This window comes from Vibrio plantisponsor (assembly GCF_013041605.1).
Taxonomy (GTDB): Bacteria; Pseudomonadota; Gammaproteobacteria; order Enterobacterales; family Vibrionaceae; genus Vibrio; species Vibrio plantisponsor.
Genome location: NZ_JABEQC010000009.1, coordinates 57,672 through 246,611, shown reverse-complemented (window position 1 = coordinate 246,611; position 188,940 = coordinate 57,672). Strand labels below are relative to the sequence as shown.

General features: G+C 44.8%; 191 protein-coding genes, 1 tRNA gene and 2 pseudogenes (1 of these 194 cut by a window edge). 75 read left to right on the top strand and 119 right to left on the bottom strand.

Annotated elements, in window-relative coordinates:
- Nucleotides 1-547 precede the first annotated feature (547 nt).
- The 3 genes from HKI82_RS14490 to HKI82_RS14480 all read right to left on the bottom strand — a co-directional run bounded on the left by HKI82_RS14490 (nucleotide 548) and on the right by HKI82_RS14480 (nucleotide 3,397).
- A complete protein-coding gene (locus tag HKI82_RS14490) occupies nucleotides 548-1,813 on the bottom strand; it encodes a cyclic di-GMP phosphodiesterase (RefSeq protein ID WP_102941097.1) in 1,266 nt (421 codons plus the stop codon).
- A gap of 251 nt (nucleotides 1,814-2,064) precedes the next feature.
- Nucleotides 2,065-3,030, bottom strand: coding sequence for an isopenicillin N synthase family dioxygenase (locus HKI82_RS14485; protein WP_171138388.1), 966 nt, complete (start codon nucleotides 3,028-3,030; stop codon nucleotides 2,065-2,067).
- Nucleotides 3,031-3,312: 282 nt separating this feature from the next.
- Nucleotides 3,313-3,397: transfer RNA gene (locus HKI82_RS14480), tRNA-Leu, on the bottom strand.
- Between the two features lie 189 nt (nucleotides 3,398-3,586).
- Between HKI82_RS14480 and HKI82_RS14475 the strand changes: the two genes are divergently transcribed.
- The gene (locus HKI82_RS14475) at nucleotides 3,587-4,060 is read left to right on the top strand and encodes an RDD family protein (protein ID WP_102941099.1); all 474 of its coding nucleotides are present in this window, start codon (nucleotides 3,587-3,589) and stop codon (nucleotides 4,058-4,060) included.
- Nucleotides 4,061-4,116: 56 nt separating this feature from the next.
- Here the strand turns inward: HKI82_RS14475 and lptG are convergent, their stop codons facing one another.
- A complete protein-coding gene (gene lptG, locus HKI82_RS14470) occupies nucleotides 4,117-5,187 on the bottom strand; it encodes an LPS export ABC transporter permease LptG (protein WP_171138387.1) in 1,071 nt (356 codons plus the stop codon).
- A 3-nt stretch (nucleotides 5,188-5,190) separates the two neighbouring features.
- On the bottom strand, nucleotides 5,191-6,294 hold the full coding sequence (gene lptF, locus HKI82_RS14465) for an LPS export ABC transporter permease LptF (protein WP_102941101.1): 1,104 nt from the start codon (nucleotides 6,292-6,294) through the stop codon (nucleotides 5,191-5,193).
- Nucleotides 6,295-6,485: 191 nt separating this feature from the next.
- On the opposite strand from lptF, the gene pepA reads away from it, so the two are divergent.
- From pepA to HKI82_RS14450, 3 genes are all read left to right on the top strand, one after another.
- Nucleotides 6,486-7,994, top strand: coding sequence for a leucyl aminopeptidase (gene pepA / locus HKI82_RS14460; protein WP_102941102.1), 1,509 nt, complete (start codon nucleotides 6,486-6,488; stop codon nucleotides 7,992-7,994).
- Nucleotides 7,995-8,059: 65 nt separating this feature from the next.
- Nucleotides 8,060-8,509 carry a DNA polymerase III subunit chi gene (locus HKI82_RS14455; protein WP_171138386.1) on the top strand — a complete coding sequence of 150 codons (450 nt, stop codon included), beginning with the start codon at nucleotides 8,060-8,062 and terminating at the stop codon, nucleotides 8,507-8,509.
- Nucleotides 8,510-8,623: 114 nt separating this feature from the next.
- Entirely contained in the window at nucleotides 8,624-11,485 is a 2,862-nt protein-coding gene (locus HKI82_RS14450; RefSeq protein WP_171138385.1) for a valine--tRNA ligase, read from the top strand.
- A gap of 80 nt (nucleotides 11,486-11,565) precedes the next feature.
- Here the strand turns inward: HKI82_RS14450 and HKI82_RS14445 are convergent, their stop codons facing one another.
- Together HKI82_RS14445 and HKI82_RS14440 are read right to left on the bottom strand one after the other, a co-directional pair.
- Nucleotides 11,566-12,528 (bottom strand): D-2-hydroxyacid dehydrogenase, encoded by a 963-nt coding sequence (locus HKI82_RS14445; RefSeq protein WP_171138384.1) that lies wholly within the window; start codon nucleotides 12,526-12,528, stop codon nucleotides 11,566-11,568.
- Between the two features lie 82 nt (nucleotides 12,529-12,610).
- Nucleotides 12,611-13,348 carry a pseudouridine synthase gene (locus HKI82_RS14440; protein WP_042485391.1) on the bottom strand — a complete coding sequence of 246 codons (738 nt, stop codon included), beginning with the start codon at nucleotides 13,346-13,348 and terminating at the stop codon, nucleotides 12,611-12,613.
- 268 nt (nucleotides 13,349-13,616) lie between these two features.
- Between HKI82_RS14440 and HKI82_RS14435 the strand changes: the two genes are divergently transcribed.
- Nucleotides 13,617-14,891, top strand: a complete 1,275-nt coding sequence (locus tag HKI82_RS14435) for an Nramp family divalent metal transporter (RefSeq protein WP_171138383.1) — start codon at nucleotides 13,617-13,619, stop codon at nucleotides 14,889-14,891.
- Between the two features lie 128 nt (nucleotides 14,892-15,019).
- Here HKI82_RS14435 and rapA read toward each other — a convergent pair whose 3' ends face one another.
- Nucleotides 15,020-17,929, bottom strand: coding sequence for an RNA polymerase-associated protein RapA (rapA, locus tag HKI82_RS14430; RefSeq protein WP_171138382.1), 2,910 nt, complete (start codon nucleotides 17,927-17,929; stop codon nucleotides 15,020-15,022).
- A 422-nt stretch (nucleotides 17,930-18,351) separates the two neighbouring features.
- Between rapA and HKI82_RS14425 the strand changes: the two genes are divergently transcribed.
- From HKI82_RS14425 to HKI82_RS14405, 5 genes are all read left to right on the top strand, one after another.
- A complete protein-coding gene (locus HKI82_RS14425; RefSeq protein ID WP_171138381.1) occupies nucleotides 18,352-19,728 on the top strand; it encodes a PhoH family protein in 1,377 nt (458 codons plus the stop codon).
- A 116-nt stretch (nucleotides 19,729-19,844) separates the two neighbouring features.
- Nucleotides 19,845-20,849 (top strand): ornithine carbamoyltransferase, encoded by a 1,005-nt coding sequence (gene argF / locus HKI82_RS14420; protein WP_102941110.1) that lies wholly within the window; start codon nucleotides 19,845-19,847, stop codon nucleotides 20,847-20,849.
- 233 nt (nucleotides 20,850-21,082) lie between these two features.
- Nucleotides 21,083-22,012 (top strand): aspartate carbamoyltransferase, encoded by a 930-nt coding sequence (gene pyrB, locus HKI82_RS14415; protein ID WP_042485378.1) that lies wholly within the window; start codon nucleotides 21,083-21,085, stop codon nucleotides 22,010-22,012.
- 12 nt (nucleotides 22,013-22,024) lie between these two features.
- Nucleotides 22,025-22,492, top strand: coding sequence for an aspartate carbamoyltransferase regulatory subunit (pyrI, locus tag HKI82_RS14410; RefSeq protein ID WP_102941112.1), 468 nt, complete (start codon nucleotides 22,025-22,027; stop codon nucleotides 22,490-22,492).
- 117 nt (nucleotides 22,493-22,609) lie between these two features.
- Nucleotides 22,610-22,999: a RidA family protein gene (locus HKI82_RS14405; RefSeq protein WP_042485372.1), complete on the top strand. Its 390-nt coding sequence runs from the start codon at nucleotides 22,610-22,612 to the stop codon at nucleotides 22,997-22,999.
- Between the two features lie 93 nt (nucleotides 23,000-23,092).
- Here HKI82_RS14405 and HKI82_RS14400 read toward each other — a convergent pair whose 3' ends face one another.
- From HKI82_RS14400 to mlaF, 8 genes are all read right to left on the bottom strand, one after another.
- The gene (locus HKI82_RS14400; protein ID WP_171138380.1) at nucleotides 23,093-23,821 is read right to left on the bottom strand and encodes a 1-acylglycerol-3-phosphate O-acyltransferase; all 729 of its coding nucleotides are present in this window, start codon (nucleotides 23,819-23,821) and stop codon (nucleotides 23,093-23,095) included.
- Between the two features lie 108 nt (nucleotides 23,822-23,929).
- Complete coding sequence (gene murA / locus HKI82_RS14395; RefSeq protein ID WP_102941114.1) at nucleotides 23,930-25,195, bottom strand: UDP-N-acetylglucosamine 1-carboxyvinyltransferase; 1,266 nt, start codon at nucleotides 25,193-25,195, stop codon at nucleotides 23,930-23,932.
- Between the two features lie 9 nt (nucleotides 25,196-25,204).
- A complete protein-coding gene (gene ibaG, locus HKI82_RS14390; RefSeq protein WP_042485365.1) occupies nucleotides 25,205-25,459 on the bottom strand; it encodes a BolA family iron metabolism protein IbaG in 255 nt (84 codons plus the stop codon).
- Entirely contained in the window at nucleotides 25,452-25,781 is a 330-nt protein-coding gene (locus HKI82_RS14385; protein ID WP_102941115.1) for an STAS domain-containing protein, read from the bottom strand. Before HKI82_RS14385 ends, ibaG begins: the two co-directional genes overlap by 8 nt.
- On the bottom strand, nucleotides 25,778-26,416 hold the full coding sequence (locus HKI82_RS14380; RefSeq protein ID WP_102941116.1) for an MlaC/ttg2D family ABC transporter substrate-binding protein: 639 nt from the start codon (nucleotides 26,414-26,416) through the stop codon (nucleotides 25,778-25,780). The genes HKI82_RS14385 and HKI82_RS14380 overlap by 4 nt, the downstream gene beginning before the upstream one ends.
- A 3-nt stretch (nucleotides 26,417-26,419) precedes the next feature.
- Nucleotides 26,420-26,911, bottom strand: coding sequence for an outer membrane lipid asymmetry maintenance protein MlaD (gene mlaD / locus HKI82_RS14375; RefSeq protein ID WP_102941117.1), 492 nt, complete (start codon nucleotides 26,909-26,911; stop codon nucleotides 26,420-26,422).
- A gap of 2 nt (nucleotides 26,912-26,913) precedes the next feature.
- Complete coding sequence (gene mlaE, locus HKI82_RS14370; protein ID WP_102941118.1) at nucleotides 26,914-27,705, bottom strand: lipid asymmetry maintenance ABC transporter permease subunit MlaE; 792 nt, start codon at nucleotides 27,703-27,705, stop codon at nucleotides 26,914-26,916.
- Nucleotides 27,695-28,498, bottom strand: a complete 804-nt coding sequence (mlaF, locus tag HKI82_RS14365; protein WP_102941119.1) for a phospholipid ABC transporter ATP-binding protein MlaF — start codon at nucleotides 28,496-28,498, stop codon at nucleotides 27,695-27,697. Before mlaF ends, mlaE begins: the two co-directional genes overlap by 11 nt.
- Before the next feature lie 328 nt (nucleotides 28,499-28,826).
- Here mlaF and HKI82_RS14360 point away from each other — a divergent pair, with 328 nt between their 5' ends.
- The 12 genes from HKI82_RS14360 (at nucleotide 28,827) to mgtE (ending at nucleotide 38,133) form a co-directional block, all read left to right on the top strand.
- Complete coding sequence (locus tag HKI82_RS14360) at nucleotides 28,827-29,792, top strand: calcium/sodium antiporter (RefSeq protein ID WP_042485352.1); 966 nt, start codon at nucleotides 28,827-28,829, stop codon at nucleotides 29,790-29,792.
- A 12-nt stretch (nucleotides 29,793-29,804) separates the two neighbouring features.
- Nucleotides 29,805-30,779, top strand: a complete 975-nt coding sequence (locus HKI82_RS14355) for a KpsF/GutQ family sugar-phosphate isomerase (protein ID WP_042485350.1) — start codon at nucleotides 29,805-29,807, stop codon at nucleotides 30,777-30,779.
- Complete coding sequence (kdsC, locus tag HKI82_RS14350; protein ID WP_171138379.1) at nucleotides 30,779-31,336, top strand: 3-deoxy-manno-octulosonate-8-phosphatase KdsC; 558 nt, start codon at nucleotides 30,779-30,781, stop codon at nucleotides 31,334-31,336. The genes HKI82_RS14355 and kdsC overlap by 1 nt, the downstream gene beginning before the upstream one ends.
- Complete coding sequence (lptC, locus tag HKI82_RS14345; RefSeq protein WP_102941122.1) at nucleotides 31,333-31,896, top strand: LPS export ABC transporter periplasmic protein LptC; 564 nt, start codon at nucleotides 31,333-31,335, stop codon at nucleotides 31,894-31,896. The genes kdsC and lptC overlap by 4 nt, the downstream gene beginning before the upstream one ends.
- On the top strand, nucleotides 31,877-32,374 hold the full coding sequence (gene lptA / locus HKI82_RS14340; protein WP_042485338.1) for a lipopolysaccharide transport periplasmic protein LptA: 498 nt from the start codon (nucleotides 31,877-31,879) through the stop codon (nucleotides 32,372-32,374). Before lptC ends, lptA begins: the two co-directional genes overlap by 20 nt.
- A 2-nt stretch (nucleotides 32,375-32,376) precedes the next feature.
- Nucleotides 32,377-33,102 (top strand): LPS export ABC transporter ATP-binding protein, encoded by a 726-nt coding sequence (lptB, locus tag HKI82_RS14335; RefSeq protein ID WP_042485337.1) that lies wholly within the window; start codon nucleotides 32,377-32,379, stop codon nucleotides 33,100-33,102.
- Nucleotides 33,103-33,145: 43 nt separating this feature from the next.
- The gene (locus HKI82_RS14330) at nucleotides 33,146-34,609 is read left to right on the top strand and encodes an RNA polymerase factor sigma-54 (protein ID WP_102941124.1); all 1,464 of its coding nucleotides are present in this window, start codon (nucleotides 33,146-33,148) and stop codon (nucleotides 34,607-34,609) included.
- Nucleotides 34,610-34,632: 23 nt separating this feature from the next.
- The gene (hpf, locus tag HKI82_RS14325) at nucleotides 34,633-34,920 is read left to right on the top strand and encodes a ribosome hibernation promoting factor (protein ID WP_042485332.1); all 288 of its coding nucleotides are present in this window, start codon (nucleotides 34,633-34,635) and stop codon (nucleotides 34,918-34,920) included.
- A 2-nt stretch (nucleotides 34,921-34,922) separates the two neighbouring features.
- Nucleotides 34,923-35,381 (top strand): PTS IIA-like nitrogen regulatory protein PtsN, encoded by a 459-nt coding sequence (ptsN, locus tag HKI82_RS14320; RefSeq protein WP_042485329.1) that lies wholly within the window; start codon nucleotides 34,923-34,925, stop codon nucleotides 35,379-35,381.
- Nucleotides 35,382-35,400: 19 nt separating this feature from the next.
- On the top strand, nucleotides 35,401-36,261 hold the full coding sequence (gene rapZ / locus HKI82_RS14315) for an RNase adapter RapZ (protein WP_102941125.1): 861 nt from the start codon (nucleotides 35,401-35,403) through the stop codon (nucleotides 36,259-36,261).
- A gap of 10 nt (nucleotides 36,262-36,271) precedes the next feature.
- Nucleotides 36,272-36,550, top strand: coding sequence for an HPr family phosphocarrier protein (locus tag HKI82_RS14310; protein ID WP_102941126.1), 279 nt, complete (start codon nucleotides 36,272-36,274; stop codon nucleotides 36,548-36,550).
- A gap of 227 nt (nucleotides 36,551-36,777) precedes the next feature.
- Nucleotides 36,778-38,133 (top strand): magnesium transporter, encoded by a 1,356-nt coding sequence (gene mgtE / locus HKI82_RS14305; protein ID WP_102941127.1) that lies wholly within the window; start codon nucleotides 36,778-36,780, stop codon nucleotides 38,131-38,133.
- 72 nt (nucleotides 38,134-38,205) lie between these two features.
- On the opposite strand, the gene pmbA is transcribed toward mgtE, so the two are convergent.
- Complete coding sequence (pmbA, locus tag HKI82_RS14300) at nucleotides 38,206-39,549, bottom strand: metalloprotease PmbA (protein ID WP_171138378.1); 1,344 nt, start codon at nucleotides 39,547-39,549, stop codon at nucleotides 38,206-38,208.
- Nucleotides 39,550-39,669: 120 nt separating this feature from the next.
- Here pmbA and yjgA point away from each other — a divergent pair, with 120 nt between their 5' ends.
- Nucleotides 39,670-40,200 carry a ribosome biogenesis factor YjgA gene (gene yjgA, locus HKI82_RS14295; RefSeq protein ID WP_042485309.1) on the top strand — a complete coding sequence of 177 codons (531 nt, stop codon included), beginning with the start codon at nucleotides 39,670-39,672 and terminating at the stop codon, nucleotides 40,198-40,200.
- Nucleotides 40,201-40,246: 46 nt separating this feature from the next.
- Here the strand turns inward: yjgA and thiQ are convergent, their stop codons facing one another.
- From thiQ to mpl, 5 genes are all read right to left on the bottom strand, one after another.
- Complete coding sequence (thiQ, locus tag HKI82_RS14290) at nucleotides 40,247-40,951, bottom strand: thiamine ABC transporter ATP-binding protein (protein ID WP_102962897.1); 705 nt, start codon at nucleotides 40,949-40,951, stop codon at nucleotides 40,247-40,249.
- A complete protein-coding gene (thiP, locus tag HKI82_RS14285) occupies nucleotides 40,945-42,543 on the bottom strand; it encodes a thiamine/thiamine pyrophosphate ABC transporter permease ThiP (protein WP_171138393.1) in 1,599 nt (532 codons plus the stop codon). Before thiP ends, thiQ begins: the two co-directional genes overlap by 7 nt.
- 20 nt (nucleotides 42,544-42,563) lie before the next feature.
- Complete coding sequence (gene thiB / locus HKI82_RS14280) at nucleotides 42,564-43,571, bottom strand: thiamine ABC transporter substrate binding subunit (protein WP_171138377.1); 1,008 nt, start codon at nucleotides 43,569-43,571, stop codon at nucleotides 42,564-42,566.
- A gap of 373 nt (nucleotides 43,572-43,944) precedes the next feature.
- Nucleotides 43,945-44,565 carry a flavin prenyltransferase UbiX gene (locus HKI82_RS14275; protein ID WP_171138376.1) on the bottom strand — a complete coding sequence of 207 codons (621 nt, stop codon included), beginning with the start codon at nucleotides 44,563-44,565 and terminating at the stop codon, nucleotides 43,945-43,947.
- 14 nt (nucleotides 44,566-44,579) lie between these two features.
- A complete protein-coding gene (gene mpl / locus HKI82_RS14270; RefSeq protein ID WP_171138375.1) occupies nucleotides 44,580-45,938 on the bottom strand; it encodes a UDP-N-acetylmuramate:L-alanyl-gamma-D-glutamyl-meso-diaminopimelate ligase in 1,359 nt (452 codons plus the stop codon).
- 260 nt (nucleotides 45,939-46,198) lie between these two features.
- On the opposite strand from mpl, the gene fbp reads away from it, so the two are divergent.
- Both fbp and ppa read left to right on the top strand, forming a co-directional pair.
- Nucleotides 46,199-47,209, top strand: coding sequence for a class 1 fructose-bisphosphatase (fbp, locus tag HKI82_RS14265; protein WP_171138374.1), 1,011 nt, complete (start codon nucleotides 46,199-46,201; stop codon nucleotides 47,207-47,209).
- Nucleotides 47,210-47,464: 255 nt separating this feature from the next.
- Nucleotides 47,465-47,995: an inorganic diphosphatase gene (gene ppa / locus HKI82_RS14260; RefSeq protein WP_042485295.1), complete on the top strand. Its 531-nt coding sequence runs from the start codon at nucleotides 47,465-47,467 to the stop codon at nucleotides 47,993-47,995.
- Nucleotides 47,996-48,055: 60 nt separating this feature from the next.
- On the opposite strand, the gene HKI82_RS14255 is transcribed toward ppa, so the two are convergent.
- The 4 genes from HKI82_RS14255 to tamA all read right to left on the bottom strand — a co-directional run bounded on the left by HKI82_RS14255 (nucleotide 48,056) and on the right by tamA (nucleotide 54,368).
- Nucleotides 48,056-48,394 (bottom strand): DUF2799 domain-containing protein, encoded by a 339-nt coding sequence (locus HKI82_RS14255; RefSeq protein WP_102941134.1) that lies wholly within the window; start codon nucleotides 48,392-48,394, stop codon nucleotides 48,056-48,058.
- Nucleotides 48,395-48,486: 92 nt separating this feature from the next.
- Entirely contained in the window at nucleotides 48,487-48,834 is a 348-nt protein-coding gene (locus HKI82_RS14250) for a gamma-glutamylcyclotransferase family protein (protein WP_102941135.1), read from the bottom strand.
- 57 nt (nucleotides 48,835-48,891) lie between these two features.
- Nucleotides 48,892-52,656, bottom strand: a complete 3,765-nt coding sequence (tamB, locus tag HKI82_RS14245; RefSeq protein ID WP_171138373.1) for an autotransporter assembly complex protein TamB — start codon at nucleotides 52,654-52,656, stop codon at nucleotides 48,892-48,894.
- Complete coding sequence (tamA, locus tag HKI82_RS14240) at nucleotides 52,653-54,368, bottom strand: autotransporter assembly complex protein TamA (RefSeq protein ID WP_171138372.1); 1,716 nt, start codon at nucleotides 54,366-54,368, stop codon at nucleotides 52,653-52,655. Before tamA ends, tamB begins: the two co-directional genes overlap by 4 nt.
- A 178-nt stretch (nucleotides 54,369-54,546) precedes the next feature.
- Here tamA and msrA point away from each other — a divergent pair, with 178 nt between their 5' ends.
- From msrA to HKI82_RS14200, 8 genes are all read left to right on the top strand, one after another.
- Nucleotides 54,547-55,185 carry a peptide-methionine (S)-S-oxide reductase MsrA gene (gene msrA / locus HKI82_RS14235; RefSeq protein ID WP_171138371.1) on the top strand — a complete coding sequence of 213 codons (639 nt, stop codon included), beginning with the start codon at nucleotides 54,547-54,549 and terminating at the stop codon, nucleotides 55,183-55,185.
- A gap of 116 nt (nucleotides 55,186-55,301) precedes the next feature.
- Complete coding sequence (locus HKI82_RS14230; RefSeq protein ID WP_171138370.1) at nucleotides 55,302-55,853, top strand: YtfJ family protein; 552 nt, start codon at nucleotides 55,302-55,304, stop codon at nucleotides 55,851-55,853.
- Nucleotides 55,854-55,979: 126 nt separating this feature from the next.
- A complete protein-coding gene (locus HKI82_RS14225) occupies nucleotides 55,980-56,276 on the top strand; it encodes a DUF2607 family protein (protein ID WP_171138369.1) in 297 nt (98 codons plus the stop codon).
- Nucleotides 56,277-56,333: 57 nt separating this feature from the next.
- Nucleotides 56,334-56,990, top strand: coding sequence for a zinc uptake protein ZrgA (zrgA, locus tag HKI82_RS14220; protein ID WP_171138368.1), 657 nt, complete (start codon nucleotides 56,334-56,336; stop codon nucleotides 56,988-56,990).
- Nucleotides 56,991-57,055: 65 nt separating this feature from the next.
- The gene (locus HKI82_RS14215; protein WP_171138367.1) at nucleotides 57,056-57,772 is read left to right on the top strand and encodes an ABC transporter ATP-binding protein; all 717 of its coding nucleotides are present in this window, start codon (nucleotides 57,056-57,058) and stop codon (nucleotides 57,770-57,772) included.
- Nucleotides 57,769-59,028: an ABC transporter permease gene (locus HKI82_RS14210; protein ID WP_171138366.1), complete on the top strand. Its 1,260-nt coding sequence runs from the start codon at nucleotides 57,769-57,771 to the stop codon at nucleotides 59,026-59,028. Before HKI82_RS14215 ends, HKI82_RS14210 begins: the two co-directional genes overlap by 4 nt.
- A 37-nt stretch (nucleotides 59,029-59,065) precedes the next feature.
- The gene (locus tag HKI82_RS14205; RefSeq protein ID WP_420883110.1) at nucleotides 59,066-59,542 is read left to right on the top strand and encodes a DUF3299 domain-containing protein; all 477 of its coding nucleotides are present in this window, start codon (nucleotides 59,066-59,068) and stop codon (nucleotides 59,540-59,542) included.
- Between the two features lie 298 nt (nucleotides 59,543-59,840).
- Nucleotides 59,841-60,737: a TIGR03899 family protein gene (locus HKI82_RS14200; protein WP_102941144.1), complete on the top strand. Its 897-nt coding sequence runs from the start codon at nucleotides 59,841-59,843 to the stop codon at nucleotides 60,735-60,737.
- A 46-nt stretch (nucleotides 60,738-60,783) separates the two neighbouring features.
- Here HKI82_RS14200 and cysC read toward each other — a convergent pair whose 3' ends face one another.
- From cysC to cobA, 4 genes are all read right to left on the bottom strand, one after another.
- A complete protein-coding gene (gene cysC / locus HKI82_RS14195; RefSeq protein ID WP_042485261.1) occupies nucleotides 60,784-61,404 on the bottom strand; it encodes an adenylyl-sulfate kinase in 621 nt (206 codons plus the stop codon).
- A gap of 25 nt (nucleotides 61,405-61,429) precedes the next feature.
- On the bottom strand, nucleotides 61,430-62,860 hold the full coding sequence (gene cysN, locus HKI82_RS14190; RefSeq protein WP_171138365.1) for a sulfate adenylyltransferase subunit CysN: 1,431 nt from the start codon (nucleotides 62,858-62,860) through the stop codon (nucleotides 61,430-61,432).
- 17 nt (nucleotides 62,861-62,877) lie between these two features.
- The gene (gene cysD, locus HKI82_RS14185) at nucleotides 62,878-63,786 is read right to left on the bottom strand and encodes a sulfate adenylyltransferase subunit CysD (protein WP_102941146.1); all 909 of its coding nucleotides are present in this window, start codon (nucleotides 63,784-63,786) and stop codon (nucleotides 62,878-62,880) included.
- Between the two features lie 81 nt (nucleotides 63,787-63,867).
- On the bottom strand, nucleotides 63,868-64,749 hold the full coding sequence (gene cobA, locus HKI82_RS14180) for a uroporphyrinogen-III C-methyltransferase (protein WP_171138364.1): 882 nt from the start codon (nucleotides 64,747-64,749) through the stop codon (nucleotides 63,868-63,870).
- A 307-nt stretch (nucleotides 64,750-65,056) separates the two neighbouring features.
- On the opposite strand from cobA, the gene cpdB reads away from it, so the two are divergent.
- A complete protein-coding gene (cpdB, locus tag HKI82_RS14175) occupies nucleotides 65,057-67,018 on the top strand; it encodes a 2',3'-cyclic-nucleotide 2'-phosphodiesterase (RefSeq protein WP_171138363.1) in 1,962 nt (653 codons plus the stop codon).
- Nucleotides 67,019-67,090: 72 nt separating this feature from the next.
- The gene (locus HKI82_RS14170; protein ID WP_171138362.1) at nucleotides 67,091-67,672 is read left to right on the top strand and encodes a Crp/Fnr family transcriptional regulator; all 582 of its coding nucleotides are present in this window, start codon (nucleotides 67,091-67,093) and stop codon (nucleotides 67,670-67,672) included.
- 6 nt (nucleotides 67,673-67,678) lie between these two features.
- Here HKI82_RS14170 and dbpA read toward each other — a convergent pair whose 3' ends face one another.
- Nucleotides 67,679-69,061, bottom strand: a complete 1,383-nt coding sequence (gene dbpA, locus HKI82_RS14165; protein ID WP_171138361.1) for an ATP-dependent RNA helicase DbpA — start codon at nucleotides 69,059-69,061, stop codon at nucleotides 67,679-67,681.
- Between the two features lie 192 nt (nucleotides 69,062-69,253).
- Here dbpA and HKI82_RS14160 point away from each other — a divergent pair, with 192 nt between their 5' ends.
- The gene (locus HKI82_RS14160) at nucleotides 69,254-69,706 is read left to right on the top strand and encodes a GNAT family N-acetyltransferase (protein WP_102941150.1); all 453 of its coding nucleotides are present in this window, start codon (nucleotides 69,254-69,256) and stop codon (nucleotides 69,704-69,706) included.
- Nucleotides 69,706-70,578, top strand: a complete 873-nt coding sequence (locus HKI82_RS14155) for a DMT family transporter (RefSeq protein WP_171138360.1) — start codon at nucleotides 69,706-69,708, stop codon at nucleotides 70,576-70,578. Before HKI82_RS14160 ends, HKI82_RS14155 begins: the two co-directional genes overlap by 1 nt.
- Nucleotides 70,579-70,591: 13 nt before the next feature.
- Here the strand turns inward: HKI82_RS14155 and HKI82_RS14150 are convergent, their stop codons facing one another.
- Nucleotides 70,592-71,155, bottom strand: a complete 564-nt coding sequence (locus tag HKI82_RS14150; RefSeq protein WP_102966301.1) for a LysM-like peptidoglycan-binding domain-containing protein — start codon at nucleotides 71,153-71,155, stop codon at nucleotides 70,592-70,594.
- A gap of 265 nt (nucleotides 71,156-71,420) precedes the next feature.
- Between HKI82_RS14150 and HKI82_RS14145 the strand changes: the two genes are divergently transcribed.
- The 3 genes from HKI82_RS14145 (at nucleotide 71,421) to HKI82_RS14135 (ending at nucleotide 74,027) form a co-directional block, all read left to right on the top strand.
- Entirely contained in the window at nucleotides 71,421-72,041 is a 621-nt protein-coding gene (locus HKI82_RS14145) for a BamJ family beta-barrel-assembly machinery protein (RefSeq protein ID WP_102941153.1), read from the top strand.
- 99 nt (nucleotides 72,042-72,140) lie between these two features.
- On the top strand, nucleotides 72,141-72,620 hold the full coding sequence (locus tag HKI82_RS14140; RefSeq protein ID WP_102941154.1) for a DUF2780 domain-containing protein: 480 nt from the start codon (nucleotides 72,141-72,143) through the stop codon (nucleotides 72,618-72,620).
- Nucleotides 72,621-72,755: 135 nt separating this feature from the next.
- On the top strand, nucleotides 72,756-74,027 hold the full coding sequence (locus HKI82_RS14135; protein ID WP_102941155.1) for an O-acetylhomoserine aminocarboxypropyltransferase/cysteine synthase family protein: 1,272 nt from the start codon (nucleotides 72,756-72,758) through the stop codon (nucleotides 74,025-74,027).
- A 42-nt stretch (nucleotides 74,028-74,069) separates the two neighbouring features.
- Here HKI82_RS14135 and HKI82_RS14130 read toward each other — a convergent pair whose 3' ends face one another.
- Nucleotides 74,070-74,891 (bottom strand): alpha/beta hydrolase, encoded by an 822-nt coding sequence (locus HKI82_RS14130; protein WP_171138359.1) that lies wholly within the window; start codon nucleotides 74,889-74,891, stop codon nucleotides 74,070-74,072.
- An 82-nt stretch (nucleotides 74,892-74,973) separates the two neighbouring features.
- Nucleotides 74,974-75,798 carry an alpha/beta hydrolase gene (locus tag HKI82_RS14125; RefSeq protein ID WP_206361912.1) on the bottom strand — a complete coding sequence of 275 codons (825 nt, stop codon included), beginning with the start codon at nucleotides 75,796-75,798 and terminating at the stop codon, nucleotides 74,974-74,976.
- Nucleotides 75,799-75,988: 190 nt separating this feature from the next.
- Here HKI82_RS14125 and HKI82_RS14120 point away from each other — a divergent pair, with 190 nt between their 5' ends.
- The gene (locus HKI82_RS14120; RefSeq protein WP_171138358.1) at nucleotides 75,989-76,891 is read left to right on the top strand and encodes an AraC family transcriptional regulator; all 903 of its coding nucleotides are present in this window, start codon (nucleotides 75,989-75,991) and stop codon (nucleotides 76,889-76,891) included.
- A 323-nt stretch (nucleotides 76,892-77,214) separates the two neighbouring features.
- Here HKI82_RS14120 and rplQ read toward each other — a convergent pair whose 3' ends face one another.
- From rplQ to kefG, 37 genes are all read right to left on the bottom strand, one after another.
- Nucleotides 77,215-77,595, bottom strand: coding sequence for a 50S ribosomal protein L17 (rplQ, locus tag HKI82_RS14115; protein WP_042485229.1), 381 nt, complete (start codon nucleotides 77,593-77,595; stop codon nucleotides 77,215-77,217).
- A gap of 26 nt (nucleotides 77,596-77,621) precedes the next feature.
- Nucleotides 77,622-78,614 carry a DNA-directed RNA polymerase subunit alpha gene (locus HKI82_RS14110; protein ID WP_102941158.1) on the bottom strand — a complete coding sequence of 331 codons (993 nt, stop codon included), beginning with the start codon at nucleotides 78,612-78,614 and terminating at the stop codon, nucleotides 77,622-77,624.
- A 24-nt stretch (nucleotides 78,615-78,638) separates the two neighbouring features.
- Nucleotides 78,639-79,259: a 30S ribosomal protein S4 gene (rpsD, locus tag HKI82_RS14105; RefSeq protein ID WP_042485224.1), complete on the bottom strand. Its 621-nt coding sequence runs from the start codon at nucleotides 79,257-79,259 to the stop codon at nucleotides 78,639-78,641.
- A 27-nt stretch (nucleotides 79,260-79,286) separates the two neighbouring features.
- Complete coding sequence (gene rpsK / locus HKI82_RS14100; RefSeq protein ID WP_001118870.1) at nucleotides 79,287-79,676, bottom strand: 30S ribosomal protein S11; 390 nt, start codon at nucleotides 79,674-79,676, stop codon at nucleotides 79,287-79,289.
- Nucleotides 79,677-79,694: 18 nt separating this feature from the next.
- Nucleotides 79,695-80,051, bottom strand: a complete 357-nt coding sequence (gene rpsM, locus HKI82_RS14095; protein ID WP_005450559.1) for a 30S ribosomal protein S13 — start codon at nucleotides 80,049-80,051, stop codon at nucleotides 79,695-79,697.
- A 149-nt stretch (nucleotides 80,052-80,200) separates the two neighbouring features.
- Nucleotides 80,201-80,314, bottom strand: coding sequence for a 50S ribosomal protein L36 (rpmJ, locus tag HKI82_RS14090; protein WP_000868186.1), 114 nt, complete (start codon nucleotides 80,312-80,314; stop codon nucleotides 80,201-80,203).
- Nucleotides 80,315-80,356: 42 nt separating this feature from the next.
- Nucleotides 80,357-81,691 (bottom strand): preprotein translocase subunit SecY, encoded by a 1,335-nt coding sequence (gene secY, locus HKI82_RS14085; RefSeq protein ID WP_042485221.1) that lies wholly within the window; start codon nucleotides 81,689-81,691, stop codon nucleotides 80,357-80,359.
- A 20-nt stretch (nucleotides 81,692-81,711) separates the two neighbouring features.
- Nucleotides 81,712-82,146, bottom strand: a complete 435-nt coding sequence (gene rplO / locus HKI82_RS14080; protein ID WP_102941159.1) for a 50S ribosomal protein L15 — start codon at nucleotides 82,144-82,146, stop codon at nucleotides 81,712-81,714.
- A 5-nt stretch (nucleotides 82,147-82,151) separates the two neighbouring features.
- On the bottom strand, nucleotides 82,152-82,328 hold the full coding sequence (rpmD, locus tag HKI82_RS14075) for a 50S ribosomal protein L30 (protein ID WP_000201159.1): 177 nt from the start codon (nucleotides 82,326-82,328) through the stop codon (nucleotides 82,152-82,154).
- Nucleotides 82,329-82,335: 7 nt separating this feature from the next.
- Nucleotides 82,336-82,839 (bottom strand): 30S ribosomal protein S5, encoded by a 504-nt coding sequence (gene rpsE, locus HKI82_RS14070; protein WP_004728614.1) that lies wholly within the window; start codon nucleotides 82,837-82,839, stop codon nucleotides 82,336-82,338.
- Nucleotides 82,840-82,853: 14 nt separating this feature from the next.
- Nucleotides 82,854-83,207 carry a 50S ribosomal protein L18 gene (rplR, locus tag HKI82_RS14065; protein ID WP_005435088.1) on the bottom strand — a complete coding sequence of 118 codons (354 nt, stop codon included), beginning with the start codon at nucleotides 83,205-83,207 and terminating at the stop codon, nucleotides 82,854-82,856.
- A gap of 9 nt (nucleotides 83,208-83,216) precedes the next feature.
- Nucleotides 83,217-83,750 (bottom strand): 50S ribosomal protein L6, encoded by a 534-nt coding sequence (gene rplF, locus HKI82_RS14060; protein WP_102941160.1) that lies wholly within the window; start codon nucleotides 83,748-83,750, stop codon nucleotides 83,217-83,219.
- A gap of 14 nt (nucleotides 83,751-83,764) precedes the next feature.
- Nucleotides 83,765-84,157, bottom strand: a complete 393-nt coding sequence (rpsH, locus tag HKI82_RS14055; protein ID WP_102941161.1) for a 30S ribosomal protein S8 — start codon at nucleotides 84,155-84,157, stop codon at nucleotides 83,765-83,767.
- A gap of 29 nt (nucleotides 84,158-84,186) precedes the next feature.
- The gene (gene rpsN / locus HKI82_RS14050) at nucleotides 84,187-84,492 is read right to left on the bottom strand and encodes a 30S ribosomal protein S14 (protein WP_102941162.1); all 306 of its coding nucleotides are present in this window, start codon (nucleotides 84,490-84,492) and stop codon (nucleotides 84,187-84,189) included.
- A gap of 17 nt (nucleotides 84,493-84,509) precedes the next feature.
- A complete protein-coding gene (rplE, locus tag HKI82_RS14045; protein WP_042485207.1) occupies nucleotides 84,510-85,049 on the bottom strand; it encodes a 50S ribosomal protein L5 in 540 nt (179 codons plus the stop codon).
- A 24-nt stretch (nucleotides 85,050-85,073) separates the two neighbouring features.
- Nucleotides 85,074-85,391 (bottom strand): 50S ribosomal protein L24, encoded by a 318-nt coding sequence (gene rplX, locus HKI82_RS14040; RefSeq protein ID WP_042485205.1) that lies wholly within the window; start codon nucleotides 85,389-85,391, stop codon nucleotides 85,074-85,076.
- A 15-nt stretch (nucleotides 85,392-85,406) separates the two neighbouring features.
- Nucleotides 85,407-85,778 (bottom strand): 50S ribosomal protein L14, encoded by a 372-nt coding sequence (rplN, locus tag HKI82_RS14035; RefSeq protein WP_042485201.1) that lies wholly within the window; start codon nucleotides 85,776-85,778, stop codon nucleotides 85,407-85,409.
- A 161-nt stretch (nucleotides 85,779-85,939) separates the two neighbouring features.
- Nucleotides 85,940-86,194 (bottom strand): 30S ribosomal protein S17, encoded by a 255-nt coding sequence (gene rpsQ, locus HKI82_RS14030; RefSeq protein ID WP_102941163.1) that lies wholly within the window; start codon nucleotides 86,192-86,194, stop codon nucleotides 85,940-85,942.
- Nucleotides 86,194-86,385: a 50S ribosomal protein L29 gene (rpmC, locus tag HKI82_RS14025; RefSeq protein WP_042485196.1), complete on the bottom strand. Its 192-nt coding sequence runs from the start codon at nucleotides 86,383-86,385 to the stop codon at nucleotides 86,194-86,196. Before rpmC ends, rpsQ begins: the two co-directional genes overlap by 1 nt.
- A complete protein-coding gene (gene rplP / locus HKI82_RS14020; RefSeq protein ID WP_004728605.1) occupies nucleotides 86,385-86,795 on the bottom strand; it encodes a 50S ribosomal protein L16 in 411 nt (136 codons plus the stop codon). Before rplP ends, rpmC begins: the two co-directional genes overlap by 1 nt.
- 11 nt (nucleotides 86,796-86,806) lie before the next feature.
- Nucleotides 86,807-87,508, bottom strand: a complete 702-nt coding sequence (gene rpsC, locus HKI82_RS14015; RefSeq protein ID WP_042485192.1) for a 30S ribosomal protein S3 — start codon at nucleotides 87,506-87,508, stop codon at nucleotides 86,807-86,809.
- 19 nt (nucleotides 87,509-87,527) lie between these two features.
- Nucleotides 87,528-87,860 (bottom strand): 50S ribosomal protein L22, encoded by a 333-nt coding sequence (gene rplV / locus HKI82_RS14010; RefSeq protein WP_042485189.1) that lies wholly within the window; start codon nucleotides 87,858-87,860, stop codon nucleotides 87,528-87,530.
- 10 nt (nucleotides 87,861-87,870) lie between these two features.
- Nucleotides 87,871-88,149, bottom strand: a complete 279-nt coding sequence (gene rpsS / locus HKI82_RS14005; RefSeq protein WP_042485188.1) for a 30S ribosomal protein S19 — start codon at nucleotides 88,147-88,149, stop codon at nucleotides 87,871-87,873.
- Between the two features lie 20 nt (nucleotides 88,150-88,169).
- Nucleotides 88,170-88,994, bottom strand: a complete 825-nt coding sequence (gene rplB, locus HKI82_RS14000) for a 50S ribosomal protein L2 (RefSeq protein WP_102941164.1) — start codon at nucleotides 88,992-88,994, stop codon at nucleotides 88,170-88,172.
- Between the two features lie 16 nt (nucleotides 88,995-89,010).
- The gene (gene rplW / locus HKI82_RS13995; protein WP_042485182.1) at nucleotides 89,011-89,313 is read right to left on the bottom strand and encodes a 50S ribosomal protein L23; all 303 of its coding nucleotides are present in this window, start codon (nucleotides 89,311-89,313) and stop codon (nucleotides 89,011-89,013) included.
- Complete coding sequence (gene rplD / locus HKI82_RS13990; RefSeq protein ID WP_102941165.1) at nucleotides 89,310-89,912, bottom strand: 50S ribosomal protein L4; 603 nt, start codon at nucleotides 89,910-89,912, stop codon at nucleotides 89,310-89,312. Before rplD ends, rplW begins: the two co-directional genes overlap by 4 nt.
- A 16-nt stretch (nucleotides 89,913-89,928) precedes the next feature.
- The gene (gene rplC / locus HKI82_RS13985) at nucleotides 89,929-90,558 is read right to left on the bottom strand and encodes a 50S ribosomal protein L3 (protein ID WP_042485177.1); all 630 of its coding nucleotides are present in this window, start codon (nucleotides 90,556-90,558) and stop codon (nucleotides 89,929-89,931) included.
- A 14-nt stretch (nucleotides 90,559-90,572) separates the two neighbouring features.
- Nucleotides 90,573-90,884: a 30S ribosomal protein S10 gene (gene rpsJ / locus HKI82_RS13980; protein WP_001181007.1), complete on the bottom strand. Its 312-nt coding sequence runs from the start codon at nucleotides 90,882-90,884 to the stop codon at nucleotides 90,573-90,575.
- Between the two features lie 437 nt (nucleotides 90,885-91,321).
- A complete protein-coding gene (rlmB, locus tag HKI82_RS13975; RefSeq protein WP_102941166.1) occupies nucleotides 91,322-92,065 on the bottom strand; it encodes a 23S rRNA (guanosine(2251)-2'-O)-methyltransferase RlmB in 744 nt (247 codons plus the stop codon).
- A gap of 7 nt (nucleotides 92,066-92,072) precedes the next feature.
- On the bottom strand, nucleotides 92,073-94,520 hold the full coding sequence (rnr, locus tag HKI82_RS13970; protein WP_171138357.1) for a ribonuclease R: 2,448 nt from the start codon (nucleotides 94,518-94,520) through the stop codon (nucleotides 92,073-92,075).
- A 218-nt stretch (nucleotides 94,521-94,738) separates the two neighbouring features.
- The gene (gene motX / locus HKI82_RS13965; protein WP_171138356.1) at nucleotides 94,739-95,374 is read right to left on the bottom strand and encodes a flagellar protein MotX; all 636 of its coding nucleotides are present in this window, start codon (nucleotides 95,372-95,374) and stop codon (nucleotides 94,739-94,741) included.
- Between the two features lie 223 nt (nucleotides 95,375-95,597).
- Nucleotides 95,598-96,914 (bottom strand): adenylosuccinate synthase, encoded by a 1,317-nt coding sequence (locus HKI82_RS13960; protein WP_102941169.1) that lies wholly within the window; start codon nucleotides 96,912-96,914, stop codon nucleotides 95,598-95,600.
- Nucleotides 96,915-97,041: 127 nt separating this feature from the next.
- The gene (locus HKI82_RS13955) at nucleotides 97,042-98,001 is read right to left on the bottom strand and encodes an isoaspartyl peptidase/L-asparaginase family protein (RefSeq protein ID WP_171138355.1); all 960 of its coding nucleotides are present in this window, start codon (nucleotides 97,999-98,001) and stop codon (nucleotides 97,042-97,044) included.
- A 113-nt stretch (nucleotides 98,002-98,114) separates the two neighbouring features.
- The gene (slyD, locus tag HKI82_RS13950) at nucleotides 98,115-98,696 is read right to left on the bottom strand and encodes a peptidylprolyl isomerase (RefSeq protein WP_171138354.1); all 582 of its coding nucleotides are present in this window, start codon (nucleotides 98,694-98,696) and stop codon (nucleotides 98,115-98,117) included.
- Between the two features lie 98 nt (nucleotides 98,697-98,794).
- Nucleotides 98,795-98,995 carry a YheV family putative zinc ribbon protein gene (locus tag HKI82_RS13945; protein ID WP_102941172.1) on the bottom strand — a complete coding sequence of 67 codons (201 nt, stop codon included), beginning with the start codon at nucleotides 98,993-98,995 and terminating at the stop codon, nucleotides 98,795-98,797.
- A gap of 29 nt (nucleotides 98,996-99,024) precedes the next feature.
- Entirely contained in the window at nucleotides 99,025-100,830 is a 1,806-nt protein-coding gene (gene kefB, locus HKI82_RS13940) for a glutathione-regulated potassium-efflux system protein KefB (RefSeq protein ID WP_171138353.1), read from the bottom strand.
- The gene (kefG, locus tag HKI82_RS13935; RefSeq protein WP_102941174.1) at nucleotides 100,823-101,401 is read right to left on the bottom strand and encodes a glutathione-regulated potassium-efflux system ancillary protein KefG; all 579 of its coding nucleotides are present in this window, start codon (nucleotides 101,399-101,401) and stop codon (nucleotides 100,823-100,825) included. Before kefG ends, kefB begins: the two co-directional genes overlap by 8 nt.
- A gap of 275 nt (nucleotides 101,402-101,676) precedes the next feature.
- On the opposite strand from kefG, the gene HKI82_RS13930 reads away from it, so the two are divergent.
- From HKI82_RS13930 to crp, 6 genes are all read left to right on the top strand, one after another.
- The gene (locus HKI82_RS13930) at nucleotides 101,677-103,599 is read left to right on the top strand and encodes an ABC transporter ATP-binding protein (RefSeq protein WP_171138352.1); all 1,923 of its coding nucleotides are present in this window, start codon (nucleotides 101,677-101,679) and stop codon (nucleotides 103,597-103,599) included.
- Nucleotides 103,596-104,066, top strand: coding sequence for a TIGR02444 family protein (locus HKI82_RS13925; protein WP_102941176.1), 471 nt, complete (start codon nucleotides 103,596-103,598; stop codon nucleotides 104,064-104,066). The genes HKI82_RS13930 and HKI82_RS13925 overlap by 4 nt, the downstream gene beginning before the upstream one ends.
- A 119-nt stretch (nucleotides 104,067-104,185) precedes the next feature.
- Nucleotides 104,186-105,166: a hydrolase gene (locus HKI82_RS13920; RefSeq protein WP_171138351.1), complete on the top strand. Its 981-nt coding sequence runs from the start codon at nucleotides 104,186-104,188 to the stop codon at nucleotides 105,164-105,166.
- A gap of 91 nt (nucleotides 105,167-105,257) precedes the next feature.
- Nucleotides 105,258-105,467: a YheU family protein gene (locus HKI82_RS13915; protein WP_102941178.1), complete on the top strand. Its 210-nt coding sequence runs from the start codon at nucleotides 105,258-105,260 to the stop codon at nucleotides 105,465-105,467.
- A gap of 95 nt (nucleotides 105,468-105,562) precedes the next feature.
- On the top strand, nucleotides 105,563-106,432 hold the full coding sequence (locus HKI82_RS13910) for a phosphoribulokinase (RefSeq protein ID WP_102941179.1): 870 nt from the start codon (nucleotides 105,563-105,565) through the stop codon (nucleotides 106,430-106,432).
- Nucleotides 106,433-106,672: 240 nt separating this feature from the next.
- Complete coding sequence (gene crp, locus HKI82_RS13905; RefSeq protein ID WP_004728582.1) at nucleotides 106,673-107,305, top strand: cAMP-activated global transcriptional regulator CRP; 633 nt, start codon at nucleotides 106,673-106,675, stop codon at nucleotides 107,303-107,305.
- A 104-nt stretch (nucleotides 107,306-107,409) separates the two neighbouring features.
- On the opposite strand, the gene HKI82_RS13900 is transcribed toward crp, so the two are convergent.
- The 5 genes from HKI82_RS13900 to HKI82_RS13880 all read right to left on the bottom strand — a co-directional run bounded on the left by HKI82_RS13900 (nucleotide 107,410) and on the right by HKI82_RS13880 (nucleotide 113,239).
- The gene (locus HKI82_RS13900) at nucleotides 107,410-108,213 is read right to left on the bottom strand and encodes a DUF1338 domain-containing protein (protein ID WP_102941180.1); all 804 of its coding nucleotides are present in this window, start codon (nucleotides 108,211-108,213) and stop codon (nucleotides 107,410-107,412) included.
- 150 nt (nucleotides 108,214-108,363) lie between these two features.
- Entirely contained in the window at nucleotides 108,364-109,821 is a 1,458-nt protein-coding gene (gene astD, locus HKI82_RS13895; RefSeq protein WP_171138350.1) for a succinylglutamate-semialdehyde dehydrogenase, read from the bottom strand.
- 20 nt (nucleotides 109,822-109,841) lie between these two features.
- Nucleotides 109,842-110,861 (bottom strand): arginine N-succinyltransferase, encoded by a 1,020-nt coding sequence (astA, locus tag HKI82_RS13890; RefSeq protein ID WP_171138349.1) that lies wholly within the window; start codon nucleotides 110,859-110,861, stop codon nucleotides 109,842-109,844.
- Between the two features lie 85 nt (nucleotides 110,862-110,946).
- A complete protein-coding gene (locus HKI82_RS13885; protein ID WP_102953977.1) occupies nucleotides 110,947-112,158 on the bottom strand; it encodes an aspartate aminotransferase family protein in 1,212 nt (403 codons plus the stop codon).
- A gap of 502 nt (nucleotides 112,159-112,660) precedes the next feature.
- Entirely contained in the window at nucleotides 112,661-113,239 is a 579-nt protein-coding gene (locus tag HKI82_RS13880) for an aminodeoxychorismate/anthranilate synthase component II (RefSeq protein WP_042485426.1), read from the bottom strand.
- Nucleotides 113,240-113,432: 193 nt separating this feature from the next.
- Here HKI82_RS13880 and HKI82_RS13875 point away from each other — a divergent pair, with 193 nt between their 5' ends.
- A complete protein-coding gene (locus HKI82_RS13875; RefSeq protein ID WP_042485116.1) occupies nucleotides 113,433-114,707 on the top strand; it encodes an NAD(P)/FAD-dependent oxidoreductase in 1,275 nt (424 codons plus the stop codon).
- Between the two features lie 79 nt (nucleotides 114,708-114,786).
- Here the strand turns inward: HKI82_RS13875 and trpS are convergent, their stop codons facing one another.
- The 13 genes and pseudogenes from trpS to pilM form a co-directional block, all read right to left on the bottom strand.
- Nucleotides 114,787-115,806: a tryptophan--tRNA ligase gene (trpS, locus tag HKI82_RS13870; RefSeq protein ID WP_042485112.1), complete on the bottom strand. Its 1,020-nt coding sequence runs from the start codon at nucleotides 115,804-115,806 to the stop codon at nucleotides 114,787-114,789.
- Between the two features lie 136 nt (nucleotides 115,807-115,942).
- Nucleotides 115,943-116,623 (bottom strand): phosphoglycolate phosphatase, encoded by a 681-nt coding sequence (locus HKI82_RS13865; protein ID WP_171138348.1) that lies wholly within the window; start codon nucleotides 116,621-116,623, stop codon nucleotides 115,943-115,945.
- A gap of 35 nt (nucleotides 116,624-116,658) precedes the next feature.
- Nucleotides 116,659-117,333, bottom strand: a complete 675-nt coding sequence (rpe, locus tag HKI82_RS13860) for a ribulose-phosphate 3-epimerase (RefSeq protein WP_102941187.1) — start codon at nucleotides 117,331-117,333, stop codon at nucleotides 116,659-116,661.
- Between the two features lie 184 nt (nucleotides 117,334-117,517).
- A complete protein-coding gene (locus HKI82_RS13855; protein WP_171138347.1) occupies nucleotides 117,518-118,339 on the bottom strand; it encodes a Dam family site-specific DNA-(adenine-N6)-methyltransferase in 822 nt (273 codons plus the stop codon).
- Nucleotides 118,340-118,409: 70 nt separating this feature from the next.
- A pseudogene (locus HKI82_RS20695) lies at nucleotides 118,410-118,715 on the bottom strand (SPOR domain-containing protein); the annotation flags it as partial.
- Nucleotides 118,716-118,852: 137 nt separating this feature from the next.
- Nucleotides 118,853-119,918 (bottom strand): annotated as a pseudogene (locus HKI82_RS13850) (ATP-binding protein); the annotation flags it as partial.
- A gap of 46 nt (nucleotides 119,919-119,964) precedes the next feature.
- Nucleotides 119,965-121,050 (bottom strand): 3-dehydroquinate synthase, encoded by a 1,086-nt coding sequence (gene aroB / locus HKI82_RS13845; RefSeq protein WP_171138345.1) that lies wholly within the window; start codon nucleotides 121,048-121,050, stop codon nucleotides 119,965-119,967.
- Nucleotides 121,051-121,077: 27 nt separating this feature from the next.
- Nucleotides 121,078-121,596 carry a shikimate kinase AroK gene (gene aroK / locus HKI82_RS13840; protein ID WP_042485096.1) on the bottom strand — a complete coding sequence of 173 codons (519 nt, stop codon included), beginning with the start codon at nucleotides 121,594-121,596 and terminating at the stop codon, nucleotides 121,078-121,080.
- 186 nt (nucleotides 121,597-121,782) lie between these two features.
- The gene (locus tag HKI82_RS13835; RefSeq protein WP_102941191.1) at nucleotides 121,783-123,528 is read right to left on the bottom strand and encodes a type IV pilus secretin PilQ; all 1,746 of its coding nucleotides are present in this window, start codon (nucleotides 123,526-123,528) and stop codon (nucleotides 121,783-121,785) included.
- An 18-nt stretch (nucleotides 123,529-123,546) separates the two neighbouring features.
- Nucleotides 123,547-124,062: a pilus assembly protein PilP gene (locus HKI82_RS13830; protein ID WP_171138344.1), complete on the bottom strand. Its 516-nt coding sequence runs from the start codon at nucleotides 124,060-124,062 to the stop codon at nucleotides 123,547-123,549.
- The gene (locus HKI82_RS13825) at nucleotides 124,059-124,658 is read right to left on the bottom strand and encodes a type IV pilus inner membrane component PilO (protein WP_171138343.1); all 600 of its coding nucleotides are present in this window, start codon (nucleotides 124,656-124,658) and stop codon (nucleotides 124,059-124,061) included. Before HKI82_RS13825 ends, HKI82_RS13830 begins: the two co-directional genes overlap by 4 nt.
- Nucleotides 124,651-125,238, bottom strand: coding sequence for a PilN domain-containing protein (locus tag HKI82_RS13820; protein WP_171138342.1), 588 nt, complete (start codon nucleotides 125,236-125,238; stop codon nucleotides 124,651-124,653). The genes HKI82_RS13825 and HKI82_RS13820 overlap by 8 nt, the downstream gene beginning before the upstream one ends.
- On the bottom strand, nucleotides 125,228-126,238 hold the full coding sequence (gene pilM, locus HKI82_RS13815; RefSeq protein WP_102941195.1) for a type IV pilus assembly protein PilM: 1,011 nt from the start codon (nucleotides 126,236-126,238) through the stop codon (nucleotides 125,228-125,230). Before pilM ends, HKI82_RS13820 begins: the two co-directional genes overlap by 11 nt.
- A gap of 143 nt (nucleotides 126,239-126,381) precedes the next feature.
- Here pilM and HKI82_RS13810 point away from each other — a divergent pair, with 143 nt between their 5' ends.
- A complete protein-coding gene (locus HKI82_RS13810; RefSeq protein ID WP_171138341.1) occupies nucleotides 126,382-128,859 on the top strand; it encodes a penicillin-binding protein 1A in 2,478 nt (825 codons plus the stop codon).
- Nucleotides 128,860-128,924: 65 nt separating this feature from the next.
- Here the strand turns inward: HKI82_RS13810 and oxyR are convergent, their stop codons facing one another.
- On the bottom strand, nucleotides 128,925-129,818 hold the full coding sequence (gene oxyR / locus HKI82_RS13805; RefSeq protein ID WP_102941197.1) for a DNA-binding transcriptional regulator OxyR: 894 nt from the start codon (nucleotides 129,816-129,818) through the stop codon (nucleotides 128,925-128,927).
- A 137-nt stretch (nucleotides 129,819-129,955) separates the two neighbouring features.
- On the opposite strand from oxyR, the gene HKI82_RS13800 reads away from it, so the two are divergent.
- Nucleotides 129,956-130,210, top strand: a complete 255-nt coding sequence (locus HKI82_RS13800; RefSeq protein ID WP_171138340.1) for a DUF3624 domain-containing protein — start codon at nucleotides 129,956-129,958, stop codon at nucleotides 130,208-130,210.
- Between the two features lie 221 nt (nucleotides 130,211-130,431).
- Here HKI82_RS13800 and argH read toward each other — a convergent pair whose 3' ends face one another.
- The 4 genes from argH to argC all read right to left on the bottom strand — a co-directional run bounded on the left by argH (nucleotide 130,432) and on the right by argC (nucleotide 135,611).
- Nucleotides 130,432-132,306: an argininosuccinate lyase gene (gene argH, locus HKI82_RS13795; protein WP_102941199.1), complete on the bottom strand. Its 1,875-nt coding sequence runs from the start codon at nucleotides 132,304-132,306 to the stop codon at nucleotides 130,432-130,434.
- Between the two features lie 149 nt (nucleotides 132,307-132,455).
- A complete protein-coding gene (locus HKI82_RS13790; protein WP_102941200.1) occupies nucleotides 132,456-133,670 on the bottom strand; it encodes an argininosuccinate synthase in 1,215 nt (404 codons plus the stop codon).
- 135 nt (nucleotides 133,671-133,805) lie between these two features.
- Entirely contained in the window at nucleotides 133,806-134,597 is a 792-nt protein-coding gene (gene argB, locus HKI82_RS13785) for an acetylglutamate kinase (RefSeq protein ID WP_171138339.1), read from the bottom strand.
- A gap of 9 nt (nucleotides 134,598-134,606) precedes the next feature.
- Nucleotides 134,607-135,611 carry an N-acetyl-gamma-glutamyl-phosphate reductase gene (argC, locus tag HKI82_RS13780; protein ID WP_171138338.1) on the bottom strand — a complete coding sequence of 335 codons (1,005 nt, stop codon included), beginning with the start codon at nucleotides 135,609-135,611 and terminating at the stop codon, nucleotides 134,607-134,609.
- A gap of 156 nt (nucleotides 135,612-135,767) precedes the next feature.
- Between argC and argE the strand changes: the two genes are divergently transcribed.
- The 3 genes from argE to HKI82_RS13765 all read left to right on the top strand — a co-directional run bounded on the left by argE (nucleotide 135,768) and on the right by HKI82_RS13765 (nucleotide 140,697).
- A complete protein-coding gene (gene argE / locus HKI82_RS13775) occupies nucleotides 135,768-136,904 on the top strand; it encodes an acetylornithine deacetylase (RefSeq protein ID WP_042485055.1) in 1,137 nt (378 codons plus the stop codon).
- Nucleotides 136,905-137,147: 243 nt separating this feature from the next.
- Complete coding sequence (ppc, locus tag HKI82_RS13770) at nucleotides 137,148-139,781, top strand: phosphoenolpyruvate carboxylase (RefSeq protein WP_171138337.1); 2,634 nt, start codon at nucleotides 137,148-137,150, stop codon at nucleotides 139,779-139,781.
- 376 nt (nucleotides 139,782-140,157) lie between these two features.
- A complete protein-coding gene (locus HKI82_RS13765; RefSeq protein ID WP_102941203.1) occupies nucleotides 140,158-140,697 on the top strand; it encodes a PadR family transcriptional regulator in 540 nt (179 codons plus the stop codon).
- A 93-nt stretch (nucleotides 140,698-140,790) separates the two neighbouring features.
- Here HKI82_RS13765 and cysE read toward each other — a convergent pair whose 3' ends face one another.
- The 5 genes from cysE to epmA all read right to left on the bottom strand — a co-directional run bounded on the left by cysE (nucleotide 140,791) and on the right by epmA (nucleotide 145,146).
- Nucleotides 140,791-141,612: a serine O-acetyltransferase gene (gene cysE / locus HKI82_RS13760; RefSeq protein ID WP_102941204.1), complete on the bottom strand. Its 822-nt coding sequence runs from the start codon at nucleotides 141,610-141,612 to the stop codon at nucleotides 140,791-140,793.
- A gap of 84 nt (nucleotides 141,613-141,696) precedes the next feature.
- On the bottom strand, nucleotides 141,697-142,731 hold the full coding sequence (gene gpsA, locus HKI82_RS13755) for an NAD(P)H-dependent glycerol-3-phosphate dehydrogenase (protein ID WP_171138336.1): 1,035 nt from the start codon (nucleotides 142,729-142,731) through the stop codon (nucleotides 141,697-141,699).
- 187 nt (nucleotides 142,732-142,918) lie between these two features.
- Entirely contained in the window at nucleotides 142,919-143,392 is a 474-nt protein-coding gene (gene secB, locus HKI82_RS13750; protein WP_102941206.1) for a protein-export chaperone SecB, read from the bottom strand.
- A 183-nt stretch (nucleotides 143,393-143,575) separates the two neighbouring features.
- Nucleotides 143,576-144,010 carry a rhodanese-like domain-containing protein gene (locus HKI82_RS13745; protein ID WP_171138335.1) on the bottom strand — a complete coding sequence of 145 codons (435 nt, stop codon included), beginning with the start codon at nucleotides 144,008-144,010 and terminating at the stop codon, nucleotides 143,576-143,578.
- Between the two features lie 161 nt (nucleotides 144,011-144,171).
- Nucleotides 144,172-145,146, bottom strand: a complete 975-nt coding sequence (epmA, locus tag HKI82_RS13740) for an elongation factor P--(R)-beta-lysine ligase (protein WP_171138334.1) — start codon at nucleotides 145,144-145,146, stop codon at nucleotides 144,172-144,174.
- 306 nt (nucleotides 145,147-145,452) lie between these two features.
- Between epmA and frdA the strand changes: the two genes are divergently transcribed.
- From frdA to frdD, 4 genes are read left to right on the top strand one after another with little or no spacing between them, the layout of a single operon-like run.
- A complete protein-coding gene (gene frdA, locus HKI82_RS13735) occupies nucleotides 145,453-147,270 on the top strand; it encodes a fumarate reductase (quinol) flavoprotein subunit (RefSeq protein WP_171138333.1) in 1,818 nt (605 codons plus the stop codon).
- Nucleotides 147,270-148,025: a succinate dehydrogenase/fumarate reductase iron-sulfur subunit gene (locus HKI82_RS13730; RefSeq protein WP_171138332.1), complete on the top strand. Its 756-nt coding sequence runs from the start codon at nucleotides 147,270-147,272 to the stop codon at nucleotides 148,023-148,025. The genes frdA and HKI82_RS13730 overlap by 1 nt, the downstream gene beginning before the upstream one ends.
- A gap of 2 nt (nucleotides 148,026-148,027) precedes the next feature.
- Complete coding sequence (gene frdC, locus HKI82_RS13725) at nucleotides 148,028-148,411, top strand: fumarate reductase subunit FrdC (protein WP_102941211.1); 384 nt, start codon at nucleotides 148,028-148,030, stop codon at nucleotides 148,409-148,411.
- 10 nt (nucleotides 148,412-148,421) lie between these two features.
- Complete coding sequence (gene frdD, locus HKI82_RS13720; RefSeq protein ID WP_171138331.1) at nucleotides 148,422-148,790, top strand: fumarate reductase subunit FrdD; 369 nt, start codon at nucleotides 148,422-148,424, stop codon at nucleotides 148,788-148,790.
- 128 nt (nucleotides 148,791-148,918) lie between these two features.
- Here frdD and efp read toward each other — a convergent pair whose 3' ends face one another.
- Complete coding sequence (efp, locus tag HKI82_RS13715) at nucleotides 148,919-149,485, bottom strand: elongation factor P (RefSeq protein ID WP_102941213.1); 567 nt, start codon at nucleotides 149,483-149,485, stop codon at nucleotides 148,919-148,921.
- A 31-nt stretch (nucleotides 149,486-149,516) separates the two neighbouring features.
- Here efp and epmB point away from each other — a divergent pair, with 31 nt between their 5' ends.
- Nucleotides 149,517-150,539, top strand: coding sequence for an EF-P beta-lysylation protein EpmB (epmB, locus tag HKI82_RS13710; protein ID WP_171138330.1), 1,023 nt, complete (start codon nucleotides 149,517-149,519; stop codon nucleotides 150,537-150,539).
- A gap of 103 nt (nucleotides 150,540-150,642) precedes the next feature.
- A complete protein-coding gene (locus tag HKI82_RS13705) occupies nucleotides 150,643-151,116 on the top strand; it encodes an MgtC/SapB family protein (RefSeq protein WP_102941215.1) in 474 nt (157 codons plus the stop codon).
- A 41-nt stretch (nucleotides 151,117-151,157) separates the two neighbouring features.
- Here HKI82_RS13705 and modF read toward each other — a convergent pair whose 3' ends face one another.
- The 4 genes from modF to HKI82_RS13685 all read right to left on the bottom strand — a co-directional run bounded on the left by modF (nucleotide 151,158) and on the right by HKI82_RS13685 (nucleotide 156,729).
- Nucleotides 151,158-152,609, bottom strand: a complete 1,452-nt coding sequence (modF, locus tag HKI82_RS13700) for a molybdate ABC transporter ATP-binding protein ModF (RefSeq protein WP_102941216.1) — start codon at nucleotides 152,607-152,609, stop codon at nucleotides 151,158-151,160.
- 140 nt (nucleotides 152,610-152,749) lie between these two features.
- Complete coding sequence (locus HKI82_RS13695; RefSeq protein ID WP_171138329.1) at nucleotides 152,750-154,372, bottom strand: pectate lyase family protein; 1,623 nt, start codon at nucleotides 154,370-154,372, stop codon at nucleotides 152,750-152,752.
- A 346-nt stretch (nucleotides 154,373-154,718) separates the two neighbouring features.
- Nucleotides 154,719-156,353: a chaperonin GroEL gene (groL, locus tag HKI82_RS13690; RefSeq protein WP_171138328.1), complete on the bottom strand. Its 1,635-nt coding sequence runs from the start codon at nucleotides 156,351-156,353 to the stop codon at nucleotides 154,719-154,721.
- An 85-nt stretch (nucleotides 156,354-156,438) separates the two neighbouring features.
- A complete protein-coding gene (locus tag HKI82_RS13685; protein ID WP_042485006.1) occupies nucleotides 156,439-156,729 on the bottom strand; it encodes a co-chaperone GroES in 291 nt (96 codons plus the stop codon).
- 355 nt (nucleotides 156,730-157,084) lie between these two features.
- On the opposite strand from HKI82_RS13685, the gene HKI82_RS13680 reads away from it, so the two are divergent.
- Entirely contained in the window at nucleotides 157,085-157,702 is a 618-nt protein-coding gene (locus HKI82_RS13680) for a helix-turn-helix transcriptional regulator (RefSeq protein ID WP_042485003.1), read from the top strand.
- Nucleotides 157,703-157,880: 178 nt separating this feature from the next.
- On the top strand, nucleotides 157,881-158,228 hold the full coding sequence (locus HKI82_RS13675; RefSeq protein WP_042485000.1) for a DUF3135 domain-containing protein: 348 nt from the start codon (nucleotides 157,881-157,883) through the stop codon (nucleotides 158,226-158,228).
- A gap of 64 nt (nucleotides 158,229-158,292) precedes the next feature.
- Here the strand turns inward: HKI82_RS13675 and HKI82_RS13670 are convergent, their stop codons facing one another.
- Both HKI82_RS13670 and HKI82_RS13665 read right to left on the bottom strand, forming a co-directional pair.
- Nucleotides 158,293-158,721, bottom strand: a complete 429-nt coding sequence (locus HKI82_RS13670) for a DUF805 domain-containing protein (protein ID WP_102941220.1) — start codon at nucleotides 158,719-158,721, stop codon at nucleotides 158,293-158,295.
- Nucleotides 158,722-158,726: 5 nt separating this feature from the next.
- Entirely contained in the window at nucleotides 158,727-159,077 is a 351-nt protein-coding gene (locus tag HKI82_RS13665; protein ID WP_042484995.1) for a 5-carboxymethyl-2-hydroxymuconate Delta-isomerase, read from the bottom strand.
- 250 nt (nucleotides 159,078-159,327) lie between these two features.
- Here HKI82_RS13665 and tpiA point away from each other — a divergent pair, with 250 nt between their 5' ends.
- Entirely contained in the window at nucleotides 159,328-160,098 is a 771-nt protein-coding gene (gene tpiA / locus HKI82_RS13660) for a triose-phosphate isomerase (RefSeq protein ID WP_042484993.1), read from the top strand.
- 157 nt (nucleotides 160,099-160,255) lie between these two features.
- Nucleotides 160,256-161,620, top strand: a complete 1,365-nt coding sequence (locus HKI82_RS13655) for an MATE family efflux transporter (RefSeq protein ID WP_102941221.1) — start codon at nucleotides 160,256-160,258, stop codon at nucleotides 161,618-161,620.
- Between the two features lie 82 nt (nucleotides 161,621-161,702).
- On the opposite strand, the gene rraA is transcribed toward HKI82_RS13655, so the two are convergent.
- The 7 genes from rraA to priA all read right to left on the bottom strand — a co-directional run bounded on the left by rraA (nucleotide 161,703) and on the right by priA (nucleotide 169,626).
- Nucleotides 161,703-162,230 (bottom strand): ribonuclease E activity regulator RraA, encoded by a 528-nt coding sequence (gene rraA / locus HKI82_RS13650; RefSeq protein ID WP_042484987.1) that lies wholly within the window; start codon nucleotides 162,228-162,230, stop codon nucleotides 161,703-161,705.
- Nucleotides 162,231-162,305: 75 nt separating this feature from the next.
- A complete protein-coding gene (locus HKI82_RS13645) occupies nucleotides 162,306-163,223 on the bottom strand; it encodes a 1,4-dihydroxy-2-naphthoate polyprenyltransferase (protein ID WP_102941280.1) in 918 nt (305 codons plus the stop codon).
- A 141-nt stretch (nucleotides 163,224-163,364) separates the two neighbouring features.
- Nucleotides 163,365-164,696: an HslU--HslV peptidase ATPase subunit gene (gene hslU / locus HKI82_RS13640; protein WP_102941222.1), complete on the bottom strand. Its 1,332-nt coding sequence runs from the start codon at nucleotides 164,694-164,696 to the stop codon at nucleotides 163,365-163,367.
- 31 nt (nucleotides 164,697-164,727) lie between these two features.
- Nucleotides 164,728-165,282, bottom strand: a complete 555-nt coding sequence (hslV, locus tag HKI82_RS13635) for an ATP-dependent protease subunit HslV (RefSeq protein WP_102941223.1) — start codon at nucleotides 165,280-165,282, stop codon at nucleotides 164,728-164,730.
- 168 nt (nucleotides 165,283-165,450) lie between these two features.
- Nucleotides 165,451-165,996: a cell division protein FtsN gene (gene ftsN, locus HKI82_RS13630; protein ID WP_171138327.1), complete on the bottom strand. Its 546-nt coding sequence runs from the start codon at nucleotides 165,994-165,996 to the stop codon at nucleotides 165,451-165,453.
- Nucleotides 165,997-166,108: 112 nt separating this feature from the next.
- Entirely contained in the window at nucleotides 166,109-167,116 is a 1,008-nt protein-coding gene (cytR, locus tag HKI82_RS13625) for a DNA-binding transcriptional regulator CytR (protein ID WP_042484975.1), read from the bottom strand.
- Nucleotides 167,117-167,424: 308 nt separating this feature from the next.
- Nucleotides 167,425-169,626 carry a primosomal protein N' gene (gene priA / locus HKI82_RS13620; protein ID WP_171138326.1) on the bottom strand — a complete coding sequence of 734 codons (2,202 nt, stop codon included), beginning with the start codon at nucleotides 169,624-169,626 and terminating at the stop codon, nucleotides 167,425-167,427.
- 246 nt (nucleotides 169,627-169,872) lie between these two features.
- On the opposite strand from priA, the gene rpmE reads away from it, so the two are divergent.
- Nucleotides 169,873-170,091, top strand: coding sequence for a 50S ribosomal protein L31 (rpmE, locus tag HKI82_RS13615; RefSeq protein ID WP_102941226.1), 219 nt, complete (start codon nucleotides 169,873-169,875; stop codon nucleotides 170,089-170,091).
- A gap of 194 nt (nucleotides 170,092-170,285) precedes the next feature.
- Nucleotides 170,286-171,563 (top strand): malic enzyme-like NAD(P)-binding protein, encoded by a 1,278-nt coding sequence (locus HKI82_RS13610; protein WP_102941227.1) that lies wholly within the window; start codon nucleotides 170,286-170,288, stop codon nucleotides 171,561-171,563.
- A 108-nt stretch (nucleotides 171,564-171,671) separates the two neighbouring features.
- Here the strand turns inward: HKI82_RS13610 and metJ are convergent, their stop codons facing one another.
- The gene (metJ, locus tag HKI82_RS13605; protein ID WP_042484962.1) at nucleotides 171,672-171,989 is read right to left on the bottom strand and encodes a met regulon transcriptional regulator MetJ; all 318 of its coding nucleotides are present in this window, start codon (nucleotides 171,987-171,989) and stop codon (nucleotides 171,672-171,674) included.
- Nucleotides 171,990-172,204: 215 nt separating this feature from the next.
- Between metJ and HKI82_RS13600 the strand changes: the two genes are divergently transcribed.
- From HKI82_RS13600 to metF, 3 genes are all read left to right on the top strand, one after another.
- Entirely contained in the window at nucleotides 172,205-173,371 is a 1,167-nt protein-coding gene (locus tag HKI82_RS13600) for an O-succinylhomoserine (thiol)-lyase (protein ID WP_102941228.1), read from the top strand.
- Entirely contained in the window at nucleotides 173,371-175,782 is a 2,412-nt protein-coding gene (locus HKI82_RS13595; RefSeq protein WP_171138325.1) for a bifunctional aspartate kinase/homoserine dehydrogenase II, read from the top strand. Before HKI82_RS13600 ends, HKI82_RS13595 begins: the two co-directional genes overlap by 1 nt.
- A 277-nt stretch (nucleotides 175,783-176,059) precedes the next feature.
- On the top strand, nucleotides 176,060-176,947 hold the full coding sequence (gene metF, locus HKI82_RS13590) for a methylenetetrahydrofolate reductase (protein WP_102941230.1): 888 nt from the start codon (nucleotides 176,060-176,062) through the stop codon (nucleotides 176,945-176,947).
- Nucleotides 176,948-177,036: 89 nt separating this feature from the next.
- Here the strand turns inward: metF and zapB are convergent, their stop codons facing one another.
- Nucleotides 177,037-177,279: a cell division protein ZapB gene (gene zapB, locus HKI82_RS13585; RefSeq protein WP_102941231.1), complete on the bottom strand. Its 243-nt coding sequence runs from the start codon at nucleotides 177,277-177,279 to the stop codon at nucleotides 177,037-177,039.
- Nucleotides 177,280-177,600: 321 nt separating this feature from the next.
- Here zapB and glpX point away from each other — a divergent pair, with 321 nt between their 5' ends.
- Nucleotides 177,601-178,608 (top strand): class II fructose-bisphosphatase, encoded by a 1,008-nt coding sequence (gene glpX, locus HKI82_RS13580; RefSeq protein ID WP_102941232.1) that lies wholly within the window; start codon nucleotides 177,601-177,603, stop codon nucleotides 178,606-178,608.
- A gap of 71 nt (nucleotides 178,609-178,679) precedes the next feature.
- On the opposite strand, the gene pfkA is transcribed toward glpX, so the two are convergent.
- The 3 genes from pfkA to HKI82_RS13565 form a co-directional block, all read right to left on the bottom strand.
- Entirely contained in the window at nucleotides 178,680-179,642 is a 963-nt protein-coding gene (gene pfkA / locus HKI82_RS13575; protein ID WP_102941233.1) for a 6-phosphofructokinase, read from the bottom strand.
- A 248-nt stretch (nucleotides 179,643-179,890) separates the two neighbouring features.
- Complete coding sequence (gene fieF, locus HKI82_RS13570; protein WP_171138324.1) at nucleotides 179,891-180,799, bottom strand: CDF family cation-efflux transporter FieF; 909 nt, start codon at nucleotides 180,797-180,799, stop codon at nucleotides 179,891-179,893.
- 179 nt (nucleotides 180,800-180,978) lie between these two features.
- The gene (locus HKI82_RS13565; protein ID WP_171138323.1) at nucleotides 180,979-181,551 is read right to left on the bottom strand and encodes a CpxP family protein; all 573 of its coding nucleotides are present in this window, start codon (nucleotides 181,549-181,551) and stop codon (nucleotides 180,979-180,981) included.
- Nucleotides 181,552-181,784: 233 nt separating this feature from the next.
- On the opposite strand from HKI82_RS13565, the gene HKI82_RS13560 reads away from it, so the two are divergent.
- The 3 genes from HKI82_RS13560 (at nucleotide 181,785) to HKI82_RS13550 (ending at nucleotide 184,442) form a co-directional block, all read left to right on the top strand.
- The gene (locus tag HKI82_RS13560; protein WP_171138322.1) at nucleotides 181,785-182,468 is read left to right on the top strand and encodes a response regulator; all 684 of its coding nucleotides are present in this window, start codon (nucleotides 181,785-181,787) and stop codon (nucleotides 182,466-182,468) included.
- Nucleotides 182,468-183,868: an envelope stress sensor histidine kinase CpxA gene (gene cpxA, locus HKI82_RS13555; RefSeq protein WP_171138321.1), complete on the top strand. Its 1,401-nt coding sequence runs from the start codon at nucleotides 182,468-182,470 to the stop codon at nucleotides 183,866-183,868. The genes HKI82_RS13560 and cpxA overlap by 1 nt, the downstream gene beginning before the upstream one ends.
- A 100-nt stretch (nucleotides 183,869-183,968) precedes the next feature.
- Nucleotides 183,969-184,442, top strand: a complete 474-nt coding sequence (locus HKI82_RS13550; protein ID WP_171138320.1) for a tRNA (cytidine(34)-2'-O)-methyltransferase — start codon at nucleotides 183,969-183,971, stop codon at nucleotides 184,440-184,442.
- 88 nt (nucleotides 184,443-184,530) lie between these two features.
- On the opposite strand, the gene HKI82_RS13545 is transcribed toward HKI82_RS13550, so the two are convergent.
- Nucleotides 184,531-185,031 carry an FxsA family protein gene (locus tag HKI82_RS13545; RefSeq protein ID WP_171138319.1) on the bottom strand — a complete coding sequence of 167 codons (501 nt, stop codon included), beginning with the start codon at nucleotides 185,029-185,031 and terminating at the stop codon, nucleotides 184,531-184,533.
- A gap of 109 nt (nucleotides 185,032-185,140) precedes the next feature.
- Between HKI82_RS13545 and HKI82_RS13540 the strand changes: the two genes are divergently transcribed.
- The 3 genes from HKI82_RS13540 to HKI82_RS13530 form a co-directional block, all read left to right on the top strand.
- Entirely contained in the window at nucleotides 185,141-187,051 is a 1,911-nt protein-coding gene (locus tag HKI82_RS13540; protein ID WP_171138318.1) for a sensor domain-containing diguanylate cyclase, read from the top strand.
- 178 nt (nucleotides 187,052-187,229) lie between these two features.
- A complete protein-coding gene (gene aspA / locus HKI82_RS13535; RefSeq protein WP_102941241.1) occupies nucleotides 187,230-188,681 on the top strand; it encodes an aspartate ammonia-lyase in 1,452 nt (483 codons plus the stop codon).
- Nucleotides 188,682-188,804: 123 nt separating this feature from the next.
- Nucleotides 188,805-188,940, top strand: the start of a protein-coding gene (locus HKI82_RS13530) for an anaerobic C4-dicarboxylate transporter (protein WP_102941242.1). It continues 1,172 nt past the right edge of the window; only the first 136 of its 1,308 coding nucleotides appear in the window; the start codon lies at nucleotides 188,805-188,807; its stop codon lies off the right edge, out of view.

Genomic DNA, 188,940 nt, shown 5'->3' with positions numbered 1-188,940 from the left:
TGTTAGGCCTGCCGCCAGCGTTCAATCTGAGCCATGATCAAACTCTTCAATTTAAGATTTTGTCGGCTCAATGAATACTGAATACATTACATAGTAATGTTGAATTGACTGTGCTGAATCTTACGATTCAATTGGTCACTCAGTTCATTGAAACCTAAGTTGCTTTGTTACGAGAACAAAGACTTAACTTTGATTTTCATCAACGAGTGCCCACACAGATTGATAGGTTTAAATTGTTAAAGAGCTTTGCTTGTCGAAGGTTTCTTCTCGAAGCGGAGGTGCATTCTAGCGAGATAACTGTCAGTGTCAAACACTTTTTCAATTTTTCTTTTTTAGAAGTCTTATCCTCTACTAACACCTGCTGAAGCCTTGCGACGTCTGCCGTGTCAGTGAGGCGGCATTATAGGGAGATGGATAAACTTAGCAAGCGAAAAAGGTGAAATTATTTAAAAAAAACGTTCGTTTGTTTAAATAAACAACGAACGTCATTTTATGTACTCTTCACCCTCAAGAAAGGAACAGGTTACTCACAAAATGCTGTGGATAACTATTCTTCGCTATCAAAGAAGTAAGAGATCCTTGAGCGTGGGTTTAAGTACTCCCTCACTTTATCTGGAAGTTTATGAGGCAGAATAGCATTAACGATTTTTATATCTTTATCAGCTAAGTCGATAATAGGAGCCTGAGTTCTAGGCACAGATGGATCGTAAATAAGGACATTGGGATATAAAAGGCTGTTCGCATTCACCGAAATTACCAGACCAACCATATCATTAGACAACTGCACAACTGTCCCCGGCGGAAACACCCCCATGAACTTAACTAAAATGTTCAAGTTTTCATTGTTATAAATGTGCTTACAGTTCTTATATAGATGAGAAAGAGCGACGTAAGGGATTTTTTGCTCACTTGGAACGTTCGGGTGACATAAATTATCAAATGCATTTGCCACTGCGATAACTTGAGCCAACTCGTCAATTTCATCACCTTTCAAACCTTGAGGGTAACCGGAACCATCAAGCAGCTCGTGATGTTGTTCAATTACTCTTCTCGCACTATCAGGAAACTCTTTAATGTTCTGCGAGATTTCCAATCCGTACTTGGTGTGCATTTTTAGGTAATTTCTCTCTGGTTCCGTTAAAGGCGTCTGCTTACGCACGATAGCTGTAGGAATTCGGATTTTACCGATGTCGTGAAAGAGAGAAGCAAAAGCGATCTCTTTTATTGTCTCGGCTGGATAACCTTTTGCTCGACCTATCATCATAGCTATGACTGATACGTTTAACGAATGGAAGTAAATGTCTTCAAACTCACTTTTACCATTCATCAGATGCAGAGTGACGCTATCATCACTAAGTAGCTTATCAACAATATCATCGACCAACTGAGCGGCCTCATCGACGGCGTCCATTGGTCGACTACGAATCTTGTTCATTACCGCACGCATACGAGCAAGAGAACGCTCGAATTCTTTTTCGCAACTGATCACCCGACGACGATAGGCACTAAGTTTTTCAATTCTGTTTTGTTTTTCCTGCCATAACTTATCCGCTTCATTGTTGATATCGCTTTCCACTTCATTTTCTTGCTCATCAACGGGATTAGTATTCGTTACAGGTGGAAGGGGTTGAGTGTCACTTTGACCTGGATTGAGAAACACATGCTGTATACCCAAGTGTTTAATCAAACGGATTTGTTCTTGGTCTTTAATCTTAAAACTATTAAATAAGAATGGATGCTCGTTCCACTTTACTGGCAAGCGTATATGTAACCCCGGTTGTAATCTATCGACAGTAATTTTTATACTCGCCACAATTTACTAAAACCTCTGATCCTATCTTTAGTTATCATTCTAGAAGATGAAGGTGACATTATCACCTGCTCTATCCAAAGTTAAAAGCAAGCCGCATAGTAACAAAAGTTGATTATCTCGACATATATTCAACGAATTACATTGAGTAATGTCATAACATAAATGAGAGTTGAGACGTAAAAATAGAAGAAGTTAAGCGAACAGCCACATCGTTAGCCACTCGCCTTATATAGCCGTCTGATTATCTAACACTAAACCGTTGCTTCTTTTTCTTCTTCACGTCGGTAAGAATATGTATCTTCGAAACGAGAAAGAATCCAATCACCTGCTGTAATTAATGGGTAGCCACCTTTACCTTGTTTCTCTTCAAGACACGAAGCTAGGGTCTCTACAGGAGTATCAAAATCCGGTTCAACAAAGAAAGGCATAGAAAAACGAGATTTACCCGATGTTGGGCTTGCCACTCTGTGTTTGGTTGAGCGATAGATGTCATTTGTCCAGCGCTGCATTAAATCTCCGATGTTCACGACAAACGCCCCATCAATTGGAGTGGCATCCATCCACTCATCTTGTTTATTCAGAACCTGCAATCCGCCACTCTGATCTTGGTATAGCAGAGTAATACAACCGTAATCAGTATGAGCACCCGCACCATTTGTCTCTTTAGATTGACTTGGATAGCTCAACATACGCAGAACAGAAATCGGCAGAGTAAAGCTTTTGGCAAAGAAGTTCTCATCTTCCCCCAAAGCTATTGCCATTGCTTTTAGGATTCTCAAACCAACATCGAGAGTCAAAGAATAATGTTGACTAACCGCCTGAGAGAATCCATCAATGTTAGGGTATTGGTTCGGTCCATATAAATTAGGGCAACGCTGGACTTGGGAATGATAAGGAGATAGGTCTAGCGCCATATCAAATGACTCTTTGCAATCCAGCTCACCTAAGGGATCAAGCTTTTCAGCACTCAACCTCCCCCACCCACGATGGTTATTGCTCTTCTCGATCGAAATCTTCTGCTTCTCTTCCTCTGGCAAGCTAAACAATAAATTGGCCATCGATTGAATATGGTCAAACTGCTGCTGAGGGATACCATGACCAACAACATAGAAGAAGCCAAGTTCACGACAAGCGCTATCTATCTGTTGGATAACTGGTTGCCAATCTTTTCTATTTTCAGAATTAAGCGGGGAAATATCGATAATCGGTAGCGTCATACTTTCTCCTTGTAGACAACTTTCTTATGTGAGCGACTTTTTATTTTGTAGCCCAAATAAGCAAAAAGCTGACCAAGTAGGCAAGTAACACAAATCCAGAACCAATAAGGCCTAGAGTAAGTACTGAATATTAGGAAGGAGAATTGTGCACTATATTGACGCATACCAATAAGAAGATGCACCAACACCTAGCCTGTTGCGGATAATTTTCTAGGAAAGCCATTTCCCTTGACGCAGATACAACAAAGCCCCGACTTTCGTCGAGGCTTTATCGTTTAAATATGGTACCGGTAGGCGGACTTGAACCGCCACGCCCGAAGGCAACGGATTTTGAATCCGTCGTGTATACCAATTTCACCATACCGGCATCTAGGCTATTGCCTTTGATGGTTGGCATTATACGGAAGAAACTATCGGGTGCAATAACAATATATTGAAAACAAAATCGTTTGCTGAATATTTCGCCATAAAAACTGAACCTGTGCACTGGCTCTCTTTTCAGCTAAGGTTGCAACCTATATTCTTGCGGCCATCTAATAAGGAATACTCGTTCGTTATGAATACTACTACTTTGCCACCCGCTGGCTTTTTTCGCCGTTTAGGCGCTTTAATTTATGATTCGTTGATCGTACTGGCCATTCTGATGATAGCTGGTGGCGTTGTCGTGGCATTAATGGAAGCTTTGGTTGCTGCTGGTTTAGTCAGCTACGCCCCCTATCAAGACGCCAGTGACCTATTAACAGGCCACCCTATTTGGAGCCCTGTTTACACGCTCTACCTTGCGCTAGCTTGGGTATCTTTCTTTGTTTATTTTTGGACACGAGCAGGACAAACACTCGGAATGAGAGCTTGGAAAATTGTTGTTCGCAATACCGACGGCAATAGAATCACAGTTACACAGGCGCTAATTAGACTGGCGACTGCATGTTTTGGCTTAGGCAATCTAACAGTTTTAATTGATCCTCAGAAACGCAGTTTTCAAGATATGTGGGCAAAAACTGAAGTGGTCGTGCTGCCAAAGGTTCGCTAATACCAATTCACGATATACAGACAATAAAAAAGGAAGGCTAAGTCTTCCTTTTTTATTTAGAGTTTTCTTCTTAACAACAACAGAGCAATGGTTAAGAAAACCAAACTTGGAGCTATAGCGCCAAACACAGGCGGTATGTGGTAAACCAAGCTCAGAGGTCCAAAGAATTCGCTGGAAATATAGAAGGTGAAACCTGCAATTACGCCAGACAAAATTCGAGCCCCCATTGTCACACTTCGTAATGGACCAAAAATAAATGAGAGCGCCATCAGCATCATTACTGCAATAGAAAACGGCTGAGAAATCTTACGCCAGAACGCCAGCTCATAACGGGATGAGTCTTGTTCTGATGCTTTAAGGTAGTGAACATAATCATAAAGCCCACTTAACGCTAACTCTTCTGGTTTTACCGTCACCACAGCCAACTTATCCGGTGCTAAAGCTGTTTTCCAGCGGTATTCTGGCAATGAATGTTTTGAAATTACGATGTCGTCATTCATATCTGTCACTACAACATCTTTCATTAACCAGTTATTTTCACCAATATAGTCCACTTGCTTTGCGTTATATACCTGACGCAATTGCTTGTTCTCATCAAAACGCCAAATGTTCATAGCGTAAAGTCGGTTGTCATTGATCTTACCGATAAAGATAAAATCGTTGGCATCTCTGGCCCAAACCCCCGTGCGAACAGATAAAATCTGTCCACCTGACGTTGCAAAAGAGCGCAAATCACGAGCCATTTTCTGCGCTTGTGGAGCTCCCCACTCCCCTAAAAGAGTAATAATGATCATCAGAGGGACAGCAGTCTTAAGCACTGATAAACCGATATCCAGTTTCGAGAAACCCGCCGCTTGCATAACCACAAGCTCCGAACTTGCAGCTAAAGCGCCTAAACCAATCAAAGCACCGAGTAACGCAGCCATCGGGAAGAACATTTCAATATCACGAGGCACACTAAGCACGACGAAAATCAGCGCCTGAAGTAAGTCATACGTCCCTTCGCCAACTTTACGCAGCTGTTCAACGTATTTGATAATTCCAGACAAACCGACAAAAGTAATCAGTACCAAGGTGCTCGTGGCTATGATTGTTCGTCCGATATACCAATCTAAAATCTTAAACACGACCTAAGCTACCCTTTTCTTTTGTTTGAATTTGTCTTTCAATTTTCTCACTGCAACACTGTCCATCAAGTTGGCCGTAATCGCCGCTATTAACAGAGCTGCATTTATCGGCCACATACCAACAATGGTAGGAATACTGCCATCTTCAATCGCCGATTTGGTCGCACTGATTGCCAAGAAGTAAGTGAGATAAATCAATATTGCCGGTCCCATTTTGGCAAACCGCCCTTGGCGCGGGTTAACGGCAGACAAAGGAACAACCAACATAGTTAACAATGGAATACAGACAACCAGAGAGATACGCCACTGAAGTTCAGCTTGTGCTTGTCTGCTCGAATTCTTCACCAACTCTAGCGTTGGAATTGCTTCCCAGTCACGACCACGTTCTTTTACTGCTCGCTGCCCTATCAAGCCTTCGTATTCATCAAACTTGGTGACCATATAATCAACACGAGTTGGTACGCCTTCGTAGCGAGTCCCTTCATACATGGTGATCACTTGTCGACCATCGCTTAACTCTTTGACGTTTCCATAGTTTGAAAACATCACGCTTGGAAGAATCGACTCACGCGGTGCCAGCTGTGCGACAAACACATTTGAAAGTTTGCGGTTTTCAATATTATCGATGAAAACTACTGAAGAACCGTCAGGAGAACGTTGAAACTGTCCTTTTTGCAATAAATCGACGCTATTTTCTGAAGCAAGTTGCTCCATCAAATGGGCTTCTTTGTCTTGGCTCCAAGGAGACAACCACATCGAGTTAAAAGCCGCCACACTTGCGGTAATAACAGCAAGATACAAGGCTGCGCGCACCAAGAATTTATTCCCGATACCCGTAGCATTCATGACTGTAATTTCACTTTCAGCGTATAAACGGCCAAAAGTAAGCAGAATCCCGATATAGAGACTCAAAGGCAGCATTAATAAACCCATTGCAGGCATGTTTAGACCAACAATGGATAAAATCATTCGAGCTGGAATTTCACCGTCGGAAGCATCAGCCAAAACGCGAATAAACTTTTGGCTTAAAAACACTAAAAAAAGTACGAAAAATATCGCAAATTGGCTCTTTAGTGTCTCGCGGATCAAATATCTAACAATAATCACGCTGAAATTACCTATACAAAACTTGTTTTTTTGATGGAATCACTATAATTTCTCGTTGAATCTTTTATTTTTTTAATTTTTGACTAACTGTTAGTACACTTAACAAAGATGTAATCCTGATAAGGATTCAACAAGTGTAGATGCATTATCTAACATTTAGTTCTATTTGTCTTCAAGATGTAGGAGTACGCATGGAGTTCAGTGTTAAAAGTGGTAGCCCTGAAAAACAACGCAGTGCATGTATTGTTGTTGGGGTATTCGAACCACGTCGCCTTTCTCCAGTCGCAGAACAGCTCGATAAAATCAGCGACGGCTATATTAGTTCACTACTTCGTCGTGGTGACCTAGAAGGTAAACCAGGTCAGATGCTTCTTCTGCATCAAGTACCAGGTGTTCTTTCTGAGCGCGTATTACTAGTTGGTTGCGGTAAAGAGCGCGAACTAGGTGAGCGACAATACAAAGAAATCATCCAAAAAACCATCAGTACTTTGAACGAAACAGGTTCAATGGAAGCGGTGTGCTTTTTGACTGAGTTACACGTAAAAGGTCGCGATACTTACTGGAAAGTTCGTCAAGCTGTAGAAGCAACCAAAGACGGTCTATACACCTTCGATCAGTTCAAAACAATCAAACCTGAAACTCGCCGTCCACTGCGTAAATTGGTATTTAACGTACCAACTCGTCGTGAATTAAGCCTAGGTGAGCGCGCAATTTCTCACGGTTTGGCTATTTCATCGGGTGTGAAAGCTTGTAAAGACTTGGGTAACATGCCACCAAACGTAGCAAACCCAGCTTACTTAGCTTCTCAAGCACGTCGTCTTGCTGATGATTACGAAACCGTAACGACTAAAATCATCGGTGAAGAAGAGATGGAAAAACTGGGTATGAGTTCATACCTCGCGGTTGGTCGTGGTTCTAAAAACGAATCCATGATGTCCATCATTGAGTACAAGGGTAACCCTGACTCAGAAGCAAAACCGATCGTTCTTGTGGGTAAAGGTCTGACTTTCGATTCAGGCGGTATTTCTCTTAAACCAGGCGAAGGCATGGATGAGATGAAGTACGACATGTGTGGCGCAGCTTCGGTATTTGGCACAATGAAAGCATTGGCAAAACTGAACCTACCGCTAAACGTTATCGGTGTACTGGCTGGCTGTGAAAACATGCCGGGTAGCAATGCTTACCGTCCTGGTGACATCTTAACGACTATGTCGGGTCAAACCGTTGAAGTACTGAACACAGATGCTGAAGGCCGTTTGGTTCTTTGTGATGCACTGACTTATGTTGAGCGCTTCGAACCTGACTGTGTTGTTGACGTAGCAACCCTAACTGGTGCATGTGTTATTGCCTTGGGTCACCACATCAGTGGCGTGGTATCAAACCACAACCCTCTAGCTCATGAACTTGTGAATGCTTCTGAGCAAGCAAGTGACCGTGCATGGCGTCTACCAATGGCTGACGAATACCATGAACAGCTAAAGAGCCCATTTGCTGATATGGCTAACATCGGTGGTCGTCCTGGTGGCGCAATTACCGCGGGTTGTTTCCTGTCTAAATTCGCTAAGAAATATAACTGGGCGCACCTAGATATCGCAGGTACCGCTTGGAAATCTGGTGCAGCGAAAGGTTCAACGGGACGTCCGGTCTCAATGCTTGTCCAATTCTTGCTAAACCGCAGTGGCCAAGAGACCGAGGAATAATCCTCATTGATAAAAAGGGCCGTAAGGCCCTTTTTTAGTAATACGGTTCTATACACAGAAACACTATGTCTACAGCAACGTTCTACATCGTCAAAGAAGATAGCTCACAAAACTCTGTACAAGGGTTCAATGATTACGTGGTTTATCTCTGCCAGCACTTTTCCCGTCAAGGCGCAAAAGTGTACCTACAATGTGGCGATAAAGCGCATGCTGAAAGAATTGCGGAATGCCTTTGGCAAGTGGAAGCGAATGATTTTGTTGCGCATAATCTAGTGGGAGAAGGTCCGAAATACGGCACTCATATTGAAATTGGGCATGTAGGCGTGAAACCTTCTTGGAATCGCCAACTGGTAATAAATTTGGCCGATAATCATACAACCTTTGCGAACGCCTTCACAGAGGTGGTAGACTTCGTCCCCTGCGAAGAAAAAGCAAAACAATTGGCGCGTGAACGTTACAAAATGTACCGCCAAGCCGGTTATCAGTTGCAGACAATTGAAATCCAGTATCCGTAACACCAACTGGATAAGAATACATGTTCATCCTTATAGTTAAGCTCTCTTGAAAAAGAGAACTCACTTATAGCGATAGACTTAAATTAACCATCAAAGTATCCATTTAAGAGCACTATGGAAAAGACATACAACCCAACATCAATCGAACAAGATCTGTATAAGACTTGGGAAGAAAAAGGCTACTTTAAGCCTCACGGTGACACATCAAAAGACGCATACAGCATCATGATCCCGCCACCGAACGTCACTGGTAGCCTTCACATGGGTCACGCATTCCAAGATACCATTATGGATACCTTGATTCGTTGCCAGCGCATGAAGGGCAAAAACACCCTTTGGCAAGTGGGTACAGACCACGCCGGTATCGCAACTCAAATGGTTGTTGAGCGTAAGATCGCTGCAGAAGAAGGCAAAACTAAGCACGATTACGGCCGTGATGCATTCATCGATAAAATTTGGGAATGGAAAAACGAGTCTGGTGGCACCATCACTAAGCAGCTTCGTCGCTTAGGTGCATCGGTTGACTGGGATCGTGAACGTTTCACTATGGATGACGGCTTCTACAAAGCGGTTCAGGAAGTGTTCGTTCGTCTATACAAAGATGATCTTATCTATCGTGGTAAACGTCTGGTTAACTGGGATCCAAAGCTGCACACAGCAATTTCTGATCTTGAAGTTGAAAACAAAGACGTTAAAGGCAACATGTGGCACTTCCGCTACCCTCTAGCTGATGGTGTTAAGACTGCTGACGGTAAAGACTACATTGTTGTTGCAACCACTCGTCCAGAAACCATGCTTGGTGATACGGGTGTTGCGGTAAACCCAGAAGATCCTCGTTACAAAGATCTTATCGGTAAAGAAATTATCCTTCCTATCGTTGGTCGTCGCATCCCTATCGTGGGTGACGAGCACGCCGATATGGAAAAAGGTACGGGTTGTGTGAAAATCACACCTGCGCACGACTTCAACGACTATGAAGTCGGTAAGCGCCACCAGCTACCAATGATCAACATCTTCACTTTTGATGCTAACGTGCGTAATGCTGCGGAAGTATTCAACTCAAACGGTGAAGCGAGCGAAGCATACAGCACTGAACTTCCAGCTAAATACCAAGGTATGGAGCGTTTTGCTGCACGTAAAGCTATCGTTGCTGAATTTGAAGAGCTTGGCTTACTAGACGAAATTAAAGATCACGATCTAACCGTTCCTTACGGTGACCGTGGTGGTGTAGTTATCGAACCAATGCTAACTGACCAATGGTACGTGCGCGCAGGTATTCTTGCCAAGCCAGCTGTTGAAGCGGTTGAAAACGGCGACATTCAGTTCGTACCTAAGCAATACGAAAACATGTACTTCTCTTGGATGCGTGATATTCAAGACTGGTGTATCTCTCGCCAACTATGGTGGGGTCACCGCATCCCAGCTTGGTATGACGCTGAAGGCAACGTATACGTAGGTCGTACTGAAGAAGAAGTTCGTGCAGACAACAATATCCCAGCGGATGTTGCACTAAACCAAGACGAAGACGTTCTGGACACTTGGTTCTCTTCTGCGCTTTGGACGTTCGGCACTCTTGGCTGGCCAGAGAAAACTGACGCACTGAAAGTATTCCACCCATCAGAAGTATTGGTGACAGGTTTTGACATCATCTTCTTCTGGGTTGCTCGTATGATCATGATGACTATGCACTTCATCAAAGATGAAGACGGCAAACCACAAGTACCATTTAAGACAGTTTACGTTACTGGCCTAATTCGTGACGAAAACGGCGACAAGATGTCGAAATCGAAAGGTAACGTGCTGGATCCTATCGATATGATCGATGGTATTGATCTTGAGTCACTAGTAACTAAGCGTACTGGTAACATGATGCAACCGCAACTTGCTGCGAAGATCGAGAAAAACACACGCAAAACATTCGAAAACGGTATCGAACCATACGGTACTGACGCACTACGCTTTACTCTAGCAGCAATGGCTTCAACAGGTCGCGATATCAACTGGGATATGAAGCGTCTTGAAGGTTACCGCAACTTCTGTAACAAACTATGGAACGCAAGCCGTTACGTAATGATGAATACAGAAGAGCAAGATTGTGGTTTCGCAGCAGGTGCAGAGCTTGAATACTCTCTAGCGGATAAGTGGATCGAGTCTCAATTTGAACTAGCAGCAAAAGCGTTCAACGAGCACATCGACAACTACCGTCTGGATATGGCAGCAAACACGCTGTACGAATTCATCTGGAACCAATTCTGTGACTGGTACCTAGAGCTGACTAAACCAGTATTGTGGAAAGGCACCGAAGCGCAGCAACGCGCAACACGTCGCACGCTAATCACAGTACTTGAGAAAACTCTGCGTCTGGCTCATCCAGTATTGCCATACATCACTGAAACTATCTGGCAAAGCATCAAGCCGCTAGTAGACGGTGTTGAAGGCGACACTATCATGCTACAGGCTCTACCTCAGTACGATGCTGCGAACTTCAACCAAGAAGCGCTAGATGACATCGAATGGGTGAAAACCTTTATTACTGCGATTCGTAACCTACGTGCAGAGTACGACATCAACCCAGGTAAACCGCTTGAAGTGATGTTGAAAGTTGCCAACGAGCAAGATGCTGCGCGTCTTGACGCGAACAAACAAGTACTGGTTTCTCTAGCGAAACTGGAAAGCGTTCGCGTGCTTGCAGCGGGTGAAACCACACCTGCATGTGCAACGGCACTGGTAGCGAAATCTGAGCTGATGATCCCAATGGCTGGTCTAATCGATAAAGATGCAGAATTGGCTCGTCTAGCGAAAGAAGTGGCGAAAACCGAAGGCGAAATCAAACGCATCGAAGGTAAGCTAGGTAACGAAGGTTTCGTTGCTAAAGCACCTGAGCAAGTTATTGCGAAAGAGCGTGAAAAGCTTGAAGGTTACAAAGATACTCTAGCGAAGCTAGAAGAGCAGAAAGCAACTATTGCTGCACTTTAATCTAAGCTAACAACCAAACTAAAAAGGCAGCCTAGGCTGCCTTTTGTTTATCTATTAGCTCTAAGCCACTCGTATTAATTCTAAACCACTCGGTTTTGCTCTGTTCCTGCAACGAATGCTTCAATGTTATTCATCAGAATCTTTGCTAACTGACTGATGGCAGAATCACTGCCCCACGCGACATGAGGTGTCAGTAGTAAGTTTGGCAGATCCATATTTGCTAACAGCGGATTATCAATATCAGCCGGCTCTTGAGTAAATACGTCCACACCTGCCCCTGCAATTTGACGCTTCTTCAGCGCATCCACCAACGCGAGTTCATCAACCAATCCACCGCGACCGGTGTTAATCAGAATCGCATTAGGCTTCATCTGGGCAAACTCTTGCTGCGAAATAGTATTTCGAGTGGCTTCGCTCAGAGGGCAATGCAGCGAAATCACATCTGACTGCTGCAATACTTTTTCAAATGACAGGTATCCTTCGCGGCAATCAGAAGCCCCTTTACGTTCAGCGTAAACAACATTCATACCTAGCGCTTTCGCCAGCTCAGCCGTTGCCTTACCTAAGGCTCCACCGCCAATAATGCCCATTGTTGAGCCCGCGATATCACCAATAGGATGGGTGAAGAAACAGAACTGCTTATTACGCTGCCATTCTCCAGCAGCGATATCATGGTGATAGCCCATCAGATTACGGCGAAGGGCAAACATCATTCCAATAACATGCTCTGGTACAGAACGAGTGGCATACCCTTGAACATTACTAACCGCGATGCTGTTGGCTCGGCAATACTCAATATCTACGTTATTCACACCAGTGGCTGAAACCGCAATCAGCTTAAGATTTGGTAGCTGCGCCAATACATCACCAGTGAGGACGACTTTGTTAGTTATGACGATATCTGCGTTGTAAATGCGCTCAAATACCTGTTCTGGGCTGGTAAAGTCGTATTCTTGCCACTCATGTTCTACGGTAAGGCGAGGTAACTCGATATGCTTGGGAATGGTTGCACGATCTAGGAAGACAATTTTTGGGGCTGACATAGTTTCTCCTTTATTACCCTTTCTCGTTGAACTTGCAGCGATCTAGCCTGCAAGACCAACGAGTTAGGGTAGCTACCTAGATTTAAGTTTTAGGTAGCGTTTTATAATCCGGCAATTTTCTCTCAGGATCGAAGTGCTGCAAAATTTCTTCCTGTGCTTCGGGATAAAAATCACAAGGTACAAAAATACTTCGTAGCCAGTGGCTGCGAGGGTGATAGAAACTCAACTCAGCAGCGTGTAGCTCCAAGCGGTCGGTATAATCAATGGCTTCTTGAGGCGCATAAAACTCGTCGCCAACAATAGGGTGGCCTAATGCCATCATATGAACGCGCAATTGATGAGAACGACCAGTGATAGGAAGCAAACGCACAACTGTGGTTTTTTCTTCACGCTTAACCACATGGAACATAGTTTGTGACGGTTTACCGTTTTCAAAGCAAACCATCTGTTTAGGACGATTTGGCCAGTCGCAAATCAATGGAAGGTCAATCATGCCTTCGTCCTGCTCAACAATACCCCACACGCGGGCGTAATAGATTTTATGCGTCAGGCGATATTGGAACTGCTTTTTCAATGCCGATTCCATATAGGTGTTTTTGCCAAACAGCATCAAACCGGATGTCGACATATCTAAACGATGCACGACTTTCACGTCTGGGTATTGTTCAACGAGGCGACTCCACATGCTGTCATAGTGCTCTTCCAGTCTCCCCGGAACAGACAGCAATCCAGACGGTTTATTAACCGCAATAATGTAGTCATCCTCATATACCACATCAATCCACGGATCCGTTGGTGGGTGGTATTCAGTCATCGCCATGAAAGTCATCTCAAATAAAAAAATCGCCGCATTATAACAGCTAAACAGCCCACTGTTAGCTGCAAAATGGCGTAACTATTTGCACACCAAATGTTTCAACCATACGGAATACGAAAAAATATGCTAATGGTTTGTAAATATAAATTGACACAAAAAGCAGCTGTGATATTGATGTGTAGTATTGACATTAAAGTCATCCTGACCAGTTCAACTGGCGGGCTATAAAAATATATTGAACACAACATCATAATTCTAAGGAATAACAAGAATGGAAAACGCCGTATCATATCCATCAGAACAACGGCTATCTTTATCTCAATTACTACGCTCTTTAGGGCCAGGGATAATGATGGCTGCCGCGGCTGTTGGTGGCTCACATCTCGTTGCATCAACCAAAGCTGGCGCTATTTATGGCTGGCAATTAGCGATACTGATTCTGCTGGTAAACTTATTTAAATACCCATTTTTTAAAGCAGGTGTTCAGTACACCATGGGCACAGGTGAAAGCCTTGTCGAAGGTTATGCCAAGCTCGGAAAACCTTACCTATGGGTATTCACAATCCTTGCTGTATTCTCCGCAGTAGTAAACACAGCGGCGCTTCTGATGTTCAGCGCGAGTTTACTTGGCTACTTCGTTCCGTTTGATCTTTCGCTTCCTGTGTTATGCGGCATTGTATTAGTCACCTGCTTAGTGATTCTTTTTGCTGGTCATTACAAGGCATTGGACACGCTTTCTAAAGTGATCATGGCAGTGCTGACCATTGCAACATTGCTGGCTGTTGTCATTGCAGCGGCAAACGCTGCGCCGGTTAGCGCTGTCGCTGCTGAAACACCTTCTCCATGGACGATCGCTGCGATTGGTTTCCTAGTGGTAACAATGGGCTGGATGCCAGCACCAATTGAAATTTCAAGCCTGACTTCTGTATGGCTGAAATCTCAATGCCGCCATCAAAAAGTAACAGCCCAATCTGCACTGTTTGACTTCAACGTTGGTTACATCGGTACTGCTATTCTAGCGGTTGTGTTCCTAGCACTCGGTGCATTGGTATTGAACGGTACTGGTGTGGAACTATCAAAATCAGGCATTGGTTTCTCGCATCAGCTTGTGGGTCTCTACGCGTCAACCATCGGTGAATGGTCTCGCTACCTAATCGCGGTTATCGCTTTCTTCTGTATCTTCGGTAGTACGATTACGGTTATTGATGGCTACTCACGTGTAATCGCAGAATCACAACGCTTGATCAAAGAAGACAAAGAGCAAAGCCCGAAAGTTCTACAAACATGGATGATTGTGGTTTCTGCAGCTTCGTTAGCAATTATTGTGTTCTACGCGTCAGCGTTACTACCAATGCTGGACTTCGCAATGGTCATGGCGTTTATGACGACACCAATATTCGCTCTACTGAACTACATCCTAGTCACTAAAACTGTACTGCCAAAAGAGCTAGCGGTTGGCCCGAAACTGAAAGCACTGTCTATCTTGGGTCTGGTGTACCTGTTTGGATTCCTAGCACTGTTCATCTGGTGGAAGTGGATTATGTAATTTAGCCAGCGCCTTAAATTTCAAGTCGTATGGATAAAGTACCCATAGATAAACAAAAGGCCTTCAGATGAAGGCCTTTTTACTATTTAGTGTTTATTGCTCAGCTTATTACTACTGAAAAGTGCTGCTTAGTTGTGTGCAACCACAATCAGACGAAGCGAATCTAGCTGATATTGCGCTTGAGTGATGTAGCCAGACAGCTCATTAATTTGCTGCTCTATGACTTCAATCTCTTCATCACGAATGTTCGGGTTGACCGCTTTCAGCGCCTGTAAACGTTCCAGTTCAGAGTTTAAGCTGTGCTCCATCTCTTTCTGTGCTTGTTCACGAATCGCTTTCACCTCTTCAACGGCAAAGGCTTCACTTGCCGTGATCAGGCGATGTACATCATTTTGTACACTGCTAACCAGTTTGCTCGCCAAATGACGATTCACAGGGCTTAACTGACGGTTAAAGCCTTCAAACTCAACTTGGCTTGAAAGGTTATTACCGCGAGCATCCAACAGAATACGAATCGGTGTTTGCGGTAAGAAACGAGAAATGCCGCTGCGCTTAGGTGCCTGAGCATCCACTAGGTACACCAGCTCCAACAAAATTGTACCCACAGGCAAAGATTTGTTCTTCAGCAGAGATACCGCAGACGTACCCACACCTTCACTCATCAGCAGATCAATACCACCTTGGATCATTGGGTGTTCCCAACTGATAAAGTGCATATCTTCACGCGACAAAGCAGTATCGCGATCAAAAGTGATCGTCGCACCCTCGTAAGGCAAACCTGGGTAGCTTGGCACCATCATATGTTCGGATGGCGTTACCACAAGCGCATTTTCACCGTGGTCATCTTGATTCAAACCAATAGTATCAAACAGGCTTAGAGCAAAAGTCACTAGGTTAGTATCACCGTCTGTCGCAGCAATCTTCTCTGCGATTTCCAACGATTTTTCACCGCCATTCGAATGCATTTCTAGCAGACGATCGCGACCATGCTCTAACTGAGATTTCAGCGTTTTGTTCATTTTCGCTGACTCTTCAATGATCTCATCCAGATCATCACCGCCACCAGCAGCCAATACAGGAACTAAGCGTGATACAAATGCATCATAAACCGCTCGACCCGTCGGACACGTTTCAGCAAAAGCATTTAAACCTTCATCGTACCAACGAGCCAAAATACCTTGCGATGTACCTTCTAGGTAAGGAACAAAAATATCAATGTCACGCTGCTGACCGATACGATCCAAACGACCGATACGCTGCTCAAGCAAGTCAGGGTTAAACGGCAGGTCAAACATCACCAACTGACTAGCAAACTGGAAGTTACGACCTTCTGAACCGATTTCACTACAGATAAGAACCTGCGCACCACCCTCTTCTTGGGCGAAATACGCAGCCGCTTTATCACGCTCGATGATCGACATTCCTTCATGGAATACCGTTGCACGAATACCTTCACGCTCGCGAAGCGCTTGCTCAAGTTGCAATGCAGTGCTGGCACGCGACGCAATGACAAGGATTTTATCGCTGCGTTTTGCTTTTACTTTTTCAATCAGCCAGTTAACACGTGAATCAAACTGCCACCAACTTGAGTTTTCGCCTTCAAACTCTTGGAAGATCTCTTCTGGATAGAGCATCTTCATCGCGCGAGCTTCAGGAGTGATCTTGCCACCAATCAATCCTGACACGCGCATAGACGTCTCATACTGAGATGGAATTGGCATCGGCATCAAATGCACATTACGTGTTGGGAAACCTTTCACCGCTGCACGTGTATTTCTAAACAGAACACGACCAGTTCCGTGACGATCCATTAAGTTATCAACCAACTCTTGGCTAGCAGAAGCTTTCTCTTCATCACTTGCCTGACTTTCCAGCACACGGAATAGCGGCTCAACGTCTTGCTCAGAGAGCAGTTCAGTTATTTGGTTTTTCGCATCATCAGTCAACTTCTGACCAGAAAGCAGTGCGCTTACCGCATCGGCAACTGGCGCATACTGTTCTTCTTCCTGAACAAAGGCTTCGTAATCATAGAAACGATCTGAATCCAGCAGACGTAGACGTGCAAAGTGACTCTCGCGGCCAAGCTGCTCAGGTGTTGCAGTTAGAAGAAGCACACCCGGTGTACGTTCAGCTAAACCTTCAATCACTTGGTATTCACGGCTCGGATTGTCCTGAGACCACTCAAGGTGGTGCGCTTCATCGACAACCAACAAGTCCCATTCAGCTTCTAATGCTTGTTCAAAACGCTGACGACTCTTGCGTAAAAAGCCCAGCGAACATAATACGTATTGTTGAGTTTCAAATGGGTTGTCGGCTTCAGCAAACGCCTCAACACAGCGTTCTTCATCAAAGATAGAGAAATGCAGGTTAAAGCGGCGCATCATCTCCACCAGCCATTGGTGTTGCAGTGTTTCAGGAACCACAATCAGAATGCGTTCTGCACGACCAGAAAGTACCTGTTGGTGGATGATCATGCCTGCTTCAATGGTTTTACCCAAACCCACTTCATCAGCCAGCAAAACACGCGGCGCATAGCGGCGACCCACTTCATGAGCAATGTAGAGCTGGTGAGGAATCAAACCTGCTCGCATACCACACAAGCCGCGCATTGGGCTCTTGTGTTGCTGAAACTGGTTAGTCAAAGAGCGGTAGCGCAACACGAAGTTATCCATGCGATCAATTTGACCTGCGAATAACTTGTCTTGTGGCTTGTTGAATCGAATTTGGTTGCTCAGGAAGATTTCACGTAGAGCCACACCTGACTCTTGCGAATCTTCACGAGTTCCGAGGTAGGTAAGCAAGCCCTGATCTTCAACCACTTGCTCAACTTTGAGTGACCAGCCTTCTTGGCTATCAATAACGTCGCCGACATTAAATGTCACTCGTGTTACCGGAGCGTCATTGCGAGCATACACTCGGTTTTCTTCTGACGCTGCAAACATAAGAGTAACAGTTCGCGCATCCATTGCTACGACGGTACCTAAACCTAAATCGCTTTCCGTATCGCTAATCCAGCGTTGCCCCAAAGCAAAAGTCATTAATCGACTACCTCATCAATTTGGATTGGATAATTATAAGTAGAAATCTGCCACATAGAGAATTCAGCTCCTAATTATGATCGCTTTAGGAGGGTGCAGCAGAAAAAGGTCGCTAATCTTACTTGATGGCGTGATACAGGTCACGTTGATTCCCAGCATTTTTTCTTCAAATGTCAGATGACATCAAACTGTAAGAAACCAGTGGCATTTCTTAGATAAGACGTTGCTATACTCAACTCAGATAAACAGATAAAACCGAGTGAAAATTTGGCACAAAGTCTGCTTATCAAAACAGTGAGTATCAACTCGGGTTTGCAGTAAGTCGCAATAGATCGAAAGCCTACCCAAAGCGTACGATTCGTTGCGACCTATGGCTGCAGACATCCTCTGATAGCAAGCTATGCGATAGCAAGGAGACGCTTATGGGCGATACCGATCGGAAACTGTTTGTACTGGATACCAATATCCTACTTCATGAACCTCTAGCCATTTACTCCTTCCAAGAACATGATGTGGTCATCCCCATGACCGTCCTCGAAGAACTCGACCGAATCAAAGACAGCAAACGCGACGTTGCGCGTGATGCTCGTGTGGCGATTCGTGCGTTAGAGAATTTGTTTCACGATGCAACACCAGATGAGATATCAGAAGGGATCCCTTTTACCAAACAAAGCAGTGCGACCGGCACCATTTCAATCTTAGCCGACTATGATGTCCACGAGAGCGTAAAAGCTTTCACCGACAAAGAAGGCGACAACCGTATACTTAACGCTGTGCTCCACTTGCAGAACAAACGTGCTCCTCGCTCGGTTGTCCTGATTACCAAAGACATCAACATGCGTCTGCGTGCCAAAGGCGCTGGCGTACGTTATGTTGAAGACTATCGTACTGACCAACTGATTGATGACGTCCAGTACCTCACCAAAGGTTTCCAAACTCGACCGGGAAATTTCTGGGGTGATATTGAGAATGTAGATAGTTATGCACTTGAAGGTAAAACCTACCACAAACTCGACCGTGAACCGTTTGAACCCACTTACATCAACCAATATGTGATTGACGAAGAGAGTGATTTTGCTGCGCGAGTCGAAACCATCTCCGAAGACAAAATTACTCTGCTAGACAAAAGCCGAGAGCGCATGATGCACCGCAAAGCCTGGGATATCACACCAAAGAATATCTATCAGGCCATGGCGTTAGATGCTCTGCTCGATCCTGAAATTGATTTGGTAATTCTGACGGGTGCTGCCGGTAGTGGTAAAACACTGCTTGCGATGGCAGCAGCACTAGAGCAAACCGTTGAGAAGAAGATGTTTGATAAGATCATCGTCACTCGTAACACACCGGATATCGGTGAATCTATTGGCTTCCTTCCGGGTACGGAAGAAGAAAAAATGATGCCTTGGCTGGCAGCCGTTACCGATACACTGGAAGCTCTACATAAGAACGACCACTGTACTGAAGGCTCTTTGAAATACATTGTCGATAAGGCCAATATTCAGTTCAAATCGATTAACTTTATGCGCGGACGCTCAATACAAGACGCCTTTGTGTTGCTTGATGAGTGTCAGAACCTTACGGCTTCACAAATCAAAACCATCATTACTCGCTGTGGTGAAGGCACAAAGATTGTGTGTTCAGGTAACCTTGCACAGATCGATTCACCATACCTAACCCCTGTTACCTCTGGTTTAACCTATATGGTTGAGCGCTTCAAAAACTTTGAAGGCAGCGCCAACATCCATCTCAACGGTGTGGTTCGCAGCCGCTTGGCTGAATTCGCCGAAGAGAATTTATAAGCACATCTGGCGAGATGTTAAGCACATCTCGCCTTTTATTTAAAATAATTATTCACTTTTATAGCATTTCCATGTTTAACTAGCCCTACTCGTTATTTGTATTTAAGGACTGAGTCATGGCTTTCAATTTACGTCACCGCAATTATCTAAAACTGCTTGATTTTACGCAGAAAGAAATCCAATTCTTACTGGATCTCTCTGCTGATTTGAAACGAGCAAAAAAAGCGGGCACTGAGCAAAAAAAACTAATCGGTAAAAACATCGCGCTCATTTTTGAAAAAGCCTCTACTCGTACCCGCTGTGCCTTTGAAGTAGCCGCTTTTGATCAAGGCGCACAGGTCAGCTACCTTGGCCCTTCAGGCTCGCAAATTGGCGACAAAGAATCAATGAAAGATACCGCTCGCGTATTGGGCCGTATGTACGATGGTATTCAATATCGTGGCTTTGGTCAGGACATTGTAGAAGAACTCGGTAAATATGCTGGCGTACCAGTCTGGAACGGCTTAACCGATGAATTTCACCCAACTCAGATTCTGGCTGACTTCTTAACCATGCAAGAATACTCTCGCGGCAAACCACTCAGCGAAGTTAAGTTCGCTTACCTCGGTGATGCCCGTAACAACATGGGCAATTCACTGATGGTTGGCGCGGCAAAAATGGGGATGGATATCCGCTTGGTTGCACCAAAAGCGTACTGGCCGGATGCCGAGTTGGTGCAAACCTGCCAAGAATTAGCCAAAGAGAGCGGTGCAAAAATCACCCTCACGGAAAATGTTGCGGAGGGCGTCACAGGTTGTGATTTTCTTTACACCGACGTTTGGGTCTCTATGGGTGAAGCACCTGAAGCATGGGATGAACGTGTCGCTCTAATGAAACCTTATCAGGTCAACATGGATGTGATTAAAGCCACAGGTAACCCACATGTGAAGTTCATGCACTGCTTACCAGCGTTCCATAACGATGAAACCACTATTGGTAAGCAAGTGGCTGAAAAGTTTGGTATGAAAGGCTTGGAAGTGACCGAAGATGTGTTTGAATCCGACTATTCAATTGTGTTTGATGAAGCAGAAAACCGCATGCACACCATTAAAGCGGTGATGGTTGCAACGCTGGGCGATTAGCGAGGCGATAAATTACGTAATCGCTTGCGTCACTAAAAACAAAGCGTATAATTCCCAGCAATTTGTCTAGGGGGGCCCAATGAAATTGATGCATATTGACTATCGTGCAGCTAAAAATTTCGGTAAGCAATTACGCTTACAGGGTAAACTGTTTTCCCCCGTTGTTGAATTTTAAAGCCTCCCTTATTGGGGGGCTTTTTTATGACTTTAAGAAAATGATAGGGAAGAAGATCATGGCTAACTCGCTTTATAAAAAGCACATCATCTCCATTTCTGAGCTTTCAAGACAAGAATTGGAATTGATTGTTCAAACTGCTGGCCAGCTTAAAGCTGAACCAAAACCTGAGCTGATAAAGAACAAAGTCGTTGCAAGCTGTTTCTTTGAGCCGTCGACTCGTACGCGCTTATCATTTGAGACGGCGATTCAACGTATCGGTGGCAGCGTCATCGGTTTTGATAATGGCGGTAACACTTCGTTAGCAAACAAAGGGGAAACACTGGCGGATTCTGTTCAGATTATTACCTCTTATGTGGATGCGTTTGTTATGCGTCACCCACAAGAAGGTGCAGCACGTCTAGCTTCTGAGTTTTCGAATGGCGTTCCTGTCATCAATGCGGGCGACGGTTCAAACCAACACCCGACTCAAACTCTTCTCGATTTGTTTACTCTGTATGAAACTCAAGGTCGACTGGACAACCTGAACGTGGCTTTTGTCGGTGACTTAAAATACGGACGCACCGTGCATTCACTTGCTCAAGCTTTGGCAAAGTTTGATAACAACCGTTTCTTCTTTGTGGCACCAGACGCATTAGCAATGCCTGATTACATCTGTGAAGAACTGGATGAAGCGGGAGTGGAATACAGCTTACACAGTGATATGGAAAGCGTGATCCCAGAACTCGATATCCTGTACATGACTCGCGTACAGAAAGAACGTTTTGACCCATCTGAATACTTACATATTAAGTCAGCTTTCGTTCTAACCGCTTCAATGCTTGAAAATGCCCGTGAGAATATGAAAGTTCTTCACCCGCTTCCTCGTGTTGACGAAATCACTACCGACGTCGATAAAACACCTCACGCTTATTTCTTCCAGCAAGCGAACAACGGTGTTTATGCACGTGAAGCACTGTTAGCCCTAGTTTTGAACGAATCACTGTAATCGGAGACTGTCATGAGTAAAGAAACCAAACTACAAGTCGAAGCCATCAAAAACGGCACAGTGATTGACCATATTCCGGCACAAGTGGGCATCAAAGTTCTCAAACTGTTTGATATGCATAACACCCAGCAACGAGTGACTATTGGTTTGAACTTACCGTCTTCTGCGCTTGGACATAAAGATCTATTGAAGATTGAAAACGTGTTCATCAACGAAGAACAAGCGAACAAACTAGCGCTTTACGCTCCACACGCAACAGTAAACCAAATCGAAAACTACGAAGTGGTGAAAAAACTGGCTCTGGAGCTGCCTGAGAAGATCAACAGCGTGTTTGCCTGTCCAAATAGCAACTGTATTTCTCACAATGAACCGGTAGAAAGCAGCTTCCGTATTATCGAAAAAAATAACGATATTCGCCTGAAGTGTAAGTACTGTGAGAAAGTGTTCTCGCGCGAAATCGTGACTGAGCGCGAAGGCTAATCAAACCTTTACCTATCAAGGTATAAAAGGCAAACTGCTAGGGTCTGTTATTTGATTGGTGTTTACACCGCAAGTAAACAGGCCTTTTTAATTCGAATAATGAATGGAATAAGAACCATGACAAAAGTTTTGCACACAGAATCTGCTCCAGCGGCAATTGGTCCATACATTCAAGGTGTTGACCTTGGCAATATGGTTTTAACTTCTGGCCAAATCCCAGTAAACCCAGTAACTGGTGAAGTTTCTGACGATATCGCAGTCCAAGCGCGTCAATCTCTAGACAACGTAAAAGCTGTGGTTGAAGCTTCTGGCTTAACTGTTGGCGATATCGTAAAAATGACTGTATTCGTAAAAGATCTCAACGACTTCGGCACAGTGAACGAAGTTTACGGTAAGTTTTTTGACGAGCACAACGTCGCTCACTATCCAGCACGTTCATGTGTGGAAGTGGCTCGCCTACCAAAAGATGTAGGTATCGAAATCGAAGCGATTGCCGTTCGAAAATAATTTTAGTTGAGCAGCCAGTACCGCTCTGTGTGGTGCGACTGAACAAACAAAAAGGGTTGCCGAAGCAACCCTTTTTATTCACCAATAAAAACGCTATTTTTTCGCGTTAAGCTGAGCGACTTCTTTATCAAGCTCTTCCAGCTTCACTTTCATTGCTTCATAGCACTGATTTGAAAGATCGCGCACCGACTTGTCTTTGTATTCTTCGACCGTCACAGGTGGCAGCATTTCTACAATCACATGGCCGTTATTCCAACGATTTAATTTCAAATGACGAGTTGAGCTACAAACAATTGGAATCACTGGCACTTCAGCACCCATTGCTGCGTGGAACGCGCCGGTTTTAAATGGCAATAAACCACGCCCACGAGAGCGAGTACCCTCAGGGAACATCCACACTGATACGTCACTGCTTTTAATGCTATCAACCACTTGGTTGATTGTACCTTTCGCTTTTGTTTTGTTTGCTCGGTCAATCAGAATGTTACCCGTCAACCAGTACAACTGACCAAACAGTGGCATCCACGCTAGGCTTTTCTTACCCACAGTAACCACTTTCGGTGTTACCGCTGATGAAACAGTGAAAAGGTCCCAGTTATTTTGGTGGTTGGCAATGTAAATCGCCTGCCCACGCTTGTAAGCATCTTCTGGAATACGAAGTTCCAACTTAATGCCAAACACTTTCGACATCGCTGCAAACATGCGACCAAAAGTGAATACATGCTTCGGGTTACGTGGGCTTAACAAGCAGTAACCACATCCGAATACAAACATCACCATTGCAAAGATGGCGACAGCAATGATACGAAGTAATGCAATCATCAGTTTTCTCCAAAGGAGCTTTACCAACCTAGTTCAGAGAAAATCCAAACTCAGGTCAAAATAAAAAGCCGAAATCAAGAGACTTCGGCCTATATACCAAATTAAAAATTAACTCGCTGCATGCACGCGCTGAATATTTGCGCCAAGTGCAGAAAGCTTATCTTCAATACGCTCGTAACCACGATCAATATGGTAAATACGGTCAACAATGGTTTCGCCGTGAGCAATACAGCCAGCAATCACTAAGCTTGCAGACGCGCGAAGGTCCGTTGCCATCACTTGTGCACCACTTAATGATTCCACATCACCGCAAATTACTGTGTTACCTTCGATTTCCGCCTTCGCGCCCATACGCATAAGTTCTGGGACGTGCATAAAACGGTTTTCAAAAATGGTTTCAGTAATCACACCGCCACCTTTTGCCATCATATTCAGCAAAGTGAACTGAGCTTGCATGTCGGTTGGGAAACCCGGATGCGGAGCGGTACGAATGGATACAGCTTTCAACTGACGACCAGTCATATCTAAGCTAATCCAATCTTCACCCGTTTCGATATCTGCCCCCGCTTCTTCAAGCTTAGCAATAACCGCTTCCAGTAATTTGGCATTGGTTTTACGACAAACGATTTTGCCTTTAGACACCGCAGCCGCCACTAGGAAAGTACCGGTTTCAATACGGTCTGCCACAACAGTGTGTTTACCACCACCAAGAGACTCGACGCCTTCGATGGTAATAGTGTCAGTACCTGCACCCGAAATTTTCGCGCCAAGCTGGTTTAGGAACTTAGCGGTATCGACGATTTCAGGTTCACGCGCTGCGTTATCCAGAATAGTTTTGCCTTCAGCTAATGTTGCCGCACACATGATAGTGATTGTTGCACCAACACTCACTTTGTCCATCACAATGTGCGCACCTTTCAGGCGACCATCAACGCTGGCTTTTACGTAACCATCTTCTAAAACAATCGTTGCGCCTAACTGCTCTAAACCGTGAATATGAAGATCCACAGGACGAGCACCGATAGCACAACCGCCAGGTAGCGATACCTGACCTTCACCAAAACGAGCAACCAGTGGACCTAAAGCCCAGATAGAAGCACGCATGGTTTTTACTAAATCGTATGGAGCACAGAATTGATTAATCTGGCTTGGATCAACGTGAACTGAACCATTACGTTCTACTTTTGCACCTAAGCGCTTAAGCAGTTCCATTGTGGTATCAATATCACGCAGGTGAGGTACATTGCTCACCTCTACTGGCTCAGTTGCCAGAATAGACGCAAATAAAATTGGCAGTGCTGCGTTTTTAGCACCAGAAATGGTCACTTCACCTTGTAGCGGCTTATCTGACCCAATTACTCGAAACTTATCCATTCACTAACCTTAAAGTGACATCAATTTTTTATCGCGAGCCCACTCTGCTGGCGTGAACGCTTTAATAGAAACGGCATGAACATCGTTGCGCTTAATATATTCCATTAATGGACCGTATATCAGCTGTTGTTTCTTCACACGGCTCATTGATTCAAAGCATTCATCCACAGCAATAACTTCGTAGTGGCTACCTTCACCTTTACAATGGATCTCTTGAAGGTTGAGTGCTTGATCTAAGATTTCTTTAAGTTGTGTGCTATCCACAATTCACCCCGTTGGAAATTTGTATATGTTGAGACATCAACTCTTCAATATTGCTCAACTGAATTAGTGTGCGCAGCTCTTCTGGCACAAAACTGAGCATTATATGGCAATTTCGTTTTTTTGCATGCTCTATTAGGTGAATCAACATCACCATACCAGCAGAATCAATACGTTCGACGTTCTGTAAAGAGACTTCAAACTGTTCTGTTTCCGGCTGCCATTGCTGCAACGTTTGCCATAAGAGCGGCACCTTATCACGATCCAGCGCTCCGGTCAGCTTCGCTATCTCTGAATTAACCGTCTGCCATTGCGGATGCATCATTGGGTTTTGCTCTCAAATCGAATCGGTTGTTTCGACAAATCCTGCAGCTCTTTGGCAACAGCCAAAATGCCTTCTTGGCGAATTTTGCCATTCCATTCAGATTGTTTGCTCGTCAGGAAACTGATGCCTTCGGCTATCATGTCGAACGCTTTCCAATCACCGGATTTTTCTTTGCGTAACTTAAATTCCAACTTAATGTTTGGACGCGGTGAATCAATAATATCCACCTTGATACTCGAAATTCGGCGGTCATCCTCAAGCTGAGGTTCTGGACCAAACTCGATTTCTTGGTTGGTATACTGAGTCAAAACCTGCGCGTAGTTTGTTACCAAATAAGCTCTGAATGCTGTAACAAACTCACCCACATCTTCTCTTTTTGCGCCTTTCAAGTTTGAGCCAAGGAGTTTTAACGCCGCATATTGATCATTGATATAAGGCATCAGCTCTTCTTCAACGATCACTTTTAAATACTCAGGATTCTCTTGAATCTTTGGTTGCTCTGCTTTCAAACGCTTAAATGATTGCTCAGCGACTTGTTTCATCATTTTGTAAGGATCAGTACGGTCAATTTCTTGTGCGTTCACTGTCCACGATAAGAGCAATATCCACAATGTGGTGACATAACGTTTCAACATGGTTTACTCCTTACTCGCCTTACTTTCCGAACCGCCTACGCTATACAGCACCTGACCAATCAAATCTTCTAGAATGAGTGCAGATTTCGTATCTTCAATAAGATCGCCATCTTTCAACATCTCTTCATCTTCAAATACAAAGCCAGGAATAAGGCTGATGTACTGTTCGCCAATCAGTCCTGCCGTTAAAATGTGTAGACTCGAATTGTCAGGAAACTGATTGTATTGGCTATCAATAGCCATAGTCACAACAGGAAGTAAGCTGCTCTTGTTCAAAACGATGGATGAGACACGTCCCACCACAACACCACCCACTTTGACTGGCGCTCGGACTTTTAAGCTACCAATGTTGTCAAACTCTGCTCGGAGTGAGTAAGTATCGTTTGTTCCCAGACCTTTCACGTCAGCGACTTGAAAAATCATTACCAGAATTGCGCAAATCCCCGCTAGCACAAAACTGCCTACCCAAAATTCTAGTTTACGTGTCTGTTGCATGATTAGTTCCCAAACATCAATGCAGTCAATACAAAGTCTAGCCCTAATACAGCTAGAGACGAATGCACAACAGTTCTTGTCGTTGCTCGACTGATCCCTTCAGAAGTAGGAACCGCGTCATAACCATTAAACAGCGAGATCCAAGTGACTGTGATGGCAAACACCACGCACTTAATCAAACTGTTACCAATATCTTCACCCAATTCCACTGATGCCTGCATCGTGGACCAGAAACTACCGTGATCGATGCCTTTCCAATCAACACCAACCAACTGACCACCCCATATGCCGACTGCCATAAAAATCATGGCGAGAAGTGGCATAGAAATCAAACCAGCCCATAACCTTGGCGCAATTACACGTTTTAGAGGATCGACAGCCATCATTTCCAAGCTGGAAATTTGTTCAGTAGCTTTCATCAATCCGATTTCAGCAGTCAGCGCTGAGCCCGCTCGACCAGCAAACAATAGTGCGGTTACCACTGGCCCAAGTTCACGTAATAGTGAAAGAGCAACCATTTGCCCTAAGCTGGTTTCAGCTCCGTAATCAACAAGTATCACATAGCCTTGCAGACTGAGAACCATACCGATAAACAGCCCTGATACGATAATGATCGCTAAAGATTGGACACCAATGCTATAGAGCTGTTTAACAAGAAGTGGGAAATTTTTAATCGGATGAGGTCGACCAAACAGTGCCCCTGAAACCATTAAGCTTGCGCGGCCAAATGATTCACAAATGGCAAAAAAGCGACGCCCTAATTGGCTAACTCGTTGTAATAAATCAGCCAACATGGAAAAGATCCTTTTCAATTGGTTGAACAGGATAACGAAATGGCACAGGACCATCCGCTTCACCTTTTAAGAATTGCTGAACACGAGGGTCTTCCGTTTTGTACAAATCTTCCGGAGTACCCTGAGCGATTACTTTACCTTCCGCTAACAGGTACACCCAGTCTGCAATGCTCATGACTTCCGGTACATCATGGGAGACAACAACAGAAGTAACACCGAGTGCTTGGTTTAAATTTCGAATCAATTCAACCAATACGCCCATGGTAATAGGATCCTGACCAACAAAAGGTTCGTCATACATAATAAGCTCAGGATCGAGAGCAATAGCGCGAGCCAGTGCTGCTCGTCTTGCCATACCGCCGGAAAGTTCGCTAGGCATCAAATAAGCGGCGCCACGAAGTCCTACCGCTTCAAGCTTTAGCAGTACCAAAGTTCGAATTAAAGACTCATCAAGATCGGTGTGTTCTCGGATAGGAAAAGCGACGTTATCGAATACGTTAAGATCAGTAAACAGAGCACCTGACTGAAAAAGCATGCTCATTTTCTTACGCGCTTTATATAACTTGTTTCGACTTAAGGTTGGAATATTGCTGCCGTCAAACCAGATTTCACCTGTTTCAGGATACAGTTGACCACCGATAAGTCGTAAAAGCGTTGTTTTACCAATTCCTGACGGACCCATGATGGCGGTAATTTTACCTTTAGGGACTTGAAGACTGATGTCATCAAAAATGATTCGGTTAGATCGGGAAAAGGTTAGATTTTTTATAGTGACTAAGTCAGTGTCAGACATACTGGCTATTCGCTGCTGTAAGATTCTCATCCATGTGATAGGCCATAATAAGCATATTCATCCCAAATTAAAAGCACTGTTCAATTGCAGCCACATTGAAACCAAAATTAGACTTCAGTTCCAGTTTTATCAGTCAATTTATTGATAAAAGGCCCATCTTTAAGTTTTACATCAAGCGTAGGTGCATTTTTTCATTACCTCTACATTTGTATACAAATTTGCCCAGAACTGAGAACAATAAATTGGAACTTCGGCTTCCCTTTTCCCCATCAAAGCGTCAAAATCGGCGGTTAAACATTTTAGTCGCTGATTAAGTATAGGAATCACCATGATCGAAGCTGTTGCGTTTCTAATTGTAGGTCTAATCATTTTAGTTTGGAGTGCCGATAAACTCGTCTTCGGTTCTGCAGCTTTAGCACGCAACTTCGGAATCTCACCACTTGTTATCGGTATGACAATTCTGGCCATGGGCTCTTCTGCTCCAGAAATGATGGTTTCAGCAACGGCAGCACTTGATGGTAAAACAGATACAGCCGTGGGTAACGTACTCGGCTCCAATATAGCGAACATCGCCCTGATTCTGGGTATTACAGCCTTAATTAAACCACTTGCTATCAGCTCTCCAGTGCTTCGCAGAGAATTCCCTCTGATGATCGCCGTGACTCTGTTAGCGGGTGTAATTATGTGGAACAACCACCTAGGCTTTTATGAAGGCGTATTGCTGTTTGTTTTGTTCGGCGTATTCATTCTCGCAATGCTAAAAATCAGCCGCAACGAACAAAAGAATGGTGATCTTCTATTGGAAGAACAGGAATCTGAAATTCCTGACGGCGTGAGTAATCCTAAAGCAGCCATGTGGATCGCGATTGGTTTGGTTCTGCTTCCGATCTCTGCGGGTTTACTGGTCGACAATGCTGTAATTATCGCCAAATACTTTGGAATGAGTGATCTTGTGATCGGCTTGACCATTATCGCAGTCGGTACCAGCCTTCCAGAACTTGCCGCTTCTGTTGCAGGTGTTCTAAAAGGTGAAGACGACATGGCAGTTGGCAACATTGTCGGTTCAAACGTATTTAACATTTTAGCCGTGATGGGTATTCCGGGCATTTTGAACCCTTCACTCCTGAGTGAACACGCGATGGGACGAGACTTTTGGGTCATGCTTGGCGTTTCTCTTCTACTCGTGGTGATGGCGTTGGGTAAATCACGCAGCATAAATCGTATTGAAGGCGCGATTCTGTGTGTCACCTTTCTGGCGTACCAAACTTATCTATTTATGAATATGGCAGCGTAATTGGAGCGTAATATGTCTAATAACTTTGACTACCGCAGTGTTGCTCAGCAAGTTCTGACAACGGAAATCGAAGCATTACAGCAGCTAGATCAATACATCAATGACAACTTTGTCCGCGCCTGTGAAATGATGCTGGACAACAAAAATGGCAAAGTTGTGGTGATGGGTATTGGTAAATCCGGCCATATTGGTAAAAAAATAGCGGCAACACTAGCCAGTACTGGCACTTCAGCATTTTTTGTTCATCCCGGAGAAGCATCTCACGGCGATTTGGGTATGATCGAACACGGTGACATCGTTTTAGCGATATCAAACTCAGGGGAGTCAGCTGAAATTCTCTCTCTGTTTCCGGTACTAAAACGATTAAACAACCGCATTATCAGTATGACTGGTAACCCTCAGTCAAACATGGCAAAACTGTCTGATATTCATCTACAAATAACGGTTCCAAAAGAAGCTTGCCCTCTTGGTTTAGCTCCAACATCCAGCACCACAGCAACTTTGGTGATGGGCGATGCATTAGCTGTCGCATTATTGCAGGCTCGCGGATTTACTGCAGAAGACTTTGCACTTTCTCACCCTGGCGGTGCCTTAGGCCGTAAACTGCTGATGAAACTGGCCGACATCATGCATTTCGGTGAAGCTCTGCCAAAAGTAAAACCGACAGCATTAGTCAGAGAAGCACTGTTAGAAATTAGCCAGAAAGGCTTAGGTATGACAGCGGTAACCGATGAAGACGATCATTTGATCGGCATCTTTACTGATGGCGATTTACGTCGAATTCTTGATAAACGGATTGATATCCATACCGCAACCATCAGTGAAGTAATGACGAAGAACCCGACTGTCGCTTCACCAAACTTACTGGCTGTTGAAGGTCTAAACCTGATGCAGGAAAAACGCATTAACGGCTTAATGCTGGTGGAAGATGGTAAAGTGGTGGGCGCATTAAACATGCACGACTTGCTTAAAGCAGGAGTTATGTAATGGCTCAGACAGTTGAAACGCTTTATGGTGAGGTTGACGCTTCTATTCTTGCTATCGCAAAAGAGATAAAACTGCTAATTTGCGATGTCGATGGTGTGTTTTCCGATGGCTTAGTCTACATGGGCAATCATGGCGAAGAACTGAAGACATTCCACACTCGTGATGGGTATGGCGTAAAATCACTGATGAATGCGGGAATTGAAGTCGCCATCATCACTGGTCGCCAATCAAAAATCGTTGAAAACCGCATGAATGCGCTTGGTATAAAACTTATTTACCAAGGCCAAGACGATAAAGTGAAAGCGTACAACGATATTTGCCAAAAGTTAGCGATAGAACCGCAACATACAGGCTATATTGGTGATGACTTGATCGATTGGGCAGTAATGGAAAAAGTAGCGCTTAAAGTCTGTGTTGCTGACGGGCATCCACTGCTTGCTAAACGCGCTAACTATGTAACAACAATTAACGGTGGACGTGGCGCAGTACGTGAAGTGTGTGATTTGATTCTACAAGCACGTAACGAGTTGGACGTTCATAAAGGCTTAAGTATATGAGTTTGTCTCGTATTCTTTATACGATACTTCTGTTTGTCGCTTCATGGTCTGCTTATTACCTATTCGACAAAGAACAAACGGCTGACATCCAAGTAGCTCCTAATTTGGAACTACCAATGTTTAGCGGAATCAATTTAGATAACGTCTCTTACAACGAGAGTGGCGTGAGAAGTTATGTGATCACGTCTACACATTTGGATCACTATGCCAAGAGTGGCAATACCATTTTTGATACTCCGATATTAAAAATCTATCGCGAAGGAACCAATCAAGAGTGGGAGATCACAGCAAAGCGCGGTATTTTAGCTAAAGATAACGTCTTAACGCTGTATGATGATGTTATCGTGAAGAATTTACTCGACGATTCTGGTTTTGATAAGCTCACGACCACAAGAATGAGCATTCATCTCAAGAACCGTGATTTTTGGGCTGATAATCCAGTAGATTTAAACGGTCCGCAATTTGAAACAAATGGACAGGCGATGAAAGGTAACTTTGGTGACCATTCGGCTGTTCTTTATAACCATGTACAAGGTAGATATGAAACTCTCACACCTTAGTCTTATTGCTTGCTTACTGACTTCTGGTCAGGCTCTGGCTCTATCAACCGATAGCCAGCAACCTGTGTACATTGACTCTGACAGCCAACAGTTAGATATGAAAAGTAACCGAGTTACTTTCCTTGGTGATGTAAAGCTGAAACAGGGCAGTATTAATATCAACGCTGATAAGTTGATCGTCATTCGTGATGCAAAAACCGGACAAATTGAAGAAATAGAAGGCTATGGTGATGTAGCCACTTTTTCTCAGCTCACTGACGATGGAAAAACACTGTACGGTGAAGCAAAAGAACTGTATTACAAAATGGCTGCCGATGAGTTGACCATGGTAGATAAAGCCTTACTGTCTCAAGACGACAGTGAAATTCGCGGTAACAAAATTCGCTACCAAATTTCATCGCAAAAACTTATTGCTGACGGCAATGGCGGTGGTCGAGTATCCACTGTTCTTCAGCCACAAGCAGCACCAAAAGAATAACTATGGCGATCCTAAAAGCAGAACATTTAGCGAAAAGCTACAAAAAAAGAAAAGTCGTCTCTGACGTAAGCCTAAAAGTAGAATCTGGCCAAATTGTTGGATTACTTGGGCCAAACGGCGCAGGAAAAACCACCTCCTTCTACATGATTGTAGGCTTGGTAGCTCGTGACGAAGGCACCATCAGTATTGATGACAAAGACATCAGCATTTTGCCAATGCATAGCCGCTCTCGTATGGGGATTGGCTATTTGCCACAAGAAGCGTCCATCTTCCGCAAACTTTCAGTGGAAGATAACATCATGGCCGTATTGCAAACACGTGAAGAATTAAGCCGAGAAGAACGTCAAGACAAGCTTGAAGATCTGCTCGACGAATTCCACATTCAGCATATCCGTAGCAGTGCCGGTATGGCATTGTCTGGTGGTGAGCGTCGTCGTGTTGAAATTGCCCGCGCTTTGGCAGCGAATCCACAATTTATTTTACTGGATGAACCCTTCGCCGGTGTTGACCCAATTTCCGTTATCGACATTAAAAAAATCATTGAACACTTAAGAGATCGTGGACTGGGAGTCCTGATCACTGACCACAACGTGCGGGAAACTCTCGACGTATGTGAAAAGGCTTATATTGTAAGTCAAGGGCAGCTCATCGCTGAAGGAACGCCGCAGGAAGTGCTCAACAACGAACAAGTTAAGCAGGTATATCTCGGTGAACAATTCCGTCTATGATTAATATCATGGGCAATTCTAACAACAAGGTAGTCGTTACTGAATGAAACCCTCATTACAGCTTAAGTTAGGCCAACAGTTAGCTATGACACCACAGTTGCAGCAAGCTATTCGCTTATTGCAACTGTCAACACTCGATCTGCAACAAGAGATCCAAGAAGCGTTGGATTCTAATCCTCTATTGGATGTTGAAGAGCCTGGAGATGAGCAGACATCAGTTGAAAGCTTGACGAACAGTCATGAGGAAAAAGATAACAGTGCCGATATCTTAGAGATTGAACCTCAAGACAGTTCTGAACTGATTGAAAAATCCGAAATCAGCGCAGAACTGGAAATCGACACCACGTGGGATGATGTTTACAGCGCCAATACTGGTAGCACAGGTATCGCATTAGATGACGATATGCCTGTGTATCAAGGGGAAACAACACAAACGCTGCAAGACTATCTTTTGTGGCAACTTGATCTTACCCCTTTCAGCGAAAACGACCGTTCTATTGCTCTTGCGTTAATCGATGCGATTGACGATTACGGTTATCTAACCGTTTCTTTAGAAGATATCCAAGAGAACTTCCACAGCGAAGAAATTGAACTGGACGAAATTGAAGCGGTACGAAAGCGTATTCAACAGTTTGATCCCCTCGGCGTTGCTTCTCTAAACCTCCAAGATTGCCTACTGTTACAGTTGGCAACCTACCCTGCAGATACACCTTGGTTAGACAGTGCTAAACAAATATTGGCTAATCATATCGATCAACTTGGTAATCGCGATTACAAAGTCATATTGAAAGAGACTAAACTCAAAGAAGAAGACTTACGCGAAGTGCTTCAACTGATTCAGCAGTTGGATCCACGACCAGGTAGCCGCATTGCCTCAGAGCATGCAGAGTACGTCATTCCGGATGTTTCTGTGTACAAAGAGCACGGCAAATGGATTGTTACTATCAATCCAGACAGCGTTCCAAAATTGAAAGTGAACCAGCAGTACGCAAACCTTGGTCGCGGCAACAGTGCAGACAGCAACTATATCCGTACCAATTTGCAAGAGGCAAAATGGTTAATCAAAAGCTTAGAAAGTCGAAACGAGACTTTGCTCAAAGTTGCCAAATGCATAGTTGAACACCAGCGTGATTTCTTTGAATATGGCGAAGAAGCCATGAAGCCGATGGTCCTAAATGACGTCGCTTTAGCCGTGGAGATGCATGAATCAACCATTTCTCGTGTTACGACACAGAAATACATGCATACCCCACGAGGTATATTTGAACTGAAGTACTTTTTCTCTAGTCACGTCAGCACTGACAATGGTGGAGAATGTTCATCTACCGCGATTCGTGCACTGATCAAAAAACTGGTTGCTGCGGAAACCCCAGCAAAACCGTTGAGTGACAGTAAAATCGCGGCTCTACTTGCTGATCAGGGGATTCAGGTCGCAAGACGAACGATTGCGAAATACCGTGAATCTTTGGGAATAGCCCCCTCTAGTCAGCGTAAACGCCTGCTTTAAGGCCAAACAGAGAAGGAAAGTCTATGCAAATCAATATCCAAGGCCATCACATTGATCTTACCGATTCAATGCAAGACTATGTTCACTCCAAATTCGAAAAACTAGAACGCTTTTTTGATCATATAAACAGCATTCAAGTGATTTTACGTGTTGAAAAATTGCACCAGATCGCCGAAGCTACGCTCCACGTAAATCAAGGGGAAATCCACGCCACTGCGGACAACGAAAATATGTACGCAGCGATAGATGGCCTAGTGGATAAACTCGTTAGACAACTCAACAAGCATAAAGAAAAGCTAAGTAGCCATTAATCATGCAATTAAGCGAAGTACTTTCATTGAGCTGCACAAAAAGTGCAGTTCAATGCTCTAGTAAAAAAAGAGCCCTCGAAATCATCAGCGAAATCGCTGCAGAATACACCGGACAAAATGCAACTGAACTATTCGAATGCATGCTCAGTCGTGAAAAGATGGGCAGTACCGGTATTGGTAATGGCATAGCCATCCCACACGCCCGAATGGCATCAAGTGATAACGCTGTTGCGGTATTACTTCAATGTGAAGAACCTATCGAATTTGATTCTATCGATAACCGTCCTGTTGACCTTCTATTTGCACTGCTTGTTCCTGAAGAACAATGCAAAGAGCATTTGAAAACCCTTTCTTGCATGGCGGAGCGCTTGAACGACAAACAAACGTTAAAACAGCTTCGCAACGCTCAAAGCGACGAAGAGCTGTACAACATAATGGTTCAGCCACCAATGGTTCAATAACCACCCTAAGGTATGCCTTATGCGTTTAATCGTTGTTAGTGGTCAATCCGGCGCAGGCAAAAGCGTTGCGCTGAGAGTTCTGGAAGATTTGGGTTATTACTGCGTTGATAACCTGCCTGTGGTGCTATTGGATTCATTTATCCAATCAGTACAAGGCAGTAAGCAAAACGTTGCTGTCAGTATCGACATTCGAAACCTGCCAAAAGAACCGACATTGGTTGAAGATATCCTTCAGCAACTCAAGCAAAACAACGATGTGAGCGTATTGTTTCTCGATGCAAGCAAAGAGACGCTACTCAAACGCTACAGCGAAACTCGCCGTATCCATCCCCTTTCACTCAGTGACAAAAAGCCAACATTAGAACAAGCCATTGAGCTTGAAAAACGCTTGTTGGAGCCTCTGAAAGAACAAGCAGACTTACTGTTAGACAGCACAGGACAATCACTTCACGATTTGAGTGAAACGGTCAGAATGCGTATCGAAGGGCGAGAGCGTAAAGACCTTGTGATGGTTTTTGAATCTTTCGGGTTTAAATATGGTTTGCCAAGCGATGCTGACTATGTGTTTGATGTTCGCTTTTTACCGAACCCTCATTGGCAGCCAGAGCTTCGCCCATTGACAGGGTTAGATGCTCCGATTAAATCTTTTTTAGAGAGCCACAATGAAGTGCTTGAACTAAAGCAACAGATCCAACACTTTTTTGAACAATGGTTGCCTCTGCTTGAGAAAAACAATCGAAGCTATTTAACGATTGCGATTGGTTGTACAGGCGGCAAGCACCGTTCAGTCTATTTGACCCAGCAACTAGGGGAATACTTCTCTTTGTTAGGGCACCAAGTACAAATTCGCCATACTTCACTGGAAAAAAATCACTCATAGAGGATTCCCTATGCCACAAGCAAGCCGCACCGTTCTTATCCAAAATCGCCTTGGTTTACACGCTCGAGCGGCAGTCAAGCTAGTGGAGTTAGCTCAATCCTTTGATGCTGTGTTAACGATCCAAAGCCAAGAAGGTAAAGAAGCTACAGCCGATAGCGTCATGGGACTATTAATGCTTGAATCAGCCCAAGGTCAGAACGTGACTATTTCGGCAGAAGGTTCTCAAGCAGAGCAAGCTTTAGATGCAGTTTGCCATCTGATTGAAGATAAGTTCGACGAAGACGAATAGCACGCCACAATGGATATTACCTGCACATGCTCAGGAATATTTGGTCAAAAAATCAATAAGTGAAAACATCTCTATGAACACGATGAATAAAATTACCCTATCCAATGTCAGCGTTCAGTTATAGAGAGACAAATAATTAATCTTTGCCAGCAAGTTACTATTAAATAAGGCATAGAATTAAGTTACTATGCTGCGCATTGTAAGTATTCATTCACGAGGAGGAAGCCATGGCCGAGCAAATCGAGTTTGACCAAGCACATAACACCCTCCAAGAAATCACAGAAGCATTAGATAATGGTCGCTTCGTCCATGTCCGTAGACAGCTACAAGACATGGAACCAGAAGACATTGCACATTTACTTGAAGCCTCGCCTCGCAAAGCACGTAACGTACTGTGGCAACTGACCGATCCTGAAGATTACGGTGAAATTCTTGATGAACTAAACGAAGACGTCAAAGATGCCCTCGTATCGAAAATGGCGCCAGAGAAACTGGCAGAAGCTACCGAAGGCATGGACACAGATGATGTGGCCTACGTTCTTCGTAGCTTACCTGACGATCTCTCTCGTGAAGTTCTCGATCAAATGGACTCCGCTGACCGTCTGCGTGTAGAAACGGCGCTATCCTATCCTGAAGATACCGCTGGCGGCTTGATGAACACCGACGTTATCACCATCCGTGGTGATGTTGATGTCGATGTTGTATTGCGTTACCTGAGAATGAAAGGTGAGCTACCAGAAGCCACCGATGCTCTTTATGTTATCGACGCGGAAAGTCGTCTAATTGGCCATCTATCGTTAACAGCGCTGATCACCGCTCAGGTGGATGTTTCTGTTAGCGACATCATGGAAGACGCAGACGAAGCAATTAAAGTCGATACCAAAGACTCAGACGTTGCTAGCTTGTTCGAGCGTCGTAACTGGATCTCAGCCCCTGTCGTTGACGAAAACCAGCATCTTGTTGGCCGTATCACTATCGATGACGTGGTTGACGTTATCCGTGAAGATGCAGAGCACTCGATGATGAGTATGGCAGGTATGGATGATGACGAAGATACCTTCGCTCCTGTTGTTCAATCCGCTCGTAAACGCAGTATATGGCTTGGTGCGAACGTGTTAGCGGCATTAGCGGCAGCTTCTGTCTCAAACATGTTTGAAGCCACTCTGGACCAAATGGCGGCAATTGCCGTGTTGATGACCATAGTACCGTCGATGGGCGGTGTAGCTGGTAACCAGACTGTAGCACTGGTCATTCGTGGCTTAGCTTTAGGTCATATCGGTGACAGTAACAAACGCGAGTTGTTACTCAAAGAAGCCTCTATCGGATTTCTAAATGGTATTTTGTGGGCTCTGATTATTGGTGCCATTGTCGTGGCTTGGAAAGGTGAATGGATGTTGGGTGGCATTATCTCAGCAGCCATGATGACCAATCTCTTCGTGGCAGGTGTCGCAGGTGTAATGATTCCAGTCATACTGAAGAAAATGAACATCGACCCCGCACTGGCTGGCGGTATGGCACTGACTACCATTACCGATGTGGTTGGCTTATCGGTATTTTTAGGTTTAGCTACCCTTTTTATCTGAAAAATCTGTTTATCAGAAAAACAAGCATAAAAAAGCGCTGACATTTCATCAGCGCTTTTTTGTTCTCTAATTTTACTCGCCTGCGACTTTCATCGACTCAAGCAAAATAGAACCTGTTTGGATTTGCGAACGAGTCTCTACATCGCTACCCACAGCCACAATCTGATTGAACATATCTTTCAGATTGCCAGCAATAGTAATTTCAGAAACAGGGTATTGAATCACACCGTTTTCAACCCAGAAACCTGCAGCTCCACGGGAATAGTCACCAGTAACAACGTTAACGCCTTGCCCCATCACTTCTGTAACTAGCAAACCAGTACCTAGCTCTTTCAGCATTTGCTCAAAATTCTGACCAGTCGATTTCACAAAGCAGTTGTGAATGCCACCAGCATGACCTGTCGGTGTCATACCCATTTTTCTTGCTGCATAGCTAGTCAGAAGGTAAGTAGACAACACACCATCAGTGATGATTTCTGTATCAACCGTTCTCACCCCTTCACTATCGAACGGGCTTGAAGCAAGGCCTCGCAGAATATGAGGGCGTTCTGAAACGTTAAACCAGCTAGGAAGAATTTGTTTACCTAAGTGATCCAGTAAGAATGATGACTTACGGTATAGATTGCCGCCGCTGATGGCCATCACTAAGTGACCAAGCAGTCCCGTAGCCACATCGGCTGCAAACATCACAGGGAACTTACCTGTTTTCAATTTCTGCGCATCTAGTCTGCTTACGGTTTTCTCAGCCGCGTCTTTACCTACGACTTCTGGAGACCACAAATCATCGCAATGACGAGCCACGGTGTAGCTGTAATCGCGTTCCATCTCGCCATTTTTGCCTTCACCAATCACACAACAACTAATACTGTGACGACTGGACGCATAGCTACCCAGCAGGCCATGACTGTTTCCGTACACTTTAACGCCGTAATGGCTGTCATAACTTGCACCATCACTTTGTTTGATTCTGTCGCTAACATTCAGTGCAGCTTGCTCAGCGGCTATTGCAATCTTCGCCGCGCTGTCTGGATCAATCGCATTGGGGTGAAACAGATCTAAATCAGGGATCTCTTTTACCATCAGCTCTTTAGGCGCTGGTCCAGCGAATGGATCTTCTGACGTGTATTTCGCGATATCTAAAGCAGCCATTACCGTCTGCTGAATCGCTTTTTCACTCAAGTCAGAAGTTGAGGCGCTGCCTTTACGTTGCCCACGATATACAGTGATACCTAAAGCACCATCACTATTAAATTCAACATTCTCTACTTCGCACATGCGAGTAGAAACACTTAAACCAGTGCTCTTGGTAATGGCAACTTCAGCTGCATCTGCACTGGCTGATGCCATATCTAGCGCTTTCGCAACTGCGGCTTCAAGTTCGGTGCGCTGCATAGCGACTTGCTGTTTTACATCCATATCTCATCCAACTATTGAGCTTTCGAAATAATTACTTAGCTATAGAGTAACAAGAATTTCGCTTTCTCCCCACGATTCTTGCTAAAATAGCTGACATATACACCTCAATAGTTGAAGAAAATGGCACGTAAAAACCAAAAAGCTCCTTGGGAAGAAGAAGAGGAGATCATTTGGGTTAGTAAAACCGAAATGAAAAATGACATGACTGCGCTGCAAAAGCTCGGTGAAGAACTGGTTGGTTTGAAATCATCACAGTTATCAAAAATACCGATGCCTGAAGATTTGCTACTGGCAATCAAAGATGCGCAACGTTTCAACATGGAAGCTAGACGTCGTCAACTGCAATACATCGGTAAAATGATGCGTACTATCGATCCTGAGCCAATCCAAGCGGCGCTGGACAAATTACGCAACAAACACTCACAAAATACAGCGGTATTACACAAGCTTGAACAAATGCGTGATCGTATCGTTGAGCAAGGTGATGATGCTATTAACGACGCAATGGTTTTATATCCAGAAATGGATCGCCAACGCTTACGTCAACTTGCTCGCCAAGCGAAGAAAGAGAAAGAAGCGAATAAACCACCAAAAGCGTCTCGTGAAATCTTCCAAGTGTTGAAAGAACATAACGACGCATCAATTTTGTAACGCAATTTCTTGCATTAAAAAAGCCTCTCCAATGTGAGGCTTTTTATTATTCTCCCGCTCTAACGAAGTCACTGAGCAATGGATGCGAATGCGAAGATGACAACGCATCAACCTCATCAAACACTTGTACCTGTCCCTCAGCCAGAAACGCAAAATGTGAAGCTATCGCTTTCGCATCACTCAGATGGTGAGTCACCATCACCACGGTAATGTTGCGCTCTGTTGCTAAGCGTTTGACTAAGCTGAGCATCTCCTCTCGTAACAGAGGATCCAACGCTGAAAACGGTTCATCAAGCAACCAAATGGGATGCGACTGAACAAAACATCGAGCGAGAGCCACTCTCTGACGCTGACCACCAGAAAGACTTTGAGGCAGACGATTCATGAACTCCTCTACCCCTACCTGTTTTGCCGCAATATCAACTTGTTCTTTTTGCTGCGCGGTTAACTTCAGGCTTGGATTCAAACCCAACGCGATGTTTTCTCGTACCGTCAAATGGGCAAACAAGTTGTGCTCTTGGAACAACATTGAGAATGGGCGCTGATAGGGTTCTTTACCCAGAAGTGACTCGCCTGCAACACTCACATTTCCACTGTTCGGCGCGATGAATCCAGCCACCAAACTGAGCAAAGTCGATTTACCTGCGCCACTTGGTCCCATCAAAGAAACAATCGCGCCTTGAGGGATAGTCAAACAAAACTCAAACCACTCATTTTGATATTCATAGCGTACGTTTTCTAAAACTAACATTCACGACCTCTGGAAGAATGAGCAATAAAGAGTTTTTCGATCACAACAAAGCAGCCGACACTCATAAGTAACAAGGTGAGTGATACCACCGCAGCAGACTCCATTTGATAACTGCCGAGTAGCTGGAATAAATACAGCGGTAGAGTTCGGAAATCTTGGCTGCCAAATAAAGCTATCGCGCTGAGATCTCCCATTGAGAGCAAAAAGCTGATTGCAAACGCATGCGCCATCGGCTTACTCAACGCTTTTCCTTCAATTAATCTAATTCGATGCCAGCCGCGAATACCCAACGACGCACAAAGAAACTGATACTGCTGTTCAATGTGCAGCATAGGTTGAGCTAGCGTTTTGAGTACATAAGGCAGCGCCATCAAAGCATTAACGGCCACTACAACCCAAAATGCAAAACTAAATGCATCGGTAAAACTGCGCAGCAACAAAAATAACCCGGTACTGACGACTAAACCCGGAGTAACAAGAATGATGGTTCCGGTTAGTTCAAGCGTGGTCGCTTTTGCTGTTTGATATCGGATACGCCAAAAACGGGTTGTCATCAAAATAGCAATCCCCGCAACCAAAGCGAATGAAGACGCAAGAACCGCCACCTGTATGGATGCAGAAAACGCATTCCAGAACAGGCTATCCGATAACACTGAGAGAGCCTGCCAGTTAATACCACTTAACACCACCATCAATAGCGGCGGAACCACAAGCACTATAACGAACAAAATCCAGAACCCGTCCCAACAGCGCGCCTTGGTTGAATCTCGGCTAACCACATTGTGAGTTGCCACATTACCCGCAGTTACGGCTACTGGCTTGGCGAGTTTCTGAATCGATAAATACAAAACGCTGCAAAGAATGATCTGCCATAGCGCTAATAGAGCACCGGCTTGCAGGTCGAAATCAAACTTGATCGCTTGGTAGATGGCGAGTTCAATAGTCGTCGATTTTGGTCCTCCCCCCAGCGCCATCACAGTGGCAAAGCTGGTGAAACACAGCATAAAAACCAAACCACAAACATGGGGTAATTGCTGACGAATTCGTGGCCACTCCACCCAACGGAATTTATGCCAGTGGCTCATCCCCAAATGCGTGCACAACTTATGCTGCTCTTCTGGAATGGATTCTAATGCTTGCAGTAATAAACGACTGGCGTAGGGAAGGTTAAAGAAAAAATGTGCCAGCAAAATGCCGTTCAATCCGTAGATAGAAAAAGGCAGCTGCAATTCAAACCAACTCAGTACCTCCGCCAGCAATCCACTGTTGCCGTATATTGCCAACAGACCAAACACGCCCACCAGTACAGGAAGCACCAGTGTTGTGGCAAACAGTTTGATCAGCAGGCTTCTCCCCCAGAATCGCCGTCTGTATAGCGCATGGGCAACCGGAACCGCGAAGCCGACACTGAGCAACATCGAGAGGCTGGCTTGATAAAAGCTAAACTGAGTGACGTGACGATAATACGGGTCCTGCCAGACCTGAGCAAAGTTCAGGCTAGGTGCATAGAGAAGTAACGCGCACAATGCAGAAATGACAAAGGTCGCGACAAGTATCGCGACCCCAATGCCTATTTTAGGTACAGAGTTCAAACTCACTTAAACCTTGGACGTTAAAAAGTTAAGGCGTTTTGCCATTCACGAACCCAAGCTTTACGCTCTTTTGCCACTTCGTCTGCGGTGAATGTCAACGATTTTTGCGGTACTGAAAGTGAATCAAACCCTTCTGGCAGTTCCGTGTTTGTCACCGGATACATCCAGTTGCCGGTTGGAATCACAGACTGAAAATCATTGCTTAGAATAAAGTTCATAAACTCATCAGCGAGTTTTTGATGCTGGCTGGTTTTCACCTTCGCAGCCACTTCAACTTGCATATAATGACCTTCAGAGAAGTCTGCCGTTGCAAAGCGAGCATCATTTTCAGCAATCAGGTGATATGCAGGAGAAGTAGTGTAGGAAAGAACTAGGTCAGACTCGCCTTTCAAGAACATAGAATAAGACTCAGACCAACCTTTAGTCACAGTCACCGTTTTCTTCGCTAAGCTCTTCCATGCTTCTGTGGCGTTATCGCCATAAACAGACTTCATCCAAAGCAACAGGCCTTGACCCGGTGTCGAAGTGCGTGGGTCTTGATAAATCACTTTCAGATCATCGCGGCTTTCAACCAGTTCTTTTAGGCTTTTCGGTGGATTGGCCAATTTTTCTTTGTTGTAAACAAAAGCAAAGTAGCCATAGTCGTAAGGAACGAAAGTATCATCGCTCCAGCCGTTCGGCACTTGAAGAGACTGTGTATCAACAGAGTGTGGTGCCAACAAGCCGGTTTGTTTCGCTTCTACCATAAGGTTGTTGTCTAAACCCAATACGATGTCTGCTTTGGTTTTATCGCCCTCTAGACGCAGGCGGTTCAAGATAGATACGCCGTCATCCAGAGCGACAAAATTCAAATCACAACCACATTGAGCTTCAAATGCTTTCTCAATAGCGGGACCTGGTCCCCACTCAGCAGCAAATGAGTCATAGGTATAGACAGTTAGAGTGTTATCGGCAGCGAAAGCTGGACTAGATGATGTTGCAATAAACGATAAAGTTGCCAAAGCAATGGCAGAAAATTTGGTGTTCAAGGCTCGCTCTCCTCAGAGCTGACAGGCTTGAGGGAGGACAGGAATAATCGGATGTTTGGATTATCACATTCCCAACTCAATTCCTACGCCAGCATTATCTGGTTCAGGTAAATACCACTATTAAAATAATAATGGACTGCGGGTCCCAAGCTCAGCTTGATCTCAGCGCCATTCATCTGGTGAATGGTTAGCCCCCCGTGAGTAAAGTGGATTGTAAATGTAAATGAAAATAGATGCTACTTATACTCTTCCTACTTGAAGCTGCAGCTGTGTTGGCTGCGTTCGTTCAGCCCAATCACATAGTTTATCTATGTTCATGGGGGTTCACTTACTTGCCGCCTACCTGCAACTCCAAGTAGTTTGAGTATCTACGTTAACTACGTTGATCATACCCCCAGCGCGGTACAAGAGTTTGCTCAATGCCCAGATGATCCAATATACGAGCGACCATAAAATCAACCAGATCATCAATCGATTTAGGTTGATGATAGAAACCCGGAGCAGCAGGCATAATCGTGACGCCCATTTGAGAAAGCTTATGCATGTTTTCCAGATGCAACGTCGAAAATGGCGTTTCTCGCACCACTAACAGTAATTGTCCGCGCTCTTTCATTACCACATCAGCCGCTCTCTCAATAAGATTGTCAGACATACCATGAGCAATAGCGGCCACACTACCTGTAGAGCAAGGACAAACGATCATCTGTTTTGGTGCCGCAGATCCAGACGCGACAGGAGAGAACCAATCTTCCTTACCACAAACGATCAACTTCTCTGCATCACACCGAAGATGTTCAACTAATGCCGCTTTCGCTGCATCAGGACCACTTGGCAGTTTCAGATTGTGCTCTGTCGCCAACACCACGCGCGCCGCAGACGAAATCAACAGATACACGGTGTAATCTGCAGCGAGTAGACATTGCAACAGACGAAGTCCGTAAGGAGCACCTGATGCCCCTGTCCACGCTAAGGTAATCGCTTTGCTTTGGTTCATATCGTTCTCATATTCTACTGTTTAGCTTTGAGTGCTGTGAGTAACTTATCGTGAATACCATTGAAGCCACCGTTACTCATCACCAGAATCTGATCGCTGGCTTGTGCTTCAGAACAGATCATTGCAACGAATTCATCAATATTATCGCTGACCTGAGCCGGTTGTGCACACTGCTCTGCCACATCCTGAACAGACCAAGGGATCGTTGCTGGCTGGAACAAGTAAACCGAATCTGCCGCATGAAGTGACTGAGCCAAGGTTTCTTTATGTACACCCAGCTTCATTGTCGCTGAACGAGGTTCCAATACCGCGATGATTTTCTTGTCACCCACTTTATTACGCAGACCATCTAAAGTCAGTTCGATCGCTGTTGGATGATGAGCAAAATCGTCATACACAGTCACCCCCGCCGCTTCGCCTTTGAGCTCAAGACGGCGTTTGGTATTGATAAAAGACCCCAAGGCTTCACAAGCCAGAGCAGGCGTGACTCCCACATGACGTGCCGCAGCTACCGCCATCAGAGCATTGCTGACGTTATGATCACCGACTAAATCCCACTTAACCGTACCAACACGCGTGTTTTTAAACAGAATATGGAACTGAGAGCCATCTTTAGTGATTTTTTCTGCTTGCCAGTCAGCATTGTCACCACTGAACTCAGTTTCACTCCAACAACCACGCTGTAAAACATCTTGTAATGCTTCATCTTGCATTGGTGCGAAGATACGACCGTTGCCCGGCACAGTTCTGACTAAATGATGGAATTGACGCTTGATCGCTTCAAGATTGTCGAAGATATCTGCATGATCAAACTCCAAGTTATTCATTACTAGTGTTCTAGGATGGTAATGAACAAACTTAGAACGCTTGTCGAAAAAAGCACTGTCATACTCATCAGCTTCCACGACAAAAAACATGCTTTCGCCCAAACGCGCTGAAACACCGAAATTACCCAGTACTCCGCCAACCAAAAAGCCCGGTTGGTAGCCACAGTGCTCAAGCACCCATGTCAGCATACTGGACGTGGTCGTTTTACCGTGCGTTCCTGACACAGCCAGTACCCAACGATCATGCAAAAGAAACTCTTGTAGCCACTGCGGTCCTGAAACATAACGTAAATTGTTGTTCAGCAAATATTCAACACATGGATTACCACGACTCATCGCGTTACCAATCACCACCAGGTCAGGCTTCGGCTCAAACTGAGTAGTGTCAAAACCTTCAATTATTTCGATCCCTTGCGACTCGAGCATGGTGCTCATTGGCGGATAAACATTGGCATCGCTACCGGTAACTTTGTGGCCCAACTGACGCGCCAACATCGCAACGCCACCCATGAATGTGCCACAAATTCCTAAGATATGAATATGCATAGAGCTTAATCTCTTCACGCTTTACTGTATTGGCTCCCATTATCCTCATTCGCATCGTAAAAGCGAGCATCGAAGATCAGAGCAATGTAATTTGTAATAAGTCGACATAAAAAATGAGATATCAAACAGTTAGTTCAGTACCCGTAAAAAGATAAAAGACCTAAACTCTTTGCGGGCGCGCGTGTCAAAAAAGTTCCTACAGAGAACACCTCACAGCCCCACTAAAAATCCCCCCGAAAATATAGTGTTAAGGAAATAACATGTCTGAGATGCGCACCCTTGGTGAGTTCATTGTTGAGAAACAACACGACTTCCCCCATGCAAGTGGTGAACTATCGTCCCTACTGGCTTCTATTCGTCTTGCCGCGAAGATTGTAAACCGTGAAATCAACAAGGCTGGTCTTGCTGATATCACAGGTGCATCTGGTCAGGATAATGTGCAAGGTGAAGAGCAGCAAAAACTGGATGTTTATGCCAACGACAAATTTAAAGCCGCGCTTGAAGCGCGTGACCAAGTTTGTGGCGTAGCCAGTGAAGAGGAAGATGAAGCTGTAGCCTTTAATAAAGACCTCAACAAAAATGCGAAATACGTAGTTTTGATGGATCCGCTTGATGGCTCGTCAAACATTGATGTTAACGTGTCCGTTGGTACAATTTTCTCCATTTATCGTCGTATTTCTCCGGTCGGCGCTCCACCGACAGCAGAAGACTTCTTACAACCGGGCCACAAACAAGTTGCCGCAGGTTATGTGATTTACGGCTCTTCAACCATGTTGGTTTACACCACAGGTAATGGTGTAAATGGCTTTACCTATGACCCTTCAATCGGTTCTTTCTGTTTGTCGCACGAAAATATGCGCATTCCTGAAAACGGCAAGATTTACTCGATCAACGAAGGTAACTACATTCGCTTCCCAACAGGTGTGAAAAAATACATCAAGTTCTGCCAAGAAAATGTGCCTGAAGACAATCGTCCATACACATCTCGTTATATCGGTTCTTTGGTAGCAGACTTCCACCGTAACCTGTTGAAAGGTGGTATCTACATGTACCCAAGTACTGAGAGCCACCCTAATGGTAAACTGCGTCTGCTTTACGAGTGCAATCCTATTGCATTCCTAATGGAGCAAGCTGGTGGTATTGCCTCTGATGGTAAGAATCGTATTCTGGATATCAAACCAACCGAACTGCACCAACGTGTGCCTTTCTTTGTTGGTAGCCCAACTATGGTCAACAAAGTCGAAGAGTTCTTAGAGAACTACCCAGACTAAGAACTATCCTGATGAATAGTAATGACTGACGAGAAAGCGCCTGACAGAGGCGCTTTTTTTATCTCTCTTTCATCAATCAATTACGCATTTTTTGACCTACAATTGCATCAATTAGACTTAGGTTTGCTTGGGGATCGACTCATTTACGGGTAAACTCTAGCCTTTGCTATGTAGCGGCCCTTTGATGCCCACACATAACATGTATAACAATAAGTCTTGATTCTTGAAGTCCGGCTAACGAAAAGGAAACCTTTAATGAGCTTAAACAATGTGCCAGCAGGCAAATCTCTTCCAGACGATATCTACGTTATCATCGAAATTCCAGCTAACGCAGACCCAATCAAATACGAAGTAGACAAAGATTCTGGCGCTGTATTCGTAGACCGTTTCATGTCTGCTCCTATGTTCTACCCATGTAACTACGGTTACGTGAACCACACTCTATCTCTAGACGGTGACCCAGTAGACGTATTAGTACCAACGCCATTCCCGCTAATGCCTGGTTCAGTAATTCGCTGCCGCCCAGTTGGCGTACTAAAAATGAGCGATGAGTCTGGTGAAGATGCGAAAGTAATTGCTGTACCGCATGAAAAGCTATCTAAAGAATACAACCACATTCAAGATGTGAACGATCTACCTGAACTTCTAAAAGCACAAATCACTCACTTCTTCGAGCGTTATAAAGACCTTGAAGCAGGTAAATGGGTGAAAGTTGAAGGTTGGGAAGACGCAGCTGCAGCTCGTGAAGAGATCAAAACTTCATACGAACGCGCACAGCAAAAATAAGCGTACCTAACAAATGGAAAAGCCAGCATTTCGCTGGCTTTTTTTTGGCTGAAAAATGGATTAATCAGAAATGTCTGCACCGTGATCCCACCAAGTACCTTCCACATAGGCGGCACGGAAATCAGGATTGATGTCATCGCAAACACCGTGATATGGACGCTGTAATTTACCTAATTCTAATGCATCCTGTTCACAATATTCCTGACGACCAAGTTCATATCCTTCAATATAACTTGTGCCATTTGCACCGCTAACAGATGTTAATTGAACATGACCTGCGGCACCTTCTTCATAACCGTAAGCTTGCCAATCAGCTGCATTAAAAGATGTTGTGTCAGGCTGAGCACTACAACCTGCAAGAACCGCTACCACTATAGCTACTAACCATTGACCTTTCATTTGGATATCTCCTTTACCAAGTTCAATGATATATTAGTTAACACTAATGTATTTTTCCTCACAGGTACGGTAAATGATCGTAAAGTAACTCTTTACACTCGTTGACACCAGTCTCCAGAGTCAATAAGCGCCTCTTGTGAGGTCGATTCTTGATAGATGTATATCCATGCAGTTCCAAAAGGAGTTTCTATAGTATCTCGGCGATACTCCACTGGAACGTCTTCCAAAATATCCAACTTAGCCAACGTCTCTTCATCCACCAAATACACTTCTCCAGAAATGGTATGGTGCCCCTCAATTAATCCCGGATAAGGTCCTAAGTCATAAAGAGCATACTCTGGCTTGGTAACGTATTGCCCCAGCAATTGACTACTTTCCAAAAAGCTATGATTGCTTTCTCCTTGGCGTAAAGTGCCATAAACAAAAACTAAATGTTGCACTTACTTCTCCTTTAGATATACACCCGAGTCATCGCAAAATTCATGGGCATAACAGCCTCAATTCAATTCAAATTGATACAGCAGATCAACCGCACTATCTAAGCCAGATACCGCTTCCACATACAAATCTGTCATTAAACGATAGCGGACTGTAAATTCCCCTACCGAGTTAAAAATACCTACGCCGTATTTTACTTGCAGCCCCGGACGAATGTAACCACTTACCGTCACCTGAGAATCATCACCGGATCCAGCCGTGTCCAGCTTCAAGTCTTGTACACCAAAAGCACTTCCGATTTCACTCACTACTTTACCGCTTTTCGCAAGGCTCAAGCCTATCAATGCGGTGGTCATAGCATCACCACCAGTTTCACTGTCGATATCTTGCCCGCGCAGTAAGTATGACAGAGCATTTGCTTGAGGCATGCTCGGTTCTGAGAATATCGTAACAAGAGGCTCGTTCGCAGGGCCTGTAACCTGTACGCCCGCAATCACTTCATCTTGTGTATTTTCTGGATTACGAATCGCTTTGATCGACAGATAAGGCTGATCGACAGGGCCATTCATTAAGATCTTCCCTTCTTCAATAACCAGATCCTGACCAAATGAGCGATATTTACCGTTCTGGATATTGATCTCACCGTTAACCAGTGGTCCTTTGTCCTTTTGAACGACGTTGACACGACCAACCAAATCGCCTTCCAGACCAAACGCCTCTAGCTTGAAGTCGTCGCCAATAGTAATCGACACATCTGTTTCAATATCAAACGGCAGCGTATTCTGCTCACTTACAGGTGTTAAGTCCTCGTTCAGTAATACCTGATCTTTTGACACACTCACAGCACTTGGTGGTAGTTCTTCGACAACAATACGTCCCCAAGGCAGCGCGATATTCCCAGTAACTTTAGCCAACTTTGGCTGCATGTTCAGTGTAAGATCGGGTACAACTTTAACTTTGACTATCGGTGGTAAATCCACCAGTAATGATTTGGCAAATACGTGGCTATTCACTCTCCAATCATCGATGTTTTGCCAGTCTGCATCCCCTGTAATCTCAAGTTCACCATCTTGTGTCAGCACATTGGCATTTAAACTTGCCTGATAGCCTTTGAAAGTCAAAGTGACGAGACCTGACTCAACTTCTACCGGAGAGATATCACCTTTCACCTGAATACCATTAACGCTGAGAACACCATCCACCTGCGGATGAAGCATGTCGCCTTTAAACTTGAGGTCAGATTCAATATTCGATTTCAGAGAGCTGTATTCACCCACCAAAGGTGCAAGAAAATCTAAGTTAAACGTGGAGAGCTTAAGATCCCCTTCCATGCGTTTGTTTTCTTTGGTGACGTCCGCAATGATAACTTTCCCAGACAAGTCGCCATTGTCAGTCATATCGACATTCCAATAAGCTTGCAGACGATTACGAATCAGAGAGGCTTGCAGAGAGACTTTATCCCACCCCACAGTTAACGGCTGTTCTAGATTTTGTCTTACAGAGCCCTTAGGTAAATTCAATTCTAGCTTAGCCTGAGGAGGCTGGTTTGCTTGCCATTTTGCCCAAACTTTCGCATTCGCTTCGCCATCGATATTGGTATCTGCCGGCATGAATGCTTTCACTTGAGAGAAATTAAACTGATTTACAGAAAGCTGAACTTCACCGCTTTCACCAACGGTGGATGGCTTGTCGAGACATACCGACGCGCCAGACTGAGTCCAGCAGTGGGCAGCAAGAGTGGCGTTTTGTTTATCAACATCCACATTAATGCTCATCGGTTTATCCAATGCCCAGATACCTTGCTCAGTTTCTAGCGCCATACGGTTTAACTGACCATCCCACAACAATGAGGGCTTATCTTTTAGACCGCCTTGAATGTTTAAACTGGTCGATACAATGTCAGATTGAACGTCCAGAGTGAGCTCATGCTCTTTCTGCTCACCGCTAAAACGCATCACAACGGAATTGATCAATTGATCTTGATAAGACGCCTCAGTCACCTTTAGGCGTAAATCAGCTTGCGGCTTAGGCAATGGCGTCACATTGCCCGTTAAAGTAATGTGCTTCACCTTGGCGTCTTGCTGCCAAGCAATAGAGTCGGCATCCAAAGAGAGTTTGATTTGCGGCTCGCTCATTGCGCCACGCAGTAATACATCACCAATCACTTTACCTTTAAGATCCGGCACGCTTTTAGACAAATCCGGTAAATTAAGTGACAAAGACATTAGCCACTCTTTATCTAGCTTACCTTTAGCTGTGACCTTATTTGGACCATGAGCAAGATTGATTCCCTGCGTAGTAACCTCATATCGCCCTTTACCTGAAACATCTGAAGCATCAATCTGGCCATTTAAATGCAACGGATAATCACGCACTAAACCATTGACGGAGAGTTGCGGTACTTTCACTATCCAACCGCCTTGGTTAGTCAATTCGCCTGAGGTTTCGATTTCACCACTGACAATACCTTCCGCTTCTGGCCATTGCAGGCCGGGCTGAATTAGATTCATGTCCAGCTTTGCTTGCCAGTTAATCGGCTCGTTCCAATTGACTTTTATCTCTCCGAGAATACGTCCGCCAAGAGTGTCGATTTGGATATCACTTAAGGCAATTTCACTTAAATTACCTTCACCTTTGGTGTCAATCGCAACATCTGGCAGATCTTTCCCTTTCAGTTGCCCGACTAGTCCAAGCTGATAGTGCTCTATCGAACCTTTACTATAGAGATGGGAAGCATCAATAAAGTAATCCCCTTTGCCAACCAGCGGCCATTGTCCGTGCAGATCTTTTATATCGATATCAAACGGTAATTGAGGCTCAAGCGGCTGCAATTTGGCTTTAATACTGGCTTTTGCCAGATCGGTCAGTTCTGCTTGTACACTTAAATCCGCCACACTGCCTGATGCATTCAAACTAAGCGCTTGCCCCTTGGCTTCAGCTAATTTAACTTTCGAGCTCAAATCTAACGACAGAGGATAGTTATCTTTGAGTTTTACTTTTGTTTTTAGCTGAGCATCCACATCTGGGGTATCAAGTTCCAGCGTATCAATCGACACATCGTATTGATAAGCCTTAGCTTTGAGGCCGAGATGATTCACCACCACAGGTGTTTCCTCGTGAAGCGTGAAGTCGTTGATGTCTAACCGCGCCAAATTAATTCTCAGCGGAATCAATACATCCGGTAACACTATCGCCTGAGGTTCACTTTGGGCTGTAGGCTCTGCTTTTTCAGCCTGAGGCTCGTCTTGGCTTTGCGCCAACGTGACTTCAATCTTGTTCCACAAGGTTTTCCCTACGGTGAGGTTGTTGCCTTGAAACGAAGCTTGAGTAGAGAAATGCTGCCAAACCACTCGATTGCCTAAGATATCGAGATCAATGTCATTTAGCGTTAAACGATTGAGACGGATAGGCACTGGTGTCGTAATGCTGGTCAGTGGCTCTGAACTTGGTTCATCTGTTGTGATTGTCGTTTCTGGAAGAGACGGCAAAGAGAACTTCAGCCCCGAAAGACTAATGTCATTAATACAAACTGAAGGTTCTAAGAAGCAGTTGCCATTGATCGCCAGAGTTGCACTTTGCAACTGCATATCAACATTCAAAGAGGGCTCAACAAAGCTCACTTCATTTAAAGTGAATCTTGGGAACAAAGATCCTTGGGTTGATTTGATTTCGAGCTGTGGAACAAATTGACTCACACCCCACAAAGCAAAATTAAGCCCTGTATTGGTAAACAGAAGCCCGGCAACAGACAGCACTAAGACGACCAGCAGTGTGATCACCCCTAGAGAAATCCATTTGCTCCATTTTAGAGCCAGCTTAATCATAGCTCTGGCCCTAATGAGAAGTGAATTCGGAAACGCTCACCTGGATCAGACTCAAGTCCCCATGCGAAATCGAGACGCAGTGGCCCCACTGGAGATACCCAGCGAACACCAAAACCCGTACCCGTTTTCCATCTGGGCGTGTAATCAAACGCATCACCGCCATCGACGAATACCGCTCCCCACCAGTTTCCTGCTAGACGATATTGATATTCCACCGAGCCAGTTGCCATATATTTCGCACCAGCCAATGCTCCACTGGAGTCCCGAGGTGAAATAGACTCATAATCATAACCACGTAAGTTATTGTCACCACCAGCAAAGAAACGTAAAGAAGGCGGCAGTTTATCGAAGTCATCGACAAAGTTAGCCCCCCCACCCATTCGGAACACGCCACGATGATTTTCACCAGCGGTACGAATCCAAGACGTTGCCGCTAAAACCCGTACCACATTCGTTTCTGACACAAACGAGTCTGAGCCATATTCTATCGTAACGGTTTGCTTGTCACCCCAAGTAATCAATGAACCACTGTTGCGGGCTCTGGTACGACTAAAGGTAAAACCGGGCAACACGAATTGCCCAACATCATCCAGCACACCTTGCTCATAGCTTTCAATAAGATATCGAACAAACATGGTTCGGTGCCAACCACTGTCCACTAGCCAATGCCTTTCTACAGATAGATTGGACTCCAGACTTTGCGTATCGCGGTTATCGACTTTCTTCAAGCCATACTGAACTCGGTAATACTCATGCAGAACATCATCCAACGGAATTTTATAGCCAGCAGTAATGTACTGCTCAGGCTCTGAAATAGAAAAGCTGCTGTCAAAGCTGTGTCCGCGCGAGTTGATCCAAGGCTTCTTCCATTTAAACGTGCCTCGGGGACCAACGTCTGTGGAGTAGCCAAGACCCGTTTCAAATTTATTGCGCGCCTGTGGTGCTACAGAGACTTTCATCGGCAGTTCACGACCACCATCCAAGTTGTTTAAGTCCGGCTCGACAAATACTGAAGAAAACCATTCGGTACTCGACAGGTTCTGGTTATGTTCGCCGACTTTAGACACCAAATATGGGTCGCCTTCTTTATATGGCTGCAACGAAGCGACACGATTCTCATCAATTTGACTTCCTTCAACGCTCGTCGCGCCAAATTGATATCGAATGCCACTGTCATAATGCAGTCGCACAAAGGCTTGATTGAGTTCAGGCGCTACTTCAAGGCGGCTAGCTATATACGTACCGTTGAAATAACCTTTTTGCAGAGCAAGATTACGTAACGACGATTTTAAGCTGTCGTATTGACCGTGATTGAGCGGCTCGCCCTGTTTAAGACCGCTTTGACTAATCACTCGGATAAAATCGGGGTCATTTTCAGCTTCACCTGTGATAACAATGTCAACCAACTCTAGTCGCGTCACTTCACCAGCGTCGACATGAACAGCCAGAACTTCTCCGGACTCTTTCACTTCAAAATCGATTTTCGGGTGGTAATAACCAAGTGCATTGAGCGCCTCAACGATATTTTTTTGCAAACGCGATTGAAAGCGTAACTGAGTGGAATAATCAGATTCGGGAATCGAAGAGAGATAAGCATCGACGTTATCTTTCAGCTCTTTTTCTAAGCCATCAATCTCCAAGCTAACCTTGGCGAAAGAAGCAGCAGAAAAGAGTAAAGCGGCGAATAGCACTGGTAATGATTTTCGTCTCATGCTTAATTATGGCGTCGTTATACTAGGCTTGTTGTTGAGCGTTAGTGAAATCATAACGCCAATGCTCATAATAGTCTGTACGAAATCAGTCAATTATCAGGTCTATAGCTATTAATTAAAAAAATAATCATCGCAAGCCTGTATTTTCAAACCCAGCTTTTAAAACAAAGGAAGTTCCATGTTAGATAAACAAACTATGGTTACGGCAGACTCCGCACTGCCTGGACGTGATACTCCAATGGCTATCGAAGACACTCACTTTGTCAATCAATCAAGCCTGAGCGCAGCGCCAAAAAACGGTGAAGAGCTAATCTTAATTGGTATGGGCTGCTTTTGGGGCGCTGAACGCCTGTTTTGGGGACTAGAAGGTGTTGTTTCCACTTCCGTGGGCTATTCAGGTGGTTTCACTCCAAACCCAACCTATGAAGAAGTCTGCACAGGACACACAGGTCACACAGAAGTCGTTCGTGTAATTTACAACCCTAGTGTTCTGCCACTAAAACAGTTGCTTAACCATTTCTGGGAGCGTCATGACCCAACTCAAGGTATGCGCCAAGGCGGAGACTTAGGCACTCAATACCGTTCAGCACTCTATGTGTACGATGAAGAGCAAAAGGCTATCGCTGAACAGAGCAAAGCAGAATATCAGGCACTTCTTTCGCAACAAGAGAAGGCGCAGATCACCACCGAAATTCTTCCAGCAGGTCCTTACTACTTTGCTGAAACTTACCACCAGCAATACCTAGCTAAAAACCCTCAAGGCTACTGTGGGTTGGGTGGTACTGGTGTTTGTTTCCCGCCAAGTTTGAGTGAGTAATCACTCTATTCAGAGTAAAAAATTGCAGGCATCGTCCTGCAATTTTTACTTCTCCTTAAAATACACTCAAAATTCTGTGCTATACATTCTGTGCTTATTATAAAGGAATCAAACACATGAAAATGAAAGCACTACTGCCGTTTATCCTAGCTTGCTCTCCAGCGATCGCGTTCGCGCACAACATTCAACTGAATAGTTCTGTGCCAAACGTGAAGGTTGAAACATACGGCGAAATACTGGTTGAAGGTAAAGACACAACTTTCCAAGCTTGGAATAGCGAACAAATGAAAGGCAAAGTTCGAATCATCCAAGCCATCGCAGGTCGCAGCGCGGCGAAAGCGATGAACGCTGATCTTATGGCGGCAATTACTGCTGCTCATTTTCCAGAGCAGGAGTATCAAACAACGACCATCATCAATCAGGATGATGCTATCTGGGGAACTGGCTCTTTTGTTAAGTCGTCAGCACAAGACAGCAAACTTGAGTTCCCTTGGTCATCGATTGTTTTGGACGAATCTGGCAACGTAGCGAAGAGTTGGGATCTTCAACCTGAGTCATCCGCTATCATTGTTCAGGACAAGCAAGGTAATGTGCTGTTCGTTAAAGAGGGCGCGTTAAATGAACAAGAGATCCAACAAGTTTTAGAGCTTGTAAAAGCCTCTCTCTAGTTCTCTTTCAACTTGAAAACCTCCCTACAATTAGGTGGGAAGAATGTCTTCTCACCTAAATCATCGCTTGCCTGATTTTTTTACTGTTATATTATAACAATTCTTTATTTTAACTCTGTGATGTCAATGTTTTCGAACCTGCACTCTTTACGCACTAAAGCTAAGATAGTCGCTATTCCGGCTATCTTGTTGATGGTGTGGCTAAATATTGCATTTATTGAACATCAGCTCGACGCCTCTCCAGCTCATCACAGCGAGCATCATTGCCAGCTTTTTTCCAGTGCCAACCAAGCGTTAGCGCAGCATATTCCTGAGTTACCGATTTGGGTTTCACATAACTACCTTGAGCCTGTAACTCAAATCGTCAACATCTCGACCTTGTACTTGGCTTATCTCGCACGTTCACCGCCAACTCCAGTGTAATTACTTACGTTCAAAGCAATTGATAACCAGTATTACTATTTTTATTTGGAGTTTCCGATGTTTACTAAACCACTAATAGCCCTCAGCATTACCGCTGCTTTCGCCACTTCTGCTTTTGCTCAGGAAGAATTTCGCCAACATGAAGCACATGTTCATGGCCATGTTGAATTTAACATTGCACAGGATGGTCAAGAGCTACTGATGGAAATCACCGCACCGGGTGCCGATGTTGTGGGCTTTGAGCATACCCCTGAAAACGATGAGCAACAGGCAGTTCTTTCTAAAGCATTAGAAACATTAAATCAGGCCGATTCTGTTTTCACTTTATCAGCAGCGGCAAAATGTCATATCGAAAGTGCCAGCGTGAAGCACAATTTGGGTGGTGAACACGAAGAGCATGAAGGTCACGATCACGAAGACCACGACCACGATGATCATAAATCACATGATGACCATGATCATAAAGACCATGATGACCACGCAAACCATGGTCATGACTCGCACGAAGGTCATGAGCACGAAGAAGGCAGCTCACACGGTTCATTCACCGTTCAATACAGCTTCCACTGTGATGACATTACTAAACTGAGCCAGATCGAAACTCAGTGGTTTAAGCTGTTCCCTGCAACTCAGGAAATTGATGTGAACTTACTGACAGACAAAGCACAGACCGCTTTGGAACTAAAACCGAGTAACACCATCATTTCTTTGTAAAGAATCCTTTATAAAATTCGACCTATGGGTAAGCACTCACTTACCCATTTTTATAGGGAGCAGTGATGTCCAGTTTTCAAATCGATTCAAACCCAGCAGTAATTGAACTGAATAAAGTGATCTTTCAGTGGCCTAATAGCGATAGCGCAACACTCGACATTGAACATTTAAGCGTAAAAACAAATGAGCACGTATTTATCAAAGGCCCTAGTGGCTGCGGCAAGTCCACTCTGCTCAGTCTGTTAACAGGGATCAATGTTGCGACTCAAGGTGAAGTGCAGCTACTTGGTAGCAACCTTACCCAGCTCTCTTCGAGTCAAAGAGACCGCTTTCGCGCCGACAATATTGGCTATATTTTTCAGCAATTTAATTTGCTGCCTTATCTCTCTGTAGTGGAAAACATTGTTCTTCCCTGCCAGTTTTCCAGCCAACGTAAAAGCAATGTCACCGGCAGCCTCACGCAAAGAGCCCATGAGTTATTAGACAAACTTCATTTACCTAAATCGGTACGAGAAAAGCCTGTCATTGACCTCAGTATTGGCCAGCAGCAGCGTGTTGCAGCGGCAAGAGCTTTAATTGGTGAACCTAAAATTGTTATTGCTGACGAGCCAACGTCTGCACTTGATTACGATAATCGCAGCGCTTTCATTGAACTGTTGATGGAAGAAGCTAACCGTGTTGGTTCAACGCTGGTGTTTGTCAGCCATGACCCGACATTGGAGAGTCTGTTTGAGCGAGTGATACACCTGCCAACACTCAACCGAGCAGGAGACCAACAATGAAAGTGATCGCCAGTTTAGCGTGGAAAAGTTTACTTAATCGTAAAACCACGGCTCTGCTAACCATTATGACGGTGGCTATTTCCGTTATTCTGCTTATGGGTGTTGAACGTATTCGTACCCAGGCAAAAAGCAGTTTCGCCAATACCGTGTCAGGAACCGATCTTATCGTCGGTGGTCGTTCTGGTCAGGTGAACTTACTGCTCTACTCAGTATTCCGCATTGGCAACGCCACCAACAATATTGACTGGAAAAGCTACCAAGAATTTAGTCAGCATAAATCCGTTAAGTGGGCGATTCCTATTTCACTGGGTGACTCGCACAAAGGTTTCCGAGTAATGGGAACTAATAAGAGTTATTTTGAACACTTCCGTTATGGAAGTAAGCAACCACTCACTTTTAGCCAAGGTAAAGAATTTAAAGGCTTATTTGAGACGGTTTTGGGCTCTGATGTTGCCAAGAAACTGGGGTATCACATTGGCAGTGAAATCATTATCGCTCACGGTATCAGTGATGTCGGTTTCAGCCGTCACGACAACTTGCCTTTTAAAGTGGTAGGAATTCTTGCGCCAACCGGCACCCCTGTAGACAAAACTGTGCACGTTTCTCTGCAAGCCATTGAAGCGATCCATGTTGGTTGGGAATCTGGCGCGCACTTAGGTCATTCACCAGACCAAGCTCAACTGGAGCATCACCAATTTGAACCTAAACAGATCACTGCCATGATGATCGGTTTAAAATCCAAAATTCAGACCTTTGCTTTGCAAAGACAAATCAATGAATACCGTAAAGAGCCGCTTAGCGCGATTATGCCGGGTGTAGCATTACACGAGTTATGGGGCATGATGTCCGTAGCTGAACAGGCGTTGATGGCGGTATCGATTTTCGTTGTCGTCGCAGGCTTACTTGGTATGCTCAGCAGCCTGTTAACCAGCTTGCAAGAACGCAGACGTGAAATGTCAATACTGAGGGCTATGGGCGCAAGGCCAAAACATGTATTCTCCCTGCTAGTCAGTGAAGCAAGTGTCTTAACTTTGCTCGGAATTACTGTTGGTCTTGTCGGTTTATATGGCTTGCTGGGTATCGCCGCGCCATTGATTGAAAGCCAATACGGTATTCAGATCGAACTCAATGGAATTACCCGCTACGAATGGCAGCTTCTTGCTTATGTGCAGAGCGCTGGCATCTTAATTGGGTTTATTCCAGCAATCAGAGCTTACAGACAGTCACTCAGTGATGGTATGACGATCAGGCTCTAGTCTAGGAACAAATATGAAACAACTGCTTTTAAGTTTTATGCTGGTACTGCTACCAGTTTTTACAGCGACTGCTCAAAGCGCTGAGGATGTTCTAACTCTCGATTGGATTGACTTGGTGCCAGAGAGTGAGCGCAACCAGTTCAATCAGCAAGGCATGCCTGCGGCGAATCATGATGGTGAGGCTCCGGCACAACAGTCTCAGCTAGGAGCGGTTCGCCCTGAGTTAAACGGCAGCACGGTAAAAATTCCGGGCTTTGTGATCCCTTTAGAAGGGGATGAGAATACAGTGACCGAGTTTTTGTTGGTCCCGTATTTTGGAGCCTGTATTCATGTGCCACCACCGCCGCCAAATCAAATTATTTACGTGAAATTCCCACAAGGAGCACCAATCCAACAGCTTTGGGATGTGGTGTACGTGATAGGAACGCTCAAGACAGAGTCTATGAGCGTTGAACTGGCGGACACAGGTTATGTCATTGAAGGCACAGAAATAGCCGAATACGATGACATGTAAATTTTGTTAAAAAATTGAGCACCTGTTTAGTGACTAAACTCTAGGAAATGTAGGTAGACAAGTATCCCAACACTGATATGTATACCGCAAAGAGTAAAGCTGTCGACAGGTGCTTTTTAAATCTATTATCTTTCCAATACTTCATAAGCACCTCACAAACATGATAACAATTTTAACAACTTATTATCATTTGTGGTAGCGCAAATTTATGCACATTATTCAATAGTTTCACTAGCCGACTCTAGTTTTACAGAGTACATTTTATTCCATGTCTGAAAGTAGCATCCTCAGGGACCCCATGGCCGAACAGAAACAACCTGTTGTTATTGAACACGAAGCAACAACGGAAAACAGCCAAGACAAAAAATCTAACTATGTAAAAGACAGCGCAAGCCGTATATACGCGATCGCTCAACAACATGGTATTGATGCTCTGCTACACAAAGTTCCTCCGCAAAAAACACCTTTAGAGCGCGCATTAAAGCGTGAACAAGAGATCAAAGCTCAGAAGCAGAAGAATCTGGAACAGATTGTAAAGCTGGCGCATGTTTCTTGTAGAAACGAAACCGCTGGCGATCCCGATCAGGATTGGCTCTACCGTTTTTTCGAAATGGCACAAGACATCCACAACTCCTCGATGCAGCGCCTTTGGGCTCAAGTGCTGAAACGCGAAACCACCAATCCGGGGTTTACCTCAATGAAGGCGTTACAAATCCTCAAAGATATGACGCCGAAAGAGGCGCAAATTCTTCAGCGAGCAGCGGCACTTGCGTGTAGTTTTGGTACGGATTCGAGTTTGAAGCTTCTGTTTGGGATGAAGGTACCCAGTGGTATGTTCAGCCTCAGTAAAAGAGACTCAGTGACAACGATTAATATCGGGAACCACCAGCTTCCCTACTCCAGTTTACTGGTGTTAATCGAGCTGGGACTTGTGCACGCTACAGAGTTGGAATCCGGTGAGATTGAACTGGACCCGCCACTATTACTCACTTATCAAGGCACGAGCTTATCTTTGCAAGCGTCAACCAAAGGCGTGAGATTGCTCTACTACCGTTTTAGTCCTACGGGTAATGAGCTGTGCCGATTACTCGGTCACAAACCGAACTCCCAGTATTACGATCAGGTGGTCGCGATGTTGAATCAGAAATTTACTGTACATACCGATGTGAAAAGTTCCATTCACCACACCGTATAAAAGAAAAAGTCAGGCTCTAGGCCTGACTTTTTAGTTTATGCGATTTCTATTGAAAGATGATTTTGCGTTTCGCCATCTCAGCAATGCATAAATCGACCAGCGTATCGATATTCTCGTCACCTGCGGGTAAGTCAATTTCTGGTTCTAAAGGCGCTTCATAAGCGGAATCAATGCCTGTGAAGTTGGCAATTTCTCCTGCTCGTGCTTTTTTGTACAAGCCTTTCGGGTCACGCTGTTCACACACTTCCAGAGAGGTGTTCACATACACTTCCATAAATTCACTTTCGGGCAATAAATCACGCACCATTTGACGCTCTGCCCGATGAGGTGAAATAAACGCCGTCAACACGATAAGCCCTGCATCCGCCATCAGTTTAGCCAGTTCACCGATGCGACGAATGTTCTCACGGCGGTCTTGCTCAGAAAAGCCAAGATCAGAACACAAACCGTGACGGACATTGTCGCCATCCAGTAAGTAGGTGTGATAGCCCAACTGAGCGAGACGCGTCTCAAGTGCGCCCGCAATCGTCGATTTACCCGCGCCAGAAAGTCCGGTAAACCAAAGAACAGCTGGCTTTTGCTGCTTTAACTCCGCACGCAGGTTTTTATCTACCGAGTGCTGATGCCAAACGATATTCTCATCTTTAGCACTTGATGAAGAATCCATAACCTTTTCCTTATTCTTCTGACTGTTATGACTTTAGCAGCTGAGTTAAATCTTTCGCATCCCAATGAGGGAAATGTTTGCGAATCAATGCATTGAGTTCTACTTCAAATGCAGAGAACTGACCTTGTTGTTGCGCTACATTCTGTAAACTGTCACGAACTAATCCAGCACCAACGGTAACGTTAGTCAGACGGTCAATCACGATGAAGCCACCGGTATCCGCACAATCCAGATATTTGTCTAAAGCAATCGGAGCGTTAAATGTCCATTCACACAGACCAATACCATTCAGTGGCAATTCTTCAGTCTGGAAAGTAGACAGGTTATTAATATCGTACTGGTGACGAATAGAGGTAATCTGACCAACGCTCTTCTTACCTGCGATCTTAATGTCATATTCACGGCCAACCTTGAGTGGCTGCTCAGTCATCCACACCACATCAGCAAGCAGATGATTGGTTGATTCAACTTGTGCGTTTTCAAGCACGATCAAATCACCACGACTGATATCAATTTCATCAGCCAGAGTCAGCGTGACCGCTAAACCTGCCTGTGCAGTCTCTAAATCACCATCGAAAGTCACAATGCGCTTAACGGTCGAGGTTTTTCCTGATGGCAACGCTTTGATTTTGTCACCAACACTGACTGAACCTGATGAAATAGTGCCAGCAAAACCACGGAAATCGAGATTCGGGCGGTTAACGTACTGCACAGGAAAACGAAACTCGCCGCTGCCCTTTTCATGGTCGATATCGACTGTTTCCAATAGCTCAAGCAATGCAGGACCTTTATGCCAGCGGAGGTTTTCACCTTTCTCAACAACGTTATCTCCCTCTAAAGCAGAGATAGGAATAATTTGAATATCTGTCTCGCCTTGCAGATGCTTAGAGAACTCCAGATATTCTGCGCGAATCTCTTCAAACCGTTGCTGTGAGTAATCCACGAGATCCATCTTGTTTACTGCTACGATGAAATGCTTCAAGCCCAACAGGTTTGAGATAAACGAGTGGCGACGAGTCTGATCCAAAACGCCTTTACGCGCATCAATCAAGATAACCGCCAAATCACAGGTTGAAGCGCCTGTAGCCATGTTGCGGGTGTATTGCTCGTGTCCCGGAGTATCTGCAATGATGAACTTACGTTTCTGCGTTGAGAAATAACGGTAAGCCACATCAATGGTAATGCCTTGCTCACGTTCTGCTTGCAGGCCATCCACCAGCAATGCGAGATCAGGACGGGAACCGGTTGTGCCAACGCGCTGACTGTCAGAGTGAACTGCTGCAAGTTGATCTTCATAAATCTGTTTTGAGTCGTGTAGCAGACGACCAATTAAAGTACTTTTACCATCATCTACTGAACCACAGGTTAGGAATCTAAGTAGCGATTTATGTTGGTGTTGACTCAGGTAACCTTCGATACCGAGCTCTAAAAGCTCTGCTTGAACTGCACTATTCATTCTATTTCCTTAGATCCTTAGAAATAACCTTGGCGTTTTTTCAATTCCATTGATCCAGACTGATCATGGTCGATCGCACGTCCCTGACGTTCACTAGATGTTGCGACTAACATCTCTTCGATGATCTCAGTCAACGTGTTGGCTTCTGATTCGATAGCCCCCGTTAATGGGTAACAACCTAAAGTACGGAATCGAACACTCTTATGTTGGACTTCTTCATGAGGTTGGATTTCCATACGCTCGTCATCCACCATGATCAACATGCCGTCTCTTTCTACTACTGGGCGAACCGCAGCGAGATACAGAGGAACGATTTCGATATTTTCCAGATAGATGTATTGCCAGATATCCAGCTCAGTCCAGTTTGAAAGCGGGAACACACGGATGCTCTCACCTTTGTTAATCTGACCGTTATAGGTTTTCCAAAGCTCAGGGCGTTGATTTTTAGGGTCCCAGGTATGGTTCTTATCGCGGAACGAATACACGCGCTCTTTTGCACGAGACTTCTCTTCATCACGGCGGGCACCACCAAAAGCTGCGTCAAACCCGTACTTGTTTAAGGCTTGTTTTAAGCCCTGAGTTTTCATGATGTCAGTGTGCTTTGAAGAACCGTGTACGAACGGGCTGATGCCCATTTCAAGACCTTCTGGGTTCTTATGTACCAAAAGCTCAAAGCCATACTTTTTCGCTGTCGCGTCACGGAACGCGATCATGTCGCGGAATTTCCAGTCAGTATCAACATGGAGAAGAGGAAATGGGATTTTGCCCGGATAAAACGCTTTACGTGCCAAATGAAGCATCACGGATGAGTCTTTACCGATGGAATACATCATCACTGGGTTTGCAAACTCCGCAGCAACTTCACGAATAATGTGAATGCTTTCGGCCTCAAGCTGTTTTAAATGGGTTAAGCGTTGTTGATCCATTTTGCGTGCTTCCTTTTAGCTGCCTTATGGCTTGGCGGGCTTTTGGTTTATAAAATTAAAGAGCCCAACCAATAAATGTATTTATGCGTATTGATACTGTTCTTGACGTGTTGAGCTGTCGTTGAACCATTGAAGTTTGTCTGCCAAGGCCACCACTTCACCAATCACAATCAGTGACGGAGACTCGGCATGAGCGGCAAGCTGGGGCAATTCGCTAAGCTGACCACGGAAAACCTTCTGGGATGACTGAGTACCACGTTCAATAATCGCAATCGGTGTTGATGCATTTCGCCCATGTTCAATGAGCTGCTGAGCGATGGTGCTCGATTTCATCAAACCCATATAAATCACTAAAGTCTGATTACCACGCGCCAGCGTAGACCAGTCCATATCCGCTGCTTCGGCTTTGAGATGACCAGTGACAAACAGAGCTGACTGAGCAAAATCACGATGAGTGAGAGGTATACCTGCATAAGCGGTCGCCCCTGCTGCTGCGGTAATTCCGGGAATGACCTGAAACTTGATACCCGCGTCAAACAACACTTCCAGCTCTTCACCACCGCGACCAAACATAAATGGATCGCCACCTTTAATGCGAACCACTCGATGACCTTGCTTAGCAAAGTCCACTAATAGTTGATTGGTTTTTTCCTGAGGAACGCTGTGATGACCAGCTCGCTTACCGACACAAACCAAAATAGTGTCCGATGGAACCAGAGCCATGATGTCGTCAGAGACGAGGTAGTCATACAAAACCACATCCGCCTGTTGCAGCAAGTTAAGCGCTTTAATCGTCAGCAGTTCTGGGTCTCCCGGCCCTGCTCCGACTAATGCCACTTCACCCGCCTGAAGCTGGCTGCGAGAAAGACTCGTCCATTTGCTTTCTGGTGCAGCGCCATCAACAGCGACTAAGCGTGTTTTTTTCTGCTTTGGCAGCGTTGAAACGTTTTCTGAGCCAGCCATGATTGTCATCCTTTACCAATTGATGAAAGCATTATGGTGGCTTCTTCTTATTACCTGAAATTCTAAAATTTCATTTTTTATTCGAAAAACTGATAAGTAGTTGGCATGGGGAGGCAGCAAAGGGGAAAAGAGCTTCTATATTAAGAAACTAGGAGTGTGACATCTTGGGGCGAAATAGTGACAACTAGCACCAAATCGGACCATTTGAACGCCTAACATCACACTTTTATAGAATATGAAATCATTGTTTCATAATAACTTGATACATTTATCGAGTTATCACTTTCCCTATCAATTGGAGTACACAATGACAGTTGCAGTCAAACCTCTATCGATTGCCATTTTAGGTGGTTTGTTGACCATGGCCGGTCCCTCTATGGCGGATACGATCAAACTACGTATTATCGAGACAACTGATATTCACACTAACGTGATGGATTATGACTATTACAAAGACAAACCATCAGAACAAATTGGTTTGACTCGTGCAGCAACGTTAGTAAAACAAGCACGCGAAGAAGCAACCAACAGTATTCTGGTTGATAACGGTGACTTGATCCAAGGTAGCCCAATGGGTGACTACATGGCAGCGAAAGGCATTAAAGCTGGCGAAGTTCACCCTGTCTACAAAGCAATGAACCAACTCTCTTACGATGTAGGTAACATTGGTAACCACGAATTTAACTATGGTTTGGATTTCCTCCAAGAAACCATCAACGATGCGAAGTTCCCTTACGTCAACGCCAACGTTTACAACGCATCAACTGGTGAGCACCTATTCCAGCCTTACATTATTAAAACGCATACCTTCAAAGATACAGACGGCAAAGCACACGAAGTTAAAGTCGGTTACATCGGTTTCGTTCCACCACAAATCATGGTGTGGGATAAGAAGAACCTTGATGGCCGTGTGATTGCCCGTGACATTAAGAAGACCGCTGAAAAGCTGATCCCAGAAATGAAAGCGAAAGGCGCTGACGTCATTGTTGCGATTCCACACTCTGGTATCTCAACCGAAGAGTATCAGTCAGGTGCGGAAAACTCGGTTTACTACCTAACAAAAGTAGCAGGCATTGACGCTATTGCATTCGGTCACTCGCACGCGGTATTCCCGAGTAAAGAATTTGCAAAAGTTGCTGGTGCAGACATTGAGAAAGGCACCATCAATGGTGTAACGGCTGTTATGCCGGGACGTTGGGGTAGCCACGTTGGTGTAATGGATCTGACTCTTGAGCAAAAAGATGGCAAGTGGGCAGTCACCAATGGTCAATCAGAAGCTCGTCCTATCTTTGATAAAGCGAGCAAGAAAGCTCTGGTTGAAGCAGATGCAGGTATCGTAAAAGCGCTTGAAGCAGACCATAAAGGCACTCGTGAGTTTGTTAACCAACCGATTGGTAAATCGAATGACGTGATGTACAGCTTCCTAGCATTAGTACAAGATGACCCAACAGTTCAAATAGTAAGCTTGGCACAAAAAGATTACGTAGAACGCTTTATTCAAGGCGATCCAAACCTAGATGGTTTGCCAGTGCTTTCAGCTGCAGCGCCGTTCAAAGCAGGTGGTCGTAAGAATGACCCATCAAACTTTACTGAAGTAGAATCGGGTGAACTGACTTTCCGTAACGCAGCGGACTTATACCTATACCCTAATACGCTAGTCACCTTGAAAGTGTCAGGGAAAAAAGTCAAAGAGTGGCTGGAATGTTCAGCGGGTCAGTTTAAACAAATTGATGTGAACTCAAGTGAGCCGCAATCACTAATCGATTGGGATGGCTTCCGCACTTATAACTTCGACGTTATCGATGGCGTAAACTACCAAATCGATATCACTAAGCCAGCGAAGTACGACGGCGACTGTAAAGTTATCAATCCTGATTCTCAGCGCATTGTTAACCTGACATATAAAGGTAAGCCAATTGATACTGCGCAGACGTTCCTGATTGCGACTAACAACTACCGTGCATACAGCAACAAGTTCCCTGGAACAGGTTCAGATTTCATCGCATTTGATTCACCAGATGAAAACCGCACTGTAGTCGCAGATTACATTGCTCGCGTAAGCAAAGAGCAAGGTGAAGTGACGCCAAGTGCAGACAACAACTGGTCATTTGCACCAATCAAGTCTGAGACTAAGCTCGATATTCGTTTTGAAACTTCACCAAGTGAAAAAGCGGCGAAATTTATCAAAGACAAAGGCCAATACCCAATGGAATTGGTAGCAACAGATGAAGTTGGTTTCGGTGTTTACCGAATCAATCTACAAAAATAATCCTAGATTCCTGTAAAATACCAGCCGCAGCATTCGCTGCGGCTTTTTATTTGAGGCAAAAGAGTAATGACGATGCGGGATCAAGCTATCTACGATAATTTTATAAAACAAATGCTGGAATATGGATTCAGTAGCGCAGAAGCACTCCAGTTATTTGAAGTTTCGTCCCCGCTTGAACTTCCAACTCGTCATATTCTGGTCAATCAAGGGCAAATGGCCAGCCATCTGTATTTTGTCAGCCACGGTATATGTCACGCCAGCTACCTTACAGAAGAAGGCAAAACATTCAGTAAAGAGTTCTATTGGGAACAAGATTGGATCATCGGATTTGAAAGCTTGATAAAACAAGCACCCTATCCCTACTTACTTGAAACACTGAGCCCAGTAACTCTGCTCTGTTTGCCAATTGAATACCTGAACCAATGGAAAAAAACCTCACATCCGCTCTATATCAAGTTGCTTGAAACGCAATTGATGCATAAGGAAAACAAAGAAAGGTTTATGCTTTTGTATCGCCCGGAACAGCGATATCAGATTATGTGTCAGCAGTTTCCTGACTTAATGAAGCGGCTCAGCGATATTCACGTTGCCGCTTATTTAGGTATAACCCCGATCAGTTTAAGCCGCATCAAAGCGCGCTTAAGAGGGGCATAATTCAAGCTATTTGATGAAACGGGCGCGGAACTGACGTCCTTTCATTTTGCCGTTCGACAATTTGCTCAGTGCTTTTTTCGCGATACCTTTCTCAACCGCCACATAAGAACGCATGGCAGATAGGTTAATTTTGCCGATGTGAGCGGCAGAGAGTTCACCGTCAGATGTCAACGCACCCAAAATATCTCCGGCACGCACTTTCTGCTTCTTCCCGCCATCGATCTGGATTGTCACCATAGACGCTTGATATGGAGCTACTCCCGAAGGTTTCTGTGGCAGAGTTGCAGGTTCGATCGCGATATCCATGTACTCATCAATCTGAGCCACGCGGTACATCTCTTTCTCACTGAAGAAGCTAAACGCTAGTCCTTTACTTCCTGCGCGGCCAGTACGGCCAATACGATGCACGTGTACTTCTGGATCACGAGAAAGCTCAAAGTTAAATACTGCGTCAAGGTTATCCACATCTAAACCACGAGCTGCCACATCCGTTGCAACCAGAATTGAGATACTCTTGTTGGCAAACTGAACCAAAGCTTGGTCACGTTCACGTTGTTCCATGTCACCGTGCAGTTCAATCACGCTAAAACCGCGGTGATGAAGTTCATCAGCCACATGCTGTACTTCGCGTTTAGTATTACAGAACACTACTGACGATTCCGGCTGATGTTTCAGCAATAAAGCTTCTAGCGCGTCATCACGCGCTTCACTACCTTCAACTTTGTAGAAGTATTGCTTGATGCTTGAGGTATCGTGAGTCGCTGCGACTTTAATCATCAATGCATCATGAGTCACTTTCTGCGCGATCTGCTGAATTGAATCAGGATAGGTAGCACTGAATAGCAACGTCTGACGCTTAGCCGGAGCTTGATCGATAATCGCTTCTAGCGCATCTTGGAAACCCATGTCTAGCATGCGGTCAGCTTCATCGAGTACAAGCGTATTCAGTTCGCTCAAATCGATTCGATCTTTGCTTAGATGATCAAGAATACGTCCTGGCGTACCAACCAAGATATGCGCGCCATGCTCTAGGGAACCAATTTGAGGTCCCATCGGCATGCCGCCACAAAGCGTCAGCACTTTAATATTGTGAATAGCGCGAGCTAGTGTACGGATGTCCGTTGCTACTTGGTCAGCTAACTCACGTGTTGGACAAAGTACTAATGCCTGAACTCGGAAGCGTTTTACATCCAAGTTAGACAGCACACCGAGACCAAACGCGGCCGTTTTACCTGATCCTGTTTTTCCTTGGCCAATGACATCCTGTCCTTTAAGAATCGCTGGCAACGATTGTGCTTGAATCGGCGTCATGTTGGTAAAGCCGATAGTTTCAAGGTTAGAAAGCAATTCTGGCTTAAGGTTTAAAGCCGAAAATGAAGTATCACTCAAGGGGATGTCCTTTAGGGTCTATTAGCCCTAGCTATACGAAAAAATAATCGCCTATTATCGTTATTTTTGCCCCTCACCACCAATGAATATTCGATTAATTTCATCAATCGTTTACCAATTAACTTTTGTTAATGTCTTCCCCTAACCATCCTGCTAGATTGTTGCCAAATTAAATACAAGGAGTTAGTCGTCATGCTCAATTGGCAGTGCCTTTCATTTTCTGAACTTTCCACCACGCAACTCTATGAAATGCTGAAACTAAGAGTCGATGTGTTTGTTGTAGAACAAACCTGTCCATATCCGGAACTGGACAATAAAGATCGTGTAGAGGGTGTTTTCCACCTACTCGGTTACAAAGGTGAAGAACTGGTAGCGTGTGCGCGCCTGTTACCTAAAGGCATCAGCTACTCAACATTGAGTATTGGCAGAGTCGTGACCAAACAAAGTGCTCGTGGCGATGGTTTAGGCCATAAGCTCATGTCTCAAGCTTTACATGAGTGTCAGCAACGTTGGCCCAACGAAGATATCACTATTAGTGCCCAGCAACATCTCGCTAAATACTACGGACAACATGGCTTTGAACAGACTTCAGAAATGTATTTGGAAGATGACATCCCACACATTGAAATGAAGCGAATCGCTTAATGTCAGCTTATTCGGTAGCTCTCATTGCACTTATCGTTGGCAATCTCGCAGCTTCGTTATCTGACGTTTCAGTAAAGATGCTCGCGGGTGAAGTGTCAGCATTTCAGTATATGTTTTTACGTCAGCTGATATCTCTGCTCATCGTATTGCCACTTTGGCTGAGGCAACCTAGGGAGCAAAGAGTGCTTTTAAGTACGTCGATGACGGCTTTAAGAGCACATTTGGTACTTATCGGTAGCGGTTGTATGTTGGTAGCTATTACTTACCTTCCACTGGCAACCGCCAATGCTGTTTTTTATGCTGCACCTATTCTGATGCTGCCACTATCAATGTGGTTACTGAAAGAAAAACCGAGCAGTACTAAGATATTAGCGACCCTCTTTGGATTTTGTGGCGTGCTTATTGTGCTACGCCCGCAAAACTTCCACTGGGCTGCAGGATTTGCATTAGTCACAGCGTTTACATTGGCTCTGTTTAACATATTGGCGAAGCGTATTCCGAAAGAGCAGACTGTTATTACGACATTAATGTGGACTAGCCTGTTTTCTCTGCCGATAGCAGCAATACTGGCCTCTATTAACTGGCAGCCAATGACATGGGTTCAGCTAGGCTGGATTGCATTAAGTGCATTGCTGGTGCTTTCTTACAATGGATTGGCAGTTATCGCTTATCAGCGAGCCGCCGCTAACCAAATAGCATTAGCTGAATATTCAGGTTTACTTTTTGTCGTATTATTTGGGGTCATGTGGTTCGATGAAATCCCCGATATGCTGACTTGGGTAGGTATTGGGATGATAGTATTGCCACTGATTCCTAAAATTCAGCTATTAAAAAAACGTAGTCAGAAAAAACTTATTAATGCCAGTAATTAGACTGGCATTAATATCATTTACTTCGACCAAATCCACCTTCAGATAGCTTAAAGAACATTACTGACTGACCATTGCGCTCAAGCTGCAATATATCCAAATTGCCATCCTCAGCGAGTTTAAAACGGATTAACTGACCTTGTTGGATATGGCTTAACGGCTTGTCTGAGCCTTCAATCTTAACCAGCGAGTTTAAATCACTCATCGGCAGTTCATTAATACGGAAAACCTGAGAAAGCGTATCCCCTTTCTGTACCGTATATTCGCGCCAAGCGTTGGATTCCAAAGGCGAACTGTTCGATGCTTTCTGTTCGCTTAATCCACGAGTATTAATATCAAGTTCGACACGCTTATTCACGGGTTCAGGAGAATTTGAGCTTGCGTTATCTGGGAATGGAATCAAACCAATAACAAGCACTAGAGGTACCAATACCATCAGTGCCTTTTGGTGAAACTTCGGTAATAGCGACCATAAACGCTTCACATTGTCGAGATAAGCCTGCCAATCAATAGCGTTCCACTTATCCTGAGCCAATGCGATGTAATCTGTCTGCTGCTTTTTCTTATGTCGACGGTTCATTTTTATCCGTTCCTTTACTTCGTAGACTCAGTATAAAAACTCAAGAGCCATGAGTATAGAGCCTCACCCTGTTATCTAATAAAGCTTTACACAATCTTGAAGATTTTTCTTTGGGATCTGCGCTTAGTCACACCTTATATGCAGAAGTCACCTCAACACAACGGTTCAGTTAGAGTTTATCAAACGAATTGGGTTCTGGCGTTTCATCACTAGCTCGAAACTGTTATCCTTTGGACTTTGTTTTATCTTAAAAAGAGTGACATTTATGTCTGAAGTTAAATTTGAAACCGTTGAGCAGAAAGCTAGCTACGGTATCGGTCTACAAATGGGCCAGCAACTAGCAGGTAGTGGCCTTGAAGGTCTAAACGTTGACGCTATTGCTGCTGGTATCGCAACAGCGCTAGTGGGCGACATGCCAGCTATCGAAGTAGACGAAATCAACAAAGCTCTACAAGCTATGCACACTCGTGCAGAAGAAGCGCGTAAAGAAGCAGCTAAAGTAGCAGCTGCTGAAGGCGAAACTTTCCTTCAAGATAACGCACTACGTTCAGAAGTGACTGTTCTAGACTCAGGTCTACAATACGAAGTGATTACTGAAGGTACTGGTGAAATCCCATCTGCAGACAAATCTGTACGTGTTCACTACCACGGTGAACTAGTAGACGGTACTGTATTTGACAGCTCTGTATCTCGCGGTCAGCCAGCAGAATTCCCTGTTACAGGCGTAATCAAAGGTTGGGTTGAAGCTCTACAAATGATGCCTGTTGGTTCTAAGTGGAAACTCTACATCCCTCACGACCTTGCATACGGTGAGCGTGGCGCAGGTGCAGCGATTCCTCCATTTGCAGCTCTAGTATTCGAAGTAGAACTACTTGCTATTCTGTAATTCAGAATTTTGCGAAATTTGATGATTAAAGCGGCGCTCAGCGTCGCTTTTTTTATCTAGACTTAAGATATTCAACTTTATTCGTCCGTGAGAATCAGAATGAAAAAATCCATCATAGTCACTGTCCTTGCTAGCACCATTTTTACCGCTCCCAGCTACGCATTCTTGAGCAAACTCAGTGAAAGTAACGATCTCTCTAGTATGGTTAGCAGTACTTTATCTCAAACTGAATCTAACTCGGCGTTACTGACCCAAATTACTAGTCAGCTTCCTGTTTCTCAGACACAAGCAGCCGGAGGTGTTGGTAGCTTATTGGCTCTTGCTCAAAACCAGCTTTCTGACTCTAACAGCTCTGAACTGGAAACCTTGTTGCCAGGGCTAAATCAATTAACCAGCCTTTCGGAGTCAAGCAGTGCAATTGCCAAAATTGCCAATATGGAAGCGGTGAATAATGTGTTCAATAAACTTGGATTAGATTCGAGTATGGTTGCCCAATTTGCTCCGCTGGTCTTGCAGTATCTAACTAGCCAAGGCGCATCTTCAGATTTGTTGGGCTCACTAAGCTCTCTGTGGCAATAACTCTTTTCGCAAACGCGTCACTTAAACACATTTGTGACGCGTTTATAACTGCATAAAAAACAAACACACTTCTTCTTGTCTGTTGCCTAATCTGTGTGCAATTCTTTTATTTTTCCAAGGACGAGTAAAAGAGTAATGAGAGACGAGACTTTAGCTATACATTTCGGCTACGAGACCGATCCCACCACTAAATCTGTGGCAACACCTATATATCAAACCGTCGCCTACGAGTTTGACAATGCTCAGCACGGCGCTGATCTGTTCAACCTAGCCGTCGCGGGTAATATCTATACTCGCATTATGAATCCAACCAATGATGTGCTAGAAAAGCGCATGGCAGCATTAGAAGGTGGTATTGCAGGTCTGGCTGTTAGTGCAGGAAGCGCAGCGATTCATTACGCAATCCTAACATTGGCTCAGGCTGGCGATAATATTGTTTCCACACCGCAACTCTATGGTGGTACTTACACCCTATTTGCTCACATGTTCCCTAACATGGGCATTGAAGTACGCTTTGCCAAAGATGATAGCCCTGAAAGCCTAGCGGCATTGATCGATGAAAATACCAAAGCCGTTTACTGTGAATCTATTGGTAACCCAGCAGGTAACATTGTTGATTTAGAACGCGTGGCTGAACTGGCACACGCGCAAGGGGTTCCTGTTATTGTAGATAACACCGTTGCTTCACCGGCTGTATGTAAACCGATTGAGTTTGGTGCAGATATCGTGGTGCATTCACTAACCAAGTATGTTGGCGGACATGGCACAACACTTGGTGGAATGATCATTGATTCAGGTAAGTTTCCTTGGACTGAACACAAAGAACGCTTTCCAACCTTAAACAACCCTGAACCTTCATATCATGATGTTGTGTATACCGAAGCTTTTGGACCGGCAGCGTTTATTGGTCGCGCTCGTACCGTACCACTTCGTAACACCGGCTCTGCCATGTCACCGATGAACGCGTTTATGTTAATGCAGGGCTTGGAAACACTATCACTGCGCATGGAACGACATTGTGAAAACGCACTCAAAGTCGCTCAGTATCTGCAAAACCACGACAAAGTGAGCTGGGTTAGCTATGCAGGGTTAGAAGATTCAAAATTCTACCCACTTGCCCAGAAATACATGAAAGGTAAGCCTTCGGGAATTTTATCTTTCGGCTTAAAGGATGGATACGATGCAGGTGTTCGATTCTACGATGCTCTGAAGATCTTTAAACGTCTGGTGAACATCGGTGATGCAAAATCACTGGCTTGTCATCCTGCCTCAACGACACACCGTCAGCTATCTGAAACAGAACAGAAACAAGCGGGCGTTTCTCCAGAAATGATTCGTCTCTCTGTCGGCATAGAGCACATTGATGACATTCTTGAAGATTTGGAACAAGCGCTGAATGCGGAGTAAGCACGACTTCATTAAAACGCGGAGGCGTCACCGCCTCCGTTCTTATTCATTCCGCTTTTCTTTCTCATTTAGAGCCGATTCACGACTGCCCGCATAAAACAACAAATAGTCCTGCAAATGCTGTTGTAGATACTCGTCGTCATGACCGCCAGGGTGTTGGTGATACTGACTTCGGTAGCCGTGCGCCTGTAGCGCTTTGTGCAGCAGCTTAGCGCCAGTAAAAAACTGGAAGCTATCGTCTTCGCCGCAATCCAGATACACCTCCAAGCCAGCAAGGTCCTGTACGCTAGTTAGAGCGATAGGATCTCGCTCCATTCGAGCTTCCTGATCTGGATAAACCCAAGAGGTAAACTCACGGCAAGAAGAGTCCAGAAGAATCGCGGGCATATGGCCTCCCACTTTTGAAAACAACTCAGGATAGTGAAACGCTGCATGTAACGCAGCAAAACCGCCCATTGAAGCTCCACCAATAAAACGATAACTCCGATCGGTGTACGTCGAATAGTGACGTTCAATGTATGGGATCACTTCGAAGATCAAGTAATCTCGGTAGAGACCTTTATAAAACGCCTGTTGTGGTGCATCGCCCAACATCTCAGTTGACGAGGAAGAATTGAGACCGAAACTATTATCAATATTTGGTGCCACTATAATTAGCGGCACAATCTTACCTTCGTTGATCATACGTTGCGCCAGGTAATCAAGCTTCAAGTTAGGCAAAAAACCTTGATAACTGTTGCCATAGCCATGGAGTAAATAGAGTACCGGATAACACTCTTGAGGGTCATAATCATCAGGAACAAAAATATTAATATTCATGCTCTTACTTAGCTTCCAGCTAAACAGCTGTCTGGTCTTCAGCATCAGTGTTTTCCCTCTGCTGCTTATTTTTGTGATAATAGAGCGCACCACCAAGCGCACTCTGGTTGACTTACATACGTAACCCTTATTTTTGCGCGAACTTATCGGCAAAAAACAGCATCTGGTACTGAATAGCATTATTCCAGTAATCCCAAGTATGGCCTCCCGGGCGTTCGGTGTAATCATGAGCCACTTTGTAACTATTGAGTACCTGATGCAGTTCCCGGTTGTCATTAATAAAGAAGTCATCGCTACCACAATCCAACACCAAATTGACTCCAGCTAAGAACTTGTGACTGCTAAACTTAATAGCTTTTCTATCCCAATATTCCCGGTTCTTCACGGGGTCACCAAAGACGTTGGCCAAGCCCCAGTTGTAAGCAAAATTAGCTGGATTAACGCCACCACTGATACTGCCAACGTTACCGAAGATGTCGGTATTCATCAGTGTGATATTCAAAGCACCGAATCCTCCCATACTTAACCCAGTAATGGCCCTTTGAGTTCGATCCTTCTTAGTTGAATAGTGTTTGTCTATGTAGCTCACGACATCCTTAGCAATATAACTCTGATAGTTAGAGTCTTTTACGACCGGACTGTCGATGTACCATCTATCGTAGTTGCCATCAGGCATCACCAGTATCATTTGATGGAGGTCGGCCTGTTTGGCAATGGCTGTACTTCCAGTCCATGAGCTAAAGTCTCCACTCCAACCATGCAGTACATACACCACTGGATACTCTTGCTCATCATTGTAATCATTTGGGAGTACAACCATGGCTTGGTGATGTTTCTTTATTGACTGGCCGTCAATCGTGACTGTTTCGATTTGATAGGCATAGGCAGGAATACTCAGTGTGAGCGTTTCACACAGAGTCATCGTGAGTAAAGCGAGCTTTAGATATGTCATAGGGCACCTTTAATATTTCGTCGTTGTAAGTGCCACCATAACAACATATTGAGAGAAGATTCACTTAGCCAATTTACTCAACCAGTACCGTTATCTGCTCATAGTGAATAAACTGTGAAGTGATTCTCAATAGCCTGCCATAAGAAACCTGTATCATTTAAAAATCAATAACCTACGATAAAGAAACTGCATGACGACTTATCCCGTTTTTGAGCCACTAGATATTCAACAAGGCACGAGTCTAAGCTGTAAAGTCTTTTCGGGTCGTCTCTTCTTTTGCCCGATCCATATTCACCCAGAGTATGAAATGGTATTTATTTCCCAAGGGGGAGTAAGCAGCATTATCGGGGAGAACCAACACAAGCTAAGCCAACATCATTTACTGCTTATTGGTCCTAATCTGCCCCACGCATTTAGCAACCTAGATGACGGCAACTACTTTACATCCCGCTATATTCATGTCAAAGAACTGGTATTAGAAACGTTATTCCGGCAATTTCAGGAGCTATATCGACTGGAAGGTGTAATTGACTGGTTCAAACGAGGGGCGCTATTCTCTCTAAAAACAAAACAAGTTGAACTTTATGAGCAAATCTACCAGCAAAAAGACGAGCAACGGCTGCTAGCTTTTTTGCGTTTTTTGCTCAGTCTCGCCCAGCAGGTACCAATCCGCTATTTAAGACACGCTTACCACCAAGACAGTAGCCAGCGAGTACAAAATATTATTTGTGCCATAAACGACAATCACAACGCCCCGCTAACACTCACACAAATGGCGAGCCAAATGAATATGTCGGTATCCACTTTCACCCGCCACTTTAAAAAAATATTTGGGGTCAGCTATATCGAATACCTTATTGGACAAAAGGTAGACAAGGCATGCCATTTACTTAGCAGCTCATCCCTCACCATTACCCATATTGCCTGGGAAGCAGGTTTCACCTCCCTCTCTCAGTTTAATAAACAATTTAAACAGCATGCTGGTGTCTCCCCCAGACTGTATCGAGAAATCAGAGGTTGGAGCAAAACTCTTCATCAAAAAAAAGAAAACACCACAGATAAAACAGAGTGGGATATCGGTGACCACTGCTAAATCCATTCCTAGACAATCAGTGGAAAAGAAAAGTATCAATAATTAAAAAGCCACCTATAAAGGGGCTATAACACATCCAGTTATATGACTAGCGTCGGTGAGCGCTTTAGTATTCAACTTCTACGGCAGAGAACATCCATTACACTCCGTATTTTTGTCGAATCATAACTTTTAAGCGTTATTGTATACCCTGTCCCTTAACCTTAATGCCTTTCGGGCATAGCCCAAAAGGACAATCACCACCTTCGTAAAAGGTGGTTTAGGGTTAGAAAACAAAAAAGCCGAGCATAAATGCTCGGCTTTCTGTTTAGCGAACTTACTGATTACTCAGCAGCAACTTCTGCTTCTGGACGATCTACAAGCTCAATGTAAGCCATTGGAGCTTTATCGCCAGCACGGAAGCCAGCTTTTAGGATACGAGTGTAACCGCCCTGACGAGCAGCAAAACGTGGACCTAGTTCGTTAAATAATTTTGCTACAACTTCGTTATCACGAGTGCGAGCAAATGCAAGACGACGGTTAGCAACGCTGTCAGTCTTAGCTAGTGTAATCAATGGCTCAACTACGCGACGTAGCTCTTTTGCTTTTGGCAATGTAGTCTTGATAACTTCATGACGTACAAGAGAGCTAGCCATATTGCTGAACATCGCTTTACGATGTGAGCTGTTGCGGTTGAGTTGACGACCACTCTTACGATGGCGCATGACCTAATCCTTCTAACTAATATCGATTAATCTTCAGCGATAGACGCTGGCGGCCAGTTTTCTAAGCGCATGCCCAGAGAAAGACCACGTGATGCAAGCACGTCTTTAATCTCAGTAAGAGATTTTTTACCAAGGTTAGGCGTTTTAAGTAGCTCAACCTCAGTGCGCTGTACTAGATCACCGATGTAGTGAATCGCTTCTGCTTTCAGACAGTTAGCAGAGCGAACTGTTAGTTCAAGATCGTCTACAGGACGGAGTAGGATCGGATCGAATTCCGGCTTCTCTTCTTTCTCCTCAGGTACACGTACATCACGTAGATCTACGAACGCATCCAATTGTTCAGCAAGAATAGTTGCTGCACGACGGATTGCTTCCTCAGGTTCTAAAGTTCCGTTTGTTTCCATATCGATAACAAGCTTGTCTAAGTCAGTACGCTGTTCAACACGAGCTGCATCAACCGAGTAAGCAATTTTGTCTACTGGGCTGAAAGTCGCATCTACAAGCAAACGACCGATTGGACGCTCATCTTCTTCAGTATGGATACGGGCTGAAGCTGGAACATAACCACGACCACGTTCTACTTTAATACGCATAGCGATTTCAGCATTGCTATCTGTTAGATGGCAAATAACGTGTTCTGGGTTAGCGATCTCTACATCACCATCATGGGTGATGTCACCTGCAACCACAGGGCCCGAGCCTGATTTGTTTAGTGTAATGAACACTTCATCTTTGCCTTCGGCAACGCGAACAGCCAAACCTTTAAGGTTTAGTAGGATCTCAAGAATATCTTCCTGAACACCTTCTTTAGTGCTGTACTCATGAAGTACGCCTTCAATTTCCACTTCTGTTACGGCACAACCCGGCATAGAAGATAGTAAAATACGGCGAAGTGCATTACCAAGAGTGTGGCCAAAACCACGCTCTAATGGCTCAAGAGTTACTTTTGCGTGTGTCGTGCTGATCTGTTCGATGTCAACAAGACGTGGCTTAAGAAATTCTGTTACAGAACCCTGCATTGTGTCCTCTCTTTAGTTTAAACCTTACTTAGAGTAAAGCTCGACGATCAATTGTTCGTTGATGTCAGCTGATAGATCAGAACGTTCAGGCAAACGCTTGAAAGTACCTTCCATCTTGCTCGCATCTACTTCAATCCAAGTTGGTTTTTCGCGTTGTTCTGCAACTTCTAGAGCAGCAGCGATACGTGATTGCTTTTTAGCTTTTTCACGGATTGTAACAACGTCGTTAGCCGCAACATTGAAAGAAGGAACGTTTACAACTTTACCGTTAACTAGGATAGCTTTGTGGCTAACTAGCTGACGTGCTTCTGCGCGAGTTGCGCCAAAGCCCATGCGGTAAACTACGTTATCTAGACGACCTTCTAGAAGCTGAAGTAGGTTTTCACCCGTGTTGCCTTTAAGGCGAGCAGCTTCTTTGTAGTAGTTACGGAATTGTTTTTCTAGTACGCCATAGATACGACGAACTTTTTGCTTCTCACGAAGCTGAACGCCATACTCAGATAGACGACCGCGACGAGCGCCGTGTACACCTGGTGCGTTCTCAATTTTACACTTGGTATCGATCGCGCGTACACCAGACTTAAGAAATAAGTCAGTGCCTTCACGACGGCTAAGCTTAAGCTTAGGACCCAAATATCTTGCCATGATCTTTCTCCAATGTTCCCAGAAACGTTATACGCGACGTTTCTTAGGTGGACGACAACCGTTATGAGGGATTGGTGTCGCATCAACGATGTTAGTGATACGGAAACCAGCTGCGTTCAGTGCGCGAACAGTAGATTCACGACCTGGACCAGGACCCTTAACCATAACTTCCAAGTTCTTTAGACCGTATTCTTTAGCCATTTCAGCACAACGTTCTGCAGCAACCTGTGCAGCGAACGGAGTAGACTTACGAGAACCACGGAAACCTGAACCACCTGCAGTAGCCCATGCTAGAGCGTTACCTTGACGGTCAGTGATAGTCACGATTGTGTTGTTGAAAGATGCGTGGATATGCGCTACGCCATCAGCAACTTGCTTGCGTACGCGCTTACGTGCGCGTGTTGGTTGTTTAGCCATTGTACTTACCCTTCCCGATTATTTCTTGATCGGCTTACGCGGACCCTTACGGGTGCGAGCATTGGTTTTAGTACGCTGTCCACGTAGTGGTAGACTGCGACGATGACGAAGACCACGGTAACAACCAAGGTCCATAAGACGCTTGATGTTCATGGAAACTTCACGACGTAGATCACCCTCTACAGTGTATTTAGCTACACCATCACGCAGTTGATCGATCTGCTCTTCAGTTAGTTCACTGATCTTAACATCTTCAGCAATACCCACTTCAGCAAGAATAGCTTGCGAGCGAGTTTTACCGATGCCGTAGATCGCAGTTAATGCGATAACAGCATGCTTTTGATCAGGAATGTTAATGCCTGCTATACGGGCCACTATTCACTCCTAGGTACTTTATATAAAGAATTATCCGCAGCAAAGCCCGTAGAGGATACGCTGCGGCATACTACTTCTTTTGCACGCAAAAGGTAGGCCGAGGAATATACTCGACCAACCTTTAATTTTCAAGTAAAAATTTCTGCTAATTAGCCTTGGCGTTGCTTATGCTTTGGCTCACTGCAAATCACGCGAACGACACCGTTACGCTTGATAACTTTACAGTTACGGCAGATTTTTTTAACGGAAGCACGAACTTTCATTGCTAAACTCCGTAAATCTGACCTGAAGGTAGTATAGTCGAATTATCGACCGTAGCCTTTCAGGTTCGCTTTTTTCAACACAGACTCATATTGATTGGACATCATATGTGTCTGAACCTGTGCCATAAAGTCCATGATTACAACAACTACGATAAGTAGTGATGTTCCGCCGAAATAGAAACGTACGTTCCATGCGACCATCATGAACTCAGGGATCAGACAGATAAAGGTAATGTATAACGCACCCGCTAAGGTTAAACGTGTCATCACTTTATCGATATATTTCGCTGTCTGTTCTCCTGGGCGGATACCGGGTACGAATGCACCTGACTTCTTCAAGTTATCTGCTGTTTCACGTGGGTTAAATACCAACGCTGTATAGAAGAAACAGAAGAATATAATCGCTGCTGCATAAAGCATTACATACAGAGGTTGACCTGGGCTAAGAGCTAAAGACACATCAGTTAACCAACCGAATGTGCTGCTCTCACCGTTCTGACCAAACCACTGAGCCAGTGTTCCTGGGAACAGGATAATACTTGATGCAAAAATCGCAGGTATCACACCAGCCATATTAATTTTCAATGGCAAGTGTGTGCTTTGCGCTGCAAAAACTTTACGACCTTGTTGACGCTTCGCATAGTTAACGACGATTCGACGCTGACCACGCTCCATGAAAACAACGAAGTAAATAACAGCAAAAGCAACTACCGCAATCAACAACAGAAGAAGTACATGCAGTTCACCTTGACGCGCTTGCTCGATAGTATGTCCGATTGCTGAAGGCAATCCAGCAACAATACCTGCAAAGATAAGTAACGAAATACCGTTACCAATTCCGCGCTCTGTAATTTGTTCACCTAACCACATCAAGAACATGGTGCCAGTTACTAAACTCACGGTAGCAATTAGGGTAAACATGGTTTGGTCGATAACGACCAGATTGTTGACCATGTTTGGTAGACCTGTTGCGATACCAATAGCTTGGAATGTTGCAAGTACAAGCGTGCCATAACGCGTATATTGGCTGATCTTACGACGGCCTGCTTCACCCTCTTTCTTGAGTTCCGCTAACGCTGGATGAACTACTGTAAGCAATTGGACAACAATAGATGCCGAAATATACGGCATGATGCCCAATGCAAAGATAGATGCACGCGAAAGAGCACCACCGGAGAACATGTTAAACATTTCAACGATGGTACCTTTTTGCTGTTCGAACAAATCGGCAAGTACAGCTGCGTCAATACCAGGAATCGGCACAAAAGAGCCCGCTCGGAATACTAAAAGTGCACCAATTACGAATAATAAGCGCGATTTTAACTCACCCAAGCCGCCCTGAGCACTACGAAAATCTTGTCCTGGTTTCTTAGCCATCTGTACCTCAATCCTCGAGATTATGCCTCGATTTTACCGCCTGCAGCTTCGATTGCAGCTTGCGCGCCTTTAGTAACACGCAGACCTTTAACAGTCACTGCTTTGCTGATCTCGCCAGAAAGAACAACTTTAACAAACTCGATGTTCTTTGTAACAACGTTTGCAGCTTTCAAGCTGTTTAGATCAACCACGTCACCTGTTACTTTCGCTAGCTCAGCTAGACGAACTTCAGCAGACACTAGGCTCTTACGAGAAGTGAAACCGAATTTTGGTAGACGTTGTTTCAATGGCATCTGACCGCCTTCGAAACCTGGACGAACTTTACCGCCTGAACGCGACTTTTGACCTTTATGGCCACGGCCACCAGTTTTACCTAGGCCTGAACCAATACCACGGCCAACGCGCTTCTTAGAAGGCTTTGAACCCGCAGCTGGTGCTAGAGTATTCAAAAACATTATGATTACTCCTCAACTTTAACCATGTAGTAAACCTTGTTGATCATACCGCGTACACACGGAGTATCTTCAAGTTCTACTGTATGGTTGATTTTACGAAGGCCTAAACCGCGCAAAGTAGCTTTGTGCTTAGGTAGGCGACCAATTGAGCTTTTAGTTTGAGTTACTTTAATAGTTGCCATTGTGTTCTTACTCCGAAATAGATTCAACAGTTAGACCACGTTTAGCAGCAACCATTTCTGGTGACTTAACGCTAGCTAGAGCATCGATCGTTGCACGAACGATGTTGATAGGGTTCGTTGAACCGTATGCTTTAGATAGAACGTTGTGTACACCTGCAACTTCTAGTACTGCACGCATCGCACCACCTGCGATAACACCTGTACCTTCTGCAGCTGGCTGCATGTAAACTTTAGAGCCCGAGTGACGACCTTTCACCGGGTGGTGAAGAGTGCCTTCGTTAAGCGCGATCGTAGTCATGTTACGACGTGCTTTTTCCATTGCTTTTTGAATCGCAGCAGGTACTTCACGAGCTTTGCCGTAACCGAAACCTACACGACCGTTACCGTCACCAACTACAGTTAGTGCAGTGAAGCTCATGATTCGACCACCTTTAACCGTCTTAGAAACACGGTTAACAGCGATTAATTTTTCTTGCAAATCATTCGCTTGAACTTGTTGTTCTTTAGCCATCTTCCAACCCTACCTTAGAATTTCAGACCAGCTTCGCGAGCAGATTCTGCTAGCGCCGCTACTCGACCGTGGTATTGGAAACCAGAACGATCAAATGCAACAGCTGTTACGCCTTTTTCAAGAGCGCGCTCAGCAACAGCTTTACCAACTGCCTTAGCTGCATCAACGTTACCAGTGTATTTAACTTGCTCACGGATCGCTTTTTCTACAGTAGATGCTGCTGCGATAACCTCAGAGCCGTTAGCTGCAATCACTTGTGCGTACACGTGACGAGGAGTACGGTGTACTACTAGGCGAGTTGCACCCAGTTCTGCAATCTTACGACGTGCACGTGTAGCACGACGGATGCGAGATGCTTTCTTATCCATAGTGTTACCTTACTTCTTCTTAGCTTCTTTAGTACGCACATTTTCATCTGCGTAACGAATACCTTTACCTTTATAAGGTTCAGGCGCGCGGTAAGAACGAATGTCAGCCGCAACTTGACCAACTACTTGCTTATCGCAACCAGTTAGAACAATTTCAGTTTGGCTTGGACACTCGGCTTTAATACCCGCTGGCAACTCGTGCTCAACTGGGTGAGAGAAGCCTAGAGTTAGCGCTACAGCGTTGCCTTTCATAGCAGCACGGTAACCAACACCCTTAAGAGTTAGCTTCTTAGTAAAGCCTTCAGTAACACCAACAACCATGTTGTTTACTAGTGCACGAGCAGTACCTGCTTGTGCCCAAGCATTAACGACACCTTCTTTAGGGCCGAATGTTAGGTTGTTTTCAACTTGAGCGATCACAACTGCATCATTAAGAACGCGAGTTAATTCACCCTTAGCGCCCTTTACAGTGATCTCTTGACCGTTCAATTTCACCTCTACGCCAGCTGGAATAGCGACAGGTGCTTTAGCAACACGAGACATGTTCTACTCCTTAATTATGCTACGTAGCAAAGGATTTCGCCGCCTAGACCTGCTTTACGAGCAGCACGGTCAGACATAAGACCCTTTGACGTTGAAACAACAGCAATACCAAGACCACCCATTACAGAAGGTAGTTCGCCTTTCTTCTTGTAAACACGAAGACCAGGACGTGAAACACGTTTGATTTGCTCAATTACTGGTTTAGCTTGGAAATACTTAAGAGTGATTTCTAGCTCAGGTTTTGCTCCGCCTTCTACAGCGAAGTCTGCGATGTAACCTTCAGCTTTAAGTAGTGCAGCAATTGCAACTTTAAGCTTTGAAGAAGGCATTGTTACAGCAACTTTATTTGCTGCCTGACCGTTACGAACACGGGTCAGCATATCCGAAATCGGATCTTGCATGCTCATAGTCTTTACTCCAAATGATTAAGTGGCAATTACCAGCTAGCCTTACGAAGTCCAGGAATCTCGCCTTTCATGCAAGCTTCGCGAACTTTGATACGGCTTAGACCGAATTTACGTAGGTAACCGTGTGGACGACCAGTTTGGTTGCAACGGTTGCGCTTACGTGATGCACTTGAGTCACGTGGAAGAGTTTGCAGTTTAAGAACCGCATTCCAACGATCTTCTTCTGATGCGTTTACATCGCTGATGATAGCTTTAAGCGCTGCACGCTTTTCAGCGAACTGTGCTACTAGCTTTGCACGTTTCTCTTCACGTGCTTTCATTGATTGTTTAGCCATAACAGTAACCCGTCACCTTACTTGCGGAATGGGAAGTTAAAGGCAGCCAGCAGAGCTCGGCCTTCCTCATCGGTAGCAGCAGACGTCGTGATAGTGATATCAAGACCGCGTACTCGATCGACTTTATCGTAGTCGATTTCCGGGAAGATGATTTGCTCGCGAACGCCCATGCTGTAGTTACCGCGACCGTCAAAAGACTTAGCGCTAACACCACGGAAATCTCGTACACGTGGAAGAGCGATAGAAATCAAACGCTCCAGAAAATCCCACATGCGCTCGCCACGCAAGGTTACTTTACAACCAATTGGGTAGCCTTCACGGATTTTGAAACCAGCAACAGATTTACGCGCTTTAGTGATAAGTGGCTTTTGACCAGAGATGGTCGCCATATCAGAAGCTGCGTTTTCTAGTAGTTTCTTATCGTTGATTGCTTCACCAACGCCCATATTGAGGGTGATTTTCTCAATTCTAGGGACTTGCATGACGCTTGTGTAACTGAACTGTTTGGTCAGATCAGCGACTACAGACGACTTGTAGTAATCATGCAGTTTCGCCATAGTAGAACTCCAAATTACTTCTAATTAGTTAGAAACGATTTCGTTGTTAGATTTAAAGAAACGAACTTTCTTACCATCTTCGAAACGGAAACCGATACGGTCAGCTTTACCAGTAGCTGCGTTGAAGATTGCCACGTTAGAAACGTCGATCGCTGCTTCTTGCTCTACAACACCGCCTTGGATGCCTAGTGCAGGAACAGGTTTCTGGTGTTTCTTAACAAGGTTAATACCTTCTACGATAACTTTACCAGTTGCTAGTACCTTAGTTACTTTACCTTTCTTGCCTTTATCTTTACCAGCAAGAACGATTACTTCGTCATTACGACGGATTTTAGCTGCCATCTTTTTACGTGCTCCTTACAGAACTTCTGGAGCCAGTGAGACAATCTTCATGAATTTCGCAGTACGAAGTTCACGTGTCACTGGACCAAAGATACGTGTACCGATAGGTTGCTCACTGTTGTTGTTTAACAGTACGCAAGCGTTACGGTCGAAGCGAATGACAGAACCGTCTGGACGACGAACGCCTTTACGGGTGCGAACTACCACCGCCTTCAGTACATCACCTTTCTTAACTTTACCGCGAGGAATTGCTTCCTTAACAGTAACTTTAATGATGTCGCCAACGTGGGCGTAACGACGGTGAGAGCCACCCAGAACCTTAATACACATTACGCTGCGAGCGCCTGAGTTATCAGCTGCGTCCAGCATACTTTGCATTTGGATCATGTTAGTGCTCCGCTAAATATTAAAAAACTAGACCCATCTCGGGTCGGGCTGCCTCTTTAAAGGGACGCGAATTGTACCACCCTTTTTTTATATTGGGTAGTCAAAAAATAAACGGCCCCAAAATTATTTTTGGAGCCGTTTATTCAGTCAGAAAAAACTAATTAAATCTTAGCTTTCTCTAGAACTTTTACCAAAGTCCAAGACTTAGTCTTAGACAGTGGACGACACTCTTTGATTTCAACTAAGTCGCCTAGGCCACATTCGTTGTTCTCATCATGTGCGTGTACTTTAGTCGTGCGCTTAACGAATTTACCGTAGATTGGGTGCTTTACGAAACGCTCGATAGCAACAGTGATAGACTTGTCCATCTTGTCGCTAGTAACACGACCTTGTTGGGTACGAATTTTGTCGCTCATTATGCGCCTGCCTTCTCAGTCAAAACAGTTTTCACACGTGCGATATCACGGCGGACAGCTTTCAGAGTATGAGTTTGCTGTAGTTGACCAGTCGCAGCTTGCATGCGCAAGTTGAACTGCTCTTTCAGCAACGCTAATAACTCAGTGTTAAGCTCTTCAACGCTCTTTTCGCGTAGATCTTGTGCTTTCATCACATCACCTGCTTAGTTACAAATGTAGTCTTGAATGGCAGTTTACGAGCCGCTAGGCGGAACGCTTCACGAGCCAATTCTTCAGGTACACCATCAACTTCGTACATAACCTTACCAGGTTGGATTTGGGCTACCCAGTACTCAACGTTACCTTTACCCTTACCTTGACGAACTTCAAGTGGTTTTTCAGTGATTGGTTTGTCTGGGAACACACGGATCCAGATTTTACCTTGACGCTTAATGTGACGTGTCATCGCACGACGTGCCGCTTCGATTTGACGAGCAGTTAGGCGACCACGGCCTACAGCTTTCAAACCAAAAGAACCAAAGCTAACTTCAGTACCTTTTGCTAGACCACGGTTACGACCAGTATGAACCTTACGGAACTTAGTACGTTTAGGTTGTAGCATCTGTCGACTCCTTACTTACGGCCTTTACGCGGTTTCTTCGCAGGCTTGTCAGCCTTAGGCTCAACAGCGTTTGCAGCTGGCATACCACCAAGGATTTCGCCCTTGAAGATCCAAACTTTAACGCCGATTACACCGTATGTGGTGTGAGCTGAAGAAGTTGCGTAATCAATGTCAGCACGTAGAGTGTGTAGAGGCACACGGCCTTCACGGTACCACTCAGAACGTGCAATTTCAGCACCGCCTAGACGGCCACTTACTTCCACTTTGATACCTTTAGCGCCTAGACGCATAGCATTTTGTACCGCACGCTTCATAGCACGACGGAACATAACGCGACGCTCTAGTTGAGACGCGATGCTATCAGCCACTAATTGACCGTCTAGCTCAGGCTTACGTACTTCAGCGATGTTGATTTGCGCTGGTACACCTGCAATTTTAGCTACAGCTGTGCGTAGCTTCTCAACGTCTTCGCCTTTCTTACCGATAACAACGCCTGGACGAGCAGTGTGAATAGTCACACGGATGCTCTTCGCTGGACGCTCGATAACGATACGTGAAAGAGACGCTTTTGACAGTTCTTTAGTTAGGAACTGACGTACCTTGAAGTCGCCGTCTAGGTTGTCAGCGAAATCTTTGGTATTAGCAAACCATGTAGCATTCCAAGGCTTAACGATGCCTAGACGAATACCATTAGGATGTACTTTTTGACCCATTGCTTACTCTCCTAGTCTCTTAGCGATCTGCGACAACCACAGTAATGTGGCTTGAACGCTTCAAGATACGATCCGCACGGCCTTTAGCACGAGGCATAATACGCTTCATGACAGGGCCCTCATCTACGAAGATTTTAGCGACACGTAGATCGTCAATGTCAGCACCTTCGTTATGTTCCGCGTTAGCGATTGCTGACTCAAGAACTTTCTTAACTAGCTCAGCAGCTTTCTTGTTGCTGAATGTTAGAAGTTCTAGAGCTTGGTCAACTTTCTTACCGCGAATTTGATCTGCAACTAAGCGAGCTTTCTGAGGCGAAATGCGAGCAAAGTTATGTTTAGCTAATGCTTCCATCATTTACTCCTTAACGCTTCTTAGCTTTCTTATCCACGACATGGCCGCGGTAAGTGCGAGTTGGTGCAAATTCACCAAGTTTGTGACCGATCATCTCGTCAGTTACGAAAACTGGAACGTGTTGACGACCATTATGGACAGCGATGGTCAAACCGATCATTGTAGGAATGATCATTGAACGACGGGACCAAGTCTTAATAGGCTTTTTGTCTCCGCTTTCCACCGCTTTCTCTACCTTCTTCAGCAAGTGTAGGTCAATAAATGGACCTTTCTTGAGAGAACGTGGCATGGCTTATCCTCTTAAATAGATTACTTATTGCGACGACGTACGATGTACTTGTCAGTGCGTTTGTTGCTACGAGTCTTGTAGCCTTTAGTTGGCATACCCCAAGGAGAAACTGGGTGACGACCACCAGACGTACGGCCTTCACCACCACCATGTGGGTGGTCAACCGGGTTCATTACCACACCGCGAACGGTAGGACGAACACCACGCCAACGGCTTGCACCAGCTTTACCTAATTCACGTAGCATGTGCTCTGCGTTGCCTACTTCACCGATTGTTGCACGGCCTTCAGACAATACTTTGCGCATCTCGCCAGAACGTAGACGGATAGTTACGTATGCACCGTCGCGAGCAACGATTTGAGCATATGCACCAGCCGAACGAGCTAGCTGACCACCTTTACCAGGTTTTAGTTCAACGTTATGTACAGTTGAACCTACTGGGATGTTACGCATTGGCATTGCGTTACCAGCTTTGATTGGCGCATCAACGCCAGACTGGATAGCATCACCAGCTTGAACACCTTTAGGTGCTAGGATGTAACGACGCTCACCGTCTGCGTACAGAACTAGAGCGATGTTTGCGCTACGGTTTGGATCGTATTCAAGACGCTCAACTTTCGCTGGGATACCATCTTTAGTACGTTTAAAGTCAATCAGACGGTAGTGCTGTTTGTGACCACCACCGATGTGACGTACTGTGATACGACCGTTGTTGTTACGACCGCCGTTCTTAGAGTTTTTCTCTAGAAGTGGCGCGTAAGGCTTACCTTTATATAGGTCAGCATTAACAACCTTAACAACGTGACGGCGACCAGCCGAAGTCGGCTTACATTTAACAATAGCCATTTTTCAACTACTCCTGTTATTCCGCGCCGCCAACAAAGTCAAGATCTTGACCTTCGTTCAAAGTAACGTACGCTTTTTTCACGTCTGAACGACGGCCTTGGCGTAGCCCTTGACGCTTGGTCTTACCCTTAGTGATAAGAGTATTTACAGACTTAACTTCAACTTCAAATAGCTTTTCTACAGCTGCTTTGATCTCTTTTTTAGTAGCATCCATTGATACTTTGAAAACGATAGTGTTCGCTTTCTCAGCAGCCATAGTTGCTTTTTCAGAGATGTGCGGTGCACGTAGAACTTTTAGTAGACGCTCTTCACGGATCATGCCAGCATCTCCTCAACTTGCTTAACTGCATCAGCAGTCATAAGAACCTTGTCAAATGCGATTAGGCTAACTGGGTCGATACCAGTAACGTCACGCACGTCAACTTTGTACAGGTTACGCGCAGCTAAGAATAGATTCTCGTCTACTTCACCAGTAACGATTAGAACATCGTTAAGTTCAAGTTCTTTCAGCTTAGCTGTTAGCTCTTTAGTTTTTGGTGCATCAACTGAGAAGCTTTCAACAACGATTAGACGCTCTTGACGAACTAGCTCAGAGAAGATGCTCTTCATAGCACCACGGTACATTTTTTTGTTTACTTTTTGGCTGTGATCTTGTGGTTTCGCAGCAAAAGTAACACCACCTGTACGCCATAATGGGCTACGGATTGTACCAGCACGCGCACGGCCAGTACCTTTTTGACGCCATGGCTTAGCGCCACCGCCAGAAACTTCTGAACGTGTTTTTTGAGCACGAGTACCTTGACGAGCACCTGCTGCGTACGCAACAACTACTTGGTGTACAAGAGCTTCGTTGAACTCACGTCCGAAAGTAGTTTCGGAAACAGTTAGTGCGTTAGCACCTTTAACCATCAATTCCATTACTTACTCCTAGACGTTATGCTTTAACTGCTGGTTTGACGATAACGTTACCGCCAATTGAGCCAGGGACTGCACCTTTAATAAGAAGCAGATTGCGCTCAGCGTCAACACGTACGATCTCAAGGTTTTGAGTCGTTACACGCTCTGCACCCATGTGACCAGACATTTTTTTGCCTTTAAACACGCGACCTGGAGTCTGACATTGACCGATAGAACCAGGAGCACGGTGAGACAAAGAGTTACCGTGAGTCATATCTTGAGTACGGAAGTTCCAACGTTTAACAACGCCTTGGAAACCCTTACCTTTAGATGTACCAGTAACGTCTACTTTTTTGATTTCGTTGAAAAGTTCAACAGTTAGTTCAGCACCAACTTCAAACTCTTCACCGCTTTCTAAGCGGAATTCCCAAAGACCACGACCAGCTTCAACACCTGCTTTCGCAAAGTGACCAGCTTCTGGCTTTGAAACACGGCTAGCTTTCTTAGCACCAGCAGTTACCTGGATAGCTGTGTAACCATCGTTCTCAAGAGTTTTAACTTGAGCAACGCGGTTCGCTTCAACTTCCACAACAGTTACTGGGATAGAAACGCCTTCTTCAGTAAATACGCGGGTCATACCCACTTTACGTCCGACTAGACCAATCATTCTTCTAATCTCCCTTAACCTAGGCTGATTTGAACATCAACACCAGCAGCAAGGTCTAGACGCATTAGAGCATCTACAGTCTTGTCAGTTGGTTCAACGATGTCGATCAGACGCTTGTGAGTACGGATTTCGTACTGGTCACGTGCATCTTTGTTTACGTGTGGAGAGATAAGAACAGTGAAACGCTCTTTACGAGTAGGTAGTGGAATAGGACCACGAACCTGCGCGCCGGTACGCTTAGCTGTTTCAACGATTTCCGCTGTAGAAGCGTCGATTAGTTTGTAATCGAATGCTTTTAGGCGGATACGGATGCGTTGGTTCTGCATGAGACAGAGCTCCAATAATTAAAAATTACACAAACAATATCGCCACTCAAACTCGTTAAAACGAGAGAATGCCGATTGATTTATGTGAAACCGTAGTACCCAAATCGGGCACATTGTCAGCTAATAGGTGATTAACCTCAGTTATCTAAACTAGATAACTATGAGCTAAATTTTAATTAACTGCGAACATAAGCTGAGTATACATTACCTGACAAACCTGAATTTTATAAAAACCTAGGATTTATCAGCTCCTCGCTGCTCATTGGTTCACAACTGGCTTAACCAGTGCGCTGCATTATACAGATCACAGTTTTACATGCAAGGGCTGTTTGAAAAATAAACGAACAAAGTTTAATCAAACAATAGAAAGGATAAATGAAATGAAAGAGGGTTGATAAATACTATCAACCCCCTTTATATATGAGCTATGCGTGCTTTTATTTAGCCGCAATACGTTGACGTACAGCTTCGAACAAACAGATTCCTGAAGCAACTGAAACATTCAAGCTCGATACCGAACCCGCCATTGGGATCTTAATCAAGTCATCACAAGTTTCTCGGGTTAAACGACGCATACCGTCGCCCTCTGCTCCCATAACTATAGCTAAAGGCCCTGTTAATTTGCTTTGGTAGATATCATGTGTTGCTTCACCAGCTGTACCAACAAACCACACACCCTTCTCTTGCATTGCGCGCATGGTACGGGCCAAGTTAGTCACACGAACAAGTGGCACCGTTTCTGCTGCGCCACATGCCACTTTGCTTACTGTAGCTGTCAATGGTGCTGATCTGTCTTTTGGTACGATAACCGCAGCCACACCCGCAGCATCAGCATTACGCAGACACGCACCTAAGTTATGTGGGTCAGTGACACCATCAAGAACTAAGAATAGCGGTTGCTCAGTTTGGTCAACGATAATCTCTAAATCATGCTCGTTGAGTTGTCTTGCTGGTTTAACTTTGGCTATCACGCCTTGGTGGTTAGCACCTTGAGCTTTGTCATCAAGAACTTTACGGTTCATTTCTTGAATCGACACGCCTAGACGTGCAAGTTCATTCAGAACAGGCAGTAATCGATCGTCCTGACGACCTTTCAGTACATATGCTTCCACAAAACGAGCAGGATCTCGTTCTAACACCGCTTTTACTGCGTGGATGCCATAAATTAATTCGTTACTCATGAGTTACCTATTTCTTCTTTTTTGCTCTTGCTTTGCCAGCTTGAGCTCGAGCTTTCTGTTTACGAGATTTAGCGGATTTACTCGTTTTGTCTTTTTGCTTACCACTACCGTCATCTGGACGTTTAGTGGGTTCAATCATTGGCACAGCTTTACTACCAAGATTTGCAGCCGCTTTTTTACCTTTCGCTTTTGCTTTCGATTCTGTCGCTCGTTTCTTAGCAGTCTTACCAGCGCCGCGTAGCTTACGACTTGTTTCAACGATTTCAAAGTCAATTTGTCTATCATCAAGGTTCACTGACAACACTTTAACTTTGACAGAATCGCCTAAGCGGTAGGTATTACCAAACGACTCACCGATAAGTCTTTGACCAATCGGGTCAAATCGGTAGTAGTCATTCGCTAAAGTAGAAATATGTACCAAACCATCAATGTGCAAATCAGCTAAACGAACGAAGAAGCCAAATCCAGTCACGTTAGCGATGACACCTTCCAACTCTTCACCTACATGGTCTTGCATGTACTCACATTTCAGCCAATCGGAGACTTCACGAGTAGCATCATCTGCGCGGCGTTCAGTCATCGAACACTGCTCACCATAGTAGTTCATATCGTCAAATGAATAGTGGAAACCACCCGTTGGAGTCCAACGGTCTTGGTTACGACCTTCATGTTTGGCAATTAGATACTTAATAGCACGATGCAACAACAAGTCTGGATAACGACGAATCGGCGAAGTGAAGTGAGCATAACGCTTCAACGCCAAGCCGAAGTGACCTGCATTGTCAGGACTGTATATTGCTTGCTTCATCGAGCGCAGCAACATAGTTTGAATCAGTTCTTTGTCTGGACGCTCACCGATCTGTTGCATCAAATGTGCATAATCGGTTGGTGATGGTTCAAGACCACCAGACAGCTCTAAGCCTAACTCACCAAGGAAATCTCTGAAACCCATCAAACGCTCTTCGCCCGGAGTTTCATGAATACGATATAACGCTGGCTCTTTTGCTTTTTCCACCAATGAGGCAGAAGCAATGTTCGCCATGATCATGCACTCTTCAATCAGCTTATGAGCATCATTACGGATAAGTGGCTCAATACTGTCAATCTTACGATCTGGTGTGAAGATGAATTTGGTTTCAACGGTTTCAAATTCAATCGCACCACGTTGTTCACGAGCAACTTTAAGAACTTGATACATCTTATGCAGTTCTTCAAGATGTGGCACAAGATCGACATAACGTTCGCGTAGTTCTTCATCCCCTTCCAAAATTTCATGAACTTTGGTGTAGGTTAAGCGAGCGTGTGAATTCATCACCGCTTCATAGTGTTTGTAACCTGATAACTTACCGCTTTCAGAAATAGTCATTTCACACACCATACACAAGCGATCCACTTGCGGGTTCAGTGAACATAAGCCATTTGAAAGCACTTCCGGCAGCATAGGCACAACTTGTGACGGGAAGTAAACTGAGTTACCACGATTAATCGCTTCTTTATCTAGCGCAGTTTCAGGGCGAACGTAATAACTTACATCTGCAATCGCGACCCATAAACGCCAGCCACCACCTTTTTTCGCTTCACAGAAGACCGCATCATCAAAGTCTCGCGCATCTTCGCCATCAATGGTCACTAACGGTAGTTCACGCAGATCGACTCGTCCCACCTTAGCTTCTTCTGGCACTTCTTCGCCTAAGCCTGCAACCTGTTTTTCAACTTCGTCTGGCCACACATGAGGAATTTGATGCGTACGGATGGCAATTTGTGTTTCCATTCCCGGTGCCATGTTTTCACCCAGAACTTCAACCACGCTACCCATCATACCGCGACTACGTGAGCCTCGGTCTGTAATCTCAATCACCACCACATTACCCATACGAGCACCGCTACGCTGCTCATTAGGGATCAAAATATCCTGATGAATACGTGAGTCATCTGGCACCACATACGAGTAACCATGCTCGAAGAAGAAGCGGCCAACGATTTGTGTTTTACGTTCTTCCAATACGCGAACTAAGCGCCCCTCTTTTCTACCACGCTTATCCGTACCTGCTGGTTGAACCAACACGTAATCACCATGGATGATGGTTCTCATCTGATGGTGAGGTAATAAAATGTCGTTGTCTTTGTTGGTGTTGCCTTCTGGACGTACCCAGCCATACCCATCTTTGTGACCAATTACATAGCCTTTAATTAGTTCTAGTTTTTCAGGCAGTGCATAGCATTGACGACGAGTGAAGATGAGTTGTCCATCTCGTTCCATGGCACGAAGACGGCGACGCAGACCTTCATACTGATCTTCACCGGTGAGTTTTAGTGCTTCAAACAAATCGTTGCGATTCATTGGCACATTAGCTTGAGTTAAAAATTCGATGATGAACTCACGACTTGGGATCGGATTTTCGTAATTATCGGCTTCGCGATCCGCAAACGGATCAATATGGGTGGAATCAGACATAGGCAGACCTACTTAAAGTAAGAGGGGAATTAAAGTATATCCTACTGCGTGGTTAAGCTTAAGGATAAAAAGTGAGTAATACTAATAAGATAGTTCTGTTGCACTATCTTTGAAGTAATAAAAGTGAAATACAGTGAAGAAAGGTAAGAAATTCATGCTCAACCCTAGAGGCTGAACATGAACCTAGTAATGTGTTTGCAGAATCAATTAGCTAGAATTTACCAGAAGGTTTCACGACGCTTTGCGCGCGCAATGATGTTCTCTGGCATACGCATCTCTAAACCCTGTCGTAGGATATTGATGCGGTTATGCACTCTTTGATCTGCCGTTGCAGAGTTATAGAGCCAGCGATAAGCATCCTCGTAATCCAGAGGGCTACCGTAATCTCTCAACAACAGTTCGGCCAACTGAATACGGGCATTCAAGTTACCCATAGAAGCAGCTTCACGCAAATAAGGTATAGCGCGCTCTTTATCTTGCTGGACTAACGTTCCGCGTGAGTAATAACGACCTAACTGCTCAAGTGCGGTTGGCAAACCTTGATGGGCAGCATTTTCCATGTAATACAAACCGAGCTCGACATCCTGATCGACACAGACACCCCACGCCAACATATCGCCATACAAAAACTCATATGACGGCAAATTGATGCGAGTGGCACGTGCAACGATATCTTCCACCAACTGACAATTGTCGGCTTTGACACGTTCCAAATGCTTGTTTTCTTCAATCAATTTTATGAGTTCAGCTTCTGTATAAATTGGTACAGGCTCCCCCACATCGGCCACAGCTGCGTGACTAAACGAGGAATGCAATGCCAATAACAGAGAAGCTGCCACCGTTCGTAGCTTCATACATGCACTCTTACTTAATTCCGATAGCCACACAACACCGCTTATTGAGTATAGCGTTATTACGCATAATGGCTGGTTTGATTTTTTATCGGCGATTAAGTGGATCTCTTTAGGTTAATCTTGCAAATAATCGGCAATTAATTGCCACCGACGTACAAAATAGCATCACTTGCGGCATAAAAAAACCGGCTCATTGAGCCGGTTCTATAAACAAGTATCTAACTTACACGCTGAATGGGTGTACTTTGATGATTGTTTCGTTACGGTCAGGGCCTGTAGAGATGATGTCTACTGGAACACCAGTTAGTTCTTCAATACGCTTGATGTAATCAAGTGCAGCTTGAGGAAGAGCGTCGATAGACTTAGCACCGAAAGTTTTTTCAGACCAACCAGGCATGGTTTCGTAGATTGGCGTTACGTTTTCGTACGCATCTGCAGCCATTGGTGATACTTCAAGAACTGAACCGTCAGCCATTTGGTAACCAGTACAGATTTTGATTTCTTCTAGACCGTCTAACACGTCTAGTTTAGTCATACAGAAACCTGTAATTGAGTTGATTTGAATTGCACGACGCATTGCAACAGCATCGAACCAACCAGTACGACGTAGGCGACCCGTTGTTGCACCAAATTCAGCACCTACAGTACCCAAGTGCTTACCAACTGGATCTTGCTTCTCTTTGCCATCATACAGTTCAGTCGGGAAAGGACCAGAACCTACACGAGTACAGTACGCTTTAGCGATACCTAGAATGTAACCTAGGTGACGAGGACCAAAACCAGAACCTGCAGCAACACCACCAGCAGTCGTGTTAGAAGAAGTTACATATGGGTATGTACCGTGGTCGATATCAAGCAAAGTACCTTGAGCGCCTTCGAACATGATCTTGTCGCCACGCTTACGCGCTGCATCAAGTTCGTCAGTTACGTCGATAACCATTGAAGTTAATAGATCAGCGTAACCCATTGCTTGCTCAAGCACGTCTTCGTAGCTTACAGGTTCAACTTTGTAGAAGTGTTCTAGCTGGAAGTTATGGAAAGTCATAACTTCTTTTAGTTTCTCAGCGAATGCTGCGCGATCGAATAGGTCACCAACACGTAGACCACGACGAGCAACTTTATCTTCGTACGCAGGACCGATACCACGACCAGTCGTACCAATTGCTTTATTACCACGAGCAGCTTCACGCGCTTGGTCTAGAGCAATATGGTATGGAAGAATTAGAGGACAAGCTTCAGAAATGAAAAGACGCTCTTGAACAGGAACACCACGGTCTTCTAGACCTGTCATTTCTTTGATTAGTGCATCTGGTGAAAGTACAACACCGTTACCGATAATGCATTTCACGTTATTGCGAAGGATACCTGATGGAATCAAGTGAAGAACTGTTTTCTCGCCATCAATAACTAGAGTATGGCCAGCGTTGTGACCACCTTGGTAGCGAACCACATATTTTGCATCTTCAGTTAAAAGGTCTACGATTTTACCTTTACCTTCATCACCCCATTGGGTGCCAAGAACGACTACGTTATTACCCATCTTTCCAAATCTGATTGCTAGTTAAAAATGGATTCTAGCATCGAATTTGATTCGTTGCAGTCATTTTTTAGGCAAAAAATAGTCGAATAAATTCGGGCGCAGTCATTCTCGTTTTTCAGATTAAAACTCAATCATCTGCATATATTTTGATGAGCAGATCACCTTTAGTATCAACACTTGCTCGATACATTCCTAAGCTATTCATCGCAAAGTGAATTTCACCACTTGCATCAACCGCAATCAGGCCGCCCTCGCCACCCATAGCCTTTAAATCACCTTGAATAATGTGTTCACAGGCGGTGTGAATATCCTCTTTTAAATAACGCATTCTCGCAGCGACATCTGATGCGACCATTTTGCGAATGAAGAACTCACCCATGCCCGTGGTTGATACAGCAACATTACCATTTTCAGCAATCGTACCTGCACCTATGATTGGTGAATCTCCGATGCGGCCAAACTTTTTGTTGGTGATGCCACCAGTACTTGTAGCTGCTGCTAAATTGCCTTGCTGATCAAGCGCTACCGCGCCAACCGTGCCAAATTTTTTGTCGTCTGGATACTGTTTTTCTGTCGAGTACTTAGCTTCAGACAGTGCAAACAGACCTTTTTCTTTCATGGATTGCAGTTGTTCATAACGACGATCAGTGAAGAAGTAATCCTGCTCGGTGTACTCATAACCCAAGTTAAATGCGAACTCTTCGGCGCCCTCTCCCATAAGCAGAACGTGGTCGCTTTTCAACATCACATCGCGAGCGAGTTCAATCGGATTTTTAATATGGCGAACACCCGTTACGGCACCTGCATCCATCTCTCGCCCATGCATTACGGAAGCATCCATCTCAACCATTTCTTTATTGGTTAATACCGAACCTTTGCCTGCATTAAACTGAGGCGCATCTTCCAACACTTTTACTGCTGCGACCACTGCATCTAAAGCATCGCCTCCTTGCGCAAGAATCGCATGCCCCGCTTTGACCGATTTCTCTAACGCAGCCTCGATTTCACCTTTGAGCTCATCACTCATTTGTTCACGCAAAATTGTTCCGGCACCACCATGAATCGCAATAGAGAAAGGTTGCGGCATAAAAAGTCCTTGTATATTGATAAAGCGAGAATAAAAAAGCGTGACCCGATTGCTCGACTCACGCTTTCCTTTATAGGGCTAGGCGTTGCCTATCGCAAGCCATAACTCAACTATTAGTGGCAGTGACCGCCGCCACAACAACCATCTTTGTGGTCGTGATCATGGCTATGACCGTGACCACCACAACATTCGTGATCATCATGATCGTGGCCGTGGCCGCCACAGCCACCCGCGTGGTGTACGTGGCCGTGTTCAAGTTCTTCAGCAGTTGCTTCACGAACTGCAACAACTTCTACATCGAAAGTCAGAGTGTGACCAGCAAGCATATGGTTACCGTCAACCACAACTTCATCACCATCAACTTCTGTAATTTCTACAGGGATTGGACCTTGGTCAGTATCCGCTAGGAAGCGCATACCTACTTCGATCTCATCAACACCTTGGAATACGTCTGCAGGAACGCGTTGAACAAGATCATCGCTGTGCTCACCGTATGCATCTTCAGGTGCGATAGTTGCAGTGAACTTGTCACCTGCTACTTTGCCTTCTAGCTCTTTTTCAAGGCCAGTGATTAGGTTGTTGTGACCATGTAGGTAATCTAGTGGTGCTTCCACTGTGGATTGGTCAACAACGATGCCATCTTCCAGTTTTACTTGGTAAGCAAGGCTTACAACCACGTTCTTTTCAATTTTCATAACGGCTCCAGGGCGGTTTTGGTGCTTTTAGACACATTAAGTCATGCCTAAAAATAATCTAATGGTGGATATTATGGGGATCGTGAGCAGAAACTCAATTATTCCGGCTTAAAAATACCGATCATTTGCTCCTGAGCGTGTTCACTTTTCTCTACAGCTTTCGGTTTACGCTGTTCTGAATAATCGCATTCAACGCATTCCACCAGCTCTATGTTGTTCTCTATCCACCAGCGTAAGGTATCTTGAGCTTTACAACTCGGACAACTTGCCCCTGCGATAAAGCGTTTTTTTATATTCACGTATTGGTTCCTACTACTTACTTGTTCTTTTAGTCTTTTTCCCAATAGCTACGAGACTGCTTATCACCGTCCATCTCGCGGCCAAAAATTTCTTCCAACTCTTTACGAGCTTCTTTGGCTCTTAAGTTAAGCTGCTTGCCTTCATTGTGCTGAGGCAACAACTCTTTAAGCATAGCCATATCTAACTTACGAAAATGCGCTTCTGCTCGCTTCGCTTCATAAGGATGCATACCTAACGAGATTAACGTTTGTCGACCAAGATCCAACGCACCTAAAAAGGTTTCGCGAGAGTAACGCTCAACACCGTGATTCATTAATTGGTAGGCTTCAACACGGCTACGTGCACGCGCCAATATTTTCAATTTAGGGAAGTGATGTTTGCAAAGCTCAACTATTTTCACCACTTCATCAGGCGCGTCGGTACAGATAACAATTGCCTCTGCTTCATCGGCGCCCGCCGCTCTCAATAACTCAAGCTGAGTGGCGTCGCCATAGAATACTTTATATCCGTATTTGCGTAGTAATTTTATTTGGCTGGCATCACTTTCTAATACCGTAATTTTGATCTTGTTGGCATACATCAAACGACCAACAATCTGCCCAAAACGGCCAAATCCAGCGATGATGACTCTCGGTTCTTTATCAAATACGTCCGATGCCAACTTTTCTTCATCGGAGTTATTCAAATTACGAGCGAACCAGCGATTTTGAGCCGATAGCAATAACGGCGTTGTCACCATCGATAAGCTCACCACTACTAATAAAAAGGCGACTTGCTCTGATTTGAGCAGCCCTTGGCTGCTCGCGGCAGTAAAGATAACAAAAGCAAACTCACCGCCTTGGCTCAGTATTGCAGCCATGCGACTGCGCGCTTTTGCTCTAGTGCCAGAAAAACGAGCTAAGACATAAAGAAGTAGACCTTTGACAGTCACCAGCCCAATCACAGCCAACAATATGCTTAACGGCTCAAGAGCAAGTAGCCCTAAATCGACCGCCATACCAACAGAGATAAAAAACAGCCCAAGCAGTAAACCTTTAAAAGGCTCGATAGCAATTTCTAGCTCGTGACGGAACTCACTTTCGGCCAACAGCACCCCAGCTAAGAAGGTACCAAGCGCCATCGACAAACCTAATTGTTGCATCAATAGAGCGATACCAATCACCAGCAGTAGCGCGGCAACAGTAAACAACTCTCGTACACCACTTAATACGATGTAGCGAAACAGAGGGCTCAGAAGGTAATGACCGCCCACCAATAAACCAACAATGCCACATAACATCCACACGACATCAAGCCAGCTTCCGCCAGTGTTTCCCGCCAATACTGGTAACAGTGCTAGCATTGGAATTACCGCAATATCTTGGAATAGCAGAACAGCAAAACCGGATTGTCCCGTTTCCGTTCGAGTTAAACCTCTTTCTTCTATCACGCGTAATGCAATTGCGGTTGAAGAGAGCGCCAACCCCATGCCAATAACTAGACTGCTTTGCCAGCCGATGCCCAGCAACGAAGTCAGGCTGGCAATCACGGCTGTCGTCACCACAACCTGCGCACCACCCAGTCCCAAAATAGGCCCACGCATTTGCCACAGTTTTCTCGGGTTTAGCTCTAAGCCAATCAGAAACAGCAGCAAAACCACGCCAAACTCAGCAAAGTGCATAATCGCTTCAACATCGCTGATTAAGCCCAATCCCCAAGGTCCGATGATCACACCCGCAAGTAAATACCCCAGAACAGAACCAAGCCCAGCCCTTTGCGCTAAAGGTACTGCCACCACAGCTGCGGTAAGAAAAACGGCTGTGCTTTGTAGAAAATCACTGCTTACTTCAGCCATGATGCTCTCCTTGCTCAGCTAACGGGTCCAATAACCACTGTCTATAGGCTTCTGCGTGTTGATATCGCTCAATGTCACTAACATTGCGCGACCAATACAGCACCATGGGTTCTATCCATTGCATACGACACAATGCCGCGGTCAGTTCAAATGGTTGTAAAATGTCTTTCAACGGATAACGGTTATAGCCCTTCTCACCAAAAGCATCGATGTTACCGCCAGTGGTGATGACACTGCGCCAGACTTTCCCCTGCAGCGCACTTTTGTTACCAAAAGCGAATCCTTTTGCCAGTATTCTATCCATCCATTCCTTAAGTAGCGCCGGACAGGAATACATATACAAAGGGTGCTGAAACACAATCACATCATGTTCTAACAAGCGCTGGCGCTCAGCTTGAACATCGATGAAAAAGTCTGGGTATGTGGCATAGAGATCAAGAATAGAGACGTGCTCAAGTGAAGAGATCTTCTTAATCATCACTTGGTTTGCAATGGAGTGATGTGGCTCAGGGTGAGCATAAATCACTAATACTTTAGGCTTTTGTAAAGCAGACGGCGTATCTTGTGTCATTCCTTGACGGCACTCCGTAACGTTATCAAATTGGTAACTGTTGCTATACCCAAACTAGTTGGAGTTGCAGCTAGGCGGCAAGTGAGTGAGTCCCCATGAGCATAGATAACTATGTAATTGGGGTGAACGAACGTAGCCAACACCGCTGCACCTTCAAATAGGAAGGGCATAAGCATCATAACGTAAATTGCATAATGATCGACATTTATCCTCGTTGCCCCTACTATTCTGGGCGAAATCTCAACGGCAACTCTATTAATAGCTAAAACAAATTTATGATTATCTTCTCGGACATCCAACTACTACGTGGCGGAAAACCTCTGCTCGACCAAGCATCAGCAACCATCAACCCAGGCGACAAAGTGGGTTTAGTGGGTAAAAACGGTTGTGGTAAATCCACCCTGTTTGCCCTCTTGAAAGACGAACTATCTATTGATGCTGGCTCATTCAGTAAACCTGCTCAGTGGGAACTGGCTTGGGTAGCGCAAGAAACGCTGGCTTTAGAACGCAGTGCTTTGGAATACGTTATCGATGGCGACCGAGAATACCGAGATTTAGAACGTCAACTTAGTGAAGCAGAAGTTGCAGACAACGGCACGCTAGTAGCTGAGCTGCATGGCAAAATCGAAACCATTGGCGGTTACAGCATCCGAGCTCGTGCTTCAGAGCTGCTGGACGGCTTAGGCTTTAGCCAAGAACAGATGTCATGGAACCTGACTCAGTTTTCAGGTGGCTGGCGTATGCGCCTTAACCTTGCACAAGCACTGATTTGCCGCTCTGATTTGCTATTGCTCGATGAACCAACTAACCACTTAGATTTAGATGCCGTGATGTGGTTAGAGCGCTGGTTACAAAGCTATCCGGGAACTTTGATTTTGATTTCCCACGACCGAGATTTCTTAGACCCGATCATCAACCGTATCATTCATATTGAGAATCAGAAGCTGAATGAATACACGGGCAACTACTCTTCGTTTGAAAATCAACGCGCGCAAAAGATGTTGCAACAGCAAGCTATGTATCAGAAGCAACAAAAGCAGATGAGCCACATGCAGAGCTATATCGATCGCTTCCGTTACAAAGCGTCTAAAGCTCGTCAGGCGCAAAGCCGGATTAAAGCTTTAGAACGAATGGAAAAAGTGTTGCCAGCTCAGTTTGATAACCCATTCAGCTTTGAATTCCGCGAGCCATCTGCACTACCAAACCCAATTTTAATGATGGATGACGTGAGCGCCGGATACGGCGATAACCTTATCCTAGAGAAGATTCGTCTTAATCTCGTTCCGGGCAGCCGCATTGGTCTGCTTGGTCGAAACGGTGCGGGTAAATCTACCCTAATCAAACTGTTATCTAATGAACTGACTCCGCAAGGTGGTGACCTATCCTACTCACAAGGGGTGAAAATTGGTTACTTTGCGCAGCATCAGCTTGAAACGCTTCATCCAGAAGAGACGCCTTTGCAACACATGATGCAAATCGCGCCTGAGAAAAACGAATTAGAACTGCGCAACTATCTGGGTAGTTTCGGCTTCAACGGTGACAAAGCACTGGATAAAGTTGGACCGTTCTCAGGTGGTGAAAAAGCGCGCCTCGTGTTGGCTCTGATTGTGTGGCAAAAACCAAACCTGCTATTACTTGATGAACCAACCAACCACCTTGATTTGGATATGCGTCAAGCCCTGACTCTTGCACTACAAAGCTTCGAAGGCGCGATGGTTATCGTCAGCCATGACCGCTATCTACTTCGTGCCACTACCGATGATTTGTACCTGGTTCATGACCGCCAAGTGGCACCTTTTGATGGTGATTTAACGGATTACTACAAATGGCTTCAGGATCAGCAAAAAGCAGAACGCAAAGAGCAACAAGCTCAAGCAGCACCAAAAGACAATGCTAACAGCGCTGCAGCGAAGAAAGATCAAAAACGTCGTGAAGCAGAACTTCGTAAGCTGACTGCGCCAATTCGCAAAAAGCTGACACAACTCGAAGCGAAAATGGATAAGTTGAACGAAATTGTCGCGGACTCTGAACAACAATTATCGGAGTCCTCACTGTATGATGCAGAAAACAAAGCTAAACTTAACCAAGTTCTCGCTACACAAGCTCAGGCGAAATCCGAACTCGAAGAGGTCGAAATGGAGTGGATGAGCGAGCAAGAGACGCTGGAAGAAATGGAACAGGAGTTCAACAGTCAATGACCCAAGAGCACGTCAGAATTTCACTCACGTTGGAACGACTATGGCAATTCAGCTTGCAGTACTACAGCGTTCGAGAAGTCAAAGAGGCGTGCCTACACCTGCAAAACCACTATAACGGCAACGTAAATTTGCTCTTGCTGCTCAAATGGCTTGATGAGCAGCAAGTAGCGTTTCATGAGCAAGATTGGCAAACAGTTATTGAATGTATCGGGCGCTCAGAAACACTGCTACATAGCTACCGGGAGTTACGCCGAAAACTAAAAGCCACTCTGCCAGACACCCTATATCGAGAAGCTCTGCAATTCGAATTGCAGTTGGAAAAGCAACAACAGTCGGATTTAGTGGACTGCATCAACAGCCTGACTTTGATGAACAATAAAGACGCACCTCTTACTCAACGTTACTGCCGACAACTCGGTGCCGAAAACCTCGCTAAACAGTTTGCCAAACCTGCACCCAAGAACTGAATCTTCCCGCTTATTTAATTGGGTATATACTCAATATAAACAGACCACTTAAAGTTGCAGTCACCAAAACTGCATCATTAAATAGGCAAAAATAATTGTATTAATTTGATGGTTAGCCGATGACCCAATTTGTTGCCGCTACAGGCTTGAAGAACCCACATTTACAAACATTAGTCCCGCGCTTTATTCGTAAGAAAGCGCTGTTTGAACCCGTCTGGCAAACGCTCGATACACCTGACGGCGATTTCCTCGACTTAGCGTGGAGTGAAGATGCACATACTGAAAGCGCAGCGAAGAAGCCTATTTTCATCCTATTTCATGGTCTGGAAGGTTGTTTTTATAGCCCTTATGCCAATGGACTAATGCAAGCCTTTGCCAAAGATGGCTGGCTATCGGTCATGATGCACTTCCGCGGTTGTAGCGGTAAGCCTAATAACTTGGCTCGCGCATACCATTCCGGTGAAGTGGAAGATGCCCGTTTTGTTCTGGAATATCTGAGAGAGCAGTTTCCGAATCGTACTATCGTCGCTACTGGCATTTCTCTTGGTGGCAACATGCTGGTGAACTACTTGGCTGATTACAATGAAGATCCAATAGTCACAGCTGCAACTATCGTGTCTGCGCCTTTGGACTTGGCGGCTTGCGCTCAACGCATCGAACACGGTTTTTCGAAAATCTATCGCCGTTATCTGGTTTCATCGCTGAAAAACAGCGCAATGAAAAAGCATCATCTGCTCAAAGGTGAACTGGGGCTTTCCTATCAGAGCATTAAACGCGTCACTCATCTCAGTGATTTCGATGACCTAATCACAGCGCCCCTGCATGGGTTTAAAAACTCGCAAGACTACTACGAGAAGTGCTCTGGCATTAACAAGCTACAGCAAATCAAAGTACCCACTCAGATCATTCACGCTAAAGACGACCCCTTTATGAATGACTCGGTGATCCCCAAATTTATCCTGCCTGACAACATCGACTATCGCTTGTTTGAACAAGGCGGGCACGTTGGCTTTGTATCCGGAAGCATCCTAAAACCTGAGTTTTGGCTGGAAAAAGCGTTACCTGCTTACTATGAAAGTTTGAAAGATATTCAGGATTAAACATTCGTCAGCAGCAAAAATTCGCCCCCCATTAATGGGCTGGCGTGCGTTATATTGACGAAACAACATTAAGTAGAATTACGAGAACATTATGATTGTACCTTGGCAAGATATTGCACCAGAGACATTAGAAAACCTCATTAGCGAATTTGTGCTCAGAGAAGGCACGGATTATGGCGAAGTTGAAGTTTCTCTGGCGCATAAAATCGACCAAATCAAAGCGTTGCTAAGAAGCGGCGATGCGGTAATTGTCTATTCTGAATTACACGAAAGTGTTGATATCAAAGTTAATAATCGATAATCAGTGACAATTGAAATTCCATGTTATAGTGGCTTCAACTCGGGCGATGAAGTGATTTCAGCGCCTTATTTTAGGATTTTTGGACAAGGTTAGTCATGTCAGCAAAACACCCAATTATTGCCGTAACCGGTTCATCAGGTGCAGGCACTACTACAACGTCAGAAGCATTCCGTAAAATGTTCAATATGATGAGTGTTAAACCCGCTTGGGTTGAAGGTGACAGTTTTCACCGTTTCACTCGTCCAGAAATGGATATTGAAATCCGTAAAGCCCGCGAGCAGGGTCGTCATATCAGTTACTTCGGCCCTGAGGCCAACGACTTTGGCGCTTTGAGCGAGTTTTTCCGTCAATACGGTAAAGCAGGCACAGGCCAAATCCGACGCTATCTGCACACCTTTGATGAGGCCGTACCTTATAACCAAATGCCCGGAACGTTCACCCCATGGCAAGAACTTCCTAGCAGTACAGACGTACTGTTTTATGAAGGGCTACACGGCGGTGTGGTAGATGGCGAGGTTAATGTGGCGCAGCATGTCGATTTCCTGATCGGCATGGTACCGATTGTTAACCTTGAGTGGATTCAAAAGTATGTCCGTGACACCCGTGACCGAGGGCATTCACGCGAAGCCGTGATGGATTCGATAGTCCGCTCTATGGATGACTATCTCAACTACATCACACCACAATTTTCACGCACGCATATTAACTTTCAACGGGTTCCGACCGTAGACACTTCCAACCCACTGAATGCCAAAGGCATTCCTAGTCTGGACGAAAGTTTTGTAGTCATTCGCCTACGTGGGATTAAAAATGTCGACTTCCCATACTTACTGGCAATGATCGATGGCTCCTTTATGTCTCGCCACAACACCATTGTGGTTCCGGGAGGGAAAATGAGTTTTGCCATGGAATTGATCGTAAGACCAATCCTACAGCAACTCATTGAAACGGGGAAAATCGGTTAATCGAAACAAGGTTTTTACGTTTAGTTTCGATACCGTGACCATGTGCACATTTTTGCGTAAAAAATCAAGGTAGGGACACGATTAAAATCAAGAAAATGTCGCTGAAAAAGGATACTATTCTTAACCGAAACACAAGATAGCTTGCAGCGACCATAAAGTCCTCTTATTCTAGTAAACCTATTTTAAGCTTTGCTAAATATGGATAGCAGCAAGCGTACCCTGCAGAGGAAGTGAGATATTATGGTTCTAGGTAAACCTCAAACCGACCCAACATTAGAGTGGTTTCTTTCACATTGTCACATTCATAAGTACCCTTCAAAAAGCACGCTGATTCACGCGGGCGAGAAAGCAGAAACTTTGTACTACATTGTTAAAGGTTCTGTTGCGGTACTGATTAAAGATGAAGAAGGAAAGGAAATGATCCTTTCTTACCTAAACCAAGGTGATTTCATCGGTGAACTTGGCTTGTTTGAAGAAGGTCAAGAGCGTACAGCATGGGTTAGAGCTAAATCTCCATGTGAAGTTGCAGAAATTTCATTTAAGAAATTCCGTCAGCTTATCCAAGTTAACCCAGATATTTTAATGCGTCTTTCTGGTCAGATGGCTCGTCGTCTACAAGTAACAAGCCAGAAAGTTGGTGACCTTGCGTTCCTAGACGTAACAGGCCGCATTGCACAGACGCTTCTTAACTTAGCGAAACAACCTGACGCAATGACTCACCCAGACGGCATGCAGATCAAGATCACTCGTCAAGAAATCGGTCAAATCGTTGGCTGTTCTCGTGAGACAGTAGGTCGTATTCTGAAGATGCTTGAAGAGCAGAACCTAATTTCAGCTCACGGTAAGACTATCGTTGTGTACGGAACTCGTTAATAGCTAACGCTATTACACAAAATTCAAAAGCCACCCTTGCGGTGGCTTTTCTTTTGGCGGCTCTATTAATGAATAAATAAAGCTCGGTGAGTTATCACTCTCTACTAAGCAAGAGATTTACTATCGGTACTTTCGAAAATCTTATCTGCAGATGCAGCTACAAAGCCAGTATATAGCTCCCCGTTTGCCATTGGATAACGTTTCGCAAACTCGTAGAAGCCACCAGGAACCGTTTCAGTACCATCACTGAATACTACTGGAACTTTATCTGCCATAGTTGAAGACTGCTCAAGCAATACTTCTGGCGTTCCTTTCACTTCACCACCCGATTCATTGATAGTAAAACCTGCGCCACGTAAATGGTCATTCACTTGTTTTACTTCTGTAAATGCCTTGAGCTGGTTTACGTTAACCGTAAAGTGGTTAGCTCCATAACCATGAGCCGCCAACCAAGAAGCATATTCGCTCTCTTCTGCCAGCAACTGGTAATCAGCAAAACTGATGTCCCACAAACGACCACCATAAAGGAATGCATCACCTTCTAGCTTAGTTGAATCTACTTGCTCAACCAGCTTGGCAACTATCTCTTGAAGCTGTGATGAACACTCTTCAACTTTCAGTTCACTGATGAATACTTTTGGCTGAAGCGGATCTGGATGCTCAAAGTGTTTAGCAACCAGTTTTTTGCTTTCAAAAACATAGTCGCCACAATCTTTGTAGCCGAGGGCTAAGAAAGGTTTCGCTAACGTTTCTAGACCAAGAGGAGCAACATTGAAAGTACGTAGTGCAATATGGTCATTGATTAGCGCTTCATCTTCTTCTAACAAGCTATGAACTTTATCTGCAGAAGGACAAAGGCGAGTGATGTAATCATTCCACAATGATTGAAACAGAACTTCTGGCGTCATAGTGCCTCCTTGGCTTCATGAACACGACGTATTGGATTGAAAAAGAGGCTAACTAAAGCCGGTTACTATTCTTTTATAGATTTAAGTGGTTATTGGTTTTCAGTTTTAAACAAACAGGCTTCACCTTTCGATGAAGCCTGAATAACTCTGTTATAGCTCTACACCTGGGCTTAGTGTCGCTGGAAGCTCGGTTGCAGAACCTTCCATTGACGCCATTGGGTATGCACAGTAGTCCGCCGCGTAGAATGCACTTGGACGTAAGTTACCCGAAGCACCCGGACCACCAAATGGAGCATCACCACTTGCACCCGTTAGCTGACGGTTGCGGTTCACGATACCTGCGCGAATATGGTCAACAAAGTATTCCCACTCCGCATCTTCTGTTGTAACTAAGCCAGCAGACAGACCAAAGCGAGTATCGTTAGCAAGCTCAACCGCTTGCTCTAGAGTTTCGTAGCGAACCAATTGCAGTAATGGGCCGAAGTATTCTTCGTCAGGCAATTGCGCGATTGGCGTAACATCAATGATACCCGGTGATACGAACGCAGCACCTTTGCTTTGCGCTTCAACAAGGCTCTTACCACCTAGAGATTGTAGGTTGGCTTGGGCATTAAGAATGAAGTCCGCCGCCGCTTTAGAGATTTGAGGCCCCATAAATGGTGCCGGCTCCGCAAATGGCTGATCCATACGCAGCTTCTTCGTCGCTTCTACTAAGCGAGCAACCAGTTCATCACCTTTCGCACCCACAGGAATGTATAGACGACGGGCACAAGTACAACGTTGACCAGCACTTATAAATGCAGATTGAATTATGGTGTAAACCGTTGCATCCAAGTCACCAAAATTCTCAGAAATTACCATTGGGTTGTTACCACCCATTTCTAGCGCCAGCATCTTGTCTGGCTGACCAGCGAATTGGCGATGAAGAATGTGGCCCGTGTTGGCACTACCCGTAAACAACAGGCCATCAATACCTTTAGACTGAGCCAGAGAAATACCGGTTTCTTTACCACCTTGCACAAGGTTGATAACGCCTGCTGGTAGACCAGCCGCTTCCCAGAGCTTCATAGTGACTTCTGCCGTCCATGGTGTTTGCTCTGAAGGTTTGAACACAACGGTATTACCCGCAAGAAGAGCAGGAACAATGTGCCCATTCGGTAAGTGGCCAGGGAAGTTGTAAGGACCAAACACCGCCATAACACCGAGTGGGCGGTGGCGCAGAACAATTTGGTTGCCCGCAGCTTCACGCACGGTTTCACCAGTACGGTCATGGTATGCACGAATAGAGATAGCGATTTTGCCAGCCATCGCAGCCGCTTCAGTGCGAGTTTCCCAAATTGGTTTACCCGTTTCTTTCGCGATCACCTCTGCAATTTGCTCGCTGTTCTCTTTAATTTTTTCCGCGAAAGCGAGAACCACTTTCTCACGCTCTGCGAAAGGCAATTTTTTCCAGCTAACAAATGCATTGCGAGCAGAAGCAACCGCTTCTTCTACTTGCTCTTGTGTTGCACTCTGTCCTTGCCAAATGACCTCATCGTTATAAGGGCTTAAAGATGAAAGCATTTCACCTTTACCTTCTAACCACTGTCCTGCGATCCACTGAGTCATAATGTGTTCCTTAAATTCTTTTACTGAGCCAAAATTCGAATAAAGTCGCCACTATCTACTTTCAGTGCATTTGCGACTTTTGGAGAGATAATTGCGCTGCCGTTTTCACGGTTGAATGCTGCTTTTGCGGCGGTCGCTCGAAAGTTTTCAAACGATGTATTACAGATTAAGTAATCTTGCGAGCTTGAGTGTTCAGCAACAATGACCTTCACTCGAACTGAGTTACGTACCGAGTCGATATTGTTGATATCACACTCCACGCTTGGGCCCGCATCAAAAATGTCGACATAATTGCGACAGGTAAACCCTTCCTTCTCCAGCAACTTAAGAGCAGGGCGTGTTTTTTCATGCACCTGACCAATCACTTCCTGTGCTTCTTTGCTGAGCAAGTTGATATATATCGGCAGTTTAGGCATCAAATCCGCAATAAAACCTTTCTTACCAATGCCAGTCAGATAGTCGGCCATGGTGAAATCAATTGAGAAAAAGTGCTCTTGCAGCCATTGCCAAAAAGGCGAATTGCCATCTTCATCCGAGACACCACGCATCTCAGCAAAAATGGTCTTAGAAAAACGATGTGGGTGTTCAGCCATCATCAAGAATCGGCATTTAGACATCAGTCTGCCGTTGAGACCTTGACGAAATTCTGGGCGTAAAAACAGTGTGCAGATTTCCGAACAGCCAGTGTAGTTATTACCAAAGGTCAGCAACTTAACTACATTGTTTACATTCAGCTTTGGTGATGAATGCACTATGGTGCTGATGTGATAGGAATAAAACGGAACATCCCAACCGACAGCGGCTTCAATTCCCGTTGTCCCAGCCACTTCACCCGTTTCTGAATCAAAACCGACCATCAGGTAACCTTCATCCGATGGTGAAGTAACGCCTGGTTTAGTAAAACTGTATTCAGAGTGTTTGATACGGTTGGTTAACAACTCTTCGTTAACCGGTAATGAAGTGAAACCATGACCAGATTCAACAGCACAAGTGTGCAACGCGTCGTAATCGGACATAGAAATTGGGCGTACAACTAGCATCAATACTTCCCTCCAGATGCATTTAGGGCCTAATCATTAGGCCCTTTGAGGCTCACAAGTTGATGTGAGCCTTTTAGCTTAGTTTTTACATAAGTGATGCGATTGCTTTATCCAAACGCGCTAAGCCTTCTTCAATTTCTTCTTTTTCGATGATGAGTGATGGTGTCATACGTACCACGTTTGCACCTGCCATCAGGATCATCAGACCTTGTTTACCAGCGGCAACAAGAATGTCGCGCGCACGGCCTTGCCACTCTTCATTTAGAGCTGCGCCAAGTAGTAAGCCTTTACCACGAACTTCAGAGAACACATGGTACTTAGCATTGATTTTCTCTAAACCTTCACGGAAAAGAGCTTCACGCTCAATAACACCCGCTAGAGTTTCAGGCTGGCTAATGATATCTACTACCGCTTCTGCTACTGCACATGCTAGTGGGTTACCACCGTAGGTAGAACCGTGAGTGCCAGGCTTAAAGTGCTCAGCCAGCTCAGTTGTGGTTAGCATTGCGCCGATAGGGAAACCACCACCAAGAGACTTAGCTGTGCTTAAAATGTCAGGAGTGATACCTAGACCTTGATAAGCAAAGAAGTGACCAGTACGACCATTACCAGTTTGAACTTCATCAAAAATCAGTAGCGCATTGTGTTTGTCACACAACTCACGAATAGTTTGAATGAACTCAGGTGTTGGAGACACAATGCCGCCTTCACCTTGAAGAGGCTCGATCATCACTGCACAAGTGCGATCTGAAATCTGTGCACGCAACGCTTCAACGTTGTTGTACTCAAGGTGAGTAATGTCTCCCGGTTTTGGACCAAAGCCATCAGAGTAAGCTGCTTGACCACCGACTGTAACGGTAAAGAAAGTACGACCGTGGAAACCTTGTTTAAAGGCGATAATTTCAGATTTTTCTGGGCCGAATTTATCTGCAGCATAACGACGAGCTAGCTTTAGTGCTGCTTCGTTTGCTTCTGCACCAGAGTTTGAAAAGAACACTTTTTCTGCAAAGCTGACTTGTGTCAGTTTCTTTGCCAAACGCAGTGCTGGTTCATTTGTCATAACGTTGCTTAAGTGCCAAAGCTTGTTGCCTTGTTCAGTCAACGCATTAACCAACGCAGGGTGACAATGACCTAAACAACTCACAGCGATACCGCCAGCAAAGTCAATGTACTCATTGCCTTGTTGATCCCATACTCGTGAGCCTTGTCCCTTAACCGGGATGAATTCCATCGGGTTGTAACAAGGTACCATTACCTCATCAAACAGACCGCGTTCTACATTAATTTCAGTTGTCATTGTTCGTCCCTTTCTTGATACCGCATGCTTTGTAGATCGTCGACCTAACTACAAAAGTATAAGCTTGAAATTTTGTATTGCATTTCAGTTAATGCAGCATTGTATTTACAAATTATTAACTATTTCAATAGTGATTTATCCTTTGTCAGCCATTTTCAGACTAATAAATGACACCACCGTTGAGTATTTATGCAACAAGCCATCGCTTTTATGAAGTATTTTCTTTGTCCGGTCACAAAATAATTAGTCGAACCCCATAAGAAACAAGGAGTCAGGCTAAATCGAGAGGAAATATCACGAATAAAATTTCATCAAAGACAAATCGTGTTTTTGATATTAGGAAAATGAAGAATAGTGATCGCGGTCAGGAAAAGTTCACTTATTTGCTACAGAAAAATATTGCAGCAGCGGTAATTACTCCGCAAATAGTGGTTATACAGTAATTAGACCTGAAAAATGCCCCCTACTTCCGACAAATAGTTATATTTGTCAGTCGAAGACTCTAGCGGCGCAGAAAATTAGCAAGCAGCTCGTGGCCCTGCTCTGTCTTGATCGACTCAGGATGAAACTGAACCGCATCAATCGGTAAGCTCTTATGTTGATAGCCCATGATTTCATCCAAACTACCATCTGGTAGTTCAGTCCATGCGGTTAACTCTAGGCATTCTGGCAGAGAATCCGTTTTCACAACCAAAGAATGATAACGAGTAACAGTGAGAGGATTATTCAAACCAGCGAAGACACTTTTCCCCGTGTGCGTAATTGGCGAAGTTTTTCCGTGCATCACTTGGCGCGCACGAACCACTTCTCCACCAAATACCTGCGCTATCGCTTGGTGCCCCAGACACACGCCCAGAATCGGCAGTTTTCCAGCAAAGTATTCAATCGCTTTTAAAGAGATTCCGGCTTCATTGGGTGTACAAGGTCCCGGAGAAATAACGAGATGGGAAGGGTTCAAATCCTCAATCTGTTGCAAGGTGATCTCATCATTGCGCACAACTTTCACGTCCGCACCAAGCTCGCAGAAGTATTGGTACAAGTTATACGTAAAAGAGTCGTAGTTATCGATGATGAGTAGCATAAGCCAAGGTATCTGCTGCAATGAAAACACCCCGCATTCTACGAATCCACCGCTAAGATTCAATCAATAAGTTTACTGCTGTTACATTGATAATCGCTCTCCGTGCACATTTTTTGAACAATCCTCTCTCCTCGTCAATTTATTAGCTAACATTAAATTAGATAAATCTAATTTAAATAAGAAGGACGAGAACATGAAAAGGACAATAGTTATCGGTGCCGGATTAGGCGGTATGTCAATCGTGTATGAACTCAGACAAAAACTGCCTAAAGACCATGAGGTTATGATCATTAATGAAAGTGAAGAGTTTCACTTTATTCCATCAAACCCTTGGGTTGCGTTAGGCGAAAGAAAAAAAGAACAGGTCGTACTCGATCTCAGACCTTATGTGGATAAATTCAATATCCCATTCAATACCTCTGGGGTTGCAGAGATCTTACCGAAGGAAAAGCGTTTAATCACAGGTGACGGTAATGAATACAGCTATGACTATCTGGCTATTTGTACTGGGCCTAAGTTAGCATTCGAAGCCGTAACAGGTGCCGGACCAGACAACGGATTTACTCATTCGATCTGTACTGTCGACCATGCCGTCAAATCACATCAGGCATTGGAAGAGTTGGTTAAAAATCCCGGCCCCGTTCTTGTCGGAGCACTACAAGGAGCAAGCTGCTTCGGCCCTGCATACGAATACATTCTTTCATTGGAAACTCATCTGCGTAAGCTCAGGGTCAGAGATCAAATACCCATTACCTTTGTGACCAGCGAACCTTATATTGGTCATATGGGATTGGGTGGTGTCGGTGACTCAAAAGCGCTTATGGAGCATGAGTTCCGTGAACGCGGAATCAAATGGATATGTAACTCTAGGGTCAAAGAATTTGAATCGGGTATGGCGCATATCGAAGAACTCAACCGTAAAGGCGAAGTGGATTTCGAGCATAACCTCCCCTTCTCCATGGCGATGTTCTTACCGCCATTTAAAGGATCTCCAGCTGTAGCGGCTGTTCCTGAACTGTGCAATCCGAAAGGTTTCGTCATTACAGACCAGTTCCAGCGTAGTCCTGTTTATCCGGAGATTTTTGCTGCTGGTGTTTGCGTCGCCATTCCACCATTGGAAGATACCCCCGTTCCAGTCGGCGCGCCGAAGACAGGTTTTATGATTGAATCGATGACCACTGCGATTGTCGAAAACATTCTTAGCCTAGAACGAGGCGAAGAAATGCATACAAAACCTACATTGAATGCGCTGTGTTTGGCTGACATGGGCGATAAAGGCGCGGCGTTTATTGCTCTGCCACAGAACCCGCCACGCAATACCAACTGGACTTCAATGGGGCAATGGGTTCACATCGCCAAAATTGCCTATGAGAAATACTTCCTCTACAAAGTGAAAAAAGGCACCAGCGAGCCTATTTATGAGAAGTACATTCTCAAAGCTGCCGGAATTACCCGAACTAAAGAGTAATCCAGATACGTCAGATACAACAAAGGCCAGCAAATGCTGGCCTTCTGATATTGAAACCGATTATCGGTGCAACACGAAATTAGTATGGACGCGCAACGAAACCAACCGCTTCGTATACCTTTTTCAGCGTTTGCAGTGCACGAGCCGATGCCTTTTCCGCGCCGTCACGCATAACACTGTTTAAGTATTCGCGATCGTTACGGATACGGGCATATTCCGCCTGTACTGGTTCAAGCATAGCGACCAAAGCTTCGCCGACATCTTTCTTAAACGGACCGTACATTTCAACACCTGCATACTCTGCTTCAATCTCAGCAAAAGTTTTACCTGTTGCCGCAGAGTACAAACCCATTAGGTTAGAAATACCCGCTTTGTTCTGCACATCGTGTGCAATACGTGGAGGCGTTTCTGTATCGGTTTGTGCTTTGTTGATCTTCTTGATGATCGACTTAGGGTCTTCCAGCAGAGTAATTACGTTTTTACGGTTATCGTCTGATTTAGACATCTTCTTCGTTGCATCCTGCAAGCTCATCACACGAGCATTGACCGTTGGGATGTAAGGCTCTGGTACTGTGAAGATTGGAGCTTCTGGCGCATAGATGTTGTTAAAACGCGTTGCGATGTCGCGTGCCAACTCTAGGTGTTGCTTCTGGTCACTGCCCACAGGAACTTGGTGCGCACCATAAAGCAGAATATCAGCAGCCATCAGCACTGGGTAATTAAATAGACCGGCGTTCACATCATTAGCATAACGTGCAGATTTGTCTTTAAACTGAGTCATACGGCTCAGCTCACCCATTTGGGTGTAACAGTTCAATACCCAACCAAGTTGAGCATGCTCCGGTACGTGAGACTGAACAAAAAGCGTGCTCTTCTTCGGATCAACACCAACTGCCAAACAAATCGCCAACGCGTCCAGAGTCGCTTCATGCAGTGCTTTAGGATCTTGGCGAACCGTAATTGCATGTAAATCAACAACGCAGTATTGGCAATCATAGTCATCTTGCATTTGTTGCCATTGACGTAGAGCACCCAAGTAGTTACCGATACTTAGTTCGCCGGATGGCTGAACACCACTCAATACGATGGGTTTGCTCATGGGTATGATTTCCTTGTTACTAATAAGAATAAAGGTCTAACAATCTAATACGCTGATTCGGTCTATACCTGATTATTTCAGCGCGATTTAGCAGTGTACTCATTAACGAGTATTTTTCTAGTTTAGAAAATGGTTTTTATGCTGAAACTGCAACGATATCGAGTAATTGTGCAATATCATCAGCGACAAAATCTGGCTTCGCATTCGCAATAGGCTCACCGTGGTTGTAACCGTAAGTTAAACCAAACGATGCACAGCCTGCGTTTTTCGCCGCTAGAATGTCGTTCTTAGAGTCGCCTACCATCAGCATTTGGCTAGCATCAACTTGGTGCTTTTCCAGAAGCCAGTTTAAAGCCATAGGGTCAGGCTTTTTATTTGGGAAGGTGTCACCACCAATCACGTCAGTAAAGTACTGAGCAATGTTGTGTTGTTCCAGAACATGAGGAACAAACTTTGATGGTTTGTTGGTGACCAACGCCAAAGTAAAACCCGCTTGATGCAAAGAGGCTAACGTCTCTTTCACATTGCTGTAAAGGTGACTTAGCTTATGCCCTGTTTTTTCGTAAAAATCATCAAACAGCTCACGAGCTTTTGCATGCACATCTTTATCCAATTCAGGATCGACCACTAGGCTACGGCTTAGCGTTCTGCCGATAAGAATATCAGCACCGTTACCAACGTAATCTCTCACTTCAACTTCAGTGACACCAGGGTAGCCTAACGCTTGTGCTGCTTGGTCAGCTGCAACGGCTAAATCTGGAACGCTATCTAATAAAGTGCCATCTAAATCAAAAGCTATCAGCTTAATTTGGTTCACTATCTACTTCCCTAACTTTCTCTTTCTATTAATAATTATTTTTCAACACGAGCCAGTTCAGCGCGCATGTCATCAATAACTGCTTTGTAATCTGGCTGGTCAAAAATTGCTGAGCCAGCAACAAACATATCTGCACCTGCTTCAGCAATTTCACGAATGTTTTCCACTTTCACGCCACCATCCACTTCTAGGCGAATGTCACGACCACTTTCATCAATCAACTTACGCACCGCGCGCAGTTTATCCAAGGTGTGAGGAATGAATGACTGTCCGCCAAAACCTGGGTTTACCGACATAAGCAGAATCATATCCACTTTATCCATTAGGTAATCCAAGTGGCTTAATGATGTCGCAGGGTTTAAAACCACGCCCGCTTTACAGCCGTGTTCTTTAATCAGTTGCAGCGTGCGGTCAACGTGCTCTGAAGCTTCCACATGGAAAGTAATCATTGATGCGCCCGCTTTGGCAAAATCAGGAATGATGCGATCAACCGGCTTCACCATCAAATGCACGTCGATTGGAGCGGTAATGCCATAGTCACGCAGAGCTTTACAAATCGGTGCACCAAAAGTCAGGTTAGGTACGTAGTGATTATCCATCACATCAAAGTGCACAACGTCAGCACCCGCTGCGAGCGCTTTTTCGACATCTTCTCCCAGACGAGCTAAATCTGCGGAAAGAATGGATGGAGCAATGAGAAAATCTTTCATACCTGACCTCTTAGGCTTATTGAATGCAAGCTGAACACAATGTGTGCGTCATTCTACCTAAGGGTGGCTGGAGATCCTAGCGTTAAGGTTTTTTCGTTTATCGATGAAGGGATATGACAAGAAGAGAATTGGGGAAGATTTGTCCACGAAATCTTCCCGTGCGTTTAAGCGCAAATGACGACCGTTAAGAACCCGCTTTGAACAGAGCTAATAGCTCATCCACTTTGTTACGTCCTGAACCGTTACGACTAATGGTACGCTTCACTTTAACCACATTTAGCTGCGCACCGTGGTACAAACGGCGAGTCAAAATTGTATCGTGGTTAGAAATCAAGACTGGAATATTGCGCTCTTTTGCCGTTTTCTCAGCGATATCCGCCAAAGCCGCCTGGTCATCTAACGTAAAACCGGCACCTGCATATGAGGTGAAATTCGCCGTGTTTGACAGTGGCGCATACGGTGGATCACAGTAGATCACACTGTTGCTACCGGCTTTACGAAATGTCTCTTCGTATCCCGCACAGATAAAAGTGGCTCTTTGCGCTTTCTGAGCAAAGAACTCCAACTCTGATTCAGGGAAATACGGCTTTTTATACGAACCAAATGGGACGTTGAATCCGCCTTTTTTGTTGTAACGGCAAAGACCGTTAAAACCAAAGCGGTTCATATATAAGAATGCCAGTGAACGATATAGAACATCGTCGGTACGGTTAAACTGCGAACGAACATCAAGATAGAACTCTTTGCGATTGTTCTCAGCCACAAACCAGCGTTTGGCTTCTGATATGTAGTGCTGTGGGTTCTCTTTCAACAAATTGTATAGATTGACCAAATCTGGATTGATATCCGCCAACAGATAATGCTTGTACTCTGTGTTCAAGAATATAGAGCCTGCACCAACAAATGGCTCTACCAACTCTTCAGCAGATGGTAAGTGGCGTTGGATGTCTTCGACTAGGCCATATTTACCACCAGCCCATTTCAGAAAGGCACGCTGCTTTTTCATCTACTGCTCTAATTCTTTACCACAAAAATAAGGCTGCGAAATGTAACACATTTTATCAGTGAGCTCAGGTTTATTTCGCACGATCTATCTCTCTATGCACTTGGCTTAAAGATTTTGCCCAAGGACCAAGTTGTTGCAAAGGTTTCGACAAGGTTTCCACCGCATCTCTTGCCAACTGGATGGTTGGATAGTTGCTGTAAGTAATGATGTACCATTCCACATCATTTCTTAAAGTTGGGTAAACATTGACTTTGCCTTGTAGCTGATACTGATTGATGAAGCGCTGCGCATCAGGAAGCGAATTTACCGCTGCCAATTGCAAGGTATAGCTACGAGGAGACATAGCTTTGAGTTCTTCACGTGCAAACGAGAAAGTAATTTTTACTTCAGGTGGAGTCTCTGCCGCAGGTGCAACTTGAGATTCTGCTGGTGTAGGTTGTTCAATATCCACTGTCTGTGCGGGTGTTGCTGCCTCAGTAGTTTGAGGAACAGAGCTTTCTTCCACCAGATTATCAATCTTCGAGGTATCAGCGTTTTCTGGTTTGCCTTCTAGCAGCGCATCAACAACGTCAGAAGTAATCACAACACGTTGCTGATCACTGTCAGACATACCAACGCCTTCTTTTACTTCGACAACATCAGGCGGTAATGCAGCAGAATCATCGGTAATACCATTATTTGCTTGAGTAGACGAGTTACTCTCTGCTTGGTTGTTTGTTTCCACCGTCTGATTTTCTTCATTCAGCGTTGGAATAACAGTTTGTTCTTTGGTCAGTGTCAATTGTTGCGCTTTGTCGTCTGGAGAAGGTTGTGATAACCACCACCAGTAACCACCACCAATCAACAGAATCAGTGCCAGTACCAGTAGAGCAGCTTTCATTGGCGAGCCAATGATTGAACGAATCACAATACGTTTTTCCATTTTCTGTTCTCCCAGCGCCATAATCTCTCCCGGTAAGTTTTTCACTTTTTTATAAGCAGCTCTTACGCGGCGTTCATGTTCATCATCAACATAACGCATAACTCGTTGTTCAAACAAGCGATCTGCTTCATCACGGCTCAGAAGTTCTACTTCCAAATCAACAGGTTTATGTTCTTGCCCGTAGCTTAAACGAGTCAATACGGCATCTAAACCGGTAGACTGCGCAAACAAGACGACGTTCACTGTCCATAATGGATTGGCTTGAGATTCTAAGATCCACATCCACAATTCAGAGACCAAGGTCTCAGACAACAGGTGTGCATCATCGATTACAACTACGATGTCGCATTGCATCTGCTCGAACAGGTGTGAAAAATTTTCGACAAGAGAGTCTTTAGGATTGAACAGAGATTCAGAGCTAAGCTGAGAGAGAATAGTAGTGCGGCGCTGTTCGTCGTCTTGACTAGGATGACACATGAGCAAAGACTGATTCTTGTCATTTGCCCACGCTTCAAGGTAACGCTGTGCCAGCCAAGATTTACCTGCACCTTGGCTACCACAAACATTGATTAAATTTGAGCTAAAACGAGTAAGAAGCTGTAAACGCTCCAGTAACTCGGTCTGAGAATCTAACTCCAGTACATGTGCCAAATTCATCGTTCATCCTAAAGGAAAACAGCATTACCCTGAAGTAAGCACCCCGCTATAGGGTGCGGCAATAATCTATCGCCTGCTCAATAATGGTTTCCGGCACGCCTTTCACTACGTCAGAAGTACCAATGCTGGTTGGTAATACCAAACGTAACTCACCCGCTAGTACTTTCTTATCGCGCATCATATGTTTCATAAAGTCATCGAAAGACATACTTTCTGGGGTATGTACCGGTAATTTTGCTCTTTTAAATATAGATAGAATTCGTTCAACTTGTTGTTCAGTAATTAAACCTTGTAGTTGGGCTGTTTTCGCCGCCATCATGGTGCCAGCAGAAACTGCCTCGCCATGTAACCAGTTGCCATAACCCAGTTCCGCTTCAATCGCGTGACCGAATGTATGACCTAAATTCAACAGTGCACGAATGCCTGACTCTTTTTCATCTTGAGCAACAACTTCTGCTTTAATCTGGCAACAACGAGCAATCGCATACGTCAGAGCTTGCTCATCCAACGCATAGAGTTCATCCATATGTTGTTCTAACCAAAAGAAAAAAGCTTCGTCGTAGATGATACCATACTTGATCACTTCAGCCATGCCTGCGGCGAATTCTCGCTCAGGAAGAGTGGCAAGACAGTTTGTATCGATGATGACCGCTTTCGGTTGGTAAAACGCACCAATCATGTTTTTACCCAGAGGATGGTTCACTGCGGTTTTACCACCAACAGAAGAGTCCACTTGAGAAAGCAAGGTCGTCGGTATCTGAATGAAATCGACACCACGCTGGTAACAAGACGCAGCAAAACCAACAAGATCGCCAATAACACCGCCACCCAACGCAATAATTACAACATCTCGGCTGTGATTATGCTCAAGCAGGAAGCTCAAAACCGTATTGAATGTTTCTAAGGTTTTGTATTTTTCACCGTCAGGCAGCTCTAAGACAGAACTGATACAACCTTTCTGGTCGAGTAACGCTGTGATCTTATCTGCATACAATGGAGCCACTGTATGGTTAGTGATGACAACGACTTTTTGTTTTGGGGAAAGAGAAAGAAGAGCCGGATCATTAAATAATCCGGCACCAATTGAGATTGGGTAGCTACGTTCACCTAAGCTGACCGTGATCCGTTCCATGGTCTGCACTCCAATTAAAAGAACAAATTAATGTTCTTCTAGCATTTTTACGATCTGGTTGGCTACCACTTTTGCACTTTGATCATCTGTACGTACGGTAATATCCGCGATTTCTTCATACAGTGGGTTACGATCATCAGCGAGACTTTCTAAAACTTCTCGCGGGCTGTCCGTTTGTAGCAAAGGACGCTTTTTGTCGCGGTTTGTGCGAGCAAGTTGCTTTTCAATGGTGGTTTCTAAATATACGACAATACCACGTGCAGATAGGCGGTTACGGTTTTCTTTGCTCAATACTGAGCCACCACCTGTCGCTAAAACGATACCTTGCTGTTCGGTGAGATCGTTAATCACAGTTTCTTCGCGCTTGCGGAAACCTTCTTCACCTTCAACATCAAATACCCATGCGATATCTGCACCAGTGCGCTCTTCGATCACTGTATCAGAGTCTAAAAACTCCATATGCAGTTGTTGAGCTAGGTGTCGACCAATTGTACTTTTGCCGGCGCCCATAGGACCGACAAGAAAAATATTGCGTTTCTCAGCCATGTTTAGCAGTAATTTACAACGTTAATTCAATGACATCGCCACAAAGTTCGTCGGACATAAGTCAACGATAGGAATGCTTGTGGCACCTATTCCTCACAGATATTTCGTGATAAGACCCGAAATTATCTAGATCTGGTGGCACTAATGCAACTTTAATTTTGTTTGAGAATGAATAAAGGCGATAAGTTATTGAATAACCACCTTAGGCGTAACAAATATTAGTAACTCACTTTTCCCCATTTTTTCATAGCTTCGACGGAATAAAGCTCCCAATAACGGAAGATCACCTAATAAAGGCACTTTCTCAACTGAGTTGGTTAGGCTGTGCTGAAAAATTCCGCCTAAAACAACCGTTTCGCCATTATTGACCAGTACCTGAGTTCCGATTCTCTGAGTATTAATCGCAACCGCTTCACCAGTACCTGTTTTTACGACATCTCCTACACGGTCTTGCGTCACACTGAGATCGAGAACCAATCGGTTATCCGGTGTGATTTGTGGCGTCACCATTAAGCTCAACACCGCCTTACGAAACGAAACAGTCGTCGCACCGCTGGAAGACGCTTCTAAATAAGGTAGTTCCGTACCTTGTTCAATGTAGGCAGGCTTTTTATTGGTGGTGATCAATCTCGGGCTGGAAATAATTTCAGCTTTAGACTCTCTTTGAAGTGCGGAAAGTTCTAGGTCCAACAGTGTGTCGGCTCCTAACTTGGCGACTTGGAAAGCAATACTCGATGCGCCAGCGGCCGTCGCGGCTAAATTGACATTCAGAAAATCGTCTACCGGAACCGTACCTTTTCCGCTGTCACCACCTTCACCATCACCAGAATCATACAGATCCGAGACAAACAGATTGCTTTCAATACTGCCTCCAGCAGTATGACTGCCATTGGTTGAAGTGAATCCCCAGCGAACCCCAAGCTCTTCTAAGTCACCTTCATTAACCGTCACGATACGAGCCTCAATCTGAACCTGTTTCACCGGCACATCTAAAGACTTTACTATGTCTCGAATAACCGTAATGTTCTCTGGTAATTCACGAATCAACAGCGCATTGGTTCTTTCATCAATACTGATAGAGCCTCGCTCAGACAGCATAGTGAGAGCCCCTTCACCATTAATCATCTCGGCAATATCTGAAGCTTTGGCAAAGCTGATTTTAATGATGTCAGACTGCAAATCGCCCAACGCTTCTTCCATGCGCGCCTTCTCAAGTTCTTGTTGCTCACGCAAATCAAGCTCGCTCTTTGGTGCGACCAAAATGACATTACCATCGATTCGTTTGTCCAAACCTCTCGCTTCAAGAATGATATTGAGCGCTTTTTGCCAAGGCACACCATCCAAGCGCAGTGTCATATTGCCTGTTACCGAATCAGAAACCACGAGGTTAAAGCCGTTATAGTCCGCTATAAGCTGTAATACATTGCGAACCGGGATATCTTGAAAGTTAAACGAGATTGGCTTGTTGTCTTGTTCTAACAAAGCTTTCTGCTCTTGTTTAGGTTGTGGCTCAGACTTACGGATCACCACCTCTAATACATTCTTATTTAGCTGATAGTCGTATTGATAGTCCCCTTTCACCTTCACTTCGAGAAGTCCATTCGACTGCTGGCGAAATACTTCAATAGTCTCTACAACCGTCGCGAAATCAGAGACATCTAAAACAAACAGTTTATCGTCTGAAACTTGTGTATTAAGTAGTTCAATGTTTAAACCTTGGTCGCTCTTTGACACATCCACCACTGAGGAAGCAGAGGCTAACTCAATGATGATCACAGCTGCCTTATCTGCATTAATTTTGAAATCAATATTACTGAGTTGATTTGGAATCGCATTATCACTACTTGCCATGACAGTAGGGGCAAGACAAAGAGATAGGGTTACTAACATACGCCTGATAGCGTGATGCCTTATTTGAAGCCATTTATTCATGATCGTTTTCTCCACAATCTACTTCAGAGCCAGCTTGATGCTGCGCTGATTCCAACACCCTAAGCCATCTGGCAAAGTCTCTTTGATTAACAAGTACTGCTTGTTGACCTCAGACACTTTTCCATGGTTGATACCGATATATTGACCCTTTGCTATGGACTCCAGTTTTCCTTCTGGAGTCTGGATCAATGCTGACGTACTTTTGCCATTACTCATTACGCCTTTAAACTTCAGTTGACTTAAGGCATAGCTTTCTAATGGATCCTTTTGCTTACGAGGCATTGGTTGCCAACAGTCTTTTTTCGCCTTAGGTTGATTTTGAGTCACCGCTTCTCTTGGAAGCTCGAAAGGCTCTCTAGCTTTGGTATTCACGTATAAAAAAGCTTCAAAAGGTACGACGGGTTGTCGTGGAACGATCTCCTTTCGCGCTTGAAGCGTGACTTGTTCGATATAGTCTGCAAGTGAGTCTTCATTGGCCTGACACCCTAACAACCCCGCACACATCAAGACCCAACAACAGGATTTTCTCTTCATTGCTGACCTCCTGAGGCTGGTAAATCAGGCTGATACTGATAGGTAAAGGCTCGTACATTGACACTCAAATTCTGGCTGTCCTGACTGATTCGCTGAAAATCAACGTTCTCGAAATAGATAATTCTTGGCAACTGAGCGATGGCTTGTGAGAACTGGCCAATATGGTGATACTCACCTGTCAGCTCAAGATTCAGAGGCAGGCGATATAAAAATGCTTGTTGTTCTTTTTCACCCCAATCCATCCGATTGAAACTCAGCTGATGTTTGATGCCCAACTCATTCACCGCAGCCAACATACTGGCCAGCTCTTTCTGCTCGGGCAGTTGCTGTAACAAATAGTCATAACGTTCTGAGAGCTCATCGAGTTGAGCTTTGAGTTGCGGCAGAGTTGCAGCTTTATGCGCTTTAATTTGAATGGTGGATTTTAGCGTTTGTTCTTCTTCAATGAGCGCGCTCAAGTGGTCTTGCTTGGGCACAAGATAAAACCAGTATCCCGCACCTTGAATCAGCACGACAGCAAGCAGCAACATCACGAGCTGTGGCAATCGCGGCCAATCCAATATTTCGTCAAGCTCTAGGTTTTTAAAATCACCCATTCTTCACCTCCTTTAAAGGCGCAGCTTCACTTGCTTCCATGTGGAACGAAAACGACACTTGAAAGCTCTGAAATTGCTTCCCAAATCGATGGCTGCCAGACACGATAGAATGCATTTCAACATCCGAGATATAAGAAGAGTTCTCCAACAGATCCAACATTGTCGCCAGCCTAGCCGTGCTGTCACTGATACCTCGAAGTTCAATGCTGTGACCATTCATATTCATTTGGTCAACGTACACACCCTCAGGAATGAGCTGGGGAATCAGATCCATAAACTGAGTGGTTTTGTTTCGTTTTTTCTGCAGCGATTCAACCATGTCAAAACGAACCATCAGGTCCTGATACTCTTTTTCAACCTGTTTGAGGGAATTGATTTGTCTGTCCAGTTCCGCGATATGCTGACTCAGAAAATCAACTCGACCTTTCTCTTGTGTCACTTGATCATCGATATACCATCCCGCTGCCCATTGCATACCGACAGCGAGACTAACCGCCAGCACAGAAAGATGAATGAAACGCTGTCTGTGAGCTTGCTTTTGGGCTTCGCGCCATGGAAGAAGGTTAATGCTATGCAGCATGTTCAACCTCCAACCAATTGATGCCCCGAGCCGCAAGCCCTGCCGCTGTGGCAAAGGCCGCTACAGGCGATTCTGAACGGTGACGCTTAGTTGCTTTGTCATGGAATACGCTAAATGGGTCTAGCACGCCGCACATAAGATCGACCTTCTCTATCAACGCACTTTGTATCGCGTCGATATTTGCCCCGCCGCCAGTTAACCAAATTCCAGTAAGGCTGGTCGCACCGTTTACCGATATGAACAGTTGAATTTGCTTGGCGATCTTATCCACCAGCTCATTGATGTTGTCTTTTATTACTACAGAATCTTCATTTTCTGATTGAGTTGGTACCTGCGAAACGCCTTCCGCAATTTGCTTATAGAAAGGTGCTTTATTGGCAAAGTCTAAACACAAGGTGGTCTGGGTATGACCGACATCCACCAGCAACCAATCTGTTCGAGCATAAGCTTTGCTGAACAGTTGCCACAACTGGACTAAAGCATGGGTTTGTACTTCAGCCAGAATCGGCTTGAAACCCGCTTTTTCTAAAGCCACTGCTCGGCTTTCTACAACGTCTCGCTTAGTGGCATACACTTGGTAGGCTGCTATATTATTTTTACTGGCCTTTGCCTCAGCCGATTGATGCTTGATTACTGGAATAAAATCCAGACTGACTTCTTCCATCAGGTAAGGGGATTGATGAGAAAACGCTTGATGAATAGCGAACTCGCGTTCATTGGGTTCAAGTTCGCTATCTATCTGTAATACTTTACTAATTACTGTGTTATCGGGGATGGCGATAACAACTTTTCGACTAAATAAAGGTAAACCCTTTTTTAGTTCTTTGAGTTTCTTTACAATTTTCTGATAAACCAAGGCATGGTTATCAGCGAAAATATCGTCAGCAACTCGTATTTCCTTATAACCTAACAGCGTATACTTACTGCCTGCAGGTTTTAGGACCACTGCTTTAATACTATGGTGGCCGATATCGACACCCATAACTAATGATTGAACCATATAGCTCTACTCCAATAAGAAAGCTCCGCTCATTACGCCTATTAAATGGGGAAATAAGCGGTAACTACTTTTGAGAGCTAAATTTTTAGCTTAGAGTACTAGGGTTTGCATTAAGGCAGCCTCTACTAAACAGGGATTCTCCGGTGAAGTTCATAAAGCGTTTAATAATTTTTTCATTGATTTGCACAGCTCTTGGAGTCAGTACAATTTTTGGTTTCTATTTATATGTGAAACCAGAGCTGCCTGATGTCGCTACTTTGCGTGACGTTAAGCTGCAAACTCCAATGCAAGTCTTTAGTAAAGATGGCAAGCTCATCGCTCAGTTCGGTGAGAAGCGTCGTATTCCTCTTAAACTGGAAGAGATGCCAAAAGAGCTGATTGAGGCAATCATTGCAACCGAAGACTCTCGTTTCTATGACCATTATGGTTTTGACCCGATTGGTATTACCCGTGCGGCCTTTGCAGTTGTTGCATCAGGCAGTGCTTCTCAAGGTGCAAGTACCATCACTCAGCAGTTGGCTCGTAACTTCTTCTTGTCTAACGAGAAGAAAATCATGCGTAAAATCAAAGAGATTTTTATCGCAATCCATATTGAACAGCTGTTATCAAAAGAAGAAATTCTTGAGCTATACCTGAACAAAATCTATTTGGGCTATCGTTCATACGGTGTTGGGGCTGCCGCTCAGTCTTACTTCGGCAAAGAAGTAAAAGATTTAAGCTTAGGTGAAATCGCGCTTATCGCTGGTCTGCCAAAAGCACCATCAACGATGAACCCTATCTACTCTTTAGAACGCGCAACCAACCGCCGTAATGTGGTTTTGGCTCGTATGCTTTCTGAAAAGTACATTACTCAAGAACAGTATGAACAAGCTCGTGCCGAAGTTCTGCCAACCAACTATCACGGCGCAGAGATCGAACTTAACGCTCCTTATGTGGCAGAGATTGCACGTGCGTGGATGATTGAACGCTACGGCGAAGATGCTTATACCTCAGGTATGAACATTTACACCACGGTAGATTCTAAACGCCAACAAGCGGCAAACTTGGCCGCAATTCATAACCTGATTGCCTACGATGAACGCCACGGCTACCGTGGAGCAGAGAAAGAGTTGTGGAAATCTGGCCAAGCGGTTTGGACTGAAGAACAAATTGTTGAACATCTTAAGAATGAACCGACTTATGGTGAGCTTTCTCCAGCAGTTGTTCTGAACACTGAAGCAAAATCAGCGACAGTTTGGGTTAAGAACCAAGGTGAATTCACTATTGATTGGAATAACATGAACTGGGCTCGTCGCTTTATTACTGACGATCGCCAAGGTCCTCTTCCAACCAGTACCAAAGATATTCTGAAAGCTGGTGAACAAATCTGGGTACGTAAAGTCTCTGAAGATGAGTCCGAAAATCCGGTTTGGCAACTAAGCCAAGTTCCAAATGCCAACACGGCTTTTGTTGCTATGGATCCTGAAAACGGTTCGATTGAAGCACTTGTCGGAGGCTTTAACTTTGTTCACAACAAGTTCAACCGCGCTACTCAATCGGTACGTCAGGTAGGTTCAAGTATTAAACCGTTTATCTACGCCGCTGCTATAGATAAAGGATTGACACTGGCGACACTCATCAACGACGCGCCAATTAACCAATGGGACGAAAGCCAAGGCACTGCATGGCGTCCTAAGAACTCACCACCAACATACACAGGTCCAACGCGCGTGCGTATTGGTTTGGCACAATCTAAGAACGTAATGGCCGTTCGTGTGTTGCGTGAAGTAGGCTTGGAAGATACTCGTCAATACCTGACTCGCTTTGGTTTTGATATCGACCAACTACCAAAATCTGAAACTATTGCGCTTGGTGCAGGCAGTTTAACGCCAGTAAAAATGGCGCAAGGTTATTCTGTATTTGCCAACGGTGGTTACTACGTTGAGCCATACTACATTCAAAAAGTAGAAGGCCCATACGGTGAATTAGAATTTGAAGCCGAACCGACGATTGTTTGTCGTCAAAACTGTCCAAAAGCTACAAATGAGTTTGATGAGCAAGACGTTGAAACTCACATTGCTAAGCAAGTTATCTCTGAACAGACAGCATTCCTTGTTCGCGAAATGATGTACAGCAACATTTGGGGTGGCGGTAACTGGGCTGAGAAAACAGGTTGGAACGGTACAGGTTGGCGTGCTCAAGCCCTTAAGCGCAGAGATATCGGCGGTAAAACAGGTACAACCAACGACTCTAAAGATGCTTGGTACAACGGTTATGCTCCGGGTATTGTGGCGATTGCTTGGGTAGGTTTTGATGAACACAGCAGAAACCTAGGTAAGACCATACCAAATCCAAACATCGAAGATGATGTTGCAGGTGCTGAAGCGGGTGCAAAAACGGCTCAGCCAGCTTGGATTGAGTTTATGAGCCAGGCTCTGGAAGGTGTTCCTGAACAAGAGAAAACGTTGCCGAACAATATTGTCCGTGTGCGTATTGACCGTGATACAGGCTTACTGACGAACAAGCAGGATGAAACCTCAATGTTCGAGTATTTCTTAAAAGGTACTGAGCCAAAAGAGTACGTTCAAGAAAGCCTGTCTGGTGATATTTACTCAAATAGCGGTGGCGACGAGTTGTTCTAGATAACTCTGCTGCATCAAAAATAAAAAAGAGGCTTAACAGCCTCTTTTTTATGGGTTTTATTCTGTCAGACTTGAGCTTCTAAGGTTTCTTTCATCAACTTAGCCAGAGTTTCAAAGCGCTGACGCAATGGTGAACCTGGTCGGTATGCCACCACTAGTCGACGTGATGGCTCAGGGTTTACCGCTTTTATATAACAAACGCCATCTTTGACTTTTTCTTTAGGCAGAGAAAGCTTTGGCAACAAGGTAATTCCCGCCCCCGCAGCCACCATATTGCGCAGCGTTTCTAAACTGGTAGCTTTGAAACGATCATCATCTTTTGCGCCCGCCGCAAAGCAAAAACCTAACGCCTGATCTCGCAGACAGTGTCCATCACCAAGGGCCAACACCGTCTTACCGTTAAGGTCTAACATGTCGACTTCATCGCGAACCGCCCAAGGATGATCACATGGAACAGCGATACTCATGGGTTCATCGTAAACATCAATCTCTTTAAACTGAGCCGTTTCATCTACCGCAGCCAGAACTAAACAATCCAACTTACCATCTTCCAACTGCTGCACAAGCTGGTGAGTTTGAGCTTCGTGCAGAAAGAGTTCCAGTTCAGGAAAATGCTCTTTTAAGGATGGCACAATCCTAGGCAACAAATACGGGCCAAGAGTCGGAATGAAGCCAATGTGCATCGGTCCCGTCATTGCGCCGGTCTGCTTGCTCGCCATATCCTTGAAGGTTTTTACTTCACTTAAAATTCGTTTCGCCTGATCAACCAATTGCAGACCAGACTCAGTAAAAAGTACCCGTCGACTACTTCGTTCCAGTAAAACTGTGCCCAGTTCATCTTCCAATTTACGAATCTGACCACTTAGTGTTGGCTGACTGACAAAACACGCTTCCGCGGCTTTGCGAAAATGCTTGTGCTCAGCCAACGAAACCAAATATTCAAAGTCCCGAATATTCATTATTCACCCCGATAGAATTGAACTATCAAAACCATAACATCAACTGATTGGAACTATCAAAGATTTTGTGACTAATTTAATCTATATAACGATAATGAGATTAAACTCGATACGATAATTTCTTTAGGGTGAAAGAGATGGCTTGCAGTAACTGCCAACAAAATTGGTTTTGGAAGAAGATAGGTAAATGCCAGCGTTGCATGGATCAGCTCACCGTTTTGTCTGTGCTTTGCTGGGTGGTATGGTTTTTCTTCTTTAAGCAAGATCCACGCAGTATTGAATCTATCGCGCTGATAATCGCAGGCTTTGCTTTCAACGCTCTGCTTTTTCTACACCTATGGATGAAATTCGTCATTCTTCCTTGGCGCAAACGACAAGGAAAAGACGATTAGAGACGAGTTAAGAGACATCAATTATTAGGGAACGTATAACGGAGGGGAAAATGATTCCTCCAGAAAAAGAAAAAGCCCTAAAATCAATAATTGTTTTAGGGCTCTCTTAGATTCTTCTAAGAAAAAGCAGTGGTATTAAAGTAGACCGTGCTTTTTCTGATTGGTTCCAGAAAATTTTGATCTTTTTTCGATCTTATTTTCCAGACTTAATATTCAATAGCTTATGCAACTTTCATCTTAGTAATTAGCTGTTCTGAAACATTCACTTCAAGCGCAACTTCATCACAAGCATGCTGACGAGGACATTTCTCACAATCTTTGAGAACTTTCTCTGGCAACAAAGTTTTAGATGTTGGAATAAAATCCAGCTTCATAAAGAACTCGGGAGTACGAGTCAGTACGAATACTTTCTTGATCGCCATTTGACGCGCTTTATTTACCAGATATTGAACAATCGCTGTACCTTGCCCTTGACCTTGCCAACCCGCTTCAACGCCGAGTGAGCGAATTTCCGCTAAGCCAGAGTCATAAACATAGAGGGAAGCACACCCAGTGATTTCACCGTTATGTTCCGCCACAGCAAATGAGCCAATATCGCGCACGATTTCATTACGAGAACGTGGTAGGTTTTCACCCATATTCGCCCAGTAAGTCACCATACCTTCCAAAGCTTCAATATCCGTTAAGCGAGCAGGACGCACCTTCACAGATGTGGCATCTCGTTTAGATAAACGCGACTCTGCTTGCTCGACTGCGTAAGCCACCTGATGAGGCGCTACGCCACCAAGAGCACTACGTTTTTCCAAACAAGACTCAATGGTCAGAATCGCATACACATCGTCTTCAATCACTGGCGAGAAGGCTTTCAGCTCTTCTAGCGTTAACTCTTCCAACGCGCAGCCTTTGGCAATGGCAGCAACCACAGTCACACCCACGATATGGTGCGCTTCACGGAATGGAATACCTTTCGCTACTAGGTAATCCGCTAGCTCGGTTGAGTTTGCATAGCCTTGTTTTGCCGCTTCCAGTGTACGTTCACCGTTCACTTTGATGCCCTCAAAACATAGCGCAGCCATTTCCATACAATCGTTCCAAGTATCCAAAGCGTCAAACAGACCTTCTTTGTCTTCTTGCATATCTTTGTTGTATGCCAAAGGTAGCGCTTTAACCGTCATCATCATGCCCGCTAACGAACCGTAAACACGGCCAGTTTTACCACGGATAAGCTCAAGCGCATCTGGGTTTTTCTTCTGTGGCATCAGTGATGAACCTGAAGTGACAGTATCTGCCAACTCAATGAAACCAGACTCACCTGAGTTGTAGAAAATCATATCTTCAGCCAGACGAGAAAGGTGCAGCATAGAGATAGAAGCAACAGACATCAGTTCCATCACGTGATCGCGGTCTGATACAGAATCCAGAGAGTTACGCGTTGCACGACGGAAACCAAGGTTATGAGCCAGCTTTTCACGATCCATTGGATACGCTGTACCAGCAAGAGCACCAGAGCCTAGCGGACAAGTATCAAGACGCTTAATGGCATCACTGACACGTGAATAGTCACGCTCAAACATCTCAACATAAGCCAAGCACCAGTGAGCAAAAGTTACAGGCTGAGCACGTTGCAAGTGGGTGTAGCCCGGCAGCACCGTACCTTGATGCTCTCTTGCCACTGAAACCATTTTGCTTTGTAGACGATCAAGCGCGATTAGCAACTGTTGACCTTGCTGACGACACCAAAGTTTCAAGTCGGTCGCGACTTGGTCATTACGTGAACGGCCAGTATGAAGTTTTTTACCTAAGTCACCGACTTTACCGATCAGTTGCTGCTCTACCCATGAGTGAATATCTTCAGCGTCTGAACGCAGAATCTGCTCAGGATCTTCCATCACTTCCAGTTTGAGTTCATTCAATGCCAACTCAAGCTTTTGCTGTTCGTCTTCACTCAGTACGTTTACAGAAAGTAATGCTTTAGACCATGCAATAGAACCCACAATGTCTTGCTCAGCTAATCGGTAATCAAAGCGTAATGAATCATTAAACTCTTTGAATCTCGTATCTGCTGCTTGGGTAAATCTTCCGCCCCATAATGCCATTGTGCTTCTCCTGCATCTAATTCCTTGGTTAATTGACCAAAGAATACTTCATTTCTGCCAGTGTTTAAGTGTTTTTTATAATTAAGGATCGCGCTTGAGCGATCCTTTTTTTGTTTCTAATTCAGCTCCCTTTGACGGGAGCTAAGGTATTACTTCTTCGCTTCGTTAAGAGCTCTGATACGGCTAGCCAAAGAGTAAAGACGGATGAAGCCGCCTGCATGGCTTTGGTCGTAAACTTCGTCTGCACCGAAGGTTGCGAACTCTTCTGAGTACAAGCTGTTTTCAGAACGTTTTTGTGTTGCTGTTGCTTGGCCTTTGTAAAGTTTGATCACCACTTCACCGTTGATGTCTTCAGCTAGTGCATCTGCCGCAGCAAATACTGATTTACGTAGCGGAGTGAACCAACGACCGTCATACACTAGGTGAGAAGCTTTGATACCGATTTCTTCACGGAACTCAAAAGAAGCTTTGTCTAGAACAAGTTGTTCAACGGCACGTAGCGCTTCCATCATGATAGTGCCCCCTGGAGTTTCGTAACAACCACGAGACTTCATACCTACTAGACGGTTTTCAACGATATCGATACGGCCAACGCCATGTTTCACACCTTTCTCATTCAGAGCAACAAGTGCTTGGTATGGAGATAGCTCTTTACCGTCTACTGCAACCACTTCGCCTTTTTTCACTTTCAGAGTGACGTATTCAGCTTCGTTTGGTGCTTGTTCTGGGTCTATAGTCCACGCCCAGCAATCTGCGTTTGGCGCATTCCAAGTGCTTTCCAACACGCCACCTTCTGTTGAGATGTGCCATGCGTTTGCATCACGAGAGTAGATTTTAGTCAGAGACGCAGCACATGGGATGTTACGTGCAGCTAGGTAGTCCAGACACTCTTCACGGCTCACTAGATCCCATTCACGCCAAGGAGCGATAACATGTAGATCTGGTGCTAGTGCTGCAAATGCGCCTTCGAAACGAACTTGGTCGTTACCTTTACCAGTACAACCGTGAGCCAGTGCATCAGCACCCACTTTACGAGCAACTTCTACTTGCGCTTTTGCAATAACAGGACGAGCCATAGAAGTACCTAGTAGGTATTTGCCTTCGTAGTACGCACCCGTTTTTAGCGTTGGGTAGATGTAGTCTTTTACCAATTCTTCTTTCAGGTCAACGACGTAACACTCTGAAGCACCAGAAGCGATAGCTTTTTCTTCGATACCAACTAACTCTTCTGCGCCTTGGCCAACATCAGCCACAAATGCCACTACTTCACACTCATAGTTCTCTTTCAACCATGGAATGATTACTGATGTATCTAGACCGCCAGAGTAGGCTACGACAACTTTTTTGACTTGAACTTTGCTCATTTTATATCTCCAAATATCTGGCTCTGCACTTGGCGGTCAGGGCTCAGGATTCCTTAAAATTCGTTTGTTTAACGAACAACCTTTGTTGACTAACAGTTTTAAATTAGTTGTTCTTAAATAGCTATTTCTAATTGATTACTGAGGTAAAAATTGAGTACCGATACTTTCACCTGAGAATAACTTGGCAAGCTTTTCTGGGTAACGCCATGTCGCCACTTCAATCGGACGACCAAGCTCTTTTGCGGCATCCAATGCAGCATTTACTTTTACGATCATGCCGTCGGTAATCACTTTACCTTCAATTAAGCTTTTTGCTTTTGACTCATCAAGGGATGCAATCAGATGACCTTTGCCATCCAGTACACCACTCACGTCAGATAGAAGAACTAACTCTGCATCCAGTGCGCTGGCAACAGAGACTGCCGCTTGGTCAGCATTTACGTTCATCATTTGACCGTCTTTTGTCAGACCAATCGAGCTGATAATTGGCACGACACCGGCTTCAAGCAGAAGCTTAGTCACAGTGCCATCACCTGCCTTTGATTTACCGACAGCGCCCAGTTCAGGATCGAGTTCTTCTACTACACATAAACCACCATCAGCCAGACATAAACCCACAGCGTTTAAGCCATCTTTAATTGCCTGACCTTGCAGCATCTTGTTCGCTGTGCCTGCTAGAGCACCAGCAATTACACCAATTTGGTCGTAAGGCGTTACACGTAGACCGTCTTTTTTAACGGTTGGTAACTGCAACTTAGCCATTAGTTCATCCACAAGGTAACCGCCACCGTGAACGATAACAATTCGTCGCTGAGCTTGGGCTTGATACTGTGCGATTGCGCTAAAAAGCTTACTTAGCGTCTCTGAACAAGACAGAGCTGCGCCGCCTAACTTAATCACCAATGGATCTAGTTTTGTATCCGTCATATATAACCCTTACACCAGAGCTGTAAGCTCATCGAAACCGTAGTGAATGTTTAAACACTGCATCGCTTGACTCGATGCACCTTTTAATAAATTGTCGATTGCTGAAACGACAATGATATGTTCGCCCTGCACTTTCCAACCGATATCGCAGAACGGAGTAAATTCAACATCTTGGATACGTGGTAAAGAATCCAAGCGCAGACGTACAGCAGGTTTACCTTGGTAAGCTTGAGTGAATGCTTGGTTCACTTGCTCAGCGGTTACACCTTGTGCCAGCTTCATCGTGATAGTGGCTAAAATACCGCGTTTAAAATTGCCTAAATGTGGTGTAAATATCACTTCACGACCAAGGTGAGTGGCAATTTCTGGCTGATGACGGTGTGTAAACACGCCATAAGGTTGCAAGCTCACTTCACAGAAGCTGTTCGTTAGAGTGGCTTTACGGCCAGCTCCCGATACACCACTGGTCGCATTGATCACAGGCCACTGTTGTAAATCTAATAAATCACTTTCAATCAGAGGTTTAATCGCTAATTGAGAAGCGGTTGGATAACAACCAGCTACAGCAACCAATTGACTCTGTTTAATATTTTCGAGGTTCCACTCAGCTAAGCCGTAAGCCGCCTTTTTAAGCCACTCAGCATGCTGATGTTCAAAACCATAGTATTGAGTATAGAAACTCTCACCATCGACACGGTAAGCACCAGAAAGATCGAAAACTTGGCAGTTGTTAGCCAGAAAAACAGGTGCAATATCGTGGCTGACTTCATGTGCAGTCGCCAGAAACACCACGTCACACTCTTGCGCGACTTTTTCAACATCCACTAAAGGTTGCACTGGCACATCAAGCAGACCTGATAGCTTGCCGTGTAACTGACCAATTGACTTTCCTGCATCAGCGCTGTTGGCTGAAACGTATAAACCTGATAGCGTGAGCTCAGGGTGTTTGTGCACCATAAGAGCCAGTTCTGCTCCGGTATAGCCGCTTGCGCCGATGATGGTGGTTTTTAACATCTCAAAACGTCCTAAATCGAGTAAAAAATCGACAATTAAAAGTGACTATAAATATTTAAATTTGGCACTTTTATCGGTTTTTTATTCACTAAAAGTGATTTAATATGTGTTTTACAGTTTCAACGTAATTCTGTCAATAGTAGGAGCAAATAATATATGCAATTGCCAAGTTTCCTTGAGGTTTATGAAGGTCTTATTTCAACCTCATCCATCAGCTCCACCGATAGTCGTTGGGATGAAGGTAACGAACAAGTCATTTCCAAATTAGCGGACTGGTGCAGCGCTTTGGGCTTTCAAGTGGACGTGGTTCAAGTTGCTCCGGGCAAACAAAACCTGATTGCTAAAAAAGGCGAAGGTGAAGGCGGCTTACTGCTATCCGGTCACAGTGATACCGTTCCTTTTGACGAGGGTCGCTGGAACTTCAATCCGCATGCGTTAACTGAAGCGAATAACCGCTTCTATGGTTTAGGTACTGCCGATATGAAAGGCTTCTTTGCTTTTATTTTAGAAGCAGTGAAGAAAGTGGACTGGAGCAAACAGAAAAAGCCTCTCTATATATTGGCAACCTGTGATGAAGAGACAACCATGCTCGGCGCGCGTCACTTCACGCAGAACACCCCCTTCAAACCTGACTACTGCATTATTGGTGAGCCAACCAGCTTAGTGCCTGTACGTGGCCATAAAGGACATGTGGCAAATGCCATTCGTGTGACGGGGAAATCGGGTCACTCTTCAAACCCAGCTCTAGGCGTGAATGCAATTGAGATCATGCATGAAGTACTTTATGCGCTGATGCAACTGCGCGATAAGTTAGTCAAAGAGTATCACCACCCAGGTTTTGATATTCCAAGCCCTACTTTAAACCTAGGACATATCCACGGAGGCGATAGCCCGAATCGTATCTGTGGCTGCTGTGAACTTCACTATGATGTTCGCCCTCTCCCAGGAATTAGCCTTGATGGTTTAGACAACATGCTGCGTAGCGCGCTGACTCAAGTTCAAGAGAAATGGCCGGGACGAATTGAGATCGAACCGCTGCACGATGCCATTCCAGGCTATGAATGTGAGCACGACCATCCATTTATTGCGGGGATCAGCGAAATCACCGGCGTTGAAGCTCAAACGGTTAACTATTGTACTGAAGCTCCGTTCCTACAAGAGTTGTGTCCGACACTGGTCATGGGGCCGGGCTCTATCGACCAAGCTCACCAACCAGACGAATTTTTGGCCTTCGAGTTCATCGACCCGACAATTAACATCCTTTCTAAGGCGATGTACAAATACTGCTTCTAGTTCACGACTTATAACCGCCAAACAACAAGACATAACACATTAATAACAATGTGATTAACGTCTTGTTGTTTTGTAAGAAAATTCCAACAAACCACTCAAATTGAGCAAACTTACATTACACACAAACAGGTAAAAACTGGCAAAGATATCACCAGCATCATTTGACTAGACTGGGCAAACTTAGATAAATTGTCTTTCTAACAAGGAACACAGGATGTAATTTTTTTACAAGGCAGGATGACAATGAACGAACAATACTCTGCACTCAAAAGTAACGTAAGCATGCTTGGGCATCTATTGGGTAAAACCATTCAAGATGCAGATGGCGACGTTATTTTGGAGAAAGTGGAAACCATTCGTAAGCTTTCAAAATCTGCGATGGCAGGTAATCAAGCGGATCGGAATCTACTTATTGAAGAGATAAAAAGCCTTCCCAACGAGCAATTGACTCCGGTGGCTCGTGCTTTTAACCAATTTTTGAATTTGACCAATATCGCTGAACAGTACCACACCATTTCTCGCCATTGCGAAGAGAACGTGTGTGAACCAGATGCAATCCATGCTCTGTTTTCAAAACTCAGCCAGAATTCTATTAGCAAACTTGATACCGCACAGGCACTACGCGAACTCAACATTGAGCTGGTATTGACCGCTCACCCAACAGAGATCACTCGTCGTACGATGATCAACAAGTTGGTAAAAATAAATGAGTGTCTGTCTCGACTCGAGTTAACCGAACTCTCCTCTAAAGAACGTCGTAAAACTGAACGCCGTCTAGAACAATTAATTGCTCAAAGCTGGCATTCAGATGTTATTCGTCAGCAACGTCCAACACCATTAGACGAAGCAAAATGGGGCTTTGCTGTTGTAGAAAACTCTCTATGGCAAGCTGTACCTGAGTTCCTGCGTGATCTGAATGAGCGTGCAAAAGAATACTTGGGCGAAGGTCTGCCTCTAGACGCTCGTCCAGTTCATTTCTCATCTTGGATGGGTGGTGACCGAGACGGCAACCCATTTGTCACTCACACCATTACTCGTGAAGTATTGCTACTTTCTCGTTGGAAAGCGGCGGACCTTTACCTAGGCGATATTAACGAGTTGGTTAGCGAATTATCGATGACCAAATGCAGTGACGAGCTACGCCAACTTGCCGGTGAAAATGAACATGAACCGTATCGCGCAATTCTAAAAGGCTTACGCTCACTGCTCCAAGAAACTCTCGAAGTTCTGGATGCCAAAGTTCACGGTGAGAAGTTTCCTAAGAAAGCACCACTGCAGGACATCAGCCAGCTTTGGGACCCGCTTTACGCGTGTTATAAGTCACTGCATGAGTGCGGCATGGGTGTCATCGCTGACGGTTCACTGCTAGACACTTTACGCCGTATCAAAGCATTTGGCGTTCACTTAGTGCGTCTTGATATCCGTCAGGAAAGTACTCGCCACGCGGATGTTCTGTCTGAGCTGACTCGTTACCTAGGTATCGGTGATTACAATCACTGGAGCGAACAAGACAAGATTTCATTCTTAACCAATGAATTGAGCTCTAAGCGCCCTCTTCTTCCTCGTGATTGGCAGCCTTCTGAGCAAGTTCAAGAGGTTCTTGATACTTGTAAGATCATTGCTGCACAACCACGCGCAGCGTTTGGTGCATACGTGATCTCTATGGCTCGCACTGCTTCTGATGTGCTTGCCGTGCACCTATTGCTTCAAGAAGCAGGCTGTCCTTACCGTATGGACGTGTGCCCGCTGTTCGAAACATTGGATGACTTGAACAACGCTGAAGACGTGATCAAGCAACTGATGAGCATCGACCTATACCGAGGCTTCATCCAAAACCACCAAATGGTGATGATCGGCTATTCAGATTCAGCGAAAGATGCGGGCGTAATGTCTGCTGGCTGGGCACAATACCGTGCAATGGATTCACTGGTGAAAGTATGTGACCAAGAAGGTATTGAACTGACGCTGTTCCATGGCCGTGGCGGCACAATCGGTCGTGGTGGTGCGCCAGCACACGCAGCACTGCTTTCTCAGCCACCAAAGAGCCTTAAAGGTGGTCTGCGTGTAACCGAGCAAGGTGAGATGATTCGCTTTAAGCTTGGTCTGCCAGAAATTGCCGTGAACAGCTTCAACATGTACGCAAGTGCAATCCTTGAAGCAAACCTACTGCCACCACCAGAGCCAAAACAAGATTGGCGTGACTTGATGGATGCACTTTCAGAAGTTTCTTGTGAAGCCTATCGCCACGTGGTTCGTGGTGAGCCTGATTTTGTTCCTTACTTCCGTCAAGCGACACCTGAACTTGAGCTAGGCAAACTGCCTCTCGGTTCCCGTCCTGCCAAACGTAACCCGAATGGTGGCGTAGAAAGCTTACGTGCGATTCCGTGGATCTTCTCTTGGAGCCAAAACCGTTTGATGCTTCCTGCGTGGTTGGGTGCTGGTGAGGCAATTCAGTACTCGATTGATAAAGGTCACCAAGCTCTGCTTGAAGAGATGTGTCGCGAGTGGCCATTCTTCTCAACTCGCCTTGGTATGCTTGAAATGGTGTACACCAAATGCAGTGTTGATTTGGCTCGTTACTATGATGAGCGTCTGGTTGATGAGAAGCTACGTCCACTCGGCCAGCGTCTGCGTGATCAGCTACAAAAAGACATCAAAACGGTGCTAAATGTAGAGAACAACGAGAATCTGATGCAAAGTGATCCTTGGGGTCAGGAATCAATCCGTCTGCGCAGTATCTATGTAGAACCGTTGAACATGCTACAGGCAGAACTGCTGTACCGTACTCGTCAAACAGAAACACCGGCAACGGAGCTGGAAGAAGCACTGATGGTGACGATTGCTGGTATTGCAGCAGGTATGCGTAACACAGGCTAATTGACAGAATTATATTTTGTTAAAAAACCAAAAGGTCGCAACTTAGCGGCCTTTTATTTTGCTTGGGAATTTTATTGAGAATAATATCAGTTTTTTGAATCAAATCGCTCTTGTATTCTACTTTATGCTTATTATTTAGATATACTACTGCACCTCTACGATACCGACACTAATAAAAAAGAGATCGTAGCGAGGTATGCATACGCATAACTACCTCTAGGTGATAAACGGCTTTAAAGGTGACATGAACAGCACACTTGTGCTGAATTTGCTTAAGTTTTCTAACTATTAAGTGTTTAAAAAACACGTGCCAACAGAAGCACAAACGATAGTTAAGCAATTTTAAAACTTACTTAACCACTTTGGATAAAAAGACATGTCATTACCACACGTAATTCTCACTGTTCTAAGCACACGTGATGCTACGGGATACGACATCACAAAAGAATTTTCAGCAAGTATTGGTTACTTCTGGAAAGCCAGTCATCAACAAGTTTACCGCGAACTGAACAAAATGGGCCAACAAGGTTTGGTTACTTGTGTTTTGGAACCGCAAGAAGGTAAACCTGATAGAAAAGTCTATTCAATTACAGAATCTGGCCGCAGTGCGTTGGGCGAATGGTTCGAGCAACCAACAGCTCACCCAACTGTACGAGATGAATTTAGCGCTAAGCTTATTGCTTGCTCAGTTCAACCGTCTGCACCTTTTAGATCTCAACTAGGTGAACTGGTTGAAGAGTCTCGCAAGCTTGTTGCGCACTATCAAGAAATCGAAGCTGCCTACTACGCAACGCCTGCAGTATTAGACAAGCAGCAACGTTTAGAGCGTTTGACACTGCGTCGTAATTTACTTCTTCGTCAAACTTGGATTGAGTGGGCTGAAGAAGTTATGGCTGAGCTTGATGCTATTGGCTAATACGCCAACGTCATACTCACTCTGCTTTACGAGATAAAGAAAAGGGATAATGCTCTGCATTATCCCTTTTTGTTTTTCTGTTCACGCAGCGAGCTAAATACCGTCGCCACCTGTAAATGTCTGTACGCGACCGTTAAACTGCTGGTCCATATCGAAGGATGGTTTCTCAGAACGTGGACGACCGACAATACGCGCTGGAACACCAGCTACAGTCGTATGTGGAGGAACCGCTTGAAGCACTACCGAGCACGAGCCAATTTTCGCCCCTTCGCCCACTTCAATGTTGCCCAGAATTTTCGCACCCGCACCAATCATCACACCTTCGCGGATTTTCGGATGACGGTCACCGCACTCTTTACCTGTACCACCAAGGGTGACGTCTTGAAGGATAGAAACGTCATTTTCAACCACAGCCGTTTCACCAATGACAATCCCCGTTGCGTGGTCAAGCATGATGCCTCGACCAATACGCGCTGCTGGGTGAATATCCACTTGGCAAGCGACAGAAATCTGGTTTTGCAGGTAAGTAGCCAGCGCCACGCGGCCTTGTTTCCAAAGCCAGTTAGCCACTCGGTATCCTTGCAACGCGTGATAACCTTTGAGGTAAAGCAGTGGCATTGAGTACATCGATACCGCTGGGTCACGGTTAACGGTCGCACAAATATCACACGCAGCAGATTCCGTAATACTAGGATCAGCAGCAAAGGCTTCTTCAACCACTTCACGCACTGCCATTGCAGGCATTGAAGCAGTGTTCAATTTGTTTGCAAGAATGTAGCTCAATGCCGAGGCCAAACTATCATGCTTAATGATGGTTGCATGATAGAAGCTGGCGAGCATTGGCTCCTGTTCAGACTGTTCGCGAGCTTCCTTAACGATGGTCTGCCAAACTTTCTCTTTTTCGCACAATTTCATTGGTTTATGTGTCCCGGACGTTCATTCAAAGTCAGGTCTGTATTTATAGTAATATCGAGTGAGATCCTGACCCGTGATACAAGGTTAACGTTCCGCTTTTTTGTCTCGCGCAAGCAAATCTTGAGCGGCTAAGCGTGCATCCTTCCCTTGATACAATACTTGATAAATTTGTTCAACTATAGGCATTTCAATACCCATACGCTCAGCAAGCGCCCACACTTCTTGGGTATTTCTATAACCTTCAACCACTTGGCCGATTTCCACTTGAGCAGTATCGACATCTTTACCTTGACCTAACGCTAGACCAAAACGACGATTTCGTGACTGGTTATCAGTACAGGTCAACACTAAGTCACCTAAACCAGCCATACCCATAAAGGTTTCAGCTTCAGCGCCTAACGCAATACCTAGGCGAGTCATTTCAGCAAGACCACGAGTAATCAGTGCTGTACGCGCATTGGCACCAAAGCCAATACCATCCGACATCCCCGCACCGATCGCAATAACGTTCTTCACTGCGCCGCCAAGCTGCATACCAATAAAGTCGCTGTTTGCATAGACGCGGAAAGTTTTACTACAGTGGATTTTCTCTTGCAGATCTTTCACAAATTGCGCATCTGGGGACGCCACTGAGATAGCGGTCGGCATACCCATAGCCAGTTCTTTGGCAAACGTTGGCCCAGATAACACAGCTAATGAGTGGCTATCACCAATCACATCATGAGCAACATCTTGTAGCAGTCTGCCTGTTTTTGGCTCCAAACCTTTGGTTGCCCAACACAATCGAGTGTCAGGACGCAAATACGGCTTTAAGCTGTTCAGTACAATACCAAACACATGGCTCGGAACAACCACCAGCAGATCACGACACGCTTCCACTGCTTTTTTCAAATCAGATTCAACAATCAAAGAGTCAGGGAAATCAATACCCGGTAAAAACGCTTGGTTAGCGCGATCAGCCTGTAATTTAGCCATGTGCTCTTCTTCGTGCCCCCAAAGAACAATGTTAGCGCCATTACGTGCTAATGAAATTGCCAAAGAGGTTCCGTAAGAGCCAGCACCAATAACTGTCATGGATACTGTTTTACCGTAAGCATTATTTACTTGTGCGTCTGTCATTGTTCCGCCCGATGAATAATCGTTTGTTAACACTAATTTTATACCCAAAGCCCAATATGCCAATCCTACTTAGGATCAAGCCAATGATTTGACTGAGCTTGGGTCAAAATAAAAATGCACATCGTACTCATCAAGTACGCTGTGCATTCATTGCCACGAATGGCTACATATTTAAACCGCTATTGCCTTAAGCGTCAGCGCTTTCTGTACCTTGACCAGCAGCTTGCTGTTGTAGGTAGTTCATGAACAATGCATCAAAGTTAACTGGTGCTAGGTTCAGTTGAGGGAAAGTACCTTTAACCACTAGGCTAGAGATAGTTTCACGCGCGTATGGGAATAGAATGTTCGGGCAGAATGCACCTAGGCAATGAGCTAGTTGACCCGCTTCCATGTTCTCAACAGTGAAGATACCGCCTTGTTGAACTTCACATAGGAAAGCTGTTTCTTCAGCATTCTTAACAGTAACTGTTAAACGTAGAACCACTTCGTAAACGCCTTCACCCAGTTCACGGCTTTGAGTGTCCAGGTCCAATTTTACATCTGGGTTCCATTCTTTTTGGAACATTACTGGAGAGTTTGGCGCTTCGAAAGAAACATCTTTTAGGAAAATACGTTGAATTGCGAAGTTTTGTTGTGCGTCTTGTGTTGCTGCTTCAGCCATTTTTAAATCCTTAATACTGATAAATTCCGGTCAAGGTTGATACCCTGAGACTAACCGAGAACGTTCTGAATCACGAGGCTGAGACATTACTTAAATATGTTCCAGAAAAATACGTGTAAAACATCACTTCTCTTTCAATCAAATACTGCCATTTAAGGCAGTATTTCAAATCGGTTATGGGTGTTATTTCTTACCACGAACAAGCGGAAGTTTTGCATCAACCCAGCCTGTAATGCCATTTTTAAGAACACTTACGTTCTCAAAACCAGCTTTAGTAAGTAAAGCTGCACTTTCACGAGCAGTTTGTCCCATCTTACATACCACAATGATTGGGTCAGATTTATGACTTTCAAGCGGACCAAAGTTATTCGCTTTGATATCAGTCGGCAAAATGTGAAGTGCGTCAGTAATGTGACCACGTTTGAATTCGTCTTTCGCACGAATATCGACAACAACACCATTCTCGCGGTTTAAAAGCTGAGTCACTTCTGGTGCAGTGAGCTCTTTGTATGTTGCTGTTGCAGATTTATAAATATTAAAAATCAACGCAACTAAGATACCGACCCAAGCTAGTGAGAGGATCATATTTTGTTGGAAAAACTGAATGTATTCTTGCATGTCCTGCGCTCTTACCGTTGTATATCAAAAAATGGTGGTTCAAAATCAGACAAGGAGTATAACGAGGTTAAACGCCTGAGGCGAGTAGTTACCACGTATAATCCTTGGCATGTGTCATGGTTTCAGCTTCTTTCCCCACATTTAAGGCAATGTGAAGCGAACTACGCTCGTGGGAAGGGAAATGCTGTCACTTTATCAATATGGTCCTCACCCAAGGCCAACATAATCAAACGATCAATGCCTAAAGCAACACCGGCGCATTCTGGCAGCCCCGCCTCTAGAGCGGCTATCAGATGATAGTCGATAGGTTGTTCCTCTAATCCCATCTGCAATCGCTTACGGTTATCTTGCTCAAAACGCGCTAACTGTTCTTTCGCGTTGTCCAGCTCATGAAATCCGTTTGCCAGTTCAATCCCTTTAAAATAGACCTCAAAACGGTCTGCAACTCTAGGATCGTGCGGGTTAATTTTCGCTAATGCCGCTTGAGATGCAGGGAAGTCGTAAACAAATACTGGTACTTGCTGCCCGATGTGCGGTTCGACACCAATACTGAACAGAAGCTGCAATAAAGTGTCTCTGTCTTCTTCTGGCTCAGCAATGTCACTTAAACCTAATCGCGCAGCCACTTTTTTCAGCTCAGCCATAGAACCTTCAAGCGGACAAACCTTTAATGCTGTTAAAAATGCATTTTGGTATGTCATACGCTCTGCAGCGCCCACTTTTAATACCATTTGCAACAGGTCATCCATTTCATCCATCAAGTCATGATGGTTAAAACCAACACGGTACCACTCCAGCATAGTGAACTCCGGGTTGTGATAACGACCATTCTCTTCGTTACGAAACGCTTTGTTGATTTGATAAATAGAGCCACTTCCTGCTGCCAGCAATCGCTTCATATGAAATTCAGGGCTTGTCATTAGATGCAGGCGGCTTCCGTTGGCGTACTCAGGACCAACAAACTCCGTTTGAAAGGTATGCAAGTGGATATCCGTCACCGTAGCGTGACTCATTGCAGGTGTGTCCACTTCCAGTACATCTCTTTGTGCAAAAAAATGACGTATTGACGCTAAAAGTTGTGCACGTTGCTGCAGTTGCTCTATCGATGCGGTTGGCATCCAGTCAGACTTATTCATTTGGTTATTCACATAATCAGGATTGAACAGATTTTACCTTTTCGAGCCAAAATACAAAACCTAAACGTGACTCTAATCACACAAGATAAAATTTGTATGCTTATGTTTGCACTACCGAAGCAAAAACCCAACAGAATCAATTTTTTCATCCTTGACCTCTCCTAAACTGAGCCTACCACTTTATAAGTGGATTTGGTTTGATTCGGAGGCGCGACAATCCTTTAGCGTTCACCGGAAAACCACCCAATATAACGAGGAATGAGCACCAAAGCTCATCATCAACATACAATACACTGGAGGATAACTGTGCAGACAATTACCACAGATATCGCAGTCATCGGCGCAGGTGGTGCGGGTCTTCGTACTGCAATTGCAGCAGCTGAAGCGAACCCAAACCTAGAAGTTGCCCTGATATCTAAAGTTTATCCGATGCGTTCTCACACGGTAGCCGCTGAAGGCGGTTCCGCAGCAGTTATCAAGGAAGAAGATAGCCTAGACAACCACTTCAACGACACCGTTGGTGGGGGCGACTGGCTATGTGAACAGGATGTTGTGGAATATTTTGTAAAAAATTCCACTCGCGAAATGATTCAAATGGAGCAATGGGGTTGCCCATGGAGCCGTAAAGAAAATGGCGAAGTTAACGTTCGTCGTTTTGGCGGTATGAAAGTCGAGCGTACTTGGTTCGCGGCCGACAAAACTGGCTTCCACATGCTACATACACTCTTCCAAACTTCAATTAAGTATCCTCAGATCAAACGATTTGATGAGTATTTCGTTGTCGACCTTTTGGTTGTTGATGGCGAAGTTCAAGGACTTGTTGCCATTCATATGTCTGAAGGTGAATTAGTTCTCATCAAAGCGAAATCGGTTGTATTAGCAACAGGTGGCGCGGGCCGTGTTTATCACTGTAACACTAACGGTGGCATTGTAACTGGCGACGGTATGGCAATGGCGTATCGCCACGGCGTGCCACTGCGTGACATGGAATTCGTTCAGTACCACCCAACCGGTCTGCCAGGCACTGGTATTCTGATGACCGAAGGTTGTCGTGGTGAAGGCGGTATCATCGTCAATAAGAACGGTTACCGTTACCTGCAAGATTACGGCATGGGTCCAGAAACACCTGTGGGTCAGCCGAAAAACAAATACATGGAACTGGGTCCTCGTGACAAAGTTTCACAAGCTTTCTGGCACGAACAGCAAAAAGGTAACACCATCAAACACCCATTAGGTGATGTGGTGCTTCTCGACTTACGCCACTTAGGTGAAGAGTATCTTCAAGAACGTCTGCCGTTCATTTGTGAGCTAGCAAAAGCGTACGTAAACGTAGACCCAGCCAAAGAGCCTATTCCAATTCGTCCAACGGTTCACTACACCATGGGTGGTATTGAAACTAATGGTCAATGTGAAACTCGTATTAGCGGGCTGTTTGCGGTTGGTGAATGTGCGTCAGTTGGTCTTCATGGTGCAAACCGTCTTGGTTCAAACTCACTGGCTGAATTCGTGGTATTTGGTCGCGTTGCTGGTGAACATGCAGTGAAACGTGCAGAAGAATTTAAAGGCTGGAATGACAAAGCGATTGAAGAGCAAGTTCAAGCGATAGAAGGCCGTATTCAAGCTCTTCTAAACCAAGAAGGCGATGAAAACTGGGCGGATATTCGTACTGAAATGGGTCACACCATGGAAGCGGGTTGTGGTATCTACCGTCAAGAAGACTTGATGCAAGAGACCATTGCTAAACTTGCTGAGCTAAAAGAACGCTACAAAAAAATCAGTATTAGAGACAAAGGAAAAGTGTTCAACACTGATCTGCTTTATGCGATTGAAGTCGGCTACGGTTTAGAAGTTGCAGAAGCTATGGTTCATTCAGCGCTGCTACGTAAAGAGTCTCGTGGTGCTCACCAACGTTTAGACGATGGTTGTACCGAACGTGATGATGAAAACTTCCTAAAACACTCACTTGCTTTCTACACCAACGGCAATGCACCGAAGATCGATTACAGCCCAGTGACTATCACTAAGTCTCAACCTAAAGCTCGACTTTACGGTGAAGCGGCTGAAAAAGCTGCAGCAGCAGAAGCGGCGAAAGAAGCTGGCGTAAGTGCGGAGGATCAACAGTAATGGCAAATCGTATTCAAAAAGTAGAGATCTTACGCTACGACCCAGCAAAAGATGCAGAACCTCATCTGCAAGGCTTTGAAGTACCTTTCGATGAAACAATGTCAGTACTTGATGCTATTGGTTACGTGAAAGATCACTTAGATAAAGAGCTTTCATACCGCTGGTCTTGCCGTATGGCGATTTGTGGTTCATGCGGCATCATGGTGAACGGCGTGCCTAAACTGGCATGTAAGAGTTTCCTTCGCGACTACCCAAATGGTTTAAAAATCGAGCCATTAGCAAACTTCCCGATTGAAAAAGACCTGATTGTTGATATGACACCGTTTATCGAACGTCTTGAAGCAATCAAGCCTTACATCATTGGTAATGATCGTACACCTGAAGATGGTCCAAATAACCAAACGCCTGAGCAGATGGCTCGCTACAAACAGTTCGCAGGCTGTATCAACTGTGGTCTGTGCTATGCGGCGTGTCCTCAGTTCGGTCTTAACCCTGAATTTATCGGTCCAGCGGCACTGACTTTGGCTCATCGTTACAACCTTGATTCTCGTGACCATGGTAAAGCAGAGCGTATGAAGCTTATCAATGGTGAGAATGGTGCATGGGGCTGTACTTTTGTTGGCTACTGTTCTGAAGTTTGTCCAAAACATGTCGACCCAGCGGCGGCGGTGAACCAAGGTAAAGTGGAATCGTCAATGGACTTCGTGATTGCAATGTTGAAACCAGATGGTTCAACAAACAAAGTGGAGGGCTAAGGATGAGTAACCGTAAACCTTATGTTCGTCAGATGAAACGTACTTGGTGGAAAGATCATCCTTTCTACCGTTTTTACATGGTACGTGAAGCGACGGTTCTACCGCTCATTCTTTTCACCTTGTTCCTGACCGTAGGTCTAGGATCATTGGTAAAAGGTCCTGAAGCTTGGAATACATGGCTTGAATTCATGGCAAACCCAATCGTTATCGCGATTAACATTGTTGCGTTAGCGGGTAGCCTATTTCATGCACAAACCTTCTTCAGCATGATGCCTCAGGTGATGCCAATCCGCATCAAGGGTAAATTGCTTGATAAGAAGATCATTGTATTGAGTCAGTGGGCAGCAGTTGCCTTCATCTCACTTATTGTTCTGATTGTGGTGTAAGGAGCTTATTGTGATTAATACCAATCCAAAACGTTCAGATGAACCCGTATGGTGGGGACTGTTTGGTGCTGGCGGTACATGGTTCGCTATGATTACACCGATCACTGTATTCGTATTAGGTATCTTGGTTCCGCTAGGCATTATTGATGCAGAAGCACTGAGTTATGAACGTGTCACCGGCTTTGCGACCAGCATTATCGGTGCACTGTTCATCATTGGTACGCTAGCGCTGCCAATGTGGCATGCGATGCACCGTGTTCACCACGGTATGCACGACCTAAAATTCCATACAGGCATTATTGGCAAAATTGCTTGTTATGCATTTGCTGGATTCATCACACTGCTTGCAGTCGTGTTTATTGGAATGCTAATGCTGTAGTGGAAATATAGCTGGCTTATTGAAACCAAGGCCAGCTATAACACATACAAAAAGACCAGCTGATATAGCTGGTCTTTTTTATATTCAATAATTTGTAATAGAAATTTTCGTACAAACTACAGCAATATTTACTTAACGCGGCTTACATATTCGCCACTACGAGTATCCACTTTCACTACTTCACCGATTTGGATGAAAAGAGGTACACGTACAACTGCACCGGTAACGAGTGTTGCTGGTTTACCGCCTGTGCCTTGAGTATCGCCTTTCAGACCTGGATCTGTTTCAGTCACTTCTAACTCAACGAAGTTTGGTGGAGTAACAGAAATTGGGTTACCGTTCCAAAGTGTCAGAGTACAAGTATTGTTTTCTACCAACCACTTAGCGTTTTCGCCAACAGCTGCAACGTCTGCTGCAATTTGTTCGAACGTGGTGTTGTTCATAAAGTGGTAGAATTCGCCATCTGAATATAGATAATCTAGGTCGATATCTACTACGTCCGCAGTTTCTACAGAGTCACCAGACTTAAAAGTTTTCTCTAGAACTTTGCCAGAAAGCAGTTTACGGATTTTTACACGGTTGAAAGCCTGACCTTTGCCCGGTTTTACATACTCGTTTTCGAGAATGACACAAGGCTCATTATCAAGCATAATTTTAAGACCGCCTTTAAATTCATTCGTGCTAACAGTAGCCATATTTCCTCTTACATTCTTCGAGTTAAAATTAATGCCGCACATCATAACCCGAAAAGTCGATTCTGTTGAGCAAAACTGGATCAAACAACTAGCAAATGCTATCTCAGATCCCACTCAATTGCTCAACGAGCTGGGTATTGATCCTACACCTTGGCAGGACGGGTTTGCTGCGCGCAAATTATTTGCCCAGCGAGTACCGCAAAGTTTTGTCAGCAGAATGGAAAAAGGCAACCCGCACGATCCTTTACTGCGCCAAGTATTGCCATTGAGCGAAGAGTTTGAAGTACACCAAGGTTATTCAAACGACCCCCTTTCAGAGCAGAACAACGACATCCCCGGATTACTGCATAAATACCGCAACCGCGCGCTCATGATCGTGAAAGGTGGCTGTGCTATTAACTGTCGTTACTGTTTCCGTCGTCATTTTCCTTACGAAGACAACAAAGGTACCAAATCGGTTTGGCAGCAGAGCTTGGATTACATTGCCAAGCATCCTGAACTGAATGAAGTCATTCTCTCTGGCGGCGATCCGTTAATGGCAAAGGATCACGAACTGACTTGGCTGTTCGACAAGATCGCGGCGATCTCTCACATCAAGCGTCTGCGTATTCACTCTCGCCTGCCTGTGGTTATCCCTGCGCGTATTACCGATGAGCTGGTAGACACTCTGGCTCAGACCCGATTGCAAGTGATACTTGTCACTCACATCAATCATGCTAATGAAATCAACCTTGAGCTAAAACAGCAAATGGCTCGCCTGCGTGCCATTAACGTGACTCTACTCAATCAGGGAGTGATGTTAAAAGGGGTAAACGACTCGGTCGAAGCTCAGGTAGATCTCAGTGAAAGCCTGTTTGATGCAGGAATATTGCCTTACTACATTCATGTGTTGGATAAAGTGCAGGGCGCAGCTCACTTCTTTATTGATGACCAAGCAGCCAAAACAATTATGGCTGGAGTTATAGAACGAGTTTCGGGTTATTTAGTACCTAAGCTAACTCGCGAGATAGGCGGACGAAGCAGTAAAACGCCGCTCGATTTACATCTTGAGTAGTTCTATAGATATTGATTATCTAGCCCATAAAAGCTTTTGTTAGATCGCAAGCCAGATTCACTGCATACTGCGCTTCTTCACGCCTATATGCATTGAGGCTGCCATGCTAACTTTGGATTCTATTTTCGATCTTGGGCCATTCCAATGGTCCGCTTTACTTTGCTGTATGATCAACGGCTTGCTTATCGGTATCGAGCGTCAAACGCGAGGAAAGCCAGTAGGTATCCGCACCTCGATACTGATTATTTCCGGCACTTACTTTTTCATGGCGATGGCGGTGTCTCTGTCCCCGAATACCCTTGACCAAGCTCGCGTGCTTGGGCAAATCATCACTGGTGTCGGCTTTTTAGGAGCGGGAGTGATGATGACGCTGGATGGTAAAATTCACGGCGTTACCTCTGCAGCAGTTATCTGGGTATTGGCAGCCTTAGGGCTAATGATCGGTTTGGGCTACTTAACACAGTCTGTCGTCATTACTTTTCTTGCACTTAGTGTGCTTTACGGCGTTGATAAGGCAGAAAACACCTTCCACAGTCTGCGTCGTGGCGTACACCAGAAACTCAGACGTCGTCACTAACCATTGAAAAGCGTTGCTCAGGCAACGCTTTTTTCTGGGAGTTATGGCTGATTCGAGTAAATATTGACTCGGTATCCCTCACCTTGTTGAGCAACAAAATCCACAAAGTGATGGATTGCGTCTAGCGCGTCTTCTTCATGATGAGTCACATATAGCAACTGGCTGATATTTGCAGAAGCTATGCGATTTAGCGCTTTGAACACTAACTTTCGGTTGAGGAAATCCAACCCTTGATAAGGTTCATCCAAAATCAGTAGTGCGGGCTGTTTGATTAAGGCTCGACCAATTAACAGCAGTCGCTGCTGTCCGTAATCCAGATTTCGAAAACCCACTTTTTCAAACTGACTCATTTCTAAAAGCTGCAACCACTCGCGTGCATACAGAATCTCTTTTTTGCTCGGCTGCTGATAGAGACCAATTGAGTCGTAGAATCCTGAAATCAACACTTCGAGAGCAGTACAATTGACTCGATATTGAAGATGCAAAGCCGAAGAAACTACACCAATGTGACGTTTCACATCCCAGATAGTTTCACCGCTGCCTCGTTTCATGCCCAATACCGTCACATCATTGCTGTAACACTGAGGATGATCCCCAAGAATTAGCCCAAGTAGCGTGCTTTTCCCGCAGCCGTTAGGACCTCGCACTTGCCAATGCTGCCCCTGCTCAATCTGCCAATTCACACCTGAAAAGATTTTGGCATCCACATATTCCACCGTGACGTCATTCATAATGACCAACGGATTTGGGTATTGATGCTGTGACTGGTGCGCTTGCAGAAGCTCGAACATTGCATCACTCTTTTGCTCAGATAACGCCAGCATCTGCGCCATCACTGGGTGGTTCAGCCACTCTTCACGACTTAATGTTTGAGCAAGTTTCTGCTCGTCAAACAAGGCCACATGCGTAATAAAAGATGGTAACTCGTCTTCACGGGATGTGATGATGACCAGTTGAATATGGTTCGAACACTGCTGTAACAGCTCGGAAAGGTGCTGACGGTGAGCAATGTCTAAACCGGAATAAGGCTCATCTAAGATCATCATTTGTGGCTTCAACGCGAGCGCACGGGCTAGCATCACCCGGCGTGTTTCTCCTGTGGAAAGCTGACGAAATCCACGAGTTCTGATGGCTAATAAATCCGTTGTCGCTAATAACGACTCAAGTTCATCACCAGTACAACCTGCTTCTGCCACCAGCTCTTCCACCGTTGAACCGTAGTCAATACGATCCATAAAATCGGTGTCATCTTTTTCCAGCTCTAAATCCAGCAAGCGTTGCTGCTCATGCAAAGAGACACAGGCAATTTTTTCGGGAAGATCAGAGACCTTACCTTGCTGAGGTTGCAACTCGCCACTCAGCACTCGCACTAGTAGCGACGCTGCATGGCTATGAGTTGAAAACATGCCCCAATGTTCTCCAGCTTGCAGTTGCCAGTTATCTATCACTAAAGATACTGATTCTGTTTGGTGTTTAAGCTGTTGAATTTGCATAGTAACCTTCCTTGGAAAACGAATGTTTATAGTGCATAACTTAGCGGTTAATTTCTAGTTATCCGAAAGTCTGAGCAAGTTCAAACAGCATAAAAAAATGGATGCTTAACGCATCCATTTTTATCTCACTAACTAAAGGCTTAGTGCTTGATATTTAATTTACCAGCACCGGCATTTTTCAGCAGATTGTCTTTCACGCTTTCTGCCGCATCTGCTTGGTACTGATAAGTGTTCTTAGGTAACCAAAACACATTCGCATCAGATGGATCTAACAATGTCAGCTCGGCATTGCTGCCAGATGATGCTTGGTTTTTCTGAGCAATTGCATTTAGGTCAATTGCCGCGCCGTTAGCTAAGTTACCTTCAGCAAAGAAATAGGTGCCGCAAGCTGCTTCTTCAAAATCACCGGTTTTTACACAACGCTCTTGATTGTTAGTGCGAGAGTAGTAACCGATGATCTTGTGTTCGAACGTACCTTCACCATCGTTTTTAATGTCAAACACGTTGTTTTCTGCATAGATTTTCGCAGCAGTACCTAAAATTACCGCGTCCATCATGCCGTATTTGCCTGCTTCTTTACCCGCTGTAGCATTCAGGTTGAAATAGTTGTTGTAAGAGTGAACACGACCAAAACGTAGACGAGGCATACGCTGACCTGTGTTATCCCAAATGTTGTGGTGGAACGTAACATCAATTGCGCCAGGACCATAGCCAATCTCAGCATTTGGCTTGTCGCTACCACCTAACAAGTTGGTCTTATCGTGATTCTTGAAGACGTTGTATGAAACAGTAATCTTCGTTGCTGCATTAGTAATATCCACGAGACCATCGTGATGCTGCACTTTTTGCTCTTTGATGTTGTACGGAGCTTCCCATACTGGTGGGAACTGGTCATCGGTACGCTCACCATCACTAAACGTGTTATGGTCAATCCATACTTGCTGAGCGTTATCAATCGCAATTAAATCGTATTCTGAGTTCCAGCGGCCGCCTTCTGCACTAGTACAACCGTAAGGGTTTACCGTATCGCTTACAAACTTGTCACTACAGTTACCTTGACCAAATTCTTTCTTGTTAATACGGAATGAATCCTGAGGATCCCATTGTGGGAAGAAATCAAACGAATCAGAGAATTCGATGTTACGAATGATGATGTTCTTCACCAATTCTTTACCTGCAGTACCCAGACGCAGTGTACCGAACTTGATATGAGCATCGTTACCAACACCTAAGATAGAAGTATTCGAACCAACACGCAGTACAGTGTAATCCGCCTGAGCTTTTTGGTAGCAATCACGCGCATCTTCTAAAGGACCATTCACCTTAGGTGGGCGACCATTCTTGGCAAGATCTTGTTTATTCCATACCGCTGGGTCATATGCTGCACGGTAGGCATTGTAGAAAGTGTCGTAATCGCTGTAGCCAGTTTCATCAGCACACTTCGCCATGAAATCAGAACCAGACATAGATTGACCTTCAGCATTCGCAGTTAAATCGATAGTGCCTTTGATATAGATGATTTTAGGAACGTCACTTGCTGGATTATTTAAATTCGCGTCCACACTGCCATAAAGAGCTTCAATTAATTGTGCACGTGTCTCGACCACGTAAACATTTTCAGCTTTCGCTCCTTCACCACCAGTGACAGCGCCGTCAACCGTCGCCCAACCAGTGGCTTGGAAAGAATCAGCAGGCAAAGTTGAAACACTGCTACAACCAGCAAGCGTGGTCATCATAGCAATAGCTAAGTAAGTTTTTTTCATTAGGAGTGCTCCTAGTAGGGTTTTTATTATTGCTTACATTTATAAACCATCGTTTTATAAAAAAGAGATCGTCATTTTATTTGTTTGGAATAAATCTCGTTTTTTGGACAATATATGAACAAAAACATGGACTAAATCTCATATAAAACGGCGTTATAACAAGGAATAAATTAAGATCTTTTCGTACTAGGGCAGTTAGAAAGAAGGGATGATAGACAAGTATGGATAAACAAATTCTGTAAAACAAAATGGCAGAATAAACAAAAGGCAGAACATGCCATAGCACATTCTGCCTTTAAAGTATCTATGCTCGACCTCAACGATAAGGTCTAGTCAGCACAGGGAATTACATCATTCCCATACCGCCCATGCCGCCCATATCTGGCATCGCTGGACCTTCTGACTTAGGTTTCTCAGTTACCATAGCTTCTGTTGTGATCATTAGACCAGCCACTGATGCTGCGAACTGAAGTGCGCTACGAGTTACTTTAGTAGGATCTAGGATACCCATTTCAATCATATCGCCGTAAACACCCGTTGCCGCGTTGTAACCGTAGTTACCTGTGCCGCCTTTAACGTTGTTTGCAACTACAGACTCTTCATCACCCGCGTTCTTCACGATTTGACGAATTGGTGATTCCATCGCACGAAGTGCTACGCGGATACCCACGTTTTGCTCTTCGTTGTCACCAGTAAGCTCAGTTAGCATTGAAGCTGCACGGATAAGTGCAACACCACCACCTGCTACAACACCTTCTTCAACCGCTGCGCGAGTCGCGTGTAGAGCGTCTTCTACGCGGTCTTTCTTCTCTTTCATTTCAACTTCAGTAGCAGCACCAACTTTGATTACTGCAACACCGCCAGCTAGTTTAGCAACGCGCTCTTGTAGTTTCTCTTTGTCGTAGTCTGAAGTTGCTTCTTCGATTTGTTGACGAATTTGAGATACACGACCTTTGATCGCGTCTTCTTCACCAGCACCGTCGATGATCGTTGTGTTTTCTTTAGTGATAGTCACGCGCTTAGCTTGACCTAGATCTTCAAGAACCGCTTTTTCTAGCTCAAGGCCAATCTCTTCAGAAATCACAGTACCGCCAGTTAGGATAGCGATGTCTTGTAGCATAGCTTTACGACGGTCACCGAAACCAGGCGCTTTAACCGCAGCTACTTTCACGATACCGCGCATGTTGTTCACAACTAGAGTCGCTAGTGCTTCACCTTCAACATCTTCAGCTACGATTAGCAGTGGACGTGAAGCTTTTGCAACACCTTCAAGAACTGGAAGAAGTTCACGGATGTTAGAAACTTTCTTATCAACCAATAGGATGAATGGGTTGTCTAGATCAACACTGCCCGCTTCTTGGTTGTTGATGAAGTAAGGTGATAGGTAACCACGGTCGAATTGCATACCTTCAACAACGTCTAGTTCGTCTTGAAGTGCTTGACCTTCTTCAACAGTGATAACACCGTCGCGGCCCACTTTTTCCATTGCTTCAGCAATGATGTTACCCACACTTGAATCTGAGTTAGCAGAGATAGTACCTACTTGTGCAATCGCTTTGGTGTCTGCACATGGTACTGATAGCGCTTTTAGTTGTTCAACCGCTGCTGTTACCGCTTTATCGATACCGCGCTTAAGATCCATTGGGTTCATACCCGCAGCTACCGCTTTAAGACCTTCGTTTACGATAGATTGTGCTAGTACAGTTGCAGTTGTTGTACCGTCACCCGCTGCATCGTTTGCTTGAGATGCAACTTCTTTAACCATTTGTGCGCCCATGTTTTGGAATTTGTCTTCCAATTCAATTTCACGAGCAACAGATACACCATCTTTAGTGATAGTTGGTGCACCGAAAGATTTGTCTAGAACTACGTTACGACCTTTAGGGCCAAGAGTTACTTTTACAGCGTCAGCTAGAATGTTTACACCTTCCAGCATTTTTACACGTGCGTCATTGCCAAACTTTACGTCTTTAGCAGCCATGTTGTATTTCCTCTTAAGAATTCGTTTATTGATAAATGATAGAGCGAACTTTTAGTTCTTTTCAGAACATAAGAGCTCAGAGCAATTACTCAACGATTGCTAGAATGTCGCTTTCAGACAGAATAAGAACTTCTTTGCCGTCGATCTTTTCTGATTTAGTGCCGTAGCTTTCAGCAAAAATCACAGAATCGCCAACTTTTACGTCCAGTGGAAGAACTGTACCGTTTTCTAGAATGCGGCCTTTACCGACAGCAAGCACTTTACCGCGCGTTGATTTTTCCGCAGCAGAACCAGTAAGAACAATGCCACCAGCAGACTTAGATTCAACTTCTTGGCGTTCAACGATAACTCGATCATGTAATGGACGAATATTCATCGGTCGTCTCTCCTGATTAGATTTCCATTTGGTTAATAAACACTGATTAATAAATGGGTCACCAGACCCAAACAGCTTGTGAATGATATGTGGGGGATACTCGATGATAACCCAAGGGGCAAACGCGAAAAAAATGTGACGAAATTAACGATTCAATGGAGAAGTACTCTAACTACCCTCGGTGCTGGCACCCGATAAGAAATTCCCTGCGATAAAAACGGGCAGATGAAAACAACCGAAAATAATGACCAGCCAAAATCAGCCGAAGTCGAAAGCATAGAAGTCAGGAGCATAGTAAATAATTTGCTTTATTAAGAACTGAATTCATAATAAGCAGTGTCTAGAGAGGGAAATAATGAAAACTATCGATAGGATTTTGCACACCATCAAACGCGAAGGTGCCGTTACTGCCAAACAGCTTGCTGATGATCTTTCCATTACCACAATGGGCGCTCGTCAACATCTGCAAAGTTTGGAAGAAGACGGAATCTTGTCGTTTCATGATGTGAAAGTCAAAGTCGGTCGCCCCACTCGTCACTGGTCCTTAACCAAACAAGGTCACGATCAATTTGCCGACAGGCACAGTGAACTCACCATTCAGGTGATGGACGCAGTAGAGCATATCTTTGGCAAAGAAGGGCTCGCTAAAGTAGCAGCAGAACGAGAAGCTCAAACCTTATCGACGTATAAAAAAGCACTGGCTGATCTCACGGATATCGAAGAAAAACTGAACGCTCTAGTCACCTTACGTGAGCGAGAAGGTTACATGGCGGAGCTTGAGACAACAGAGCACGGTTTTATGCTGATTGAAAACCATTGCCCTATCTGCAAAGCCGCAACCCGTTGCCCAAATCTGTGTCAATCTGAACTCAATATATTCCAGCACTTGTTAGGCCATGATTATCAGGTCGATCGCCAAGAACATATTATCCAAGGTGAACGTCGCTGTACCTATCTCATCACCAAAGCATAGTGACTGCTCACACTGGCAAATCTGTCTTAAATTCGAGAATTGAGATTTTCCCCGCACCACGCTAAAAATCCTCGCTTAAGCTTATAGTGTTGATTATTTCATCACTAATTTGTTCTCCCTGCCCTCATATCGGTCATCACAGCGGTTCAATGGGTTGGGAATCGAAGAGGAGCCTTTTATGCCCCAACCTCAGTCGCAACCATATCAACAAGAACTTCCTCCATTTGACGAACTCGTTGCGTTGGCAAAGCAAAATCCGGAGGCTTTCTCTCAATTCAAACGCCAAATGTGTGAAGAGATGATTTCGTCAGCTTCACTGAACATGCAACAGAGATTACGGGCACAACAAAGTCACATTGATTTAGTTGTAAGCCAGTGCAAAAACCCTAATCACATTAACGTCATTTTGATGCGGGAAATGACCATTCAAATGGTGAAATTCCGTGATGCCTTAGAAGGCGAAGTTTCTCAACAACAGGCTGTTGTCATTCCTTTCAGACGTAACAGTGATGAAGAATGGCGTTAAAAACCAAACACTAAGAATATAAAAGGGAGCTTATGCTCCCTTTTGTTGTTTATTCCAGCTGAAACTAAACAGGCTCTTTGCCAAATCGGTTGTCACCTTGAGTGCCTTTCATAAAGCCACACTCAATCAGAATCCAGCAGCCACACATCAATGCGGCGACAGAAATAATGGTTTCATACAACATGGGTTCGTTGGCTGTCAAAGCGTTAGCGCCAACAGGCACACTCATACGACCAATAACCAAAGGAATATTCAGCAGTAACCACCAACTGTTTTTGTCTCTGTCATGCCAACGCTTGGCCGTGATCGCTAAATCAGGAATCAATATCAGCAGTAGAAAAACCGGTAAAATCAGCGAAGCCAATCCCGGAAAAAGCCGATTCACACCGACAACAAAGCCAAGGATCATGGCATAGTAGCAACAGTTCCAAATCCAATAAGTTTGGCGTCCTATTCGGCCTTGGAAGGAAAAGAGTAAAGTGGTTATTGGCATCAGTGTTACCCGTTAATGACTTTCATAAAGTAGTCTTTATCCATATCACGCATATCTACCGTCAAACTGTAGATATGACTCGCCTGAGATACCAGCACATCCATGAGTTGTTGTGATAATTCTCGTTTTTGCGCAGGGGTTCTCCCCTCAAGCAACTCAAATTGAACATGGATAAAATCTTCGCTATCCGCGACATCACCCACCAACCAATGGTGACATCGTAAAGTGCGGGATTTTACTGAGCTTGTCTCAAAAAGTCCGCTGTTTAATGCTACTTGATGTAAATCTTCAAGCAGTCCCTGAACATTTATTCGCTCTTCAGCGGAGTTGGAGTACTCCAGCACTAAATTGGGCATAGTCACTTCCTTTGTTTATCTTCCACTATAATTGACTCTCAGTAATAACAAGGTAACGGGTAAAAACCGAGTATAGACCGCTGATTATGTCAGAGGGATCACGGCGAATGAGGTCTAAGCAGTTATCAAGATCCAAGAAAGTCATGACCCTAGTCATGATTTGCTAAATTTTATCTGCTATATTCTGTCGCAATCACATTTCGTTTATATTTTTATAGACTTTCATTTTTTAGATATTGGAGATCTTTCTATGCGTCGTCCTGTCGTAATGGGTAACTGGAAACTAAATGGCAGCAAAGCAATGGTAACTGAGCTGCTAAATGGCCTTAATGCTGAACTTGAAGGTGTAACGGGTGTTGACGTAGCTATCGCTCCACCAGCGCTTTACATCGATCTAGCTGAGCGTCTAATCGCTGAAGGTGGCAACAAAATCATCCTAGGTGCACAAAACACTGACCTAAACAACAGCGGTGCTTTCACTGGTGATATGTCTCCAGCGATGCTGAAAGATTTCGGTGCTACACACATCATCATCGGTCACTCAGAGCGTCGTGAGTACCACAACGAATCTGATGAGTTCATTGCTAAGAAATTCGCTTTCCTAAAGGAGAACGGCCTAAAACCTGTTTTCTGTATCGGTGAATCTGAAGCTCAAAACGAAGCTGGCGAAACTGAAGCTGTATGTGCTCGTCAAATCAATGCTGTTATCGATGCATACGGTGTTGAAGCGCTAAACGGTGCAATCATCGCTTACGAACCAATCTGGGCTATCGGTACTGGTAAAGCAGCAACTGCAGAAGATGCACAACGCATCCACGCTTCTATCCGCGCGCTAATCGCAGCGAAAGATGCAGCAGTAGCTGAACAAGTAATCATCCAATACGGCGGTTCTGTTAAGCCAGAAAACGCTGAAGCTTACTTCTCTCAACCAGACATCGACGGTGCTCTAGTTGGTGGTGCATCTCTAGACGCGAAGAGCTTCGCAGCTATCGCTAAAGCAGCTGCAGCAGCAAAAGCTTAATTTCAAGCTTATTCAAATATCGAAGGCCAGCAATGCTGGCCTTTTTCATATCCCTTAAACGTCTATCCAGACTTGGGTAGTCCATCAGGCGAAGATCGAGTATTCTAGCTACTTTATCGCCAACCTATTATCTCTATGCTCTATAAACACTGCCTCTATGCACGATAAACACGGCCTGCTTTCTGCGCCCATTCCCACAGTATTGCGTCAAATGACGATACCGATGATATTCGGCTTAGTTGCGATACTGATGTTCAATCTTGTCGATACTTTTTTTATCTCTTTACTGGGTACAGAGGCGCTGGCTGCGATCAGCTACACCTTTCCAGTCACCTTTATCGTCAACTGTATTACGATGGGTATTGGTATCGGTCTATCCACCAATATCGGACGATTGCTCGGCCAAGGCTCAGCAAACAATGCCGCCCGCTTCTCCAGCCACGGCATTCTGCTGGCTGTCGTTTTAGTTATCGTCGCCTCTTCAATTGGTTTTATCACCATAGAGCCGCTGTTCTTATTACTCGGGGCAAAGCAAGATCTTATCCCGCTTATCGAGCAATATATGCAGGTGTGGTATCTCACCATCCCTCTTTTGGTTGTTCCTATGACAGGAAACAGCGTCATACGAGCAACCGGTGATACCAAAACGCCGGCGAAGATCATGATGTTGGCAGGCATCATCAACGGCGTATTAGATCCTATGCTTATTTTTGGCTATGGGCCGTTTCCTGAGTTAGGAATCCAAGGTGCCGCCATTTCAAGTGCGTTTTCTTGGCTGGGCGCTCTGATTTGCTCTTTCTACGTACTGATTAAGCGAGTGAAATTACTCGCTGTTCCGCATTTTCCGAGTTTGCACAAAGATTGGAATCAAATCTTAAAGATAGGGACGCCTGCTGCGCTCTCAACAGCAATGAACCCAATCTCTGGGGCATTACTCATGATGATGCTCTCCAGCCATGGCACAGCGGCTGTGGCGGCTTACGGTGCAGCACAACGCATTGAATCGATTCTGATTCTGGTGTTGATGTCTCTGACTTCCTCTCTGACACCTTTTATGGCGCAGAATCTGGGGGCGAATAACCCCACTCGAAGTTTTGCAGGGCTATTCATCAGTCTGCGGTTTTCCCTGCTCTTCCAACTGATGATATTCGTCATGATGGTGCCGCTAAGCATTCCACTTTCAAAACTGTTTTCTCAAGAAGCAGCGGTTCAGGATTTGCTCTGGCACTACCTGCTCGTTGTGCCTTTCAGTTACGGCTTCCAAGGGGTAGTGATGATGCTTATCTCTGCCCTAAATGCTCTTCATCTACCAATTAAAGCATTCCAGTGGAGTTTCATGCGTCTGTTTGTGTTCACACTTCCTGTGGCTTGGGTAGGCTCTGAAATTTATGGCATTGAAGGGCTATTTATCGGGATTGCGGCAGGAAACATAGCAGGTGGATTACTGGGCTATCTCTACGCGCTTTGGCTGAGAAAAACGCATTGCGTTGAAGCTTCGCCAAGCGAAAACTCAGCGTCTTAAAATCTTTATCGCTGTTGGGCTCAGCGGTAAAACAACAAAGCCGATGCATGGGCATCGGCTCTGATTTTTTTATCGTCGAAGATTACAAAATATCATCTTCTTCAATTATGTCTTCTTCAGTATCAAGATCGACGTTTAGAGGCTCTTGAGACAAAATTACGCCAGTATTGTCGGCATACAGGTAGTCTTCAGGCAGGAAGGTTACACCGCCGAAATTCACCGGCACATCCACTTCACCAATACCTTGGCTGTTTGCGCCTACTGGAATTGCAGCCATAGCTTGAATACCGATGCTCATGTCTTCCAGTTCGTCCACTTCGCGGACACAACCGTAAACAACGATACCTTCCCACTCGTTTTCTTCCGCAAGCGCAGCTAATTCAGCATCAATCAAAGCACGACGCAGTGAACCGCCACCGTCAATAAGCAGCACACGTCCCACACCATCTTGCTCCAGTGTTTCACGAATCAGCCCATTGTCTTCAAAACACTTCACTGTTGTGATTTGGCCTGCAAACGATGCGCGACCACCAAAGTTACTAAACATAGGTTCTACCACATCAACTTGATCGATGTAGATATCACATAGTGCAGAGGTGTTGTATTCCATAGCCTTGCTCTCTTTACGAAAAGTCTTCCAACGAGTATATCGGGTGATGAAGCCAATGCAATGATACAGCGCAAATTAACTTGTCAGAGTTTGAGCGATAACCACGCCAACAAACAATAAGTTAGTAATCAAAGAACACTTTACTATCACAGGTAGCATAGGTGCGATCTGTGCAGGCTTTTCACTCTGCCACACATCTCGTCCATGTTTCGCCACAAAAATCAGGCTGAGTAAGAAAGGCAGGCTAATCCACAGCGGCTTACCTTGCATAAGGAGATAAGCACCGAAAGCAATCACCGCACCGGATAAAAGCAGGAAGTGATATTTCTTTGCTCTCATCTGCCCTAAACGAACAGGAACCGTGCGTTTGCCACACTCAGCATCATTTTCGATGTCTCGCATGTTGTTGACATTAAGCACCGCAACCGCCATCAAACCACAACCGAGTGACGGTAAAAACAGACTCAAGTCTATATTGCCAGTGTGAAGAAAATATGTCCCAGACACCCCGAGTAAACCGAAGAACAGGAAAACCGATAAATCACCTAGTCCCAGATAACCATAAGGTTTGTTTCCGACGGTATAAGCAATCGCCGCCAACATTGCCAACACGCCTAAACCAATAAACGCAAGAATACTTTGCAGACTATCTAGAGCATAAAAAACCAGCATCAATCCCGCCACAACCGTCATAAATACGTTGATAGCAATGGCTTTCTTCATGTCACTCAAACTCACTGCACCAGACTGTATAGCGCGCATCGGGCCGATACGTTTTTCGTTATCAGTCCCTTTTACTGCATCACCATAGTCGTTGGCTAAGTTCGATAAAATCTGCAATAGAGTCGCGGTCAGCAGCGCCAGAAGAGCGATCGGCAAAGAGAAGTGTCCAGAAGAAAAAGCTAAAGCACTTCCGGTAAAAATCGATACTAATGCGAGAGGAAGTGTTTTCGGTCGCGCAGCATCAAACCATATTTGCAGAGAGTTATTCATGATTATGCTAAGTAGTTCAAACAATGTTGCCAGTATATACCCAAAGCGCATACGGTGTCAGCGGGCTCAGCACCCTTGGCTCAGAACGAGAAATGGCGAATTGTAAAAAAGCCCGCTTCGATTTCAGCGGGCTTTTGAGATTTACAGGATGAAGCGACTTAAGTCTTCGTCGGCAACTAAATCACCGAGTTTGCTCTTCACGTAAGTAGAATCAATGGTTAGTGACGAACCCGACTTATCCGTTGCATCGAATGAGATTTCGTCCATCAGACGCTCCATTACAGTATGCAGACGGCGAGCACCGATGTTCTCGGTAGTTTCATTCACTTGCCACGCAGCTTCAGCGATTTGTTTAATACCGTCTTCGGTAAACTCAACATCCACATCTTCTGTTTTCATCAGAGCGATGTATTGTTCGGTCAATGACGCTTTTGGTTCCGTAAGAATGCGTTTGAAGTCATCACTCGAAAGCGCTTCAAGTTCGACGCGAATTGGCAGACGACCTTGCAGCTCTGGGATCAGATCAGACGGTTTGGCCACTTGGAATGCACCTGAAGCAATGAACAAGATGTGGTCTGTACGCACCATACCGTGCTTAGTAGAAACCGTGCTACCTTCGATAAGAGGCAGTAAGTCACGTTGAACACCTTCACGAGAAACATCTGGACCAGACACTTCACCGCGTTTACAGATCTTATCGATTTCATCGATAAACACGATACCGTTGTTTTCAACGCTGTAGATCGCTTGCTCTTTCAACTCGTCTTGGTTAACCAGCTTCGACGCTTCTTCTTCCGTTAACGCTTTAAAGGCATCTTTGATTTTCAGTTTACGTTTCTTCTTAGTGTTACCCGCTAAGTTCTGGAACATACCCTGTAGCTGGTTAGTCATCTCTTCCATACCTGGAGGCGCCATGATTTCCACGCCCATTTGCGGTACAGCAACGTCTAACTCAATTTCTTTGTCGTCTAACTTACCTTCGCGTAATTTCTTACGGAAAACCTGACGAGTATTTGAACTCTCTTCACTTTGTTCAGCTTTGCCCCAAGCGTCACGTGCTGGTGGAAGAAGTGCATCCAAAATGCGCTCTTCTGCCAGCTCTTCAGCTCGGAATTTTACTTTTTCAGTCGCTTGTTGATGAGTCAGCTTTACCGCCACATCCGTTAGGTCACGGATAATGGTTTCAACTTCTTTACCCACATAACCCACTTCGGTGAATTTAGTGGCTTCAACTTTAATGAAAGGGGCATTCGCCAGTTTCGCTAGACGACGAGCGATCTCTGTTTTACCGACACCTGTAGGGCCAATCATTAAAATGTTTTTTGGTGTTACTTCTACGCGCAAGCTCTCTTCAAGCTGCATACGACGCCAGCGATTACGAAGAGCGATCGCTACAGCGCGCTTAGCTTTATCTTGACCGATGATATGGCGGTTAAGTTCATGAACAATTTCACGAGGAGTCATTTCAGACATAATGAATTCCTTTAATTCTAATCACACTGTTTTATGCTTGGTCTTTAGCGATGAGCTCTTGTGGAATTTCCAGCTCTTCGATGGTGTGGTGATGGTTAGTGAAGACGCAAATATCGCCAGCAATGTTTAATGCTTTTTCCGCAATTGAGCGTGCGTCTAAATCGGTATTCTCAATCAATGCAATCGCAGCGGCTTGTGCAAAATTGCCACCGGAGCCAATCGCAATCAAATCATGCTCAGGCTGAACAACATCACCGTTACCTGTAATGATGAGCGATGCTGTTTCATCAGCTACCGCCAAAATCGCTTCCAAACGACGCAAGGCACGATCGCTACGCCAATCTTTCGCCAACTCAACAGCCGCTTTCGTTAAATGACCTTGGTGCATTTGCAATTTGCTTTCAAAACGTTCGAATAGCGTAAACGCATCCGCTGTACCGCCTGCAAAACCAGCTAATACTTTGTTGTTGTACAAACGACGAACTTTCTTCGCGTTGCCTTTCATTACTGTATTGCCGAGCGATACTTGCCCGTCACCTGCGATGACAACTTTATTGTTACGACGTACAGATACGATGGTAGTCACGAGAGGGCCTCTTAATTATTTTCACGATGGAGATGCAAGTTATATGAGGATAAGAGGAAAAAAAATCAAGGGAGAGAGAAAGCAAAACGCCCAGATCATTGCTAACTTTTGTCGTTAACTGACTGGGCGTCTTCCAATTTTTAGCTGGTCAATTTTTAGTGAAAGAATTTACTGCTGTTCTTTCCAAATGGCACAAGGCTCGATCTTCGCGCGTTGCAGTTTGTGTTTATCACGTTCCGCATCACGCTTAAATTTGTAAGGTCCTAACACCACTCGGAACCAACTGCTGTCTTCTTTCTTACGAATTTTACTATTGATCCCTTGGAACGCGATATCGAGCTTACGCGCTTCAGCTTGCTGCATATTCTTGTAAGCACCACACTGCATGATATACGGGATATCTGAGACTTCTTGCTCTTTCGGTATCACTTCAATTTCGCGTTTTGGCAGAGTATCCACATAGTCCCACTTCTCTGTTGGAGGAGGCGGTATGGTCTCTGTTTTCTTTGGCTTAGCAGGTTTTGGATCTGGCTTAACCGCGACTGGTTTCGGCGGCTCTGGATCATTGCTTAACGTATATAAGCCGTAACCGAGAAGTCCAACTAACACGATTGCAATAAGTCCACTACGCCAAGGTTTACGACGAGCAGTTGTTTTTTTAGGGGCCTGCTTTTTCTGACTACGACCGCGTCTTACATAATCTTTATTAGCCACTGGAAATGTTCAATAGTTATAAAATCTGCCCACATGTTAAAGCAGTTTAAAGCGAGTTAACAGAGTATTCACGGCAGTACTGTCTTTCGCACTGCCATTCAGGTGATCAATTTTAGTGGGAACGAGGAGGAGCGGCACTCTCACGCACAATCAAATGGGTTTCTAATAAACGAGAACCCGCTTGTACGTCATGCCCACGCAACAGTTCCAACATCATCAACATAGCTTGACGACCAATCTCATAGCGAGGCTGAGAAATCGTTGTCAACGGTGGATCGCAGTATTGCGAGAACTGAATGTCATCGAATCCGACCACAGAAAGGTCACGAGGAATACGCAAACCTAAGCGCTTAGCTTCCTGCATGGCACCAATTGCCATAGTGTCGTTGTGACAGAAGATAGCAGTTGGCGCATCTGGTAACGAAAGCAACTGACGCACAGCTTTCACACCCGACTCAAAAGTGAAATCACCATAAGTTGTGTAAGTCGGATTCATAGTGATGCCCGCTCTACGCAATGCCTGCTGGTAACCTTGATGGCGGAATTGGCAAAGAGTAGCACTTTCAGGACCCGAGATTTGAGCGATGCGCTTATGCCCAAGTTGAGTCAGATAGTTTACAGCTTCAAATGCCGAAGTTAGGTTATCGATGTGAACTGTCGGTAGTTCTAGCTCTGGTGCGAATTCACAAGCCATCACCATTGGCGGAAGATTTTTCTGCTCAGGTTTGCTCACATCAAATGGTAAGTCAGTGCCTAACAGCAACATGCCGTCGGCCTGCTTGGTAAAGACTAAGTTAACAAATGAGCTTTCACGTTTCTTTTGCTGACCACTATCGCCCAGCAAAACAAGATATCCATGCTCCATTGCCGCATCTTCAATACCACGAATGATTTCGGTGAAATAAGGGTCACAAATATCCGGAACAATCGCAACAATCGTTTTGGACTCATTTCGACGCAGATTTCTTGCTAAAGAATTCGGTGAATAGCCAGCTTCTAAAACCGCTTCTTCTACGCGTTTGCGAGTCGAAGACGATACTTTCTCAGGATTCATCAGAGCTCGCGACACCGTCGCGGTCGATACGCCAGCAAGCTGGGCAACATCCTTCATTGTCGCCATGTTAAATAGCCCTCTTTTCTATTCCTTTGTTGTGCTTAAGCAAACTGCGCTTAAACACCTTTGTAATTATGTTAATGGCGTATAAGTTGTGGGATACACACCTAGCCTTCCAGTGAGAAAAATACATTTCACAAAACGAAAACGATTCACTGAAGAAATTGTACCGTTAGTCTATTCATTTCTAATTAGAAAGTTACGGTCAAATTAACAAAAATTGCACTGCAAGCGTGATTTTTATCACATTAGAGAATCTTTATATAGTACAGCATATTCTGTGCGCAATTTTAACCCACATTAAACTGGCGAAATTAACTTAAATCTTGTGGCTCTATGTCCAGAGTCCAGCGAACTTTACTCGCCAATGGCAGCATTGAAATCGCAGGTTTGGCGCTCATCAACAATTTCTGCATTACCGAGCGAGCTTCTGTTTGCAAAAGCAGTTGCCAGCGATATTTCCCCGCACGTTTGGCCAAAGGCGCAGGGGTTGGCCCCAACACCATACAGTGCTGATCAAACAACGGATGTGCTTCCAAGGTTTGCCGTACCTGACGCAGGAAGTCTTCCACCATCTGCGATTGGTTCGCTTCTGCACGAAACAGGGTTAAAAACGTGTATGGCGGTAGCATAGCCAATTTTCGCTCAGCCAGAGCAGTCAAAGCGAAATGGTGATAATCACGCTGTAGAAGATCCTGCAAAAGACTGTGTTCAGGATGGTGTGTTTGCAATACCACTTCACCGGGCTTACTTGCTCGTCCTGCTCGTCCTGCCACCTGAATAAATAACTGAGCGAGTCGCTCTGATGCGCGAAAATCACTGCTGTAAAGCGAGCCGTCCACATCGAGCAACGCCACCAAAGTCACATCCGGAAAGTGATGACCTTTCGCCAGCATTTGGGTGCCAATTAAAATCTTATATTCGCCTTTACGTATCGACTGTAATGCCGACTCTAAACTGCCTTTGCGGCGAGTGCTGTCTCGGTCAATGCGAATTGTCTTGTATTCAGGAAATAGCTCCGCTAGCTGCTTTTCTAGCTGCTCTGTACCAACCCCCACAGTGACCAATTGCGTTGAACCACAACTCTGACACTGATGAACTACAGGTCGCTGTGAGCCACAATGGTGACAGCGCATTTCATTACTGTACTGGTGGAAAGTGTAATAAGCATCACAACGCTGACAGTCTGCAATCCAGCCGCATTCGTGACACATCAAAGCGGGTGAAAAGCCACGACGATTGAGAAATAACAGAACTTGGTTACCTGCCGACAAATGACGGCGCATATCAGCAATCAAAGGAGCCGATAAGCCGCTTTCCAGATATAAACCTTTTACGTCCAACACACGGTTACGAGTAGGTACAGCCACACCCGCACGTTCCGTCAGTTGTAAATGGTGATATTTGCCGGTTAACGCATTGTGTAACGTTTCTAAGGCAGGCGTTGCAGAGCCGAGTACAATCGGAATCTGTTCTTGATTAGCACGCATCACTGCCACATCGCGAGCATGATAACGCAGGCTATCTTGCTGCTTATAGGAGCTGTCATGCTCTTCATCGACAATGATAATGCCAAGTGAAGCAAACGGAGTTAGCAACGCAGAGCGCGTACCTATCACAATACCAGCGACCTTATCACGCGCGGATAACCATGCATTCAAGCGCTCAGTATCATTGAGCCCAGAGTGAACCACTTCCACAGGCACATTAAAACGCTTTCTAAAACGGTTGATGGTTTGTGGTGTTAAACCTATCTCCGGCACAAGCACTAAAGCCTGCTTCCCTTGCTCCAGTACAGGTTTAATCAAATTGAGGTAAACCTCGGTTTTACCTGAACCAGTAACCCCCTCCAAAAGATAACAACCAAAACCTTTATTGCTGTTCACCGAGGCAATGGCGATCGCTTGTTCTTGGTTTAACTTAGGTTTTTCAACATCCGCTTCAATCTGCTTAGACCAGGCTTTGAATTGCGGCTTTTGCTCAATAACCTCTATCCAACCCTTTTCTTGCAAAGTTTTAAGTGTGGTTGCACTGACTTCTTCTTCCAACAATGAAGAATGAGATACCGGACCTGACGTTAGAAGGTTCATCACCTGAGCCTGTTTAAAGGCTCTGCCAAAGCCTTGCATCATTTTGTCCCGACCGCTTGGGGTTATTTGCCACTCTTTGCAACTGGCGAAATCCGCGGGTTTTCCTTTTCGCAACGCACTAGGCATCGCATTAGCAAGAGTGTCGCCCAAAGGAAACTGATAAAACTGACTACACCACTTCAACAGTGAATAGAGTTTATCTGACCAAAGTGGTTGAGAATCCAAGACTTCTTTGATCGATTTAAGCTGCTCGACGGAAAACTCGGATTCCTGCGCGAATTCGGTTACAACCCCCACCAGTGTTTGACGGCCAAAAGGCACAGATACCCGCCCACCAATAATCGGAAACAGATGACCAGGGATTAGGTAGTCAAACTGTTTGTCTAGCGGTACAGGTAGTGCAACACGAGCTATCGTTGGGCGCATAATTACTTTAGAGGGTAAAAATCAGAGAAAATACAGTCTACTGGATGATGCCCGTAAATTCGAGCAACTAAAGTGGTGAAAATAACAGCGAAAGCGGTTGATCAGTGACTCAGGATTCATTACTATATCGCGCCTTGATGAGACGCTTGTAAGAACGCTCTTCAAGTGTCACTAATTATTTATTAATTTACGTGTGGTGTCCGGCTCAGATTCGGATAGCGACACGGCCTAATTTGAGGTTCTCCCATGAAAACTGGTATCCACCCAGAATACAAAGCAGTAAACGCGACTTGCTCTTGCGGCAACTCTTTCGTTTTCAACTCTACTCTAGGTAAAGATTCAATGCACCTAGACGTATGTGACAAGTGCCACCCATTCTACTCTGGTAAACAACGTATCGTTGATACTGGTGGTCGTGTTGATCGCTTCAACAAGCGTTTCGGCGCTCTATCTAGCAAGAAGTAATTTTACTTTACGCAAAGATTTAAAAAAGGACGCTACGGCGTCCTTTTTAGTTTCCGCTTTCTCCAAGCAGCCAGATGTCGAACACAAGATAATCTGGTCTTAGGAGCTCTATTTCTCACTTATCAAAACTATGAAGATCCATTGACATACTCTAGAATGAGTGGCCTTAACAAAAACAATAAGGCTCCACCAAAATGTCCAATAATGATCGCCATGAACTTAACGAGGAAGAGGCTTTTCGTCAGCAAGCCCTCGACTACCACGCTCTACCGACTCCTGGCAAAATTGCCATCTCTATCACAAAACCAGCAGATTCAGCAAAAGACTTAGCACTGGCATACAGCCCTGGTGTTGCAGAACCTGTTCGCGAAATCGCACAGAACGTTGATAACGTTTATAAATACACGGCCAAAGGCAATACGGTTGCGGTTATTTCTAACGGTACCGCCATTCTTGGTTTAGGTAACCTTGGACCTATGGCTTCAAAACCGGTTATGGAAGGTAAAGCTTTACTGTTCAAACGTTTTGCAAACCTAGATTCTATCGACATCCAAGTAAAACACCGCACTATCGATGAGTTTGTTGATACCGTAGCCAACATCGCTGATACCTTTGGCGGCATCAACTTAGAAGATATTAAAGCACCCGACTGTTTTGAAATTGAACGTCGTCTGATTGAACGTTGCGATGTACCGGTTTTCCATGATGACCAACACGGTACTGCGATTGTGACCGCTGCAGGCATGCTTAACGCAATTGAACTGCAAGGCAAAGAGCTCAGCGAATGTACTATCGTTTGTTTAGGTGCTGGCGCTGCTGCTGTCGCGTGTATGGAGCTACTGATTAAGTGCGGTGCAATGCGTGAGAAAATCTACATGCTTGACCGTAAAGGTGTGATCCACACTCGTCGCGATGACATCAATGAATACAAACAGTTATTTGCTAACAACACAGACAAACGCACGCTTGAAGATGTGATTAAAGGCGCTGATCTGTTCTTAGGCGTTTCAGGTCCAAACCTGCTGACCGCCGACGAATTGAAACTGATGGCCGATAAACCTGTGGTGTTTGCTTGTTCAAACCCAGATCCAGAAATCAAACCAGCGCTAGCTCATGCAGTGCGTGATGATTTAATCATGGGTACAGGTCGCAGCGACTATCCAAACCAAGTTAACAACGTACTTTGTTTCCCATTTATTTTCCGTGGTGCATTAGACGTGCGCGCGAAAGTGATTAACGATGAAATGAAGTTGGCGGCAGTTGCGGCAATTCGTGAGTTAGCGAAAGAGCCTGTACCAGCAGAAGTATTGAAGGCAGCGGGTGTGGACTCACTCACGTTCGGTAAAGAATACATCATCCCGAAACCGATGGATCCTCGTTTACTGCCACGTGTAGCAAAAGCCGTTGCTCAGGCGGCTATTGATTCTGGTGTTGCTCGTATTGAGATGCCAGAAAACTACATGGCGAACTAAATTCAGTTACTACATTGAACGCAATAGCATCAAAAAAGCCCTGAATCATTTCAGGGCTTTTTATATCTATCTGCACAATTGGGCGTCAAAACAGATTATCGGCAACAATTAGTCGTCGTAAGCCTCGAATTCGATGCCCATTTCTGTCATTAACGCTTTCACTTCAGCTGGAATATCATCCGGACGATCTTTACGCAGGTCTTCATCCGTCGGCAGCGGCTGACCGGTATACGCGTGCAAGAACGCCTCACATAAAAGCTCGCTGTTAGTTGCATGACGCAGGTTATTGATCTGGCGGCGAGTACGCTCATCTGTGAGTATTTTCAATACCTTAAGAGGGATTGATACGGTGATTTTTTTCACCTGCTCACTTTTTTTCCCATGCTCTGCATAGGGGCTTATATATTCACCGTTCCAGTCTGCCATTGCGCACCTTCATTGTTCGAATTCGAGTAATAATTCCAAAGGCTAGATTTTAGCGGGATTTACCGCCATAAGCAAAGACATATAGACGTCTAGAAGTGTTGACGTCTTAAAATTAGATAAGTAAAGTATGATGCAGTTCCCCAACATAGACGAACACATGTATTCTTACTGTGAATTTGGATGTCTATTTAAGAGTCTCAGGAAAGGAAACACTCATGACCAAACGCAAACCAGCAACAATCGCAGTTCGTACCGGAATTGAATCAGATACTCAATTCCACGCCGTCGTACCACCTATTTACTTATCGACTAACTACGGATTCCCTGCGTTTGGAGAAGTACCTCAATACGACTACACCCGCTCAGGTAACCCAAATCGAGGCTTGCTGGAAAAAGCGCTCTACGAACTAGAGGGCGGTGAAGGCGCAGTAGTCACCAACTGCGGCACTTCGGCTTTGAACTTGCTTGCGTCAACGTTTCTTGGTCCTAACGATTTAATTGTCGCACCTCATGACTGCTACGGTGGAACTTACCGTTTGTTCAACACTCGCGCCAATAAAGGCGATTTCAAAGTTCAGTTTGTTGATCAATCGGATGAACAAGCACTTGCAGCAGCATTAGCGAAAAAACCAAAACTGGTGCTGTTAGAAACACCGTCTAACCCGCTGGTACGTGTGGTTGATATTGAAAAAATCTGCCAACAAGCAAAAGCGGTTGGCTCTTTGGTGGCCGTCGACAATACTTTCCTAACACCTGTATACCAACAGCCTCTATCGTTGGGCGCTGATTTTGTCATTCACTCAACGACCAAGTTTATCAATGGTCACTCAGATGTGATTGGTGGCGTGGTGATCACCAAAACTAAAGCTCATGCTGAAGAACTTGCTTGGTGGGGGAACTGTATTGGTGCAACAGGCACACCATTTGACAGCTACATGACGCTGCGTGGTATTCGCACTCTAGGTGCACGCATGCGTGTGCATGAGGAAAGTTCTCTGCAAATTTTGGCTTATTTGAAATCCCAATCCTTGATCAAAACCATATATCACCCTAGCCTGCCAGAGCATCCTGGGCATGAGATTGCGAAGAAACAGCAGCTTGGTTTTGGTTCAATGCTCAGTTTTGAATTTGCGGGTAGCTACGATCAACTAAAATTCTTTGTGGGAGAGTTAAAACTCTTCTCACTCGCGGAGTCTCTTGGTGGCGTGGAAAGTTTAATTTGTCACCCTGCGAGCATGACGCATCGCGCTATGGGTGAGGCAGCACTTGCTGAAGCGGGCATTTCGCAGCTGTTGTTACGTTTATCGGTTGGTTTGGAAGATGCTTCCGATCTCATCGCTGATTTGGATCAGGCCTTTACCAAAGCTAAGGAGAAGTTTTAATGACGGTTTTACGCCAACTACATAAATTTGGTGGCAGTAGCTTAGCAGATCCTGAATGTTATTTACGTGTAGCGAACATTCTTAAAGAGTACTCACAGCCTGAAGATTTAGTGGTTGTCTCGGCGGCAGGCAAAACAACCAACCGCTTGATTGCATTTTTAGAAGCATTGAATAAAGACGGCCGTGTTGCCCACGAAACACTGCAATCACTGCGTCAGTTCCAATGCAAACTGGTTGAAGACCTGCTTGAAGGTGAAGTTGCCGATAACTTGCTGACCCAAGTGAATGGCGAATTCATTCGCTTAGGCGAACTGACGGCTCCGTTGTCAAAAGCTGAGCAAGCCGCTGTTCTTGGCCACGGTGAAGTATGGTCAGCCCGTCTGTTAGCGGCGCTACTGAACCAAAACAGCTTACCTGCGGTTGCTCAAGACGCTCGCGAATTTCTTCGCGCAGAAGCAGGGACGCAGCCAGAAGTGGATCGCTCACGCTCTTATCCACTTCTTAAAAAAGTACTGGCACAGCATGCACATCACCGCATCGTAATCACCGGCTTTATGGCTCAGAATGACCAAGGTGATACCGTTCTACTTGGTCGCAATGGTTCAGACTATTCAGCAACGGTAATCGGTGCGTTAGCTGACGTTGCTCGAGTAACGATTTGGAGTGACGTCGCTGGTGTATATAGCGCAGACCCACGTATCGTAGCGAACGCATGCCTACTGCCTCTTTTACGTTTGGATGAAGCCAACGAGTTGGCTCGCCTTGCTGCACCCGTTCTACATAGCCGGACATTACAGCCTGTTGCTCAAAGTGCGATGGAACTTCAGCTACGCTGCAGCCATAAGCCAGAATCAGGCTCAACCAAAATAGAACGTGTTCTCGCATCAGGGCGCGGCGCAAAAATCATTACTTCATTAGATGAAGTATTGCTGATTGAACTTGAATTCGGTCATGGACATGATTTTGCACGTGTCTACGATGAAACCCTTGAGAAGCTCAAACGCGAGCAACTTGAACCTCTTGCATTTGAAGCTCAGGCAGACCAACACAAACTGCGTTTGGCTTACACCTCAGAGATCGCGTCTGGCGCTCTGTCATATCTGCAAGACATTGCGACCGCAGCGGACATCAAACTGAAAGAAGGCTACACCTTAGTCGGAGCTGTCGGTGCTGGTGTCACTAAAAACCCCAACCACAGTTACGGTTTCTATCAACAGTTGAAGAATGCTCCGGTTGAATTTATTTGCGAAGCCGAGTCAGAACTGAGCTTAGTGGCGGTACTTCGCCAAGCACCAGTAGAGAAACTCGTCGTCGGTGTACACAACCAGATTTTCCAAGCTCAGAAACGCGTAGCACTTGTTCTGTGCGGGAAAGGCAACATCGGTTCTAGCTGGCTGAAGCTGTTTGCAGAACAGAAAGAAGAGCTAGAAAAGCGTCGCGGAATGAACTTTGAACTGGTTGCTGTCGTGGACAGCCAGACTTACTGGTTTGACCCACAAGGTATAGATCCACAGACAGTGCTCAATCGTTACCATGATGAAGCGATCCCGAATGAGGACAATTGCTGGCTGTACAAAGTTGGCAAACTGCAAGGTTATGACGATGCTATTGTGCTGGATGTGACAGCCAGTAAAGTTCTGGCTAACCAGTATCTGGATATTGCAGAACAAGGTATGCACCTTATCTCTGCCAATAAAGTAGCGGGTTCCGCATCAACTGAATACTACAACCAAGTTAAAGACGCCTTTGCCAAAATTAGCCGCCACTGGCTGTACAACGCAACCGTAGGTGCGGGATTACCGATCAACCACACGGTTCGAGATTTGCGTGAAAGTGGTGATGAAATTACAGCATTGTCAGGCATCTTCTCTGGCACCTTGTCTTGGCTATTCCAACAATACGATGGCTCAATTCCGTTTAGTGAGCTGGTTGATCTTGCTTGGCAGCAAGGCCTGACAGAACCGGACCCGCGTAACGATTTAGACGGTTCAGACGTCATGCGTAAGCTGGTTATTCTCGCTCGTGAATCCGGACTAGAAGTGGAACCTCAAAGCATTCGCGTTGAGTCTTTGGTTCCAGAAGAACTGCGTGATATCTCATTGGATGATTTCCTCGACAACAGTCAGTTGCTCAATGAACGATTGGCTGAGCGTCTGGCTAAAGCGCAGAAACAGGACAAAGTGCTTCGCTATGTAGCCCGTTTGGAGAAAAACGGTAAAGCAAGCGTCGGCGTTGAAGCTCTGGAAAAAGATCACCCACTGGCGAACTTATTGCCTTGTGACAACATCTTCGCTATCGAAAGCCGTTGGTATAAAGACAATCCGCTGGTTATTCGAGGACCTGGGGCTGGTCGAGAGGTAACTGCGGGTGCAATTCAGTCTGACCTCAACCTACTTTCCAGCTTCTTGTAACTTTATAAAACTCGTCGTAACTGGCGAGTTTTATCGTTTTATAGCTAGCAAATCCTCTCAATGCAGAATATCACTCGAAGTTGTCGGCTTTTGATATAAAAAATCACCTTTTGGCGTTTAACTTAGTTGAAATAGCTTCACGATCAACATGAGAAAAATTCATAATAGTTAAGTTGACATTAAAACGTATTCAATACATTCTGTAGCCATATAGACGTCTAAACGTCAATTTGAACGAATATCAGCGTTTGTAGTGCGAGCTACAAGGAGAAGAAAGATGGGATACACACACGCAGGCCATATTGACGCTTTGAATCAGAATATTTCTGAACTTTCTAACATTAATGTGTCTTTTGAGTTTTTTCCGCCAAGTTCAGAAAAAATGGAAGAAACCTTGTGGAACTCTGTACACCGTCTAAAAACTCTTCAGCCTAAGTTTGTTTCTGTAACCTATGGTGCAAACTCTGGCGAACGTGACCGTACCCATTCGATCATCAAAGCAATCAAAGACCAAACTGGCCTTGTTTCTGCGCCACACCTGACCTGTATTGACGCTTCTCGTGAAGAGCTGATCAACATCGCTGATGATTACTGGGCAAACGGCATTCAAAACATTGTAGCTCTGCGTGGTGACATTCCACCTGGCGGCGGCAAGCCAGAAATGTACGCATCGGATCTGGTTGAGTTGCTTAAATCTCGTCACGATTTTGATATCTCAGTGGCGGCATTCCCAGAAGTACACCCAGAAGCAAAAAGTGCTCAAGCGGATCTGCTGAACTTAAAACGCAAAGTAGATGCAGGTGCCAACCGTGCTATTACTCAGTTCTTCTTCGATGTGGAAAGTTACCTGCGTTTTCGTGACCGTTGTGTCATGGCTGGCATTGATGTGGAAATCGTACCGGGTATTCTGCCAGTGTCTAACTTTGCTCAAGCATCTCGCTTTGCTGCACAAAACAATGTGAAAGTACCAAGCTGGATGGCAAAACAATTCGAAGGGTTGGAAGAGGATCCTGTGACTCGTCAGCTAGTGGGTGCAAGTCAGGCAATCGATATGGTTCGCGTTCTTTCACGCGAAGGCGTAAAAGACTTCCACTTCTACACACTAAACCGTGCAGAGATGACTTACGCGCTTTGTCATACTTTAGGTGTTCGCCCTACTCGCTAAGCACCTATAAAGCTTTTCTAGCTAGAAGTTCGAAACATAAAAAAACGCCGATAATATTCGGCGTTTTTTTATTTGTGAAAAGCGCAGGCTTATTCCACGTCATCCATTTTGCCAAGCAGGCTGCGGATGCGTTCTTGCCATTGGTCGTGCTCTTGTTGAATTTGTTGTGCTTTTTGAATAGAAGCTTCGTGGTTTGCTTTTAACTCATTCGCTTCTTCAACTAGCTTTTGCTTCTCTTCTTTAAGCTCTTCAACTTCCATTTGCAGTAGAGCGATTGTGTCAACCGCGGTTTGGATTTTTGCTTCTAATTGTTCTAGTACTTCAAAAGACATGGTACTTACCCTTTATTGATTCGGTTGAAATGGACAAAACGTCACTGATTGCCCCATTCTACTCAGCCCAGCCCAGAGAAACACTCACTATATTCGATCTTTTTCGCTATTCGCTTAAAAAAACAGCGCAATTTTACCTAACGCTAACTTTCATACCAGAAAGTGACTACAGCTCAATGGGAATACACTCAATAACGTGTTAAATCTCACTATCTTTTGATCCAATACAACTCTCCACCAGGCTAATTAGCAAACGTTTTCCTACTATTATGTTAGAATGCCGCCCAAAATTATCCCCTATCGTTCTGAGTTGGAGTGAACATGAAACGTGATTTAGCAATGGCTTTTTCCCGAGTCACAGAAGGTGCTGCACTAGCAGGTTATAAATGGCTTGGTCGCGGCGATAAAAACGCTGCTGATGGCGCAGCCGTAGAAGTCATGCGCACACTACTGAATCAAACAGAAATCCAAGGCGAAATTGTCATTGGTGAAGGGGAAATCGACGAAGCGCCTATGCTGTTCATCGGTGAAAAAGTCGGTTTAGGTGGTGACGAAGTCGATATCGCGGTTGACCCAATCGAAGGTACCCGCATGACGGCGATGGGTCAGTCGAATGCACTGGCGGTTCTTGCGGCCGGTGAAAAAGGCAGTTTCCTAAAAGCGCCAGATATGTACATGGAAAAGCTGGTTGTTGGTCCGGGTGCAAAAGGCTGCATTGATCTGAATAAACCGCTGAAAGAAAACTTAGAAAACATTGCTCAGGCTTTAGGTAAATCACTTGATACACTTGTGGTTACCACCCTTGCGAAACCTCGTCACGACGCAGTAATTGCTGAAATGCAGCAGATGGGTGTTCGCGTATTTGCAGTGCCAGACGGAGATGTAGCGGCTTCTATTTTGACATGTATGCCTGACAGCGAAGTGGATGTGATGTACTGCATCGGCGGCGCACCTGAAGGCGTGGTTTCGGCTGCTGTTATACGTGCTCTTGACGGCGATATGCATGGTCGTCTGCTTCCTCGTCATCAGGTGAAAGGCGACACCGAAGATAACCGTATTTGGGGTGCAAGCGAACTTGAGCGCTGCAAACAGATGGGTGTTGAAGCAAACGTGGTTCTGAAGATGGAAGATATGGCGCGTAGCGACAATATTATCTTCTCAGCAACAGGCATCACTAAAGGCGATTTGCTGGAAGGTATTTCTCGTAAAGGTCATATTGCGACAACTGAAACCCTGTTGGTTCGTGGCCGTTGTCGAACCATTCGTCGTATCAAATCGATTCACTACCTAGAACGTAAAGACGCAGAAATTCGCGACATTATTCTCTAGTAATCAAGCATAAAAAAAGACCGCACTTAGCGGTCTTTTTGTTGTATTCAATCTTTGTCTTCAAACGTTGCTTAGAATAACTCTTCAGCCACTTTGTAAAGATCTGTACGAACTGGACGACGCATGTTTTCAATCGCATCGATGATGTCATGGTGAACCAATTCTTCTTTTTGGATACCAACACAACGACCACCGTGGCCTTCCATTAATAGGTGAACTGCGTAGTTACCCATACGAGAAGCCAATACGCGGTCAAAAGCTGTTGGTTTACCACCACGCTGAATATGACCAAGAATGGTTGCGCGCGTTTCACGCTTAGTTGCTTTCTCGATCTCTTTCGCCAGTACATTTGCATCCACCATCAACTCAGTAAGAGCGATGATTGCGTGCTTCTTACCTTTTTTGATGCCGTCTTGAATGTTTGAAATCAGGCTATCCATATCTAAACCTGTTTCTGGAGTAATGATGTACTCACAACCACCCGCGATTGCCGATGTTAGAGTTAAATCACCACAATGACGACCCATGATTTCTACGATAGAAATACGTTGGTGAGATGAAGATGTGTCACGTAGACGGTCAATAGATTCGATAACTGTGTTAAGCGCTGTTAAGTAACCGATAGTGTAATCAGTACCTGCGATATCGTTATCAATTGTGCCCGGAAGACCGATACATGGGTAACCCATTTCAGTCAACTTCTTCGCACCCATGTATGAACCATCACCACCGATAACAACAAGCGCTTCAATACCGTGCTTATTCAAGTTTTCGATAGCTTTTTCACGTACTGCCACTTCTTTGAACTCAGGGAAACGAGCTGAACCTAAGAAAGTACCACCACGGTTGATTACATCAGAAACACTTGAACGGTCAAGTTGCTTGATGCGGTCTTCATATAGACCATGGTAACCGTCATAGATACCATAGACTTCAATGCCCGCGCTTAACGCCGTACGTACTACACCGCGAATTGCCGCGTTCATACCCGGAGCATCGCCACCACTAGTCAAAACACCGATCTTTTTAATCATGATCACCCTCAATTTTTTTGAAATTTGTATAGCTATTTTTGGCGCTGCCCGAAATTGTATTCGAACAGCAGAATCTTGTAATTATGTTTGTATGTTAGAAGAACTAACTTGCTTAGCATGCGCTGCTATAAAGCTTTTTACCCAGAAACAGTATTACAGTTTTGCACTATCCCATCGTTGATTCACATCAGATTCGTGCATTTTATTCATACCGCAAAAAAATATAGTCTATCTGACAAGCTTTGTCGCTACCACGATTGAAGTTTTTGCTTCCTCTCTGGGCCAAACATTAACGAGTACGGATCCTGATGGATCAACACATCAGCCCCCGGAAACGCTTTACATAATTTGTCATCGACAACGTCTGCAATTCGATGCGCTTCAATCAACGGCATCTTGTCATCCAGCTCTAAGTGTAGCTGAATAAATCTCACTGGACCTGACATGCGAGTTCGCAGATCATGAACTCCCATAACACCTTCTACAGACAGAGAAATCTGGCGAATCTGCTCTCTTTCCTCTTCCGGAAGTTGGCGGTCCAATAAGGTTTGAATGGCTTCTTGCACCATTTTGTAAGCACTGAATAGGATAAAACAGCCGATACCAATTGCAAACACCGCATCAGCTTGTGTCACACCAAACCAGCTTAGGCCTAATGCAATCATAATCGCGCCGTTCATATAGAGGTCTGATTGATAATGCAGTGAATCCGCAGCAATTGCTTGGCTACCTGTCTTCTTAACCACATGACGCTGGAAAAGCACCAAACCAAAGGTCACGATGATCGCCAGTAAGCTCACGTAAATACCGTACTCAGGGGTTTGCAGTTCATGCGGGCGGAAAAAGCGATCCACACCATTAAGAATGAGGAAACAGGCCGAACCTGAGATAAACATAGCTTGAGCAAGTGCAGCCAACGATTCCGCTTTACCATGACCAAATGCATGTTCTCTGTCAGCAGGTTGAAGTGAGTAACGCAGCACTACAAGGTTGACCACGGAAGCGGCGATATCCAACATTGAGTCGATGAGAGATGCCAGCAAACTGACCGACCCAGTTACCCACCAAGCCGCTACTTTAATGATCAAAAGTAAGGTCGCAACACAAGTCGCTGTCCACGCAGCAATAGTGACTAAACGTGCGTATTCCTTTTTCATAACGTCTTACCATAACAAACAATCCATTGATTATACCTAAAAGCTCTCAGGATGCTTGTTTGAGAATCAAATTAGTCACAGGTTTAACCAGACGAGAAAAGGCAGCCTAAGCTGCCTTTGTACACTCACCAAATTATTATTAACCACAATAACAAACGGAGTGAGATTCACTGTGCCATTTATTGAGCCATAGGCGGAACCATTTGACCTTGAGGACCACCACGCATCATGCCTTGGCCACCTTTACCGCCACCTTTACCATTTGGGCCACCATGACCAAATAGCACACATTCATTCATACGTTCTTGCTGCATAGAAGCAAGTTTTGCTTTTTGATCCGCAGTCAATACGTTCATCATTTCATTACGTTGCTTCATCATCGCAGCACGTTGTTCTGCTTGACGTTGAACCATCTGTTCTGCCAATTTTTTCGCAGCAGCTTCGTCAAAGTTTGCTGACATCACCAAATCGCGCTCTTGCTGTTTAAAAGCACGCATTTCAGCTTGTTTGCCAGAACGTTGTGCTTGCATTGCATCACGCTGTTTTAATCGAAGTTCTGCCATTTTTGCTTTCTGTTCTGGTGTCACATTCAGCTGAGCAAACACTTCTGGATTCATCATGCCACCACGGCCACAATCACCGTCGAAACCTCGACCAGAGCCTTTACCACCACCAGCGGCAAATGCGGCTGCTGAGCCTAAAGTAATAGGTAGAACAACGGCTGCAAGGATCATTTTTTTTGCCAGTTTCATAATCTTTTCCTTCTCGTTTGGACTTGAATCGGCTGCCTGTGCAGCGCTTAAATTTATAATACGACTTGGCATGTAAAGCAGTGTTTAAGAAGCGTAAATAATCGTAAAGGGTGAGTTTACCTATGATCCAAAAGGTCAATTCACAGTACACTATATTCAACATCCAACGTTGATCGTGAACTGGTGTTGTTCACAAACGCTGGAAAGGCAGTTCGTATACTTTTGAGGTAACCATGGCACACATCCTATTAATTGATGACGACACAGAACTAACCAGCTTGCTAAAAGAAGTTTTAAGCTATGAGGGCTTTGACGTATCTGAAGCTAATGATGGTGAAGCTGGGCTACACGCTGTAAATGACAGTGTCGATTTAATTTTGCTTGATGTCATGATGCCCAAACTTAACGGTATGGAAACGCTGAAGAAAATACGCGAGAAATGGCAAACACCAGTACTGATGCTCACCGCAAAAGGTGAAGAGATTGACCGAGTGATCGGTTTAGAACTCGGTGCCGACGATTATCTGCCAAAACCATTTAGTGACAGAGAGCTGCTAGCAAGAATCCGTGCCGTGCTGCGCCGCACTCAGCAACATCAAAACAAACATTCAGACGTTATCGAATGCCAAGACATTCAGGTTTTTCCCGGCAAACAAGAGGCTTACTGTCAAGGTGAATTGCTCGATCTTACATCTACAGAGTTCGCCCTTTTGGCCCACTTTGTTCAGAACCCAGGCAACACCATCACCAAAGAAGATCTGAGCCTTGATGTACTGGGCAAAAGGTTAGCCGCTTTTGACCGCGCCATAGACATGCATGTCTCCAACCTTCGTAAAAAGCTGCCTGAGCGCTCAGATGGAAAAGCAAGAATCAAAACGCTTCGAGGGAGAGGTTACCTAATGGTGTTGGAGGATTAATGCGTTTACCAACATTCAACAATCTCTATGGGCGTATCTTTGCCATCTTCTGGCTCACCATGTTTTTGGTGTTACTGGCTGTATTGGCGCTTCCTCATTTAGACCCTCGAAAGTCTCGCGACCTCCCACCGGAAATGTATCAACGCATAGTGGTACAAAAGGAAATGCTTGAAGAACGTTTCCAAGGTGAAGAGAACCTTACCCGTATTCTGATGTTCCTTGAGGGAAATGGTAACCGTGGTCTCGGGCCGATGAAGCATGATGAGGACCGAGATGATCGACCTCGTTTCTTTGTTACTGATTTAGACGGTAACGTATTAACCGCCCGTGAGCGTCCTGATTTCAAATACAAAGCACTGCAAAACTTTGCGACCAGTATTGAGTCGATAGACAAACCTCAGCAACGCCTTTACGGACGTTATATGATCGCAGGTCCCGTTCCTGTGATTTTCGCTCACCAAGATCTCTTGCTGTATGTCGGTTTCCGTTGGAATGAGCCACCACCATTCTTACTGCAATTATTCGATAAACCCGTTCAACTTCTGTTGGCGATCATGTTAGTTAGTACACCGCTATTACTCTGGCTTGCCTGGGCTCTGAGTAAACCCGCTCAACGTCTGGCTCTTGCCGCTCAGCGAGTCGCGCGCGGACAGTTTGAAGCTGACCCTGATCTTGAAAAAGGAACCATGGAATTTCGTCAGGCTGGACGTAGCTTTAACCAGATGGTGGAAGCGGTAAACCAAATGATTTCGGGTCAACAGCGCTTATTGTCTGATATCTCCCACGAACTACGCTCTCCATTGACCCGCTTACGTATGGCAAATGCGCTAGCCACTCGTAAACAAGGCAGCAGCACTGAGCTGGAACGTATTGATACAGAAGCACAGCGTTTAGAACAAATGATTGGTGAGTTGCTCGAACTGTCGAGAATGCAAACCAATAGTCACCTGAGCCGTGAAGAGCAACCACTGCGTAGCTTATGGGAAGAACTGCTTAGCGATGCACAGTTTGAAGCTGAGCAAATGAATAAAAAGCTGCAATTTGATGATATTCCTAATATCACTATTTCAGGTAACCCAAAACTATTAATGAGCGCTTTGGAAAACATCGTTCGTAATGCCATTTACTATGGTAAAGACACTATAGTGGTTCGCTTTTCCACTACGGAACACCATGTCACGGTTTCTGTGGAGGATAACGGCGATGGCGTACCGGATGACGAACTGACACAAATCTTCCGCCCATTCTATCGTGTCTCGACTGCGCGAGACCGACACAGCGGAGGAACTGGTTTAGGTCTGGCAATCACCGAAAGCGCCATTCGTCAGCACAGTGGTGTGATTGAAGCTAGCCGCAGCCCGCTAAACGGTTTAAAAGTTCAGTTTACGCTACCCATCTAGCTGACAATAACTATCACTTATGAGCGATTGCTATAACTTGTGAATTAAGGGGCGAGAGATTTATACTCGCCCCTTAAATTTAGTAAGGAAGTGAATTGTCATGTTTGATATTGCCCTGTACGAGCCAGAAATCGCCCCTAACACAGGAAACATTATTCGTTTATCCGCAAACTGTGGTGCGAACCTTCATTTAATCGAACCGCTTGGCTTTGATTTAGAAGAGAAAAAAGTACGCCGCGCCGGTCTGGATTATCACGACTTAGCGCGAGTGACTCGTCATAAGGACTATCAAGCCTTTCTGAACTATCTAGCTGAGCGTGGCGACTACCGCATTTTCGCTTGTACCACCAAAACCACAGGGCATCACGTGGATGCCAAGTTCCAAAAAGGTGATGTACTGTTGTTTGGTCCAGAAACACGCGGCCTTCCAGCCGAAGTTATCGAAAGCTTACCAATGGAACAGCGTATCCGTATTCCAATGATGCCAGATGCACGCAGTCTGAACTTGTCTAATGCAGTTGCCATTATTGCGTTTGAAGCATGGCGACAAATGGGATTTGAAGGAGCACTGTAATTTCAGTGTACTCTGCTGTTAGCTGTAAAAATGATAGATCAAAAAAGCTCTGGCACAGACCAGAGCTTTTTTATTGAGGATTCAATACTCAGTGAAGGCGATGATTCGAATTCTTGTCATCATCATCGTCTTTTTTCTCGAACTCACCATCAAAGGTATGTCCCTGATGGGAATCATGCGGACGGTAAGGATCACGCTCAAAATTGCTGGAATGAAAACCACCAGACAGATTGGACACCACCACTTTGCTCATTAGGTATTTAGCAATCATCGCACGCGGTGCTGGCAATAAGACCAACATCCCCATCGCATCTGTCATAAAACCGGGAGTAAGAAGTAAAACCCCCGCAACTGCAAGCATCACACCTTCAACAATTTGCTGTGCTGGCATTTCACCACGTTGCATGCGTTGTTGAACAGTTATAAGCGTTTGCAAACCTTGACTTCTGACTAAGGAAGCCCCGACAAACGCGGTGATCAAAACCAAAGCAATCGTAGGCCACAAGCCCAACATACCGCCGACCTGAATAAACAAGCCAATCTCGATAATAGGCACAGCAATAAATAGAATTAGTAAAATCGGAAACACGGCTCCTCCTTATTTTGCTACACCTTAGCGCCAACAAATCCCCAGCGCAATGGAAAAGCGCCTTCGGCTCAACTACCTTTTAAGTAGTTTTTGAGCCAGAACGTAAATAATGAAGCGAATTGTCAGCACTATCAAAACGGGTACTGTGTTGTGGCTTGTGTTGTCACTGGTTCCGCTCGCCTATTACTTTCATCTTAAAGATAAAGCTCATCAGTTTTTTATCGGTCACTTAGAAGCTCAAGGACTGCAATTTCTCTCTTATGTCGATTCCAAGGCTCGACGAACACACGCACAAATCCAACAGACCTTTTATGAATTGAGCCATTCGACTCTGCTCAATGATTTCGCCGTGAACAGAGATCCCCAATTTCGTCATTATCTTGAAAGCCAATGGTATCTGACGGCCTTTAACTCAACGCTGTTCTATCAGTTACGGTTTATTGATAACCGAGGCTATGAAGTAATACGGGTTGATTACATGCCCAACATGTCTCACCCCTATGTTGTCCCTAATGACCGGCTACAAAACAAAAGCAATCGTGACTATTTCCTTTATGCCCAGAAACTGGCTAACGGCGAGCAAGGTCACTTCGGCATTGACTTAGAGTTTGAGAACAACAAGCCCATCATTCCCTACAAACCGGGCTACCGTATCATTTATCCGATTATCGCCAACTCCGTCAGGCAAGGCTATTTCGTTGCCAACCTTGATGTAATGACCATCATCGAACAGATCACCTCCAACACCCTAAACCTAAGTGTCGATTTCATTGACACTCAGGGTAACTACATCATTAGTAGCGACAAAAATAAGTTGTTTGGTGATCTCGTTCAGGCTCGTAGTGACAATAATTTAGCCAAAGAAAACCAAGAAGTGTGGCAAGCACTTCAACAGAACCAAAGCTCTGGCAATAGTGTGTTAACAGACAAAGGGCTCTATATTTTCCAACGCTTCAGCAGCCCATTATTTGGTTCGCAAAATACATTAACCATGCTGACTATGTATCCCACTTCTGCCATTTCAGAGCTACTGTCTGATCGAGCCAAACAACTCAAAATTGAAGCTTCCGTCATTTTGCTATTTCTGGGGCTACTCTCAATCGTGATTGCAATGTTTATGGATGCGTTTAGACGGATAAAAGCAGACCAGACCTATGCCGAATATGCGATAGAAAACAGCATGGCAGTGGTAGTCACCGATAAAAATATGAGAATACTGAGGGTTAATTCTGGCTTTTGTAACTTGGTCAACGGGGACTTAAGCTTATTGCATGGCAGCAATATGGTTGATTTCTTTCAGTCCCAAACGAAACAAAATCTGATTCAAAGACAGCTTTCGATTCGTGGCATGTGGCAAGGACACATCTCTTTGAACACTATCGATAATAAAGAAGTTATTTGCCAAACTGAAATACACGCCATTTTGGGTAAGCTAAAAAACATTCAATATTATGTCTATTCCTTTACCGACATTTCCGAACATCACAACACCATTATCACACTCAAGGAACGCACAGAGCGCGACCCCGCGACGTCTTTGTGGAACAAGAAGAAATTCGACCAGAACCTTCAGTATCAATGCCGCTTAAAGCAACGCTATACCCATCATCCGCCTTGCTGCCTCGCGGTGCTTGATATTGACTCGTTCAAACAAATTAACGACACCTTTGGACATACAGTTGGCGATGAGGTCATTCTGTACATTGCCAATCAACTGCGCATGGTATTGCGCGATACCGATTTTATTGCACGAATTGGCGGTGATGAGTTTGCGGTACTGGTCCAACATACCGATCTTGCACAAGCCAAAGCGCTGATGCAGCGAGTAGCCACGGACATCAGTAACTGGACACTTTATGATGTGACAATCAGCGTGGGGTTGGCTGAAGTCACTTCAGATGCAAATCAAACATTCTCAAATGCAGACCAAGCCATGTACCGCTCTAAACGAAAAGGGAAAAACTGTATTTCCGTTCACGGGCAAGAGACTTTGCACGTTTTAGGTGCAGATTCCCGATAAACTTGATTTTTACTGACATAAAAGGTGATGAAGTTCCTATTTTTTAATTACAACTTAAGTATTATACGTTGCTATATCAGGACGGTTTTTCAGCCAATTATTCTGATGAATGGATTCTTAATACAGATACGGCTTACTGTAATCAATATCAATAGCATTATTCTCTAAGGATCCAACTATGGCTACTCTATTTGAAGCTACACAAACAGCTCAACCAGCCAATCGTATTGAAGAAGATCTACTAGGTCAACGTCACGTTCCTGCTGATGCCTACTACGGTATCCATACACTCCGAGCCATTGAAAACTTTAACATTTCCAGTGCAACGATCTCTGACATTCCTGAGTTCATTCGTGGCATGGTCATGACCAAAAAAGCGGCCGCTCTTGCAAACAAAGAACTAGCTGTTATTCCAAAAGATGTCGCAAACTACATCATTCAAGCGTGTGATCTGATCCTTGAAACAGGTAAGTGCATGGATCAATTCCCGACAGATGTATTCCAAGGCGGCGCTGGTACTTCAGTTAACATGAATACCAACGAAGTGATTGCCAACTTAGCTCTAGAGCTAATGGGCAAAGAAAAAGGTCAATACCAGTTCATTAACCCTAACGACCACGTAAACCGCAGCCAATCAACCAACTGTGCTTACCCAACTGGTTTCCGTATCTCAGTTTACAACAGCGTATTAAAACTGATTGAAGCGATTGAATACCTAAAAGGTGCGTTTGAGCTTAAGAGCCAAGAATTCACAACAATCATTAAGATGGGTCGTACACAGCTGCAAGACGCTGTACCAATGACTGTTGGTCAAGAATTCCACGCCTGGGCGGTGACATTGAACGAAGAAATTCGTGCTCTGGAGTACACCTCTAAGCTATTGCTTGAAATCAACCTAGGCGCAACCGCAATCGGTACTGGCTTAAACGCAGCACCGGGTTACCAAGCACTTGCAGTAAAACACTTAGCAGAAGTAACAGGTTTAGATGTTGTCCCTGCTGAAGATCTTATCGAAGCAACGTCAGACTGTGGTGCATACGTAATGACCCACGGCGCGCTAAAACGCCTAGCTGTGAAACTGTCTAAGATCTGTAATGACCTGCGTCTGCTTTCTTCAGGTCCTCGCGCGGGTTTAAATGAGCTAAACCTTCCTGAGCTTCAGGCTGGTTCTTCAATCATGCCTGCGAAAGTAAACCCTGTTGTGCCAGAAGTGGTAAACCAAGTGTGCTTTAAAGTACTTGGCAACGACAACACTGTCTCTTTTGCAGCGGAAGGCGGTCAATTACAGTTGAACGTAATGGAACCTGTCATTGCTCAAGCGATGTTTGAGTCAATTTCACTGCTTTCAAATGCGTGTGTAAACCTTCGCGACAAATGTATTGACGGCATTACGGTCAATAAAGAAGTTTGCGAAAACTACGTGTTTAACTCAATCGGTATCGTGACTTATCTAAACCCTTACATTGGTCACCACGAGGGCGACATTGTAGGAAAAATCTGCGCCGAAACCGGGAAAAGCGTCCGAGAAGTTGTACTCGATCGCGGATTATTAACAGCAGAAGAGCTTGATGACATTTTCTCTGTTGAAAACCTGATGCGCCCGCAGTATAAAGCGAAACGCTACGAATAATTAATTCGAAGAAAGGGCTCTGTAAGGAGCCTTTTCTTTTAAAAAAGCTGCAAAAAGCAGCACATAAATAACAATTGCAACGGACTGCAAACCAAATTTTTCATTACTAAACGAGGTATCACTATGGTTTGGGTCGAGCTATTAGTTGTTCTTCTCTTCATCTTCTTGGGTGCACGTATTGGTGGCATTGGTATTGGCTTAGCAGGTGGTGCAGGTGTTATCGCGCTTTCTCTAGGTCTTGGTGTACCAACAAGCCAAG

Bases quoted from the DNA above. Each gene is read 5' to 3' on its own strand.
- HKI82_RS14485 (WP_171138388.1), bottom strand. From the start codon at position 3,030: ATGACGCTACCGATTATCGATATTTCCCCGCTTAATTCTGAAAATAGA.
- HKI82_RS14475 (WP_102941099.1), top strand. From the start codon at position 3,587: ATGAATACTACTACTTTGCCACCCGCTGGCTTTTTTCGCCGTTTAGGC.
- pepA (WP_102941102.1), top strand. From the start codon at position 6,486: ATGGAGTTCAGTGTTAAAAGTGGTAGCCCTGAAAAACAACGCAGTGCA.
- HKI82_RS14455 (WP_171138386.1), top strand. From the start codon at position 8,060: ATGTCTACAGCAACGTTCTACATCGTCAAAGAAGATAGCTCACAAAAC.
- HKI82_RS14450 (WP_171138385.1), top strand. From the start codon at position 8,624: ATGGAAAAGACATACAACCCAACATCAATCGAACAAGATCTGTATAAG.
- HKI82_RS14445 (WP_171138384.1), bottom strand. From the start codon at position 12,528: ATGTCAGCCCCAAAAATTGTCTTCCTAGATCGTGCAACCATTCCCAAG.
- HKI82_RS14440 (WP_042485391.1), bottom strand. From the start codon at position 13,348: ATGGCGATGACTGAATACCACCCACCAACGGATCCGTGGATTGATGTG.
- HKI82_RS14435 (WP_171138383.1), top strand. From the start codon at position 13,617: ATGGAAAACGCCGTATCATATCCATCAGAACAACGGCTATCTTTATCT.
- rapA (WP_171138382.1), bottom strand. From the start codon at position 17,929: ATGACTTTTGCTTTGGGGCAACGCTGGATTAGCGATACGGAAAGCGAT.
- HKI82_RS14425 (WP_171138381.1), top strand. From the start codon at position 18,352: ATGGGCGATACCGATCGGAAACTGTTTGTACTGGATACCAATATCCTA.
- argF (WP_102941110.1), top strand. From the start codon at position 19,845: ATGGCTTTCAATTTACGTCACCGCAATTATCTAAAACTGCTTGATTTT.
- pyrB (WP_042485378.1), top strand. From the start codon at position 21,083: ATGGCTAACTCGCTTTATAAAAAGCACATCATCTCCATTTCTGAGCTT.
- pyrI (WP_102941112.1), top strand. From the start codon at position 22,025: ATGAGTAAAGAAACCAAACTACAAGTCGAAGCCATCAAAAACGGCACA.
- HKI82_RS14405 (WP_042485372.1), top strand. From the start codon at position 22,610: ATGACAAAAGTTTTGCACACAGAATCTGCTCCAGCGGCAATTGGTCCA.
- HKI82_RS14400 (WP_171138380.1), bottom strand. From the start codon at position 23,821: ATGATTGCATTACTTCGTATCATTGCTGTCGCCATCTTTGCAATGGTG.
- murA (WP_102941114.1), bottom strand. From the start codon at position 25,195: ATGGATAAGTTTCGAGTAATTGGGTCAGATAAGCCGCTACAAGGTGAA.
- HKI82_RS14385 (WP_102941115.1), bottom strand. From the start codon at position 25,781: ATGATGCATCCGCAATGGCAGACGGTTAATTCAGAGATAGCGAAGCTG.
- HKI82_RS14380 (WP_102941116.1), bottom strand. From the start codon at position 26,416: ATGTTGAAACGTTATGTCACCACATTGTGGATATTGCTCTTATCGTGG.
- mlaD (WP_102941117.1), bottom strand. From the start codon at position 26,911: ATGCAACAGACACGTAAACTAGAATTTTGGGTAGGCAGTTTTGTGCTA.
- mlaE (WP_102941118.1), bottom strand. From the start codon at position 27,705: ATGTTGGCTGATTTATTACAACGAGTTAGCCAATTAGGGCGTCGCTTT.
- mlaF (WP_102941119.1), bottom strand. From the start codon at position 28,498: ATGTCTGACACTGACTTAGTCACTATAAAAAATCTAACCTTTTCCCGA.
- HKI82_RS14360 (WP_042485352.1), top strand. From the start codon at position 28,827: ATGATCGAAGCTGTTGCGTTTCTAATTGTAGGTCTAATCATTTTAGTT.
- HKI82_RS14355 (WP_042485350.1), top strand. From the start codon at position 29,805: ATGTCTAATAACTTTGACTACCGCAGTGTTGCTCAGCAAGTTCTGACA.
- kdsC (WP_171138379.1), top strand. From the start codon at position 30,779: ATGGCTCAGACAGTTGAAACGCTTTATGGTGAGGTTGACGCTTCTATT.
- lptC (WP_102941122.1), top strand. From the start codon at position 31,333: ATGAGTTTGTCTCGTATTCTTTATACGATACTTCTGTTTGTCGCTTCA.
- lptA (WP_042485338.1), top strand. From the start codon at position 31,877: ATGAAACTCTCACACCTTAGTCTTATTGCTTGCTTACTGACTTCTGGT.
- lptB (WP_042485337.1), top strand. From the start codon at position 32,377: ATGGCGATCCTAAAAGCAGAACATTTAGCGAAAAGCTACAAAAAAAGA.
- HKI82_RS14330 (WP_102941124.1), top strand. From the start codon at position 33,146: ATGAAACCCTCATTACAGCTTAAGTTAGGCCAACAGTTAGCTATGACA.
- hpf (WP_042485332.1), top strand. From the start codon at position 34,633: ATGCAAATCAATATCCAAGGCCATCACATTGATCTTACCGATTCAATG.
- ptsN (WP_042485329.1), top strand. From the start codon at position 34,923: ATGCAATTAAGCGAAGTACTTTCATTGAGCTGCACAAAAAGTGCAGTT.
- rapZ (WP_102941125.1), top strand. From the start codon at position 35,401: ATGCGTTTAATCGTTGTTAGTGGTCAATCCGGCGCAGGCAAAAGCGTT.
- HKI82_RS14310 (WP_102941126.1), top strand. From the start codon at position 36,272: ATGCCACAAGCAAGCCGCACCGTTCTTATCCAAAATCGCCTTGGTTTA.
- mgtE (WP_102941127.1), top strand. From the start codon at position 36,778: ATGGCCGAGCAAATCGAGTTTGACCAAGCACATAACACCCTCCAAGAA.
- pmbA (WP_171138378.1), bottom strand. From the start codon at position 39,549: ATGGATGTAAAACAGCAAGTCGCTATGCAGCGCACCGAACTTGAAGCC.
- yjgA (WP_042485309.1), top strand. From the start codon at position 39,670: ATGGCACGTAAAAACCAAAAAGCTCCTTGGGAAGAAGAAGAGGAGATC.
- thiQ (WP_102962897.1), bottom strand. From the start codon at position 40,951: ATGTTAGTTTTAGAAAACGTACGCTATGAATATCAAAATGAGTGGTTT.
- HKI82_RS14275 (WP_171138376.1), bottom strand. From the start codon at position 44,565: ATGAACCAAAGCAAAGCGATTACCTTAGCGTGGACAGGGGCATCAGGT.
- mpl (WP_171138375.1), bottom strand. From the start codon at position 45,938: ATGCATATTCATATCTTAGGAATTTGTGGCACATTCATGGGTGGCGTT.
- fbp (WP_171138374.1), top strand. From the start codon at position 46,199: ATGTCTGAGATGCGCACCCTTGGTGAGTTCATTGTTGAGAAACAACAC.
- ppa (WP_042485295.1), top strand. From the start codon at position 47,465: ATGAGCTTAAACAATGTGCCAGCAGGCAAATCTCTTCCAGACGATATC.
- HKI82_RS14255 (WP_102941134.1), bottom strand. From the start codon at position 48,394: ATGAAAGGTCAATGGTTAGTAGCTATAGTGGTAGCGGTTCTTGCAGGT.
- tamB (WP_171138373.1), bottom strand. From the start codon at position 52,656: ATGATTAAGCTGGCTCTAAAATGGAGCAAATGGATTTCTCTAGGGGTG.
- tamA (WP_171138372.1), bottom strand. From the start codon at position 54,368: ATGAGACGAAAATCATTACCAGTGCTATTCGCCGCTTTACTCTTTTCT.
- msrA (WP_171138371.1), top strand. From the start codon at position 54,547: ATGTTAGATAAACAAACTATGGTTACGGCAGACTCCGCACTGCCTGGA.
- HKI82_RS14230 (WP_171138370.1), top strand. From the start codon at position 55,302: ATGAAAATGAAAGCACTACTGCCGTTTATCCTAGCTTGCTCTCCAGCG.
- HKI82_RS14225 (WP_171138369.1), top strand. From the start codon at position 55,980: ATGTTTTCGAACCTGCACTCTTTACGCACTAAAGCTAAGATAGTCGCT.
- zrgA (WP_171138368.1), top strand. From the start codon at position 56,334: ATGTTTACTAAACCACTAATAGCCCTCAGCATTACCGCTGCTTTCGCC.
- HKI82_RS14215 (WP_171138367.1), top strand. From the start codon at position 57,056: ATGTCCAGTTTTCAAATCGATTCAAACCCAGCAGTAATTGAACTGAAT.
- HKI82_RS14210 (WP_171138366.1), top strand. From the start codon at position 57,769: ATGAAAGTGATCGCCAGTTTAGCGTGGAAAAGTTTACTTAATCGTAAA.
- HKI82_RS14205 (WP_420883110.1), top strand. From the start codon at position 59,066: ATGCTGGTACTGCTACCAGTTTTTACAGCGACTGCTCAAAGCGCTGAG.
- HKI82_RS14200 (WP_102941144.1), top strand. From the start codon at position 59,841: ATGGCCGAACAGAAACAACCTGTTGTTATTGAACACGAAGCAACAACG.
- cysC (WP_042485261.1), bottom strand. From the start codon at position 61,404: ATGGATTCTTCATCAAGTGCTAAAGATGAGAATATCGTTTGGCATCAG.
- cysN (WP_171138365.1), bottom strand. From the start codon at position 62,860: ATGAATAGTGCAGTTCAAGCAGAGCTTTTAGAGCTCGGTATCGAAGGT.
- cysD (WP_102941146.1), bottom strand. From the start codon at position 63,786: ATGGATCAACAACGCTTAACCCATTTAAAACAGCTTGAGGCCGAAAGC.
- cobA (WP_171138364.1), bottom strand. From the start codon at position 64,749: ATGGCTGGCTCAGAAAACGTTTCAACGCTGCCAAAGCAGAAAAAAACA.
- cpdB (WP_171138363.1), top strand. From the start codon at position 65,057: ATGACAGTTGCAGTCAAACCTCTATCGATTGCCATTTTAGGTGGTTTG.
- HKI82_RS14170 (WP_171138362.1), top strand. From the start codon at position 67,091: ATGCGGGATCAAGCTATCTACGATAATTTTATAAAACAAATGCTGGAA.
- HKI82_RS14160 (WP_102941150.1), top strand. From the start codon at position 69,254: ATGCTCAATTGGCAGTGCCTTTCATTTTCTGAACTTTCCACCACGCAA.
- HKI82_RS14155 (WP_171138360.1), top strand. From the start codon at position 69,706: ATGTCAGCTTATTCGGTAGCTCTCATTGCACTTATCGTTGGCAATCTC.
- HKI82_RS14150 (WP_102966301.1), bottom strand. From the start codon at position 71,155: ATGAACCGTCGACATAAGAAAAAGCAGCAGACAGATTACATCGCATTG.
- HKI82_RS14145 (WP_102941153.1), top strand. From the start codon at position 71,421: ATGTCTGAAGTTAAATTTGAAACCGTTGAGCAGAAAGCTAGCTACGGT.
- HKI82_RS14140 (WP_102941154.1), top strand. From the start codon at position 72,141: ATGAAAAAATCCATCATAGTCACTGTCCTTGCTAGCACCATTTTTACC.
- HKI82_RS14135 (WP_102941155.1), top strand. From the start codon at position 72,756: ATGAGAGACGAGACTTTAGCTATACATTTCGGCTACGAGACCGATCCC.
- HKI82_RS14130 (WP_171138359.1), bottom strand. From the start codon at position 74,891: ATGCTGAAGACCAGACAGCTGTTTAGCTGGAAGCTAAGTAAGAGCATG.
- HKI82_RS14125 (WP_206361912.1), bottom strand. From the start codon at position 75,798: ATGACATATCTAAAGCTCGCTTTACTCACGATGACTCTGTGTGAAACG.
- HKI82_RS14120 (WP_171138358.1), top strand. From the start codon at position 75,989: ATGACGACTTATCCCGTTTTTGAGCCACTAGATATTCAACAAGGCACG.
- rplQ (WP_042485229.1), bottom strand. From the start codon at position 77,595: ATGCGCCATCGTAAGAGTGGTCGTCAACTCAACCGCAACAGCTCACAT.
- HKI82_RS14110 (WP_102941158.1), bottom strand. From the start codon at position 78,614: ATGCAGGGTTCTGTAACAGAATTTCTTAAGCCACGTCTTGTTGACATC.
- rpsD (WP_042485224.1), bottom strand. From the start codon at position 79,259: ATGGCAAGATATTTGGGTCCTAAGCTTAAGCTTAGCCGTCGTGAAGGC.
- rpsK (WP_001118870.1), bottom strand. From the start codon at position 79,676: ATGGCTAAACAACCAACACGCGCACGTAAGCGCGTACGCAAGCAAGTT.
- rpmJ (WP_000868186.1), bottom strand. From the start codon at position 80,314: ATGAAAGTTCGTGCTTCCGTTAAAAAAATCTGCCGTAACTGTAAAGTT.
- secY (WP_042485221.1), bottom strand. From the start codon at position 81,691: ATGGCTAAGAAACCAGGACAAGATTTTCGTAGTGCTCAGGGCGGCTTG.
- rplO (WP_102941159.1), bottom strand. From the start codon at position 82,146: ATGTTTTTGAATACTCTAGCACCAGCTGCGGGTTCAAAGCCTTCTAAG.
- rpmD (WP_000201159.1), bottom strand. From the start codon at position 82,328: ATGGCAACTATTAAAGTAACTCAAACTAAAAGCTCAATTGGTCGCCTA.
- rpsE (WP_004728614.1), bottom strand. From the start codon at position 82,839: ATGGCTAAAGAACAACAAGTTCAAGCGAATGATTTGCAAGAAAAATTA.
- rplR (WP_005435088.1), bottom strand. From the start codon at position 83,207: ATGGATAAGAAAGCATCTCGCATCCGTCGTGCTACACGTGCACGTCGT.
- rplF (WP_102941160.1), bottom strand. From the start codon at position 83,750: ATGTCTCGTGTTGCTAAAGCACCTGTCGCTATTCCAGCTGGCGTAGAG.
- rpsH (WP_102941161.1), bottom strand. From the start codon at position 84,157: ATGAGCATGCAAGATCCGATTTCGGATATGCTGACCCGTGTTCGTAAC.
- rpsN (WP_102941162.1), bottom strand. From the start codon at position 84,492: ATGGCTAAACAATCAATGAAAGCACGTGAAGAGAAACGTGCAAAGCTA.
- rplE (WP_042485207.1), bottom strand. From the start codon at position 85,049: ATGGCGAAACTGCATGATTACTACAAGTCGTCTGTAGTCGCTGATCTG.
- rplX (WP_042485205.1), bottom strand. From the start codon at position 85,391: ATGGCAGCTAAAATCCGTCGTAATGACGAAGTAATCGTTCTTGCTGGT.
- rplN (WP_042485201.1), bottom strand. From the start codon at position 85,778: ATGATCCAAATGCAAAGTATGCTGGACGCAGCTGATAACTCAGGCGCT.
- rpsQ (WP_102941163.1), bottom strand. From the start codon at position 86,194: ATGAGCGACAAAATTCGTACCCAACAAGGTCGTGTTACTAGCGACAAG.
- rpmC (WP_042485196.1), bottom strand. From the start codon at position 86,385: ATGAAAGCACAAGATCTACGCGAAAAGAGCGTTGAAGAGCTTAACACT.
- rplP (WP_004728605.1), bottom strand. From the start codon at position 86,795: ATGCTACAACCTAAACGTACTAAGTTCCGTAAGGTTCATACTGGTCGT.
- rpsC (WP_042485192.1), bottom strand. From the start codon at position 87,508: ATGGGTCAAAAAGTACATCCTAATGGTATTCGTCTAGGCATCGTTAAG.
- rplV (WP_042485189.1), bottom strand. From the start codon at position 87,860: ATGGAAGCATTAGCTAAACATAACTTTGCTCGCATTTCGCCTCAGAAA.
- rpsS (WP_042485188.1), bottom strand. From the start codon at position 88,149: ATGCCACGTTCTCTCAAGAAAGGTCCATTTATTGACCTACACTTGCTG.
- rplB (WP_102941164.1), bottom strand. From the start codon at position 88,994: ATGGCTATTGTTAAATGTAAGCCGACTTCGGCTGGTCGCCGTCACGTT.
- rplW (WP_042485182.1), bottom strand. From the start codon at position 89,313: ATGATCCGTGAAGAGCGTCTACTAAAAGTTCTACGTGCACCGCACATC.
- rplD (WP_102941165.1), bottom strand. From the start codon at position 89,912: ATGGAATTGATGGTTAAAGGTGCTAACGCACTAACTGTTTCCGAAACT.
- rplC (WP_042485177.1), bottom strand. From the start codon at position 90,558: ATGATTGGTCTAGTCGGACGTAAAGTGGGTATGACCCGCGTATTTACT.
- rpsJ (WP_001181007.1), bottom strand. From the start codon at position 90,884: ATGCAGAACCAACGCATCCGTATCCGCCTAAAAGCATTCGATTACAAA.
- rlmB (WP_102941166.1), bottom strand. From the start codon at position 92,065: ATGAGTAACGAATTAATTTATGGCATCCACGCAGTAAAAGCGGTGTTA.
- rnr (WP_171138357.1), bottom strand. From the start codon at position 94,520: ATGTCTGATTCCACCCATATTGATCCGTTTGCGGATCGCGAAGCCGAT.
- motX (WP_171138356.1), bottom strand. From the start codon at position 95,374: ATGAAGCTACGAACGGTGGCAGCTTCTCTGTTATTGGCATTGCATTCC.
- HKI82_RS13960 (WP_102941169.1), bottom strand. From the start codon at position 96,914: ATGGGTAATAACGTAGTCGTTCTTGGCACCCAATGGGGTGATGAAGGT.
- HKI82_RS13955 (WP_171138355.1), bottom strand. From the start codon at position 98,001: ATGCCGCAACCTTTCTCTATTGCGATTCATGGTGGTGCCGGAACAATT.
- slyD (WP_171138354.1), bottom strand. From the start codon at position 98,696: ATGAAAATTGAAAAGAACGTGGTTGTAAGCCTTGCTTACCAAGTAAAA.
- kefB (WP_171138353.1), bottom strand. From the start codon at position 100,830: ATGGCTGAAGTAAGCAGTGATTTTCTACAAAGCACAGCCGTTTTTCTT.
- kefG (WP_102941174.1), bottom strand. From the start codon at position 101,401: ATGACACAAGATACGCCGTCTGCTTTACAAAAGCCTAAAGTATTAGTG.
- HKI82_RS13930 (WP_171138352.1), top strand. From the start codon at position 101,677: ATGATTATCTTCTCGGACATCCAACTACTACGTGGCGGAAAACCTCTG.
- HKI82_RS13925 (WP_102941176.1), top strand. From the start codon at position 103,596: ATGACCCAAGAGCACGTCAGAATTTCACTCACGTTGGAACGACTATGG.
- HKI82_RS13920 (WP_171138351.1), top strand. From the start codon at position 104,186: ATGACCCAATTTGTTGCCGCTACAGGCTTGAAGAACCCACATTTACAA.
- HKI82_RS13915 (WP_102941178.1), top strand. From the start codon at position 105,258: ATGATTGTACCTTGGCAAGATATTGCACCAGAGACATTAGAAAACCTC.
- HKI82_RS13910 (WP_102941179.1), top strand. From the start codon at position 105,563: ATGTCAGCAAAACACCCAATTATTGCCGTAACCGGTTCATCAGGTGCA.
- crp (WP_004728582.1), top strand. From the start codon at position 106,673: ATGGTTCTAGGTAAACCTCAAACCGACCCAACATTAGAGTGGTTTCTT.
- HKI82_RS13900 (WP_102941180.1), bottom strand. From the start codon at position 108,213: ATGACGCCAGAAGTTCTGTTTCAATCATTGTGGAATGATTACATCACT.
- astD (WP_171138350.1), bottom strand. From the start codon at position 109,821: ATGACTCAGTGGATCGCAGGACAGTGGTTAGAAGGTAAAGGTGAAATG.
- astA (WP_171138349.1), bottom strand. From the start codon at position 110,861: ATGCTAGTTGTACGCCCAATTTCTATGTCCGATTACGACGCGTTGCAC.
- HKI82_RS13885 (WP_102953977.1), bottom strand. From the start codon at position 112,158: ATGACAACTGAAATTAATGTAGAACGCGGTCTGTTTGATGAGGTAATG.
- HKI82_RS13880 (WP_042485426.1), bottom strand. From the start codon at position 113,239: ATGCTACTCATCATCGATAACTACGACTCTTTTACGTATAACTTGTAC.
- HKI82_RS13875 (WP_042485116.1), top strand. From the start codon at position 113,433: ATGAAAAGGACAATAGTTATCGGTGCCGGATTAGGCGGTATGTCAATC.
- trpS (WP_042485112.1), bottom strand. From the start codon at position 115,806: ATGAGCAAACCCATCGTATTGAGTGGTGTTCAGCCATCCGGCGAACTA.
- rpe (WP_102941187.1), bottom strand. From the start codon at position 117,333: ATGAAAGATTTTCTCATTGCTCCATCCATTCTTTCCGCAGATTTAGCT.
- HKI82_RS13855 (WP_171138347.1), bottom strand. From the start codon at position 118,339: ATGAAAAAGCAGCGTGCCTTTCTGAAATGGGCTGGTGGTAAATATGGC.
- aroB (WP_171138345.1), bottom strand. From the start codon at position 121,050: ATGGAACGGATCACGGTCAGCTTAGGTGAACGTAGCTACCCAATCTCA.
- aroK (WP_042485096.1), bottom strand. From the start codon at position 121,596: ATGGCTGAGAAACGCAATATTTTTCTTGTCGGTCCTATGGGCGCCGGC.
- HKI82_RS13835 (WP_102941191.1), bottom strand. From the start codon at position 123,528: ATGAATAAATGGCTTCAAATAAGGCATCACGCTATCAGGCGTATGTTA.
- HKI82_RS13830 (WP_171138344.1), bottom strand. From the start codon at position 124,062: ATGAAGAGAAAATCCTGTTGTTGGGTCTTGATGTGTGCGGGGTTGTTA.
- HKI82_RS13825 (WP_171138343.1), bottom strand. From the start codon at position 124,658: ATGGGTGATTTTAAAAACCTAGAGCTTGACGAAATATTGGATTGGCCG.
- HKI82_RS13820 (WP_171138342.1), bottom strand. From the start codon at position 125,238: ATGCTGCATAGCATTAACCTTCTTCCATGGCGCGAAGCCCAAAAGCAA.
- pilM (WP_102941195.1), bottom strand. From the start codon at position 126,238: ATGGTTCAATCATTAGTTATGGGTGTCGATATCGGCCACCATAGTATT.
- oxyR (WP_102941197.1), bottom strand. From the start codon at position 129,818: ATGAATATTCGGGACTTTGAATATTTGGTTTCGTTGGCTGAGCACAAG.
- HKI82_RS13800 (WP_171138340.1), top strand. From the start codon at position 129,956: ATGGCTTGCAGTAACTGCCAACAAAATTGGTTTTGGAAGAAGATAGGT.
- argH (WP_102941199.1), bottom strand. From the start codon at position 132,306: ATGGCATTATGGGGCGGAAGATTTACCCAAGCAGCAGATACGAGATTC.
- HKI82_RS13790 (WP_102941200.1), bottom strand. From the start codon at position 133,670: ATGAGCAAAGTTCAAGTCAAAAAAGTTGTCGTAGCCTACTCTGGCGGT.
- argB (WP_171138339.1), bottom strand. From the start codon at position 134,597: ATGACGGATACAAAACTAGATCCATTGGTGATTAAGTTAGGCGGCGCA.
- argC (WP_171138338.1), bottom strand. From the start codon at position 135,611: ATGTTAAAAACCACCATCATCGGCGCAAGCGGCTATACCGGAGCAGAA.
- argE (WP_042485055.1), top strand. From the start codon at position 135,768: ATGCAATTGCCAAGTTTCCTTGAGGTTTATGAAGGTCTTATTTCAACC.
- ppc (WP_171138337.1), top strand. From the start codon at position 137,148: ATGAACGAACAATACTCTGCACTCAAAAGTAACGTAAGCATGCTTGGG.
- HKI82_RS13765 (WP_102941203.1), top strand. From the start codon at position 140,158: ATGTCATTACCACACGTAATTCTCACTGTTCTAAGCACACGTGATGCT.
- cysE (WP_102941204.1), bottom strand. From the start codon at position 141,612: ATGAAATTGTGCGAAAAAGAGAAAGTTTGGCAGACCATCGTTAAGGAA.
- gpsA (WP_171138336.1), bottom strand. From the start codon at position 142,731: ATGACAGACGCACAAGTAAATAATGCTTACGGTAAAACAGTATCCATG.
- secB (WP_102941206.1), bottom strand. From the start codon at position 143,392: ATGGCTGAAGCAGCAACACAAGACGCACAACAAAACTTCGCAATTCAA.
- HKI82_RS13745 (WP_171138335.1), bottom strand. From the start codon at position 144,010: ATGCAAGAATACATTCAGTTTTTCCAACAAAATATGATCCTCTCACTA.
- epmA (WP_171138334.1), bottom strand. From the start codon at position 145,146: ATGAATAAGTCTGACTGGATGCCAACCGCATCGATAGAGCAACTGCAG.
- HKI82_RS13730 (WP_171138332.1), top strand. From the start codon at position 147,270: ATGGCAAATCGTATTCAAAAAGTAGAGATCTTACGCTACGACCCAGCA.
- frdC (WP_102941211.1), top strand. From the start codon at position 148,028: ATGAGTAACCGTAAACCTTATGTTCGTCAGATGAAACGTACTTGGTGG.
- efp (WP_102941213.1), bottom strand. From the start codon at position 149,485: ATGGCTACTGTTAGCACGAATGAATTTAAAGGCGGTCTTAAAATTATG.
- epmB (WP_171138330.1), top strand. From the start codon at position 149,517: ATGCCGCACATCATAACCCGAAAAGTCGATTCTGTTGAGCAAAACTGG.
- HKI82_RS13705 (WP_102941215.1), top strand. From the start codon at position 150,643: ATGCTAACTTTGGATTCTATTTTCGATCTTGGGCCATTCCAATGGTCC.
- modF (WP_102941216.1), bottom strand. From the start codon at position 152,609: ATGCAAATTCAACAGCTTAAACACCAAACAGAATCAGTATCTTTAGTG.
- HKI82_RS13695 (WP_171138329.1), bottom strand. From the start codon at position 154,372: ATGAAAAAAACTTACTTAGCTATTGCTATGATGACCACGCTTGCTGGT.
- groL (WP_171138328.1), bottom strand. From the start codon at position 156,353: ATGGCTGCTAAAGACGTAAAGTTTGGCAATGACGCACGTGTAAAAATG.
- HKI82_RS13685 (WP_042485006.1), bottom strand. From the start codon at position 156,729: ATGAATATTCGTCCATTACATGATCGAGTTATCGTTGAACGCCAAGAA.
- HKI82_RS13680 (WP_042485003.1), top strand. From the start codon at position 157,085: ATGAAAACTATCGATAGGATTTTGCACACCATCAAACGCGAAGGTGCC.
- HKI82_RS13675 (WP_042485000.1), top strand. From the start codon at position 157,881: ATGCCCCAACCTCAGTCGCAACCATATCAACAAGAACTTCCTCCATTT.
- HKI82_RS13670 (WP_102941220.1), bottom strand. From the start codon at position 158,721: ATGCCAATAACCACTTTACTCTTTTCCTTCCAAGGCCGAATAGGACGC.
- HKI82_RS13665 (WP_042484995.1), bottom strand. From the start codon at position 159,077: ATGCCCAATTTAGTGCTGGAGTACTCCAACTCCGCTGAAGAGCGAATA.
- tpiA (WP_042484993.1), top strand. From the start codon at position 159,328: ATGCGTCGTCCTGTCGTAATGGGTAACTGGAAACTAAATGGCAGCAAA.
- HKI82_RS13655 (WP_102941221.1), top strand. From the start codon at position 160,256: ATGCACGATAAACACGGCCTGCTTTCTGCGCCCATTCCCACAGTATTG.
- rraA (WP_042484987.1), bottom strand. From the start codon at position 162,230: ATGGAATACAACACCTCTGCACTATGTGATATCTACATCGATCAAGTT.
- HKI82_RS13645 (WP_102941280.1), bottom strand. From the start codon at position 163,223: ATGAATAACTCTCTGCAAATATGGTTTGATGCTGCGCGACCGAAAACA.
- hslU (WP_102941222.1), bottom strand. From the start codon at position 164,696: ATGTCTGAAATGACTCCTCGTGAAATTGTTCATGAACTTAACCGCCAT.
- cytR (WP_042484975.1), bottom strand. From the start codon at position 167,116: ATGGCGACAATGAAGGATGTTGCCCAGCTTGCTGGCGTATCGACCGCG.
- priA (WP_171138326.1), bottom strand. From the start codon at position 169,626: ATGCGCCCAACGATAGCTCGTGTTGCACTACCTGTACCGCTAGACAAA.
- rpmE (WP_102941226.1), top strand. From the start codon at position 169,873: ATGAAAACTGGTATCCACCCAGAATACAAAGCAGTAAACGCGACTTGC.
- HKI82_RS13610 (WP_102941227.1), top strand. From the start codon at position 170,286: ATGTCCAATAATGATCGCCATGAACTTAACGAGGAAGAGGCTTTTCGT.
- metJ (WP_042484962.1), bottom strand. From the start codon at position 171,989: ATGGCAGACTGGAACGGTGAATATATAAGCCCCTATGCAGAGCATGGG.
- HKI82_RS13600 (WP_102941228.1), top strand. From the start codon at position 172,205: ATGACCAAACGCAAACCAGCAACAATCGCAGTTCGTACCGGAATTGAA.
- HKI82_RS13595 (WP_171138325.1), top strand. From the start codon at position 173,371: ATGACGGTTTTACGCCAACTACATAAATTTGGTGGCAGTAGCTTAGCA.
- metF (WP_102941230.1), top strand. From the start codon at position 176,060: ATGGGATACACACACGCAGGCCATATTGACGCTTTGAATCAGAATATT.
- zapB (WP_102941231.1), bottom strand. From the start codon at position 177,279: ATGTCTTTTGAAGTACTAGAACAATTAGAAGCAAAAATCCAAACCGCG.
- glpX (WP_102941232.1), top strand. From the start codon at position 177,601: ATGAAACGTGATTTAGCAATGGCTTTTTCCCGAGTCACAGAAGGTGCT.
- pfkA (WP_102941233.1), bottom strand. From the start codon at position 179,642: ATGATTAAAAAGATCGGTGTTTTGACTAGTGGTGGCGATGCTCCGGGT.
- fieF (WP_171138324.1), bottom strand. From the start codon at position 180,799: ATGAAAAAGGAATACGCACGTTTAGTCACTATTGCTGCGTGGACAGCG.
- HKI82_RS13565 (WP_171138323.1), bottom strand. From the start codon at position 181,551: ATGAAACTGGCAAAAAAAATGATCCTTGCAGCCGTTGTTCTACCTATT.
- HKI82_RS13560 (WP_171138322.1), top strand. From the start codon at position 181,785: ATGGCACACATCCTATTAATTGATGACGACACAGAACTAACCAGCTTG.
- cpxA (WP_171138321.1), top strand. From the start codon at position 182,468: ATGCGTTTACCAACATTCAACAATCTCTATGGGCGTATCTTTGCCATC.
- HKI82_RS13550 (WP_171138320.1), top strand. From the start codon at position 183,969: ATGTTTGATATTGCCCTGTACGAGCCAGAAATCGCCCCTAACACAGGA.
- HKI82_RS13540 (WP_171138318.1), top strand. From the start codon at position 185,141: ATGAAGCGAATTGTCAGCACTATCAAAACGGGTACTGTGTTGTGGCTT.
- aspA (WP_102941241.1), top strand. From the start codon at position 187,230: ATGGCTACTCTATTTGAAGCTACACAAACAGCTCAACCAGCCAATCGT.